This is a genomic window from Pseudomonas sp. G166 (assembly GCF_037027455.2).
Lineage (GTDB): Bacteria > Pseudomonadota > Gammaproteobacteria > Pseudomonadales > Pseudomonadaceae > Aquipseudomonas.
Genome location: NZ_CP146985.1, coordinates 4,013,567 through 4,239,125 on the forward strand (window position 1 = coordinate 4,013,567; position 225,559 = coordinate 4,239,125).

The 225,559-nt window shown below is 60.8% G+C and carries 213 protein-coding genes and 5 pseudogenes (2 of these 218 cut by a window edge); 126 read left to right on the top strand and 92 right to left on the bottom strand.

Annotated features, from left to right (window positions below; translation table 11 throughout):
- The 6 genes from SGN16_RS17290 to SGN16_RS17315 form a co-directional block, all read left to right on the top strand.
- Positions 1 to 756, top strand: the 3' portion of a protein-coding gene (locus SGN16_RS17290; protein WP_335945692.1) for an NAD(P)-dependent oxidoreductase. 66 nt of this gene lie to the left of the window's left edge; the window shows 756 of its 822 coding nt (coding positions 67-822); the start codon falls outside the window, past its left edge; it ends in the stop codon at positions 754 to 756.
- A gap of 43 nt (positions 757 to 799) precedes the next feature.
- The gene (locus SGN16_RS17295) at positions 800 to 1,705 is read left to right on the top strand and encodes an SMP-30/gluconolactonase/LRE family protein (RefSeq protein ID WP_335945693.1); all 906 of its coding nucleotides are present in this window, start codon (positions 800 to 802) and stop codon (positions 1,703 to 1,705) included.
- Positions 1,706 to 1,764: 59 nt separating this feature from the next.
- Positions 1,765 to 2,733, top strand: coding sequence for a TRAP transporter substrate-binding protein (locus tag SGN16_RS17300; protein ID WP_210639223.1), 969 nt, complete (start codon positions 1,765 to 1,767; stop codon positions 2,731 to 2,733).
- A 76-nt stretch (positions 2,734 to 2,809) separates the two neighbouring features.
- On the top strand, positions 2,810 to 3,337 hold the full coding sequence (locus tag SGN16_RS17305) for a TRAP transporter small permease (RefSeq protein WP_018605857.1): 528 nt from the start codon (positions 2,810 to 2,812) through the stop codon (positions 3,335 to 3,337).
- Complete coding sequence (locus tag SGN16_RS17310) at positions 3,337 to 4,617, top strand: TRAP transporter large permease (protein WP_335945694.1); 1,281 nt, start codon at positions 3,337 to 3,339, stop codon at positions 4,615 to 4,617. The genes SGN16_RS17305 and SGN16_RS17310 overlap by 1 nt, the downstream gene beginning before the upstream one ends.
- A gap of 86 nt (positions 4,618 to 4,703) precedes the next feature.
- Positions 4,704 to 5,573 (top strand): aldose 1-epimerase, encoded by an 870-nt coding sequence (locus SGN16_RS17315; RefSeq protein ID WP_335945695.1) that lies wholly within the window; start codon positions 4,704 to 4,706, stop codon positions 5,571 to 5,573.
- Between the two features lie 351 nt (positions 5,574 to 5,924).
- On the opposite strand, the gene bkdR is transcribed toward SGN16_RS17315, so the two are convergent.
- Entirely contained in the window at positions 5,925 to 6,413 is a 489-nt protein-coding gene (gene bkdR / locus SGN16_RS17320; protein WP_109755132.1) for a Bkd operon transcriptional regulator BkdR, read from the bottom strand.
- 192 nt (positions 6,414 to 6,605) lie between these two features.
- On the opposite strand from bkdR, the gene SGN16_RS17325 reads away from it, so the two are divergent.
- The 5 genes from SGN16_RS17325 (at position 6,606) to SGN16_RS17345 (ending at position 12,812) form a co-directional block, all read left to right on the top strand.
- Positions 6,606 to 7,841: a 3-methyl-2-oxobutanoate dehydrogenase (2-methylpropanoyl-transferring) subunit alpha gene (locus tag SGN16_RS17325; protein ID WP_135844976.1), complete on the top strand. Its 1,236-nt coding sequence runs from the start codon at positions 6,606 to 6,608 to the stop codon at positions 7,839 to 7,841.
- Position 7,842: 1 nt separating this feature from the next.
- Entirely contained in the window at positions 7,843 to 8,901 is a 1,059-nt protein-coding gene (locus SGN16_RS17330) for an alpha-ketoacid dehydrogenase subunit beta (RefSeq protein WP_135844975.1), read from the top strand.
- Positions 8,902 to 10,179 carry a dihydrolipoamide acetyltransferase family protein gene (locus SGN16_RS17335; RefSeq protein WP_335945696.1) on the top strand — a complete coding sequence of 426 codons (1,278 nt, stop codon included), beginning with the start codon at positions 8,902 to 8,904 and terminating at the stop codon, positions 10,177 to 10,179.
- A 3-nt stretch (positions 10,180 to 10,182) separates the two neighbouring features.
- Positions 10,183 to 11,568 carry a dihydrolipoyl dehydrogenase gene (gene lpdA, locus SGN16_RS17340; RefSeq protein ID WP_335945697.1) on the top strand — a complete coding sequence of 462 codons (1,386 nt, stop codon included), beginning with the start codon at positions 10,183 to 10,185 and terminating at the stop codon, positions 11,566 to 11,568.
- Positions 11,569 to 11,792: 224 nt separating this feature from the next.
- Positions 11,793 to 12,812 carry a branched-chain amino acid aminotransferase gene (locus tag SGN16_RS17345; RefSeq protein WP_210639229.1) on the top strand — a complete coding sequence of 340 codons (1,020 nt, stop codon included), beginning with the start codon at positions 11,793 to 11,795 and terminating at the stop codon, positions 12,810 to 12,812.
- Between the two features lie 97 nt (positions 12,813 to 12,909).
- On the opposite strand, the gene SGN16_RS17350 is transcribed toward SGN16_RS17345, so the two are convergent.
- From SGN16_RS17350 to SGN16_RS17360, 3 genes are read right to left on the bottom strand one after another with little or no spacing between them, the layout of a single operon-like run.
- Entirely contained in the window at positions 12,910 to 13,674 is a 765-nt protein-coding gene (locus tag SGN16_RS17350; RefSeq protein WP_210639230.1) for a PAS domain-containing protein, read from the bottom strand.
- Positions 13,675 to 14,346 (bottom strand): response regulator, encoded by a 672-nt coding sequence (locus tag SGN16_RS17355; RefSeq protein ID WP_210639231.1) that lies wholly within the window; start codon positions 14,344 to 14,346, stop codon positions 13,675 to 13,677. It lies immediately after the preceding gene.
- Complete coding sequence (locus tag SGN16_RS17360) at positions 14,315 to 15,394, bottom strand: ATP-binding protein (RefSeq protein WP_335945745.1); 1,080 nt, start codon at positions 15,392 to 15,394, stop codon at positions 14,315 to 14,317. Before SGN16_RS17360 ends, SGN16_RS17355 begins: the two co-directional genes overlap by 32 nt.
- Before the next feature lie 289 nt (positions 15,395 to 15,683).
- On the opposite strand from SGN16_RS17360, the gene SGN16_RS17365 reads away from it, so the two are divergent.
- The 9 genes from SGN16_RS17365 to folD (SGN16_RS17405) all read left to right on the top strand — a co-directional run bounded on the left by SGN16_RS17365 (position 15,684) and on the right by folD (SGN16_RS17405) (position 26,729).
- On the top strand, positions 15,684 to 16,196 hold the full coding sequence (locus tag SGN16_RS17365) for a dimethylamine monooxygenase subunit DmmA family protein (RefSeq protein WP_335945698.1): 513 nt from the start codon (positions 15,684 to 15,686) through the stop codon (positions 16,194 to 16,196).
- Positions 16,193 to 17,122 carry a PDR/VanB family oxidoreductase gene (locus tag SGN16_RS17370; RefSeq protein WP_335945699.1) on the top strand — a complete coding sequence of 310 codons (930 nt, stop codon included), beginning with the start codon at positions 16,193 to 16,195 and terminating at the stop codon, positions 17,120 to 17,122. Before SGN16_RS17365 ends, SGN16_RS17370 begins: the two co-directional genes overlap by 4 nt.
- Positions 17,123 to 17,131: 9 nt before the next feature.
- Entirely contained in the window at positions 17,132 to 18,145 is a 1,014-nt protein-coding gene (locus SGN16_RS17375; protein WP_335945700.1) for a DUF3445 domain-containing protein, read from the top strand.
- A 34-nt stretch (positions 18,146 to 18,179) separates the two neighbouring features.
- Complete coding sequence (locus SGN16_RS17380; RefSeq protein WP_210639236.1) at positions 18,180 to 19,310, top strand: aminomethyltransferase family protein; 1,131 nt, start codon at positions 18,180 to 18,182, stop codon at positions 19,308 to 19,310.
- A gap of 29 nt (positions 19,311 to 19,339) precedes the next feature.
- On the top strand, positions 19,340 to 20,206 hold the full coding sequence (gene purU / locus SGN16_RS17385; RefSeq protein WP_210639237.1) for a formyltetrahydrofolate deformylase: 867 nt from the start codon (positions 19,340 to 19,342) through the stop codon (positions 20,204 to 20,206).
- A 21-nt stretch (positions 20,207 to 20,227) separates the two neighbouring features.
- Entirely contained in the window at positions 20,228 to 21,595 is a 1,368-nt protein-coding gene (locus tag SGN16_RS17390; RefSeq protein ID WP_335945701.1) for an NAD(P)/FAD-dependent oxidoreductase, read from the top strand.
- Between the two features lie 15 nt (positions 21,596 to 21,610).
- A complete protein-coding gene (locus SGN16_RS17395) occupies positions 21,611 to 23,953 on the top strand; it encodes a DUF1989 domain-containing protein (protein ID WP_335945702.1) in 2,343 nt (780 codons plus the stop codon).
- Between the two features lie 77 nt (positions 23,954 to 24,030).
- Positions 24,031 to 25,710 (top strand): APC family permease, encoded by a 1,680-nt coding sequence (locus SGN16_RS17400; protein ID WP_335945703.1) that lies wholly within the window; start codon positions 24,031 to 24,033, stop codon positions 25,708 to 25,710.
- 95 nt (positions 25,711 to 25,805) lie between these two features.
- Positions 25,806 to 26,729 (top strand): bifunctional methylenetetrahydrofolate dehydrogenase/methenyltetrahydrofolate cyclohydrolase FolD, encoded by a 924-nt coding sequence (gene folD / locus SGN16_RS17405; RefSeq protein WP_335945704.1) that lies wholly within the window; start codon positions 25,806 to 25,808, stop codon positions 26,727 to 26,729.
- 294 nt (positions 26,730 to 27,023) lie between these two features.
- On the opposite strand, the gene SGN16_RS17410 is transcribed toward folD (SGN16_RS17405), so the two are convergent.
- From SGN16_RS17410 to glnT, 5 genes are all read right to left on the bottom strand, one after another.
- A complete protein-coding gene (locus SGN16_RS17410; RefSeq protein WP_210639242.1) occupies positions 27,024 to 28,349 on the bottom strand; it encodes an ammonium transporter in 1,326 nt (441 codons plus the stop codon).
- Positions 28,350 to 28,556: 207 nt separating this feature from the next.
- Positions 28,557 to 29,897 (bottom strand): FMN-binding glutamate synthase family protein, encoded by a 1,341-nt coding sequence (locus SGN16_RS17415; protein ID WP_210639243.1) that lies wholly within the window; start codon positions 29,895 to 29,897, stop codon positions 28,557 to 28,559.
- A gap of 20 nt (positions 29,898 to 29,917) precedes the next feature.
- The gene (locus SGN16_RS17420; protein WP_210639244.1) at positions 29,918 to 30,601 is read right to left on the bottom strand and encodes a protein glxC; all 684 of its coding nucleotides are present in this window, start codon (positions 30,599 to 30,601) and stop codon (positions 29,918 to 29,920) included.
- Between the two features lie 11 nt (positions 30,602 to 30,612).
- Entirely contained in the window at positions 30,613 to 31,518 is a 906-nt protein-coding gene (locus tag SGN16_RS17425) for a glutamine amidotransferase family protein (RefSeq protein WP_210639245.1), read from the bottom strand.
- A gap of 72 nt (positions 31,519 to 31,590) precedes the next feature.
- Complete coding sequence (gene glnT, locus SGN16_RS17430) at positions 31,591 to 32,925, bottom strand: type III glutamate--ammonia ligase (protein WP_210639246.1); 1,335 nt, start codon at positions 32,923 to 32,925, stop codon at positions 31,591 to 31,593.
- Between the two features lie 283 nt (positions 32,926 to 33,208).
- Between glnT and SGN16_RS17435 the strand changes: the two genes are divergently transcribed.
- The 7 genes from SGN16_RS17435 (at position 33,209) to SGN16_RS17465 (ending at position 40,850) form a co-directional block, all read left to right on the top strand.
- Entirely contained in the window at positions 33,209 to 33,808 is a 600-nt protein-coding gene (locus SGN16_RS17435) for a helix-turn-helix domain-containing protein (protein WP_162893819.1), read from the top strand.
- A gap of 240 nt (positions 33,809 to 34,048) precedes the next feature.
- A complete protein-coding gene (gene purU / locus SGN16_RS17440) occupies positions 34,049 to 34,915 on the top strand; it encodes a formyltetrahydrofolate deformylase (protein WP_210639247.1) in 867 nt (288 codons plus the stop codon).
- A complete protein-coding gene (gene folD / locus SGN16_RS17445) occupies positions 34,912 to 35,817 on the top strand; it encodes a bifunctional methylenetetrahydrofolate dehydrogenase/methenyltetrahydrofolate cyclohydrolase FolD (protein WP_335945705.1) in 906 nt (301 codons plus the stop codon). The genes purU (SGN16_RS17440) and folD (SGN16_RS17445) overlap by 4 nt, the downstream gene beginning before the upstream one ends.
- Positions 35,799 to 37,040: an FAD-dependent oxidoreductase gene (locus SGN16_RS17450; RefSeq protein WP_210639249.1), complete on the top strand. Its 1,242-nt coding sequence runs from the start codon at positions 35,799 to 35,801 to the stop codon at positions 37,038 to 37,040. Before folD (SGN16_RS17445) ends, SGN16_RS17450 begins: the two co-directional genes overlap by 19 nt.
- 13 nt (positions 37,041 to 37,053) lie before the next feature.
- Positions 37,054 to 37,356, top strand: a complete 303-nt coding sequence (locus tag SGN16_RS17455) for a sarcosine oxidase subunit delta (protein ID WP_335945706.1) — start codon at positions 37,054 to 37,056, stop codon at positions 37,354 to 37,356.
- Positions 37,353 to 40,250 (top strand): 2Fe-2S iron-sulfur cluster-binding protein, encoded by a 2,898-nt coding sequence (locus tag SGN16_RS17460; RefSeq protein WP_335945707.1) that lies wholly within the window; start codon positions 37,353 to 37,355, stop codon positions 40,248 to 40,250. The genes SGN16_RS17455 and SGN16_RS17460 overlap by 4 nt, the downstream gene beginning before the upstream one ends.
- A 3-nt stretch (positions 40,251 to 40,253) precedes the next feature.
- Positions 40,254 to 40,850: a sarcosine oxidase gene (locus SGN16_RS17465; protein WP_335945708.1), complete on the top strand. Its 597-nt coding sequence runs from the start codon at positions 40,254 to 40,256 to the stop codon at positions 40,848 to 40,850.
- 105 nt (positions 40,851 to 40,955) lie between these two features.
- Here SGN16_RS17465 and SGN16_RS17470 read toward each other — a convergent pair whose 3' ends face one another.
- The 3 genes from SGN16_RS17470 to SGN16_RS17480 form a co-directional block, all read right to left on the bottom strand.
- Positions 40,956 to 41,774: a helix-turn-helix transcriptional regulator gene (locus SGN16_RS17470; RefSeq protein WP_210639252.1), complete on the bottom strand. Its 819-nt coding sequence runs from the start codon at positions 41,772 to 41,774 to the stop codon at positions 40,956 to 40,958.
- Positions 41,775 to 41,777: 3 nt separating this feature from the next.
- Positions 41,778 to 42,317: a kinase inhibitor gene (locus SGN16_RS17475; RefSeq protein ID WP_335945709.1), complete on the bottom strand. Its 540-nt coding sequence runs from the start codon at positions 42,315 to 42,317 to the stop codon at positions 41,778 to 41,780.
- A 155-nt stretch (positions 42,318 to 42,472) separates the two neighbouring features.
- Positions 42,473 to 43,402, bottom strand: coding sequence for a DMT family transporter (locus SGN16_RS17480; protein ID WP_210639254.1), 930 nt, complete (start codon positions 43,400 to 43,402; stop codon positions 42,473 to 42,475).
- A gap of 112 nt (positions 43,403 to 43,514) precedes the next feature.
- Here SGN16_RS17480 and SGN16_RS17485 point away from each other — a divergent pair, with 112 nt between their 5' ends.
- On the top strand, positions 43,515 to 44,309 hold the full coding sequence (locus SGN16_RS17485) for a helix-turn-helix transcriptional regulator (RefSeq protein ID WP_210639255.1): 795 nt from the start codon (positions 43,515 to 43,517) through the stop codon (positions 44,307 to 44,309).
- Positions 44,310 to 44,421: 112 nt separating this feature from the next.
- Here SGN16_RS17485 and SGN16_RS17490 read toward each other — a convergent pair whose 3' ends face one another.
- Positions 44,422 to 45,177, bottom strand: a complete 756-nt coding sequence (locus tag SGN16_RS17490; protein ID WP_335945710.1) for a helix-turn-helix transcriptional regulator — start codon at positions 45,175 to 45,177, stop codon at positions 44,422 to 44,424.
- Positions 45,178 to 45,259: 82 nt separating this feature from the next.
- Between SGN16_RS17490 and SGN16_RS17495 the strand changes: the two genes are divergently transcribed.
- Complete coding sequence (locus tag SGN16_RS17495; protein ID WP_335945711.1) at positions 45,260 to 46,396, top strand: cytochrome P450; 1,137 nt, start codon at positions 45,260 to 45,262, stop codon at positions 46,394 to 46,396.
- A gap of 12 nt (positions 46,397 to 46,408) precedes the next feature.
- On the opposite strand, the gene SGN16_RS17500 is transcribed toward SGN16_RS17495, so the two are convergent.
- Positions 46,409 to 46,750, bottom strand: a complete 342-nt coding sequence (locus SGN16_RS17500) for an FKBP-type peptidyl-prolyl cis-trans isomerase (RefSeq protein WP_003182897.1) — start codon at positions 46,748 to 46,750, stop codon at positions 46,409 to 46,411.
- A 189-nt stretch (positions 46,751 to 46,939) separates the two neighbouring features.
- Here SGN16_RS17500 and SGN16_RS17505 point away from each other — a divergent pair, with 189 nt between their 5' ends.
- Together SGN16_RS17505 and SGN16_RS17510 are read left to right on the top strand one after the other, a co-directional pair.
- Entirely contained in the window at positions 46,940 to 48,001 is a 1,062-nt protein-coding gene (locus tag SGN16_RS17505; protein WP_335945712.1) for a M4 family metallopeptidase, read from the top strand.
- Positions 48,001 to 48,324, top strand: a complete 324-nt coding sequence (locus SGN16_RS17510) for a protealysin inhibitor emfourin (RefSeq protein ID WP_335945713.1) — start codon at positions 48,001 to 48,003, stop codon at positions 48,322 to 48,324. The genes SGN16_RS17505 and SGN16_RS17510 overlap by 1 nt, the downstream gene beginning before the upstream one ends.
- Before the next feature lie 4 nt (positions 48,325 to 48,328).
- Here SGN16_RS17510 and SGN16_RS17515 read toward each other — a convergent pair whose 3' ends face one another.
- Positions 48,329 to 48,637, bottom strand: coding sequence for an RcnB family protein (locus SGN16_RS17515; protein ID WP_210639260.1), 309 nt, complete (start codon positions 48,635 to 48,637; stop codon positions 48,329 to 48,331).
- Positions 48,638 to 48,794: 157 nt separating this feature from the next.
- On the opposite strand from SGN16_RS17515, the gene SGN16_RS17520 reads away from it, so the two are divergent.
- Complete coding sequence (locus tag SGN16_RS17520) at positions 48,795 to 49,895, top strand: DNA alkylation repair protein (protein WP_335945714.1); 1,101 nt, start codon at positions 48,795 to 48,797, stop codon at positions 49,893 to 49,895.
- A 6-nt stretch (positions 49,896 to 49,901) separates the two neighbouring features.
- On the opposite strand, the gene SGN16_RS17525 is transcribed toward SGN16_RS17520, so the two are convergent.
- Positions 49,902 to 51,980, bottom strand: coding sequence for an EAL domain-containing protein (locus tag SGN16_RS17525; RefSeq protein ID WP_210639262.1), 2,079 nt, complete (start codon positions 51,978 to 51,980; stop codon positions 49,902 to 49,904).
- Positions 51,981 to 52,586: 606 nt separating this feature from the next.
- Between SGN16_RS17525 and pncA the strand changes: the two genes are divergently transcribed.
- Both pncA and SGN16_RS17535 read left to right on the top strand, forming a co-directional pair.
- Positions 52,587 to 53,240 (top strand): bifunctional nicotinamidase/pyrazinamidase, encoded by a 654-nt coding sequence (gene pncA, locus SGN16_RS17530; protein WP_210639264.1) that lies wholly within the window; start codon positions 52,587 to 52,589, stop codon positions 53,238 to 53,240.
- Positions 53,241 to 53,281: 41 nt separating this feature from the next.
- Positions 53,282 to 53,923, top strand: a complete 642-nt coding sequence (locus tag SGN16_RS17535) for a DUF1345 domain-containing protein (RefSeq protein WP_210639265.1) — start codon at positions 53,282 to 53,284, stop codon at positions 53,921 to 53,923.
- Between the two features lie 84 nt (positions 53,924 to 54,007).
- On the opposite strand, the gene SGN16_RS17540 is transcribed toward SGN16_RS17535, so the two are convergent.
- Both SGN16_RS17540 and SGN16_RS17545 read right to left on the bottom strand, forming a co-directional pair.
- Positions 54,008 to 55,309, bottom strand: a complete 1,302-nt coding sequence (locus tag SGN16_RS17540; protein ID WP_335945715.1) for an ATP-binding protein — start codon at positions 55,307 to 55,309, stop codon at positions 54,008 to 54,010.
- 3 nt (positions 55,310 to 55,312) lie between these two features.
- Positions 55,313 to 56,014, bottom strand: a complete 702-nt coding sequence (locus SGN16_RS17545; protein ID WP_210639267.1) for a response regulator transcription factor — start codon at positions 56,012 to 56,014, stop codon at positions 55,313 to 55,315.
- A gap of 266 nt (positions 56,015 to 56,280) precedes the next feature.
- Here SGN16_RS17545 and SGN16_RS17550 point away from each other — a divergent pair, with 266 nt between their 5' ends.
- Entirely contained in the window at positions 56,281 to 57,438 is a 1,158-nt protein-coding gene (locus SGN16_RS17550; protein ID WP_210639268.1) for an efflux RND transporter periplasmic adaptor subunit, read from the top strand.
- Between the two features lie 14 nt (positions 57,439 to 57,452).
- The gene (locus tag SGN16_RS17555; RefSeq protein WP_335945716.1) at positions 57,453 to 60,551 is read left to right on the top strand and encodes an efflux RND transporter permease subunit; all 3,099 of its coding nucleotides are present in this window, start codon (positions 57,453 to 57,455) and stop codon (positions 60,549 to 60,551) included.
- A 187-nt stretch (positions 60,552 to 60,738) separates the two neighbouring features.
- On the opposite strand, the gene SGN16_RS17560 is transcribed toward SGN16_RS17555, so the two are convergent.
- From SGN16_RS17560 to SGN16_RS17570, 3 genes are all read right to left on the bottom strand, one after another.
- Positions 60,739 to 61,926 (bottom strand): aminotransferase class I/II-fold pyridoxal phosphate-dependent enzyme, encoded by a 1,188-nt coding sequence (locus SGN16_RS17560; RefSeq protein WP_210639270.1) that lies wholly within the window; start codon positions 61,924 to 61,926, stop codon positions 60,739 to 60,741.
- 42 nt (positions 61,927 to 61,968) lie between these two features.
- On the bottom strand, positions 61,969 to 63,594 hold the full coding sequence (locus SGN16_RS17565; RefSeq protein ID WP_335945717.1) for a methyl-accepting chemotaxis protein: 1,626 nt from the start codon (positions 63,592 to 63,594) through the stop codon (positions 61,969 to 61,971).
- 359 nt (positions 63,595 to 63,953) lie between these two features.
- Positions 63,954 to 65,090, bottom strand: coding sequence for a glycerate kinase (locus SGN16_RS17570; RefSeq protein ID WP_335945718.1), 1,137 nt, complete (start codon positions 65,088 to 65,090; stop codon positions 63,954 to 63,956).
- A gap of 395 nt (positions 65,091 to 65,485) precedes the next feature.
- Between SGN16_RS17570 and SGN16_RS17575 the strand changes: the two genes are divergently transcribed.
- Both SGN16_RS17575 and rarD read left to right on the top strand, forming a co-directional pair.
- Positions 65,486 to 66,499 (top strand): aldo/keto reductase, encoded by a 1,014-nt coding sequence (locus SGN16_RS17575; RefSeq protein ID WP_210639273.1) that lies wholly within the window; start codon positions 65,486 to 65,488, stop codon positions 66,497 to 66,499.
- A 66-nt stretch (positions 66,500 to 66,565) separates the two neighbouring features.
- Complete coding sequence (rarD, locus tag SGN16_RS17580) at positions 66,566 to 67,450, top strand: EamA family transporter RarD (protein WP_335945746.1); 885 nt, start codon at positions 66,566 to 66,568, stop codon at positions 67,448 to 67,450.
- Between the two features lie 83 nt (positions 67,451 to 67,533).
- Here rarD and hppD read toward each other — a convergent pair whose 3' ends face one another.
- Complete coding sequence (gene hppD, locus SGN16_RS17585) at positions 67,534 to 68,610, bottom strand: 4-hydroxyphenylpyruvate dioxygenase (protein WP_210639274.1); 1,077 nt, start codon at positions 68,608 to 68,610, stop codon at positions 67,534 to 67,536.
- Positions 68,611 to 68,862: 252 nt separating this feature from the next.
- Positions 68,863 to 69,807: a DMT family transporter gene (locus tag SGN16_RS17590; RefSeq protein WP_335945719.1), complete on the bottom strand. Its 945-nt coding sequence runs from the start codon at positions 69,805 to 69,807 to the stop codon at positions 68,863 to 68,865.
- Positions 69,808 to 69,936: 129 nt separating this feature from the next.
- Between SGN16_RS17590 and SGN16_RS17595 the strand changes: the two genes are divergently transcribed.
- The 3 genes from SGN16_RS17595 (at position 69,937) to SGN16_RS17605 (ending at position 73,049) form a co-directional block, all read left to right on the top strand.
- Entirely contained in the window at positions 69,937 to 70,800 is an 864-nt protein-coding gene (locus SGN16_RS17595) for a LysR family transcriptional regulator (protein WP_335945720.1), read from the top strand.
- A gap of 115 nt (positions 70,801 to 70,915) precedes the next feature.
- Complete coding sequence (locus SGN16_RS17600; protein ID WP_335945721.1) at positions 70,916 to 72,478, top strand: EAL domain-containing protein; 1,563 nt, start codon at positions 70,916 to 70,918, stop codon at positions 72,476 to 72,478.
- Positions 72,479 to 72,683: 205 nt separating this feature from the next.
- A complete protein-coding gene (locus SGN16_RS17605; RefSeq protein WP_210639278.1) occupies positions 72,684 to 73,049 on the top strand; it encodes a histone-like nucleoid-structuring protein, MvaT/MvaU family in 366 nt (121 codons plus the stop codon).
- Positions 73,050 to 73,139: 90 nt separating this feature from the next.
- Here SGN16_RS17605 and SGN16_RS17610 read toward each other — a convergent pair whose 3' ends face one another.
- Entirely contained in the window at positions 73,140 to 73,673 is a 534-nt protein-coding gene (locus SGN16_RS17610) for a DUF4946 domain-containing protein (protein WP_210639279.1), read from the bottom strand.
- A 193-nt stretch (positions 73,674 to 73,866) separates the two neighbouring features.
- Between SGN16_RS17610 and gloA the strand changes: the two genes are divergently transcribed.
- A complete protein-coding gene (gene gloA, locus SGN16_RS17615; protein ID WP_210639280.1) occupies positions 73,867 to 74,388 on the top strand; it encodes a lactoylglutathione lyase in 522 nt (173 codons plus the stop codon).
- 190 nt (positions 74,389 to 74,578) lie between these two features.
- On the opposite strand, the gene ahpF is transcribed toward gloA, so the two are convergent.
- The 4 genes from ahpF to galU all read right to left on the bottom strand — a co-directional run bounded on the left by ahpF (position 74,579) and on the right by galU (position 79,521).
- The gene (gene ahpF / locus SGN16_RS17620) at positions 74,579 to 76,141 is read right to left on the bottom strand and encodes an alkyl hydroperoxide reductase subunit F (protein ID WP_335945722.1); all 1,563 of its coding nucleotides are present in this window, start codon (positions 76,139 to 76,141) and stop codon (positions 74,579 to 74,581) included.
- Positions 76,142 to 76,265: 124 nt separating this feature from the next.
- The gene (ahpC, locus tag SGN16_RS17625) at positions 76,266 to 76,829 is read right to left on the bottom strand and encodes an alkyl hydroperoxide reductase subunit C (RefSeq protein WP_210639282.1); all 564 of its coding nucleotides are present in this window, start codon (positions 76,827 to 76,829) and stop codon (positions 76,266 to 76,268) included.
- Positions 76,830 to 77,002: 173 nt separating this feature from the next.
- Entirely contained in the window at positions 77,003 to 78,361 is a 1,359-nt protein-coding gene (gorA, locus tag SGN16_RS17630) for a glutathione-disulfide reductase (protein WP_210639283.1), read from the bottom strand.
- 320 nt (positions 78,362 to 78,681) lie between these two features.
- Positions 78,682 to 79,521, bottom strand: a complete 840-nt coding sequence (galU, locus tag SGN16_RS17635; RefSeq protein WP_003182953.1) for a UTP--glucose-1-phosphate uridylyltransferase GalU — start codon at positions 79,519 to 79,521, stop codon at positions 78,682 to 78,684.
- Between the two features lie 235 nt (positions 79,522 to 79,756).
- Here galU and SGN16_RS17640 point away from each other — a divergent pair, with 235 nt between their 5' ends.
- Both SGN16_RS17640 and SGN16_RS17645 read left to right on the top strand, forming a co-directional pair.
- Entirely contained in the window at positions 79,757 to 79,972 is a 216-nt protein-coding gene (locus SGN16_RS17640) for a hypothetical protein (RefSeq protein ID WP_210639284.1), read from the top strand.
- Positions 79,973 to 80,087: 115 nt separating this feature from the next.
- Positions 80,088 to 80,369, top strand: a complete 282-nt coding sequence (locus SGN16_RS17645; protein WP_134923863.1) for a hypothetical protein — start codon at positions 80,088 to 80,090, stop codon at positions 80,367 to 80,369.
- 4 nt (positions 80,370 to 80,373) lie between these two features.
- Here SGN16_RS17645 and SGN16_RS17650 read toward each other — a convergent pair whose 3' ends face one another.
- Positions 80,374 to 80,604: a hypothetical protein gene (locus SGN16_RS17650; protein ID WP_109755196.1), complete on the bottom strand. Its 231-nt coding sequence runs from the start codon at positions 80,602 to 80,604 to the stop codon at positions 80,374 to 80,376.
- Positions 80,605 to 80,713: 109 nt separating this feature from the next.
- Positions 80,714 to 81,064 carry a hypothetical protein gene (locus SGN16_RS17655; RefSeq protein ID WP_210639285.1) on the bottom strand — a complete coding sequence of 117 codons (351 nt, stop codon included), beginning with the start codon at positions 81,062 to 81,064 and terminating at the stop codon, positions 80,714 to 80,716.
- Positions 81,065 to 81,267: 203 nt separating this feature from the next.
- Between SGN16_RS17655 and SGN16_RS17660 the strand changes: the two genes are divergently transcribed.
- The 5 genes from SGN16_RS17660 (at position 81,268) to ada (ending at position 84,521) form a co-directional block, all read left to right on the top strand.
- Entirely contained in the window at positions 81,268 to 81,570 is a 303-nt protein-coding gene (locus SGN16_RS17660; RefSeq protein ID WP_003182962.1) for a DUF1883 domain-containing protein, read from the top strand.
- 28 nt (positions 81,571 to 81,598) lie between these two features.
- Positions 81,599 to 81,769 (top strand): hypothetical protein, encoded by a 171-nt coding sequence (locus tag SGN16_RS17665; protein WP_210639286.1) that lies wholly within the window; start codon positions 81,599 to 81,601, stop codon positions 81,767 to 81,769.
- Between the two features lie 194 nt (positions 81,770 to 81,963).
- Positions 81,964 to 82,692: a 2OG-Fe(II) oxygenase gene (locus SGN16_RS17670; RefSeq protein ID WP_335945723.1), complete on the top strand. Its 729-nt coding sequence runs from the start codon at positions 81,964 to 81,966 to the stop codon at positions 82,690 to 82,692.
- On the top strand, positions 82,679 to 83,359 hold the full coding sequence (alkB, locus tag SGN16_RS17675) for a DNA oxidative demethylase AlkB (protein ID WP_210639288.1): 681 nt from the start codon (positions 82,679 to 82,681) through the stop codon (positions 83,357 to 83,359). Before SGN16_RS17670 ends, alkB begins: the two co-directional genes overlap by 14 nt.
- An 88-nt stretch (positions 83,360 to 83,447) precedes the next feature.
- A complete protein-coding gene (gene ada / locus SGN16_RS17680; protein WP_210639289.1) occupies positions 83,448 to 84,521 on the top strand; it encodes a bifunctional DNA-binding transcriptional regulator/O6-methylguanine-DNA methyltransferase Ada in 1,074 nt (357 codons plus the stop codon).
- On the opposite strand, the gene SGN16_RS17685 is transcribed toward ada, so the two are convergent.
- Positions 84,485 to 84,973 carry a GyrI-like domain-containing protein gene (locus tag SGN16_RS17685; protein ID WP_210639290.1) on the bottom strand — a complete coding sequence of 163 codons (489 nt, stop codon included), beginning with the start codon at positions 84,971 to 84,973 and terminating at the stop codon, positions 84,485 to 84,487. The genes ada and SGN16_RS17685 overlap by 37 nt on opposite strands.
- A 150-nt stretch (positions 84,974 to 85,123) precedes the next feature.
- Between SGN16_RS17685 and SGN16_RS17690 the strand changes: the two genes are divergently transcribed.
- The 9 genes from SGN16_RS17690 (at position 85,124) to arsH (ending at position 92,538) form a co-directional block, all read left to right on the top strand.
- Complete coding sequence (locus tag SGN16_RS17690; RefSeq protein ID WP_335945724.1) at positions 85,124 to 86,197, top strand: nitronate monooxygenase family protein; 1,074 nt, start codon at positions 85,124 to 85,126, stop codon at positions 86,195 to 86,197.
- A 213-nt stretch (positions 86,198 to 86,410) separates the two neighbouring features.
- Positions 86,411 to 87,184, top strand: coding sequence for a molybdate ABC transporter substrate-binding protein (gene modA / locus SGN16_RS17695; protein WP_335945747.1), 774 nt, complete (start codon positions 86,411 to 86,413; stop codon positions 87,182 to 87,184).
- Positions 87,185 to 87,865 (top strand): molybdate ABC transporter permease subunit, encoded by a 681-nt coding sequence (gene modB / locus SGN16_RS17700; RefSeq protein WP_335945725.1) that lies wholly within the window; start codon positions 87,185 to 87,187, stop codon positions 87,863 to 87,865.
- Positions 87,866 to 87,868: 3 nt separating this feature from the next.
- Positions 87,869 to 88,948: a molybdenum ABC transporter ATP-binding protein gene (gene modC / locus SGN16_RS17705; protein ID WP_335945726.1), complete on the top strand. Its 1,080-nt coding sequence runs from the start codon at positions 87,869 to 87,871 to the stop codon at positions 88,946 to 88,948.
- 226 nt (positions 88,949 to 89,174) lie between these two features.
- Complete coding sequence (locus SGN16_RS17710; RefSeq protein WP_335945727.1) at positions 89,175 to 90,230, top strand: DNA topoisomerase IB; 1,056 nt, start codon at positions 89,175 to 89,177, stop codon at positions 90,228 to 90,230.
- A 116-nt stretch (positions 90,231 to 90,346) separates the two neighbouring features.
- Complete coding sequence (locus SGN16_RS17715) at positions 90,347 to 90,910, top strand: ATP-dependent Clp protease proteolytic subunit (RefSeq protein WP_210639295.1); 564 nt, start codon at positions 90,347 to 90,349, stop codon at positions 90,908 to 90,910.
- A gap of 128 nt (positions 90,911 to 91,038) precedes the next feature.
- Positions 91,039 to 91,218 carry a general stress protein gene (locus SGN16_RS17720; protein ID WP_210639296.1) on the top strand — a complete coding sequence of 60 codons (180 nt, stop codon included), beginning with the start codon at positions 91,039 to 91,041 and terminating at the stop codon, positions 91,216 to 91,218.
- Between the two features lie 141 nt (positions 91,219 to 91,359).
- The gene (locus tag SGN16_RS17725) at positions 91,360 to 91,830 is read left to right on the top strand and encodes an arsenate reductase ArsC (RefSeq protein WP_210639297.1); all 471 of its coding nucleotides are present in this window, start codon (positions 91,360 to 91,362) and stop codon (positions 91,828 to 91,830) included.
- A 12-nt stretch (positions 91,831 to 91,842) separates the two neighbouring features.
- Positions 91,843 to 92,538 carry an arsenical resistance protein ArsH gene (gene arsH, locus SGN16_RS17730; protein WP_210639298.1) on the top strand — a complete coding sequence of 232 codons (696 nt, stop codon included), beginning with the start codon at positions 91,843 to 91,845 and terminating at the stop codon, positions 92,536 to 92,538.
- On the opposite strand, the gene SGN16_RS17735 is transcribed toward arsH, so the two are convergent.
- Positions 92,523 to 93,056: a DUF3087 family protein gene (locus SGN16_RS17735; RefSeq protein ID WP_210639299.1), complete on the bottom strand. Its 534-nt coding sequence runs from the start codon at positions 93,054 to 93,056 to the stop codon at positions 92,523 to 92,525. The genes arsH and SGN16_RS17735 overlap by 16 nt on opposite strands.
- A gap of 217 nt (positions 93,057 to 93,273) precedes the next feature.
- Here SGN16_RS17735 and ppnN point away from each other — a divergent pair, with 217 nt between their 5' ends.
- Positions 93,274 to 94,647, top strand: coding sequence for a nucleotide 5'-monophosphate nucleosidase PpnN (gene ppnN / locus SGN16_RS17740; protein ID WP_210639300.1), 1,374 nt, complete (start codon positions 93,274 to 93,276; stop codon positions 94,645 to 94,647).
- Between the two features lie 131 nt (positions 94,648 to 94,778).
- Here ppnN and SGN16_RS17745 read toward each other — a convergent pair whose 3' ends face one another.
- Positions 94,779 to 95,426 carry an HAD-IA family hydrolase gene (locus SGN16_RS17745; protein ID WP_210639301.1) on the bottom strand — a complete coding sequence of 216 codons (648 nt, stop codon included), beginning with the start codon at positions 95,424 to 95,426 and terminating at the stop codon, positions 94,779 to 94,781.
- Positions 95,427 to 95,597: 171 nt separating this feature from the next.
- A complete protein-coding gene (locus tag SGN16_RS17750) occupies positions 95,598 to 96,944 on the bottom strand; it encodes an MATE family efflux transporter (RefSeq protein ID WP_210639302.1) in 1,347 nt (448 codons plus the stop codon).
- Between the two features lie 339 nt (positions 96,945 to 97,283).
- On the opposite strand from SGN16_RS17750, the gene SGN16_RS17755 reads away from it, so the two are divergent.
- From SGN16_RS17755 to SGN16_RS17795, 9 genes are read left to right on the top strand one after another with little or no spacing between them, the layout of a single operon-like run.
- Entirely contained in the window at positions 97,284 to 98,501 is a 1,218-nt protein-coding gene (locus SGN16_RS17755; protein ID WP_335945728.1) for a methyl-accepting chemotaxis protein, read from the top strand.
- 10 nt (positions 98,502 to 98,511) lie between these two features.
- Entirely contained in the window at positions 98,512 to 98,880 is a 369-nt protein-coding gene (locus tag SGN16_RS17760) for a response regulator (RefSeq protein ID WP_003203044.1), read from the top strand.
- A gap of 15 nt (positions 98,881 to 98,895) precedes the next feature.
- Positions 98,896 to 99,180, top strand: coding sequence for an STAS domain-containing protein (locus SGN16_RS17765; protein ID WP_210639304.1), 285 nt, complete (start codon positions 98,896 to 98,898; stop codon positions 99,178 to 99,180).
- 39 nt (positions 99,181 to 99,219) lie between these two features.
- Positions 99,220 to 101,319, top strand: a complete 2,100-nt coding sequence (locus SGN16_RS17770) for a chemotaxis protein CheA (protein ID WP_335945729.1) — start codon at positions 99,220 to 99,222, stop codon at positions 101,317 to 101,319.
- Positions 101,320 to 101,352: 33 nt separating this feature from the next.
- Entirely contained in the window at positions 101,353 to 103,011 is a 1,659-nt protein-coding gene (locus tag SGN16_RS17775) for a methyl-accepting chemotaxis protein (protein ID WP_335945730.1), read from the top strand.
- Between the two features lie 39 nt (positions 103,012 to 103,050).
- Entirely contained in the window at positions 103,051 to 103,587 is a 537-nt protein-coding gene (locus tag SGN16_RS17780) for a chemotaxis protein CheW (RefSeq protein WP_210639307.1), read from the top strand.
- Positions 103,584 to 104,420 carry a protein-glutamate O-methyltransferase CheR gene (locus SGN16_RS17785; RefSeq protein ID WP_210639308.1) on the top strand — a complete coding sequence of 279 codons (837 nt, stop codon included), beginning with the start codon at positions 103,584 to 103,586 and terminating at the stop codon, positions 104,418 to 104,420. The genes SGN16_RS17780 and SGN16_RS17785 overlap by 4 nt, the downstream gene beginning before the upstream one ends.
- Positions 104,417 to 104,914, top strand: a complete 498-nt coding sequence (gene cheD, locus SGN16_RS17790) for a chemoreceptor glutamine deamidase CheD (protein WP_210639309.1) — start codon at positions 104,417 to 104,419, stop codon at positions 104,912 to 104,914. The genes SGN16_RS17785 and cheD overlap by 4 nt, the downstream gene beginning before the upstream one ends.
- 2 nt (positions 104,915 to 104,916) lie before the next feature.
- On the top strand, positions 104,917 to 105,990 hold the full coding sequence (locus SGN16_RS17795; protein ID WP_210639310.1) for a chemotaxis response regulator protein-glutamate methylesterase: 1,074 nt from the start codon (positions 104,917 to 104,919) through the stop codon (positions 105,988 to 105,990).
- Positions 105,991 to 106,544: 554 nt separating this feature from the next.
- Here the strand turns inward: SGN16_RS17795 and SGN16_RS17800 are convergent.
- Positions 106,545 to 106,922, bottom strand: coding sequence for a cytochrome c (locus SGN16_RS17800; RefSeq protein WP_210639311.1), 378 nt, complete (start codon positions 106,920 to 106,922; stop codon positions 106,545 to 106,547).
- A 525-nt stretch (positions 106,923 to 107,447) separates the two neighbouring features.
- Between SGN16_RS17800 and SGN16_RS17805 the strand changes: the two genes are divergently transcribed.
- The 5 genes from SGN16_RS17805 (at position 107,448) to SGN16_RS17825 (ending at position 112,741) form a co-directional block, all read left to right on the top strand.
- Positions 107,448 to 109,055 (top strand): ABC transporter permease subunit, encoded by a 1,608-nt coding sequence (locus SGN16_RS17805; protein WP_335945731.1) that lies wholly within the window; start codon positions 107,448 to 107,450, stop codon positions 109,053 to 109,055.
- A 10-nt stretch (positions 109,056 to 109,065) separates the two neighbouring features.
- Positions 109,066 to 110,370, top strand: coding sequence for a nitrate/sulfonate/bicarbonate ABC transporter ATP-binding protein (locus SGN16_RS17810; protein ID WP_335945732.1), 1,305 nt, complete (start codon positions 109,066 to 109,068; stop codon positions 110,368 to 110,370).
- A gap of 77 nt (positions 110,371 to 110,447) precedes the next feature.
- Positions 110,448 to 111,491, top strand: coding sequence for a sensor histidine kinase (locus tag SGN16_RS17815; RefSeq protein WP_339101705.1), 1,044 nt, complete (start codon positions 110,448 to 110,450; stop codon positions 111,489 to 111,491).
- Positions 111,478 to 112,119 (top strand): response regulator transcription factor, encoded by a 642-nt coding sequence (locus SGN16_RS17820; RefSeq protein WP_335945734.1) that lies wholly within the window; start codon positions 111,478 to 111,480, stop codon positions 112,117 to 112,119. The genes SGN16_RS17815 and SGN16_RS17820 overlap by 14 nt, the downstream gene beginning before the upstream one ends.
- A gap of 79 nt (positions 112,120 to 112,198) precedes the next feature.
- Positions 112,199 to 112,741, top strand: coding sequence for a hypothetical protein (locus tag SGN16_RS17825; protein WP_335945735.1), 543 nt, complete (start codon positions 112,199 to 112,201; stop codon positions 112,739 to 112,741).
- Between the two features lie 229 nt (positions 112,742 to 112,970).
- Here SGN16_RS17825 and SGN16_RS17830 read toward each other — a convergent pair.
- Positions 112,971 to 113,141: pseudogene (locus SGN16_RS17830) on the bottom strand (MbcA/ParS/Xre antitoxin family protein); the annotation flags it as partial.
- A gap of 168 nt (positions 113,142 to 113,309) precedes the next feature.
- A complete protein-coding gene (locus SGN16_RS17835) occupies positions 113,310 to 114,227 on the bottom strand; it encodes a DMT family transporter (RefSeq protein WP_335945736.1) in 918 nt (305 codons plus the stop codon).
- 110 nt (positions 114,228 to 114,337) lie between these two features.
- Between SGN16_RS17835 and SGN16_RS17840 the strand changes: the two genes are divergently transcribed.
- On the top strand, positions 114,338 to 115,204 hold the full coding sequence (locus SGN16_RS17840) for a LysR substrate-binding domain-containing protein (RefSeq protein ID WP_335945737.1): 867 nt from the start codon (positions 114,338 to 114,340) through the stop codon (positions 115,202 to 115,204).
- Positions 115,205 to 115,357: 153 nt separating this feature from the next.
- Entirely contained in the window at positions 115,358 to 116,002 is a 645-nt protein-coding gene (locus tag SGN16_RS17845; protein WP_335945738.1) for a DUF1349 domain-containing protein, read from the top strand.
- A 79-nt stretch (positions 116,003 to 116,081) separates the two neighbouring features.
- On the opposite strand, the gene SGN16_RS17850 is transcribed toward SGN16_RS17845, so the two are convergent.
- Entirely contained in the window at positions 116,082 to 116,957 is an 876-nt protein-coding gene (locus tag SGN16_RS17850) for a LysR family transcriptional regulator (RefSeq protein ID WP_335945739.1), read from the bottom strand.
- Between the two features lie 186 nt (positions 116,958 to 117,143).
- Here SGN16_RS17850 and SGN16_RS17855 point away from each other — a divergent pair.
- Positions 117,144 to 118,011: pseudogene (locus SGN16_RS17855) on the top strand (NmrA family NAD(P)-binding protein).
- Positions 118,012 to 118,067: 56 nt separating this feature from the next.
- Here SGN16_RS17855 and SGN16_RS17860 read toward each other — a convergent pair.
- From SGN16_RS17860 to SGN16_RS17870, 3 genes are all read right to left on the bottom strand, one after another.
- Complete coding sequence (locus SGN16_RS17860; RefSeq protein ID WP_210639321.1) at positions 118,068 to 118,700, bottom strand: pyridoxamine 5'-phosphate oxidase family protein; 633 nt, start codon at positions 118,698 to 118,700, stop codon at positions 118,068 to 118,070.
- Between the two features lie 35 nt (positions 118,701 to 118,735).
- Complete coding sequence (locus SGN16_RS17865; RefSeq protein ID WP_335945740.1) at positions 118,736 to 119,689, bottom strand: hypothetical protein; 954 nt, start codon at positions 119,687 to 119,689, stop codon at positions 118,736 to 118,738.
- A gap of 453 nt (positions 119,690 to 120,142) precedes the next feature.
- Positions 120,143 to 120,751: a short chain dehydrogenase gene (locus SGN16_RS17870; RefSeq protein WP_335945741.1), complete on the bottom strand. Its 609-nt coding sequence runs from the start codon at positions 120,749 to 120,751 to the stop codon at positions 120,143 to 120,145.
- 125 nt (positions 120,752 to 120,876) lie between these two features.
- Between SGN16_RS17870 and SGN16_RS17875 the strand changes: the two genes are divergently transcribed.
- The 5 genes from SGN16_RS17875 to SGN16_RS17895 all read left to right on the top strand — a co-directional run bounded on the left by SGN16_RS17875 (position 120,877) and on the right by SGN16_RS17895 (position 126,318).
- Positions 120,877 to 121,752, top strand: coding sequence for a LysR family transcriptional regulator (locus SGN16_RS17875; RefSeq protein WP_335945742.1), 876 nt, complete (start codon positions 120,877 to 120,879; stop codon positions 121,750 to 121,752).
- Positions 121,753 to 121,948: 196 nt separating this feature from the next.
- Entirely contained in the window at positions 121,949 to 122,800 is an 852-nt protein-coding gene (locus SGN16_RS17880; protein WP_210639324.1) for a helix-turn-helix transcriptional regulator, read from the top strand.
- Between the two features lie 337 nt (positions 122,801 to 123,137).
- The gene (locus tag SGN16_RS17885; RefSeq protein WP_335945743.1) at positions 123,138 to 125,423 is read left to right on the top strand and encodes a TonB-dependent siderophore receptor; all 2,286 of its coding nucleotides are present in this window, start codon (positions 123,138 to 123,140) and stop codon (positions 125,421 to 125,423) included.
- A gap of 69 nt (positions 125,424 to 125,492) precedes the next feature.
- Positions 125,493 to 125,939, top strand: a complete 447-nt coding sequence (locus SGN16_RS17890) for a hypothetical protein (protein ID WP_246883020.1) — start codon at positions 125,493 to 125,495, stop codon at positions 125,937 to 125,939.
- Positions 125,926 to 126,318: a hypothetical protein gene (locus SGN16_RS17895; RefSeq protein WP_028941356.1), complete on the top strand. Its 393-nt coding sequence runs from the start codon at positions 125,926 to 125,928 to the stop codon at positions 126,316 to 126,318. Before SGN16_RS17890 ends, SGN16_RS17895 begins: the two co-directional genes overlap by 14 nt.
- A gap of 215 nt (positions 126,319 to 126,533) precedes the next feature.
- On the opposite strand, the gene SGN16_RS17900 is transcribed toward SGN16_RS17895, so the two are convergent.
- Entirely contained in the window at positions 126,534 to 126,995 is a 462-nt protein-coding gene (locus SGN16_RS17900; protein WP_339101706.1) for an NUDIX domain-containing protein, read from the bottom strand.
- Between the two features lie 123 nt (positions 126,996 to 127,118).
- On the opposite strand from SGN16_RS17900, the gene SGN16_RS17905 reads away from it, so the two are divergent.
- Positions 127,119 to 128,549 carry an IS1182 family transposase gene (locus tag SGN16_RS17905; protein WP_339101707.1) on the top strand — a complete coding sequence of 477 codons (1,431 nt, stop codon included), beginning with the start codon at positions 127,119 to 127,121 and terminating at the stop codon, positions 128,547 to 128,549.
- A 264-nt stretch (positions 128,550 to 128,813) separates the two neighbouring features.
- Here SGN16_RS17905 and SGN16_RS17910 read toward each other — a convergent pair whose 3' ends face one another.
- The 9 genes from SGN16_RS17910 to SGN16_RS17950 all read right to left on the bottom strand — a co-directional run bounded on the left by SGN16_RS17910 (position 128,814) and on the right by SGN16_RS17950 (position 140,575).
- Positions 128,814 to 130,232, bottom strand: a complete 1,419-nt coding sequence (locus SGN16_RS17910; RefSeq protein WP_339101708.1) for an aldehyde dehydrogenase family protein — start codon at positions 130,230 to 130,232, stop codon at positions 128,814 to 128,816.
- A 14-nt stretch (positions 130,233 to 130,246) separates the two neighbouring features.
- Positions 130,247 to 131,572: an aminotransferase class III-fold pyridoxal phosphate-dependent enzyme gene (locus tag SGN16_RS17915; protein ID WP_339101709.1), complete on the bottom strand. Its 1,326-nt coding sequence runs from the start codon at positions 131,570 to 131,572 to the stop codon at positions 130,247 to 130,249.
- Positions 131,569 to 133,083 carry a serine hydrolase gene (locus SGN16_RS17920; protein ID WP_339101710.1) on the bottom strand — a complete coding sequence of 505 codons (1,515 nt, stop codon included), beginning with the start codon at positions 133,081 to 133,083 and terminating at the stop codon, positions 131,569 to 131,571. Before SGN16_RS17920 ends, SGN16_RS17915 begins: the two co-directional genes overlap by 4 nt.
- Before the next feature lie 67 nt (positions 133,084 to 133,150).
- Positions 133,151 to 134,431 carry an OprD family porin gene (locus SGN16_RS17925; RefSeq protein WP_339101711.1) on the bottom strand — a complete coding sequence of 427 codons (1,281 nt, stop codon included), beginning with the start codon at positions 134,429 to 134,431 and terminating at the stop codon, positions 133,151 to 133,153.
- A gap of 129 nt (positions 134,432 to 134,560) precedes the next feature.
- Positions 134,561 to 136,192 carry an ABC transporter ATP-binding protein gene (locus tag SGN16_RS17930; RefSeq protein WP_210639335.1) on the bottom strand — a complete coding sequence of 544 codons (1,632 nt, stop codon included), beginning with the start codon at positions 136,190 to 136,192 and terminating at the stop codon, positions 134,561 to 134,563.
- Positions 136,193 to 136,194: 2 nt separating this feature from the next.
- Positions 136,195 to 137,064 (bottom strand): ABC transporter permease, encoded by an 870-nt coding sequence (locus SGN16_RS17935; protein ID WP_339101712.1) that lies wholly within the window; start codon positions 137,062 to 137,064, stop codon positions 136,195 to 136,197.
- Positions 137,061 to 138,002, bottom strand: coding sequence for an ABC transporter permease (locus SGN16_RS17940; RefSeq protein ID WP_339101713.1), 942 nt, complete (start codon positions 138,000 to 138,002; stop codon positions 137,061 to 137,063). The genes SGN16_RS17935 and SGN16_RS17940 overlap by 4 nt, the downstream gene beginning before the upstream one ends.
- Positions 138,003 to 138,013: 11 nt before the next feature.
- The gene (locus SGN16_RS17945) at positions 138,014 to 139,582 is read right to left on the bottom strand and encodes an ABC transporter substrate-binding protein (protein WP_339101714.1); all 1,569 of its coding nucleotides are present in this window, start codon (positions 139,580 to 139,582) and stop codon (positions 138,014 to 138,016) included.
- 126 nt (positions 139,583 to 139,708) lie between these two features.
- Positions 139,709 to 140,575 (bottom strand): alpha/beta hydrolase, encoded by an 867-nt coding sequence (locus SGN16_RS17950; RefSeq protein WP_339101715.1) that lies wholly within the window; start codon positions 140,573 to 140,575, stop codon positions 139,709 to 139,711.
- A gap of 131 nt (positions 140,576 to 140,706) precedes the next feature.
- Between SGN16_RS17950 and SGN16_RS17955 the strand changes: the two genes are divergently transcribed.
- The 4 genes and pseudogenes from SGN16_RS17955 to SGN16_RS17970 all read left to right on the top strand — a co-directional run.
- On the top strand, positions 140,707 to 141,585 hold the full coding sequence (locus SGN16_RS17955; RefSeq protein ID WP_135844864.1) for a LysR family transcriptional regulator: 879 nt from the start codon (positions 140,707 to 140,709) through the stop codon (positions 141,583 to 141,585).
- A gap of 187 nt (positions 141,586 to 141,772) precedes the next feature.
- Positions 141,773 to 142,450 (top strand): phytanoyl-CoA dioxygenase family protein, encoded by a 678-nt coding sequence (locus SGN16_RS17960; protein WP_339101717.1) that lies wholly within the window; start codon positions 141,773 to 141,775, stop codon positions 142,448 to 142,450.
- 159 nt (positions 142,451 to 142,609) lie between these two features.
- Positions 142,610 to 144,463 carry an ABC transporter ATP-binding protein gene (locus SGN16_RS17965; RefSeq protein ID WP_339101718.1) on the top strand — a complete coding sequence of 618 codons (1,854 nt, stop codon included), beginning with the start codon at positions 142,610 to 142,612 and terminating at the stop codon, positions 144,461 to 144,463.
- Positions 144,464 to 144,491: 28 nt separating this feature from the next.
- Positions 144,492 to 144,767: pseudogene (locus SGN16_RS17970) on the top strand (GNAT family N-acetyltransferase); the annotation flags it as partial.
- Between the two features lie 8 nt (positions 144,768 to 144,775).
- On the opposite strand, the gene SGN16_RS17975 reads toward SGN16_RS17970, so the two are convergent.
- Positions 144,776 to 145,663: a LysR substrate-binding domain-containing protein gene (locus tag SGN16_RS17975; protein WP_339102109.1), complete on the bottom strand. Its 888-nt coding sequence runs from the start codon at positions 145,661 to 145,663 to the stop codon at positions 144,776 to 144,778.
- Between the two features lie 106 nt (positions 145,664 to 145,769).
- Here SGN16_RS17975 and SGN16_RS17980 point away from each other — a divergent pair, with 106 nt between their 5' ends.
- A complete protein-coding gene (locus SGN16_RS17980) occupies positions 145,770 to 146,144 on the top strand; it encodes a tautomerase family protein (protein WP_339101720.1) in 375 nt (124 codons plus the stop codon).
- A 40-nt stretch (positions 146,145 to 146,184) separates the two neighbouring features.
- Here the strand turns inward: SGN16_RS17980 and SGN16_RS17985 are convergent, their stop codons facing one another.
- Positions 146,185 to 146,490 carry an NIPSNAP family protein gene (locus tag SGN16_RS17985; protein WP_339101721.1) on the bottom strand — a complete coding sequence of 102 codons (306 nt, stop codon included), beginning with the start codon at positions 146,488 to 146,490 and terminating at the stop codon, positions 146,185 to 146,187.
- Between the two features lie 167 nt (positions 146,491 to 146,657).
- A complete protein-coding gene (gene argC, locus SGN16_RS17990) occupies positions 146,658 to 147,587 on the bottom strand; it encodes an N-acetyl-gamma-glutamyl-phosphate reductase (RefSeq protein ID WP_339101722.1) in 930 nt (309 codons plus the stop codon).
- Positions 147,588 to 147,701: 114 nt separating this feature from the next.
- Between argC and SGN16_RS17995 the strand changes: the two genes are divergently transcribed.
- Positions 147,702 to 148,586, top strand: coding sequence for a LysR family transcriptional regulator (locus tag SGN16_RS17995; protein ID WP_339101724.1), 885 nt, complete (start codon positions 147,702 to 147,704; stop codon positions 148,584 to 148,586).
- 57 nt (positions 148,587 to 148,643) lie between these two features.
- Here SGN16_RS17995 and SGN16_RS18000 read toward each other — a convergent pair whose 3' ends face one another.
- The 3 genes from SGN16_RS18000 to choX all read right to left on the bottom strand — a co-directional run bounded on the left by SGN16_RS18000 (position 148,644) and on the right by choX (position 151,407).
- Positions 148,644 to 149,228, bottom strand: a complete 585-nt coding sequence (locus tag SGN16_RS18000; protein WP_210639346.1) for an HD domain-containing protein — start codon at positions 149,226 to 149,228, stop codon at positions 148,644 to 148,646.
- 1 nt (position 149,229) lies between these two features.
- Positions 149,230 to 150,357: a TauD/TfdA family dioxygenase gene (locus tag SGN16_RS18005; RefSeq protein ID WP_339101725.1), complete on the bottom strand. Its 1,128-nt coding sequence runs from the start codon at positions 150,355 to 150,357 to the stop codon at positions 149,230 to 149,232.
- Between the two features lie 105 nt (positions 150,358 to 150,462).
- Positions 150,463 to 151,407, bottom strand: coding sequence for a choline ABC transporter substrate-binding protein (gene choX / locus SGN16_RS18010; protein WP_210639348.1), 945 nt, complete (start codon positions 151,405 to 151,407; stop codon positions 150,463 to 150,465).
- A 180-nt stretch (positions 151,408 to 151,587) separates the two neighbouring features.
- Between choX and SGN16_RS18015 the strand changes: the two genes are divergently transcribed.
- Together SGN16_RS18015 and SGN16_RS18020 are read left to right on the top strand one after the other, a co-directional pair.
- On the top strand, positions 151,588 to 152,508 hold the full coding sequence (locus tag SGN16_RS18015) for a LysR substrate-binding domain-containing protein (protein WP_339101727.1): 921 nt from the start codon (positions 151,588 to 151,590) through the stop codon (positions 152,506 to 152,508).
- A 57-nt stretch (positions 152,509 to 152,565) separates the two neighbouring features.
- Positions 152,566 to 152,771 (top strand): annotated as a pseudogene (locus tag SGN16_RS18020) (tautomerase family protein); the annotation flags it as partial.
- Positions 152,772 to 152,988: 217 nt separating this feature from the next.
- Here SGN16_RS18020 and SGN16_RS18025 read toward each other — a convergent pair.
- Positions 152,989 to 154,032, bottom strand: coding sequence for a hypothetical protein (locus SGN16_RS18025; protein WP_339101728.1), 1,044 nt, complete (start codon positions 154,030 to 154,032; stop codon positions 152,989 to 152,991).
- Positions 154,025 to 155,257, bottom strand: a complete 1,233-nt coding sequence (locus SGN16_RS18030; protein ID WP_339101729.1) for a hypothetical protein — start codon at positions 155,255 to 155,257, stop codon at positions 154,025 to 154,027. Before SGN16_RS18030 ends, SGN16_RS18025 begins: the two co-directional genes overlap by 8 nt.
- A 773-nt stretch (positions 155,258 to 156,030) precedes the next feature.
- On the opposite strand from SGN16_RS18030, the gene SGN16_RS18035 reads away from it, so the two are divergent.
- Positions 156,031 to 157,419, top strand: coding sequence for a surface-adhesin E family protein (locus tag SGN16_RS18035; protein WP_339101730.1), 1,389 nt, complete (start codon positions 156,031 to 156,033; stop codon positions 157,417 to 157,419).
- Between the two features lie 40 nt (positions 157,420 to 157,459).
- Here SGN16_RS18035 and SGN16_RS18040 read toward each other — a convergent pair whose 3' ends face one another.
- The gene (locus tag SGN16_RS18040) at positions 157,460 to 158,206 is read right to left on the bottom strand and encodes a transporter substrate-binding domain-containing protein (protein WP_339101731.1); all 747 of its coding nucleotides are present in this window, start codon (positions 158,204 to 158,206) and stop codon (positions 157,460 to 157,462) included.
- Between the two features lie 219 nt (positions 158,207 to 158,425).
- Between SGN16_RS18040 and SGN16_RS18045 the strand changes: the two genes are divergently transcribed.
- The 4 genes from SGN16_RS18045 to SGN16_RS18060 all read left to right on the top strand — a co-directional run bounded on the left by SGN16_RS18045 (position 158,426) and on the right by SGN16_RS18060 (position 161,380).
- Entirely contained in the window at positions 158,426 to 159,226 is an 801-nt protein-coding gene (locus tag SGN16_RS18045) for a hypothetical protein (protein ID WP_210639355.1), read from the top strand.
- 66 nt (positions 159,227 to 159,292) lie between these two features.
- Complete coding sequence (locus SGN16_RS18050) at positions 159,293 to 159,526, top strand: hypothetical protein (protein WP_339101732.1); 234 nt, start codon at positions 159,293 to 159,295, stop codon at positions 159,524 to 159,526.
- Positions 159,527 to 159,565: 39 nt separating this feature from the next.
- Complete coding sequence (locus SGN16_RS18055) at positions 159,566 to 160,213, top strand: VOC family protein (protein ID WP_339101733.1); 648 nt, start codon at positions 159,566 to 159,568, stop codon at positions 160,211 to 160,213.
- A 213-nt stretch (positions 160,214 to 160,426) separates the two neighbouring features.
- Positions 160,427 to 161,380, top strand: coding sequence for an alpha/beta hydrolase (locus SGN16_RS18060; protein ID WP_339101734.1), 954 nt, complete (start codon positions 160,427 to 160,429; stop codon positions 161,378 to 161,380).
- 130 nt (positions 161,381 to 161,510) lie between these two features.
- Here the strand turns inward: SGN16_RS18060 and SGN16_RS18065 are convergent, their stop codons facing one another.
- From SGN16_RS18065 to gabT, 3 genes are all read right to left on the bottom strand, one after another.
- Positions 161,511 to 161,999, bottom strand: coding sequence for an Lrp/AsnC family transcriptional regulator (locus SGN16_RS18065; protein WP_003203167.1), 489 nt, complete (start codon positions 161,997 to 161,999; stop codon positions 161,511 to 161,513).
- A gap of 45 nt (positions 162,000 to 162,044) precedes the next feature.
- Positions 162,045 to 162,701: a 2-haloalkanoic acid dehalogenase gene (locus SGN16_RS18070; protein WP_339101735.1), complete on the bottom strand. Its 657-nt coding sequence runs from the start codon at positions 162,699 to 162,701 to the stop codon at positions 162,045 to 162,047.
- A gap of 88 nt (positions 162,702 to 162,789) precedes the next feature.
- Positions 162,790 to 164,082: a 4-aminobutyrate--2-oxoglutarate transaminase gene (gabT, locus tag SGN16_RS18075; RefSeq protein WP_339101736.1), complete on the bottom strand. Its 1,293-nt coding sequence runs from the start codon at positions 164,080 to 164,082 to the stop codon at positions 162,790 to 162,792.
- A gap of 285 nt (positions 164,083 to 164,367) precedes the next feature.
- On the opposite strand from gabT, the gene SGN16_RS18080 reads away from it, so the two are divergent.
- The 5 genes from SGN16_RS18080 (at position 164,368) to SGN16_RS18100 (ending at position 169,400) form a co-directional block, all read left to right on the top strand.
- The gene (locus tag SGN16_RS18080; protein WP_339101738.1) at positions 164,368 to 165,294 is read left to right on the top strand and encodes a glyoxylate/hydroxypyruvate reductase A; all 927 of its coding nucleotides are present in this window, start codon (positions 164,368 to 164,370) and stop codon (positions 165,292 to 165,294) included.
- 75 nt (positions 165,295 to 165,369) lie between these two features.
- Entirely contained in the window at positions 165,370 to 166,458 is a 1,089-nt protein-coding gene (locus SGN16_RS18085; RefSeq protein ID WP_339101740.1) for a hypothetical protein, read from the top strand.
- Positions 166,455 to 167,540 (top strand): DUF6161 domain-containing protein, encoded by a 1,086-nt coding sequence (locus SGN16_RS18090; protein ID WP_339101741.1) that lies wholly within the window; start codon positions 166,455 to 166,457, stop codon positions 167,538 to 167,540. Before SGN16_RS18085 ends, SGN16_RS18090 begins: the two co-directional genes overlap by 4 nt.
- Positions 167,541 to 167,794: 254 nt before the next feature.
- Entirely contained in the window at positions 167,795 to 168,652 is an 858-nt protein-coding gene (locus SGN16_RS18095; RefSeq protein ID WP_339101742.1) for a GNAT family N-acetyltransferase, read from the top strand.
- A gap of 40 nt (positions 168,653 to 168,692) precedes the next feature.
- Positions 168,693 to 169,400 carry a cupin domain-containing protein gene (locus SGN16_RS18100; RefSeq protein WP_339101743.1) on the top strand — a complete coding sequence of 236 codons (708 nt, stop codon included), beginning with the start codon at positions 168,693 to 168,695 and terminating at the stop codon, positions 169,398 to 169,400.
- Between the two features lie 1,095 nt (positions 169,401 to 170,495).
- On the opposite strand, the gene SGN16_RS18105 is transcribed toward SGN16_RS18100, so the two are convergent.
- The 13 genes from SGN16_RS18105 to SGN16_RS18165 all read right to left on the bottom strand — a co-directional run bounded on the left by SGN16_RS18105 (position 170,496) and on the right by SGN16_RS18165 (position 186,054).
- Positions 170,496 to 171,575: a tartrate dehydrogenase gene (locus SGN16_RS18105; RefSeq protein WP_210639363.1), complete on the bottom strand. Its 1,080-nt coding sequence runs from the start codon at positions 171,573 to 171,575 to the stop codon at positions 170,496 to 170,498.
- Positions 171,576 to 171,615: 40 nt separating this feature from the next.
- Complete coding sequence (locus SGN16_RS18110) at positions 171,616 to 173,073, bottom strand: NAD-dependent succinate-semialdehyde dehydrogenase (RefSeq protein WP_335944297.1); 1,458 nt, start codon at positions 173,071 to 173,073, stop codon at positions 171,616 to 171,618.
- 262 nt (positions 173,074 to 173,335) lie between these two features.
- Entirely contained in the window at positions 173,336 to 174,493 is a 1,158-nt protein-coding gene (gene argE / locus SGN16_RS18115) for an acetylornithine deacetylase (RefSeq protein ID WP_335944298.1), read from the bottom strand.
- Complete coding sequence (locus SGN16_RS18120) at positions 174,490 to 175,644, bottom strand: FAD-binding oxidoreductase (protein WP_335944299.1); 1,155 nt, start codon at positions 175,642 to 175,644, stop codon at positions 174,490 to 174,492. The genes argE and SGN16_RS18120 overlap by 4 nt, the downstream gene beginning before the upstream one ends.
- Entirely contained in the window at positions 175,641 to 177,017 is a 1,377-nt protein-coding gene (locus SGN16_RS18125; RefSeq protein ID WP_335944300.1) for an FAD-dependent oxidoreductase, read from the bottom strand. Before SGN16_RS18125 ends, SGN16_RS18120 begins: the two co-directional genes overlap by 4 nt.
- Positions 176,999 to 177,307 (bottom strand): (2Fe-2S)-binding protein, encoded by a 309-nt coding sequence (locus tag SGN16_RS18130; RefSeq protein ID WP_210639368.1) that lies wholly within the window; start codon positions 177,305 to 177,307, stop codon positions 176,999 to 177,001. The genes SGN16_RS18125 and SGN16_RS18130 overlap by 19 nt, the downstream gene beginning before the upstream one ends.
- Entirely contained in the window at positions 177,304 to 179,148 is a 1,845-nt protein-coding gene (locus tag SGN16_RS18135; protein WP_210639369.1) for an ABC transporter ATP-binding protein, read from the bottom strand. The genes SGN16_RS18130 and SGN16_RS18135 overlap by 4 nt, the downstream gene beginning before the upstream one ends.
- Position 179,149: 1 nt before the next feature.
- The gene (locus SGN16_RS18140) at positions 179,150 to 180,025 is read right to left on the bottom strand and encodes an ABC transporter permease (RefSeq protein WP_210639370.1); all 876 of its coding nucleotides are present in this window, start codon (positions 180,023 to 180,025) and stop codon (positions 179,150 to 179,152) included.
- The gene (locus tag SGN16_RS18145) at positions 180,022 to 180,978 is read right to left on the bottom strand and encodes an ABC transporter permease (protein WP_335944301.1); all 957 of its coding nucleotides are present in this window, start codon (positions 180,976 to 180,978) and stop codon (positions 180,022 to 180,024) included. Before SGN16_RS18145 ends, SGN16_RS18140 begins: the two co-directional genes overlap by 4 nt.
- 43 nt (positions 180,979 to 181,021) lie before the next feature.
- A complete protein-coding gene (locus SGN16_RS18150; protein WP_210639372.1) occupies positions 181,022 to 182,665 on the bottom strand; it encodes an ABC transporter substrate-binding protein in 1,644 nt (547 codons plus the stop codon).
- A gap of 86 nt (positions 182,666 to 182,751) precedes the next feature.
- A complete protein-coding gene (locus SGN16_RS18155; protein ID WP_335944302.1) occupies positions 182,752 to 184,026 on the bottom strand; it encodes an FAD-binding oxidoreductase in 1,275 nt (424 codons plus the stop codon).
- Positions 184,027 to 184,061: 35 nt separating this feature from the next.
- Entirely contained in the window at positions 184,062 to 184,730 is a 669-nt protein-coding gene (locus tag SGN16_RS18160) for a haloacid dehalogenase type II (protein WP_210639374.1), read from the bottom strand.
- Positions 184,731 to 185,169: 439 nt separating this feature from the next.
- Positions 185,170 to 186,054 (bottom strand): LysR family transcriptional regulator, encoded by an 885-nt coding sequence (locus tag SGN16_RS18165; protein ID WP_335944303.1) that lies wholly within the window; start codon positions 186,052 to 186,054, stop codon positions 185,170 to 185,172.
- 95 nt (positions 186,055 to 186,149) lie between these two features.
- On the opposite strand from SGN16_RS18165, the gene SGN16_RS18170 reads away from it, so the two are divergent.
- The 4 genes and pseudogenes from SGN16_RS18170 to SGN16_RS18185 all read left to right on the top strand — a co-directional run bounded on the left by SGN16_RS18170 (position 186,150) and on the right by SGN16_RS18185 (position 190,515).
- Positions 186,150 to 187,286 (top strand): DSD1 family PLP-dependent enzyme, encoded by a 1,137-nt coding sequence (locus SGN16_RS18170; RefSeq protein WP_335944304.1) that lies wholly within the window; start codon positions 186,150 to 186,152, stop codon positions 187,284 to 187,286.
- On the top strand, positions 187,276 to 187,674 hold the full coding sequence (locus SGN16_RS18175; RefSeq protein WP_210639377.1) for a RidA family protein: 399 nt from the start codon (positions 187,276 to 187,278) through the stop codon (positions 187,672 to 187,674). Before SGN16_RS18170 ends, SGN16_RS18175 begins: the two co-directional genes overlap by 11 nt.
- Positions 187,671 to 188,850 (top strand): annotated as a pseudogene (locus SGN16_RS18180) (FAD-binding oxidoreductase). The gene SGN16_RS18175 and the pseudogene SGN16_RS18180 overlap by 4 nt, the downstream one beginning before the upstream one ends.
- Before the next feature lie 216 nt (positions 188,851 to 189,066).
- Positions 189,067 to 190,515: an aldehyde dehydrogenase family protein gene (locus SGN16_RS18185; RefSeq protein ID WP_335944305.1), complete on the top strand. Its 1,449-nt coding sequence runs from the start codon at positions 189,067 to 189,069 to the stop codon at positions 190,513 to 190,515.
- A gap of 5 nt (positions 190,516 to 190,520) precedes the next feature.
- Here SGN16_RS18185 and SGN16_RS18190 read toward each other — a convergent pair whose 3' ends face one another.
- Positions 190,521 to 190,913: a GFA family protein gene (locus tag SGN16_RS18190; protein WP_335944306.1), complete on the bottom strand. Its 393-nt coding sequence runs from the start codon at positions 190,911 to 190,913 to the stop codon at positions 190,521 to 190,523.
- 32 nt (positions 190,914 to 190,945) lie between these two features.
- Complete coding sequence (locus SGN16_RS18195; protein WP_210639381.1) at positions 190,946 to 191,872, bottom strand: LysR family transcriptional regulator; 927 nt, start codon at positions 191,870 to 191,872, stop codon at positions 190,946 to 190,948.
- Between the two features lie 131 nt (positions 191,873 to 192,003).
- Between SGN16_RS18195 and SGN16_RS18200 the strand changes: the two genes are divergently transcribed.
- A complete protein-coding gene (locus tag SGN16_RS18200; protein ID WP_335944307.1) occupies positions 192,004 to 192,405 on the top strand; it encodes a RidA family protein in 402 nt (133 codons plus the stop codon).
- Positions 192,406 to 192,620: 215 nt separating this feature from the next.
- Here the strand turns inward: SGN16_RS18200 and SGN16_RS18205 are convergent, their stop codons facing one another.
- The 3 genes from SGN16_RS18205 to SGN16_RS18215 all read right to left on the bottom strand — a co-directional run bounded on the left by SGN16_RS18205 (position 192,621) and on the right by SGN16_RS18215 (position 194,190).
- Complete coding sequence (locus tag SGN16_RS18205) at positions 192,621 to 193,100, bottom strand: VOC family protein (protein ID WP_210639383.1); 480 nt, start codon at positions 193,098 to 193,100, stop codon at positions 192,621 to 192,623.
- Between the two features lie 75 nt (positions 193,101 to 193,175).
- Entirely contained in the window at positions 193,176 to 193,412 is a 237-nt protein-coding gene (locus SGN16_RS18210; RefSeq protein WP_210639384.1) for a hypothetical protein, read from the bottom strand.
- Positions 193,405 to 194,190, bottom strand: a complete 786-nt coding sequence (locus SGN16_RS18215) for a VacJ family lipoprotein (protein ID WP_335944308.1) — start codon at positions 194,188 to 194,190, stop codon at positions 193,405 to 193,407. Before SGN16_RS18215 ends, SGN16_RS18210 begins: the two co-directional genes overlap by 8 nt.
- Positions 194,191 to 194,529: 339 nt before the next feature.
- Here SGN16_RS18215 and SGN16_RS18220 point away from each other — a divergent pair, with 339 nt between their 5' ends.
- From SGN16_RS18220 to kefC, 4 genes are all read left to right on the top strand, one after another.
- Positions 194,530 to 195,240 carry a response regulator gene (locus tag SGN16_RS18220; protein ID WP_210639386.1) on the top strand — a complete coding sequence of 237 codons (711 nt, stop codon included), beginning with the start codon at positions 194,530 to 194,532 and terminating at the stop codon, positions 195,238 to 195,240.
- Positions 195,237 to 196,571: an ATP-binding protein gene (locus SGN16_RS18225; protein ID WP_335944309.1), complete on the top strand. Its 1,335-nt coding sequence runs from the start codon at positions 195,237 to 195,239 to the stop codon at positions 196,569 to 196,571. Before SGN16_RS18220 ends, SGN16_RS18225 begins: the two co-directional genes overlap by 4 nt.
- Before the next feature lie 182 nt (positions 196,572 to 196,753).
- Positions 196,754 to 197,275 (top strand): glutathione-regulated potassium-efflux system oxidoreductase KefF, encoded by a 522-nt coding sequence (gene kefF, locus SGN16_RS18230; protein ID WP_335944310.1) that lies wholly within the window; start codon positions 196,754 to 196,756, stop codon positions 197,273 to 197,275.
- Between the two features lies 1 nt (position 197,276).
- A complete protein-coding gene (kefC, locus tag SGN16_RS18235; RefSeq protein WP_210639389.1) occupies positions 197,277 to 199,103 on the top strand; it encodes a glutathione-regulated potassium-efflux system protein KefC in 1,827 nt (608 codons plus the stop codon).
- A 6-nt stretch (positions 199,104 to 199,109) separates the two neighbouring features.
- On the opposite strand, the gene SGN16_RS18240 is transcribed toward kefC, so the two are convergent.
- Positions 199,110 to 200,075 (bottom strand): helix-turn-helix domain-containing protein, encoded by a 966-nt coding sequence (locus SGN16_RS18240; protein ID WP_335944311.1) that lies wholly within the window; start codon positions 200,073 to 200,075, stop codon positions 199,110 to 199,112.
- A gap of 91 nt (positions 200,076 to 200,166) precedes the next feature.
- On the opposite strand from SGN16_RS18240, the gene SGN16_RS18245 reads away from it, so the two are divergent.
- Positions 200,167 to 200,949, top strand: a complete 783-nt coding sequence (locus SGN16_RS18245) for an MBL fold metallo-hydrolase (RefSeq protein ID WP_210639391.1) — start codon at positions 200,167 to 200,169, stop codon at positions 200,947 to 200,949.
- Here the strand turns inward: SGN16_RS18245 and SGN16_RS18250 are convergent.
- Entirely contained in the window at positions 200,946 to 201,809 is an 864-nt protein-coding gene (locus tag SGN16_RS18250) for an aldo/keto reductase family oxidoreductase (protein ID WP_335944312.1), read from the bottom strand. The two genes, SGN16_RS18245 and SGN16_RS18250, sit on opposite strands and share 4 nt — an antisense overlap.
- 99 nt (positions 201,810 to 201,908) lie before the next feature.
- On the opposite strand from SGN16_RS18250, the gene SGN16_RS18255 reads away from it, so the two are divergent.
- From SGN16_RS18255 to SGN16_RS18275, 5 genes are all read left to right on the top strand, one after another.
- A complete protein-coding gene (locus SGN16_RS18255; RefSeq protein ID WP_210639393.1) occupies positions 201,909 to 202,835 on the top strand; it encodes a LysR family transcriptional regulator in 927 nt (308 codons plus the stop codon).
- Positions 202,836 to 203,106: 271 nt separating this feature from the next.
- Positions 203,107 to 203,670, top strand: a complete 564-nt coding sequence (locus SGN16_RS18260) for an SOS response-associated peptidase family protein (RefSeq protein ID WP_335944313.1) — start codon at positions 203,107 to 203,109, stop codon at positions 203,668 to 203,670.
- Between the two features lie 120 nt (positions 203,671 to 203,790).
- Positions 203,791 to 204,171 (top strand): RidA family protein, encoded by a 381-nt coding sequence (locus SGN16_RS18265; protein ID WP_210639395.1) that lies wholly within the window; start codon positions 203,791 to 203,793, stop codon positions 204,169 to 204,171.
- Between the two features lie 177 nt (positions 204,172 to 204,348).
- Positions 204,349 to 204,906 carry a thioesterase family protein gene (locus SGN16_RS18270; RefSeq protein WP_335944314.1) on the top strand — a complete coding sequence of 186 codons (558 nt, stop codon included), beginning with the start codon at positions 204,349 to 204,351 and terminating at the stop codon, positions 204,904 to 204,906.
- A gap of 116 nt (positions 204,907 to 205,022) precedes the next feature.
- Positions 205,023 to 206,786 (top strand): L-lactate permease, encoded by a 1,764-nt coding sequence (locus SGN16_RS18275; RefSeq protein ID WP_210639397.1) that lies wholly within the window; start codon positions 205,023 to 205,025, stop codon positions 206,784 to 206,786.
- Positions 206,787 to 206,881: 95 nt separating this feature from the next.
- On the opposite strand, the gene SGN16_RS18280 is transcribed toward SGN16_RS18275, so the two are convergent.
- Positions 206,882 to 207,217, bottom strand: coding sequence for a hypothetical protein (locus SGN16_RS18280; RefSeq protein ID WP_003203257.1), 336 nt, complete (start codon positions 207,215 to 207,217; stop codon positions 206,882 to 206,884).
- Between the two features lie 248 nt (positions 207,218 to 207,465).
- Between SGN16_RS18280 and SGN16_RS18285 the strand changes: the two genes are divergently transcribed.
- Positions 207,466 to 208,122 carry a polysaccharide lyase family 7 protein gene (locus SGN16_RS18285; RefSeq protein WP_210639398.1) on the top strand — a complete coding sequence of 219 codons (657 nt, stop codon included), beginning with the start codon at positions 207,466 to 207,468 and terminating at the stop codon, positions 208,120 to 208,122.
- A 23-nt stretch (positions 208,123 to 208,145) separates the two neighbouring features.
- On the opposite strand, the gene SGN16_RS18290 is transcribed toward SGN16_RS18285, so the two are convergent.
- The 3 genes from SGN16_RS18290 to SGN16_RS18300 form a co-directional block, all read right to left on the bottom strand.
- Complete coding sequence (locus SGN16_RS18290; RefSeq protein WP_335944315.1) at positions 208,146 to 209,378, bottom strand: nucleoside permease; 1,233 nt, start codon at positions 209,376 to 209,378, stop codon at positions 208,146 to 208,148.
- Positions 209,379 to 209,583: 205 nt separating this feature from the next.
- Positions 209,584 to 210,663 (bottom strand): sugar phosphate isomerase/epimerase family protein, encoded by a 1,080-nt coding sequence (locus SGN16_RS18295; protein ID WP_335944316.1) that lies wholly within the window; start codon positions 210,661 to 210,663, stop codon positions 209,584 to 209,586.
- Positions 210,660 to 211,835, bottom strand: a complete 1,176-nt coding sequence (locus SGN16_RS18300; RefSeq protein WP_335944317.1) for a Gfo/Idh/MocA family oxidoreductase — start codon at positions 211,833 to 211,835, stop codon at positions 210,660 to 210,662. The genes SGN16_RS18295 and SGN16_RS18300 overlap by 4 nt, the downstream gene beginning before the upstream one ends.
- Before the next feature lie 166 nt (positions 211,836 to 212,001).
- Between SGN16_RS18300 and SGN16_RS18305 the strand changes: the two genes are divergently transcribed.
- The 4 genes from SGN16_RS18305 (at position 212,002) to SGN16_RS18320 (ending at position 216,538) form a co-directional block, all read left to right on the top strand.
- Positions 212,002 to 213,009 (top strand): LacI family DNA-binding transcriptional regulator, encoded by a 1,008-nt coding sequence (locus SGN16_RS18305; protein ID WP_335944318.1) that lies wholly within the window; start codon positions 212,002 to 212,004, stop codon positions 213,007 to 213,009.
- A gap of 93 nt (positions 213,010 to 213,102) precedes the next feature.
- Positions 213,103 to 214,053 carry a TAXI family TRAP transporter solute-binding subunit gene (locus tag SGN16_RS18310; protein ID WP_335944319.1) on the top strand — a complete coding sequence of 317 codons (951 nt, stop codon included), beginning with the start codon at positions 213,103 to 213,105 and terminating at the stop codon, positions 214,051 to 214,053.
- Positions 214,054 to 214,133: 80 nt separating this feature from the next.
- Complete coding sequence (locus SGN16_RS18315; RefSeq protein WP_335944320.1) at positions 214,134 to 216,161, top strand: TRAP transporter permease; 2,028 nt, start codon at positions 214,134 to 214,136, stop codon at positions 216,159 to 216,161.
- Positions 216,158 to 216,538, top strand: a complete 381-nt coding sequence (locus SGN16_RS18320) for a DUF1850 domain-containing protein (protein ID WP_335944321.1) — start codon at positions 216,158 to 216,160, stop codon at positions 216,536 to 216,538. The genes SGN16_RS18315 and SGN16_RS18320 overlap by 4 nt, the downstream gene beginning before the upstream one ends.
- Before the next feature lie 82 nt (positions 216,539 to 216,620).
- Here SGN16_RS18320 and SGN16_RS18325 read toward each other — a convergent pair whose 3' ends face one another.
- A complete protein-coding gene (locus SGN16_RS18325) occupies positions 216,621 to 217,712 on the bottom strand; it encodes an SMP-30/gluconolactonase/LRE family protein (RefSeq protein ID WP_335944322.1) in 1,092 nt (363 codons plus the stop codon).
- A 96-nt stretch (positions 217,713 to 217,808) separates the two neighbouring features.
- Complete coding sequence (locus tag SGN16_RS18330) at positions 217,809 to 218,939, bottom strand: sensor histidine kinase (RefSeq protein ID WP_335944323.1); 1,131 nt, start codon at positions 218,937 to 218,939, stop codon at positions 217,809 to 217,811.
- Positions 218,940 to 219,181: 242 nt separating this feature from the next.
- On the opposite strand from SGN16_RS18330, the gene SGN16_RS18335 reads away from it, so the two are divergent.
- Entirely contained in the window at positions 219,182 to 220,144 is a 963-nt protein-coding gene (locus tag SGN16_RS18335; RefSeq protein WP_335944324.1) for a DMT family transporter, read from the top strand.
- Between the two features lie 180 nt (positions 220,145 to 220,324).
- The gene (locus tag SGN16_RS18340) at positions 220,325 to 221,185 is read left to right on the top strand and encodes a CAP domain-containing protein (RefSeq protein ID WP_210639405.1); all 861 of its coding nucleotides are present in this window, start codon (positions 220,325 to 220,327) and stop codon (positions 221,183 to 221,185) included.
- Between the two features lie 27 nt (positions 221,186 to 221,212).
- Here the strand turns inward: SGN16_RS18340 and SGN16_RS18345 are convergent, their stop codons facing one another.
- Both SGN16_RS18345 and ggt read right to left on the bottom strand, forming a co-directional pair.
- Positions 221,213 to 221,746, bottom strand: a complete 534-nt coding sequence (locus SGN16_RS18345) for a cysteine hydrolase family protein (protein ID WP_210639406.1) — start codon at positions 221,744 to 221,746, stop codon at positions 221,213 to 221,215.
- A 40-nt stretch (positions 221,747 to 221,786) separates the two neighbouring features.
- On the bottom strand, positions 221,787 to 223,514 hold the full coding sequence (ggt, locus tag SGN16_RS18350; RefSeq protein ID WP_335944325.1) for a gamma-glutamyltransferase: 1,728 nt from the start codon (positions 223,512 to 223,514) through the stop codon (positions 221,787 to 221,789).
- Between the two features lie 164 nt (positions 223,515 to 223,678).
- Between ggt and SGN16_RS18355 the strand changes: the two genes are divergently transcribed.
- A complete protein-coding gene (locus SGN16_RS18355) occupies positions 223,679 to 224,113 on the top strand; it encodes a GNAT family N-acetyltransferase (protein WP_335944326.1) in 435 nt (144 codons plus the stop codon).
- A gap of 125 nt (positions 224,114 to 224,238) precedes the next feature.
- Here the strand turns inward: SGN16_RS18355 and SGN16_RS18360 are convergent, their stop codons facing one another.
- Positions 224,239 to 224,589: a hypothetical protein gene (locus tag SGN16_RS18360; RefSeq protein ID WP_210639409.1), complete on the bottom strand. Its 351-nt coding sequence runs from the start codon at positions 224,587 to 224,589 to the stop codon at positions 224,239 to 224,241.
- Positions 224,590 to 224,731: 142 nt separating this feature from the next.
- On the opposite strand from SGN16_RS18360, the gene SGN16_RS18365 reads away from it, so the two are divergent.
- The 3 genes from SGN16_RS18365 to tusD all read left to right on the top strand — a co-directional run.
- Positions 224,732 to 224,992 (top strand): hypothetical protein, encoded by a 261-nt coding sequence (locus SGN16_RS18365; protein ID WP_210639410.1) that lies wholly within the window; start codon positions 224,732 to 224,734, stop codon positions 224,990 to 224,992.
- Between the two features lie 2 nt (positions 224,993 to 224,994).
- Positions 224,995 to 225,330 carry a DUF6388 family protein gene (locus tag SGN16_RS18370; RefSeq protein ID WP_335944327.1) on the top strand — a complete coding sequence of 112 codons (336 nt, stop codon included), beginning with the start codon at positions 224,995 to 224,997 and terminating at the stop codon, positions 225,328 to 225,330.
- Between the two features lie 109 nt (positions 225,331 to 225,439).
- Positions 225,440 to 225,559, top strand: the start of a protein-coding gene (tusD, locus tag SGN16_RS18375) for a sulfurtransferase complex subunit TusD (RefSeq protein WP_335944531.1). The gene runs 273 nt beyond the window's last position; 120 of the gene's 393 nt are visible here — the first part of the coding sequence; the start codon lies at positions 225,440 to 225,442; the stop codon falls past the right edge of the window.

Sequence of the window (225,559 nt, forward strand, 5' to 3'; positions counted from 1 at the left end):
GGCAAAGTCTTGCGCGAGCGTCTCAAGCCTTTCGCCCGCCACATTCGCCTGTCGGACATCGCCAACATGGCCCCGGCCATCGATGAAAGCGAAGAAGTGGTGCCGTGCGATCTGTCGGACAAGCAGGCCGTGCATCAACTGGTAGAAGGCGTCGATGCCATCCTGCATTTCGGCGGTGTCTCGGTTGAACGCCCGTTCGAAGAAATCCTCGGCGCCAACATCAGCGGCGTGTTCCACATTTATGAAGCCGCCCGCAAGCACGGCGTCAAACGTGTGATTTTCGCCAGCTCCAATCACGTCATCGGTTTCTACAAACAAGACCAGACCCTCGACGCCCTCTCCCCTCGCCGTCCGGATGGTTACTACGGCCTGTCCAAGTCCTACGGCGAAGATGTGGCCAGTTTCTACTTCGATCGCTATGGCATCGAGACCGTGAGCATCCGCATCGGCTCGTCCTTCGCCGAACCGCAGAACCGCCGGATGATGAGCACCTGGCTGAGCTTCGACGACCTCACCCAGTTGATCGAATGCTCGCTCTACACCCCGAACGTTGGTCATACCGTGGTCTACGGTGTGTCCGCCAACCGCGACGTCTGGTGGGACAACAGCCACGCCGCGCACCTGGGCTACCAGCCCAAGGACAGCTCGGAAATTTTCCGCGCCAAGGTCGAAGCGCAGCCGATGCCGGCCGCCGATGACCCGGCCAGGATCTATCAGGGTGGCGCCTTTGTAGCGGCCGGCCCGTTCGACGACTGACTTGCCTGTTTTTCATGGGATGCGCACGCACAAAGGAATCACCATGCAAGCCGAATTGATTGTCGATGCACGCAACGCCGTCGGGGAAAGCCCGGTGTGGGTTCCCGAGGAAAACGCCCTGTACTGGGTGGACATTCCCAGCGGTGGCCTGCAACGCTGGAACGCCAGCAGCGGAAAAATCCAGGGCTGGGAAGCTCCTGAAATGCTCGCCTGCCTGGCCTGTCATCAGGACGGTGGCTGGGTCGCCGGCATGGAAAGCGGCTTCTTCCGTTTGCACCCCAATGAAGACGGCAGCCTGGACAGCGAACTGTGCGCGAGCGTCGAGCACAGCCGCACCGACATGCGCCTCAACGATGGCCGTTGCGACCGCCAGGGCCGTTTCTGGGCCGGCAGCATGGTGTTGAACATGGGCGCCAACATCGACGAAGGCCGGATGTACCGTTATGAGGCCGGGCAGCGCAGCCCGGTCGAGGCACAACTGAGCGGTTTCATCGTGCCCAATGGCCTGGGCTTCAGCCCGGACGGACGGACGATGTACCTCTCCGATTCACACCCGCTGGTGCAACAGATCTGGGCCTTCGACTACGACATCGACAGCGGCACGCCATCCAACCGGCGGCTGTTCGTCGACATGCTGCCCCTGGCCGGGCGCCCGGACGGCGCGGCAGTGGACGCCGAAGGTTGCTATTGGATCTGCGCCAACGACGCCGGCCTCATCCATCGTTTTACCCCGGATGGCCGACTGGATCGTTCGCTGGCGGTGCCGGTGAAGAAGCCGACCATGTGCGCCTTTGGCGGCAGTCGCCTGGACACCCTCTTCGTCACCTCGATCCGCCCCGGCGACGACACCGACCCGCAATCCCTGGCCGGCGGCGTGTTCGCCCTCAACCCCGGCGTCAAGGGCCTGGCTGAACCTGCGTTTGGAGGACTGAAACACTCCGCGAACTGATCTGCACTGCCGCTTCACTGGATGAGCACATAAAAAAAACAACAAACTGGAGATTGACCATGAATTTCAAACGCACGCTTTTGATCGCAGCCCTGCCCCTGGCCTTCCTGGCCCAGGCAGCGCATGCCCTCGATATCAAGATCGCCGACATCCATCCCAAGGGCTACCCGACCGTGGTCGCCGAGGAATCCATGGGTAAAACCCTGGAAGCGGAAAGTAAGGGTGAACTGAAGTTCAAGTACTTCCCGGGTGGCGTATTGGGTTCTGAAAAAGAAGTCATCGAGCAGATGCAAGCCGGCGCAATCCAGATGTCTCGCGTCAGCCTGGGGATCGTTGGCCCTGTGGTGCCGGATGTGAACGTCTTCAACATGCCGTTCATCTTCCGCGACCAGGCCCACATGCGCGCGGTCATCGATGGTGAAGTCGGCGATGCGATCCTCGACCGGATCACCAATTCCGAGTTTGGCCTGGTGGCCCTGGCCTGGATGGACGGCGGCACGCGCAACATCTACACCAAGAAACCGGTGCGCAAGCTCGAAGACCTCAAGGGTATGAAAATCCGCGTGCAAGGCAACCCGATGTTCATCGAGATGATGAACGCCATGGGCGCCAACGGCATCGCGATGGACACCGGCGAAATCTTCAGCGCCTTGCAGACCGGCGTGATCGACGGCGCCGAAAACAACCCGCCGACCCTGCTCGAACACAACCACTACCAAAACGCCAAGTACTACAGCCTCACCGGTCACCTGATCCTGCCTGAGCCGATCGTGATGTCAAAAATCACCTGGAACAAGCTCACGCCGGAACAGCAGGACATGGTGAAAAAAGCCGCCAAGGCAGCCCAGGCTGAAGAACGCGATCTGTGGGACAAGAAATCCACCGCCAGTGAAGAAAAACTCAAGGCCGCCGGCGTCGAGTTCATCACCGTCGACAAGAAACCTTTCTATGACGCTACCGCCCCGGTCCGGGCCAAATACGGCGCGCCGTATGCCGACCTGATCAAGCGTATCGAAGCCGTTAAGTAAGGTCTCTCAAACTGTACTCATGAAAAGGCTGGGCGCGCCTGCAGTTAAAAGGCGCGCCCGGTTACGGTGGAACCCGATGAAGAATTTGCTGCTGCGTATCAACGACACGATTTACATGACTTGCATCTGGGTGGCCGGCCTTTCTGTCCTAGCCGTTGCGCTGATGATTCCGTGGGGGGTGTTCGCCCGCTACGTACTGGGTACTGGCTCAAGTTGGCCGGAGCCCACCGCCATCTTGCTGATGATCGTATTTACCTTCATCGGCGCCGCTGCCAGCTACCGCTCCGGCTCGCACATGGCCGTGGACATGGTCACCAGCCGCCTGCCACCGCACTGGCAAACCTTGGCTTCGGTTTTCACCCAGCTCTTGATGGCGGCGGTGTGCATTTTCATGACCATCTGGGGCACCAAGCTGTGCATGACCACCTGGAATCAATTCATGAGTGCCATACCCACCCTGCGCGTCGGCATCACCTACATGCCGATCCCGGTCGGTGGTTTCCTGACCCTGATTTTTGTCCTGGAAAAACTCTTGCTGGGTGATCAAAGCAAGCGTCGGGTCGTGCAGTTCGACCTGGTCGAAGAAAACGAAGGTGCCGCTTAATGGACGCGCTGATTCTGCTGGGCAGTTTTTTGTTGTTGATCCTGATCGGCATGCCGGTCGCCTATGCGCTGGGCGCTGCCGCCCTGATCGGGGCGTGGTGGATCGACATTCCGTTCCAGGCCATGATGATTCAGATAACGGGCGGGGTGAACAAATTCTCGTTGCTGGCCATTCCGTTCTTCGTGCTGGCCGGTGCGATCATGGCCGAAGGCGGCATGTCCCGCCGCCTGGTGGCATTCGCCAGTGTGTTAGTAGGCTTCGTGCGCGGTGGCCTTTCCTTGGTCAACCTCGTGGCCTCGAGTTTTTTTGGCGCGATCTCCGGTTCCTCGGTGGCCGATACCGCCTCGGTCGGTTCGGTACTGATCCCGGAAATGGAACGCCGGGGCTATCCGCGTGATTTCGCCACCGCCGTCACCGTCAGTGGTTCGGTACAAGCGCTGCTGACACCGCCCAGCCACAACGCGGTGCTGTACTCCCTCGCCGCTGGCGGCACCGTCTCCATCGGTTCGCTGTTCATGGCCGGCATCGTCCCCGGCATCATGATGAACCTCTGCCTGATGGCGCTGTGCCTGGTCTTCGCGAGAAAGCGCAATTACCCCAAGGGCGAAGTGATTCCCCTCAAGCAAGCGTTGAAGATCTGCCGGGAAGCCATGTGGGGCATGATGACGCTGTTCATCATCCTTGGCGGCATTCTCTCGGGTGTTTTCACCGCCACCGAATCGGCCGCCATTGCCGTGGTGTGGGCGTTCTTCGTGACCATGTGCATCTACCGCGACTACAAGTGGAGCGAGTTGCCGAAACTGATGCACCGTACGGTACGTACCATCTCCATCGTGATGATCCTGATCGGCTTCGCCGCCAGCTTCGGCTACATCATGACGCTGATGGAGATCCCGGCGAAGATCACCACTGCGTTCCTGACACTGTCGGACAACCGCTACGTGATCCTGATGTGCATCAACGTGATGTTGCTGCTGCTGGGCACCGTGATGGACATGGCGCCATTGATCCTGATCCTGACGCCGATCCTGATGCCGGTGATCGTGGGCATCGGCGTGGACCCGGTGCAGTTCGGCATGATCATGCTGGTGAACCTGGGTATCGGGTTGATCACGCCACCAGTGGGCGCGGTGTTGTTTGTCGGTTCCGCCATCGGCAAGGTCAGCATCGAAAGCACCGTCAAGGCGCTGCTGCCGTTCTACGCCATGTTGTTCGTGGTGCTGATGCTCGTGACCTACATCCCCGCCATTTCGCTGTGGTTGCCGCACCTGGTGTTGTAAATCCTGTAATCGAGCAAGCCCCCTTGTGGCGGGGGAGCTTGCTCCCTCGCCACAAAAGCACCCCATTCCCAAAAGACGCGACCATCATGACGCAGCCTCTTCTCTACCTCGAAGACGAACTCACCCGCCTCACCCTCGCTCCTCACCTGGGCGCCAGTCTCGTTGAATGGACCTTGCTCAGCACCGGTGCTCCCCTGCTACGCCCTCCCGCGCCGCAAGCGCTGGAAAACCGCCTTCCAGGCAAACTCGGCGGCTTCCCGCTGATTCCCTGGTCGAACCGGATCGCCCACGGCGGTTTCGACTGTCCCGGCGGCTGGCTCGCTTTGGAAGCCAACAGCCCCAACGATCCGTTTCCGATCCACGGCAGCGCCTGGCAACAGCCGTGGCAGGTGATCGAGCAGAGTGCCCAGCAAGTGTTGTTGCAACTCGACAGCCAGCAGCCATTCGCCTACTGCGCCAGCCTGCGGATCGGCTTGAGTGGCGGCCAGTTGCAAATCGCAATGCACGTCACCCACATGGCCGAACAGGCCGCGTGGCACGGGCTGGGTTTGCATCCGTACTTTCCACGCACCGCCGGCACTCGCCTGCAAACCCGCGCCAACGAGGTCTGGATGTGTGATGCCTCTAAACTGCCGACAGAACTTCGGGAGATTCCTGAAAGTTGGGATTTCCAGCAGCCCCGATTGCTGCCGGATACGCTCGTGGACAATGGCTTCGGCGGTTGGGACGGACACTGCCTGATCCAGCAACCGGACCTGGGCTACGAACTGGAATGCCGGGCCAGTGGCAGCGACTATTTCCTGCTGTACTGCCCCGTGGACCTGGACTTCTTTTGCATCGAACCGGTCAGCCATCCGGTCAATGCGCACCACCTGCCAGGGCGGCCGGGGTTGCGCTTGCTGGAGCAAGGGCAGTCGGTGGCGCTGGGGTTTTCGATGCAGTGTCGGTCGCTATGAAAATCGTCGCCGACTGCTCGGAAGGTGCCCCGGTCACCCTGCCACCTGCGAAAACCAAAGCGACTCACCCCTTCAACCGAAATACGAAGGGTATCGAGCTCCCGTCGTCGAAATATCGACCGGTTACGACGATGTCGTTATTGGAGTCCAATGCCAATGCAGGCTGCCCAACTTGGTAACCTTGCGACAATGGCGTGACCTATCTGAAGATTCCGATCAATCAGCTCTAAAGCTCGAAAGCCCCCCTATCCAATGTGGGAGCGAGCTTGCTCGCGATAGCGGTGGGTCTGCTTGCGCTGATGGTGAATGTGACGACCTCATCGCGAGCAAGCTCGCTCCCACAGAAATTCTTCAGGTGCCCAAGGTCAACCCATTGGCCGGCAACGGCAATGCCGTCTTGTAGCGCACTTGCTTGAGGGCAAAGCTGGAGCGGATATTCGCCACGCCCGGGACCTTGGTCAGAAAGTCCATCATGAAGCGCTCCAACGACTGGATGGTCGGCACCAGCACGCGGATCAGGTAATCCGGATCGCCAGCCATCAGGTAGCACTCCATCACCTCCGGCCGGTCGGAAATCGCCTCTTCGAAGTGCTGCAGCGCCTCCTCCACCTGTTTCTCCAGGCTGACATGGATGAACACGTTGACATGTAGCCCCAGCAGGTCGGCGTCCAGCAGCGTGACCTGCTCGCGGATCACCCCCAGCTCCTCCATGGCCCGAACCCGGTTGAAGCACGGCGTCGGCGAAAGGTTGACCGAACGGGCCAGCTCGGCGTTGGTGATGCGGGCATTTTCCTGAAGGCTGTTCAGAATCCCGATGTCGGTGCGATCCAATTTGCGCATAAGACAAATAATCCTGTTTTTTATCGTTGTGCAGATTTTTTATCTGCAAATGATCTGAACAGCAAGCCAACAGAGAAAAATATTCTTCTGCGTCGAGCCTATGATTGTTGTAGGACAATTTCCCGTACCCGGGGAAATTCGTCAGCTAGCGCGCCCACTACAAGAAATTCACAAGATCGAGCGTAGAAAGCCATGAACCCAGCGTACGAACCGCTACGCCTGCACGTACCCGAACCCTCGGGCCGTCCCGGCTGCCAGACCGACTTCTCCTACCTGCATCTGTCCGATGCCGGCACGGTGCGTAAACCTTCCATCGACGTCGAACCGTCCGACACCGCCGACCTGGCCCGAAGCCTGATCCGCGTGCTCGATGACCAGGGCAATGCCCACGGTCCATGGGCCGAAGACGTGCCGCTCGAGATCCTGCGCAAAGGCATGCGCGCCATGCTCAAGACGCGCATCTACGACAACCGCATGGTGGTCGCCCAGCGCCAGAAAAAAATGTCGTTCTACATGCAGAGCCTCGGCGAGGAAGCCATCGGCAGCGGCCAGGCCCTGGCGCTGAACATCGATGACATGTGCTTCCCCACCTATCGCCAGCAAAGCATCCTGATGGCCCGCGAGGTGCCGTTGGTGGGCATGATCTGCCAACTGCTGTCCAACGAGCGCGATCCGCTCAAAGGCCGGCAGTTGCCGATCATGTATTCGGTCAAGGACGCCGGTTTCTTCACCATCTCCGGCAACCTCGCCACCCAATTCATCCAGGGCGTGGGCTGGGGCATGGCCTCGGCGATCAAGGGCGACACCAAGATCGCCTCGGCCTGGATCGGTGACGGCGCCACCGCCGAATCGGACTTCCACACCGCCCTCACCTTCGCCCACGTCTACCGGGCGCCGGTGATCCTCAACGTGGTCAACAACCAGTGGGCGATCTCCACCTTCCAGGCCATCGCCGGCGGTGAAGCCACCACCTTCGCCGGACGCGGCGTCGGTTGCGGCATTGCCTCGCTGCGTGTCGATGGCAACGATTTCATGGCGGTCTACGCCGCTTCGCGCTGGGCCGCCGAACGCGCCCGCCGCAACCTCGGCCCGGCGCTGATCGAATGGGTCACTTATCGCGCTGGCCCGCACTCCACGTCCGACGATCCCTCGAAGTACCGTCCCGCCGACGACTGGAGCCACTTCCCGCTGGGCGACCCGATTGCACGCCTCAAGCAGCACCTGGTGAAAATCGGCCATTGGTCCGAAGAGGAACATGCCGCCGTCACCGCCGAACTCGAAGCCGAGGTGATCGCCGCGCAGAAGGAAGCCGAGCAGTACGGCACCCTCGCTGGCGGGCAGATCCCGAGCGCCGCGACCATGTTCGAAGACGTCTACAAAGAGATGCCGGAGCACTTGAAGCGCCAGCGTCAGGAGTTGGGGATCTGACATGAACGATCACAACAACAATATTGCGCTGGACACCGCCATGACCACTACCACCATGACCATGATCCAGGCCCTGCGCTCGGCCATGGACGTGATGCTCGAACGCGATGATAACGTCGTGGTCTTCGGCCAGGACGTGGGCTACTTCGGCGGCGTGTTCCGCTGCACCGAAGGCCTGCAGAACAAATACGGCACCTCGCGGGTATTCGACGCGCCGATCTCCGAAAGCGGCATCGTCGGCGTGGCCGTGGGCATGGGCGCCTACGGATTGCGCCCAGTGGCAGAAATCCAATTCGCCGACTACGTCTACCCGGCCTCGGACCAGATCATTTCCGAAGCGGCGCGCTTGCGCTATCGCTCGGCCGGCGAGTTCACCGCGCCGATGACCCTGCGCATGCCTTGCGGCGGCGGCATCTATGGCGGTCAGACCCACAGCCAGAGCATCGAGGCAATGTTCACCCAGGTCTGCGGCTTGCGCACTGTGATGCCTTCGAACCCTTACGACGCCAAGGGCCTGCTGATCGCCTCCATCGAAAACGATGATCCGGTGATCTTCCTCGAGCCCAAGCGCCTGTATAACGGCCCGTTCGACGGCCACCACGACCGTCCGGTAACGCCGTGGTCGAAACACCCCTCGGCGCAGGTGCCGGACGGCTACTACACGGTACCGCTGGACGTGGCCGCCATCACCCGCCCCGGTAAAGACGTGACCATTCTCACTTACGGCACCACCGTGTATGTGTCCCTGGCCGCCGCCGAGGAAACCGGCATCGACGCCGAAGTCATCGACCTGCGCAGCCTGTGGCCGCTGGACCTGGAGACCATCGTCAAGTCGGTGAAGAAAACCGGTCGTTGCGTGATCGTCCACGAAGCCACCCGTACCTGCGGCTTTGGCGCCGAGCTGGTTTCGCTGGTGCAGGAACATTGCTTCCACCACCTGGAAGCGCCCATCGAGCGTGTCACCGGGTGGGACACGCCCTACCCGCATGCGCAGGAGTGGGCGTATTTCCCAGGGCCGTCCCGTGTGGGCGCGGCGTTGAAACGGGTCATGGAGGTCTGAATGGGCACGCACGTTATCAAGATGCCGGACATTGGCGAAGGCATCGCCGAAGTTGAGCTGTCGGTGTGGCACGTCAAGGTCGGCGACATGGTGGTCGAGGACCAGGTATTGGCCGATGTCATGACCGACAAGGCCATGGTCGACATTCCTTCGCCAGTGCATGGCCGGGTCATCGCCTTGGGTGGCGAGCCCGGTGAAGTCATGGCGGTGGGCAGCGAACTGATCCGCATTGAAGTCGAAGGTGCGGGTAACTTGAAGGAATCGGCACAACCGGCTCCAGCTGCGGCTCCGCAGGCGGCTACACAGGCGCCAAAGCCGACGCCACTGGCAACACCTGAACCCGTGGTGGAAAAGACCACCGCGCCTCGCTGCGCCCCGCAAGCACCAGTGGCCCGCGATCCGGAAGAACGACCACTGGCCTCGCCGGCCGTGCGCAAGCATGCGTTGGACCTGGGCATTCAATTGCGCCTGGTCCAGGGCAGCGGTCCCGCCGGGCGTATCCTGCATGAAGACCTCGAGGCTTATCTGGCCCAGGGTCCATCGGCCCAGGCCAAGGGCGGCTCGGGTTATGCCGAACGCCATGACGAGCAGCAGATTCCGGTGATCGGCATGCGCCGCAAGATCGCCCAGCGCATGCAGGAAGCGACCCAGCGCGCCGCCCACTTCAGCTACGTCGAGGAAATCGACGTCACTGCCCTGGAAGAGCTGCGGGTGCACCTCAATGACAAACATGGCGCCAGTCGCGGCAAGCTGACCTTACTGCCGTTCCTGGTCCGCGCGTTGGTCGTGGCCCTGCGGGACTTCCCGCAAATGAACGCCCGCTACGACGACGAAGCCCAGGTCATCCACCGTTCGGGCGCCGTGCATGTCGGCGTTGCCACCCAAAGCGATGTGGGCCTGATGGTGCCGGTGGTGCGTCACGCCGAAGCCCGCAGCCTGTGGGACAGCGCGGCGGAAATCTCGCGCCTGGCCACAGCGGCGCGTAATGGCAAGGCCAGTCGTGATGAGCTGTCCGGCTCGACCATCACCCTGACCAGCCTCGGTGCGTTGGGCGGCATCGTCAGCACGCCGGTGCTGAACCTGCCGGAAGTGGCGATCGTCGGCGTGAACAAAATCGTCGAACGGCCCGTGGTGATCAAAGGCCAGATCGTGATTCGCAAGATGATGAACCTCTCCAGCTCCTTCGATCATCGGGTGGTCGACGGCATGGACGCGGCGCAATTCATCCAGGCCCTGCGTGGCCTGCTCGAACAACCCGCAACGCTGTTTGTGGAGTAAGGCATGCAACAGACTTTGAACACCACGCTACTGATCATCGGCGGCGGTCCTGGCGGTTATGTGGCAGCGATCCGCGCCGGCCAGTTGGGCATCCCGACCATCCTGGTGGAAGGCCAGGCGCTGGGCGGGACCTGCCTGAACATCGGCTGCATTCCATCCAAGGCGCTGATTCATGTGGCCGAACAGTTCCACCAGACCCGGCACCACAGCCAGGGCTCGGCCTTGGGCATCACGGTGTCGGCGCCGAGCCTGGACATCGGCAAGAGCGTGGAATGGAAGGACGGCATCGTCGATCGCCTGACCACCGGCGTCGCGGCGCTGTTGAAAAAGCACAAGGTCCAGGTCATTCACGGCTGGGCCAAGGTGATCGACGGCAAGACCGTCGAGGTCGACGACACCCGCATTCAATGCGAACACCTGCTGCTGACCACCGGCTCGAAAAGCGTCGACCTGCCGATGCTGCCGATTGGCGGGCCGATCATTTCCTCCACCGAAGCCCTCGCTCCCACCTCGGTGCCCAAGCACCTGGTGGTGGTCGGCGGTGGCTACATCGGCCTGGAACTGGGCATCGCCTACCGCAAGCTCGGCGCCGAGGTCAGCGTGGTCGAGGCCCAGGAACGGATCCTGCCAGCCTACGACGGCGAACTGACCCAGCCGGTGCACGAGGCGCTCAAGCAGTTGGGCGTGAAGCTGTACCTCAAGCACAGCGTCGAAGGTTTCGATGCCCAGGCCAGCACTCTGCAAGTGCGTGATCCCAATGGCGAGACGCTGAACCTGGACACCGACCGGGTACTGGTGGCCGTTGGTCGCAAACCCAACACCCAGGGCTGGAACCTCGAAGCCCTGGACTTGGCGATGAACGGTTCGGCGGTGAAAATCGATAACCGGTGCCAGACCAGCATGCGCAACGTCTGGGCCATCGGCGACCTGAGCGGCGAGCCGATGCTCGCCCACCGGGCCATGGCCCAGGGCGAAATGGTCGCCGAGCTGATCGCTGGCCAGCATCGCGAGTTCAACCCGACCGCCATCGCTGCGGTGTGCTTCACCGACCCGGAACTGGTGGTGGTCGGCAAGACACCGGACGACGCCAAGGCCGCCGGACTGGATTGCATCGTGTCGAGCTTCCCGTTCGCCGCCAATGGCCGGGCCATGACCCTGGAATCGAAAAGCGGTTTCGTACGGGTCGTGGCGCGCCGGGACAATCACTTGATCGTCGGTTGGCAAGCCGTCGGCGTTGGCGTCTCGGAGCTGTCCACCGCGTTCGGCCAGTCCCTGGAAATGGGCGCACGCCTGGAAGACATCGCCGGCACCATCCACGCCCACCCGACGCTGGGTGAGGCGGTGCAGGAAGCGGCGTTGCGGGCGTTGGGGCATGCGTTGCATCTGTAACGCATCAGGATCGTTCCCACGCTCCGCGTGGGAATGCAGCCAGGGACGCTCCGCGTCCCAAAGCCGAACGCGGAGCGTCCGTTGCAGTATTCCCACGCGGAGCGTGGGAACAATCATACGAGTGAGGCTGCGAAATACCCCCGGAATGAAGTATTGTTGTCCCCATCCAAAAAACGTCAGAAGCCTTGAACCGTTTCGACGGTTGTTAAGAAATAGAGGGTGTCATGGGTAACGAGAGCATCAATTGGGACAAACTGGGCTTTGACTACATCAAGACCGACAAGCGCTACCTGTCGCACTGGCGCGATGGCGCCTGGGACGCCGGCACCCTGACCGACGACAACGTGCTGCACATCAGCGAGGGCTCCACCGCCCTGCACTACGGTCAGCAGTGCTTCGAAGGCCTGAAGGCCTATCGCTGCAAGGACGGTTCGATCAACCTGTTCCGCCCGGACCAGAACGCCGCCCGCATGCAACGTAGCTGCGCGCGTCTGCTGATGCCGCATGTCGAGACCGAGCAGTTCATCGAAGCCTGCAAGCAAGTGGTCCGCGCCAACGAGCGCTTCATCCCGCCTTATGGCACCGGCGGCGCGCTGTACCTGCGCCCGTTCGTGATCGGCGTGGGTGACAACATCGGCGTGCGCACCGCACCCGAGTTCATCTTCTCGATCTTCTGCATCCCGGTTGGCGCCTACTTCAAGGGCGGCCTGACCCCGCATAACTTCCTGATCTCCAGCTACGACCGCGCCGCACCACAAGGCACCGGCGCGGCCAAGGTCGGTGGCAACTACGCCGCCAGCCTGATGCCCGGTTCCCTGGCCAAGAAAGCGAGCTTCGCCGACTGCATCTACCTGGACCCGATGACCCATTCGAAAATCGAGGAAGTCGGTTCGGCCAACTTCTTCGGCATAACCCACGACAACAAATTCGTCACACCCAACTCCCCTTCGGTCCTGCCGGGCATCACCCGCCTGTCGCTGATCGAACTGGCCAAATCGCGCCTGGGCCTGGAAGTGATCGAAGGCGACGTGTTCATCGACAAGCTCTCGGACTTCAAGGAAGCCGGCGCCTGCGGTACCGCAGCGGTCATCACCCCGATTGGCGGCATCAGCTACAAAGACAAGCTGCACGTGTTCCACAGCGAAACCGAAGTCGGCCCGATCACCCAGAAGCTCTACAAAGAGCTGACCGGCGTGCAGACCGGCGACGTGGAAGCGCCAGCGGGTTGGATCGTCAAGGTCTGAGCCAGGCCTACCCGTAGTACCGAGGCGCTTGTAGCGAGGGGATAAATCCCCTCGCTACAAAGGGCTCCGGGATTCAAAAAGCAAACCGTATCTGCCGTCACCCATCGGTTCGGGGCTGACCCGCCCTACGCTCGAAAATCGCCCCCTCGATACCCAGCACTTCACGCGTGTCGGCATAGATCCCGACGCCCTTTTCCCAGACATGCTTGATCGACTGATCGGCACAGCGAATCCGGTAATTGAGTTCGAACGGTTCCTGCCGCGACAAGGCATATTGCACCTCGCGCCAGACGTAATCGGCATCCTGCGCCAGGATCAGGCTGTTGTAGGTGAATTCATGGTTGTCCACCAGCCGCTCCGGCGGATACCCGGTCAGTTGCAGGCAACCGGCACTGACGAACTCCATGGTCCAGTCGCGGTTGTTGCGACCGCGATAGATCAGCCCCGGCATGCTGTCGAGCAGGCTCATGCTGCTGCGCTGGCTCGCCTGTAAGGCAATCTCGCGCCGCTTGTGCGCAGTGACGTCGCCGGCCACTAGATAGAAACCCTGGGCTCCGCGCTTCAGGCTGACCTCGAACCAGCGCAGTTCCCCCGAAGGGTGAACAAAACGCAGCCGCTGGTTGAAGGAGGTTTCTGGGCGCCGACGCAGTTCATGCAGGGCCTGACGCCACAACGACCGGTCTTCGTGGTGCACATAGTCAATAAGGTTGCGTTCTGCGTCTGGCAGATCCATCAGCTCGACCCAGGCCAGGTTGAACTGGGCAATCTGACCACTGTCGCGCAGTTCAAGCAATGCCGCCGGAAAGCGGTCCATCAGGTGCACGGGCAGTGTCTGCACAAATGCCTCTGGTCGTTCCATCATCTAATGACGCTCCTCGTGTCTCACTGACGCGCCGTTGTGCACCCACGCCGCCAACTCCAGACGGGAGTGCAGGCTGAACTTCTGCAACAGATTCCTCACATAGATCTTGACCGTACCATCGCTGATCCCCAGTTCCCGACCGATCTGTTTATTGCTCATGCCGGCGCCGATCAGGGCCAGGGTCTGCCCCTCGCGCTCGGTGAGGTTGCCTGTGTCTGGCAGGTCCAGATCGTGGATGGTCCGGCTAACCGACTCGGCCTGGTCGGCTAACAGGGCAACCAGGGTTGAATCCAGGACGATCGCGCCTTTGTGGCAATTGCGCATGTAGCTCAACAACGCATCGGGTTCGGTTTCCTTGAGCACGTAACCACTGGCGCCCAGGCGCAAGGCCGTCAACAGCTCGGCGCGATCCATCGACGCGGTGAGCACCACCACCTGGCAGTCGAGGCGCAACTGACGCAGTTCGTCGAGCACCTGCAAACCGCTCAAGCCGGGCATGTGCAGATCAAGCAAGACCTGCTGCGGTGCCAGGCTCACGGCCAGGTTGATGCCTTCGCGACCGCTGGCCGCCTGCCCCACCACTTCGAAGTCGTCGCTGGCATCGAACAGCTGCGCCAGGCCTTTGCGAAACAATGGGTGATCATCGATCAGTAATAAGGTCGTGCAGTCCATCGAAACTCCCCTGTGGCAGGTCTTGGTGGCGGCTGAGGCCAAGGTGTACGCGGACCCCGTGCGGACGGATCGCTTCAATTGTCAGCCGGGCGCCGATGCTCGCGGCACGCTCGCGGATGATCGCCAGGCCGAAGTGGTTTTGCTCCCCTGACGCCGGGCTGAGCCCGATGCCGTCGTCCTCCACCGAAATGGAGGCATCACCGTCCTGGTTTTGCCGCAACTCGATGCGTACATGCCGCGCATGGGAATGGCGCACCGCGTTGGCCAGTGCCTCGCGAATGATCTGCAAAACCTGTAGTTCGGTGCCCGGGCTCAAGGCATCGTCGGCCAGGCGATTGTCCAGTTCGAACACAATGATGCAGCGCCGCGAGAACTCCGCGATGGAGTCGGCCAGGGCTTGGCGCAGCGAGCGCCCGTCCATGGTCAGGCGAGCGTTGGTGATCAACTCGCGCACCTGGCGCTGCAACTGGCTCAAGCCGACGCACAGTTCCTGCAAGCCGGCACTGGCCTGCTCCGGCTCGCCCACCTGCGCCTGCAGTAAACGCGCCTGGAACGACAGGTAACCCAGCTGCTGAGCCACCGAATCGTGCAGCTCACGGGCCAACGCGCCGTGCCGGGACGTGGCCTGTTTACGCTGTTGCTCACGGGTGTAGCTGCGCAAGCGCACGGTGATGCCCACCGCCTGCGCCGCCTCCTCCAGCAACAGGCGCCAGCTGGCATGGACCGGTTGGGGGGTATCGAGCAGCAACAGCCCTTTGCCCGAGTCGTCACTTTGCGGCAAGGCACACAGCAGGCGATGTACACCCCGTTGCCGGCAAGCGCCACAGGCCTGCGCCGTATCAGCCAGGGTCGCGTCACGCCAAGGGCAGCGCGCAACGCCCTGACAGCTTTCGAGCAGTCCGCGCCGCGCCGGCCCCAGGTCTTCGCCGCCCAGGATCAGATTGAGTTTGCAGTTGGGCAGCAGTGCTTCGAAACGGTCCAGGAAACCCGACAAGGCACCTTCAGCGTGCGCCTGACACAAGGGCAATCCTGCCAGTAGTTTTCGCACGCTGCGCGCTTGGTCGGGGCGGATACGCCCCAACCAGAGCGGCCACCACTGCGGTCGTAGTCGCACTATGGATAACTCCCCGTCCGGTTGCTCAGCCCTGAGCAAAGACCAGCAACTTCCATGCCCCGATCGGGGGTCGCACAAGGCTTATCTCCAAAGACATAGCCCTTTTTCCGGATTGAGAAGATTTTCCCCATAGGAAAGTATCTTCCCCAACAGGAAACATTTTTCCAGTCCAACGCCACCTTCCCCGCCCTTCGACAGGCGCGGAACAGCCAGGAAAGCCCACATGACGGATAGACACTGCGCCGCCCCGGACCGACTTCACAGCCTTCCGCGCTATCGCCAGCCGCTGCTTCGTGAAAGCGTCACCCGGCACATCGTGGTCATGCAATCGGCGGCCGCCTGCTCCCCCTTTGTCGGAACACTGGAACAGCCCCTGGTACTGAACGGCGAGAACGCCGACTTTGCCCGGCGCTTGCATCAGGCGCTGGTCAACGCAACCGTCGGCAGCCATCTGTACATCATGGGCGACGAGGCCTTTATCTGGCGCATCCACGCCGAGGCCCGCAGCGCCGGACTGGAAAATGCCGAGATCGACATCACCCGCACGCTAGCCGGCCCGCGCCTGGTGTATTGCGTGCATTGTGGCCTGACCCAGGCTGCCGGACCGGAACCGCGGTTGACCTGCATCGGTTGCGACGTCGGGCTGGAAGTGCGCGAACACTTCTCCCAACGCCTGGGAGCCTACCTCGGCGTCTGCAGCAACCCCGACCAGCCTTACGCCGGAGTAAGGCCATGAGCGGCGCTCTTGAGGTGCGGGTCAGTGCGGCAAGAATGCTCACGCCGGTGGTGCGTGAATTCACCTTGCAAGCTTGCACCGGGGCATTGCCAGGATTCTCCCCCGGCAGTCATGTGCAGGTTCACCTGCCACTGACCGAAGGCAAGGTGCGCAATGCCTACTCGCTGACCAGCGACCCTGCGGACAATCGGCATTACCGCATTGCAGTACGCCTGCAGGAAGCTTCCCGCGGCGGCTCGCACTACCTGCATCGGCACGTCCAGGTCGGCGATACGCTGCAAATTTCACCGCCGGCCAATCTGTTCGCGCCGCACTCCACCGCTGGCCTGCACATCCTGATCGCCGGAGGCATCGGCATCACGCCGTTCATGGCCTACATCGCGGCCCTGGAACAAAGCCAAGCCCCCTTCGAGTTGCATTACCTCTATCGCCCGGGCCTGAGCGATGCCTATGTCGAGGAGTTGCAACAGCGGCTGGGATCGCGACTGCACACCTACGCCTGCCGCCCGGAGCTGAACCACATCCTGCGGGATCGGCCGCTGGGCAGCCACGTTTACACCTGTGGTCCGCAACCGTTGCTCGATGCGGTTCGGCAACAAGCCAGAGCCCTCGGCTGGCCGCCCGGCCGGGTGCACTGGGAAGCCTTCAATGCCGCAAAGCCGGGCCTGCCCTTTGACCTGGAACTGCTGCGCAGTGGCCGACGCCTGCGGGTCGGTGGCGAACAAAGCCTGCTGGAGGCCTTGGAAGCCGCCGGAGTGCAAGTTCCCAACCTGTGCCGCGGCGGCGTCTGTGGCCAATGCATGACCCGCCACCTGGGCGGAAAAATCGAACACCGCGACAGCTTTCTCAGCCCCGCCGAGCAGGCGCAATACCTCATGCCCTGTGTCTCCCGCGGCTGCGGCCCTTGCGTTTCGCTGGATCTTTAGGAGTCGACCATGACCATTCAATCAAGCCCCGTGCAGAGTTACCGAGACGACTTCAGTTTTCGCAACAGCCCCGCGGCCATCCGCCGTTTTCCCTTTCCCTTCACTGAGGACAGCTACCTGTACTCGGTGAACATCGAACCGGCGACTTCCCGGGATCCGGGCTCGGTGTACCAGCACGGCTTCGATATCGACGAACACTACCGTTCGGAAATGGCCGAACGCGCCCTTGTGCTGGACAAGGATCCGCGCCGCTATCTGGTGATGCCGCACATGCAAGTGGCCGCCTGGGATGCGCTGCAGATGCTCATGGAACACCTCGCCACTGACTATCCGCAGTGGTTCCGGCTAGCGCGTGACGGTGATCACTGGCATTGGCACAACACGCTGCTCAATATCGATCAGCACTTTGTGTTCGGTGACGCCAGCAGCCTGCCCTGCGAGCCGCTGGAGTTCATCGGCCGCCAGGTGCAGGGCGATTTCGCCCTGCTCGATCAGCGCGACGGCGATCTGTACATGGACGCCGGCCTGGTCACCAGCCCGGCCGACTGGTCCCTGGCCTTCGACGCCGGCATGAGCTTCAAGCAGTGGCATTCACCGGTGCCCATGGCCCATCAGATGGGCGTGTTCGACCGCGCGTTGAAGTACCTGCTCAACCTGCAAGTGGGCCAACCGGTGCGGCGCCTGAATTGGACACTGACGATCAACCCGCGCCTGGACTCCTCGCCCGAGACATTCCATGAATGGGGCGCCGACCGCGGCCGCATCACCGCCGAAAACGTCGGGCAGCAGGTTCATCTGCGCGTCGAGCTGCAAGTGATGGCCCGCCTGCCGCGCAGCAACGCGGTGATGTTCAGCATCCGCACCTACCTGATCAGCATGGACGAACTGGTCACTCAACCCGGCTGGGGTTGCCGCCTGCACCGCGTGCTGCGCGACCTGCCCGAGCCGATCGCCGACTACAAAGGCATGAGCCGCTACCGACAGACCCTTGTCCAGTGGCTGAGCCGCTTCGACCAGGCCTGAACCCTGACCCACTTTCACCGACAAGGATCCTCACATGGCTCATTCATGGCGTATTTCTGCATTGGCCGAACGGCACCGCGCACTCGGCTCGAACCTGGAAGACTGGAACGGCATGGGCACTGCCTGGACCTATGCCAGCGACCTGGCCGATCACCATCAAGCGATCCGCACCCGCGCCGGGCTGATGGACGTTTCCGGGCTGAAGAAAGTCCACTACGTCGGCCCCCATGCCGAAAGCCTGCTGCAATGGGCCACCACCCGCGACATCGCCAAGCTCTACCCCGGCAAATCGGTTTATGCCTCGATGCTCGACGAGGAAGGCAAGTTCGTCGATGACTGCATCGTCTACCGTACCGGGCCTAACGCGTTCATGGTGGTCCACGGTGCCGGCAGCGGTCACGAAATGCTGGTGCGCTCATCCCAAGGCCGGCAAGTGGCGGTGTTGTTCGACGACGACCTGCACGACCTGTCGCTGCAAGGGCCGCTGGCGGTGGACTTTCTCGCCGAGCACGTCCCCGGGATTCGTCAGTTGCCCTATTTCCATCACCTGCAAACCCGCCTGTTCGATCGCCCGGTGATGATCTCTCGCACCGGCTACACCGGCGAACGCGGCTACGAGATTTTCTGCAAGGCGGCCGATGCCCCGGCGCTGTGGGACAACATCCTCGAACAGGGCGCGGACATGGGCATCATCCCGTGCGCCTTCACCGCCCTGGACTGGTTACGGGTGGAAAGCTCGCTGATGTTTTTTCCCTACGACAACTCACAGATGTACCCCTTCGCCGACCAGAAGGCTGGCGACACCTTGTGGGAAATGGGCCTGGATTTCACCGTTTCCCCAGACAAACGCGAATTTCGTGGCGCCGAGGAGCACTTCCGGTTGCGTGGCCAGGAACGCTTCAAGATCACCGGCGTGTTGCTCGAAGGTGTGCGCGCCGCCGAGGCGGGCGACACCCTGTGGCAGGGCAACCAGCAAGTCGGGGTGATCACCTGCGGCATGTATTCGCGCCTGAGCAAACGCTCCATGGCCATCGCCCGCATGAACGTCGCCTGCGCGGTTCCCGGGATTGCCTTGCAGGTGCGTGGCAGCCAGGAAAGCGCCGCGGTGACCCACGCCCTTCCCTTCGACGACCCGGAAAAAACCAAGCGCACGGCCAAGGGCTGAGCCTCTACCACTTTGCATCGGAGCCCTCGATGGACACCTCCAACGAACACTACATTCTCAAGATCAACTGCCCGGCGGCGTCCGGCATCGTCGCCGCCATCAGCGCCTGCCTGGCCCGGCAACAGTGCTACATCAGTGAGCTTGCGCAATTCGACGACGAGTTCACCGGGCAGTTTTTCATGCGCGCGGTCTTTCGTTTCAACACCGGCGTGACCGGCGATATAGGCGCACTGCGTGAAGACCTGGGCGACCTGGCCGGCGGCTTCGACATGCAGTGGCAACTGTTCTGCTCAAGCCAGCCGACCCGGGTGCTGCTGATGGTCAGCAAGTTCGACCATTGCCTGACCGACCTGCTCTACCGCCACCGCAAGGGCGAGATGGACATGCACATCACTGCGGTGGTCTCCAATCACCTGGACCTGCGGGCCATGGCCGAACGCGAAGGCATTCGCTTCATCTATTTGCCGGTCACCAAGGACAGCAAGGCCAGTCAGGAAGTCGAGCTGATGCGCATTGTCGAGGACACCCAGACCGACCTGGTGGTGCTCGCCCGCTATATGCAGATTCTCTCCGATGGTCTGTGCCAGCAACTGTCCGGTCGGGCCATCAACATCCATCACTCGTTCCTGCCCGGTTTCAAGGGCGCCAAACCCTATCACCAGGCGTATGACCGGGGCGTGAAGCTGATCGGTGCGACCGCCCATTACGTCACCAGCGACCTCGATGAGGGGCCGATCATCGAACAGGAAGTCCAGCGCGTCGACCATACGCACCTGCCCGACTCGCTGGTTGCCATCGGCCGCGACACCGAAACCGTCGCCCTTTCCAAAGCCCTGAAATACCACCTGGAACACCGGGTGTTCATCAACCAGGACAAGACAGTGATCTTTCGCTGAAACCCTTCAGGAGGCACGCTCATGACACTACGCGTAGCAATCATCGGCGCCGGCCCGTGCGGCCTGGCTCAACTTCGCGCCTTCCAGTCAGCCCGCGACAAGGGCACCGCCATTCCCGAACTGGTGTGCTTTGAAAAGCAGCAGGATTGGGGCGGCATGTGGAACTACACCTGGCGTACCGGTCTGGACGAGAACGGCGAGCCGGTGCATGGCAGCATGTACCGTTACCTGTGGTCGAACGGCCCGAAGGAATGCCTGGAGTTCGCCGACTACACCTTCGAAGAACATTTTGGCCGCCCCATCGGCTCCTACCCGCCGCGAGAAGTGCTCTGGGATTACATCAAGGGCCGCGTCGAAAAAGCCGGGGTACGGGATTACATCCGGTTCAACAACGTGGTGCGCCAGGTCGCCTTTAACCAAGAGACTCGCCGCTTCACGGTGCTCGCCCATGACCACGGCAGCGATACCCAGACCTGCGAAGAGTTCGATTATGTGATCAACGCCTGCGGGCACTTTTCGACGCCGAAGATGCCGTACTTCCCCGGATTCGAGCAGTTCGGCGGGCGCGTCCTGCACGCCCATGATTTCCGCGATGCGCTGGAGTTCAAGGGCAAGGATCTGCTCATCGTCGGCAGCAGCTATTCTGCCGAAGACATCGGTTCCCAGTGCTACAAATATGGCGCCCGCAGCATCACCAGTTGCTACCGCACCGCGCCGATGGGCTATGACTGGCCCGCCAATTGGGAAGAAAAACCGCTGTTGCAGCGCCTGGAAAAAAACCGCGCGTACTTTATCGACGGCAGCCACAAGCACATCGATGCGGTGATCCTGTGCACCGGCTACAAACATCACTTCCCCTTCCTGCCGGACGAACTGTGCCTCAAGACCGATAACCGGCTATGGCCGATGAATCTGTACAAAGGCATTTTCTGGGAGCCCAACCCGCAACTGATCTACCTCGGCATGCAGGACCAGTGGTACTCGTTCAACATGTTCGACGCGCAAGCCTGGTACGCCCGCGATGTCATCCTGGGGCGTATTCAACTGCCCGACCAGGCCGAAATGATCGCCGACAGCCGGCAATGGCACGAACGGGAACAGACACTGGAAACCAACCAGCAAATGTTCGAATACCAGGGCGCCTACATCCAGCACCTGGTGGACGCCACCGACTACCCGAACTTCGACATCGCCGCCGTCAATGAAACCTTCCTGCACTGGAAGCACGACAAAGCGGAAAACATCATGGGTTATCGCGACAAGTCCTATCGCTCGTTGATGACCGGAACCCAGTCACCGCCGCACCACACCCCCTGGCTGCACGCACTGGACGACTCGATGGCGGCGTACCTCGCTGAGCCGCCGATGTCCGTCAAGTCAATCGGTTGACCCAGGAGCGCCACCATGAACGCACCTCGTGTTTCCCATCCGCGCGAGCCCGGACTCTTTGCCCGGGTCCCGGACCTGGAACGCTATCGAGTGGTCGCCGGCAGCCTGACCCTTGTCGCGTTGCAGCCCGGCGACAGCCTGCAAGTGATCGACCTTGAAGGCCGGCAACCCTGCCAATTGCTGGCCATGGATACGCTCGGTCGCAGCGCCCTCGCGGCCTGGGCACTGAACGGTTCGGCGGCCTGCGGGTTCATCGGCGCACGGCTCGCCGAACCGACCCTGCAAGCTCGACGAATCCACCAGGCGTTGCGCCGACGCGGCGTTGATCCGTACCAACTACCCAGTGCCGCTTCACTTTGGGACGAGGACAGCCCTGCCGACTTCAGTCGTCAGTTTGTCGCCAGCGATGAACTGTTGGTGATTGTCGCCGCGCCCGCGGGCCCCACGTCCGTCGACCGGCAGTACCGGCCCAGCGAACTGCGGTTGTGGGTGACACGGGCCAATCCCTCATCGTTGCTGCTCCCGGCATTACCCGAACCGTTGGGCGAGCTGCTCGATGAATTCACTATTCACGCCGGCACCGCCCACAGTTACACGGTCGGCAAAGGGCAGTACGTGCAGGTGCTGGACGTGGCCGGTCGCCAATGCTCGGACTTCGTCGCCCTCGATCGGCGGGCATTGGATCGCGGCCTGGAACTGGACCTGGACCAGACCGTCACCCGCACCCTGAACGGCAGCGCCTACCCGGCACCGGGATTGTTCTCGAAGTTTTTCGACCGGCAGATGCAACCGATGCTGGAGGTGGTGCGTGACACCGTCGGCCGCCACGACTCCTTCGCCCTGGCCTGCGCCGCGCGCTACTACGAGAGCCATGGCTACTTCGGGCACGACAACTGCAGCGACAACCTGAGCCGGGCCTTGGCGCCCCACGGGGTCGAGGCTCGCAGCGGTTGGCCGGCGATCAATTTGTTCTTCAACACCGGGATCGACGCCCACCAGCAGATGACGCTGGACGAGCCCTGGTCGCGGCCCGGCGATTACGTGCTGCTGCAGGCCATGACCGATCTGCTGTGTGGCAGCACCTCATGCCCGGATGACATCGACCCGGCCAACGGCTGGAACCCAACCGATATCCATGTCCGTATCTACAGCGAAAAGGAGCGTTTTTCCATCGCCATGAGCACTCGTACCACGGCCGATGCCGACCCGATCCTCACCCGTGAGTCCGCGTTCCATTCACGCACCAGCGCCTTGACCGGCAGCTTTGCCGACTACCGCAACTGGTGGCTGCCGCTGCGCTACGACGGCTATGGCGCCATCGAGGAATACCTCGGTTGCCGTGAACGCGTCGCGGTGATGGACCTGACCGCCCTGCGTAAATTCGAAATCCTCGGCCCCGACGCCGAAGCCTTGCTGCAGTACTGCCTGACCCGGGATGTGCGGCGCCTGGCGGTGGGTCAAGTGGTGTACTCGGCGATGTGCCACGAACACGGCGGCATGCTCGACGACGGCACCCTGCTGCGCCTGGGCCCGGACAATTTCCGCTGGATCTGCGGCGAGGATTACGCCGGGGTCTGGCTGCGCGAACAGGCGCAAAAGCTCGGCATGAAGGTCTGGATCAAATCCGCCAGCGAGCAGATTCACAACCTGGCCGTCCAGGGCCCGATGAGTCGTGAACTGCTCAAACAGATGGTCTGGACCCCACCGACCCAACCGAGCCTGGAAACCCTGGGCTGGTTCCGCTTCCTGGTGGGCCGCCTGGACGGTTACGACGGCTGCCCGCTGATGATCTCGCGCACCGGCTACACCGGCGAACTGGGCTACGAAGTCTGGTGCCAGCCCGAAGATGCCGAGCGGGTCTGGGATCGGATCTGGCAACTGGGCCAACCGCTGGGCCTGGTGCCGCTGGGTCTGGAAGCATTGGACATGCTGCGCATCGAAGCCGGGCTGATTTTCGCCGGCTACGAGTTCAGCGACCAGACCGATCCTTTCGAGGCGGGTATCGGCTTTTGCGTGCCGATGAACAGCAAAACCGACGATTTCATCGGCCGCGATGCGCTGTTGCGGCGCAGTGCCCACCCCGCCCAGAAGCTGGTGGGCCTGCAACTGAGTGGCAACGAAGGCGCCCACCACGGTGACCCGGTGTATCGCGGCCGGGCCCAGGTCGGGGTCATCACCAGTGCCTGCCGCTCGCCGCTGCTGGCCAGCAACATCGCGCTGTGCCGGGTCGACGTGGCCTGCGCCGACGTCGGCACGATGCTTGAGATCGGCAAAGTCGATGGCCTGCAGAAGCGCATCAGCGCCGAGGTCACCGCAGCGATTTTCTACGACCCGCAAAAGAGCCGGGTGCGCAGTTGATCGACCAGACGGACCTGGGCGCCACCCTGACTTTGACTGCCCCCACTACTCCGCTACTCAGACATGGGAATACGAAGATGGAAGCGACTACGTTCGAGACCGTACCGCAGGCCGCCAGCTCAGTTGGCAGCCTGCACCGCAAGATCGATTGGCGCGGGGCTTTCTGGGTTGCCAGTGGCGTGCCCGCGCTGGTGCTGTTTTCAATCGGCGCGATTGCCGCCACAGTGGGCAAACCGGCGTGGATCGTCTGGATCGTGTCGATCCTGTTCGGGTTTATCCAAGCCTTCACCTACGCCGAAATCGCCGGGCTGTTCCCGCACAAATCCGGCGGCGCCTCGGTCTATGGCGCGGTCGCCTGGGTGCGTTACAGCAAGCTGATCGCACCGGTTTCGGTGTGGTGCAACTGGCTGGCCTGGTCGCCGGTGCTGTCGATCGGCTCAGGGCTGGCAGCCGGATACATACTCACCGCACTGTTTCCCGCCGACGCGTTGATCAATACCTGGCAATTGACCCTGCTCGATCTGGGTTGGATCAAGAGCGGCCTGTCGTTGCGGATCAATGCGACGTTCGCCATCGGTCTGTTGATCCTGCTGACGGTGTTCGCCGTGCAGCATGGCGGCATTCTGCGCTCGGCGCGTCTGACCCTGGTGCTCGGCGTGACTTCACTGATCCCCTTGCTGCTGGTGGGTGTGGTGCCGTTGTTCACCGGCGATGCGGCCCAGGCCAATTTCCTGCCGTTGTACCCTCTGGCCCATGATGCCGCCGGACAAGTGATCGATGGGCCCTGGGATCTTTCCGGCTGGACGCTGATGGCCGGCGGTCTGTTCATGGCCGCATGGTCCACTTACGGCTTCGAAACGGCGGTGTGCTACACCCGGGAATTCAAAGACCCCAAGCGCGACACGTTCAAGGCGATTTTCTATGCGGGCCTGCTGTGCATCCTGGTGTTCACCCTGGTGCCCCTGGCGTTTCAAGGCAGCCTTGGCCTCGGTCAACTGGTCACACCGGCCGTGCTGGACGCCAGCGGCGCAGTGGTTTCGCCGGCGGTCTACAGTGGCCTGTTGTCGCCCGCGATCTACAGCGGCATGGGCGTCGGCCAGGTGATGGCGGACAGTATCGGCGGCGGCAAACTGGTCGCCAACATCGTGCTGATCATGCTGGTGCTGGCCACCCTGCTGGCAATCATGACGTCGATGTCCGGATCGTCGCGCACTTTGTACCAGGCGTCGGTGGATGGCTGGCTGCCGAAATACCTGGGCCGCACCAATGACCACGGCGCACCCACCGCGGCGATGTGGACCGACCTGTGTTTCAACCTGCTGCTGTTGCTGATGTCCGACTACGTCTTCGTGCTCGCGGCCTCCAACGTCAGCTACATCATCTTCAACTTCCTCAACCTCAACGCTGGCTGGATCCATCGTCTGGATCGTCCCGACTGGATACGCCCGTACAAAGCCCCTACCGTGCTCCTGGCAGCCGGTGGCGTGCTGAGCTTCGTCAACCTGGCCTGCATGGGGCTGGGCGCGGATATCTGGGGCGCGGGAACCCTGATGACCGGCCTGCTGCTGGCGCTGTTGATCCTGCCGGTGTTCTGCTACCGCCACTATGTGCAGGACAACGGGCACTTCCCCGAAGCCATGCTTAACGATCTCTACGTTCAGGCCGATACGGGTCAGAAACGCGCTGGCTGGTTGCCTTACCTCACGCTGATCGCAGGTGTTCTTGTGGTGTACGGCAGCCATCAGTTGGTAGTCTGAACACCCTTGCTTGCAGATCTTCGCTAATCATCGAGGCGCAACGACGCCTCGGTGATTATTTCGCCCCTCTATCATTCAAGCCAACGGTGACTCCTTTGCTCAGCACCACCCCTGCACTTGCCCGCGATATCGACGGCAAGGCCATCTCCGCCCTGGTTCTCGACGAGGTTCGAGAAGAGGTTCTGGCCCTCGCGCACCAGCACATCTACCCCGCCCTGGCTGTACTGTTGGTGGGTGAAGACCCGGCTAGCGAGGTTTACGTGCGCAACAAACTGCTGCGGGCCAAGGAAGTCGGCATTCGCTCCCTGGAGTACCGTCTGCCAGCCAATGCCAGCCAGCACCAGGTACTGGAACTGATTGCCCAACTGAACGCCGATGTCACGGTGAACGGCATCCTGGTGCAATTGCCATTGCCGGGGCATATCGACGAGGCGGCAGTCATTCATGCCATCGATCCGATCAAGGACGTGGACGGTTTTCATCGCGAGAACGTCGGCGGCCTGGTGCAAGGCATAGAAGTCCTGACACCCTGCACGCCCAGCGGCTGCATGCGTCTACTGCACGAAACCTGCGGTGATGTGAGTGGCTTGCACGCCGTGGTCGTCGGGCGTTCGAACATCGTGGGCAAGCCCATGGCGACCTTGCTGTTGCAGGCTCACTGTTCGGTCAGCGTGGTGCACTCACGCAGCGTCGATGCCCCGGCGTTGTGCCGACTGGCCGATATCGTCGTCGCAGCGGTGGGCCGTCCTGGGCTGATCGATGCCAGTTGGCTAAAACCTGGAGCCGTGGTGATCGATGTCGGGATCAATCGTGTTACTGACCAGTCCGGCAGCCATCTGGTGGGCGATGTCGACTACGCCAGCGCACGCACCGTCGCCAGCGCAATCACGCCGGTACCCGGTGGCGTCGGGCCGATGACCATTGCTTATCTGCTGAAGAACACCCTGATCGCCAGCCAGTTGCAACACGCGGCCCAGGCCCGTGGGCAGGCATCCGCCAGCCATCTGGTGGTGAGTTGAGCACAACGCGTTCGACCCGTTCGAGGGTGTAATGCTGTTTACTTAAGCCGTTCCCGGAGATTCTGATCTTCCGTTTCTAGCGTGTTTTTTGGGTGGGATTGGTGTGTATGTCCGTTGCTGCGGTAACGGCTGCTGGCGGTTCCGCTCTTACAGCGGGTCACTTTTGGAAGAGCGCCAAAAGTGACCCGCCGTAAGGGCGGAACCCTAAGTAGCCGTTACCGCAAAAACGGATATGCACACCAAACCATATAAATATCGGGCCTTCTCAGATAAAGCCAAAAACAACCGTAACGATCAGTGGTTGTAAGCACGCTCGTTGTGTTCAGCCAGGTCCAGCCCCATCTCCTCCACCGACTCATCGGCGCGCAAGCCGATCACCGCGTTGATCACCTTGAGAATGACCCAACTGACGACAAAGCAGTAAACCGTCGTCAGCAGTACGCCTTTGATTTGCGCCACGACCTGGGCCCCCATGGTCACGCCTTCGACCAATCCCCCCACCGACGGCACACAGAACACCCCGGTCAACACCGCGCCAATCATCCCGCCAATGCCGTGCAAGCCGAACACGTCGAGGCTGTCGTCATAACCGAAGCGACGCTTGAGCACGGTGACGCTCAAGTAGCAGAACACCCCGCACAACAAACCGATGGCCAACGCACCGCCGACACCGACATAGGCACACGCCGGGGTGATGCCGACCAGACCCGCCAAGGCGCCACTGGCCAGGCCCAGAGCGCTAGGTTTGCCAACCTTGAACCACTCGGTGAACATCCAGCCAAGAATGCCCGCGCAGGCCCCCAATTGGGTGTTGAGCATGACGATGCCCGAAGTGCCGTTGAGGCCACCGCCGGAACCGATGTTGAAGCCGAACCAACCCACCCAGAGCATCGCCGCACCGGCCATGGTCAGGCTCAGGTTGTGGGCTGGCATCGGCGTGTTCTGATAGCCCTTGCGCTTGCCAAGGATCAGGCACGCGGCCAGAGCGGCGACGCCGGCATTGATGTGCACGGCGGTGCCACCGGCGAAATCGAGTACCCCCCAGTTATGCATCAAAGCGCCCGCGCCACCCCAGACCATATGCGCCACCGGGGCGTACACCAGGGTGAACCACAACGCCATGAACCACAGCGCCGCCGAAAACTTCATGCGTTCGGCGAACGCACCGGCAATCAGCGCCGGGGTGATGATCGCGAAGGTCATCTGGAAGGTCACGAACACGCCCTCCGGAATATCCCCCACCAGACTCTCCGGGGTCATGCCCGCCAGAAAGGCCCGGCTCAAACCGCCGACGAAACTGTTGAACGTCACCTGCCCCTCAATCATGCCGGTGCTGTCGACCACCATGCTGTAGCCATAGATCACCCACAGTACGCCGACCAGGCCGGCGATGCCGAAGCACTGGGTGAACAGCGAAAGCATGTTTTTTGCCCGGACCAGGCCACCGTAAAACAATGCCAGACCCGGTAGACACATGAACAGCACCAGCACCGCGGCAGTGACCATCCAGGCGGTGCTGCCGGTATTCAAGGCGGGTGCATCGGCGGCCTGGACCATTGGCGCAAATGCACCGGTCGCCAATAAGCCAAGAAGGGATTTGCCGAGAAGACGATTGACCATGTTCAAAGCTCCTGCAAAGAAAGGTGGGTGTCGGGCAGCGAGCAAAGTGAGTATGTACGGGCCTCTTGGTGGGTCCCTTGTCTGATCGTTCCCACGCTCCTGCGTGGGAATGCAGCCCGTGACGCTCTGCGTCACAAAAGCGGGACGCAGAGCGTCCCAAGAGGCATTCCCACGCAGAGCGTGGGAACGATCGTCATCAGCCCCGTTTCAATAACCGGTACCAGAGCCTGGAACCCAGTTGGTCCCCGCCAACGGCACCCGGGCCATGGCCGCTGACTCCACCGTCAGCGCTACCAAATCCTCGGGGTCGAGGTTGTGCAGGTGCGACTTGCCGCAAGCCCGGGCCATGGTCTGGGCTTCCAGCACCAGGACACGCAGGTAGTTGGCCAAGCGGCGACCGCCTTCCACCGGGTCCAGTCGTTTGGACAATTCCGGGTCCTGCGTGGTGATCCCGGCCGGGTCGCGACCGTTCTGCCAGTCATCGTAGAAACCTGCGGCCGAACCGATTTTCTTCAGTTCCTCGTCCAGGCGCGGGTGATTGTCGCCCAGCGCAATCAGCGCAGCGGTGCCGATGGCCACCGCATCCGCGCCCAGTGCCATGGCCTTGGCGACGTCGGCACCGTTGCGAATCCCTCCTGAAACGATCAGCTGAACCTTGCGATGCATGCCCATTTCCTGCAAAGCCTGTACCGCTTGCGGGATGGCCGACAAAATCGGAATTCCCACGTGTTCGATAAAGACCTCCTGGGTCGCCGCCGTCCCGCCCTGCATGCCATCGAGCACGATCACATCCGCCCCGGCCTTCACGGCCAACTTGACGTCGTAGTACGGCCGGCTGGCGCCGATTTTCACGTAGATCGGTTTTTCCCAATCAGTGATTTCGCGCAGCTCGGCAATCTTGATTGCCAGGTCATCCGGGCCGGTCCAGTCGGGGTGACGGCAGGCACTGCGCTGATCGACGCCAATCGGCAAGGTGCGCATGCCGGCAACACGTTCGGTGACTTTCATCCCCAGCAACATACCGCCGCCACCGGGTTTGGCGCCCTGCCCCAGGACGATTTCGATCGCGTCAGCCTTGCGCAGGTCGTCCGGGTTCATGCCGTAGCGCGACGGCAAGTACTGATAGACCAAATGCTGCGACTGCCCGCGCTCCTCCGGGGTCATGCCACCGTCACCGGTGGTGGTGCTGGTGCCGGCGATGGTCGCGCCACGGCCCAGGGCCTCCTTGGCATTGGCCGACAACGCACCAAAACTCATGCCGGCAATGGTCACCGGAATCTTCAAGTGGATCGGCTTCTTGGCAAAGCGGTTGCCGAGGATCACATCGGTGCCGCACTTCTCCCGATAGCCTTCCAACGGGTAACGCGAAACGCTGGCGCCAAGCAGCAGCAAGTCATCGAAGTGCGGCAGTTTGCGCTTGGTGCCACCGCCGCGAATATCGTAGATGCCGGTCTCGGCGGCACGCTGGATTTCCTGGATGGTCAGGCGGTCGAAGGTGGCTGACTCGCGCAGTACCGGAGCCGCTTTTTCGCTGATTGGATCGCTCATATCTGTTCTCCTCGCGCGGATCAGTACGCGGACGCGTTATCGACTTTGAAGTTGTACAACTGACGGGCCGAACCGTAGCGTTTGAAGTCAGCCGCCTTGTGCGCGAAACCGGCACGGTTCAACAGGTCCTGGAGCTCTTGGAGGTGCTCGGCACGCATCTCTTTCTCGATGCAATCCGAACCCAGGGACTCCACAGTGCCCTTCACGTAGATGTGGGTCTCGTACAAGGAATCGCCCAGCGCATCGCCGGCATCGCCGCAGACCACCAGACGCCCGGCCTGGCCCATGAAGCAGCTCATGTGGCCGATACTGCCACCCACGACAATGTCGATGCCCTTCATGGATATGCCGCAACGCGCGCCGGCATCCCCTTCAATCACCAGCAGCCCGCCATGGGCCGTGGCACCAGCTGCCTGGGAGGCGCTGCCTTTGACGCGGACGTAGCCGGACATCATGTTCTCGGCGCAACCGACACCGACGTTGCCGTGGACGGTGATCGAGGCCTTCTGATTCATACCCGCGCAGTAGTAACCGGCGTGTCCCTGGATATCGATGGACAGCGCTTCGTTCACCCCGACCGCGAGGTTGTGCTTGCCATCCGAATGAGTCACCACCCACTCACGGTGTTCAACGTTGTCGACCTGGTCGTGCAACGTCTGATTGAGTTCACGCACAGTGGCAGTGGAAAGATCGATGGTTTTCATGTGTGCGCCCCTTAAGCTGACTCGCGTTCCCAGATGTACATAGTGGCCGGTGCCGGCTCCCAGACCTTGGCGTGCTCGATGCCCGGCAGGCTCGACAGGGCCTGATACTCGGAGGCCATGGCGACGTAATCGTCGGTCTCGGCGAGGATCGCCGGCTTACAGGCAATCGGGTCGCGAATCACGGCAAAACCGTTGCGGGTGCCGATGGCGAAGGTGAAGAAACCGTCCAGATCCTCCAGCGAGTGATCCAGCGCTTCTTTCAATGAGTCACCCTGCTGCAGGCGCCAGGTCAGGTAGCCGGCGGCCACTTCGGTATCGTTGTCGGTCTCGAAGTGAATGCCTTCGCGCTTGAGTTCCTGACGCAGGCGGAAGTGGTTGGACAGCGAGCCGTTGTGCACCAGGCACAGGTCGGCACCGGTGGAGAACGGGTGGCTGCCTTCCATGGTCACCGCGCTTTCAGTGGCCATGCGGGTGTGGCCGATAATGTGGCTGCCCTTCATACCGGCCAGGCCGAAGCGTTGGGAAATCTCCTGGGGCAAGCCCATGCCCTTGAGGATTTCGATGCTCTGGCCGGCGCTCATGATGCGCACGCTCGGCGCCAGTTCAGCGAGGGCCAGACGTACCGGCGCCTCTTGGGCATTGACTTTGAGCACGGCAGCGCTGGCGTTCTGGAACCAGTCCAGCGAGCAGCCAAGACGCCCTTCCAGCTCGCCCATCAGGGCTTTCCAGTCGAAACCATCGGTGGTCGCCTGCAGGGTCAGCTTGACCCAGCCGTCTGCCACTTCATCGCCGTAAATGGCGAAGCCGGCACTGTCCGGACCACGATCGGTCATGGCCTGCAACATCGGTTCAAACAGCTTGCCGAGCTGGGATTCCAGCTGCGGATTCTTCAGGTAAAGACCTACGATCCCACACATATCAAGTCTCCTTCGAAGGCACTGAACACTCGACGCCGTGTCGGGTGCCCGAATGGTTGGCAAAACACTGAGTCAGAAAAATTCGGTGTAGCGCTGGATCTCCCAGTCGGAGACGTGGCGGCTGTATTCCACCCACTCCATGCGCTTGAGCTTGATGAACTCGCCTACGATCTGCGGGCCCAGCACCTCGGCGAACAACGGGTCGGCTTCCAGGGCGTCACAGGCTTCCTTGAGCGATTGCGGCAGGGTCTTGATACCTCGCGCGGCGATCTGTTCCAGGCTCAGGCTGTAGAGGTTCTCATTGCAGACGTGGTCGATTTCCAACTGGCGATCGATGCCATCCAGGCCGGCGGCGATGATCGCGGCGCTGACCAGGTAGGGATTGCAACCCGCGTCCGGCAGGCGCAATTCCAGGCGCCCGTAAGGCACCCGCACCATGGCCGAGCGGTTGTTGGCGCCGAAGGCAATAAAGGCCGGCGCCCAGGTCGCACCGGACAACGAGTTACCGACCACCAGACGCTTGTAGGAGTTGACCGTCGGCGCGGCGAAGGCACACAGCGCCGGGCCGTGGGCAAGCAGGCCCGCGGCGAAGTGATAGGCCATTTTCGACAGACCCATCCCGCTGGGATCACTGGCGTCATGGAACAGGTTCTTGTTCTCGGCGCTGCTGATCGACAGGTGAAAATGCATGCCGTTGCCGGCCCGTTTCGGGTCGGGCTTGGGCATGAACGAGCAGATCATGCCCAGGTCATTGGCGATTTCGCCGGCAGCCATGCGGAAAAACGTGAAGCGATCCGCCGAGGTCATGGCGTCGCTGTAGGTGTAGTTGATCTCGAACTGGCCGTTGGCGTCCTCGTGGTCGATTTGATAGACCTCGAAATCCACTGCCTGCAAGGCTTCGGTCAGCCGCTCAAGGAAAACGCGGGAGCGCGACAGGCCTTTGTAGTCGTAGCAAGGCTTGTCCAGGTTGTCGCTGGGGTCCACCAGTTGCAGTTTGCCCTGTGCGTCGCGGCGCATCAGGTTGAACTCGGGCTCCAGGCCGGTGTTGAGCGTCCAGCCCTTTTCTGCCAGGCGCTGCACTTGTTGCTGCAACACATAACGGCTGTCATACGGATGCGGCTTGCCGTCGACATGACCGATGCACACCACTCGCCCGTAACCCGGCTGCCAGGGCACCGGGGTCAGGGTGGACAAATCACCGCGGGCCATGAAGTCCGGTCCGTGGGGCTCCATGCCCATGCCACTGATCGCGAATCCGGCAAAACCCGCTCCCTCTTCAGCCACGGCCTTGAGCCCACAGATAGGCACGGACTTGGTTTTGGCCGCCCCATGGATATCCACAAACTGCGCAAGCACGTACTTGATTCCATGCTTGTCGATGATGCGCTGGGTTTCTGCTGGCAACATTGCTCGTCACTCCTCGCGAAAGGGCAAAACATTGTGGATGGGCTTTGACTGACTTTTTATTCCTAAAAAGAAAGTTAGTTTCCCAATAGGAATGCAAGGCCCTTGCCAGTTCCGCGAGTAAAGCGCCAACGCTCCCAGAAAAGCGCTTTTGTGCTGTATATATGGGAAAAATCTTTTCCCCGTGGGAATATCGCTCGACAGACGCGAGCCGAACGCCGCCATTTGCACTTTCTCAGTGCGAAACTAATATTACTGAACGGAAAGTGTGCAGGATTTGATGACTATGCCGACCGAAACCGCCCCGCGCCTCAAGCTTGAGCAATACCTGGGCTTGCAGATCAAGCGCCAGCGCCAGGCTCAGGATCTGAAATTGTCTGACGTGGCCAAGATTGCCGATATCAGCCAAGGCATGTTGAGCAAGATCGAAAACGCCCAGGTGTCCACCAGCCTCGATACCCTGAGCCGTCTGTGCGACGTGCTCGGCCTGCCATTGTCCAAGTTGTTCAGCGAATACGACCAACAAGACGGCAGTGCGCTTCTGGTCAAGGCTGACCAGGGCATGGAAGTGGTGCGTCGTGGTACCGAGAAAGGCCATACATACCATCTGCTCAACCACACCCGCGGGCCGAAGAAGAGTTTCGAGGCCTATATGGTCAGCATGGACGACGCGAGTGAGGAGTTTCCGACCTTCTCTCACCCCGGCACTGAATTCCTTCACCTGTTGGAAGGTGAACTGATCTATCGTCACGGCAATCAGCTTTACCGCATGGAAGCCGGCGACAGCCTGACGTTCGAAGGCGAAATCCCCCACGGCCCCGAGCAATTGGTGCAGGTGCCTATCCGTCTTTTGTCGATCATGAACTACGGCAACGACAAAGAGTAACGCCTCCCTTCCCCTGCCTTGCCCCGCCCTGAGGCCGACCCAGCATCGGCCTCACGTATTTTCCTGCCAGTTAAAAAACTTTCTTAAAAGCTCTGGACGCGGCGCGGCCATTCCCCTATAAATCCACAACCAGGAATAATTTATTCCCAACAAGAAAACACGCTCATGGATGAGCCTGCTGTCCGTTGATGATTTTTTTCGCTATGCGATGAGCTGCCGCCATCATCCCGAGGACGTGTCATGCAACACGAAAAAAACCATTTCATCATCAAGATCACCTGTCCCGCGGTGTCCGGCATCGTCGCAGCCGTCACCACCTATCTGGCGGACAACCGTTGCTACATCGGGGAGATGGCGCAATTCGACGACGACTTCAGCGGTCGTTTTTTCATGCGTGCGGTGTTTCGCTTCAACGACGGCCACCCCGGCGACCTGCAACAGATCAAGGACGGTTTCGCCGACATCGCCCAAGCCTTCGACATGACCTGGGAATTGCATGACACCCGCGAGCCGATGCGCGTGTTGCTGATGGTCAGCAAGTTCGACCACTGCCTGACCGACCTGCTCTACCGCTACCACAAAGGCGAGATGGACATGACCATCACCGCCATTGTCTCCAACCACCTCGACCTGCGCCCCATGGCCGAACGCGAAGGCATTCGCTTCATTTACCTGCCAGTGACCAAGGAGACCAAGGCCCGGCAGGAAGCCGAACTGATGAAGATCGTCGACGACACCGGCACCGAGCTCGTGGTGTTGGCGCGCTACATGCAGATCCTCTCCGATGACCTGTGCAAGCAACTCTCGGGTCGGGCGATCAACATTCACCATTCGTTCTTGCCCGGTTTCAAAGGCGCCAAACCCTATCACCAGGCCTACCAGCGTGGCGTGAAACTGATTGGCGCCACCGCTCATTATGTCACCAGCGACCTCGATGAGGGACCGATCATTGAGCAGGAAGTGCAGCGCGTCGACCACGTCTACCTGCCCGACGATCTCGTGGCCACCGGCCGTGACACCGAAACCGTGGCCCTGTCCAAGGCGGTCAAATACCACCTGGAGCACCGGGTTTTCCTCAATCAGGACAGAACGGTGATCTTCCGGTGAACTCGCACAAACTGATCGACGGTAAAGCCACCGCCGCCCGCGTGCTGCTGCAGGTCCGCGAGGACGTCGAGCGTCTGCGCGAGCAAGCCATTCAACCGGCGCTGGCAGTGATCCTGGTCGGCAGCGACCCGGCCAGCCAGGTTTATGTGCGCAACAAGATCCTGCGCGCCGAAGAGGTGGGTATCCGCTCGCTGGAACATCGGCTGCCTGCGGACACCAGCACTGAACAGTTACTCATTCTGATCGCCCGATTGAATGCCGATCGCTCGATCCACGGCATTCTTCTGCAACTGCCGCTGCCTGCCCATATCGATGAATTACGGGCACTGGAGGCTATCGCGCCGGACAAGGACGTCGACGGATTCCACAGTCAGAACGTCGGCGGCCTCAGCCAGGGTCGCACGGTACTCGCGCCTTGCACCCCCAGTGGTTGTCTGTATTTGCTGGAACAAACCTGCGGTGATCTGCGCGGCAAGCACGCGGTGGTGATCGGCCGCTCGAACATTGTCGGTAAACCCATGGCAGCGTTGCTGCTCAAGGCCGATTGCTCGGTGACCGTCCTGCATTCGCGCAGCCCGGATCCCCAGGCGCTGTGCCGGCAGGCCGATATCGTTATCGCCGCCGTGGGTCGTCCACGGTTGATCGACGCCAGTTGGCTCAAGCCTGGCGCCGTGGTGATCGACGTCGGCATCAACCGCATCGAAGACGATGGCCGCAGCCGTCTGGTGGGCGACGTCGACTTCGATAGCGCCCTGAGGCACGTCGCGGCGATCACCCCGGTACCCGGGGGTGTCGGCCCGATGACCATTGCCTTCCTGATGAAAAACACCGTTACCGCAGCCCTTGCACAACACCGGGCCCTACGCAGCCAATCGGAGGCCTTATGCCATTCAATCTATTGAAATACGGGCTGAGTTCGCAGTACCCGGTGGAAGTGGATTTGCCGCCACCGCGCGAACTCAAATCGAGCTATGACGTGGTGATCATCGGGGCCGGTGGCCACGGCCTGGCCATCGCTTATTACCTGGCCAAGTACCATGGCATCACCAACGTCGCGGTGTTGGAGAAGTCCTACCTGGGCGGCGGCAATACCGCGCGCAACACAGCGGTGATCCGCTCCAACTACCTGACCAGCGAAGGCGTGCGCTTTTATGCCGAATCGGTGCGGATGTTCCAGTCGCTGTCCAACGAATTCGATTTCAACATCATGTACTCCGAGCGCGGCCAACTGACCCTGGCCCACACCGATGCCACGGTGCGTTCGTTCCGTCAGCGCGCCGAGGTCAACAAGCACTTTGGCGGCCGCAGCGAGATGATCGACCGCCAGCAGATCCGCGAACTGGTGCCCAGCCTCAACCTCGATCCCGGCCACTTGCCGGTACTCGCCGGCCTGTGGCACATCGACGGCGCCACCGCCCGCCACGACGCGGTGGCCTGGGGTTACGCCAAACAAGCCGCCAAGCGCGGTGTGGAAATCCACCAGCTCACCGAAGTCCAGGACCTGATCATCGAGAACGGCACCCTCACCGCGGTCAAGACCAACCGTGGCACCATCAAGTGCGGTTGCGCGGTGCAGGCGATTGCCGGGCACAGCTCGTTGCTGATGGCCAAGGCCGGGATTCGCTCGCCGATCCAGACCTTCCCGCTGCAAGCGATGGTCACGCAGCCGTTCAAACCGTTTCTCGATCCACTGGTGAGCTCCTCTGCCTTGCACTGCTATGTGCAGCAAACGAGTCGTGGCGAGGTAGTGTTTGGCGGCGGCTCCGACCCCTATCCGCTGTTCAATACCCGCTCCACGCTCGATTTGAAGGAGAGCCTGCTGGCCCATGCCATCGAGATGTTCCCGTTCCTGGCCAACGCCAAGCTGATGCGCCAATGGGCCGGGATCACCGACATGACCCCGGACTACAGCCCCATCATGGGCCTGTCGCCGGTGAACAATTACTACCTCGACGCGGGCTGGGGCACCTGGGGCTTCAAGGCCACGCCGATCTGCGGCAAGACCATGGCCGAGTTGGTCGCCAGCGGCGGCAAGGTGCCGGAGCTGATCAAACCGTTCGGCCTCGAACGCTTCTCGACCTTCCAGCAAGTCAACGAAATGGGCGCCACGGCGGCCAGCCACTGACGCAGAGCAGACTATGAAAATCATGAATTGCCCGCTCAACGGGCCGCGCAATATCAGCGAGTTCACCTATGGCGGTGAATTCAAACCCATGCCCGACCCTGTCACCTGCAGCGACGGCGAATGGGCGGCCTACGTGTTCAACACCGACAACCTCGCCGGCGTGGTGCGCGAATGGTGGATGCACACCCCCTCCAGCTACTGGTTTCTCGCGGAGCGGCATACCGTCACCGACGAAATCCTGCGCACCTTCGATCCCAAGGAGCTCTTCAGCACCCGTGTCGAATTCAACGCCGCCGCCAAGGAGATCGCAGGATGAATCGCCTACCCGCCCCCATGGGCTTGCTGATCGACCGTGATCAACCGCTGGATTTCAGTTTCGACGGGCAGCATTACCAAGGCTTGCAAGGCGACAGCATCGCCAGCGCCTTGGTGGCCAACGGGCGCTTCCTGATCTCCCGCTCGTTCAAATACCATCGCCCACGCGGCCCGCTGACCATGGCCGGCCAAGACGCCAACAGCCTGGTGCAACTGCCCCAGGAACCCAATGTGCTGGCCGATGCCTATGCGCTGGCCGCGGGTTTGCAGGTGACGGCGCAGAACGTCAACGGCTCGCTGGATAACGACCGCGACGCCTACCTGGGCAAGTTCTCCAAATTCATGCCGGTGGGTTTCTACTACCGCTCGTTCTACAAGCCCAAGGGCATGTGGAAAGTCTGGGAGCCGCTCATTCGCAAGAAAGCCGGCCTCGGTGTGCTCGACCTGCAGTTCCAGCCTGAATACTACGACAAGGCCTACCTGTTTACCGACGTCGCCGTCATCGGCGCCGGACCCGCCGGGCTGCACGCCGCCCTGACCGCCGCCAACGCCGGAGCCAAGGTGTTGCTCATCGAGCAACAGCCTATTCTCGGCGGCTCGCTCACCTATGCTCGCTTCGACATCGACGGCAACAAGGCTGAAAACCTGCGCCGCGAACTGCTCGCGGCGGTCGAGCAGCACGCCAATATCCAGATCCTCACCGAAGCCACGTGCAATGCCTGGTTCACCGATAACTACCTGCCGGTGATCCAGGGCAAACGCCTGTACAAGGTCCGCGCCCGCCAATGCCTGGTGTGCAGCGGCGCGTTCGATCAACCCGTGATCTTTCGCAACAACGACCTGCCGGGCGTGATGCTGACCAGCGCCGCGCAAAGGCTGATGAAGCTGTATGCGGTCAAACCGGGTAACCGCGCCGTGGTGCTGACGGGCAACGACGATGGCTACCTCGCTGCGCTTGATCTGCATGACCAGGGCGTGGAGGTCGTCGCCGTAGTGGACCTGCGCCAAGGACCTGCGGACGAAGCCCTGCTGCGCGCACTGGCGCAACGCAAGATCTACCATCAGGGCAACAGCACCGTCTATGAAGCCCAGCACGAGAAAGGCATGCGCCATATCAACGGCGTCGACGTGCGCCAGATCACCGCACAAGGCCAGGTCGCCGAGAGCGGGCAACGTCTGGCGTGCGATTTACTGTGCATGTCCGCCGGTTACATGCCGGTCTATCAACTGCTGTGCCAGGCCGGCGGCAAACTGGCCTACGATGATCAACGGGCCGAGTTCACGCTCAGCGGCCTGCCAAGGAATCTGAATGTCGCCGGCTCGGTCAACGGCCGGCACCATCTGGATAATGTGATTGCCGATGGCGTGAATGCCGGTGCCGAAGCCGCCCTCGCGCTGGGTCTGATCGCCAGCAGCCAACGCGCGCCATTGCGCGGCGAGGCTCGGGTCAACTTCAATTGGCCCATCTTCCCGCACCCCAAAGGCAAGGACTTCGTCGACTTCGACGAGGACCTGCAAGTGGCCGACATCGTCAACGCCACCCGCGTCGGCTATCGCGATGTACAACTGGTCAAGCGCTACTCCACTGTCGGCATGGGGCCGTCTCAGGGGCGTCACTCGGCGCTACCGACCGCACGGCTGGTGGCATGGGCCACGCAACGCAATATCAGCGAAACCGGTGTGACCACCGCGCGGCCGCCGTTTGTGGCCGAAAAGCTGGCGCATGTCGCCGGTCGTGCATTCGATCCCTACCGACAAACACCGATGCATGCCCGTCACCTGCAAGCCGGGGCGAAGATGATGCCCGCCGGCATCTGGCAACGCCCGGCCTACTACGGTGATACCAAGGATCGCGAGGCCTGCATGCAGGCCGAAGCCCTGCATGTGCGCAACAAGGTCGGCATCATCGACGTCTCGACATTGGGCGGCCTGGATGTACGAGGCCCGGACGCCGCCGAGCTGCTCAACCGCATGTACACCTTTGCCTTCCTCAAGCAGCCGGTGGGCCGCTCTCGCTATGCGCTGATGACCAACGAGCACGGCGTGGTCATCGACGATGGCGTCTGCGCGCGGTTTGCCGAGAACCATTTCTACGTCACCGCCACCACCAGCGGCGTCGACCGGATTTATCAGCAAATGCTCAAGTGGAATGCGCAATGGCGCCTCGACGTGGATGTCGCCAACGTCACCGCGGCCATTTGCGCGGTCAACGTCGCCGGGCCCGACTCGCGCAAAGTACTGGAGCAGGTTTGCACCGACCTGGATCTGAGCGCCGAAGCGTTTCCTTATCTGGGGGTGCGCCAGGGCACCGTGGCCGGGATCAAGGCCCGTTTGCTGCGAGTGGGTTTTGTCGGCGAACTGGGCTATGAAATCCATGTGCCGGCGCGCCACGGGCTCACGCTTTGGGACGCACTGATGGAGGCCGGCAAGGCCCACGGCATCCGCCCCTTCGGCGTCGAAACCCAACGCCTGCTGCGCCTGGAAAAAGGCCACGTGATCATCAGTCAGGACACCGACGGCATGACCCATCCGGCGGAAATCGACATGGGCTGGGCGGTCAACCGCAGCAAGCCGTTCTTTGTTGGCCGGCGCTCGGTGGACATCCTCCAAGCCCAGCCGCTAAAACGCAAACTGGTGGGCTTCAGCCTACCGAAGAACAGCCCGCAACCGCTTGAAGGGCATCTGGTGCTCAACGGACCGGACATCAGCGGCAATGTCACGTCCTGCGAATATTCCGCAAGCCTTGGCAAGATCATCGGCCTGGCCTACGCCGGCATCGACCAAAGCACCCCGGGGCAACGCATCCCGATCCGGGTCGAAGGGGGCATCGTCGTCCAGGCCGAGGTGGTGCAGTTGCCCTTCTTTGATCCCGACAACCAACGCCAGGAGCTTTGAGCCATGACCAGTCTGAAAGAACAACACACCGGCGGGCAGCAGGCTCTCACGCCGTTTCCCACGTGCACGCTGGCGGATTTAACTGACCTGCCTCGGGTGGGTTTTCGTGGTGCTCACAGTGCCGCGTACTTGCAAGGCCGCCATTTCATTCTGCCGCAGGCCCCCAATCGCGCCGAGGTCCAGACCGATGGTAGCCAAGTGGCGCGCCTGTCGCAGACCGAATATCTGTTGCTGGGCAGCCTCGAAGACCAGGGCCAGCGCATTGCCGACGAAGAGGCCCGCTGGGAACTCGATCACCAAGCCAATTATCTGCTGCCTCGTCAGGACAGTCATGCCTGTTTCCAACTGACCGGAGAGCACCTGAGCGAAGTGATGGCCAAGCTCTGTGGGGTCGATCTGAGCCCGCAGGCGTTCAGCCCTGGAGCGGTGGCACAGACTTCGGCGGCCCGCATCAATGTGATCGTGATCAACTCCAGTACCGCGCAGCAGGCGAGTTTGCACATCCTGTGTGATCGGGCGTCGAAAGCGTATTTCCGGGAGGCGTTGCTGGACGCGATGGAGGAGTTTTCCGGACAGGCAACGGATGGGGCGACGATCTGACGCCAGGCAGAAACAAGACGAACCGAAGCTTACTGACCCCCTCCAGGACAGAGGGGGTTTCCAGAATGAAGCGGCAAAAGAACCGCGGCCCTCTCACCCAACCACCTAAATCACCGCCCGCAACTCCCGTGGCGACAGGCCGTAGTGTGAGCGAAAGCGCACTGCAAAACGCGAGGCCGAAGCGTAGCCACTGGCGCCGGCAATTTCACCGATGGGACGAGACGTGGTTTGCAACCATTGCAACGCCATTGCCAGTCGAACGCTTTCCAGAATATTCCTGAAACTGTCCCCCTCATTGGCCAGTTGGCGGCGCAACGTCGACTCCCCCAGGTTCAGGTGTTGGGCGACGCCAGCCACCGTCCAGTCGCTCTGCGGGCTGCTCATTACCAACTGCTGCACGCGCTCGCACAGTGGATCGTTGCGATCCATCAGCAGAGGTCCGGCCAAGCCGCCGAGCCCCAGGCTCAGAAGAACCGCCTCCCCGTAGTGGGTGCGTAATGCATCCGGGGCGTCCCCATTGATGGCGGCCAATAACTGATCCCATGCCTGTGTGGTGTGCCTGTCCAGCGGGACACATAGATCTGTGTTCAGCGTCCTGTGGCGGCTGACGATCTGCTGTCGATAGCGGAGGTTGAAATTACGCAGTATCGAACTGGGAAAGGTCACTGCATCGGCGATGTAGTCACCTTGAGGGCCAGGAAAATTTGAGATACCCAGTTCGCGTCCGGCCGGCATCAGTATCAGATGTCGCGGCCCGACGCGCATCTCCCGGTCATCCCATTGCAGCAGTTTTTCCCCTTGGCGTACTCGACACAAGGTGGTCGCGAATATCGACACCCGCTGCAATGTATGGGGCTGTCGCGCCCGTATGACACACGCATCGACGGTGCTCTCCCGGTGCTGCGTGCCAATACTTGGGTGCATCGTTTAACGTCCGTAAGTTGAAGTGATGGTCGCTTTGGCCAAGGCGTTGGCATTGAGCATGTAGCCCACCAATGCACCACTGGCCTGGTTATCGAGGGGCAGCTTATCGACTTTCAACGCCCATACGGTGAATTGATAGCGATGTGGCTTATCCCCTACAGGTGGGCAAGCCCCACCAAATCCCGGTTGACCATAATCGGTTCGCCCTTGTACCGCACCGACAGGCAGGTTCGAACCGACCCCTCTTGGCAGACTGTTGGTTGAAGCCGGCAGGTTGACCACCGTCCAATGCCACCAGCCACTGCCGGTCGGAGCATCGGGATCGTAGACGGTGACAGCATAACTTTTGGTACCCGCCGGGGCATTGCTCCAGGAAAGCTCGGGTGAGGTATTCCCCCCTTCACAACCGAACCCCTGGAACACCTCGCGACTGGTCAACGGGCGGTTTTCAGCAATGTCTTGGCTCGTCAGCGAGAAGTCGGCAGCGTGTCCTGTGAGGACAACGCCCATGGACAATACGGATAAAATCATTCTGGTGTTCATCGTGACCTCATTGAATCTGTGTGAAGCACGAGTCTAGAGAGCGCGCAGAATGATTACTGTGCCGAAATGCTCGAACATTGTGCCGAAACGCTCGCACCGCTACAGAGCAGCAACGAATGGCCAGCACAGGCAGGCTTTATTCCGCGCTCGTTCGACTACCCCTGGCGCATTACGACCCATCGTCCCCAGCGCTGGCGAAACCACCCGTAGCCACTGACCAAGGCGATACCGCCCAGCACCAGCGTCGCACCCACGATGAAATTCGGCTCCAGCGGTTCGTCCAGCAGCCAGACGCCAAAGCCAATGCCGAACAACGGCGTCATGAACGACAGCACCCCCAGTTGCGAAGCGAGGTAGCGGCGCAGCAGGGAGAACCAGATCAGGAAACTGGCGAACGACACCAGCAACACCTGGAACGTCAGGCTGGCCAGCAGTTGTGGCGTGAGGTTGATCGTCGTTTGCCCCAGAGCTGCCGACATGCCGATCAGCAGAACCCCGGCGCCGATCAATTGATACAGCAGCGTCTGGCTGGCAGGCAGATTCGTCAACCGCGAACAACGCACCGTCACCGTGGTTGCACCCCACAGCGCACCGGCCAGCAAGCCCATGCCGTCACCGAGCAATGAGCTGCTGCTCGCCGCACCCGCCCCTCCACTGAAGGCAACCACGATCCCAGCGAATGCAACGGCAATGCCTAGCCATTGCGCCGCCTTGAGGCGTTCGCTCGGCAGTTTCCAGTGCAAGCCGAGGGCGGCGAACATGGGCGCGGTGTACAGGAAAATCACCATGTGCGAAGCCGTCGTATGCCGCAGGCCTTCGCCCACCATCACGAATTCCAAGGCAAACAACAATCCCACCAGCAAGCCCGGACGCCAGCTGCCATCGGTCAGAGACAGGCGTTCACCGCGCAGCAGCACCAACAGCCAGACCAGTACCGCAGCGATGGCCGAGCGCACGCCCAGTTGCAGCATCGGCGTCATGTCGGCGGCGCTGGCCTTGATCGCGACTTGCTGGAAACCCCAGATGGCACAGAGGCCGGTCATCAGGGCGCAGACCTGGCCATCCAGGGCTCGGCGGGTGGTCATGGGAAAGGTCCTTGAGGGCAGAAAACAGATGAAAGAATTGTCTGCCTGACACCTTTGCTGGATATAGTGATTACCCGACAAGCCATCCCGGTAATCCGCCATTGCGCTCGCCATGCATCCTCCAGCCCAACATCTGAAGATTCCTCCGTTCGAAGTGGCCCTGCCCTCGCCGATCTACTTTCGCAGCGCCTGCATGCCGGCCCACGCCACTTACCCTCGGCACCGGCATGCCTGGGGGGAGTTCGTCTACTCCTACAGTGGCGTGATGGAAATCGAGATCGCGCAGCACCATTATCTGGCACCGCCGCAATACGGCATCTGGTTGCCGCCGGACATGGAGCACGTTGGGTTCAATCGGCATGAGGCCTGCCATTGTTCGCTGTACCTGGCCGCCGAACTGTGCGCTGCGCTGCCCGCCGTCCCCTGTGCGCTGACCTTGAGCCCGCTGATCCGCGCGCTTCTGGAGGAGCTGCGCAGCGACCCACCAAGCCAGCCACAGACGCCCGAACAGCAACGTTTGTTGCAGGTGCTGGTGGACAAGCTGATCCAGGCGCCCCACGTCGGCAGCTACCTGCCCTCCTCGGATGATCCCCTGCTGGGCCCCGTGCTGCGGGCCTTGGAGGCGAACCCCAGCGACCCGCGCTCATTGCCGCAACTGGCCCGCGCCGCCAACACCACCGAACGCACGCTGATGCGCCGGGCACAGCGGGACCTGGGCATGTCACTGGTGGAATGGCGCCAGCGCCTGAAAGTCATCGAAGCCCTGGCCCTGCTCGAACGTGGCCAGAGCGTGGAAACCATCGGCCTGGACCTGGGCTACAGCAGCGCCTCGGCGTTCATCAGCATGTTTCGCAAAATGATGGGCACCACACCAGATGAGTATCGGCGCCGGCATATGGCTGGATGACGCGGGGAGCTCGCGATGCGGTGTGCCAGCTTGCACCAGTATTGAATGTGCCGCAGTCATCGCGAGCAAGCTCGCTCCCACGGGTGGTTTTGGGTATGCATGAGTTTTGTGTTTACAGCAGGCCCACTGTGGGAGCGAGCTTGCTCGCGAAGGCGCCGGTAGAGGCGGCATCCATTTCGGCATTAACGCCAAACCGCCCCGCCATCTCCCGGCGACCACTGGCCGTCACCCCTAACGCCCGGCTATCCAGATCCTGGATCACCCAATTGCGCTTGATCGCCACTTGCAGCAACGCCGCCCCCAAGGCACCGCCCAGATGCGGACGGCGCATGCTCCAGTCCAGGCAGGGACAGGCGAATCGGCGTCGTTGGGTGGTGAGGACCTGAACATCGACGCCCAATCCCTCGAACAACCGCTCTCCCGATTCACTCAGCCGATACCCCTGTCCTTGCACCTCCACCAACCACCCGGCCTCGATCATCCGATCATACAGGCGCACCGCCAGGGTGCCGGCCATATGGTCGTAGCAGGTGCGGGCGAACTGCAGGCGATCCGGGGTGCGCGGCGTAAAGGTCGGCGCGGCGCTCTGGCCGATTACCATCAGCGCTTCGAGGGCCTGGGCCACGCGCTTGTCCGCCAGGCTGTAGTAACGATGACGACCCTGCACGTGCAACCGCACCAAGACCAATTCCTTAAGCTTCGCCAAGTGGGCGCTGGCGGTCGAGGCGCTGACCTCGGCGATGCTCGCCAATTCGGTGCTGGTGCGGGCGTGGCCGTCCATCAACGCGCACAGCATTCGGGTGCGCGCCGGTTCAGCAATGGCCGCGGCCACTTGGGACACACCCAGGTCATGATGTTCTGCGTCCATATTTCGCTCCCTGACGAATCAAGCCATGCATCGACTGAAGATAGTAGCAACACTTTCTCCATCACGAACAAGGCAGCGCTTCATGGACCCGATCATCGCCGCGACTCACACCGATCCCTACTCCTACTACGCCAGCCTGCGGGCCGCAGGCGGGCTGACCTTCGATCCACAATTGAACCTGTGGATCGCCAGCAGCGCCGAGGCCGTGTGCGCCGTGCTGCGTCACCCCGCATGCGTTGTGCGTCCGGCCCACGAGCCCGTGCCAAAGGCCATTGCCGAAGGGCCCGCCGGTCGGGTGTTCGGGCGCCTGATGCGCATGAACGAAGGTGAACCGCAGCGTTGCCCGAAAGCAGCGATTGCGCCGGGGTTGCAGGCGATCGATCGGCAGCAGGTCGAAGCGCTGGTCAAGGCGCGTTTTCTCAAGGACGGCGCCGAAGGCCTGCACCAGGCTCAGTTCATCGGACCGACCAGCGTGGTGGCGGCGTTGCTGGGTTTCAACCCGGCGGACAGTCGCCTGATCAGCGAACTGACGGGGGATTTCGTCGCTTGCCTGTCGCCTCTGAGTGATGCGACGCAACTGGACGCGGCGCACCGGGCCACCGAACAACTGCTGACGTTTTTCCGCGAGCGGATCGAGGCACAGGACAACCCCCTGTTGGCACGCATTGGCCAGGGGTTCGCAGATGCCGATACGAACAGCCTGATCGCCAACCTGATCGGCCTGCTCTCGCAAACCTATGAAGCCACGGCCGGCCTGATTGGCAATGCGTTGCTGGCACTGATCCGCGATCCGGCGCTGCCGCACACGCTCAGGGCCGACCCCACACAGATCTCCCCGTTGCTGGTCGAAGTCCAGCGCTTGGACCCTTCGGTGCAAAACACTCGCCGCTTCGTCATCGCCCCCTGCGAAATCCTCGGTGCCATGCTGAACCCTGGGGATGCGGTCCTGGTACTGCTAGCGTCGGCCAACCGCGATCCGCAGCTCAACCCGCAACCGGACGTCCTGCTGCTGGAACGCCCGAACCGCCGCAGTTTCAGCTTCGGCACCGGGCACCATGAGTGCCCCGGCCAAGCTTTGGCCCTGGGCATTGCCCACGCCACACTGGATATCTTGGTCGAGCGAGCACCGCGACTGGACCGGTTGGCGTGGCGCTACCGCCCCTCCATCAACGCACGCATCCCGCTGTTCAGCGACCGGCCAGTGGCGAAAGCGCGGTGACCAACTCCAGCATCAATCGTCCCGGGTCAGGACTTCCAGCAGCTCGATTTCAAAGATGAGATTGGCGTTGGGCTTGATGTGGGCACCCATTGATCGCTCACCGTAGGCCAGGTGCGCCGGGACCAGCAGTTTGCGCTTGCCACCGACTTTCATGCCCATCAGGCCCAGGTCCCAGCCCTTGATGACACGGCCGGTGCCGATCACGCACTGGAAAGGTTTGCCGCGACTGTAGGACGAATCGAATTCGGTGCCGTCTTCGAGCGTACCGCGATATTGAGTGGTAATCAGCGCACCTTTGACTACGCTTTTGCCGTCGCCCTGTTCCAGGTCGATGATTTGCAGCTCTTCGTTCATGGGGTAGTTCCGTGTCAATCAAGGCGCGGTTTTTCGCAGAATTTGCCGCCGCTGGCAATCTTTTGTGCGGTTCTCTGTTCATGCCCCGTTGTGACCCACCGCCGCGTTGTATTACATGCAGGAGGGAACCGCGGCGGTAGCCTCGGTTCACATGGATATCGACCCTGCCTTTCAGATAAGGATGTTCTGATGATCGACTCTCGCCCGCACCACGGTTTCATCCCTCCCTATATCCTCAATCGAATCATCGCCCACGGCTCCGAACAGCAACGCTCCAAGGCCCTTGGCACCCTGACCCACGTGCGCAGCCTGCGACACAACCCCGGCCCGCCCGGTAACCTTCCCGCCGCGGCGAAACTGGCCAAGCCAGGCAAGGCCGGGCAACCACGACGCAGCGTGCATGACGCACAAAACAACATGGAACTACCCGGCCAGCCGATACGCCTGGAAGGCCAACCGGCCAGCGGCGACCCGGCCGTGGACGAGGCCTACGATGCCCTGGGCGCCACCTACGATTTTTTCTGGAAGGTCCTGGGGCGCGACTCCATCGACAACAAAGGCTTCGCCCTGGTGGGCAGCGTGCATTATGGCCAGGGCTACGAAAACGCGTTCTGGAACGGCGCGCAGATGGTGTTCGGCGACGGTGACGGCGAAATCTTCCAGCGCTTCACCCGCTCCCTGGACGTCGTGGCCCATGAACTGGCCCATGGCGTCACCGAAAGCGAAGCCGGGTTGATCTATGCCAACCAGTCCGGGGCCTTGAACGAGTCCATCTCCGATGTATTCGGCGTGCTGGTCAAACAGTTCGTACTCGAACAGACCGCCGACCAGGCGGACTGGCTGATTGGCGCCGACCTGCTCACCGACAAGATCAACGGTGACGGCCTGCGCAGCATGTCCAACCCTGGCACCGCCTACAATGACCCGATGCTGGGCAAGGACCCACAACCGGCGCACATGCGCGAATTCGTCATTACTCGCGAAGACAACGGCGGCGTGCACATCAATTCCGGCATTCCCAACCGCGCCTTTTATCTGGTGGCCACCGCGCTGGGCGGATTTGCCTGGGAAAAGGCTGGCCGGATCTGGTATGACACCTTGTGCGACCGAAAACTGGCCAACGATGCGTCCTTCAGCGCTTTCGCCGGCCTGACCGTCGAGCATGCCCGCCAGCTTTTCGGCCAACGTGAGGTGCAAGCGGTGCAGGACGGCTGGGCTCAGGTCGGCGTCAACCTGGCAGAGGAAAGCTGATGAAAACCCTTCCGACTCTCGACGATAAAGCGGTGCTCAAGCTATCACGCCAGGGCGGTGTGGCGGCCATCCAGGCCTTGACCCGCCCCCGGGAAATCGAGTTCGCCCAGTGCGACCTCGACCAGCGCACGCGCATCTGCTCGCTGCTCGAAGGCTGTCTGCCACTGACTTCGTCCACGCCTGGCCGGGGCGACCAGCGTTTTTTCCAGATCGAGGTACGTTATCGCACCAACGACCAGGATGACGAAATGGTGTTGCAGGTGCCTGAGGACCAGGCACCTGGCGAACTGGTTCGCCTGTGGGACAAGGGCGAAGTGACCTGAGGACTTAACGTGTGGCCGGAACGATCTTGACGATTGCGCCGGACACGGTTTCGATCAGCAAGTACTTGTCGTCGATATGCACCCATTGCTGTTCTTGTGTCGGCTGCTCGAGTTTCTTCTGTTTCCAGTCTTTCATGGCCCTGTCCGCACGCTGGTAGTCCGCCGGTACTCGGTCGTTTTCCACCAGCCGGCGGCCATTGCTCGGCGAATGCTCCAGGGCGTCTCCAGTCTTCTCGACCGCTTGCGCAACAGGCCCAAAGGCTCCGAGGCCGGCGATCAGGACCAGGCTGGCGATCAGGGTTGGTTTGCGCATAGAAAAAACTCCAGTTATTCAAGGGACTGAATCTGGGACTTCACCGGCGGCGAATCATTCCCTTTACTGCTGCGACTGGAAGCTGAGAGCCTCGCCACAGGTCGTGCATGGCATAGTGACAGGCCTGAAACTACAACACCCGCCGGACGGACCCACCATGAGCACCACCGCCTCTTCCCCAGCCCTCAAGGAAATCTTCAACAGCGCCCGTCTGGAGCACATCGCCAGCGAAATGCTCGTGGTGTATCCGGCATTCGACGCCAAGGCCTTCTTGCACATGGCCAACGAGGGGCTGGCCGAGTTGTCGGTGATGCAGCGCATGGCACGGGTCAGTGAATGCCTGCATGCCGTGCTACCCCTGGATTACGAAGCGTCTCTGGAGCTGCTGCGTGATCTGGCGCCGCGCCTCAACAGCATGTTCGTCAGCATGTTCCTGCCGCACTATGTGGCGTCTTACGGCCGGCACGCCTTCGACCTTTCCATGGACGCGCTCAAGTACTTCACCCGGTTCGGCTCGTCGGAGTTCGCGGTGCGGCACTTCCTGCGCGACGACCTGGCGCGCACCCTCAAGGTCATGCACGACTGGGCACTGGATACCAACGAACACGTACGGCGCCTGGCCAGCGAAGGCAGTCGGCCGCGCTTGCCGTGGTCGTTCCACCTCGAGCCGATCCAGGCCAACCCCGACCTGGCGGCCGCGATCCTCGACGCCCTCAAGACCGACGACAGCCTCTATGTGCGCAAGTCCGTGGCCAACCACCTCAACGACGTCACCAAGCAGCATCCGGACTGGGTGCTGGACCAGATCGAAGGCTGGCCACTGCAAGACCGCCACACCGCATGGATCGCCCGGCATGCCCTGCGCAGCCTGATCAAACAAGGCCATCCCCGGGCACTGGCAGTCATCGGTGTGGGTGGTAAGGCCCAGGTCGAAATCCTGGACCTGAAGGTGACGCCAGCGGTCATTCGCCTGGGCGAACAGATCAGCCTGTCCTTCAAGGTGCAATCGACCCTCGGGCAGAGCCAGCGCCTGGTGATCGATTACGCGATCGATTACGTGAAAGCCTCGGGCGGCACCTCGGCCAAGGTCTTCAAGCTCAAGACCTTCGACCTGCCTGCCCACGGGTGCGCCAGCCTCAGCCGTTCACAACACATTCGCGAGCTGACCACTCGCCGGCACTATGCAGGCCGGCACGTGGTGCATTTGCTGGTCAATGGCGAGCGACTGGGCAGCACAGCGTTCGACATCGCGCCTTGAAGCCGCTCAGACCACCGCCACGCGTTGCGCCTTGCGGATGTCTTGGATGAAGCGTTCTGCCGGCAACGGGTGGCCCAGCAGATAACCCTGCAGCGAATCGCAGCCCAGTTGGGTCAGGAAGTCTTGTTGCACATCGGTCTCTACGCCTTCGGCGACGATGCGCAGGCCCAGGGCCTGGCCGAGGGCGACGATGGCCGAGACAATGGCTGCGTCATCGCTGTCGTGCTCCAGGTCGCGCACAAAGCCGCGATCGATTTTCAGCTCGTTGGCCGGCAGGCGCTTGAGGTACATCAGGCTCGAATAGCCCGTGCCAAAGTCGTCGATGGACAGGTCAACCCCCATGTCCGAGAGCTGTTGCAGCACCGTCATACTTGCGTCCGCATCGCTCATGGCGGTGGTTTCGGTGATTTCCAGGGTCAAACTGTTGGCCGGCAATTTATGGGTTTCCAACGCCTTGGCCACGCTCTGCACCAGGCCCGTATGGCAAAACTGCAAGGCCGACAGGTTCACCGCAATGCGCCAATCGGTATAACCGAGCACGTACCATTCGCGCATCTGGCGACAGGCCTCGTTCAGTACCCATTCGCCGATGGGAATGATCAGCCCGGTCTTTTCCGCCAGGTCGATAAAGGTGTCGGGCATCAACAGGCCCTGGGTCGGATGGTTCCAGCGCAACAACGCCTCGGCACCGACCGGCCGGCCGTTGGCGGCGTCGAACTTGGGCTGGTAGTACAGGCTGAACTGCCGCTGCTCTACGGCGATGCGCAGGTCTTGCAACAACTGCAATTGCTTGCGCGCGTTGCTGTTCATCGAGGCATCGAAAAAGCTGTAGCCGTTTTTGCCGGCGCCTTTGGCGTGGTACATCGCCGCGTCGGCATTCATCAGCAACTCATCGGCGCTTTGGCCGTTGCCTGGATACAACGCGATGCCGACACTGGCGGATATCTGCAGGTCGTGGTCGGCGACCCGGAAGGTGCGCGCGATCAACCCGACCTGGCGTGCCGCCAGTCGCAAGGCATCGTCGGGCTCGGCCAGTTGCACCAGCAGCACGAACTCATCACCGCCGATCCGCGCCAGGGTGTCCTGGCTGCGCAGGTCTTCGCGCAGGCGCAGGGCCACGTCCCGCAACAACATATCGCCCATGTGGTGACCAAAGGCATCGTTGACCGGTTTGAAGCCATCCAGGTCGATGAACATCAAAGCGAAACAACCGCCCTGCTCTTGCACAAGGTGCATGGCCTGGTCGATACGATCGGCCAGCAGTACACGGTTGGGCAACGCGGTGAGAGGGTCGTGCAGGGCCAATTGGGTCAGTTCCCGATTAGCCTGGGTCAACGATTGGGCCAGCTCTGCGGTACGGGCTTCCAGGCGCGCGTCGAGAATCGAGGTCAGCAAGGCAATGGCCAACACCGCCAGGGTGGTGATCAGCACCAGGTTGTCCAGGCCCTTGCCGCTCAAGCCATCCAGGGAGCCGCAGAAGCTGCCCTCGTTGAACCGTGCCCCGGCCATGCCGGTGTAGTGCATGCCGACGATGGCGATGCCCATGACCACCGCGGCTCCAGCGCGAGCCATGCGCACATGGGGAGAATTGTGGCGCAGGCGAAAAGCGATCCACAGTGCCGCCGCCGACGCGCCAACGGCAATCACCAACGAAGCGCCGAACAGCGTCGGGTCATAGTCGATGCCCGGTTGCATCTGCAGCGCGGCCATGCCGGTGTAATGCATGGCACTGATGCCCGCGCCCATGATCAGCGCGCCAAACGCCAACTGCCAGGCCGGCAGCCGCGGCTGGCTGACCAGCCACAGGGCAAAACCGCAGGAAAGAATGGCGATCAGTAGCGACAGCGCGGTGATTCGCACGTCGTAGCCAAGCTCCACCGGCAAGGTGAACGCGAGCATGCCGATGAAATGCATGGACCAGACGCCCACGCCCATCGCCAATGCCCCTCCAGCCATCCATAAATGGGCCGCACGCCCCCGCGTGGTGGCGATACGCCCGGTCAGGTCCAGGGCTGTGTAGGACGCCAATACCGCTACAAACAGGGAAATAGAAACTAAGGCAGGGGAATAACTACCAATGAGCATGGTTTTTTTCTCGATACTGCAAAGCCGAACTGCTTCCATGCCCGGTTGAAAGCCGGCGATTGTACGCAATCGTATCGCCGGCGCACGGGCCAAATGTCAAAAAGCCATCAAACCTGGAACATTTTCGACGAAAGACATTTTGCCCATTGGCAAAAGTGGAAACAGCTCCCACATCGTCCCAAGAGTCCACAAAAACCACGTCCGCCATAAATCCTCTGTGGGAGCGGGCTTGCTCGCGATAACGGTGTGTCAGCCAACATCAATATCGACTGACCTGCCGTCTTCGCGAGCAAGCTCGCTCCCACATTTTTTTCCAGGGTGTCCACAAGAACCATGTCCGTCGCCAGTCCCTCTGTGGGAGCGAGCTTGCTCGCGATAGCGGTGTGTCAGCCAACATCAATATCGACTGACCTGCCGTCTTCGCGAGCAAGCTCGCTCCCACATTTTTCCAGGGTGTCCACAAGAACCATGTCCGTCGCCAGTCCCTCTGTGGGAGCGAGCTTGCTCGCGATAGCGGTGTGTCAGTGTGCGAAAATTCCGGATCCAAAAAACCCAACTCGAACCGTTCGGCTAATATCGAAGCACCACTTCAAGGAGGATTTATCCATGCCTGCTCCAGCCACCCGGGCTTCGACCACTGCCCTATTGGTGATCGACGTACAGAACGACTTCATCCCCGGCGGCCAATTGGCCGTGCCGGGGGGCGATGAGATCGTGCCGTTGATCAACCAACTGGGCCGTTCATTCAAACAGGTCATCCTCGCCCAGGACTGGCACCCGACCAAGCATGCGTCGTTTGCTTCCAGCCATCCAGGCAAGCAACCCTTCGACATCGTCCAATTGCCATACGGCGAGCAGAAACTCTGGCCCGACCACTGCATCCAGGGCAGCCGAGGCGCCGAATTCCACCCGATGCTGGAACTGACCCACGCCCAACTGATCATTCGCAAGGGCTGCAACCCGGACATCGACAGTTATTCGGCCTTCATGGAAGCCGACCGCCAGACCACGACCGGGTTGGCAGGTTACCTGAAGGAGCGCGGTATCGACACGGTATACCTGGTAGGCCTGGCCCTGGATTTTTGTGTCATGTTCTCGGCGCTGGATGCCCGGGCGGCGGGGTTCAATGCCATTGTGCTGCTCGACGCCTGCCGGGGCATCGATAGCGAAGGCTCGATGGACACCGCGATCCGCAGAATGCAGACCGCGGGGGTGGAGTTGGTTCAATCCACAGCGATAACCGGCCGGTCCTTTGCCTGATGGCTCATACTCAGCGGCCCCTTTTCGAACAGTGAGCCTCCATGCCTTTCCTCGCCCGCACCCACCCGCGTCTTTCCAGCGCCACGGTCCTTGGCCTGGCGGTGGGCCTGCTGGTTCCCGTGGACTCGATCATCAGCAAAATCCTGATCGGTTGGAACACCGGGGTCTGGACCTACCTGGTGCTGATGTCTTGGCTGACCGTGCGGGCCAAGGCGCCGGACGTCAAGCGCATCGCCGAGATCGAAGACGAGAACGCCGGGTTGGTCCTGCTGGTCGTCTGCATCGCGGCATTGGCCAGCCTGGCGACCATCACCTTCGAACTGGCGGGCAGCCGCGATCTGCAAACCGCTGGCAAGCTGCTGCACTACGGCTTCACGGCGATGACCGTGATCGGTTCCTGGTTACTGATCGGCGTGATCTTCAGCGTTCACTATGCGCGGTTGTATTACACCTGGGAGGGCAAGGAGCCAGCGCTGCGATTTGCCGAAGGGCTGACCACGCCCAACTATTGGGATTTCCTGTATTTCTCGTTCACCATCGGGGTCGCGGTGCAGACCTCGGACGTGGGCGTTGCCACGCGACAGTTGCGCAAGATCGTGCTCGCGCAATCGTTGATCGGGTTTGTGTTCAATACGGCGATTCTGGGGTTTTCAATCAATATTGCGGCGGGGTTGTTCGGGTGAGATCCATTGGGGCCGCTTCGCGGCCCAGCGCGAGCAAGCTCCCTCGCCACAGAGTCAGCTTCAAGCGACACAGGGTGAACAATTTCAGGACGGTGTTGGCAGCCACAACCTGAAGCGCGCCCCGCCCAGCGGCGAGGCTTCGACCGTCAGGGTGCCGCCCTGGGCTTCCAGGGCGCGGCGGCTGATGGCCAGGCCCAGGCCAAAACCGCCCGTGGCGCGGTCACGACTGCGGTCCAGGCGGTAGAACGGTTCGAACACGCGCTCGCGTTCGCTGTCGGGAATCCCGATGCCGTCGTCGTCGACCCAGATTTCGCAGCCGTGATCACTGACCAGCACCCCAACCTGGATCCGCCTCTCGCAATACCGCATGGCATTGCGCAGCAGGTTCTGCAATGCCCGTGCAGTCAGACGCGGGTCCAGCACGAAACGCTCCAGCGTGCCATGCAACAGCACATCGATCACCACGTCCGGCGCCGCCAGGTCCTCGTCGACGCTGCCCAGGATACTGTCGATGAATTCGTCCAACGGCACTTCGACCCGCTCGGGTAGACACTCAGGGTTCTGCAAACGGCTGTAGGACAGCAACTCCAGCACCAACTCATCCAACTCGCGGATGTGTGCCACCAACCCTTGCAGGCGTTCGCGACTGGCCGGCGGCAGGTCATCGGACAGGGCCAGGGCCAGGCCGAAGTCGAGCCGGGTCAATGGTGTGCGCAGTTCGTGGGACACCGCGTTGAGCAGATCGCGCTGCTGGTTGAGCAGGCTCTCGATGTCGCCGGCCATCGTATCGAACACATGGGCCAGGCTGCCGATGTTCGAGCTGGAGGCGATGTGCGTGCGTTCGCTCAAATGGCCCTTGCCGAAGCGCTCTGCGGTGCTTCTGAGGCGTTCCAGATCGCGCCAGTGCGGTCGCAGCCAAAGCAGCAGGCAGGCGAGCATCGTCGCGCCGATCAGGACGTTGATGCTCCAGTACAGCCAACTGACGTCCGCCGGGTCCGGAGGCACGATCATCTTGACCGCCGTGTGCTCATCCAGCGGCGCAGCCGTCAGGGTGCGCCAAGCCCATTCCCCCAGGCGCACCACGTTCTCACCGTTTTTGAGACGGGCCTGTTCGTCGGGGCTGAAATCCTTATCCTCGACGGCGGCCAGTTCGATGCGCAACGGCTCGAACTCCTTGTCCATCTGCGCCGCCAGCGCCGGCCACTGCGCGCTGGGCACGGCGCGAAACTGCTTGACCATCAAGGTTTGCAGGCCACGGGAGTGATCGAGGTTGTAAGTCACAAAGCGCTCATGGAACAGGCGAATCACCAGTTCCGGCATCAGGTAGATCGCCGCGCTGTAGGACACGATGGTGACCAGATAGAGACGAATCAGCAGCTTCCACATCGATCAGCATTCCCACTCGGAACGGCTGAACAGATAGCCCTTGCCCCACACCGTCTTGATCTTGCGCGCTTCGCCGGCGTTATCGTCGAACTTGCGCCGCAGCTTGGAAATCGCCACGTCCACCGAGCGGTCGGTGCCGTTGAATTCGATGCCCCGCAGGCGTTGCAGGATCTGGTCGCGGCTCAGCACTTCGCCGGAATGCCGGGCCAGCACCACCAGCAGGTTGTATTCGCCGCTGGACAACTCCACCGGCTGCCCGCGCCAGGTCACGGTGCGCTCGGACAGGTCGATGCACAGGTTGCCCATGAGGATGCGGTCATTGGCCGTCTGCGGTTCGCTCAGGCTGCTGCGCCGCAACAGGGTGCGCACCCGTGCCAGCAGCACCCTGGGCTCGCAAGGCTTGGTGACGTAGTCGTCGGCGCCCATCTCCAGGCCCAGCACCTGGTCGTGGCTGTCGTCCCGGGCGGTGAGCATCAGGATCGGCAGGGTCGCCGAATCGGCCCGCAGCAAACGGCAGACCTGCAAACCGTCCAGCCCCGGCAGCATCAAGTCGAGGATCACCAGGTCCGGCGGATCGACCCGGGCCCGCTCGCGCACATGATCGCCACGGCTGAGCACACTGACCTGATAGCCGTTGCGTTCCAGGTAACTGGCGATCAGTTCAGAGAGTGCGGAGTCGTCTTCCACCAGGAGGATGTTGGGCATGGGTGTTTCCAGAAAGTGCTGGGGCGCCTGGCAGGACCTCCTCGCGAGCAAGCTCGCTCCCACAGGATTCACGTGACCGTTGTGGGAGCGAACTTGCTCGCGATAGCGGTATCCCAAGCACAGAAATTCTCAAGCTGCCAAGGATATACGCCCTCACCCACCCACGAGCAAACCCCTTACACAATTTCACATACCCCCTACAAAGCTTTACCGTTGTCGACGCTCGCCCCCCGTAGCATGGCAACGCTCATTATTGGGGAAGCACCATGCCAAGAAACCTTTTCGCCACCCTGGGCCTGCTGCTCGGGGCGCTGCTGTTGAGCGCCTGCGATTCATCCTCAGGCCCCAAGGATGAAACGCCGCTGGTCTCCGTGGCCGTCGAGACCATCGAGGCCCGGCCGCTGTCCATCAGCAGCGAACTGAGCGGGCGCATTGCCGCGCCGCGAATCGCCGAAGTCCGCGCGCGGGTGCCCGGTGTGGTGTTGCAGCGGCTCTTTCGCGAAGGCAGCGATGTGAAAAAAGGCGATGTGCTGTTTCGCATCGACCCGGCGCCATTCAAGGCCGACCTGGACAGCGCCGAAGCGGCACTGCGCAAAGCCGAGGCCAACTTATTCCAGGCCCGCTTGCAGGAGCGGCGTTACTCGCAACTGGTCGACGGCAACGCCATCAGTGGCCAGGACTACGACAACGCCCGCGCCGCCGTGCGCCAGAGCGCCGCCGATGTCGCCGCCAACAAAGCCGCCGTGGAACGGGCCCGGCTGAACCTGGGTTATGCCACCGTCACGGCACCGATCGCCGGGCGCATCGGCCGGGCACTGGTGACCGAAGGCGCCCTGGTGGGGCAGAACGAAACCACGCCGCTGGCCCTGATCCAGCAATTGAACCCGATCCATGCCGACCTCACGCAATCGACCCGCGAGCTCAACGAGCTGCGCCGTGCCCTGCGCTCCGGGCAGTTGGAGAAGGTCGGCCAGGACCAGGCAAAAGCCACGTTGATCCAGGATGACGGCAGCCTCTACCCGTTACCGGGCAAACTGCTGTTCACCGACATCAGCGTCGACCCGGGCACAGGCCAGATCACCCTGCGCAGCGAGTTTCCCAACCCCGACCTCGACCTGCTGCCGGGCAGCTTCGTGCGCGTGCGCCTGGAGCAGGCCTTCGACCGGCAAGGCATCAGCGTGCCGCAACGGGCGATCCAGCGTGACAGCTCCGGCGTTGCCCAGGTATTGCTGCTCGACGGGCAGCAGCAGGTTCACGTGCAACCGGTGGAGCTGGGCGCCGTGCAAAACGACCGCTGGATCGTCACCCATGGCCTCAAGCCCGGCGACCGCATCGTCGTGCAAGGCCTGCAACACGCCCGGCCCGGTGAAAAAGTCCGGATCGACGATTCCCCTCTTCCACTTGCCCAGGTACCTGGTCAGTAAGCAGGACGTTTGCCATGCCGCAGTTCTTTATCGACCGCCCGGTGTTCGCCTGGGTGGTCGCGTTGTTCATCCTGTTGGCCGGTGTGCTGGCCCTGCCACAACTACCAGTGGCGCAATACCCCGATGTCGCGCCGCCGCAGATCGAGATCTATGCCGTATACCCGGGCGCTTCGGCGCAGACCGTGGACGAAAGCGTGGTCAGCCTGATCGAAGAGGAACTCAACGGCGCCGACAACCTGCTGTACTTCGGTTCCCAGAGCAGCCTGGGCAGCGCGACCATCACCGCGACGTTCCAACCCGGCACCAACCCGGAATTGGCCCAGGTCGACGTGCAGAACCGCCTCAAGGCCGTGGAGTCGCGCTTACCGCAAGCGGTCACCCAACAAGGTTTGCAGGTAGATAAGGTCTCGGCCGGTTTCCTGCTGCTGATCACCCTCACTTCCAGCGACGGCAAGCTCGACGATGTGGCTCTCAGCGACTACCTGGCGCGCAACGTGATGAACGAGATCAAGCGCCTGGACGGAGTCGGCAAGGCCCAGCTATACGGCGCCGAGCGAGCGATGCGGATCTGGATCGACCCGCAGAAGCTGATCGGCTTCAACCTCACCCCAGCCGACGTCAATGCCGCCATCGTGGCGCAGAACGCCCAGGTCTCGGCCGGCAGCATCGGCGACTTGCCGACGCGAACCACTCAGGAAATCACCGCGACCATCCTGGTCAAGGGCCAACTGTCGACCCCCGAAGAGTTCGCCGACATCGTGCTCAAGGCCAACTCCGACGGCTCGACCGTACGCATCGGCGACGTGGCACGCGTGGAAATCGGCAGTCAGGAATACCAATTCTCCACCCGGCTCAATGGCAAGCCTTCCACCGCTGTCAGCGTGCAATTGTCGCCGGGGGCCAACGCCGTGAGCACGGCGACCCTGGTGCGGGCGAAGATGGACGAACTGGCGCGCTATTTCCCGGCTGGCGTGGCGTACAAGATCCCGTACGACACTTCGCCCTTCGTCAAAGTCTCCATCACCAAAGTGATCTATACCCTTGGCGAGGCAATGTTGCTGGTGTTTGCCGTGATGTTCCTGTTCCTGCAGAACATCCGCTACACCTTGATCCCGACCCTGGTGGTACCGGTGGCGCTGATGGGTACCTTCGCGACCATGCTTGCCCTGGGTTTCTCCATCAACGTGCTGACCATGTTCGGCATGGTCCTGGCCATCGGTATCCTGGTGGACGATGCCATCGTGGTGGTGGAAAACGTCGAGCGAATCATGGCCAGCGAAGGGCTATCGCCCAAGGAAGCGACGCGCAAGGCGATGCAGCAGATCAGCGGGGCAATCGTCGGCATCACCCTGGTGCTGGTGGCGGTGTTTATACCCATGGCGTTCATGCAGGGTTCGGTGGGCGTCATCTACCGGCAGTTCTCGCTGTCCATGGCCACCTCGATCCTGTTTTCAGCGTTCCTCGCGCTGACCCTGACGCCGGCCCTTTGCGCGACCTTGTTAAAGCCCATCGCCCAGGGCGAACACCACACGAAAAGCGGCTTCTTCGGCTGGTTCAATCGACGCTTCGATCAATTGGGCGATCGCTATCAGGGCTGGGTGGCCTATGCGCTCAAGCGCAGTGGTCGGTATCTGTTGATCTATGGCGTGCTGCTGGTGGGCATGGGCCTGCTGTTCAGTCGCTTGCCCTCCTCCTTCCTGCCGGTGGAAGACCAGGGCTACACCATCACCGACATTCAGTTGCCGCCTGGCGCGAGCAAGAACCGCACGGTGCAGGTGGTCGAGCAGATCGAAGCCCACAACGCCGGCGAGCCAGGGGTGGGCGACAGCACCGTGATCCTGGGCTTCAGCTTTTCCGGCAGCGGGCAGAACGCCGCGCTGGCGTTTACCACCCTCAAGGACTGGTCGGAGCGTGGCAGCGACGATTCGGCAAGCGCTATTGCCGACCGCGCCAACCAAGCCTTCAGCCAGATCAGGGATGCCATGGCCTTCGCCGTGCTTCCGCCGCCGGTGGATGGCCTGGGGACTTCCAGCGGTTTCGAGTTCCGCCTGCAGGATCGTGGCGGCCTCGGCCACGCCACGCTGATGCAGGCCCGCAGCGAGTTGCTCGCCGCGGCTGAAAAGAGCCCGGTGCTGATGAACGTGCGCGAAAGCGCCCTGGCCGAAGCGCCGCAGGTGCAATTGGAGGTCGATCGCAAGCAGGCCAATGCCCTGGGCGTGTCCTTTGCCGATGTTGGCAACGTCCTGGCCACCGCAGTGGGTTCGGCCTACATCAACGATTTCCCCAACCAGGGACGCATGCAGCGGGTGGTGGTCCAGGCCGAAGGCGACCAACGCAGCCAGGTGGCCGATCTGTTGAAGATGCATGTACGCAACGACGCCGGGAAAATGGTCCCGCTGTCAGCCTTCGTCCAGGCCAAGTGGACCCAGGGACCGGCACAACTGACCCGTTACAACGGTTACCCGGCCATCAGTATTTCCGGTGAACCGGCGCCAGGCCACAGCACCGGCGAGGCCATGGCGGAGATCGAACGGCTGGTGGCCCAGGGGCCAGCGGGGCTGGGACAGGAATGGACCGGGCTGTCGTTGCAGGAGCGCCTGTCCGGCAGCCAGGCGCCGATCTTGCTGGGCCTGTCGTTGTTGGTGGTGTTCCTGTGCCTGGCGGCGTTGTACGAGAGCTGGGCTATCCCCACTTCGGTGCTGCTGGTGGTGCCACTGGGGGTACTCGGCGCGGTATTGGCAGTGTCGTTGCGCGGCATGCCCAATGATGTGTTCTTCAAGGTCGGGCTGGTCACCATCATCGGCCTGTCGGCCAAGAACGCGATTCTGATCATCGAGTTTGCCAAGAGCCTGCATGACCAGGGCCATGACCTGATCGAGGCAACGCTTGCGGCCGCACGCCTGCGCCTGCGCCCGATCATCATGACCTCCCTGGCCTTCATCCTCGGCGTGGTGCCGCTGGCCATCGCCACCGGAGCCAGCTCGGCGAGCCAACAAGCCATCGGTACCGGTGTGATCGGCGGGATGATTACCGCTACCTTGGCGGTGGTGTTCGTGCCGGTGTTTTTTGTGGTGGTGATGAAGCTCGTGCGCAAGTCCGGCAAACACCACTAAAACCTGTGGGGGCGAGCTTGCTCGCTAAGGCGTCAGGTCAGTCAATATTGAGTTGGCTGACACACCGCTTTCGCGAGCAAGCTCGCTCCCACAGGGGATTTGTGCTGAACATGAACCTTGCGACCAGCACCGAAACACTGTCGGAGCGAGCTTGCTCGCGATGGGGCCTTCGAATTCAGCCCGTTTCTCAAGCTCGCCGCTCCTGCAACAACCCCGCCGTGCACAAGGCAATCCGCTGGCAGGCATCTGCCAGTTTCACCTGGTCCACCACCAACCCGATGCGGATATGCCCCGCCGCACTTGGCCCGAATGCCTCGCCGGCCAGCACCGACACGCCATAACCGTCCAACAGTCGTTCGGCAAAGCCCTGGGCATCGAGGCCGGTCTGGCGCACGTCGACCATTACAAACATGCCGCCATCAGGCCGCACAGGCCGCAGGCCAGGACAAGCCTCGAGGGCCGCGCAGACCAGGTCCCGGCGCTGGCGATACTCCTCGTGCATCTGCGCCACTTCAGGCAAGTCCTGCTCCAGCGCTACCTGGGCGGCCCGTTGCACGAAGTCCGGCAAGCCGAACAGCATGCACAGGGACAGGTTCGCCAGGTGCTCGGCCAAAGATTCGGGGCCGATGGCCCAACCAATGCGCCAACCGGTCATGGCATGGGATTTGGACAGGCTGTTGAGGGTCGCGGTGCGTTCGGCCATGCCCGGCAGGCTGGCGGGGCTGATGTGTTCGCCTTCGTACAGCAGGTCACTGTAGACCTCGTCACTGATCAGCCACAGGTCATGCTCGATGCACAACTGCGCCAGCGCTTGCCAGGTGGGTAACGACAGGCTGGCGCCGGAAGGATTGTTGGGGCTGTTGAGCAACATCGCCCGGGTACGCGGGGTAATCAGGCGAGCGACATCCGCCGGTTCGACCCGAAAGCCATTTTCCGGGCGCACCGCCACCGGCACCACTTTCGCCCCACAGGCACCGAACACCGCTTCGTAGGTGACATACATCGGCTCGGCGACAATCACTTCATCACCGGGATCGAGCAGGCATTGCGCAACCGCATACACTGCGCACTGCGCCCCTGGCAGCACGGTGACATGCTCGGCGCCCACCGGCTGGCCACAGCGCCGACGATGACGCCGGGCGATGCTGGCGCGCAACGTGTACAGCCCACGGATATCCGAATAATGGGTTTCCCCGGCACGCAGGCTAGTCACCGCGGCATCCACGATGGCGCGCGGTGTGTCGAAGTCCGGGTCGCCCACCGATAACAACAGTACGTCCATGCCCTGCTCGCGCAGGGCCAGCGCCCGGTCGTGAATCTGCCAGGCGGCGGCGCCATCGCCGGTGATGCGTTGGGTCAAAGCTGAAAAGCGCATGTACGTCTCCTGATTGCGCGGTGTCCAGCCCACAACCCTATCTCAAATCACAAAGCGCGCCACCATCGCATTCAAACCCACCGCCAGGCGCGACAGTTCGTGGCTCGCGTCGCTGGTCTGTTGCGCGCCGCTGGCCGACTGGGTGGCCAGGTCGCGAATGTTCACCAGGTTGCGATCCACCTCGCGGGAGACCTGGGCCTGTTCTTCCGAGGCACTGGCGATGACCAGGTTGCGTTCGTTGATCTGGAGGATCGACTGGGTGATCTGCTCCAGGGCCACGCCGGCGGCCCGGGCCATTTCCAGGGTGCTTTGGGTGCGCTGGTTGCTCTGTTGCATCGATTGCACCGCTTGACCGGTACCGTTCTGGATGCCGGCAACCATTTTTTCGATTTCCTGGGTCGATTGCGCGGTGCGATGGGCCAAGGCCCGGACTTCGTCGGCCACCACCGCAAACCCTCGTCCGGCCTCCCCGGCACGGGCGGCTTCGATGGCGGCGTTGAGAGCCAGCAGGTTGGTCTGTTCGGCGATGGCGCGAATCACGTCCAGAACCTTGCCAATGTCACGGCCCTGGACCGCCAGGCCTTCGATCATCGAGGCGGTGGCCTGCACGTCGTGGGTCATGGTCTGGATCGCCTCGACGGTTTCCACCACCCGCGAGCGACCTTCCTGGGCCGCCTGGGTCGATTGGTTCGAGGCTTCGGAGGTAGACACTGCGTTACGGGCAACCTCCTCGACAGCGGCGGTCATTTCGTTGACGGCGGTGGCAGCCTGTTCGATTTCGTTGTGCTGCTGTCGCAGGCCACGGGAGGATTCCTGGGTGACCGCGCTCAGCTCTTCGGCCGCCGCCCCCAGTTGGGTGGCGGACCCGGCGATCTGCTCGATGGTCTGGCGCAGGCTGCCCTGCATGGCGGCCAGGGCCTGGAGCAACCGGGCAGGCTCATCCTTGCCATCGTCGGCAATGACCTGGACCAGGTTCCCACCGGCAATCGTCCGCGCCGCCTCCAGCGCCCGGTTGAGCGGTGTGACGATGCTGCGGGTCAGCAACAATGCCAACACGATGGTGGCCAATGCAGCGATGATCGAGACGATGATGATGCCGGTGATGGCGCTGTTGTAGTTCTCACCCGCCTTGGCCGATGCTTCGCCGGCACCCGCCACGTTGATTGCGATGAGCTTGTTGAGCTGCTCACCCATCAGGTCGGTGCCTTCCTTGATGCGCGTATTGATGTGGGTGCGCAATTGGTCGACTTTATCCTGGCGCGACAGCTCCAACATTTCCTGCTGGGCTTGCAGGTATTTTTCCAGGGTCGCCGAAAAGACCTTGTATTGCTCGGTTTCTTCCGGGGTGGCCGGCAGCGCGGCGTAACCGCTATTGGCCTTGTGCAGTTTTTCCACCAGCACACCGATACGGGTCTCCGCCTCTTTCAGGCTGGCCGGATCGCGGTTGACCAAAATCCGAAACGAGAGAATGCGCATACGCAGAACGCTTTCCAGCACGTTGCCCAAGTAGCCGACGCTGGGCACTTGGTTCTGCTCCATATTCAACGAAGCCTGGCGGATGACTGACATGCGACTGGCGGCGAACACCCCGAGGGCGACCACCAGCAAGGCAATGAAGGCGAAGCCGAGAAAGGCTCGTGGGGCGATATTCAGGCTACGTAGAGACATGAGAAGACCTCGCGATGATGGGGGCGAGCATCCATGCCATAAGCGCACTGGTTGAAATAATTGTCGGTACGCCTAACTCGTTATCGGCTGGGCTTTAGGCTTTTTACAGGGGGAATTGTAAAAATATTTCGCGAGGCTTTTGTGGCGAGGGGATTGATCGTTCCCACGCTCCTGCGTGGGAATGCATCCCGTGACGCTCTGCGTCACCTTCCAGAAGCGGAACGCGGAGCGTCCCTGGCGACATTCCCACGCAGGAGCGTGGGAACGATCGATATGTATTTTCAGCCTTAAAAATCACATAGTTGTGATTTGCTCCATGAGAGCTTGCTCCCTCGCCACGGGTACAATGCCGGACCGCTTTACCGGGCGGCCACCCGCCACAACCGGGCGATGTCCTGGGCTCGCTCACTCAGCAGGCGCGAGGCATCGGCACAGGCCTCTTGCAGCGTCATCGGCCCGCTGGCCAGGGCAAAGGCTGCGTCGATGCCGTGTTCGTACAGCGCCTGGTAGCCATCCCCCAGCGTGCCGGCGATGACCAGCACCGGTACGCCATGCTGGCGGGCAATGCGGGCCACGCCAAAGGGGGTTTTGCCACGCAGAGTTTGAGCGTCGAAACGGCCCTCGCCGGTGATCACCAGGTCTGCGCCGTCGATCGCCGCAGCCAGCCCGGTCAGTTGGGCGACAACTTCCACGCCGGTACGAAATTGGGCACCCAGGAACGCCTTGGCCGCGAAGCCCAGGCCACCGGCGGCGCCGCTGCCCGGCTCGTCACGTACATCCTTGCCCAACGCCTGGGCACAGTGTTCGGCAAAATGCCCCAGGGCCCGGTCCAGTGCCTGCACCTGCTGGGCAGAGGCGCCCTTCTGCGGACCGAAAACCGCAGATGCGCCATGGGGCCCGCACAGCGGGTTATCGACATCGGCGGCGATCTCGAAACTGACCTGGGCCAGGCGCGGATCCAGACCGCTCAGGTCAATGCGCGCCAGGTTCGCCAACGCCAGGCCACCGGGTGGCAGCGGTTGCCCGTGGGCATCGAGCAATACCACGCCCAGGGCCTGCATCGCACCGGCACCGGCATCGTTGGTGGCGCTGCCGCCGATCGCCAGGATCACACGCCCGGCGCCCTCATCCAGGGCGGCGCGAATCAACTCGCCCGTGCCATAGGTGCTGCTGGAACAGGCATCGCGTTGCCCGGGTGGCACCAACTGCAAGCCACTGGCTTCGGCCATTTCGATGATCGCGGTACGGCTGTCGGGCAACCACCCCCAGCGCGCCTCGACGGCGACGCCCAGGGGGCCGCGGACCCGGGTGCGACGCCACTCACCGTTGCAGGCCGCCAACACCGATTCCACCGTCCCCTCCCCGCCATCGGCCATCGGGCACTTGATCAACTGCGCATCCGGCCAGACCTGGGCCAGCCCTTGGGCGATGGCATCGGCTACACCCTGGGCGCTGAGGCTGTCCTTGAACGAGTCGGGGGCGATGATTATTTTCATATTGTTCTCCGGTTCCGATCCACAGCATGCTGCCAGCTGACCGCAGCCATGACGCCGGTCCGCCGCACAAAAGGCACCGGGCATTATTGTTCAATTTCACAAACATTGGTTTGGCCGGAAGATTCAGGTCGAGGCTTCTGGCCTCATCGCGAGCACGCTCGCTCCCACAGCTGGCCTAGGGTGTACGCAGATCCTCGGTTCACCACAACCCCATGTGGGAGCAAGCTTGCTCGCGATAGCGGTGTATCAGCCGACATCAATATCGGCTGATCTGACGCCTTCGCGAGCAAGCCCGCTCCCACAGTTGATTCGGGGGTGTTTGAGAATTGTGTTTGATCCCTGCGGTGGTTCTGGGGTTTGATTGAGGCTTTCCCCATGGATAAAAGGATCTTGTCATGAGCTACCGCACGCTAGGCCATTCCGGGTTGCAAGTCTCGACGTTGACCCTGGGCACGATGATGTTCGGCGAACAGACCAGCACCGAGGATTCGCTGCGAATCATCGACAAGGCCTGGGACCAGGGCATCAACTTCATCGACACGGCGGACGTCTACACCAACGGCCGCTCCGAAGAGATCGTCGGCGAGGCGATCGCCAGTCGCCGCCAGGAATGGGTGCTGGCCACCAAGGTCGGCTTCGGCCCAGCGGACGGTGTGCCCAACCGCAGCGGCCTGAGCCGCAAGCACATTTTCAACGGTATCGAGGCCAGCCTGACGCGCCTGGGCACCGACTACCTGGACATCTATTACCTGCACCGCGAAGACCACAACACGCCATTGCAGGTCACGGTGTCGGCCATTGGTGATTTGATTCGCCAGGGCAAGATTCGCTATTGGGGCCTGTCGAACTACCGGGGCTGGCGCATCGCCGAGGTGATCCGGCTTGCCGACAGCCTGGGCATCGACCGGCCGGTGATCAGCCAACCGCTGTACAACATCGTCAACCGCCAGGCGGAAACCGAGCAGATCACCGCCGCGCAGAACTATGGCCTCGGCGTGGTGCCTTTCAGCCCCCTCGCCCGTGGCGTGCTCAGCGGCAAGTACGCGCCGGACGTGGCGCCGGACGCCAACAGCCGCGCCGGTCGCCAGGACAAACGCATCCTGGAAACCGAATGGCGGGTCGAGTCCCTGCGTATTGCCCAGCAGATCCAGCAATACACCCAGGGCCGGGGCGTGGGCATCGTCGAGTTCGCCATTGCCTGGGTGCTGAATAACAGCGCGGTGACCTCGGCCATCGTCGGGCCGCGTACCGAGGAGCAGTGGGACGCCTACGCCAAGGCGCAGGCGGTGAAGATCACGGCGGAGGATGAAGCCTTCATCGATTCGCTGGTGACACCGGGGCATGCCTCGACGCCGGGGTTCAATGACGTGGGGCATTTCGTGTCGGGGCGAGTGCCGCGTACGTCATAACTTCGTTGAGTCAACAGAACACCCTTTGTGGCGAGGGTGTCGATGACCGCCCTCAAGAGAATCATCGTGTCCAAAGGCATCGCTCTATCGGTCTCAGCCTCTGCGCTGTTCGCCGTCATGTACTACTACACCTCGCTGCTCTCACCGTTGACCGGCCTGGAGATTTTCGGCTGGCGCATGCTGCTGACGATGCCGTGCATGACGGTGTTCATGCTGGTGGCCCGGGAGTGGCACCTCATCACGCAACTGGTCCGGCGCCTGATCGCCGCGCCACGGTTGTTGGTCGCGGCGATCGCCTCTTCGGCGCTGATGGGCGCGCAGTTGTGGCTGTTCATGTGGGCGCCGCTCAACGGCTACAGCCTGGACGTGTCGCTGGGGTATTTCCTGCTGCCGCTGTCGATGGTCCTGACCGGCCGCATCGTCTACGGCGAACGTCTGTCGTACCTGCAGAAAGTCGCCGTGTTCCTCGCCGTCCTTGGCGTGTTCAACGAGTTGTATCAAGTGGGTGGGTTTTCCTGGGCTACCTTGCTCGTGGTACTGGGTTACCCGATCTACTTCATCCTGCGCAAACGCCTCAAGACCGACAACCTGGGCGGGCTCTGGCTGGACATGACGCTGATGCTGCCACTGGCGCTCTGGTTCGTGCAGAGCGGTGAGCAAGGCTTCAATGTTTTCGATCAATACCCCAGGCTGTTGCTGCTCATTCCGGTGCTCGGGGTCATCAGTGCCTCGGCGCTGGTGACCTACATACTCGCCAGTCGTTTGCTGCCGTTCAGCCTGTTCGGCCTGTTGAGTTATGTCGAACCGGTGTTGCTGCTGGGCGTTGCGCTACTGTTGGGCGAAAGCATCCAGGCCAGCGAATGGCTGACCTACATCCCCATCTGGATGGCGGTGGCGGTGCTGGTGTTCGAAGGGTTCAAGCACCTGACACGGCAGCGACGCCGGGCCTGAGCGCACCACCGGCCCCTGTGGGCGCGAGCAATAAAAAGCCCGCCCGACATCACTGCCAGGCGGGCTTTTTTTGGTCTCAGCTCTTACTCGGTCGCCAGCACCCCACGCCGCACCTGGTCACGCTCGATGGACTCGAACAGCGCCTTGAAGTTGCCTTCGCCGAAACCATCGTCGCCCTTGCGCTGGATGAACTCGAAGAACACCGGCCCCATCAGGGTTTCCGAGAATATCTGCAGCAGCAGGCGCCGGTCGCCCTGCTCGGAAGCACCGTCCAGCAGAATGCCCCGCGATCGCAGTTCATCCACTGGCTCGCCGTGGTTCGGCAGGCGGCCTTCGAGCATTTCGTAGTAGGTGTCCGGGGGCGCGGTCATGAAGCGCATGCCGATGCTTTTCAGCTTATCCCAGGTCTTGATCAGGTCATCGGTCAGGAATGCCACGTGCTGGATACCTTCGCCGTTGAACTGCATCAGGAACTCTTCGATCTGCCCGGCGCCCTTGGACGACTCTTCGTTCAGCGGGATGCGGATCATGCCATCCGGGGCGGTCATGGCCTTGGAAGTCAGGCCGGTGTATTCGCCCTTGATGTCGAAATAACGGATCTCGCGGAAGTTGAACAGCTTCTCGTAGAAACCAGCCCAGTAGGCCATGCGCCCGCGATACACGTTGTGGGTCAGGTGGTCGATGATTTTCAGGCCGGCGCCAACCGGATTGCGGTCAACGCCGTCGATAAACACGAAGTCGATGTCATAGATCGAGCTGCCTTCGCCAAACCGGTCGATCAGGTACAGCGGCGCGCCGCCGATGCCTTTGATCGCTGGCAGGTTCAGCTCCATCGGGCCAGTTTCGATGTGGATCGGCTGGGCACCGAGCTCCAGGGCCCGCTTGTAGGCCTGCTGCGAATCCTTGACGCGGAACGCCATGCCGCACACTGACGGGCCGTGTTCGGCCGCAAAGTACGAGGCCACGCTGTGAGGTTCGTTGTTGAGGATCAGGTTGATCGCACCCTGGCGATACAGGTGCACGTCCTTGGAGCGGTGGGTGGCCACTTTGGTGAAGCCCATGATCTCGAAGATCGGCTCCAGGGTGTTGGGCGTAGGGGAAGCGAATTCGATGAATTCAAAGCCCATCAGGCCCATTGGGTTTTCGTATAGATCTGCCATGTTCGGCGCCTCATCATGCTTATCAATTAACAAAAAACGTTAGTTGCCAGTGATGCTGAGGACGCGCGGTGGCGCGCAGGAAATACCGCGAACGCTGCGGGCGAGGAAATCGCCGTAGATCAGTTGAAACCCAAGTATCTTCATTGTCGACCCAAGGCTCTTGCGGGCGAGGCTTCTGCTGCCAGAAGACGTTTATTCTTATATGCGTAACTCGATTCTACACAGCGTAACCATATTTGTCCGCCTTCTGTATCAAATCGCCTTTTTCGCCGTCCGTGCAAGGGGTTTGTTGCACAGGAAAATGCCCACCAGGATCACACCCCCGCCCACACACATCAGGGCCGTGAGCCGTTCGTCCAGCAGCACCGCCCCCAGCAGCACCGCCGTGAGCGGGTTGAGGGCGATGAACACACCGGAACGGGTCGCACCAATCCGACGAATGCCGTCGTACCAGGCGATGTAGGCCAGGGCCGAACCCAGCACGCCGAGGTACAGCAGGCTCAGCCATTGACGGATGTCCAACCCCCGGAGTACTTCGAAGCGAACCTGGCCGCCGGCCGCACAGGCCAGGCACAACATCAACGTACCGAGCAGAATCGACCAGGTCACAGTCTGCAAGGGGCCAAGGCTTTCATTCAGGCTTCTGGAAAACAGCGAATAAATGCCCCAGCCCAGCACGCAGCCAAAAATCAGCAGATCGCCGACCCAGCCCTGTGCCGTGCCCTGCAACAAAGCCGGATCGCGACTGACGATCACCACCCCCGCCCCGCCAATACACAGGACGATGCCCGTCACTTTCAAGCGGCCCAACCGTTCCTTGAACAACCACCAGGACGCCAGCCCGATCACCGCCGGGTTCAAGGCGACGATCAACGAGGCTCGCGACGCATTGATGTACTGCAAGCCGTAAAAGAAGCACAGGTTATAGAAGAAGATGCCGAAGAACCCCAGGGCAGCCAATTGCAGCCCTTGCTTGACGTTGGGCCTGGCCAGCGGGATCCCGGCCACGGCGAGAAACAGCAGCAGCGCGACACTCGCCAGCAGGAAACGCAGGCTGGCGGCGAACAAGGGCGCCAAGGCATCGGCAAGTAACCTGCCGGCCACGAAGGTGCCGCCCCAGATCATGGTGACCATGGCGAGCTTCAGGTAGACCGGCAGGTCTGAAGGTGTTGGGACGGCTTGTTCGAGGGTTTTCATGGTTCACCAGAGCAGGCAAGAGACCACACCCACAACCTGTGGCTACAAGGTTGCGTGTCGCTTTCTGATTCGAGTCAGATGCGTCATTATTTGATTCATGCTTGATCATCGTAAAATGAGTAATCCCTCATGACCCTCACCCAGCTCGAAATCTTCTCCCTGGTCGCTGAGCTGCGTGGTTTCACCGCAGCGGCCACACGCTTGGGCATCGGCCAATCAGCGGTGTCCCACGCCATCAAATCCCTGGAGCAAGAGCTTGGCGTGGAATTACTCAGGCGTCATCAGTCCCAGGTGGAACTCAGTGACATTGGCGAGCAACTGTTGCTGCGCGCCCGGGCCATGCTCGGGCTGGCCAACACCCTGCGCCAGGAAGCCGCCGACGCCCGTGGCATGCGCCGTGGCACCTTGCGTATTGGCTCGTTCGGGCCGACGTCGTCGATGAAGCTGTTGCCCGCCATCCTGCAGCGCTACCGTGCGCTGCATCCAGGGATCGAGGTGCACATCGATGAAGGGCCGGATCGCCAAGTCATCCAGTGGCTGGATGAACGACGGGTAGATGTCGGCTTCGTGGTGCTGCCCGAGGATCGTTTCGATACGTTCATGCTGATGGAGGATCAGATGGTCGCCCTGCTACCCACCCACCATCCCCTCGCCGCCCAGGCCAGCCTGAGCCTCAAGGACCTGTGCATCGACCCGTTCGTGCTCACCGAGGCCGGATCGTCGGAGCTGGTGTCGCGCCTGTTCAATGCCGCCCGGCTCACACCGAACGTGCGCTTTCGTTGCTCGCAACTGCTCAGCACCCTGGACGTCGTCAGCCGCGGCGAGGCGGTGAGTGTGGTTTCCGAAGGCTCGCTGCCGGGCGGCGATAACCCGGGTTTCGTCACACGGCCATTGTCGCCGCGAGTTCCGCGCCAGATTGGCCTCGCGGTATTGGACAGCCGCCAGGCCTCACCGGCGACCCTGGCCTTTATAGAACTGGCGCGGCAGTCATGAGCCTTGCGTACAACACAGAACCTGTGGGGCAAGGAACCGACAAGCCATCTATCATGGTCGGCACCCAATGCTTTTCCCCCTTGCTGCCTTTCCCTTCTCGCCACAGGTTGTGCTGATGCCCCTGACCGCCACACGCTCGCGCACGCGGCCCCGTCGCTACCTGATCACCCTGTTCTGTGGCCTGCTGCCGATACTGTCGGGGCTGGGTATCCTGTACATGCAGGCCGAACGGACGCTGGAGCAACACACCCGGCAGACGGCCGTAGAGCTGGTCAGGCAGGTCGAGTCGATGCTCGACAACACCGCCTTGTCGGCCCGTGAGCTGTTGCCCCTGGCCGGCCAGCCTTGCGAAGCGGCCAAGCTGGCCTTGCGCGAACAAGTGACACGCCGGCCCTTTGTCCGCTCGACCAATCTGGTACGAGACAACACCCTGTATTGCAGTTCGCTGTTTGGCGCCTTCGAAGAAAAAGTCGATCCGAACGATTATTACCAGGGCACGTTGTGGCTCATGAACGGCAACCCGGTCACCCCCGACACCGCACTGCTGATCTATCGGCTCAACGAAGGCCCCCAAGGGGTATTGGCGACCGTAGATGGTTATTACCTGGCCAATGCCCTGCAGCTGATTGGCGGCCAGACTCGACTGCGGCTACAAGTTGGGCCCAATTGGCTGGCGGAAGACGGCAAGGTCCGACAAACCCCACTGCCCGCACTGGCGGTCGCACAGAGCGGCCTCGCCTCAACACACTACCCCTTCAATGTTGAAGCCGGCTTTGATGAGGGGGAAGTCTGGCGCTATATGGCCCGGGAATATCCACCGCTGTTCAGCCTGCTGATCTTCTTCGGTGCCATCGCCGGAGCACTCGGCCACTGGCTGCAAAAACGCACCTCCTCCCCCAGTCGTGAACTGCAACGGGCCCTGGAGGCGGGAGAGTTCGTTCCCTATCTGCAACCGGTGGTGCATGGCGACAGCAAGCGCTGGGCCGGCGTCGAAGTGCTGATGCGCTGGAACCATCCCAAGGAAGGCCTGGTGCGCCCGGACCTGTTCATTCCATTCGCTGAACACAGTGGCTTGATCGTGCCAATGACCCGCGCCTTGATGCAGCAGACCATGCACCTGCTGGCACCGCTTGCGCCAATGCTGGAGGCGCCGTTTCATGTCGGCATCAACATCACCGCCCGTCACTGCCAGGATTTGGCGCTGGTAGACGATTGCCGCGCGTTCCTGGATGCCTTCCCACCGGGTGCGATTGCACTGGTGCTGGAGCTGACCGAACGCGAGCTGATCGAACCCACCCCCGTTACCCACCAATTGTTCGAGCAGTTGCACGCGCTGGGGGTCAAGATCGCCATCGACGACTTCGGCACGGGTCATTCCAGCCTGGGGTACTTGCGTCAGTTCAACGTGGACTTCCTGAAGATCGACCAGAGTTTTGTCGCGATGATCGGGGCCGATGCTCTGTCGCGTCACATCCTCGACAGCATCATCGAACTGTCGGGCAAGCTGGACTTGGAGATTGTTGCCGAGGGTGTCGAAACCGTTGAACAAAGCGATTACCTGGCGGCCCATGGGGTGAACTTTTTACAAGGTTATCTATTTGGCCGGCCGGTTAGCGGGCAAGACTTCATTGCCGCCTTGACCGCCATTAATGGCAATTACCCGCCGCCAGGCTATTGACGAGGGCGCGCCAACAGATAAGAACGTTTGCTGTTGTTACATAACGAAAAAGTTACGATTTACACAATTCCAATTAACTACTACAATTTTTTCTACCTGTGCTAGATAACAGGAGAGTCATTAGCACCGAGTCGCTTCAAGGCACTTGGCTTATAGCTTTGTTTGCGGTTGGTATCAGCCAAACATTCTGATTGGAGTAACGATTTTGTCCAGACTCGCTGAATTTCGTGCAGCTGAAAAGGCCCTTCAAGAGCAGCTCAAGCAACTGGAATCGCTGAAGAACGATGCCGGGCTCAAGAAAGAAATCGAATTCGAAGAAAAGCTCCAGGGACTGATGAAAACCTACGGCAAGAGCCTGCGCGACATCATCGCGATCCTTGACCCGAAGCCGTCCAAGGCTGGCTTGCCAGCGGCCAAGCCTGTTAAAACCCGCCGTGCACGCGTGGTCAAGGTTTACCAGAACCCGCACACGGGTGAGTTGATCGAAACCAAGGGCGGCAACCACCGCGGCCTGAAAGCCTGGAAAGAACAATACGGTGCAGCCACCGTTGATTCCTGGTTGCGTGGTTGACATTCCCCGGATGAAAAAGCCCTGAGTACACTCAGGGCTTTTTATGGGTTCAACTTCTGGATCCCACCACAGAGGTATTGCGCTGCTACCCTATAGTTTCAGGCTATTTCGTACCGATTGTATTTCATCCTGGCTTTCAACAAATACTTGAGCCTGTCCCGCATAGGACAGCACATAAGCCCTGCCCTCATTTAGTGCCGCGACGAGTGTCTGGGACAACACATGCCTGCCATTCTGCGTGATCGTGCAAGTCGTCTCCAAAGCGCTGACCCCGCCCAACATTGAAGAATGGATCTTATTACACACACTTTGATAACCGCCCTGGAAAAAGTCCTTCTGGATCGACTTACGCATTTCCAGTAATACGCCTTGCAAGTTGACTTGATGATCAGGCTCGACGGACGTCGTGGTCAATTCCATGACCATCACTGCATTGCCTGCGGCGTCGCTCTTGGTCGCCCGTTGCCGAGTGGTTCCCGGCGCTGCCGGGGCGGGTGCATCGGCGGGCAGCGGCTCGATGACCCAGCCCTGTGGCCACAGGACCTGCGGTTCGACCGCCTGGACACCGACACTCGCGATGGCGGCAAACAGCAGGACAAACAGCGAAAGAAACGGTCGAATCATTGCGGTGCACTCAAGGACGAAGCATAAAGTCTGAAGCCCACCGCAGAACCAGGCAATAGCCACACTCGGTTTGGCGATGTCGCCCCCCTTGCGTATCATGGGCGCACCCGCATGGAAGCCACCCGACGCAAGCCCAGGAACCGTCACAGCACATTTGCGACGCCGTTTGCCCCACTTATTTTCCGGAGGGCCCATGAGCCTGCACGAACTCAACACTTTCCCGGGCGTCACCGCCCAACCCGATGCCGCCACAGCCAAATTCGTCTTCAACCACACCATGCTGCGGGTCAAGGACATTACCAAGTCCCTGGATTTCTACACTCGCATATTGGGTTTCTCCCTGGTGGAAAAACGCGACTTCCCGGAAGCCGAATTCAGCCTGTATTTCCTGGCACTGGTGGACAAGAACCAGATTCCAGCAGATGCCGCAGCGCGTACCGAATGGATGAAGTCGATCCCTGGCATCCTCGAACTGACCCACAACCATGGCACCGAAAGCGATCCAGCGTTCGCCTATCACAACGGCAACACCGACCCGCGCGGCTTCGGCCACATTTGCGTCTCGGTGCCGGACATCGTCGCGGCCTGCGAGCGCTTCGAAGCACTGGGCTGCGATTTCCAGAAGCGCCTGAACGATGGCCGCATGAAGAGCCTGGCGTTCATCAAGGACCCGGATGGCTACTGGGTCGAAATCATCCAGCCTGCGCCACTGTAAAACCCCCACAAGCCATTGTGGGAGCGAGCTTGCTCGCGATGAGGGTGGCACATTCAGCATTGAGACAATGACCCACCGCCATCGCGAGCAAGCTCGCTCCCACAGGGTGATGCGTGGTCCAAAACAAAACCCCATGGGCCAGGCCCATGGGCCAGGCCCATGGGGTTTTGTTTTTGCCACTATCGCCAGCTTATGCCGGCGCAGAGGTACGGATCAGGTGGTCGAAGGCGCTCAGCGAAGCCTTGGCCCCCTCGCCCACGGCGATCACGATCTGCTTGTACGGCACGGTGGTCACGTCACCGGCGGCGAAGACGCCAGGGATCGAAGTTTCACCCCGGGCATCGACGATGATCTCGCCACGTGGCGACAGTTCTACCGTGCCTTTGAGCCAATCGGTGTTGGGCAACAGGCCAATCTGCACGAAGATCCCTTCCAGCGCCACGTCCAGCACTTCACCGCTTGGGCGGTCCTTGTAGCGCAAGCCGTTGACCTTCTGGCCATCCCCCGTCACTTCGGTAGTCTGGGCGTTGGTGATCACGGTCACGTTCGGCAGACTGTGCAGCTTGCGTTGCAACACCGCGTCGGCACGCAATTGCACATCGAACTCCAGCAGGGTGACATGGGCCACGATACCGGCCAGGTCGATGGCCGCTTCGACACCGGAGTTACCGCCGCCAATCACCGCCACACGCTTGCCTTTGAACAGCGGACCGTCACAGTGCGGGCAGTACGCCACGCCCTTGTTGCGATATTGCTGCTCACCCGGCACGTTCATTTCGCGCCAGCGGGCACCGGTCGCCAGGATCACGGTCTTGGCCTTGAGGCTCGCACCGCTGGCGAATTTGATTTCGTGCAGCGCGCCATCCTTGCCAGGCACCAATGCATCGGCGCGTTGCAGGTTCATGATATCCACGTCGTACTGCTTGACGTGTTCTTCCAGGGCGACGGCCAGTTTCGGACCTTCGGTTTCCTGGACCGAGATGAAGTTCTCGATGGCCATGGTGTCGAGCACCTGACCGCCGAAACGCTCGGCCGCGACTCCGGTGCGGATACCTTTACGAGCGGCGTAGATCGCCGCCGAAGCACCGGCCGGGCCACCGCCGACCACCAGCACATCAAAAGCCTCTTTGGCGCTGATCTTCTCGGCCTGGCGCTCGATACCGCTGGTGTCGATCTTGGCCAGAATCTCTTCCAGGCCCATGCGGCCTTGGCCGAAGTTCACGCCGTTCAGGTACACGCTCGGCACGGCCATGATCTGGCGTTCATCGACCTCAGCCTGGAACAACGCACCGTCGATGGCGACGTGGCGAATGTTCGGGTTCAGCACCGCCATCAGGTTCAGTGCCTGGACCACGTCCGGGCAGTTCTGGCACGACAGCGAGAAATAGGTCTCGAAGTTGAACTCGCCCTTGAGGGCGCGGATCTGTTCGATGACTTCGACACTGGCCTTCGACGGGTGGCCGCCGACTTGCAGCAAGGCCAGCACCAGCGAAGTGAATTCGTGGCCCATCGGGATGCCGGCGAAACGCAGGCTGATATCGGCTCCCGGGCGATTCAACGAAAACGATGGCTTACGCGCATCGGTGCCGTTGTCCAGTAAGGTGATTTGCTCGCAAAGACTGGCAACGTCTTTGAGTAGCGCAAGCATTTCCTGGGATTTCGCACCGTCGTCGAGGGAGGCGACGATCTCGATCGGCTGGGTGACCCGTTCCAGGTATGACTTCAACTGAGCTTTAAGATTGGCGTCCAACATACGGGCGATTTCCATTTTTTGAATTTCAGAAAAAACAACGCCCGAGCGAATCTCGCCCGGGCGTTTTTTGGGGCGAAGCGGCTTGCTTGGTTAAGAGCTGATCGCCCTCGGATGACTCACAGGCTTAGATCTTGCCGACCAGGTCCAGGGACGGTGCCAGGGTGGCCTCGCCTTCTTTCCACTTGGCTGGGCAGACTTCACCCGGGTGAGCGGCGACGTACTGAGCGGCCTTGACCTTGCGCAGCAGTTCGGAAGCGTCACGGCCTACACCGCCGTCGTTGATTTCAACGATCTTGATCTGGCCTTGTGGGTTGATCACGAAGGTACCGCGGTCAGCCAGGCCGACTTCTTCGATCAGCACGTCGAAGTTGCGGGAGATGACGTGGGTCGGGTCACCGATCATGGTGTACTGGATCTTGCCGATGGCTGGCGAAGTGTTGTGCCAGGCAGCGTGGGCAAAGTGGGTGTCGGTCGACACGCTGTAGACTTCGACGCCCAGTTTCTGGAATTCGGCGTAGTTGTCGGCCAGGTCTTCCAGCTCGGTTGGGCAAACGAAGGTGAAGTCAGCTGGGTAGAAGAACACGACAGACCACTTGCCCTTCAGGTCGGCGTCCGATACTTCGACGAATTCGCCGTTTTTGAAGGCGGTAGCGTTGAACGGTTTAACTTGGCTGTTGATGATAGGCATCGATGTTTCTCCATCAGGGTTGAAAAGTTGATGGAGGGAATCTTATCCACTCATTCCCGGGCTGGCTCATTGGCAAACCTCATGCGAATGATTGGTTTTGGCTATCAGCCGCTAAATAGATAGAAGAAAACTTAATATGGCGAGCAAGCGCGCTCGCCATATCTTCGTTGGGGTCAGGAGGCTACGGGGGTACGCATCGTGACGAATTCCTCGGCGGCGGTTGGATGCACGCCGATGGTTTCGTCGAAATCACGCTTGGTGGCGCCGGCCTTGAGGGCGATGGCCAGGCCTTGGACGATTTCTCCGGCATCCGGCCCGACCATATGGCAACCCAGCACCTTGTCGGTCTCGGCATCCACCACCAGCTTCATCAGGGTGCGCTCCTGGCAGTCGGTCAAGCTCAGCTTCATCGGTCGGAAACGGCTTTCGAAAATCTCTACCTTGTAGCCCTCCTCCTTGGCCTGCTCTTCGGTCAAACCCACCGTGCCGATGTTCGGCAGGCTGAACACGGCAGTGGGAATCATCCGGTAATCCACCAGGCGATATTGCTCAGGCTTGAACAGACGCCGCGCCACCGCCATGCCCTCGGCCAGGGCAACAGGGGTGAGCTGGACGCGACCGATCACGTCGCCAATGGCCAGGATCGAAGGTTCAGTGGTCTCGTACTTTTCGTTGACCACGACAAAACCCTTCTCGTCCACTGTGACAGCGGTGTTCTCCAGGCCGAGATTGTCGAGCATCGGTCGCCGGCCAGTGGCGTAGAACACGCAATCGGTGATCAGCGTCTTGCCATCCTTGAGCTCTACCCTGAGGCTGCCGTCGTCGAGTTTTTCGATGGACTTGATGTCAGCGTTGAACTGCAGATCCAGGCCACGCCGGGTCAGTTCTTCCGCCAGGTGCTTGCGCACCGCACCGTCAAAGCCGCGCAGGAACAGGTCACCGCGATACAGCAGCGACGTCTGCGCGCCCATACCGTGGAAAATCCCGGCGAACTCCACCGCAATGTAGCCGCCGCCCACCACGATGACGCGCTTGGGCAGTTCCTTGAGGAAAAACGCCTGGTTGGAGCTGATGGCGTGCTCGTGCCCCGGAATGTCCGGGATCACCGGCCAGCCACCGGTGGCAATCATGATGTGCTTGGCGGTATAGCGCTGGTCGTTGATCTCGACCTCATGGGGCCCGGTGATCCTGGCGTGACCTTCGTGCAGCTCAACGCCGCTGTTGACCAGCAGGTTGCGATAGATCCCGTTGAGGCGATTGATTTCCCGGTCCTTGTTGGCGATCAACGTGGCCCAGTCGAAACTCGGCTCCCCCGCCGTCCAGCCATAGGCCGACGCTTGCTCGAAGTCCTCGGCATAATGCGCACCGTAGACCAGCAGCTTCTTGGGCACACACCCCACGTTCACGCAAGTGCCGCCCAGGTAGCGGCTCTCCGCCACGGCCACTTTCGCGCCAAAACCGGCCGCGAACCGCGCCGCCCGCACACCGCCGGAACCGGCGCCAATCACATACAAGTCAAAATCGTAGGCCATTTCTATCTCCTTCGGCAGGCCATCAGCATACCCGCTGTTTTCACCTGAGGCAGCGTTGCGATGGTTATGGGGGCGGAAAATGAAAAAGCCAGCTGGGCTGGCTCGAATTGGCAGCAATGCTCAAGTCAAGCGCGCCCCCTGTGAGAGCGAGCTTGCTCGCGATGGCGGTGGGTCAGCTTGCATAGTTGTTGAATGTGCCGACGCTATCGCGAGCAAGCTCGCTCCCACAGGGGGTGTTTGTGTGATCTGCGAGCAACTTTTCCCCGGGCAAAAAAAACGCCCCGAACCAGTCGGGGCGTTTTTCAAGGCGCGGCGGGCTATCAGTAAGCCTTGCCGGTCTTGTAGAAGTTCTCGAAGCAGAAGTTGGTCGCGTCGATGTAGCCTTCAGCACCACCGCAGTCGAAACGCTTGCCCTTGAACTTGTAGGCCATGACGCAGCCGTTCTGGGCCTGCTTCATCAGGGCGTCGGTGATCTGGATTTCGCCGCCCTTGCCTGGCTCGGTCTGTTCGATCAGGTCGAAGATGTCCGGGGTCAGGATGTAGCGACCGATGATCGCCAGGTTCGATGGTGCGTCTTCAGGTTTTGGTTTTTCAACCATGCTGTGGACGCGGTAGATGTCGTCGCGGATCATTTCGCCGGCAATCACGCCGTACTTGTTGGTTTCCTGCGGATCGACTTCCTGGATCGCCACGATGGAGCAGCGGAACTGCTTGTACAGCTTGACCATCTGGGTCAGCACGCCGTCGCCTTCGAGGTTGACGCACAAGTCGTCCGCCAGGACCACGGCGAACGGTTCGTCACCGATCAGCGGGCGGCCAGTCAGGATCGCGTGGCCCAAACCTTTCATTTCGGTCTGGCGAGTGTAGGAGAACGAGCACTCGTCCAGCAGTTTGCGGATGCCAACCAGGTATTTCTCCTTGTCGGTGCCCTTGATCTGGTTTTCCAGCTCGTAGCTGATATCGAAATGGTCTTCCAGGGCGCGCTTGCCACGGCCGGTGACGATGGAGATTTCCGTCAGGCCCGCATCGAGGGCTTCTTCGACGCCGTACTGGATCAGTGGCTTGTTCACCACCGGCAGCATTTCTTTGGGCATGGCTTTAGTCGCTGGCAGGAAGCGAGTACCGTAACCGGCTGCTGGGAACAAGCATTTCTTGATCATATAAGTCCTTGAAAAGGCGGTGTGTACGAGTTTCGGGGCAGTCTAATCAGGCGACGGGCACCTTACAATGCCCGCACTGGCCAACCGATGCCATCATAGAGAAATAAAAAACGCCGGATAGTTCAATCGCCTTTCATCTCGATAGGTCCGGTGGTGCCCACTGTACGCCCATGAGCACTGTTTGCGAGCATTTGACGTATCATGGCGCCCTTGATTACGCCAACGAGGCAGCTAGATGTCGGTCACACAAAACGCAAACGGTTATTCGGTCAGCCAGGACAAGGACGGCCAATGGTGGATTATCAACTACCATGGCGAGCAGGTCGCCGGCCCCCTGCCCAGCAAAACGATGGCGGTGGAAGTGGCGGCGGTATTCCAGGACGACCGCTCTGCCCCGGCGGCCAAGGAACGTGACACAGCCCCGGCACGCAGCCCCCGCCGCAAGAAGTAAACAGACAAGCCCCAAGTAAATGACGCACGGCATTGAACGGGGCTTTGTTTATCTGTACCGGAATGGCCATTCGCTATACTCTCGCGCCTGCCCCTCCCTTCCTGATGACGATTCCATGAAAACACTTCTGGCGCTGTTTGCCGTCCTGGCCCTGGCGGGCTGTGCCTCTGCCGAAAAAACCTACCTGAACAATGGCGAACAGGGACTGACCATCGATTGCTCCGGCGAAGCCAATGACTGGGCCACCTGTTATGAAAAAGCCGATGCATCCTGTGCCGGCACCGGCTACCGCATCGTCGGCACCGATGGCACACCGCAGGCCAAGGAAAGCGAAAAGACCCTGGGTGTCGACGTCGGCAACTACACCAGTCGCAGCGTCGTGGTGGTGTGCAAGTAAGAAGTTACATGTGGATCTCAGCGAACTTGATACCCAGGCCGCGTATGGTCTCGATCAGTTCGTCGAGGCTGCTGAAGGATTCGACTTCATCCTGCTCATCCACCAGGAAAAAACTGCGCCCGGCGCTTTTCTTGAAAAAGACGATCCATTCGCCTGGGCTCGCCGGGTTCTGAATCACATGGGTGGCAGATATAAGACCTTCTGCATGGCGCTCACGCACCTGCTCGCGTTTCATCGACTGACTCCATAAATGACAATGCCGCCAACGTTGACCGTGGCGGCATTTTTTGTCGAGGGCAACAGTTTATCCGATGCGTGCCCCGCTCGTCAGGCTGAGACGGCGCTCAACCGGAAATGCAGGCGTTGGCCGCGTCCTGCACATCGCCGGGACGCACAGGCACGTTGGACAGGCTTTCGTGCAACTTGATGCTGCTGCCGCTGGAGCGCTCGTCAATGTCGAACACCGCCGCCGGCAGGGTCGACAGTTTGCCCGGCACAATCAACCTCACGCCGTTCTTGTGCGGTTCCATTTGCAGCGGGCCACGGCTGCTGGCCAGCTTGTCGGCCACGCACTTGGCGTATTCATGGGGTTTCTTTCCGGAGATGACGCTCATGGTGGGCGGCGTCTGGTTGATGTCCGATACCGATGCACATCCACTCATTGCCAATGCCAACACCCACACGCTGCGCTTCATATGATTCCTCCAATAAAGACCCTCCGACAGTGCCGACGCCGTTTTTCTCCGGGGCCGCACCGCTTTTTTTATCCCGCTTCCTGCGATAAATGACCAAAGCCTGGAGCGCGGGCCGGATATTAACACTCGGGGCTGATAAACTGCGCATCATTGTCCCTTGCTATCGTTTTGATTTTGTAGAAAAAGCCCTTCTGGAGGCGCCCATGAAATTCATCCACCAGCGCGAGCACCTGAACGAAGACGATATCGTCGTTATCGAATGCTCCCAAATGTGCAACATCCGTTTGATGAACGACGCCAACTTCCGTAGCTTCAAGAACGGCGGCCGGCACACTTATCACGGCGGCGCATTCGATACCTTCCCGGCCAGGATCACTGCACCGAGCACCGGCTTCTGGAACATCACCATCGACACCGTCAACCGCCGGGCCATCAGTGTCACGCGCAAGCCGACCCTGACCCACAAGATCAAGATCATCCGGCGTTCCAGCTCGAAACTGAGCTGAGCATCGCCCCTTCAAGAAAGGCAAAACCGTGGCCCAGACAACCAAATACGTCATCAAGTACAAGCTCAACGGCGAACGCCGTTTCGAGTTCGCACAACTTCAAACCGGCACCGAGGAAGAAGCCAAGGCAGCGCTACAGGCGTTGCACGGCCAGACCGATGATGTCATCAGCGACATCAGTGTCAGCAAAGCCTTGTAGCGGCTCACCCTGATTGATTTTTTGTGGCGTGGGGATTTATCCCCTCGCCACAGGGTAGATGGTTTATCGGTTGGCACAGGGATCCAGGTCCACTCTCTTGGCGCCCCGGATAAAACATTGACCGCAAGCCTCGGAGTGCCAGTCGTCGGGGCACTCGCCAGACTGAGCAATCCTTTCTACCAAGGTTTGTGATCATGTCCGCCATCCTGCAAACACCCTCGCTGAACCACGCCATGGACAACCTGGACTGGCCTGCCCTGGAGCAAAACCTCGATCAGGACGGCAGCGCGATCATCCGCAACCTGCTGCCCGCCACGCAATGTCGAATGCTCAGCGGTTTATACGCCGAACCCGGGCTTTTTCGTTCCCGGGTGATCATGTCTCGTCATGGCTTCGGGCGCGGCGAGTACCAGTACTTTCGTTACCCACTGCCCGATATCGTCCAGCAGCTGCGCCAGTCGCTGTATCCGCTGCTGGTGCCGCTGGCCAATCGCTGGAACGAATGCATGGGCATCGAAGTGCGATACCCCGACGAGCACGCCGACTTTATTCAGCGCTGCCATGGCGCCGGGCAACAGCGCCCGACGCCGTTGCTGCTGCAATACGGCCCGCAGGATTACAACTGCCTGCATCAGGATCTGTACGGCGAGCAGGTGTTCCCACTGCAAGTCGCGATCCTGTTGTCGGAACCGGGCCGGGACTTCAGCGGCGGTGAGTTCGTGCTGACCGAGCAACGCCCGCGCATGCAATCGCGGCCGCAGGTCATCGATCTGAAACAGGGCGATGCGGTGGTGTTCGCCGTGCATCAGCGGCCGGTCAAAGGCGTTCGCGGTTATTATCGGGTGAACATGCGCCATGGCGTCAGCTGCGTGCACAGCGGCAGGCGGCACACCTTGGGAATCATTTTTCATGATGCGCAATAACGACACACCGCTCACATTGGACCTGTTTGCCGACCAGGCGCCCACCACACCCGGCCAGGTCGAACAGATCGGCCAGCAATCTTTCGTGCTGCGCGGTTTCGCCCTCCCCTGGCTGGAGCGTTTGCTGCCGGCCCTGGAAACGGTCTTGCAGGCCGCGCCGTTCCGGCAGATGGTCACACCCGGCGGCTTTACCATGTCGGTGGCCTTGAGCAGTTGCGGCGCGCTGGGCTGGACCACCGACCGCAGCGGCTATCGCTACACCGCCCATGACCCACAGACCGGCCAGCCCTGGCCACAGATGCCGGCGGTGTTTCGCGAACTGGCCCAGGCCGCCGCCCGGCAGGCGCAGTTCGAGCACTTCGAACCCGACGCCTGCCTGATCAACCGCTACGTACCCGGTGCACGGATGTCACTGCATCAGGACAAGAACGAACGTTCCCTGGCCGCCCCCATCGTCTCGATGTCCCTGGGCCTGCCGGCGGTGTTCCAATTTGGCGGCTTCGAGCGCAGCGACAAGAGCCTGCGCATCCCGTTGTTCCATGGCGACATCGTGGTCTGGGGCGGCGTGGACCGTTTGCGTTACCACGGCGTATTGCCGCTCAAGGAAGGACAGCACCCGCACCTGGGCAGCCAGCGGATCAACCTGACGTTTCGCACTGCCGGCTGAATGTGCAGAATTCAACCGCAAGACCCGGAGTGTTGCCACCTCGCAGGCTCGCTACTGTAGGCAAAACGGGCCAATGGACATAACGACCATGAACAGCACTTCGAACAATCCCGCCCCTGAACTGGATCCGCGCTGGGCCGCCGTGCTCGCCCGGGATCCGCGCGCCGACGGACAATTCGTCTATGGCGTGAAGACCACTGGCATCTATTGCCATCCCAGCAGCCTGTCGCGGCTGCCCAACCCGCGTAACGTCGAATTCTTCGACACCCCGGAACAGGCCCAGGCAGCCGGCTATCGCCCCAGCAAGCGCGCGGCCAGGGACCAGACCCAGATCGCCGCCCAACAAGCGGCCCGGGTCGCGGCCGCCTGCCGGCAGATCGAAGCCGCTGAAGAATTGCCAGGCCTGAATGAACTGGCAGAAAGCGCCGGTTTGAGCCCTTTCCATTTTCATCGGGTGTTCAAGGCGGTCACTGGCCTAACCCCCAAGGGCTATGCCGCCGCGCACCGTTCGCGCAAGGTGCGCGAGCGCCTGGCCGATGGTGGGACGATCACTGATGCGCTGTACGACGCCGGTTTCAATTCCAACAGCCGCTTCTATGAAGCCGCCGACAAAGTCCTCGGCATGAAACCCGCCGACTACCGCGCCAAGGGGCAGAACACCGACATCCGTTTCGCCGTCGGCCAATGCTCCCTCGGGGCGATCCTGGTGGCGCAAAGCGAGCGTGGCGTGTGCGCGATCCTGCTGGGGGACGACCCGGACACGTTGGTGCGGGACCTGCAAGACAAATTCCGCCGGGCCAACCTGATCGGCGCCGACCGCGAGTTCGAGCAATTGATCGCCCAGGTGGTGGGCTTTATCGAAGCGCCGGCGCTGGGCCTGGACCTGCCCTTGGACCTGCGCGGCACGGCGTTCCAGGAAAGGGTCTGGCAGGCCCTGCGGGACATTCCAGCGGGCAGCACCGCCAGCTACGCCGAGATCGCCCAGCGCATCGGCATGCCCAAGGCCGTGCGCGCCGTGGCCCAGGCCTGCGGCGCCAACAGCCTGGCGGTGGCGATCCCTTGCCACCGGGTAGTGCGCAGCGACGGTAACCTGTCGGGCTATCGCTGGGGCGTGGAACGCAAGCGTCAGTTGCTGGCGCTGGAACGCTCGTCCGGGGACTGAACACCGATGTAGATCGCTACCGAATCGGGGCCGCTGTAGACCTCGAAATCGCTGGTGAAACGGCGCAGGGTTTGCGGGTTATCGGCGAAATACGCCCAGATCAGGCCCCAGGTCTGGATCACGCAATCGGGCATCGGCCCCTTGGCCGAAAACACCAGGTAATCCCCGCCTTCGATGTCCACGGCGGGGTAGCCTGCGCTCGTCGCATCGACCTGCACACCGGCGGTCACATCGAAGTAGCCGGTGGCGTCGGACTCATAATTGGAATACACGCCGTAGACGAACGACTCCGACTGCCGAGCCGGAATCGCGTCGAACAGCCCTTCGGTGAAGAACTGCTGCCACATCGGACCGATCCTGGCCGTGTCGGGTTGCTGCTCGTCGGTGTTGCGGGTGCGCACCTGCAGACCGGCCACGGTGAAGGGTTCGACGGTCTTGAGTTTTACGTCCATGAGTCAGGCTCCTTGATGAATGAAGCCCGCATGGTAACGCTCCCGCCGTGGGGATCAAGTTACGGTGTGCCATTGAAAAACTCGACTGGCCCTGGCCGGGGTACACCTGCTAAAAACCCTGTTTCCTTTCTGCCCTCGGAGACCCCGCACATGAACCAGTGGCCAGACACTCGCATTCTTGACCTGCTCGGAATCGAGCTGCCCATTATCCAGGGGCCACTGGCTGGGGTGACGGGGCCGGCCATGGTGGTCGCCACCTGCAATGCCGGCGGGCTGGGCTCGATGCCGGCGGCGATGCTGGATGTCGAGCAACTGCGCCAGGCACTGACGACCATCGGCGAACAGACCGACAAGCCATTCAATGTGAATTTTTTCTGTCACCAGCCGCCCGTGTTCGATAAGCAGCGGGCCGAGGCCTGGAAACAACGGCTCAAGCCCTATTACGAGGAACTGGGCGCAGACTTCGACGCACCGACGCCGGTGTCCAACCGCACGCCGTTCGATGATGCGGCCTGCCGTGTGCTGGAGGAAATGCGTCCGAAAGTGGTCAGTTTCCACTTCGGCCTGCCGGAAAAATCCTTGCTGGATCGGGTGAAGGCCACCGGTGCGAAAATCCTCTCGTCAGCCACTACGGTCGAGGAAGCCATCTGGTTGGAACAGCACGGTTGCGACGCGATCATCGCCATGGGCTATGAAGCCGGCGGCCATCGCGGGATGTTCCTCAGCGACGACCTCAACACCCAGGTCGGCCTGTTCGCCTTGTTGCCGCAGGTGGTGGATGCGGTGCGCGTGCCGGTGATCGCTGCTGGCGGCATCGGCGATGCGCGGGGAATCGTCGCCGCGTTCGCCCTTGGCGCCTCGGCGGTGCAACTGGGCAGCGCCTATCTGTTCACCCCTGAGGCCAAGATCAGCGCGTCCCATCACCGGGCGCTGCGCACAGCCAAGGAAAGCCAGACCGCCGTCACCAACCTGTTCACCGGTCGCCCGGCCCGGGGCATCGTCAACCGAGTGATGCGCGAAGTGGGCCCGATGAGCCCACTGGCGCCGGCATTTCCCCTGGCGGGCGGGGCATTGATGCCGTTGCGCGCCAAGGATGAAGCGGACTTCAGCAACCTCTGGGCCGGCCAGGCGTTTCCCCTGGGCCGCGAGCTGTCGAGCGCCGAGCTGACCCGACAACTGGCCGAGGAGACGCTGGCCCACCTGAACAACCGTGGTCGGTCCTGACGGTCGTCAGCGCCTGTCAGGCCGTTATCGCGAGCAAGCTCGCTCCCACACTTGATCTGTGGCAACCACCACATCCAGGTAGACCGCCGAACCTGTGGGAGCTGAGCTTGCTCGCGATGGCGGCGGCCCTCTCACCTTTCCTGTTGTTGATCCCCGACAAAATGCCACGTTCCGTTTATCGGCCATTCGCTATATATTTCCGTATACAGCGACCTGACCTTACGGATCCCTACCATGCCCCTCTCCCGCTTCGCGCCGTTGCTACTGACCACGCTGTTTACCGTTGGCGCCGTCCAGGCCGATGAGGTGCAAGTGGCGGTTGCCGCCAATTTCACCGCCCCGCTCCAGGCCATCGCCGCCGATTTCGAAAAAGACACCGGGCACAAATTGGTGGCCGCCTACGGTGCGACCGGACAGTTCTACACGCAGATCAAGAACGGCGCGCCGTTCGAGGTCTTCCTCGCCGCCGATGACAGCACCCCGGCCAAACTCGAAAGCGAAGGCGATACCGTCAAGGGCTCACGCTTCACCTACGCCATTGGCACGCTGGCGCTGTGGTCGGCCAAGGAGGGCTATGTCGACAGCGCAGGCCAGGTACTCAAGGACAACGCTTTCCAGCACCTGTCTATCGCCAACCCGAAGGCTGCGCCCTACGGCTTGGCCGCGACCCAGGTGCTGGACAAGCTGGGGCTGACCGCGCAGGTCAAGAGCAAGCTTGTCGAAGGCCAGAACATCACCCAGGCCTATCAGTTCGTCTCCACTGGCAACGCCGAACTCGGCTTCGTGGCCTTGTCGCAGATCTACAAGGACGGCAAAGTAACCGGTGGTTCGGCGTGGATCGTCCCGGCCGAACTGCATGATCCGATCAAGCAAGACGCGGTGATCCTCAGTAAAGGCCAGAACAACCCCGCCGCCGCCGCGCTGGTGGATTACCTCAAGGGCCCGAAAGCCGCCGCCATCATCCAAGCCTACGGTTATCAACGCTAAATGCCACTGACCAGTGCCGACCTTGCAGCGATCTGGCTGACCCTGAAACTGGCGTCGTTGACCACGGTGATCCTGCTGCTTATCGGCACGCCCATCGCCTTGTGGCTGTCACGCAGCCAATCCTGGCTGCGTGGGCCAGTAGGTGCGGTAGTGGCGCTGCCCTTGGTGTTGCCGCCCACGGTGATCGGCTTTTACCTGCTGCTGGCGTTGGGCCCCAACGGCTGGATCGGCCAGTTCACCCAGGCTCTCGGGCTGGGCACCCTCACCTTCAGCTTTACCGGGTTGGTGATCGGCTCGGTGATCTATTCGATGCCGTTTGTGGTGCAACCGTTGCAGAACGCCTTTGCCGCCATCGGCAACCGCCCTCTGGAAGTCGCCGCCACGCTGCGGGCCAGTCCTTGGGATACCTTCTTCAGCGTCATCCTGCCCCTGGCCCGGCCCGGCTTCGTCACTGCGGCGATTCTCGGCTTTGCCCATACCGTTGGCGAATTCGGCGTGGTGTTGATGATCGGCGGCAACATCCCTGAGAAAACCCGGGTGGTTTCGGTGCAGATCTACGACCACGTCGAAGCCCTTGAATATGCCCAGGCCCATTGGCTGGCGGCGGCGATGCTGGTGTTTTCATTTGCTGTGCTGCTGGCGCTGTACTCCAGGCGCAGAACCCGGACCGGTTGGAGCTGATCGATGATTCAGGCGCGCTTGCAGCTCGACCACGGGGACTTTTCCCTTGACCTGGCTGTGCAACTGCCGGGCCGGGGGGTGACCGCTTTGTATGGTCCGTCCGGTTCGGGCAAGACCACCTGCCTGCGCTGCATCGCCGGGCTGGAGCGGCCGTCCCATGGCTTCATCGAGGTCAATGGCGACGTGTGGCAGGACAGTGAACACGGCGTGTTCCTGCCGCCGCATAAACGAGCGGTGGGGTATGTGTTCCAGGAGGCGAGCCTGTTCACCCATCTTTCGGTACGGGGCAACCTGGCGTTCGGCCTCAAGCGCATCGCCCCAGCGCAACGGCGCGTGGACATGGTCCAGGCGAGCGAATTGCTGGGTATCGCTCACCTGCTCGAGCGACAGCCGCACACCCTGTCCGGCGGTGAACGCCAGCGGGTGGGCATCGCCCGCGCCTTGTTGACCAGCCCACGACTGTTGCTGATGGACGAGCCGCTGGCGGCCCTCGATAGCCGGCGCAAAAACGAAATCCTGCCGTACCTGCAACGGTTGCACGATGAACTGGATATCCCGGTGCTGTACGTCAGCCACTCCCAGGACGAAGTGGCACGCCTGGCCGACCACCTCGTACTGCTCGACGGCGGCCGCGCGCTGGCCAGCGGGCCGATCGGTGAGACCCTGGCCCGGCTCGACCTGCCGCTGGCCATGGGGGATGACGCGGGGGTGGTGATCCAAGGCAAGGTCAGCGGTTATGACCCCACCTATCAACTGCTGACCCTGAACCTGCCCGACAGCCAGTTGAATGTGCGGGTGGCTCATACGGCGCTGGCTGTCGGGCAGCCGTTGCGCTTCAAGGTCCAGGCCCGGGACGTCAGCCTGAGCCTGACGAACGACGCCCAGACCAGCATCCTCAACCGCCTGCCGGTCACCGTGGTCAGCGAACTGGCCGCCGACAATGCCGCCCATGTGCTGATCCGTCTGGAAGCGGCCGGCACGCCACTGTTGGCGCGCATCACCCGCTACTCCCGCGACCAGTTGAAACTGCATCCGGGGCAGTTGTTGTGGGCGCAGATCAAGGCGGTGGCGGTGTTGGCGTAGGATCCCGAGTCTTGCCCAAACCCCATGTGGGAGCGAGCTTGCTCGCGATGGCGGTGAGTCAGCTTGCATCAATATTGAATGTGCCGACGTCATCGCGAGCAAGCTCGGCTCCCACAGACTCAGTGGTGTATTCAAGATTCGACGCCCCTCAGAAACTTGGCACGTCCGCAACGGGCTGCGGTCAATCGATCACAGGCCACCGGATTCGTTGCCAAGGACTCTTTTCATGCCCGACACCCTGCCGCCGGATGCACTGCCGGCCGACCTGCATTACGTCGACGACAGCGCCCCCGGTATCACCCGGCGCAAATTGCGCGGCAAGTTCTGTTATTTCGACCCACAGGGCCAGCGCATTACCGACGCCGCCGAAGTCCAGCGCATCAATGCCTTGGCGGTGCCGCCGGCCTACACCGATGTGTGGATCTGCACCGACCCGCGCGGCCATCTCCAGGCCACCGGGCGCGATGCCCGGGGGCGCAAGCAATACCGCTACCACCCGCGTTGGCGAGAAGTGCGCGACGCGGACAAGTATTCACGCATGCTCGAATTCGGCCGCACCCTGCCGCGCTTGCGCAAACGCCTGGAAGAGATCCTGGCCCAGCCCGGTTTCAGCCGCGACAAGGTCATGGCCACGGTCATCACCCTGCTTGATATGACCCTGATCCGGGTCGGTAATACCCAGTACGCCCGGGACAATCGCTCCTACGGCCTGACGACCTTGCGCAGCAAGCATGTCGAGATCAACGGCAGTGCCATCGCCTTCCAGTTCCGTGGCAAGAGCGGCGTCGAACACCAGATCACCGTGAAAGACCGACGCCTGGCGCGGATCATCAAGCGCTGCCAGGAGATCCCCGGGCAGAATCTGTTCCAGTACCTGGACGAAAACGGCGAGCGCCACGCCATCAGTTCCTCGGACATCAACGCCTACCTCAAGACCCTCACCGGCGCCGACTTCACCGCCAAGGACTACCGCACCTGGGCCGGCAGCGCGGCGGCCTTGGCCGGGCTGCGGATGCTGCGTTGGGAAACCGAGAGCGAGGCCAAGAAACATGTCGCCGAGATGGTCAGGCAGGTCGCCCGCCAACTGGGCAACACGCCCACCGTCTGTCGCAAGTGCTACATTCATCCAGCAGTGGTCGAGGGTTTCCTGCTCGGCACCCTGAGGGAATTGCCCAAGCCCCGGGCGCGCAAGGGCCTCAGTGACGAAGAAGCCGGGCTGGCGATGTTTCTCCAGCGCATGACACAGGCCGCCGAGATTTGCGAACGGCAGCAACCGGCTTAACACGCGCACGGGCAGCTCACCATAGACGAGGAACATCCGCAGACCGCTGGACTCCCAACAGTACAGCGCCGCCGTTGCGCAGACACCTGAACGGATGAAGTCGACAGGAGTTTCAGATGGCCGAACACATTGTCCATTTCCATTGCCAGATCGATCAGGGCACCACGGAACGCTTCCGGGACAATTGCCTGGAAGCCATCGAAAAAGGCGCTGACTCGCTGATGCTCAATCTCTCGACCGTCGGCGGCAGCACCAACTTCGGTTTCACCCTCTATACCTTCATCAAGTCCCTGCCGGTGCCGGTACGTGCGGTGAACGCCGGCAACATCGAGTCGATGGGCATCGTCATGTACCTGGCCGCCAGCGACCGTACCACCACCCCTCATTCACGCTTTCTGATCCACCCGATGAACTGGTATTTCGGCCAGAAATCGGTGGACCACTCACGCTTGCGCGAGTACCTGTCCAGCCTGGACAACGACGTGGCGCGCTACGTGGAAATCTATGTCAAGGAAACCGCGGGCGCCGCGACCCAGCTGGATATTTTCAAATGCCTGTGTGCCGAGGAACGGGTCATCCCGGCGGAAAACTCCCTGGCTTTCGGCATTGCGCATCGGGTCGAACAAGTGGTTTTCCCGGCGGATGCCAAGCATTGGAAAGTCAGCGGTGGCGAGGACTAGAAGCGCAGGCCGCTGGCTGCTGACCATTCGTCGCGAGCAAGCGGTTTTTATTAAACTTCCGCCGGCCATTTTCTTTCCCAAATAATGCGAGGCACGTTGCTCGCTCAACCAAAATGAGGATTCTCGAAATGGCCAGTAGCGGAAACAAAAACCCAGGCAACTTCGCCAACGATCGTGACAAAGCATCTGAAGCCGGCAAGAAAGGCGGACAAGCGTCAGGCGGCAACGTTGCCAACGACCGGCAAAAAGGCACTGGAGCCGGTAACAAAGGTAGCGAACGCAGCCAAGGCGGCGGCAGAAAATCGTAACGAACCTAACCGTTGGGGCGCAGACGTGCTGCGCCCTGACGCTATCCGCTCATTCCCCCGCCACAAATACGAAATTCCATATATTCGATTATCCGCATATACTCCGGCGCAGCCCACCCTTGCGCTTATCGGAGCCGATCGATGAAAGTCCTCTTCATGTGCACAGCCAACAGCTGCCGCAGCATTCTCAGCGAAGCGATGTTCAACCATCTGGCCCCGGCCGGGTTCGAAGCCGTCAGCGCCGGCAGTTTCCCCAAGGGCCACGTACTGCCGCGCAGCCTGAGCACCTTGCAGGAAGCCGGTATCAGCACCCAAGGCTTGCGCAGCAAGGGTAACGACGCGTTCGAGGGCAGCCCGCCGGACATCGTCATCACCGTGTGCGACAGCGCCGCCCGCGACGCTTGCCCGGTGTACTTCGGTCCGGCGATCAAGGCCCACTGGGGCCTGGTCGATCCATCGACCGTCAAAGGCAGCGACGATCAGATCGGCCAGGCCTTCCATGCCACCCTGGATCGTATCGAAAGCCGCTGCCGGGCGTTTTTCGCCCTGCCCTTCGGCCAACTCGATGCCCAGGCCCTGAAAGCCGAGCTCGACCGCATCGGCACCCTCTGACCCGGAGCCCCCATGAGCGACGACTTGCCCAACCTCGACGCGGCCCTGTCCCAGAGCATCGCTGGCGTCAGCGATGGCCCCCACAAGCCACGCATCCTCCTGCTCTATGGTTCGACCCGGCCGCGTTCGTTCAGCCGTTTGCTGGTGGAGGAAGCGGCGCGGCTGTTGGAGCACTTCGGTGCCGAGACCCGCATTTTCAATCCATCCGGCCTGCCGTTGCCCGATGACGCGCCGAGCAGCCACCCCAAGGTCCAGGAACTGCTGGATTTGATGATGTGGTCCGAAGGCCAGGTGTGGTGCTCACCGGAACGGCATGGTTCGATGTCGGCGGTGTTCAAGGCGCAGATCGACTGGGTGCCGCTGGCGCTGGGCGCGGTGCGTCCGACCCAGGGCAAGACCCTGGCGGTGATGCAGGTGTCCGGCGGCTCGCAGTCGTTCAACACCGTCAATCAACTGCGAGTGCTGGGTCGCTGGATGCGCATGTTCACCATCCCCAACCAGTCGTCGGTGCCCAAGGCGTTCCTGGAATTCGACGAGCACAACCGCATGAAGCCCTCGGCCCTGTATGACCGAGTGGTGGACGTGATGGAAGAACTGGTGAGGTTCACCGTGCTATTGCGTGACCGCCCGGACTTGGTGGACCGTTACTCCGAACGCAAGGAGTCGGCCGAAGAACTGTCCAAGCGGGTCAATCAACGCTCGATATAGCTGCGCTTGACCGCCTCGATCCAGGCTGGATCCAGGCGCGACTGCTCAGTGTCCAGGTTCAGCGCTTGCATCTTCGCCAAGTGCTCGTCGGCCTCGCGGGCAAGCGCACCCTGGGCGCTGGAGTTGGCATCCAGTTGGTGCATCTGGGTCAACCCCAAGTGATAGAAGCGCAGCAGCTTCATGGCTGTTGGGTCCTGGGCCTGTACACCGGCCGTCACCTGGTGCATCACATTGGTGATTTTCATCAGGCTGCGCTTGAGCTGCCAGCCATACACCGCTGCGGCCATCCACGGCTGCGACCAGAAATACAGGCGCATCAGCGCAGCCATCGCCAGCACCGCGACAATCACCCCTGCGAGATTGAAGCGAAAGTTATCGCCTCCAGGCGTTCCGAACAGCATCACCGCCAGGCTGGACAGCAGCATCGCCAGGGCCAGGAACGTCACGGCGACGATGAGAGTGCTGCGACGGGTCTGCTGTCGGTAGGTGCCGGCATCCCACGGTTTGATCTCGAACATCGCGAGGTAATTTCCTTGTACGGCAGAAAAAGTGTCGCGCATTATCGCCTGCCCGGCCGATTTAGCTATGCTGGAACTCATTTTGTGCTGCAACCGAGCCCAAGGATGCGGATCAAAGTCCATAGCGATACCGCAAGGATCGTGCGATCTTCCTACGTGGACGTATTTTCAAAGATGCCGTCGTTGTGTGCATGGCATCGTTTTCAAGGAAAGCTGAATGACTCAAAGACATGTAATCAACGCCTCGGTAAGCCCAAAGGGCAGCCTGGAGACCTTGTCCCAGCGCGAAGTCCAACAACTGAGCGAAGCCGGTTCCGGCAGTATCTACACCCTCTTTCGCCAGTGCGCCCTGGCCATCCTCAACACCGGCGCCCATGTTGATAACGCCAAGACCATCCTGGAAGCCTACAAGGACTTCGAGATCCGCATTCACCAGCAGGACCGCGGCGTACGCCTGGAGCTGCTGAACGCGCCGGCCGACGCCTTCGTCGACGGCGAAATGATCGCCAGCACCCGCGAGATGCTGTTCAGCGCCCTGCGCGACATCGTCTACACCGAGAACGAACTGGACAGCCAGCGCATCGACCTGAGCTCGTCCCAGGGCATCAGCGACTACGTGTTCCACCTGCTACGCAACGCCCGCACCTTGCGTCCCGGCGTGGAGCCGAAAATCGTCGTGTGCTGGGGCGGTCACTCGATCAACACCGAGGAATACAAATACACCAAGAAAGTCGGCCATGAACTGGGCCTGCGCAGCCTGGACATCTGCACCGGCTGCGGCCCGGGTGTGATGAAGGGGCCGATGAAAGGCGCCACCATTGCCCACGCCAAGCAGCGGATCCATGGTGGCCGTTACCTGGGCCTGACGGAGCCGGGCATTATCGCCGCCGAGGCGCCGAACCCGATCGTCAATGAGCTGGTGATCCTGCCGGACATCGAGAAACGCCTGGAAGCCTTCGTGCGCGTGGGCCATGGCATCATCATCTTCCCAGGCGGTGCCGGTACAGCGGAGGAGTTCCTCTACCTACTGGGCATCCTGATGCACCCGGCCAACCAGGACCTGCCCTTCCCGGTGGTCCTCACCGGGCCGAAAAGCGCCGCGCCGTACCTCGATCAGTTGCACGCGTTCGTCGGTGCGACCCTGGGCGAGGACGCGCAAAAGCACTACCAGATCATCATCGACGACCCGGCCGAAGTGGCCCGGCAGATGACCCAGGGCCTCAAGGAGGTCAAGCAGTTCCGCCGCGAGCGCAACGACGCCTTCCACTTCAACTGGTTGCTGAAGATCGACGAAGGCTTCCAGCGTCCGTTCGACCCGACCCACGCGAACATGGCCAGCCTGGGCCTGCGCCGCGACCTGCCCGCCCACGAACTGGCGGCCAACCTGCGCCGGGCGTTCTCCGGGATCGTGGCGGGTAACGTCAAGGACAAGGGCATCCGCCTGATCGAGGAGCGCGGCCCGTACGAAATCCACGGCGACGCCGCGATCATGGAACCCCTCGACCGCCTGCTCCAGGCCTTCGTCGCCCAACACCGCATGAAACTGCCGGGCGGCGCGGCGTACGTACCATGCTATCGCGTGGTGACCTGAGCTATTTGAGGACCACCATAGATCCAACGTGGGAGCGAGCTTGCTAGCGATGACAGCGGCACATTCAGCACTGATACAAGCTGACCCACCGCTATCGCGAGCAAGCTCGCTCCCACAGGGGTTTTGTGTGATTACTGAATCCGCATCCGGCCGGCTTCATCCACTTCAATGCCTAGCCCACGGTAATCCTTGATCTGCGGATGGCGGGTGTCCACCGGATGCGCATGCGTCGCCGTCACCACCATCACATTCGCCCCTGCGGCCTCGCCAGCGCGAATGCCGGCGGCGGCGTCTTCAAAGACCAGGCATTCCTCGGGCGCCACCTGCAACCGCTCCGCTGCCAGGCGATAGCAGGCGGGGTTGGGTTTGCCGTCGCTGACGTCTTCGGAAGTGACCATCACCAAAGGGCGTGGAATCCCGGCGGCTTCCATGCGGCGCAACGCCAATGCCATCGGCGCCGAGGTGACAATCGCCCATTGGCCGGAGGGCAGGCTTTTCAGAAACGCAGCCGCACCGGCCACTTGCACCACGCCTTCGACATCCTCGATTTCCTCCCGGGTAATCTGCTCAGCCTCGACCTGGGCGTCCAGCCCCGGCAAATGCTGGCGGGCAATGGTGTCGATGGCGCGCACGCCGTGAATCGTTGGCAGGAACGTCGCTACGTCTACGCCGTGGCGCAGGGCCCAGCGTGTCCAGATGCGCTCGGCGGCGGCGATGGAGTTGAGCAACGTGCCGTCCATGTCGAAGAGGAAAGCGCGGTAGGAACGGTTGGCAGGCATCGGGATCCTCGGTGATGAAGGGTGGATGACGGTCACTGTAACATCGCCAGGCCCTGTCCCCCTGTGGGAGCGAGCTTGCTCGCGATGACGTAGGAACATTCAGTATTGATGCAAGCTGATCCACCGCTATCGCGAGCAAGCTCGCTCCCACAGGGTTCCGTGGTGGGCCGATTACACCAACCGCTCAATCGGCTGATGCTGCCAGACCAGTTTGTAATACAGCGTCTGCAACAGCAGCATGCTCAGGTACGCCACGGGAAACGCCATCCATACCCCTTGCAAGCCGAAGTGGGCATCCAGCAGATACGCCGCTGGCACCTGCACACCGACGATGCAGAAGACCGAGATCGCCACCGGCACCAACACCGTGCCGCTGGCGCGCATGATGCCACCGACAATCGCCTGGAAGCCGAACACCAGCAGGCTCCAGAGCATGATGTGCAGCAGGTGTTCGGCCTGTACCCGCGCCGCCGGGTCGGTGATGAACAGACCCAGCAGCCAGTGGGACAACAGATAGCCCAACACCACCAGCCCACCGGTGAGCCAGAGGTTGATCAAAAGCCCCGTGCGCAGGATCGGCCCAAGGCGCTCCAGGCGGCCGGCGCCGATGGCCTGGGCTCCGAGGATCGAGGCGGTGATGGCGATCGACAGCGCCGGGAACTGCACGTAGTTGACGATCTGCGTCACCGCACCGTAGGCCGCTGTGGCTTGGGAACCGTGCTGGTTGACCAACGCCAGGATCACCAGCTCCGACAACGAGATCACCACCATCTGCAACCCCGTGGGCAGGCCGATGCGCAGCACCTTGCCGAGGATATCCATGTCCAGGCGCATCGCCGCGAACAACGCACGATCCGGCGCCAAGGCGTGCGCCCGACGGTTCAGGCGCCACGCCAGCATCAGCATCGCCGAGGTAGTCCCCACCAACCCCGCCAATGCCGCGCTCTGAATGCCCATCTGTGGCAGGCCCAGCCAGCCGCGAATCAACGCAGGCGTGAGTATCAACCCGACGCTGGTGGACACCAGCAACGCCAACATCGGTGACACCGTATCGCTCACCCCGCGTAGCAGTTGTGTGAACAGCACGAATACCAGCAACATCGGCAGGATCCACATCATGACCCGGGCGTAGGATACGGCGTCTTCCAGCACATCGGCCGGCGTGCCGAGCCCCTGCAACGCCTGACGCGCAAAGACACTGCCGAGCACTGCCGCCACCAGCCCGATGATCGCTCCCAACAACAGCGTCGAGCCGGCGATGGCCTTCACCGTACCGGTTTGCCCGGCACCGTAGGCTTGCCCGATCAACACACCCGCCCCCGCCCCCAGGCCGATGACCAGGGCAATGAAGAAGAACACAATGGGAAACATGCCCGACACCGAGGCCAGTGCCTGGGTGCCGAGCATCTGACCGATGTAGATGCTGTTGAGCGTACCGGACATGGACTGCAGGAAATTGGACAGGACCATGGGGGCCAGGAACAGGAGATAGGTTTTCCAGAGGGGCTGGGTGGGCATGGGGGCTCGTGATGGCAGGTTCGAATCCGATGCGGGGTAATTTAGCTTAATCCATGGATTCTGTTTCAGAAGATGTCCGCTTTCGTGACGAGGAGCTTGCTCCGCTGGACTGCGCTGGAGGAGCTGCCGAGCGAAGCGAGAGCAAGCTCCCTCCCCCTAGCCACGGGATTTCCACAGGTCAGGCCATCTCGACAATTTCCCAATCTCGTCTATCCTTAGATAGCACTGTGCCATTATTTTTGTCGAAACCAGACGACTGGTCCTCAAGACCATGTCGGTTTTGCAGATAACCAGTTATTCGCAAATTATCTGTTGGCAACACTGTTCAAGGACCGAACCATGACGTCGTATCCAAACGGTCACTCCCTCTCCCAACCCCAGCCACGCGTCCTTTGGAGCGCCGTGCTCGTGGGTATCGTGGCAAGTGTCGGCGTGCTGGCACTCAACGGTCCGAGTGCACAAAACATCGCTTTGAGTGCAGCAGTCGTGGCCTTGGGCATCGGTGCTGGCGTGTGGGGCGCCCGCTCCCAGCGGCGTCAGCTCGACAGCGCAGTTGCAGCGGCCATTGCCCACCACGCGTTGCAAGCCGCCGAACACCCGGGCCTTAAAAACGGCGCGCAGCTCAACGAAGTCATCCTCGGAGCCATGCCAATCTGGGCCAAGCAGGTAGAAAGCTCCCGGCAGCAGACCGAAACCGCGATTGTCTCGCTGACCAGCCGCTTCACCGGCATTTCCGCACGCCTGGAAGACACCGTGCAAGCTTCGCAACTGGCCGCGGGCGAACTGGCCAGCAAAAGCGGTGGCGGCGCCGTACAGGTGCTGGCCCAGAGCGAAGGCGAACTGGTTCAGGTTATCGACTCCTTGAAGGCCACCCAGGCCAGCCGCGATGAAACCCTGGCCCAGGTGCGCAACCTCACCGCTTATACCGGTGAGCTGCGGACCATGGCCGCCGATGTCGCCGCGATTGCCGCACAGACCAACCTGCTGGCCCTCAACGCCGCCATCGAAGCCGCCCGTGCCGGTGAAGCCGGGCGCGGCTTTGCAGTGGTAGCCGACGCGGTTCGCAGCTTGTCGAGCAAATCCAGCGAGACCGGCCAGCAGATGTCGGCCAAGGTCGACATCATCAACACGGCCATCACCCAACTGGTCCAGGCCGCCTCCAGCGGCGCGGATCAGGACAGCCATTCGGTCAGCGCCTCCGAGGAAAGCATCCAGCAGGTGCTGGAACGTTTCAAGAGCGTCACCGGGCGGCTGGCCGAATCGGCTGACATGCTCCAACAGGAGAGCTTCGGCATTCGTGACGAACTCACCGAAGTGCTGGTCAGCCTGCAATTCCAGGATCGGGTCAGCCAGATCCTCAGCCACGTGCGCGACAACATAGAGGACCTGCATGTGCACATACAGCAGGCCAGTCAGTCGCCCGACCAGGCCGTCTCCATCGATGCCCGCCAATGGCTGGCCCGCATGGAAACCACTTATGCCACCGACGAGCAACGCCGCAATCATCACGGCGACTCGGGCGCGCAACAGGTTTCACAGGAAATAACCTTCTTTTAGGAGAGCCTTCATGGCTAAAAGTGTATTGGTTGTCGACGACTCCGCGAGCGTTCGGCAGGTCGTCGGCATCGCGTTGAAAAGTGCCGGCTACGACGTGATCGAGGCCAGCGATGGCAAGGATGCACTGGGCAAGCTCAACGGCCAGAAAGTGCACCTGATCATCAGCGACGTGAACATGCCCAACATGGACGGCATCACCTTCGTCAAGGAGGTCAAGAAGCTGGCCAGCTACAAGTTCACGCCGATCATCATGCTCACCACCGAATCCCAGGAGTCGAAGAAACAAGAGGGCCAGGCAGCGGGCGCCAAGGCCTGGGTGGTCAAGCCGTTCCAACCGGCGCAGATGCTGGCGGCGGTTTCCAAACTGATTCTTCCTTGATTGCCGGAGGCTGTGATGCCGTTGCTGTACGAAACCCACGATGACATCGCGCAGGTACAGATCGACGGCGAGCTGACGATCTACACCGCCGCCGACCTGGCCACGCAGTGGCTACCGCACCTGGGGGCAACGCCACACATGGAACTCGACCTGTCACAGGTCACGGAAATGGACGGCGCCGGATTGCAACTGTTGATGATGGTCCAGCGCGAAGCTCCCAAGGCCGGTACCCGACTGACGCTGACCGGCCGTAGCAAAGCCGTCACGGAAACACTCGCCCTGTGCAACCTGGTTGCCTAAAGGCCCCGCAATACGTCGGACACGACAAAGGATATGAGCGTGAGCATCAATCTCGATCAGGCACAACAAACGTTCATCGTCGAGGCACGGGAACAGTTGCAGGCAATGGAGGAGTCCTTGCTGCAACTGGAAACCGACCCCGAGGACGATGATGCGATCGGCGCGATCTTCCGGGCGGCCCATACGATCAAGGGTTCGGCCGGATTGTTCGGCCTGGAACCGATCGTCAGCTTCACCCACATCGTCGAAGATGTGCTCGATCGTCTGCGTGACGGTAGCGTCGCCGTGGACCCAGGCTTGATCGCCGTGCTGCTCAAGTCCGGCGATCATATGCTGGAGCTGATCGACGTGGTCGCCAACCAGGGCTCGACGTTGCAGCCCCCTGCCCTGGCCCGGGAAATGGAGCTGTGCCAGATCCTCCAGGAATACCAGGCGCCGCCCTCGGCGCCAGACACCAAGCCCGCCCAGGCCACCGGCACCGAAGCAGCCGAGTCCAGCGAAGCGGTCCTCTGGCACATTTCCCTGCGTTTCGGCCAGGAGGTTTTCCGCAACGGCATGGACCCCTTGTCGTTCCTGCGCTACCTGCAAACCCTCGGTGAAATCGTCGACATCACGACGCTGACCGAGGCCTTGCCCGCGCTCGAGGAGTGGGATGCCGAGTCCTGCTACCTGGGCTTTGAACTGGACGTGCGTTCCAGCGCCCCTTACGCGGCGCTCAACGAAGTATTCGATTTCGTCCGTGAAGACTGCTCGGTCGAGATCTTCGCCGTCGACGAGCCACCCGACATCGCGATACAGACCGGCACCGGCTTGCTGGCACAACAACAGCAAGACAACGCCGAGAGTACTGGCATGGTCACCACCGGCGAGCTGATGGCCGACCAACGCTCGACGTCTCGTGTCCCCGCCCAGATAGCGGACAAGAGTGAGAACAAGGCCAAGGACGGCAGCTATGTGCGGGTCAACGCCGACAAGCTGGACGAGTTGATCAACCTGGTGGGGGAACTGGTCATCGCCAGTGCCGGTGCCAGCCTGCTGGCGCGTACCTGCAACAACGATCCGTTGCAGGAGTCCACCTCGACGGTGTCGGCCCTGGTGGAAGAAATCCTCGATGGCGCCCTGCGCCTGCGCATGATCCCCATCGGCGAAACCTTCAACCGGTTCCGTCGGGTGGTGCGCGATGTCAGCCAGGAATTGGGCAAGGACATCGACCTGATCATCAGCGGTGCGGAAACCGAACTGGACAAGACCGTGGTGGAAAAAATCGGCGATCCGCTCATGCACCTGCTGCGCAACGCCATGGACCACGGTATCGAAACCGCCGAGGCACGCCTGGCGGCCGGCAAGCCGGCCAAGGGGCATCTGCACCTCAATGCCTATCACGATTCGGGCAGCATCGTGCTGGAAATCGCCGACGACGGTGCCGGCCTGAACCGCGATCGAATCCTGGAAAAGGCCCAGGAGCGTGGTTTGCTCGCCCCAGGCGCGAGCCCGACCGACCAAGAGATTTACAACCTGATCTTCGAACCCGGCTTCTCCACCGCCCAGGCCGTCACCAACCTTTCGGGACGTGGCGTGGGTATGGACGTGGTCAAGCGCAACATCACCCTGCTGCGCGGCACTGTCGACCTCGACAGCCAACCGGGCAAGGGCACCGTGGTGCGCATTCGGCTGCCGCTGACCCTGGCGATCATCAATGGTTTTCTGGTGGGCATCGACCAGTCCACTTACGTCATCCCGCTGGACATGGTCCAGGAATGCATCGAACTGAGCGAAGTCGATGGGCTGGCCAGCCGTGAACAAGGCTACCTCGATCTGCGCGGCGAAGTGTTGCCCCTGGTCTACCTGCGTGATCACTTCAACCATGAAGGCCCGGCCTCGCGCCGGCAGAACGTGGTGGTGGTGCGTTACGCCGAACTCAAGGCCGGGCTGGTGGTGGATGACTTGCTGGGTGAATTCCAGACCGTCATCAAGCCCCTGGGCAAGCTGTTCGGTGCCCTGCGCGGCATCAGTGGCTCGACCATCCTGGGCAGCGGCGCCGTAGCGTTGATTCTCGACGTGCCGGCGCTGCTCACCCAGATCGCACAGATAGAAAACCGCTACACCTCAACTCAATTACAACAAGCCACTGCTCGCTGACGCTTTAGCAATTCCATGGAGAGGTACTTCCCAATGAAATGGTTCTACGATCTTAGAATCGCCACCAAACTGATCACTTCATTTCTGGTGGTGCTGGCCCTGACCGCCGCCATGGGGGGGTTCGCGATCCTCCAACTGGGCGAGGTGAACGGCACCACCATCGATATCCGGGAAAACTGGATGCCGTCCATGCGCGCCGCCTCGGGCATGCGTTTCTACGCGGCGAATTATCGCCTCAAGGAAAACCGCCATATCACCGCCGATTCCGAGCAGGAACGCGTGACCATCGAGAATGAAGCGGAAGAAGCCAAAAAGGCCTTTGAAACGCGCATGGCGACCTATGAAAAACTGCTCTCCAACGCAGAAGACCGCCAACTGTTCGAAACCACCCGCAATGACTGGGCCGCGTACCTCACGGTGAGCAAGGACCTGCTCGCGCTGTCCCGGCAGAACCTGACCGAACAAGCCCATGCACTGCTCAAGAGCGAGTCCAAACGTCAATTCGAGCTGGTGACCAGCGATTTGCAAAAAATGGTGGAGCTCAATGATGTAGGGGCAGGTAAAGCCAGCGAGCGTGGCGCAGCGCTGTTTGAAAAATCGCGTCTGTCGATCATCGCCGTGCTGGTCGCCGCCCTGCTGGTGGGCCTGGGCCTGGCGCTGTTCATTTCGCGGATTATCTCACGGCCATTGAAACAGGCCGCAGCCGTCGCCGAACAATTGGCCGAAGGCAACCTGAATGCAAAAATCGAAAGCGGCTCCAAGGACGAAACCGGCATGGTGCTCAACGCCATGCAGAACATGGTCGGCAAGCTGTCCCACATCATCGGTGAGGTGCGCAACGCAGCGGACAACCTGGCCAGCGCCTCCGAAGAAGTCAGCGCCACCGCGCAATCCATGAGCCAGGCCACCAGTGAACAGGCGGCCAGCGTCGAGGAAACCAGCGCCTCCATCGAGCAGATGAGCGCCAGCATCAACCAGAACACCGAGAACGCCAAAGTCACCGACGGCATGGCCAGCAAGGCCGCCAAGGAAGCCACCGACGGCGGCGAATCGGTGCAGCAGACCGTGGTGGCGATGAAGAAAATCGCCCAGCGCATCAGCATCATCGACGACATCGCCTACCAGACCAACCTGCTGGCGCTCAACGCCGCCATCGAAGCGGCCCGCGCCGGTGAACATGGCAAAGGCTTCGCCGTCGTCGCCGCCGAAGTGCGCAAACTGGCCGAACGCAGTCAGGTGGCGGCCCAGGAAATCGGCGAGCTGTCCTCCAGCAGCGTTGACATGGCCGAGAAGGCCGGGCATTTGCTCAACGAGATGGTACCGTCCATCAACAAGACCTCGGACCTGGTGCAGGAAATCAGCGCCGCCTCCGAAGAGCAGGCCGCTGGCGTGGCGCAGATCAACACCGCCATGACTCAGCTCAACCAGGTGACCCAGCAGAACGCCTCCAGCAGCGAAGAGCTGGCCGCCACCGCCGAGGAAATGAGCAGCCAGGCCGAACAGCTGCAACAGGCCATGAGTTTCTTCACCCTGGACACGCCGCCCAAGTCGGCCGGCCAGCCCCTGAAGGTGGACAACACGCCTGGCCCGTCCAGCCGCAAACCGACCCGAGCCGCCGTGCCCGCATTGCCCAAGGCGTTTGCCTACAGCATGGCCAGCGCTCCGGACGAATCCGAATTCACCCGGTTCTGACGGTCCGATCCCACAGGCTCGCTTAAAGGAGATAAAGGCATGGGTGCCATCGCAACCACACGTCACGCCGCCATCGCGGTTGAGGAAGAAGCGCAATACCTGACGTTTATGCTCGGCACGGAAATGTTTGCCATCGGCATTCTGTGCATCAAGGAAATCATCGAGTACGGCAACCTCACCGTGGTGCCAATGATGCCGTCCTTTGTGCGTGGGGTAATCAACCTGCGCGGCGCGGTGGTGCCAGTGGTGGACTTGTCGGCCCGGTTCGGCCGGCAGAATTCGGCGATCACCCGGCGCTCGTGCGTGGTGATCATCGAGGCCAATACCGAGGACGGCCACGCCCAGGACATCGGCCTGTTGGTCGACACGGTGTCGGCAGTGCTGGAGATTCCCGCATCGCAGATCGAACCTCCACCGAGTTTCGGGGCGAAGATCCGCGCCGACTTCATCAGTGGCATGGCCAAGGTCGATGGTAAGTTCGTGATCGTACTGGAGGTGGGCCGGGTGCTGTCCATCGACGAAATGTCCCAACTCGCCCAGACCAGCCCTGCAGCGCTGGAAGTCGATGCCCAGTGAACGCCGATACCTGCAAGGAACGCACATTGAATTCACTGGCCCTCAGTGATCGAGAGTTCAGCCAGTTTCAATCCTGGTTGTACCAGGCCGCGGGCATCAACTTGTCCCCGGCCAAGAAAGCCCTGGTCGCCGGGCGGTTGTTCAAACGTCTAAAACACTACGAACTGGGCAGCTACGGCGAGTATTTCAAACTGATCATGAACGGCCAGCGCACCGATGAACTGCAAGTGGCGCTGGACCTGCTCACCACCAACGAGACCTACTTTTTCCGCGAGCCCAAGCATTTCGATTTCCTGCGCCAGCATGTGCTGCCCCACGCAGTGCCGGGCAAGACCTTTCGCCTGTGGAGTGCGGCCAGTTCGTCGGGCGAAGAACCCTACAGCCTGGCCATGACCCTGGCCGAAGGCTTGGGCACCACGCCCTGGGAAGTCATCGGCTCAGACATCAGTACCCAGGTGCTGGCCAAGGCCCGGGCCGGGCATTACCCGATGGAACGCGCCAGTAACCTGCCCCATCCGCTGCTGGTGAAATACTGCCTCAAGGGTACCGGCAGCCAGCAAGGCACGTTTCTCATCGATCGGACGTTGCGCAGCCGGGTCAATTTCATCCAGGTCAACCTCAACGACACACTGCCGGATCTGGGGGAGTTTGATGTAATTTTCCTGCGCAACGTCATGATCTACTTTGACCAACCCACCAAAAGCAAAGTGGTTGCCCGATTGATCCCCCGGCTCAAGCCCGGCGGGTACTTCATCGTGAGCCATTCGGAGAGCCTCAACGGCGTGTCCGATGCGTTGAAACTGGTGGCCCCCTCGATTTATCGCAAACCATGAGCGTCGCGATGAGGGAAGTGGCCGAGATGTACCTGGCGCCGGGGGAGTTTCGCTTCGCCACCTGCCCAACCCGGCTGCGCACCATCCTCGGCTCTTGCGTGGCGATCACGCTGTGGCATCCCGAGCGCAGGATCGGTGGCATGTGCCACTTCATGTTGCCCAGTCGGGTGCGCTGCTCCAAGGCGCTCAACGGTATGTACGCCGACGAAGCCATCGAACTGTTCATTCACCAGGCAAAGGCCCATCACACCGATCCCGAGGATTATCAACTCAAGCTGTTCGGCGGAGGTGAAATGTTCCCTGAACTGCAACGCCAAGTGCCGTTCGGTAACGTAGCGCGGTCGAACGTTAACGCGGCGCTGGAAATCGCCGCCCTCTACCGCCTGGACCTGATCGCCCAGGACATGGGTAGCACCGGTCATCGCAGCATCATCTTCGACCTTTGCAGTGGCGATGTGTGGGTCAGGCACCAACCAATAAGGACCCGGCATTAACCATGTCAAAAAAGATAAACGTACTGCTGGTGGATGACTCCGCGGTGGTTCGCCAGGTGTTGCTGGCGATCCTCAGCGACACGCCGGACATCCACGTCATGGGCGCTGCCTCCGATCCGATTTTTGCCATGGACAAACTGGCCCGCGAATGGCCCGACGTGATCGTGCTCGACGTGGAAATGCCGCGCATGGACGGCATCACCTTCCTGAAAAAAATCATGAGCGAACGCCCCACGCCGGTGGTGATTTGTTCTTCGCTAACCCCCAAAGGCGCGGAAACTACCTTGCAGGCGATGGCCGCCGGAGCGGTGGAGATCATCACCAAGCCCACCAGTGGCTTGAAGAGCTTCCTGTTGGAGTCAGCACCGGAACTGGTGGCGGCGATCCGCGCCGCGGCCCAGGTCAACGTACGCAACCTGGGCAAGCGCCCCGCCCCGGTCGTGCTGACGCCCGCCACCAAACTCACCGCCGACGCCATGCTCCCCGCTGCCAACGGCCATGCCATGGCGCAGACCACCGAACGCATCGTTGCCCTGGGCACCTCCACCGGTGGCACCCAGGCCCTGGAAGCGGTGCTCACTGCCCTGCCGCGAGTGTGCCCCGGCATCGTCATCGTCCAGCACATGCCGGAAAAATTCACCGCCTCGTTCGCCGCCAGGCTTAACAGCCTGTGCCAGATCGAAGTGCGCGAAGCCCGCAACAACGACCGTATCCACCCAGGCCTGGCGCTGATCGCCCCCGGAGGCAAACACATGATGGTGACCCGCAGCGGCGCGTTCTACCACGTGCAAGTGGTGGACGGCCCGCTGGTCAACCGTCACCGTCCTTCGGTGGATGTGTTGTTCCGCTCAGTGGCCAAATTCGCCGGCCGCAACGCCACCGGCATCATCATGACCGGCATGGGTGACGACGGCGCCCGTGGCCTGAAGGAAATGCTCGACGCCGGTAGCACCACCGTGGCCCAGGACGAAGCCAGCTGCGTGGTCTTCGGCATGCCCAAGGAAGCGATCAAACTCAACGCCGCGCAGCGGGTGATGGGCTTGCAGGAGATTGCGCAGGTGATCTTGCACAAGTAACAAGACCCCATCACATTCACCTGCCCCACACCAACCCCGTCGATGATCGTTCCCATGCTCTGCGTGGGAATGCAGCCCCAGGATGCTCTGCGCCCCTTCAAGAGTCGAACGCGGAGCGTCCGTAGAGGCGTTCCCACGCAGAGCATGGGAACGATCGATTGACCGGTCGATCACTTGGAGTGTTTTTTGGGGCTGCTGAGTAGCCCAGCCCCTCGCCACAGCCTATACGGGCGAAATCGTCGCCAGCACGCCGATCAAAAGGGTCAGTGCCAAAAACCCACCTAGAAAAATCGCCATCTTCGCCATGAGCACTCCTGAAGCAAAAAATTGCAGTACACGGGCGGCCTGATAGGCCAGCCGCGTGGCTATTCTGGGGTGGGAGCTGGGTGCATTACAGAGGCAGCTGTAACAGCAAAATACGGATCAGACGAAAAGCGTAGCCCTCGCCGCGCGTTTTTCTGTGAGCCAACCTGGTCTGCACGACTCCGGTTTCATCGACGCTCAATAACCCCGTTGGTTATATTCACAAGAAAACGAAGTGGCCACCTCGAACATCATCGACTTTTTGAAATCACACCACTCATGTACTGATTTAAATCGCGCAGGCTCTCAACCCGCCAAGCGTACGGCGGTAGCTTTACACCATTCTCTCGCAAAGTTCTTGGAATCAAGTCTCCATTTGGGCGAAGTATTATCGATGACACAATTACACCCGGATAATCATTTAGCCGTTTCTTGAAAGCGGGCGTTGTAAGGTCGGGTGTAGGGGGATTGCTCTTATTAGCCAGCGGCCCTGTTCCTTTGAGGTCTGCTCCATGACACATGGCACATCTTTGCAAATAGAGGTTTTTCCCATTGGCACTATCCGCGAGGGATAACGATGTTTGAATGAGCGATAACATTCCTAGCGAAGCGATGAATACTATTTTCATTTACGTTTTCGTGTGGCCTGGGTGGAAGAATCAGATCTGAGTCGCGGGCAAACGCCCGATGGCTTTTTGTGACCGGCCAGCAGGCGCCTGAGCAAAGCCTGCGACCGTGGTTAGAAATCGGCCATTCTCCCTTCCGGATGACCATGCTTGCAAGGATCACCCAAAGGGGCCAATGAACAATTTCGGCTGGAAACGAGGGAAACTGCCCTCCGATATACCAAAGTATATTTTCATGTCCCAAGGCATTCTGGCCATATTCGAAGACACCCCCTAATCTTGCCGGACATTTAACGCGCCAGGTCGAGCACACTTTAATTTCACGACTTCCAATGGCCGCTGGCGAGGTCACACCCTGGCTTTTAATCGTGTTAACAGAGGTGATCAATGCGCCCTTCATTCCCTGCGCCGGCACTTACTTCCTTTAAAAACAGGGAACAAGCCGCTACCACTTCCTGGTTGGCGGATATTGCGCTGTTCAGCATTCTGCTGCTCTTGGCTGCGTTCATAGGGTATGGCCTCGATCAAATGAGCCAGCCCCTCGGCGCCCTTGATTCCTCGCCGCTATCCCTTGATCTGGTCCACTTGCCGGAATATACCCTGCGCACCACGTTGCGCATGTTCATCGCCTTGTTTGCTTCATTTATCTTTTCTGTAGTCGTTGCCACATTGGCCGCCAAAAGCCGCAAAGCGGCAATCGTTATCCTGCCCGCCCTGGACATTCTCCAATCCGTGCCGGTACTTGGCTTTCTCACCTTTACCGTCGTGTTTTTCATGGGGCTTTTTCCCGGCAAGGAAACCGGCGTGGAATGCGCGGCGATCTTCGCCATTTTCACCAGCCAGGTCTGGAACATGACCTTCAGCTTCTATCAATCACTGAGAACCGTGCCTCACGACCTTTATGAAGTCAGCCGACAGTTCTCGTTTTCGCCATGGCAACGGTTCATCAAGCTCGAGCTGCCCTTCGCGACGCCGGGACTGGTGTGGAACATGATGATGTCGATGTCGGGCGGCTGGTTTTTTGTGGTTGCCTCCGAGACGATCACCGTGGGCGATACAACTGTCAGTTTGCCGGGCATCGGCTCATGGCTGGCCTTGGCAATCGCGCAGCAAAATATTGCCGCGATTGCTTGGGCAGTGTTGGCCATGGTCGGGGTGATCATTGCGTATGACCTGCTGTTTTTCCGGCCGATCGTTGCCTGGGCGGACAAGTTTCGCTTCGAACAGACCGCCTCCCAGAAGCGCCCACGGTCCAGGGTTTACGATCTGCTGCGCTCGACACGTCTTGTGCCCTGGGTGCTGCAAGCACTGACTGGCATCAAGGCCGCGTTATTCCTGGACAAGCTTCCCCGGCTGCCTCGGCTCGGCTTCAAGCCCAGTGCCCGCTTCAGCCGTGCATCCGAGGTGGTCTGGATCGTCCTGGTCGTCGCGGCCTGCATGATCGGCATCCTGCAATTGTCGCGCTTCATTGGCAGCACCCTGGGTTTGGAGGACGTGATCAGCACCTTTGGCCTGGGCCTGGCCACCCTGCTGCGAGTCGCCGTGCTAATCGTCCTGGCCAGCGTGCTTTGGGTGCCCATCGGCGTCTGGATCGGCTTGAACCCGCGCTGGGCCGAGCGCTTGCAACCCGTCGCGCAGTTGCTGGCGGCGTTCCCGGCCAACGTCCTGTTTCCGTTTGCGGTGATCGCCATCGTCGCCCTGAAGCTCAACCCGGATATCTGGCTGTCGCCGCTGATGGTGTTGGGCACCCAGTGGTACATCCTGTTCAACGTGATTGCAGGGGCCAGCGCGTTGCCCACCGATTTGCGCGAGGCGGCGCGCAGCTTCCACGTGCGCGGTTGGCAGTGGTGGCGCCAAGTCGCGCTGCCCGGCATTTTCCCCTACTACGTCACCGGCGCCCTCACCGCAGCGGGTGGCTCGTGGAACGCCAGCATCGTCGCCGAGGCGGTTTCCTGGGGCAACGAGCATCTCTATGCCTGCGGGTTGGGGGCTTATATCGCCCAGGCCACCGCGGCGGGGGATCTGCAACGGGTGGCGCTGGGGGTTTCGGTCATGTCGATTTTCGTGGTGGGTTTCAACCGGTTGCTGTGGCGTCCGCTGTACGGTTTTGCCGAGCGTCGGCTTCGAATTGATTGAGGGTCAAGCAATGGAAGTGATAGACAAGCGTTGCCTCGTCGACGTGCAGCAACTGGGACATGTCTATGGCACGGCGGGCGGTGCCGAGCGAGTGGTATTGGACAACGTCTGCATGCACCTGGACGACGGGGAAATCGTCGGCCTGCTGGGGCGCTCGGGGTCTGGAAAGTCGACCCTGCTGCGCTCCATCGCCGGCCTGATTTCACCCACCACCGGCATGGTTGGTTTTCCGGCCAATGCGCAAGGGGTTTCGAGTTCGGTACGCATGGTATTCCAGAGCTTCGCCCTGTTCCCCTGGCTGACCGTGCTGCAGAACGTCGAGATCGGCCTCGAGGCCCTGGACGTGGCGGCCCCGGAGCGCCGACGTCGGGCCTTGGCCGCCATCGACATGATCGGCCTCGATGGTTTCGAAAGCGCTTTCCCGAAAGAACTGTCCGGCGGCATGCGCCAACGCGTCGGCCTGGCCCGGGCCCTGGTGGTCGCCCCGGATGTGCTGTTGATGGACGAGCCGTTTTCCGCGCTCGACGTATTGACCGCCGAAACCCTGCGCACTGACCTGCTGGAGTTGTGGGGCGAGGGGCGGATGCCGATCCGCTCCATCTTGATGGTTACGCACAACATCGAAGAAGCCGTGCTGATGTGCGATCGAATCCTGATTTTTTCCTCCAACCCGGGGCGGGTCATGCAGGAAATCAGCGTGGACCTGCGTCAGCCGCGCAATCGCACGGACCCGGCCTTCCAAGCCTTGGTCGAGCACATCTATGTGCAAATGGCCGGGGGAGCGAATGCCGGCTCGCCACGCCAGGGCATGTTTGCAGGCGCGGGCATGGGCATGGTCTTGCCGACGATTTCCACCAACGCCCTGGCTGGGCTGATCGAAGCGGTGCAGGATCAGCCGTTTGCCGGCCAGGCGGATTTGCGCGAGCTCGCCGCGGTATTGCGCTACACCGCCAGTGACCTGTTTCCGGTCGCCGAGGTGCTGCAACTCATGCGCTTGGCCAGCATGCAGGACGGCCACATAACGCTGCTGCCGGCCGGGCAACGCTACGCCGACTCCACGGTGGATGAGCGCAAGCAACTGTTCGCCCAGCACTTGCTCAAATACGTGCCCCTGGTGGGGCATATCCGCAGAGTGCTGGACGATCGCCCTACCCGCACGGCACCGGCCAGGCGTTTTCGCGATCAGCTGGAGGACTTCATGTCCGAGCACGACGCCGCCAATACCCTGGATTGCGTCACGCAATGGGGACGCTACGCCGAGCTGTTTGCCTATGACGAAGTGGCCGATCTGTTCAGCCTGGACAATCCATCCTGAGTTGGCGGTATAAACTGCGTGGATCAGGCCCGAGCGTTGGAGCGATGCGAGATGAACACCCCATGAGAAGCACCCAGATGACGCTTCGCCTGCTGCTGTTACTGGGGTTGGCGCTGGGCATTGCCGCAATCGATACCGTCACCGATCTGGAAATTGCGGTCGGGGTCTTCCAGATCGCAGTGGTGCTGATCGCCGTGCGGATCCTGCCAGCGCGCGCAGTGGCCGGCGTAGCGGTCATCTGCATGATATTGACGATCCTGAGTTATCGGTTCACGCGCTTTGGCGACACCGAGGCCGGGCTGATCAATGTGTTGATCAGCCTTGCGGCTATAGCCGGCACGACGTACCTGGCGCTACGCCTGTCCGCCGCGATCCGTACGGTGCATCAGACCCGCGCCCACTTGGCGCACATTGCCCGCATCAACATGTTGGGCGAGCTCGCTGCCTCGATTGCCCACGAAGTCAACCAGCCATTGGCGGCGGTGGCCACCAGCGGCGGCGCCTGCCTGCGCTGGATGGCCACCGAACCGCCCAACCTGGTCAAAGCCCAGCAGGCCGTGGAACGAATCATCGCCGACACCCATCGGGCCAGTGAAATCATTGCCCGCTTGCGCAGCATGGCCCGGCATCAAGCGCCGACCAAGCAATGGCTGAACGTGGCCGACACGGTCAACGCCGCGCTGCGACTGTTGGCCGGAGAGCTGAATGAGCAGAACATCACTCTGCACGTGCATGTTCAGGAGGGCCTGCCACCGATGCTCGCGGACGAGGTGCAAATCCAACAAGTCATCCTCAACCTGGCGATGAATGCGCTCGAGGCGATGCGCCAGGTAGACGTCGAGCGCCGGATCCTGCAATTTGATGTGGCGCTGGAGTCACGCCAGCAACTGTTGTTTTCGGTTTCCGACCAGGGCAGCGGTCTATCGCCAAGCGACCGAGAGCGAGTGTTCGAGGCCTTCTACAGCACCAAGCAGGATGGCATGGGGATGGGGTTGGCGATCAGCCGCTCAATCATCGAAGCCCATGACGGTCGTCTCTGGGCCTCAAGCGATCCGCAGACGGGCGCGACCTTCCACTTCACCCTGCCAGCCGTTACAAGGGAATCCGATGAGCCAAACTGACGTTCATGACCTTGCCGAATCGATGATCTACATCGTCGACGATGACAGCTCAGTGCGCGAATCGCTGCAAGACCTGCTGGCCTCGGTGGGCCTGACGAGCCTGGCCTTCGGCTCGGCCCGTGAGTTCATGGACGCCGACCTGCCGGATGTTCCTGCGTGCCTGATCCTCGACGTACGCATGCCCGGTTTGAGCGGGCTGGATTTCCAGCAGGAAATGGCCCGGCTGAATATTCGCGTCCCGGTTGTGTTCATCACCGCCCATGGCGACATTCCCATGTCAGTCAAAGCCATGAAGGCCGGCGCCCTGGAGTTCCTGACCAAACCGTTCCGCGAGCAGGACCTGCTCGATGCAATCAGCCTGGGCCTGGACCGCGACAAGGAACGGCGCAAGGCTTCGGCGCTGGTGGACGACTTGAAACGCCGTTATACCGGGCTGACTGACGGGGAACGGGATGTGATGGAGCTGGTGGTCTCGGGGCTGCTGAACAAGCAAGTGGCCGCCCAGTTGGGTTTGAGCGAGGTGACCGTGAAAGTGCGGCGCGGCGCCTTGATGCGCAAGATGGAGGCAGACTCGTTGGCGGCGCTGGTCAAGATGTCGGAAAAACTCAAGGACGTCAGCGGCACATAGCAACGGGTCGCTGATCACAGCTATCATGCCGTTCGCCCTGCTGATGGGCGATGTTGCAGCCCACCTCAAGGACTCAGGTATGAATCTTCTGCCGTCACGCGCCACCCTCCTCGTCTCCAGTCTCTTGTTCAGTTCGCTGTGCCTGGCCGAAGGCGAGCCAACCGACGGCAGCCTCATCAAGGACTCGACCAAGTCAGCCGTCTCAACGTTCATTACCGCCGGCAAGAACCTGCTGGGCGGCGTCAGCGAGGGCGTGCTCGATGGCCGCGAGTCAGTCCAGGGCACCGATGGCGCCGCGATCGTTGCCTCTGGCGAGCAAATGAAAGACCGCATCGCGGTCGAGGTATTGAAGCTCGAACCCAGCGATGAGAACTACACCATCACCCTCGGCTTCAAGAACAGCACCGACACCCAACTGCGCCTGATCAACCTCGGCCAGACCGGCGTGCTGCTGGCCATTGACCAAGCGGGTTATGCCAACCGCCTCACCGGCCTGGACAACCCGGACGAAGTCACCATTCCGCCGAAGACCGCCGTGCGGCAGAAATTCGTGTTCGAAGGCATGAATGAGGCGGTCAGCACCGTACGGGTGTGGGGGCAGGATTACCCGGTCAAGAAATAATGCACCCGCTCGTTCGGATGATCGTTCCTACGCTCCCGCGTGGGAATGCATCCCGTGACGCTCTGCGTCACCCTCCAGAAGCGGAACGCGGAGCGTCCCTGGCGGCATTCCCACGCAGAGCGTGAGGAACGATCGTTCGAAGTTGTAGGCATAACGCAACCTGTGGCGAGGGGATTTATCCCCGCTGGGCTGCGCAGCAGACCCAAAAACCGCGCAGCAGAACAAGGACTCATTGATAAACCCCCAGCTCAATCCGGGCCAGATAATCCTCTACTACCTGAAAGCCCGGCGGGTTATCGATCAGCTCCAATGGCACCTGATCGTCCAGGTACGTGCAGGGCCTCCTCAACCAGTCTTCAGCCAACCGTTGACCACCGAAAACATCGGTGGCGTGCCGGATGCCACACGGAGCACCGAGACAACGCCAGATCGTAAGACCGGTGTTTCCGAAGGCCAACCCTAAAAAGTTGTCAGAGACTTCTGCGTTTTATCCCAAAGCGGTCGCCTGTCCGTAGGACGCTGCTCCGTGGTCCCTCATCCAACTTCATTGCCTACATCCACGACAGAATCAACCGACTTTTGCCCCACTCCCCGGCTCAAGCCTCAACGCCAGCACGCTCATCAACACAATCACCGCCCCAACAACAACCATCATTGACGGGCGCTCGGCCAGCACCAAAGAAGCCATCAACATCGCCGTGGGCGGTATCAGATAAAGCGCCATGGAGGCGCGGCTCACGTTGCTGTGTGCCAACACGTAGGCCCAAGCAAGGTACGCCAGCGCGCTGGGAAAAATACCCAGGATCAACACCGCCAGATTCACCGAAGCCGAAGCCTGTCGCGCCGCGCTCAATATCCCCGGCGCGGAAATGAACAACAGGAGTGTGCCCGACCAGACGGTGTAACAAACCACGGTCAAACCGTCGTAGCGATGGGAGTGGCGCTTTTGCAAAGCGAAATACAGGCTCCAGGACAGCGCCGCCAACAGGATCAATAGTCCATGGGCGTCCATGTCACCCAAGCCACGATCCCCCGCGACGACCACGCCAGCGCCAAGCAAGCCGCACAGTACACACCCCCACTGCCACCCGCCGACTCTTTCCTTGAAAACAAAACTCGCCAGTAACGTGCTGAACAAAGGCGTGGACTGGGCCAACACACTGGCCGCCCCGGCACTGACGCCCCGCTGGCCGCAATTGAGGGCGATGTGATGCAGACTGACGGCAAAGAAACCCAACACCGCCAGCAATGGCAGATCCCTGATACGCGGCAGGGAAATGCCCTTCACCATCGCGACAAGAGCCATGAACGCCGAAGCAATGAGAAACCGCATCAACGCCAGTTGACCGGGTTCGTAAGCCTGCAAGCCGATGCGAATGCCAATCGGCGAATAGGCCCAGCAAAGAATCACGAACATCGTCGCCAGGAAAATTTTCGCACCAGGTTTGCTGGAAGAACCTTCAAACGGCACACAGCGCATTTCCATCGAGAGTTCCTGCTCACTGAGCGTCTGGCTGATTTGCCCCGAAGTATCGAAACCACCTCCCATCAGCACAAGTGACTTAAACTCAGCCAATCATTCACTTTTGGTGAGCTATGGAACTGTCCCAACTGCGCATGCTCAAGACGGTCTGCGACACCGGCAGCATCGCCCGCGCCGCCGAACTGCTGCACTGCGTGCCGTCCAACATCACCGCCCGCCTCAAATCCCTGGAACGGGAACTCGGCACGCCGTTGTTCTTCCGCGAAGGTCGCGGGCTGCGGGTCAGCCCGGCGGGTGAAGTGTTCCTGGAGTACGCGACAAAAATACTGAACCTGACAGAAGAGGCCCGCCGCGCAGTAGCCCCCACCCGCGCACCGAGCGGCCCGTTGCGCATTGGCGCGATCGAGTCCAGCGCCACGGGGCGCCTGCCTCAGTTGCTGGCCAAATACCACGCGCAGTACCCGCAAGTGTCACTGGAGCTGAGCACGGGCACCTGGGCGCAGTTGCTGGACGATATCCAGCATCACCGGCTCGACGGCGTGATCGTAGCGGTCGACGTAGAGCGGCCGGGGCTCAAGCGAGCCGTGATGTACCGCGAAGACCTGGTGCTCATCGCGTCTGAGTCTCATGGCCCGTTGCGCAGCGCGACAGATTTGCGAGGCAAGGCTATCTTCATGTGGCCCACGGGCTGTCCATACCGGTTAGCGCTGGAGCAGTGGCTGCTGCGTCATGAGCAAATGCAACCGATCATCAGCATCGCCAGTTATGGCGCCATCGTTGGCTGCGTCAGTGCGGGTGCAGGCGTCTCGCTGGTGCCTCGGGGGATCTATGAGCAATATCGCCAGGGGGCTGGTTGGACGGGGTATGAATTCCCAGAGCTGACGGGGATCGACAACCTGTTTTACTGGCACGAAAACGCTGGTCGGCATCCCGCCAGAGAAGCGTTTTTGACGATGTTGCAAACGGAGTTCGAAGGCTAGCCGCACCGCCGTCGCATGTAAGAGCGCTATCAACCAGATGATTGAAAGTCTGCGCAAGTCGTTCAAGACTCTGTCGGTATCTGATTTTTCCCAAGCAAGCGTTGATGACGAAGCTCGGAGTACTACTGATCTTTAAGTGAGGGAGTCATGACAATGTTTGATAAACACGACAAGGATGCCAAACAGCAAAACGCCTCAACCGACAGCGCACCACCCAGCAGCTTGCTTTACGGATCATGGCTGAATGAACCGAAAATCCACCGTTCACTCAGCGAAACCACACTGGAAATCCTGACGGACGAGCAAACTGACTTCTGGCGTGAAACCCACTACGGATTCACCCACGACAGCGGCCATTTCCTGGGCGTTGAAGCCCCTTCCAATTTCACATGCCAGCTCCGTATTCGCGGCACCTTCGAGGCCCTATACGACCAAGCCGGCATCATGGTCCGGGTCAACGAGCGGCAATGGATCAAGGCCGGGATCGAGCTGAGCGACGGGCAAGCCATGCTCAGCAGCGTTCTCACGGATGGAAAGTCCGATTGGGCGACCAGCCCTTATGCAGCAGACCCCAGCGACTTCTGGGTGCGCGCCACGGTCGCGGATGGCGTGCTGCGGCTACAGGTTTCGTCCGACGGAAAGCGTTGGCCTCTGGTGCGGTTGTGTCCCTTCCCTGTCGCGCCGGGCTACCGGGTCGGCCCGATGGCTTGCAGCCCCAAGAGAGGCGGATTGAAGGTGCTTTTTTCGGACTGGAAGCTCGGGCCCGCGCTTGCCAAGGATCTGCATGATTTGTCCTGAGCGCTTCAGACAGAGCGGTCCGCTGAAGTCGGCGTGACCGGACAGTTTCTACAGATCCTGAAAACCTCTGAAGACTGCTCTACCCACTCAAAACCAAAGACAGGTCCGGGTACCTAGCGCATATGAAGTCCACGAATGCGCGAACCTTTGGAGGCGCAAGGCGCCTGGAGGTATGCAAAACCCAAAGCGCTGGCTCTGTGCCCGACACCGTGCCCCACTGAACCAGCTCGCCACAGGCAAGCTGACTCCCGGCGATGGATTGGGGAATGAGGGCAACACCGCCACCGGCGACAGCGGCATCGCGGACCATCAGCAGCGAGGAAAATCGCAGCTTCGGGATCGGTTCCAGAACCAGCTGCCCACCATCGAGACGCCATTGGGTGGGCTGGAACGTCGACGTCACGATGGCGGGAACGGCACGGATCGCGCCAGGCACGGGCTTGGGTATTTGGGGCGCCGCCACGACGACCAACCGGTCCTTGGCGAAGCACCGGCCGACCAGGTTGCTGTCCGGGCTCGGGTTGATCCGAATGGCGACGTCGAACTGTTCCTCCACCAGATCCACCATGCGATCTTCCGCCACGACTTCAATTTCGACCTGCGGGTAGGCCGCGCAGAATTCGGCCCCGATGCGACCCATCGCGAGTTGGGAGAACAGGACCGGAGCAGCCACTCGCAAGCGACCACGAGGTGTCGAAACACCCTCGCGGGCCGCCGTCATGGCTTCGGCGACTTCACTCAGCGGGCCTTCAGTTCGAGACACCAGTCTCTCGCCAGCTTCGGTGAGTTTCAGACCGCGGGCGCTGCGCTCGATCAGCCTCACACCCAGTTGCTCTTCCAGGTCGGAAATTCGGCGCGACAGCGTGGCCTTGGAAATACCGCTGGCGCGGCTGGCCTTCCCCAGCCCCTCATTGGAGGCGACGAGGAGGAAATCGATCAGCGCGTTCAGATTCATGCTGTTCCATTTTTGAAACGATGTGTCTGGATTCTGGCGTCTTCGTTTTTCAAGTGCAACGCAATACTGTCTCGTCATCGAAGCTTGATCCGATGAAGACCGTTAACACGCTGTACTGATCCGCCCCAACGATCGCGCTGACGCAGGTCGTTGCGAACCCCAAAATCCCATGCAGGAGTTTCAAATATGAGCATTCTCGTCATCGGTGCCACGGGCACTATTGGTTCACTCGTCACCCAAGGCCTGGCTGACGCGGCCGCCGAGGTCAAGGCGCTTGTGCGCCAGGCGGGCAAGCGGGAGTTTCCGGCAGGCGTCACTGAAGTCGTCGCGGACCTCACCGATGTCGCGTCGATGCGCGCTGCGCTGTCGTCGGTGCGTACGCTGTTCCTGCTCAATGCCGTCACCCCCGATGAGGTCACCCAGGCCCTCATCACCTTGAACCTTGCTCGCGAGGTTGGCATCGAGCGCATCGTTTATCTGTCGGTGATCCATGCCGATACGTTCACCAACGTCCCGCACTTCACCGGCAAGCACACGGTCGAGCGCATGATCGAAACCCTCGACATCCCCGCCACCATCCTGCGCCCGGCGTATTTCATGCAGAACGACCGCATGGTCCAACAGACGATCCAGGACTACTCGGTCTACCCGATGCCAATCGGTTCGGCGGGTGTCTCGATGATCGATGCACGCGATATCGCTGACGTCGCCGTGGCCGAGTTGTTGCGACGCGACAGGAGCTCTTGCGCGCTGGATCGGGTCACGCTGGAGTTGATCGGGCCGCAAGCGCTGACCGGTCTCCGTGGCGAAGATCTGGAGCGCCGCCCTGGGTCGCGAGATCGCCTACGGAGGTGATGACGTAGCCGCTTTCGAAGGGCAACTGGCTGCGTACGGTCCCGCCTGGCTGGCGTATGACATGCGCTTGATGATGGCGGCGATTCAGGCATTCGGCATGCAGGCCGCCGAAGGGACGGTGGAACGGCTCCAGACCCTCATTGGCCACCCGCTACGCACCTATGAAGACTTCGTGCGCGAGGCCGTTGCCGGGGTTTGAACAGCCATGGCAAAAGGGGGCGGATTAGCCAACTGCCCCCTGCCTCGGCGAAACCGTCAGTAAAGCGTGCTCGCAATGCGCCCTGGCAAGGCCTTGTCGTAAGCGTCGCCATCTACTTTCGAGGGGCAAATGCGCTTGAACACCTCACCTGCGGTGGGCAGTGCGCTGCGTTCGATCTGCCGTGTCACATCCCACAGCCCCGCCCTGATCACAGCCCTGCTGCACTGGAAGTAAACGCTGGCTACGGTGATCTCCAACACCGTTCGAGGGAGCTGCCCATTCACCGCGAACCGAGCCAACAGCGCTGGCTCGACCGATATCCTGGCCGTGCCGTTCACGCGCAAGGTTTCCCCTACACCAGGCACGAGAAAGAGCAGCGCAACCCGGGGGTCCTCAACGATGTTGCGCAGCGAATCGATGCGGTTGTTGCCGCGGCGGTCGGGCAAATACAGGGTCTTGCTGTCGTGGACATGAACGAACCCGTTCGCGTCGCCTCTCGGCGAGGCATCCAGCCCTCCGGGGCCTGAGGAAGCGAGGATCACAAAGGAAGCAGCCGCTATGAAGGGCTGATAAACCGGATGGATATGGTCGACTTCCTTGAGGATCGAGGGCGCCGCGACGGGGCCGTAAAGGCTTTCCAGCGCTTGTGTGGTGGTGATGTAGGCGCTGCTGTCGTTGTCGCGTTCCATGCTCATCTCCTCTGTAGATGTCTGAAAAATCGCATTCAGGGGTTGGATTTCATCCGGCCCCGGATCGCCGTGCGCAGGCAACCCCAGGCGATGACGCCGACGATCAACACCTCGGCGATGCCCACAAACAGGTTGAGTGAAAAGCTCAACGGTTGCTCGGCCCAGTAGAAGGTTGTCGGGCGAGAGCCACCGACACGCAGCCGCCCGGCAAACAGAGCCGGCACCAATGCGATGACCTGGCTTAGCTCCAGTACGGCCAGGAAAGTACCCACCAGCATGAGCAAGGCGCGTGCGGGAATGCCGAATTTCTCGGTCGGCTCGGGTGCCGGCGTGGCCCCCTTTCCTCGACGCTGCCTGGCTTCCCTCACCGCCTTACCGCTGGTGGGGGCTGGGACAGGCCTATAGGGTGCCTTCACATCAGGCGCCACCCCCTCGACGACCTCGGTGGGCACCGCCACGTTCAGGTAGTCGGCCAGCTCACGCAACCATAAGTCGGTGCGTTGACTTCCCGGCACGACCGGAACGTTGTCGCTGGTCAAACGGTGCGCGGTGCCGTCGCGCAGCATCAGCCACAGCTGAGTGTGGGCTCGCTCAGCCTGTGGACGGCGGCGAAGTTCGAGGTATTTGGCGGCCTCGATCCGAAAGACCGACTGCACCCGCTCGCGGCGTCCAAAAAAGTTTCGAGTGAGGCGCTTGCCCTCACCGTCGACTCGCGACAACACCAAGGTCTCGCGGATGCCGGTGTAAACCAGCAGTAAAAGGCCAAGGGCAGGCATCAGCAGCAGCCCGAGAACGATCAGCAGTGAGGACAGTGGATCCGCATCAGCCAACGGCGAGCGTCCATCAGCGATCACAAACACGGCGAACGCCACCGGCAAGATGAAGGCCAGCGCGCCCGTCAGCAGCACGAATATGCTCTGCACCCGATTGCGCGAGTGGATGTGCAGGTCATCCTGCGCGGTGCGCTCGAACCGATATCCAATCAACATGCAAGCCTCCTGGTGCGCCGCTTTTCAGACCGTTCGAGGGGCTGAGACAGGCGATTTGCATGCCGCAAGCCGGGATGGTGTTTGAGGGCGGAGAATACCTGATGTCGGGAGGTTTGGGGGTTGGGACTGAGTTCGAAGGCTAGCCACACCACCCTCCCCTGTGGCGAGGGAATTTAGCGAAACGTCGCACCGCCCTCTGGCCGGCGAAGCCAACCGCAAACCAACACAACGGTCGATCGGTCGATGGTTTTGAATAAGTCGATTCGCCCCTGTCAGATCCCTCCGGCAAAAAACGACCGCAGCTCCTACGAAGCTTTAGGAACACGTCACCTTCCCCGCCCAATCCGACAAAACCTATAGTGATGCCCATCGCTCAATGGCGATCGCAAAAAGGGGACCAAAAAGGGGACGGATCTATTTACAAGCAAATAAATCCGTCCCCTTTTCCCTAATTCAATGCCCAACCCGATATACGCGACCGCTCTGCACGCCTTCAACGCTGCGTCGATAGGCCATTGCTACACGCGTCGCCGGCACGCTTTCGTAGCCAGGAAAGTACGGACCAAACCGGTCCATCGATTCCGTCAGCACTGTCGGACTAACTGCGTTGATGCGGATGCCTCGTGACAGATCGCACGCAGCTGCGCGCACGAACCCTTCAATCCCAGCGTTCGACGCTGCGGCATTGGAGCCCTGCGCAATCGGATCGTCGACAGCGATGCCTGAGGTCAGCGTGATCGACCCGCCGTCGTTCAGGTAATGCTGGCCAACCAGCGCGACGCGCACCTGACTTAGCAGCTTGTCCTGCAAGCCTTTGCTGAAGTCGGCCGCCGTCATCTTTTCGATTGGAGCGAGGATTACATTGCCTGCGGTAGCAATGATGGCGTCGATTTGTCCGATCTTCTTGAACAACGCACCCACGCTGTCATCACTGGCGATGTCAACCTGATAGTCACCTTGGGTGCGACCGACGCGGATGATTTCGTGTTTGCCGCCACGCGCAAGTTCATCTGCCACGGAACGACCTACATCACCACCGGCGCCAATTATCACAATCTTCATAGAGCACTCCTTTTCGAATTCAGGTTGGAACGCCGCTATTGTGTATCGAACCATTAAGGTGATAAATGTGCTCTAAATTCAAACTCTACGAACCTATAGTTAGCAATATGGACAAACTGCGAGCCATGGAAACCTTCGTTGCCGTCGTGGAGGGTGGCAACTTCACCGAGGCGGCGCAGAGACTTGAAATGTCGTCGGTAATGGTTGGAAAGTATGTGCGCGAACTGGAAGGACGCCTCGGTGCGCGCTTGCTTGAGCGCACCACACGACGCCAGAGCCTGACTGATGCTGGTCGCGTTTTTTACGAAGACGCCAAGCGTGCGCTTGAACACGTACGTATGGCCGAAACCTCGATCGAACGGTTGCGCGCTTCGCCATCCGGCACGTTGCGCATTAGCGCTCCAATCACCTTTGGCTCGTGTGTCATCGCTCCTCTGGCTGCGACTTTCCAGCAGCTATATCCGCTCGTGCGCATTGAACTGGAATTGAGCAATCGCGTCGTTGACCTCATTGACGAGGGTTTTGATCTGGCTATCCGCATTGGTGATCTGGGCGATGCCGACCTGATAGCAAGGCCGCTGAGCATGTATCGCATGGTGATCTGTGCGTCACCGGACTACCTCGCGCGACATGGCCGCCCAGAGACACCACAGGACCTGAGCGCGCATCACTGCCTTTCTCACACAGTGTGGAACAGCCGCAACGGCTGGAAACTCAGAGGCTGGGATGGAGCGCAGCTGCCGATGGACCCAGTCTTCACATGCAATGATGGCAACGGATTGCGCATCGCAGCGATCGCCGGTGCGGGATTGTTGCTGCAGCCTGAAGTTCTGGTGGCCCATGATCTGGCAAGCGGGACGTTGGTGCCTGTCCTGCAAGCCTACTTGCCCGAGCCACACCCTATCCATATCGTGCATCGACACGATCGGCGACCGCTGCCAAAACTCACCCATTTTATTGCGCATTTGCTCGCGCATGTGGCGGAGCAGGAGTCGTCCTAGCGCGCTTCCCCGGATTCTGGCGCCCACACACAAGGATCTTGGGAACGGATGCAGGTCGTGGAGAGAATAGACCTATCCCCTGCCAGGAGGATCCATGCTCCTATGTGGAGGGAAGGCCGGATGTCATTACACTAGCGGCTCGTGATACTTTCCAGCTAGGCCAAGGCCTCCTTTTCTATCCGAGTCTCTACACCTCATGTCGAGCATTGCCGTTACCGATCTGACCTCCACCATGGACGTCGACAGCGTCTCGCGGCCGGTTGTGGCTCTGAGTGCCACATTGGTCGCCAAGGACTGGGAAAATGCCACGCATCAGCACCGCAAGGCGCAGCTGATCTACTCGGTTCGCGGCATCCTCAACTGCGAAATCGAAGAAGGCGTCTGGATCGTGCCGCCGCAGTGCGCCTTGTGGATCCCCGGCGACCTGCCCCACTCGGCCTGGGGTTCCGGTGAAGTGGAGTGCTACTGCCTGTTCGTCGAGCAGGATGCCGCGCCGGATCTGCCGACCACCTGCTGCACAATTTCGGTATCGCCGCTGCTGCGCGAGTTGCTGCTCAAGGCGACCGCCGTTCCTGAGCTGTACGCCCCAGGCGGACGGGAGGAACGGCTGCTGGCGGTGTTGCTCGACGAGCTGGTGGCGGCGCCGGTGGAGGACCTGCACCTGCCCATGCCGCGCGACCCACGCTTGCGTCGCCTCGCGGAAATGATCCTAGCGACGCCGGCTGACAAGACGTCGAAGACCGCCTGGGCGACGCACATAGGCATGAGCGAGCGCAGCATGAGCCGCCTGCTGCTGCAGGAAATTGGCATGAGCTTCGGGCGCTGGCGTCGGCAGCTGCACGTGATCCTGGCGCTGCAACGGCTGACCAAGGGTGACAGCGTGCAAACGGTGGCGCTGGAACTGGGCTACGAAAACGCCAGCGGCTTCGTCACGATGTTTCGCAAGGCGGTGGGCAAGCCGCCGGCTCGCTACCTTTCGGATCGCACCGGCAGCGCGGTGACGGCAGCTGCGCCCGGAATCATGCTCCCCGATCCGATCGCCCTCTGATCCAATCCGCCTGTCCTGACGCAAGCCTGCGCTGCTTTATCAAAAAGCCGCGGACTTCAGCGAAGCCCACACGCACCCGGCAACGCCGCTCGCCCATGAAGACGACCGCGCACAACGGCGACATCGCCGCATGTCACGCCGGCCGTTTGCCCCTCGTCAGTCTGCCTGGCAAGTCGACCATATTCCGTAATCAACCATGACTATTACTCAAAACGGCCAGCGGGAGGGTGTCATCATTATTGGCCGAATCGAATAACAATCTGGCCTGATTTCACCATCATGGCGCATTGCCTTTGTTGTTAAATGCGCCATCTAAATGCAAATGAGTATTGCTTAAATGAAAGCTTCATCCATTACAGGGAAGTTTCGCTCGTCTCTTGCTCTGTGCGCCGATTCAGTCGTCTGTCCGCCGCTCGCCGGGCACCTCAAAAACGCGCCCTGCAGCGCGCTGGGCTCGGCGATTGCGGCAGCGCTTCTGCTCAATGCGCCGGGCGCATTTGCCGCCGAGACGGCGCAGCCGCAGAACAAAGCAGCAGACTCAGCCCAGAAGGAAGTGGCCCTGCCGGCAATCCGCGTGACAGGCCAAATGGACAACGCGACCACCGAGGGAACCGGCTCCTACACCACCGGCGAGACGGCTGCGGCGACGCGCCTGCCGATGACGCTGAAGGAAACGCCCCAGGCGGTGACCGTGATCACGCGCCAGCGCATGGACGACCAGCAACTCAACACGGTGCAGAGCGTGCTGGAGAACACCAACGGTGTCACCGCGCGCCAGGCCGACAGCGAGCGCACCAGCTTCTATTCGCGGGGGTTGCTGATTAACAACGTGCAGTACGACGGCATCCCCACCGTGATCGGCAACGCCGTCAACGGCAGCGGCATCAGTGCCCTGGACACCGCCTTCTATGACCGTGTCGAGGTGGTGCGCGGCGGCTCGGCCCTGCTGACCGGCACCGGAAACCCTTCAGCCTCCATCAACCTGGTGCGCAAACGGCCGACACCTGAATTCGCCGCATCCGCCTCCCTCGGCGCCGGGAGCTGGGATACCCACCGCGGCATGGGCGACGTTTCCACACCGCTGACCGAGGACGGCCGCATCCGCGCGCGCCTGGTAGGCACCTATCAGGACGGCAACTCCTACCTGGACGGCTACAAGCCCGAGCGCAAGGCGTTCTACGGCATCGTCGAGGCCGACCTGACCGCCGATACCACGGTGAGCCTGGGCTATGACTACCAGGACATTACGCCGAAGGGCGCCACCTGGGGCGGCTTACCGCTGTGGTACAGCGACGGTTCGCAGATCGATTATTCCCGCTCCAAGAGCTATGGGCAGGACTGGAGCCATTTCGACAATACCCTCAAGACCGCCTTTGCCGAAGTCGAGCACCGCTTCGACAACGGCTGGACGCTCAAGGGCGTGTTCAACCAGTACCGCACCGAAAGCGAATCCGAACTGGTCTCCCTGGGTGGCCGGCCTGACCCTGTCACGGGGCTGGGCGCCTTCCCGTTCGCAGTGGCGTCCGAGGGGCGCAGTCGCCAGAACACCTTTGACGTGATGGCCAGCGGCCCCTTCGAAATGCTCGGCCGCCAGCACGACCTAGTGGTCGGCGCGACAAGCTCACGCCGCAAGGCCCGCCAGGACGATGTAGCGCCGTTCTTCGCAGGCTTTACGCCGATCAACATCCATACCCTGAGCCCAGGCACGCCGCGGCCCAACTTTGATGCCATGCCGCATATCCCGACCCGCACCGAGGTCAAGCAGAGCGGCATCTATAGTGCGGCCCGCTTCTCCCTGGCCGATCCGCTGAAGCTCATCGTCGGCGGGCGCCTGAACTATTACGAGGTCGACGACGACGCCAACGGCAGCACGCTGCACTACAAGAAAAACAACGAATTCACCCCGTACGTCGGACTGGTCTACGACATCGACAGTACCTACTCGGCTTACGTCAGCTACACGGGCATCTTCAACCCGCAAACCGACTTCCGCGACACGACCGGCAACGTGCTCACGCCGTCCAAGGGCAAGACCAAGGAAGTCGGCCTCAAGGCCGCCTACCTGGACGGGCGCCTGAATGCTGCCGTGGCGGTGTTCGAGACCAAGCTGGACAACGCCGCGCAACTGGTCCCCGGCGCGTTCACCCCAGGCGGAGCCAACGCCTATACCGGCGCCGACGGCACCAAGTCTCGCGGCATCGAGTTCGACCTGCAGGGCGAGCTGGCCACTGGCTGGAACATCTACGCCGGTATCGCCCACTTCACCGCCGAGGATGGCGACGGCGAGCGCCTGAACTCCCAGCTACCGCGCACCACGGCCCAGTTCTTCACCACCTACCGGCTGCCCGGCGCGTGGAACAAGCTGACCCTGGGCACAGGCGTGAAGTGGCAGAGCCGCTTTTACCAGGCGCCAGGCGTTGGTACCAGCACGCTGGGCGGCGAACAGAGCGCCTATGCCCTGACCTCGGTGATTGGGCGTTACGCCCTGAGCGAGAACATCGACCTGGGCCTCAACGTCAACAACCTATTCGACAAGAAGTACGCCTTGCAGAAGGGTGACTTCGACACCGTGACCTATGGCGCCCCGCGCAACCTGATGGCCACGCTGGACTACCGCTACTGATTGCCCGCAGTACGCGGATCGCTGCCGGCGACTCGCGCCCCTACCGTCTTGAACATCGAGAACGTGCTCATGCCTACCCAAAACCCGGTTCACGTATTGGCGATACACAATGCGAACAAGGTCACCTTGTTCTGGTTGACGACTACTGTTGGCGCAGTGCTCTTCGTGACCTTCCAGTTGTTCTTCTACGTAAACGACTTTGTGAGAGCACAGGGCACCGCCCCGGCGATTACCTTCGAGCCCGGCATGCTGTGGGTGTTTCCTAGCTTCTATGGCTCCTGGATCGTCACGGTGCTCCTCGCCCTGATCGAAACCCGCAAGGCCCAGTGGGCTGTCCTGATCCTCGGCAGCCTGCTTGTCGTGCTCAATACCCTGGGCGGAGTCACCGACGGGCTGCGCGACGGCTGGTACGTCGCCTTCTCGGCGGTATTCTTCATCACCCTGCCCGGCGTGTTCGCCATCGCTGCCAGCTGGCGTCACCTCAACCGCAAAGGAACCCGCCATGCCGATGAATAGCGCTGAATTCCCGCTGGTGTGGATGAGTTTCGCCCACGAGCCCGGGCACGATACCCAGAAGGACTTCGACGAGTTCGCAGCCAACCTGCAGCGCGGCGAACCCTTCGTGCTGCTCAGCGAAACGCCACCCGGCGATGACCATGAGCACTCACCAGAAGAAAAGAAACGCACCACGCTGTGGATGAAGAAGCACAAGGCGCAACTGCGCAGCCTGGTTCTGGCCCTGATCATGGTCGAACCCAGCGCGGCAAAGCGCCTGGGATTCAAGGCATTCGCCGGCCTGTTCGCCAAGGTTTGGGGCTACCCGCTGCTGTTCGCCGCCTCACGCGAGCAGGCCATCGAGATGGCCCACGAACTGCTGCGCAAGACTAACAGGTAGGCGCGCTGAGGGTTGGCTAGCTGAAACGACTCAGTTCGCTACAACTTTACCCTCGGAAACTTCGTCCAGTGATTTGCCGCGAGCTCGCTCTTGCGAAACGGCTTGGTAAGCCGCGGTACTTCTGGGTGATTATCAGGCGTCAGTGCGGTGAGGGCGTGCGATGGGCAGCAAACGGCCCAGAGTGTGTAAAAACGCATATGGATTCGCGGTGACGGTTACGCAGCCGGTTCGAAGACACCTGCATCCACGAGCATCTCAACTAACGCCTCAGGCCATACCTTTTCCCCAGTAGCTCTCAGCTCCTGAGCGGACCACCAGTGATGATCTGCCATGACCTGAGTCTCGTGTAAGGTCCATTCGGAGCTAGAAAGGGTCTGGCTTTGCGCATGCACAACGAAATACTGCTCAACTGCGAACACCGTCTCGCCGCTGGGCAGGAGCATTGAAAACCTCCGATCTGCCACAGGCCCTACAACTGTGTTGACCTGAATACCGGTCTCCTCACGCAGTTCACGTATTGCAGCGGCGTGGAATGTTTCTCCATCTTCAAGACCACCGCCAGGGGTGGCCCAGTAATTTCTACCGGCCAAAGCCCCATCTTTATGGATAAATCTGAAAAGGAGGACATCTCGAGAGGGGCTTATAACTAGTAATCGTGCAGCCTTTCGCTCACGCATTTTGACGTATATCTTCCCTGAAATTTTTGAAATGTGGGGTGCCGCCCTGATCAGTCGGAGGTCTCCCACATGGCTCGTAGCGTTACGATAGGATAGGATAATGATACTTCAGCAGGGCTACCCATGAAGCGCTTCATCCAAGGTGAGCATCGAGGCCAAGGCACCTTACTTCCCGAGAGCCTCGACGACTACGTCAGCGATACCAATCCGGTGCGCGTAGTCGACGTCTTCGTCGACGAACTCGACCTGGTCAATTTGGGTTTTGAAGGTGCCATTCCAGCCGATACTGGCCGGCCTGCTTACCACCCCGCGATCTTGCTGAAGATCTACATCTACGGTTATCTCAACCGCATTCAATCGAGCCGACGTTTGGAGCGAGAAGCCCAGCGCAATGTCGAACTGATGTGGTTGACCGGGCGTTTGATGCCGGACTTCAAGACCATTGCCAACTTCCGAAAAGACAACAGCAAGGCTATCCGAGGCGTCTGTCGCCAGTTCGTTGTGTTGTGTCAGCAGTTGGGACTGTTCGGAGAACATCTAGTCGCCATCGATGGCAGTAAATTCAAGGCAGTCAACAACCGCGACCGCAATTTCACCAGCGCCAAACTGAAGCGGCGAATGGAAGAAATTGAATCGAGTATCAACCGCTACCTGACGGCACTCGATGCTGCCGATCGGCAAGAACCAACCGCTTCCGAGCCCAGTGCCGTGCGGCTGGAAGAGAAGATCGCCAAGCTCAAAACTCAAATGAAAGAGCTTCAGGCGATCGAAATCCAGCTCAATGTATCGCCGGACAAACAGGTCTCACTGACCGATCCAGACAGCCGCTCCATGATGACGCGCGGCACGGGAATCGTTGGCTACAACGTGCAGACAGCGGTCGATATGCAGCACCATTTGATCGTTGCGCATGAGGTGAGCAACGTCGGTTCCGACCGTGATCAACTCAGCTCGATGGCCAAGCAGGCCCGCGAGGCGATGGCGTCAGATACGTTGTCGGTAGTGGCTGACCGAGGTTACTTCAAAAGTGAACAAATCCTAGCTTGTCACGATGCAGGCATCACCGCCTATGTGCCCAAGCCGATGACCTCTGGAGCCAAGGCTGACGGGCGTTTCAATAACGATGCCTTCATCTATGACGCGGCAAAAAACGAATACATTTGCCCGGCTGGAGAAGCGCTCATTTGGCGCTATACCAACGTTGAAAAAGGCCTGAAACTGCACCGTTACTGGAGTTCGAAATGCCAAGGCTGCGCCTTGAAATCGCAGTGCACACCGAGCACGGAGCGACGAGTTCGGCGCTGGGAACATGAAGCTGTACTAGAGGAAATGCAGAACCGGTTGCGCAACGCGCCAGAGATGATGCGAGTCCGAAAACGAACGGTTGAGCATCCCTTCGGGACGCTCAAACAATGGATGGGTGCGACGCATTTCCTAACACGAAAGTTGGCAGGGGTGAGCGCCGAGATGAGCTTGAACGTGCTCGCCTACAACATGAAACGGGTCATGAAAATCATCGGCACCACTAGCTTGATGAAGGCTTTAACGGCGTAAAAACCGGTATTTTTACCATCCAAAAGGACTCCAAGAGGCTGCTGAGCCGTTTCAACTGTTCTTGGAAACGTCGTGGCCTTTATCGGTTGCAAAACCTGAGCACCGTCTACTAGCGTCGCTGTAGAAAACCCTATTTAGTGTTTTTACACACTCTGGGCCGAAAGCAGCCTATCCACAGCTCAGTTATGACCTCATATAAGCGCCAACCCACGCACAAAGTGGCCGTTGATTCATCTGTCGCCCCGTCGCGCACCTCTGAAGCCGTCAATACCCAAACAGCGACTTGCTCTCCAGGTATTCTTCAAACCCCATCTCCCCCCACTCGCGCCCATTACCCGACTGCTTATAGCCGCCAAACGGCGCGGCCTGGTCGGCCCGGGCGCCATTGAGATGGACCATGCCGGTGCGCAATTGCCGCGCAACCCTGCGGCTGCGTTCGAGGCTGGTCGAGGTGACGTAGCCTGACAAGCCGTAAGGGCTGTCGTTCGCGATGGCTATCGCCTCGGCCTCGCTGTCGTACGGCATGATCGCCAGGACCGGGCCGAAGATTTCTTCCCGCGCCACCAGCATGTCCGGGGTGACGTCGGCAAATACCGTAGGTTGCACGTAGTAGCCGCGCTCAATCCCTTGTGGTCGCCCCAGCCCTCCGGCGATCAATCGCGAGCCCTCGGCGATGGCTTGGGCGATCATGGCCTGTACCCGTTCGAATTGCAGGGCATTCGCCACGGGACCGACGGCGCAGATCGGGTTACTGTCGTCGAAGCACACCTGCGCCAGCACTTCCCGGACGATATCAATCACCGCCGGTTGTTGCGCGCGCGGTACTAGCAGGCGCGTTGGCGCATTGCACGACTGGCCGCTGTTACGGATGCACGCCTGTACCCCGTGGCGCACCGCGCTAGGCAAGTAGGCATCGTCGAGCAGGATGTTCGCGGATTTGCCGCCCAGTTCCTGGGACACACGCTTCACCGTATCGGCCGCCGCCTTGGCCACTGCGATGCCGGCGCGGGTCGAGCCGGTAAACGACACCATATCCACCTCGGCATGGCTGGCCAGCGCAGCGCCAACCCCTGGCCCATTACCGTTGACCAAGTTGAACACCCCCTTCGGCACTCCGGCCTCATGCAGGATTTGCGCGACGATAAACGCCGACAACGGCGCACACTCACTTGGCTTGAGTACGACCGTGCAGCCCACCGCCAGGGCGGGTGCGAGCTTGCAGGTGAGTTGATTGAGTGGCCAGTTCCAGGGGGTGATCAGGGCGCACACGCCGATAGGCTCACGCAGTACCAGCGTCTGGCCCAGGCGCCGCTCGAAGCGGTACTCGCGCAGCACTTCCAGCGCCTGCGCCAGATGGCCCAGGCCTGCCGGAACATGAGCGCTTCGGGCCAGGGACAGCGGCGCGCCCATCTCCAGATGAACCGCCTCGATCAACGCCTCGCTATGGCGTTTGTAGGCTTCGATGATGCGCTGCAGCAAGTCGATACGTGTCTGGAGCGAACTCGCGGCGAACGCCGGAAAAGCCTGCCGGGCCGCGCCGAGCGCACGGTCTACATCGCGAGCATCGCCCAGGATGATGCGCGCAACCCCCTGCTCGGTGGACGGGTTTACCACGGTCTCGACGGTTTCGCCGTGGGGTTTGACCCAGGCGCCGTCAATGTAGAACTCAAACAAATCGTACATACCATCGACTCCCTTCAGGCAACCTGGTTCAAGGCAGCCGCCAAGGTGTCGAACACCTGGGCGATTTCGTGCTGGCTGATCACCAACGGCGGTGAAATCACGATGGTGTCGCCCGAACCACGCACCAGTACGCCGTGCTCAAAGCACCACAGGGCAACTTCACTGCCACGCGCGCCGGCGGCACCGGAGCGCGGCTCGAGTTCGACGGCGCAAAGCAAGCCGATGGTGCGTACGTCCAGCACCGGCCCCACACCCTGCAGCGCCAGTGCGGCCGACTGCCAGGGCCCGCTGACCGTGTTGACGTGTTGATTGATGCCCAGTTCGCGATGCACCTCGATGGTCGCCAACCCGGCCGCACACGCCAGCGGATGCGCCGAATAGGTATAGCCATGCATCAGCTCGATGACGTTCGCCGGCCCGGCCATGAACGCTTCGTACACCGCACCGCTTACCAGCACGCCGCCCATGGGCACGGCGCCGTTGGTCAGGCCTTTGGCGGTGGTGATCAGGTCTGGCGTTACGCCGAACGCCTGGGCGGCGAAGCTCGCGCCGACGCGGCCAAAACCGGTGATCACTTCATCGAAAATCAGCAGCACACCATGCCGGGTGCAGATCTCGCGCAAGCGTTGCAGATAACCCTGGGGCGGCGGGTACACCCCGCCGGAGCCTGTCACTGGCTCCACGATCACCGCGGCCACAGTGCTCGGATCCTGAATGTCCAACAGTTGTGTCAGCGCGTCGGCGTAATGTTCGCCCTGCTTCGGTTGCCCGGCGCTGAAACGCATGCCCGCGTCGTACGGCAGCGGCAGGTGTGACACTTCGCCCAACAACGGACCGAAGTCACGCTTCTGCCGGCCGATACCCGACACCGACAGCCCACCGAAACCCATGCCGTGATAGCCCTTGGCACGCCCGATAAACTTGGTACGGCGGCTGTCGCCGCGGGCCTGGTGATACGCCCGGGCAATCTTCAACGCGGTGTCGACGGCCTCGGAACCCGAGTTGGTAAAGAACACCTGCTCCATGCCGGCCGGGCTGATGTCGATCAGGCGCTCGGCCATCTCCAGGGCGTGGGGGTGGCTCATCTTGAATGACGAGACAAAGTCCAGGCGCCCCGCCGCCTCGCGAATGGCCTCGACGATTTTCGGCTGGCCATGCCCGGCGTTGACGCACCAGAGCCCCGCCATTGCATCGAGTACACGACGCCCATCGGTGGTGGTGTAGTACATGCCGTCAGCACTGGCGAACATCATCGGTTGGTGCTGGAACTGGCGCATCGGGGTAAACGGTGCCCAGAACGCGCCACACTCGGAACCTGTCGGGTTGGAAATATCGTTCATAGCGACTCCTGCAAAGCTGTTCTTGGATGGCCGATCAGCGTCGGACGCTGCAACGGGCCGGCGTTAACGTTGACGCTGCGGTCCACGTACAACTTGCCGCGCTCAATACGGCAGCTGACACGGTCACAAAACGCCATCTCGACAAACTGCCAGGTCATGCTTAATACCCCCTCGTCGGTCCAGCGCGCCTGTGCCACCACCGGGGTGAGTTCCGGCTGGTATTGGTGATGCAGATAATGGCCGGTCATGCTGGTCTGGCTTTCGATGCCATTGGCCAGCCCGGCGCGAATGCAGTGGGTGCCACGGGGGTCAGTGAGGTAGAAGTCGCAATGATCAGGGCCAAGCACCAAACGTATTTCGCTGACTTGATCTTCGTTGGCCTCCACCACAAACGTGCCGTTGAACTCGGCGTGACGCGGTGAGGTCGACGCCCCTGAGAGAACCGGCCGCCGCTGGCTTGCCAATAGCGCCGTCAACTCGGCATCCGCCGCGCCGTCGGTGGGTACACCCAGCGCCGGCAACAGATGTTCCCAGAGCAGGCTGTGCAAGCGCCGCTCGCCCAAGGGCAGCCCGGCGGTAAACGCAATCACCGCGTTTTGGCGTGGCAAGACGATGCACTGCTGGCCAAATACCCCGGAGGCGTAGTAGCCACCGTGCAGGGTCATCCACCACTGGTAGCCGTAGCCTTCGCGGCGCGTGACACCTGCGTCGCTCGAGTCGCGGCCCTGGTAGCGCTTGCCGTCGAAGGCCCCCATCCATACATCATCGACATGCCCACGGGTGGCTTCGGCCACCCATTCCCGGGATAGCAACTGCTGCCCTTCCCAGTTGCCTTGTTGCAAGTGCAGCACACCGAACTTGAGCAAGTCCTCAGTGCTGCAACTCAGGCCATTGCCGCCAGTGTTGAAGCCACCAGGTGCCAGGTCCCACTCGATGGGCCCCATGGCCATGGGTTGGAAGATACGTGCGTTGCACAACTCAAAGGCCGTCTGACCGCTGACCACGCTGACAATTGCCGAGAGCATGAAGCTCGAGGCGCTGCTGTAGATAAAGTGCTGCCCTGGTGGGTCCTCGACCGGTTCATCGAGGAACAGCTTGACCCAGCTTTCACTGCGCCCACGCCAGGCCCCGCCGGAAATGCCCTGGCGATGGCCGGTGCGCATGGTCAGCAAATCGCGCACGGTCATGGCTGCCAGGTTTGCGCTGATAGTTACCGGGCAATCGGCGGAAAAAAAGTCCACCACCTTGGCGTCCAGCGACAGCACGCCGTCATCCACCAACAGCCCGACGGCCATGGATACCCAGCTTTTGGTGACCGAATGCTGAACATGCAACCGCTCGGCGCGATAAGGCGCCCAAAACGCTTCAGCCACCACCGCACCGTCGCGGTACAGCATGAAACTGTGCAACTCCAGGCCCGCAGCGTTCACCGCTTCAATGAAATCACTCACGCCACGCGCCGATACGCGTTGTTGGCTGGGCAGTGCCCGCCGCAACGGCAAACTCGTCATCTGATCTATCCCCTCATTTCCACTGCCTAGGCGTGCAACAGGCTGCCCCTGTTGCACGCCGTTACCGCTACCAGAGCGCCACGGTGTAACCCAGGATCACTCGGTTTTCGTTGGTGTCACGGGTGAAGTTGCTGGTAGCGCTGGCGTTCTGCCAACGCAGAGACACATCCTTGAACGTGCCGCTCTGCACGACGTAGCCGAAGCTGAAATCGCGCTCCCACTCGCGCCCTTCGCCCTCGAAGCCGATGACCTTGGCGTTGTCGCCCTTGGCGTAACGCGTCGAGAACAGCAGGCCCGGCAGGCCCAGCGAGGCGAAGTCATAGTCATAGCGGGCATGCCACACGCGCTCGCCGGTCTGGGAGAAGTTGGCCAGTTGGTACTCGGTGAACAGGTAGGTGTTGGTACCGTCCACGTAGGTGAACGGCGTCGAGCCGTACTGTTCCTGGTAACCGCCGCTGAGGTTGTGGCCATAGAGGCTGTAGCCGATACGGGTACTCAACGCGCGGTTATCCACCTTGCCGGCCAGGGCCGCAGCGTCTTCACTGGCGTTGAAGTAACGGATGTCGGTCTTGAACGTGCCGGGGCCCCACTTGAAGCTGTTTTTCAAACCCAGATAGTGCTGTTGGTAGAGGCTTTCCAGTTGCGCGTACTGATAGGTAACGACCGTGGTGGGCGTGAGCTTGTACTCGCCGCCGGCGTAGCGGAACTCATCACTTTTGGCGCTGCTTTTGTAGGCGCCGTACTGGCTGGTAAGGCCCATGTCCTCGTAGTCGGTCGAGTCGCGCTGCTTGACCTGATCCAGTTGGCCCACGGTCAGGGTCAAGTTGTCGACGTCCTTGGAGGTGAGCGCCGTGCCACTGAAACTCTGCGGGAACAGACGGCTGAGGTTTGGCTGCAGAGTGGGCAGGTCCGGCACCATATAGCCCACACGCAGCTCGCTTTGGGCCATGCGCGCCTTACCGGTGATGCCGAGTTTGGAGTAGTTGTCATGGGCACGGCGTGCATAGCTGGGAGAGCCCGGTTCGGCCACGCTTGAGCGCGCCAGCAGCCCGGTGCCGGAGTTATCCGGGCTCGAATCGAGCTTCACGCCCAGCATGCCGACCGCGTCCAGGCCAAAACCCAACGTGCCGTCGGTAAAGCCCGACTGGAGGTTGAGAATGAACCCCTGCGCCCATTCGGCGCGCTTGTTCTGTCCGCTGGACTCGCGGTAGTCGCGGTTGAAGTAATAGTTCTTCAATTCAAGCGAGGCCTTGCTGTCGGCGACAAAGTCGGCCTGGGCAAACAAGGGTATGAAACCGACGCCCATGACGCTGGCACTGCTGACAACTTTGTTGATGCGGTTATTCATGTGTAGGTTCCTGGCAGACAGGTTGAGTGGGGTTGTTTTTGTTTTCTTCGGCCATGGCTTCGCCTGCCTCGCCAATCACCGATTGACGAAGGGTTGGGCTTCAAAACATGGCCTGGGGTGCAGCAGTACCTAAATCACACCGGCACGGAGGCGGTAACTGCCATCCGCACGTTTCTCCAAGGGGCTGGCCGCTGCGAGCAGCCGGCGGGTATAGGGATGTTGTGGGGTGTCGAAAATGGCGTCACGCGGCCCCATTTCAACCACCTCGCCCTGGTTCATCACCGCCACGCGATGAGCGATGCGCTCCACTGCCGACAAGTCGTGGGAGATGAACAGGCAGGCGAACCCGTATTGGCGTTGCAAGCGCTCGAACAATTCAAGAATCTGCTTTTGAATGGTCATGTCCAACGCCGAAATCGGCTCATCGGCAATCACCAGCTTGGGCCGCCTGACCAGCGCCCGGCCAATTGCCACGCGCTGGCGCTGGCCACCGGAGAGTTGATGGGCAAAGCGCTCACGGAACTGCTCGGGCAAGCCAACGTCAACCAGGGTCTCGGTGACCCGCTGACGTTTTTGCGCGGCCGTCAGCCCCGGCTCATGGCGCAGCGGCTCGGCAATGATCTGGCCGACGGTCATGCGTGGATCAAGGGAAGAATACGGGTCCTGGAAAATCATCTGGCATTGCAGGCGGTGTGCACGGTTGGCGGCCTTGAGGATATCCACGCCCTGGAACAGGATGGCCCCGGCACATGGCGTGACCAACCCGACCACTGCACGCCCAAGGGTGGTTTTGCCCGAACCGCTGCCACCGACCAAGGCCAAGGTCTCGCCCGGTGCAATGCTCAGGTTCACCGAATGCACCACACGCTTGGGTACGCTGCGCCCCCAGAAACTGCGCGGCCCCGGGTGTTCGATGCACACATCCCGGACCTGCAACAACGCGTTGTCGGCAGCCGGCAATGGCACCAGCTCGCCGCGCCGTGGCAACGCTTCAAGCAACTGCCGGGTGTAGTCGGCCTTCGGTGCGAACAGGATGTCTTCGATACGCCCCTGCTCCACCGCCTTGCCCGCACGCATCACCACTACCTTGTGGGCATAACGCGCCACCAGGGACAGGTCGTGGCTAATGAACAGAATCGCGGTGCCCTGCTCGCGCGTCAGCTCCAGCATCAACTCGATCACGTCCAGTTGTGCCAGGCAATCGAGCGCCGTGGTTGGCTCGTCAGCGATCAGCAGCGCCGGACGCAGCAACATCACCGAGGCCAGCATGATGCGTTGGCGCATGCCGCCGGAGAACTGGTGCGGGTAAGACCCCAGGCATTTCTCGGCATCCTTGATACCGATGCGTTGCAGCATGGCACTGCAGCGCTCGTGGATCGTCGCCGCATCCAGCGCGGTATGCAGTTTGAGCGCCTCGCTCATCTGCCGGCCAATCGTCAGCGCGGGGTTGAGCGAGACCATGGGTTCCTGGAACACCATGCCGATCCGCGCACCGCGCACTGCACGCATCGCCTTGGCATTGCCGCTGTCCAGCGGTTCGCCCTGGAAGGTGATGCGTCCACCACACACCCGCATCGGTGCCGGCAACAAGCCAATGGCAGCGCGTGCGGCCATGGTCTTGCCGCTGCCCGATTCGCCGACCAGCGCGACGATCTCGCCGGGGGCCATGGTGAAGCTGAAATCATCGACGGCCAGCGGGCCGTCTGCACCGACGCGAATCTGTAGATTTTCAACGGCCAGTAATGGGACTGGAACGCTCATGCTCATTTCCTCATGCGCGGGTCGAGACGATCACGCAAGGCATCGCCGAACAGATTGATAGCCAGCAGCGTCAGGCTGATAAAAATGCCCGGGAAGATCCCCAGCCACGGCGCCGTCGAGATGTAGGTGCGGCTCGCCGAGAGCATGCTGCCCCAGGACGCGGCCGGCGGCGGAACGCCCAGACCCAGGAAGCTCAGCGCACTCTCCGAGAGCAACGCCCAGCCGAACATGCTCGTGCCCAACACACACAGCGGCGCCAGGCAGTTGGGGGTGATATGGCGGAACATGGTGTACAGCTCGGAGTTGCCGATCACCCGAGAGGCCTCGATAAACTCCAGCTCACGCAACGACAACACGCTGCCCCGCACTACTCGCACCACTGACGGGGTATAGGCAATGCCCAAGGCGAGCACGATGCCGTATTGGCTTGCGCCAATGATTGCCATGATGCCCAAGGCCATGAGAATGCCCGGAAACGCCAGCAGAGCATCGTTGAACATCATCAGCACGCGGTCGGTCCAGCCGCGCAGGTAACCGGCAAGCATACCGATTACCGTGCCGCAGATGACCGCCACGCTCACCGAAAGCAGGCTGATCCACAGGCTGGTGCGTGCACCGATGATCAATCGACTGAACACGTCACGACCGAATTCGTCGGTGCCCAGCCAGTGCACAGCATTTGGCGCGTGCAGGCGCGACAACAGGTCCAGCTTGAGCGGGTCATAAGGTGTCCACACCACGCCGAGCAACGCCAGCAATACCAGTGCCGCGAGTAAGCCGCCGCCGATCAACGCATTCAACGGCGGGTAACGCCAGGCATGTCGAGGCTGGGTATCCAGCCCTGTCGGCAAGGCAGGAGTCTTGAGGTTCATAGCTTCACCCTTGGATCGAACAGCGGATACAACAGATCCACCAACAGGTTGACCAACACGTAGATGCAGGTGACCAGCAGCAGGCAACCCTGCAGCACCGGGTAGTCACGGGAGAAGATCGCATCGACCATCAAGCGGCCAATACCGGGCAAGGTGAATACGGTTTCCAGTACCGCAATGCCGCCGAGCAAATTGCCGAGAATCAGGCCAATCAAGGTCCAGGTGGGCGCAAACGCATTGCGCAGAGCGTGTTTCCACAGCACCGCCCCCTCCGACAACCCCTTGGCCCGGGCATGGGCGATGTACTCCAGGCGCAGCACTTCGATGGCGCTGGCCCGCGCCATTCGCGCAATGGCGCCGAACTCCACCAGGGTCAGGGTGATGATCGGCAGCACCACATAGGTCAACGCTTTCATCGGGTCGCTGGCAAAGCCGACGTAACCGATCACCGGCAACCAGCCGAGCTGAATGCCAAACACGTAGAGCAACAATAAGCCCAACCAGAAACTCGGCACCGACAGCAGCAACGTCGCCATAGCCACCAGGCCCAAGTCCAGCGCACTGTTTTGCTTCCAGGCCGCGAGCAAACCCACCGGTACCGCGAGCAGGGTCGCCAGTAACACTGCGACGAGCACCACTGTGGCGCTGACACTGAATCGTTCGATCAGCAACTCCAATACCGGCTGGCGGCTGCTGATGGACATCCCGAGATCGCCACTGAGCACCGACTTGATCCAGATCAGGTACTGGGTCACCACCGAGTGGTCCAACCCAAGACTGCTGCGCATGTCGGCAAGGCTTTTCGGGTCGGCCATGTCGCCCAGCATCAACAACGCCGGGTCGCCGGGGATCAGGCGAATCAAGGCAAATACAATCACCGAGATCAACAGAAGGGTCGGCACCGCCATGCCGAGCCTGTGCAATATGAATCGAAACATAGCGGTACGCCTTACTTGGAAGTGTCGGCCAGCTTCACGCCCCACAGGCGCGGCTTGGCAACGGGCCAGGAGCGATAACCTTCAACGCGCTTGCCCATGGCGCCGATGGCGGTACCGTTGTAGATGACGACCATCGGTACATCCTTGAGCATCAAGGTGTGTAGCTTGTCGAACAGCGGCTGGCGCTTGGCAGGGTCAACCTCACGCTGGGCCTCGCGCAATATTGTCAAGGCTTCGGGGTTGTCCCAGACCTTGCGCGGCTCCTTCTGTTTGTCGCCGATCACTGATTCGTAGCTCTGCGCCGCATCGAAACGCCCCGAATAGGAGAAGGACATCATCTGGTAGCTGCCGGTCTGGTAGCGTTCCAGCTGCGTGCCCCACTCCAGGGTTTCCATCTCGATATTCAGCCCCGCCGCCTGAGTCATGGCCTGGCTGAGCAAACCCATGTCGAACATCTGCGGATAGCGCTTGTTGACCAGCATGCGGATTTTTTCTCCGCCGTAACCGGCCTCTTTCAACAGGCGCCGGGCCTCATCGAGGTTGTAGGTGTAGCCCTGGCGCGCGGTGTCGTCGTAGTACGGGCTGGCGGTGGGGATCACCGAGTTGTTGACTACCGACAAGCCATCGGACAAGGCCGCCACCATCTGTGCGTAATCCAGGGACAACGCCACCGCGCGACGAATGCGCACGTCCTTGAGCAACGGGTCACGGGTCTGGAACAGCAGGCCGCTGATGGTCATGATCGGGCTGACCTGGATCTGCAGATTCTTGACCTGCTTGAGCTGTGCGGCGTCCATCGCCGTCACGTCCGGCAGCAGGTCGACGCCACCCGAGAGCAGCGCGGCCTTGGCCGAGGCCGAATCGGGGATCACCTCGAAACGCACCTTGTCGACAAACGCCTGCTTGTTGCCGGTGTACCCGTCCGCCTCGGCCTCGGCACGCGGTGTGTATCCCTTGAAACGATCCAGTTCGACGTACTGGCCCTTCTGCCATTTGCCCAGGGTGAACGGCCCGGTGCCAATCGGTGCACGCCAACTGCCATCGGCGGCCAGGGAGTCCGGGTGCAGGATGCCGCTGCCGGCACAGTCCGGGCGAGCCATCGCGGCGAGAAACAAGCCGTTGGCCTGGTCCAGCGTGAACACCACGGTTTTCGGGTCAGGGGTGGCGACGTCGACAATCTTGGCTGCGCCACGCCCGTCGAACTCCGCCAGGCAACGCCACTGGGTCTTGGGGTCCAGGTAGCGCTGCCAGGTCCATTGCACATCCTTGGCCGTCAACAATTGGCCATTCTGGAAGTGCACGCCGTCTCGCAGGCTGAAGGTGTAGCGCAAGCCGTCCGGCGAGACAGCGACTGCACTGGCCAGCATCGGCGCGATGCTGGTGTCTTCGCGATACGCCACCAGCCCTTCGACGATATGCATCATCACCGCATCGGTATTGTCGTCACGGTTGACGCCCGGGTCGGTGCTGCGGATATCACCATTGAGACCAACGCTGATGACCTTGTCTTGCGCGACGGCCATGGAAAAGGTGCACGCCGACATCGCGACGGCCAGTGCCGTCTTTACGTAACTATTCACGGGAGAAAGACTCCTTGAAGAAATTTTCCGGTCAGTGGCGGGGGCCAAGGCAGGACCGGCATCAGAATGAGTGAATCCTTGGTTATTGTTGTACGGCCTGTTCTGAGTGCATCTACCAGCGGTGTATCAGCCGAGGCTGCGCTTGCGGCGCAATACCCTGGCGAAGAAATCCTGGGCAGCCGGCATGGCCTTGATGCCCTGGTGCGCAACGTTGGGCAACAGGTCGAAGTGCACTTGCACGCCGGCGGCTTCGAAACTCGCTTTCAAGCTGGCCAGGCGCTCCGGACGCGTGCGTCCGGCAGCGTTGGCACCGGCCATGTAGTGTTTGCCCCCTTCGCGGTGGGTGATTTCCCAGGTTTCGAGGTCTGAATCGCCGACCACCATGTGCACCGGCAGTTGCTGCAAGGCCTGCAGGTTCAACGGTTTGCCAAAGCGCGTCGCGAAGTCCCGCACGCCGACCCACCAGTCCTGCTCGAAATCCAGCAAGGTTACCGAACCCGGCGCACCGATGGACGCCGCCCAGAGTTTCTCGGGGTGCAGGTAGCAGAACCGGTGGGTGAATTGTCCGCCGCCGGAATAGCCGAACAGCGCAAAGGTATCGAAGCGACGATCGTAGCGCTTGCCGACGCTGGCGATCATGTCGAGCAATACTTGGTCGTAACGGATATCGCCCTCGACCAGTTGCTTGTAGCCATCGCCGTTGCTGTCACCCAGCACGCCGACCGGGAACAGTGGCGAGAGGATCACACAATCATTCCAGCGGCCAAACTCCGCGAAGCCATTGCGATAAATCTCCATCGCACGGGTCGAGCCGTGCAGCGACACCACCAGATCCACTGGCCGGGAGCTGTCCTCGATGGTTTCGGGCACATAGAGGGTGTAGGCAAAACGGCTGTCCTCGTGATGCGAGTACACCGTGGTAGCGCCGAGGTGATACACGTTTTTGGCCGCGCGCAAGGCCGCGTCGATGGGGTTGGTATCTGAATTGCTCATGTGGAAAGTTCGCCGAATCAGTTCGGACTTGAGTATTGGCCGGGCGCTATAAAAAGAAAAACTAATTAAACTTTATCCAGAGCAAACAAAACCTTTACGATCAAGTTCTACCCATGGCTGCGAGTTGACCCATGAGCAACATTCGTTTTTTCAAGACGTTTATCGCCGTCGCCGAGTACGGCAGCTTTGCCGCCGCTGCCGACCGCGTGGCACTGACCAACGCCGCCGTCGGCCAACAAATGCGTGCGCTCGAAGAGGAAATGCGCCGGCCGCTGTTCGACCGCAGCCAGCGGCAAATCAAGCTGAGCCGCGATGGTGTGTTATTGCTGCCCAAGGCCAAGCGTCTGCTGGCGGACTACGAGCAAATGATCGCCGAAGCCCCCGACGGCGAGGCCATGGAGGGCGAAGTGTCGATCGGCGGCATTACCTCTGGCATGGGCCTGCTCGCCAATTGCCTGGTGCAGCTGAAAAAACTACACCCCAAGATATCGGTCAACCTGATGACCGCCCGTTCCGATGAAGTGGTCAACCTGGTGCAGGCCGCCAAACTCGACGCCGCGCTGCTGATCGAGACTGCGCGGCAAAACTTCGATGGCATGAGTTGGACCCTGCTCTACAACGAACCGATCGTCATGCTCGCCAATGCCACCCAGACCGCCGGCATCGACGACGCAGTGGAGTTGCTGAGAACCCAGCCGTTTATTCGCTACGACAGGTCCACGGCAGTGGGTCGCAAGGTGCAGTCGATCATCAAGAGTGAGTCGGTCGAACCGCTGGAGATCCTGGAACTGAACTCGATCATCGGAATCGCCGACCTGGTGCGCCAGCAAGTCGGGGTGGCGATTGTGCCGCTGCTGAAAAATTTCGACTGGCACAAAGACCCAAGCCTGCGGGTGCTGCCATTGCCGGGCGACCTGGCAGTACGCCGGGTGGGGATATTGGAACAAGGCACCAAAAGTGCGATCACAGGGGAAATTCGCAAGTTGCTGATGTCGGCGGTGGCAACGTAATCCTTCCCTTAGCGCGGTTCATGGGTGTCCGTCATCGGGAAAGGCCGTGATTGGATGGCGGCCAGATGACAACTGCAAACCTTCCGGGTTTGTCTCTGGTCGTTTTCGATTTTGTAGTGTCGGGGTGGTCCAACTTTGCTTTGAATACTAGCCTTGCAAGCGTCCGCACAAGGAAGTCGAAAAAACCATGACCGACCGCGAGCAACTCCATCGAGACGGCTACGCCCTGCTCCATCGAGCGATCCCGGCCGAGTGGCTGGAAGACCTGCGTGCCGTGTTCGATGCTGGTGTGAGGCCATCGGACCAGTGGCCAGCGCCGCGTGGCGTGGACTGGCGTTATTCGATGCTGGACGATGATGCGAAGGTTCAGGCTGTGTGTCGCCTGCCCCAGGTACTGGCGGTGGCGGGTGAGTTGATCGGGGAGCGGTTCTTTCTCTCGCAGGTGGAGGGGCGCGAGCCTCTTGCCGGTGGTGGCCACCAACAGCTGCACCGCGATTTGTCGGCCCAACGACCAGGCGACATCGCCATGGCCCTGGCTTTTTTTGACGACTATGGCCCCGAGAACGGCGCGACTCGTATCGTCCCCGGGAGCCATCGCCCCGCGCTGGGAGAGCCGTCGTTCGACTTCAACGACGAATCACACTCCGTACAGCTTTCAGGCTGCGCCGGTGACATCCTGGTGTTCGATGTCGACTTGGTGCATGCGGGCAGTGTGAACTCGATTGGCGCACGCCGTCGCTCGATTCTGATCGGCTATTTTTCGGAGTCGCTGTACGCCTCACACTTGGAAACCGTGGGGCTGCGTAATGTTCGTATGGATACGCGTGAGCGGTTCGAGCCTTTGGGTTTTGCCGTCCAGAGATAGCTCTTTTCAATTTCTGCCAGTCTGAAGGGGCAGCAGTCAGTCGATAGGGCGTTCGACCGGGACTGCTTCCGGCCAGAAATGGCCATTGATTAACCTTCCTCCCCCTCAAGGCCACCTTTAGATGCCAGAATCTCCCCACTGGATGTCTTGGAGATCACCATGCTTCGCACGTTTGAAAAATGGCTCGACCCCTTCCCGCCCGACGAGGTACCGCCGCCGCCTGAAGGCTTGGCGCGATTTCTCTGGGCCTGCACCCGCGGCGCCCGCGGCTATATTCTCGCGCTGGCGCTGCTCAGCGCCGGTGTGTCGATTTACGAAGCCTGGCTGTTTTCTTTCCTCGGACAGGTCGTCGACCTGCTGTCGACCTGGCAGGCCGGCGGCGATGCGGCGGTGCAGGAAAGCCGCGTGCTGTGGGGCATCGCCATCGTATTGCTGACCAGTATCGGGCTTGTCGCATTGCGCACGATGGTGCAGCACCAGATATTGGCAATCAACCTACCGTTGCGGCTGCGCTGGGATTTTCACCGGCTGATGCTGCGGCAAAGCCTTTCGTTCTTCTCCGATGAGTTCTCCGGCCGCGTCACCACCAAGGTGATGCAGACGGCGCTGTCGGTGCGCGAGGTGCTGTTCACCCTCATCGAGATCGCACCGGGAATCGGCGTTTACTTCATCGCGATCATCGCACTGGCCGGTGGCTTCGACCTGAAGCTGATGCTGCCTTTCATTGCCTGGGTCGCGTTGTTCGGCCTGGCCATGCGCTACTTCGTGCCCCGGCTGGGAAAAGTCGGGCAGGAACAGGCCAATGCGCGGTCATCGATGACCGGCCGTATCTCTGATGCCTATACCAACATCACCACGGTGAAGCTGTTCTCGCACTCCAAACGCGAAGCTCACTTCGCCCGCGCTGCGATGGAGGATTTCAAGCTCACTGGCTTGCGCCAGATGCGCCTGGTCAGCCAATTCGAAATCGTCAACCAGGCACTGGTGGTCGCGTTGATCATGGGTGCAGGCGGTTATGCCCTGTGGCTGTGGCATCAAGGCGAAGTCGGCGCGGGTGCCGTGGCGGCGATTACCGCCATGGCGTTGCGCATCAATGGCATGTCGCACTGGATCATGTGGCAAATGACCTCGCTGTTCGAGAACATCGGCACCGTGCAGGATGGCATGGCCACCTTGACCCGCGGCCCCAAGGTGCAGGACGCGCCGGACGCGAAGGTGCTGGTGACCACTGGCGGTGCGGTGACCTTCGACAATGTGAGCTTCAACTACAACGGCGAACGCCAAGTGCTCGACGGGCTGAGCCTGAGCATCCGCGCGGGGGAAAAAATTGGCTTGGTGGGTCGCTCCGGCGCCGGCAAATCCACGCTCATCAACCTGCTGTTACGCTTCTACGATGTGGACAAGGGTGAGATTCGCATTGATGGGCAAAACATCGCGCACGTCACGCAGGACAGTCTGCGCAGCGCCATCGGCATGGTCACTCAGGATACTTCCCTGCTGCACCGGTCCATTCGCGACAACATCGCCTACGGTCGCCCCGACGCAACCGACGAGCAAATCCGCAGCGCCGCCATCAATGCCCAGGCCGATGGCTTCATCAGCCAACTGAGCGACAAGCATGGCCATAGCGGCTACGACACCCTGGTCGGTGAGCGTGGTATCAAGCTGTCGGGCGGCCAGCGTCAACGCGTGGCGATTGCCCGCGTGATGCTCAAGAATGCCCCGATCCTGCTACTGGACGAGGCCACTAGCGCGCTGGATTCCGAAGTCGAAGTGGCCATCCAGGAAAGCCTCGATGAAATGATGCAGGGCAAGACCGTGATTGCCATCGCCCATCGTCTATCCACGATTGCCGCCATGGACAGGCTCATCGTGATGGATGACGGGCGCATCATAGAACAAGGCACCCACACGGAATTGCTGGGGAAGAACGGTACCTATGCGCGGTTGTGGCATCACCAGAGCGGCGGATTTCTGGGCGAGGATCAGGGCGTGGTTGAGGCGGTGGAATAGGCGTGAGCGTGGGTCCCGGAGTGATCGTTTCGGCGAGGTCATTGAAACGATGATTTGCTCTGAGGCGTGCGGCATTGCGAAACCGGCGTCTGAGATGTTCCATCTCGGAGCGCAGGCGCTGGGAGTTCGTCCTGAGCATTGCGCACACCGTAGAAAAGAATTAGGGGCAAACCTGGTCCGTCATGCTGAGGGCGCGTTGACTGCCCGAGGGTGCATGAAGATCAACCTGCAAATTGTCAGCGCAAATGAGAACGTCAAAACGTTCTATGAGTCGCTGGGCTACTCGGTCGAACCACGCATCAGCACCACCAACTATTGCGCAACCGCAAAACCGAACACATGCTCTTGCAGGCTCGTTTTGATCAACACGGCCAGTTGTTTGATGGCGGGTGTCGGTTCTTCACCACTGCTGTGAAGCACATAGCCAAGGCTTGGTACGGCCGGCAAGCCGGAAATGACGGCGAGATGGCTCGGCAGCCCAATGCGAGTTCGCAGCGTCAGGCCCAAGCCTGCGGCGACGGCCGCCCAGATACCCGCGACGCTGGGGCTGGTCAGGGCGATTCGCCAGGGCATTTGCGCGGCATCCAGTGCCTGTGTGGCGGCGCTGCGCAACACGCAAGGCGCGTCGAACATGATCAATGGCAGCGGTGAGTCCGCAAGGTAGGTAAGTGGCGGCGTGTCACGAAGCCCGATCCAGTGCATCTGTGTTTCGCCCAGTCGCGTGGCATAGGGCGAGGTATGCCCTGTGTCCCACGTCAGGGCCAAGTCCAGGCCGGCACTTTCGACCAGCGCAAGCAGTTCGGCGTTACGTGCGATCCTGACCTCGAGAGTTACCATTGGATAAGTCTGGACGAAGCGTCGAAGGATCTCGCTCAGCAAATGTTCCCCAAAGTCTTCTTGAAGCCCGAGGCGAATGGTCCCGGCGGTTTGGTTTTCATGCAGGGTCTGGAAAATGCCGTCGTTCAGTTCCAGCAACCGACGGGCATGACTGAGCAGTGATTCACCTACAGGCGTCAAGACTAACCCTCGACCGGATTTGGCCAGTACCGGAGTGCCGATCTGCGCCTCAAGTTTCTTCAATTGAGCGCTCACGGCGGAAGTCGATCGACCGAGACGATCCGCCGCTTTGGCAAAGCTGTTGAATTCCACGCCGGTGACGAAAGTACGCAATACATCAAGATCGAAAGTCGGACGGCGCATTGGATAGTCCACTAATTTGGGATGATCCTCTTTATTAAATCTGATATTCGGAACTAACGCGACTTGATAGTTTTCCCCTGTCGATTTAGCCATAGGAGTAACTGTTATGCCGTTCTCACGTATTTCACTGCACCGGGGGAAGTCAGCCGAGTATTTACAGGCATTGTCCCAGGGGTTGCACGACGCCTTGGTTGATAGCTTCGAAGTGCCGAGGGCCGATCGCTTCCAGGTCATTCACCAACATGAAGAGGGCGAGCTGATATTTGACCCCGATTACCTGGGTGGACCCCGTAGCCATGACTTTGTGCTGATCGCGATTACCGCTGGCCGTCCTCGAAGCGTCGAGACGAAACAACGGTTCTACCGCGATCTGGTCGAAAAACTGAGGCGAGCGCCAGGTCTCAACGCGGAGGACGTAATGGTGGTGATCACCACCACGGCCAGTGATGAATGGTCGTTTGGTGGTGGCCGGGGCAATTAGCCTTCAGGTTTGTGCAGAGCGTGAAGTGAAGAATCGCGCTTCAATCAAGAATGGGGCGAAGGAAACTGCGTTCGTAGCTCAGGATGAATTTCTGCTCGGTAGCCTGCGTTACCAATTGAACGCACTCAGGATCTACTTCAGCCTCCCTACGGTACTGCTCATAATCTGCCAGGCTGGAAAAGCTGAATAGGCAATAAGCAATGTTATTGGCGCCTTCGGCTGGTAGAAAGTAGCCGTGGTGCTTTCCTCCCATGCGGGTCACCACACGAATCCAATGTCTAGAATAGCTTTCGAAAGCCGGGATCTGGTAGGGATCGATTACATACCTGACGTGGCAAGTGATCACCGGTTCACTCCTTTGAAAAATGGGGAGGTGGTTATTCTACACATGAGTCGTCGATGGCAGCTTCGGGTCCCTTAGCTGCCATTACATCTGCCCAGCTAATTTAGGACCGTACATGCACCTCTGATCCGATTGCTGCCTGTCATGGACTCAAGCATCAGTGAGTGAAGTCACATTCCCGCCATCATCAAATCCAGATTCTGCACTGCCGCCCCAGCGGCTCCCTTCCCAAGATTGTCAAATACCGCAGCCAACAGAACCTGTCCTGTCTCGTCATTTTCAAACACCACCAACTGCAAGCTATCAGTCCCGTTAAGCGCCTGAGGATCGAGGTGCGTCAACGCTTTAGCCTCCTCCATCGACATGACCTGTACATGGCGCGCGTCGGCGTAGTGCTGCATAAGGCATGCGTGCAGCCGCGTCGCATCCACGCCCGGTGCCAACAACCGAAGTTGCAATGGGATGGTCAGCACGATCCCCTGCCGAAAAGCCCCATAGGCCGGCACGAACATCGGCCGCTCCGTCAAACCGCTGTGCTGCTGGATCTCGGGGATATGTTTGTGTGCCAATCCCAGGCCGTAAACCTGGAACGCAGGTGCTTGCGAAGCGCCCTCGCCCTCATGCTCTTGCACGCCGGCGCGTCCTTTTCCGGAATAGCCCGACACAGCATGAATGTTCGTCGGGTAGTCCGTCGGCAGTAGACCGGCCTCCAGCAGTGGGCGCAGCAGCCCTATCGCCCCGGTAGGATAGCAACCGGGGTTGCTGACACGCCGCGCCGTGGCGATTTGTCTGGCCTGCTGCGCGTTCATCTGCGCGAAACCATAGACCCAGTCTGGGTGGGTACGGTGTGCGGAACTTGCGTCAATCACGCGAACAGTGGAGTTTTTGATGCTCGCTACGGCGTCGCGCGCAGCCTGGTCGGGCAAGCAGAGAATCGCGATGTCGCAGTCGTTGATGATTTCAGCGCGGCGCTGCGGATCCTTGCGATGTTCGGGGCTGAGGGTGACGAGCCGCAGATCGGTCCGGTGACATAGACGTTGATGAATTTGCAACCCGGTGGTGCCTTGGTCGCCATCGATGAATACATGAGGAATGGCCATGGAATGCTCTCGGACACAGGAAATCAGGAGATTTCATCTTCAATGAAGAGCCAAGATTGGAAAAGTTGAATTTATAAACGATAAGATTCAGTTTTTCTGAACACGGAATGACGCATGCGTGAAATCAGCCTGGACCGTCTGCGAACGTTGGTGGCCATTGTCGACTTGGGCTCGTTTGCCGAGGCCGCTCGCGCATTGCACCTCGCTCCCCCCACGGTCAGTTTGCATATCGCCGACCTGGAGTCGCGGGTTGGCGGCAAGCTGTTGTCGCGCACGCGTGGGCGCATTCAGCCTTCGGCGATTGGCGAAACGCTGGTGGAACGCGCGCGGCGCCTGTTGGCCGATGCCGAGCAGGCGCTCGAGGACGTGGAGCGTCAGGTACAGGGCTTGGCCGGGCGTGTACGGCTGGGAGCCTCCACAGGGGCCATTGCCCAGTTGCTGCCGCAAGCGTTGGAGACGTTAGGCCAACGCCATCCCGCTATCGATGTGCAGGTCGCGGTGCTTACCTCACAGGAGACTTTGAAGAAGCTCGCCGAGGGCTCGTTGGAGATCGGTCTGGTCGCGCTGCCGCAGCCTCCGGTGAAGGGATTGCGGATCGAGCCATGGCGGCGGGACCCGGTCATGGCCTTCTTGCCGACTCGCTGGGAATGCCCGGATGTCGTAACGCCCGGTTGGCTGGCCGCTCAGCCATTGATTCTGAATGACAACACCACTCGGCTTTCGCGCCTGACGTCGGAGTGGTTCGCCAGTGTTGAACGCCAGCCTACGCCGCGTATTCAACTGAACTACAACGATGCGATCAAAAGCCTGGTGGCTGCCGGTTATGGCGCGACGTTGTTGCCCCATGAAGCCTCCACGCCCTTGCCCGATACCCGGATCGTCATGAGGCCATTGCAGCCCTTATTGTGGCGTGAACTGGGGATTGCCCATCGGGGTGGCGATGTCGAGCGGTCTACGCAACATGTGTTGGATGTGTTGTGGGGGTTGAGTGCGGGGTAGGATGTCGGGGCGCTCCACCAGCGCCCTGACCCAGGGTTACCAAGCCCTTCTGCTTCCTTAAGCAAGCGAATATTCCGCACCCAGAACGGCTGGATCAAATGGCTTGCGAGCGAATATCCGCCTTACCATTGGTGTGAAGTGCACTAAATCAGGGGTCGGATAGTTGGGGTCGAAAGAAGCTTGGTCCCATCGCTCGCAAAAATCGACACACAGTTGAAAGCAAGGATGATCCTTGTAGCGGTCTCTCTCGTTCCGATCGTCACCGAAATGATGGGCGTAGTAGAAACTCTGAAATAGACCATGATGATGAAGAACCCAGGCCACCTCGCCGCGAACATAGGGCCGGATGATGGAAGCCGCGTATTGGGAGTGGTTGTAAGGGGCTAGGTCATCACCTAAGTCATGGATCAGTGCTCCTACAATCATGTCCTCATCGGCACCGTCGGCCTCGGCACGCGCGGCGGTTTGAAGCGAGTGTTCGAGGCGGTTGACCTTGTAACCGCTCAACGTCGTGGCCAACCCTTGCAGGGCATTCAGAATCCGGTCAGCCAAGCCCTTGTTGAACTCACTCTCCAAATGCTCAAGGAAATGATATTCCTCGCGAGTACCATCCTTCATTCGGGTGAAATTGACCTGATCCATCTCATGCAGCCTCTTCAGTTGATTTTTTCCGTTTACGAATTTCGCTCAAGCGCTCAAGCGGACCATCCAGGTCGATATAGCAGCCTTGTAGATGCCGATGCCCTTGCGTTGGATCGTAGCTGGTGCGGCCATGGAGAACTCGACTGTTGTCGAAAAGCATCAGCTCCCCGGCTTGCAGTCGAAACTGGATTTCATAATCCGGATGGTTGAACAGTTCAGCGAGGCGTTTGCGGGCCTTGTGGAATGCTTTTACATCGTCAGAGCTCAACAGCGGCAAACTGTCCAACCGAGGGCTGTAGTGAACACCCAGGGTTTGGCCTGTCTCATCGGTGTTGATCATAGGACGTCGAGTAGTCAATTCGACCCCTTTATCTACAAATCGAAACCGAACGGGTGTGTTCTTGAGCAGCATATAACCCGTAGGATCCTCCCGTCTTAGTGCATCAACGACCTTGACGCTGTCGACCAGCGTGGAAAGCCCACCTGTGGTTTCATTGATCAGACAGTGAAGTAGCTGGATGCCTGGAACTGGGTCGCGGTAGGGGTTATCGGTGTGCGGCCCCAGACGCACACTGCGATAAGCCAGGTCGTTCGCTTGAGGCTTTGAGTAGACTTCGAAATATTTGCCGAAATTGGTTTCTTTCACATACCCAAATTTACTGCCGACGTCTAATACCTGCTCCTGTGTGTTAGGAACATGTGTCAGCACGATATAGCCATATTTCAGATACGCCGTCAGTGCAGCTTCAAATGCCTGGTCATCGCTCAGCGCACGCCAGTCATGCCGCACGAGGCGTTGATCCAGATCGCTGTCCCAGGTGACAACTGAGGGAGTACGATCCGCATCGAGTATCTCGGCCAAAAGCAAGTCCGTTGAATAGATGGCGCTGTGTCCATCACTGAAGGATATCTTTACTCGACCCTGTGTCAGCACCTCTACTGCAGTCACTTGGATGTCTGGATCAATGAGGTGGGAATCGAACAGACGTTGCTGAGTGATCGTGTCCGTAGAGTCAGGGTCTTGGGTTTTTTCCCGGAGCCATAAGGCAGGAACATCGTACTCGTTCTGCCCTGTCGAGAATTTCACCGCCGGTGGGGTCTTTTGAATTTTCAATTCAGTGGCTTGCATTTCACAGATCCTGAGGGTGGAGGTGAAGCCATTCTTGGAAAAAACATGGCCAATGGAAACGCCGGAAAGCCGAATCCATGCCATGCATTTTTCTAATACAAAGCGTCAGATGCCAAAGTAGGTGCGGGACGCAGTCATGGCATCTTTGCCGTCAAAGGTGGTAATACCGTCCAGCCATTTTTCCAGCCAGGCCGGGTTCTTCTTGATCCACACTTTGGCGAGCAACACAGGATCCTGTTTGTTCAAAATACCCACCATGATTTCGCTTTCCATGTCGGTGTCGAAACGCATGTTGCTGATGAGCTTCGCTGCGTTCGGACAACGTGTTGCGTAATCAGGCGCGGTGACGGTGTAGACCGAGGCTGCACCATAGTCGGGACCAAACACCTCATCCCCGCCGGACAGATAGGTCATCTTGAATTCGAGGTTCATGGGGTGCGGAGCCCAGCCCAGGAACACAATCGGCTTATTACGAGCGATGGCACGCGAGACCTCCATCCGCATGGCAGTCTCACTGGACTCAACCAGCGTGAAGCCGCCTAGGCCATAGAGGTTCTTCTCGATCATTTTCTTCAATGAAGAATTGCCTCCGCTTCCGGGCTCGATACCGTAGATCTTGCCGCCCAACTGATCTTTGAATTTCGCGAGATCCTGAAAGGAATGCAGGCCCTGTTCCGCCAAGTAGGTAGGAACCGCCAAGGTGTACTTGGCCCCTGTCATGTTTGGCGGCTGTTGCTTAAGAAGCTTGCCTTCATTGACCAACGGCATGACTGTGGGGTCGAGCGATGGGGACCAGTAATCAAGAAACGCATCCAACTTTCCTCCCTGGATCGAGGCGAGAGCGATGGGCACTGCGACCATGGTCTTGCTGGGGGAATACCCTATGGACTCTGCAACCGCCATGGTCACGCCATTATTAGCGGCGTTATCAGCCCAACCTAAATCGGCTAGTCGAATGGATTTGCACTGCTCGGTATCAGTCGCCGCAAAGGCGCCCAGTGATGAAACGGTCAGCCCATAAAAAGTTAGATACAACAGTGATTTACGCATGGCGATTCTCCGCATACCAGATTGATCGACGGTGTTTTTGTGGGGCTTGGCAGCGAATGAATTTGTATGTGAGGATGACCGAGTTATTGTTGTTTTGGATGTCGGCGCCAGTCCAAGACTAAGTAGTTGATGACAGTTGAGATACCCACTCAAACCTTATACGTGGCATGCAAAAATCTTATGGCTGACGAGAAGAGAGCTGTTCCTGCGATGAAGGCGCTTCTGGCCTTCGAGGCCGCAGTGAGATTGGGGTCCATGACCGCAGCGGCCAAAGAAATCGGGACGACTCAACCTGCCATTTCTCAGCAGATCAGAAGCCTTGAGGAATCTATCGGGGGGGCGTTGCTTGATCGGTCCGGCAATCAGCTTCGACCGACCTTGGGTGGCAAACGCTTCTATGAAGACCTATCACCGCTGTTGTCAAATTTGCATTCGGCGCTGGAGCGCGTTCAGGCAGGTTTCTCCAACCATGTCCCTTTAATCACAATTTCTGCCAATTTCGGCTTCTCTCATCTCTGGCTATTGCCTCGTCTGCATATCTTGCAGCGTGAATTCCCTGATCTGCGGTTCCAAATTCTTCCGGTAGATACACACGACATCTCCAATCTCCATGACGTCGACCTTGCCATCAGTTTCGATCAACGAAACCCAAGGCAAGATACGGAGATCATGCTCGCACCTGAAAGAGTCTTCCCTGTGTGTAGCCCAGGTTTTGCCCTGGCACATGGCTTGGGCGCTGATGTGACAGCGCGGGATCTGCGATCTGTTGCACTGCTGCATATGGATGAGCGCAACCCTCGATGGCTAGACTGGGCAAGGTGGTCATCCTTGGCCGGGTTCGGTCCAATTGACGAGAAGACGAGCTTCACCTTCAACAATTATCCGCTGCTGTTGAACGCCGCTATTCAAGGGCATGGCCTCACGCTCGCGTGGGGGGCGCTGGTGGAGAAGGCCGTGCAGGACGGGTTATTGGTGCGGCTGGGGCCAACAGTGTTACGTGAGGATCACGGTTATCTGCTGCGTACCAGGCATCGCAACAACGCACTGATCACTCCTGTGATCGACTGGTTCAAGTCGTCCATTGTTCAGGCGAGTACGTGACGCCCTGAGGCTGGGGCTGCCGTTTTCATGTATTTCACTGCATCGGGGAAGTCGGACTACCTGGGTGAACCGCGTAGCCATGACTTTGTGCTGATAACAATTACCGCTGCCGCCCTCGAAGCGTCGAGACGAAACAGCGTTTCTACCGCGATCTGCTCGAGAAACTTAGGCGAGCGCCAGGTCTCAACGCGGAGGATGTCATGGTGGTGATCACCACCATGACTAGCGATGAATGGTCGTTTGGTGGTGGCCGGGGCAACTAGCCTTCAGGTTTGTGCAGAGCTTGAAGGCTTGCGCAGCCGGTTTTCGCCAGTTCCGCGACTTCACTGTCCAGTGATCTGCGCATACCGCTGCGGAATCTGCCTCAACTCGCATGAACCAAGCAACTGCTCCAAAGCCCTGGCTCACGTAGCCAGTACTTCGTGTTCAGAGTCAGGGCTCAAGGTGATATACAGCGATGACCAATAGAACTCGATTTAGCTAAAGGCTCATTAACTCAAGTTTGGCATCGTTTACACTTTGAGGGGTAAGACTCGATGCGGGATGAAAAAACGGTCTGCGTGCAACGCCGTGCAACAAAGTAATGAACGCGCCCCACTCCTCTTCATATTCGTTCAGCTTTATGAAATCGGCAACTTTGGCCGCTTCTGTAGTATTCGCTTCAGAATAGTAGGTATCCAGCCATACCCTTAGCAGGCCTCTTACAGCGTCACTGCTCCGATCACCGGTTCGACTTGCTATGTAATTTCTAACCTCTCGATATGAAAGATTTTCTACCTCTACCCCCTTCCCTTTTGCGCACTCATATAGTGAAAACACCTGCTCCCTCAATTCGCCCTCATGATCTGCTTGATCTATCCACCCCTGATCAAAGTCGGAAAGTTTATTTTGCGCGCAGTACATCGTCAGCAATGTCATGAGGTGTAATTTTTCAGAAAATACGTATCTGTAATTATCTTTAATTTTAATTCTCTCAAGTTCAGCAAGAACTTTACGCGCTTGGGGATATGCCCCCTCGAACGCCGCTGGATCTCGCCTCCAACAGGCTTCGATAGCCGAGTGACTCTTGCCATGCGTTAAGCAAGGGTACTGAGCGGCGAGACTATTCAGTTTCACATTGGCTATTGAATATTGATCCGATGCTAATCTATTAGTTTCCACGAGGGCAATCTCGTTGAGGCTTATGCCTGTATCGACTAATTCAAACTTATATGAGGACCTCATTTCAAAACCATTTGGTTTTTCCCGATGCCTTGCTACAAGAGAGAGTTCGGTTGATAAATTATTCTGTACCTCCCAGGAAAATTCGCCATTTTTCGCGGTAACAACTTCAAATGGCCCTAAACCACCGGATGGAGTGTCCCCAGTTAAAATGATTACAGCACTATTTTCGGAAGCTCTCTCCGGCAACTTGAGGGACTTATAAGAGGGATAAATAGTAACCCACCCCGCAACCTCCGCCGCCAACGCAGCGGGACCAACACCTGAAATAAAAACGAGTGCGACGACCGATAACTTATTCACAGACATCCCCTTTCAACCTAAACTTTTTTTCCTCGAACTCGGGATATGCGTTGGCATTCACCCATAGTGCAACCTTGTCGGCTGAATCAAGATGACAACCGGTCAACTCGCTTAATGTCGCCCTAATCATGGCTTTATCATCATCGCTAACTTTTGTAGCGGAAGCTTGATCTTTTTCCAACGCGATAACTTGGGCCAAACTCCTTTTATCACGTAGCCGCCTAAGATTATCAATACTTGAATATGTTTTTGCGGCCCCAAGAACTGATGCAGCGGCGACTTCAATGCTTGCTGCATTTTTTTGCTGGGAATTACTCAGCAACGACTGTAGATATAACGATCGGGACGACACCAATACTGGAACAATTGTTTGCGCGGTTGAAACCGTCACAGTGACGGTTGGAGACATTACAACCTCACCTTGGGAAATTACATTTTTTGAAGCTGGATCAAAAGCTCCTCTGAACGTATTCCAATACGAACTCGTGTTAGCTTTGTCTATTGGCCTACTTAGAAGAATAAAACGCCCCCTCCTTAATGGCGTAAGGTCTGAGCCGTATGAGTTACTGATAGCCTCAGAGGAGTAAAACTGCACGGTATAGTCAAGAAGTTGTCTATTGTCTCGATTCGAAAGAATAAGCCCAGCGGCTTTTACCCCCAAGCTAAAGGCAGCTTGATTCACTCCTGATGCTATTGGACTTAACGATTGAGAGAGTTGACTGACTTGAGCCAATGCATCTCGAGCCTCCTGATTTTTTTCAGCGTATACATCTATAACCCTAATGTGAAATAGAGGTGCTACTCGAGCATCCCAGCGAGGTTCGAAATACAGCAATAAATTTGAAAAATTTAGCGCTTGATCCGGATTAACACCTCGTTGATACCAAGCGACTATCGGGGTACTAGATCCATTGTCTGACGCCCCAACTTCTATCACGATAGCAATGTCCATCGTCCGGGAGCTGTCAGTACGCGGCAGTGTGACGCTATCCAGAATTACGGATATTGGGCTGCCATGACCTATATCGGAGGATTCATCTGGGATTAATGTATCCGAACGCGATAGCTCATAAACGTCATTCTTTTTATTTGGGGATACATAAAACACTCTGTTATCAAAATAATCAGGAGTATTTATTACATTTCTGTCTCGCTCAGAGAATCCAGAGCCCGTGGTGCAACCTTCGACAAACAATACAAGTACGATGAGCACTATATAGTTCATATCATTTCTCCCTGAAGAGTCTAGCCCATAATTTTTATTCGTTATTCCGATCTGTCCACCATATGCCGAAGGGGGGAGGATGAGCTAGAACCTCGATTCAGCGCTAGCCAAGTAGGACATCATCATGTCGTCACGCGGCACAGCTACATTAATGGTAGGCTCTGAGCTAAATACGATCATCCACTATAAAACGACCCCGGGAAAATTTAGCTGATATCTTACCCAACTGGATTCCAGATTTTTAATATAATACCCTTCTGAAAAACTGACCACCCAGACTATTCTAGAGCATCTTAAGATTCTCACAATCTTTTCCAACCCTTGAAAAATTCTTTTACTTTATTCAAGCTCCAATTCAGCCAAAGTCAATAGCGCTTCGCCATCATTTGTTATGAGATTTTATGCGAGACCAATAAACACTTACTTCGATTTTGTATATTCACAACTTGATCAGGATCTGCTTTTTTGGAAAGCAGCCAATCAAATAAAACCGTTTTCGTTCCTCAAATCCCGCTTAGCGCAGCTTCTGGCAGCCCCAATGCGCGATAACTGCAACCTGCTAGAGGTCATTGGTCGACGATACATGGCGTAGATCGAAATTGATAAAACTGCGTGTTCCTAAAGCGCCCGTTTTTTTGAACAGATGGGTACTTTCACCAATCCAAACAAACACCCCCCGCATCCGCGACAAACCTCATCACTCACTCTATTCTCCCCCAGCCCCAAACATCCCCCAAAAAACGCCTCCCTCAATGGACTTACCGGAGACACCTGTGCAACGCCCTACCCTCCTCATCGCCGCCCTGCTGCTAAACGCCTGCGTCAGCCAACAGCCTCCAGCCGATAAACAAGCCACCCTCCTCGCTCAGCCGTTGACGCCCAACAGCCTGATGCGCGAAGGCGATGTCATCAACTTCCAGGTGTTCGCCCCACGCGAACCGAACATACCCTTCTGGCAAACGGTTCAGTTTTCGGCGGCCTGCACCAAGCCGCAGATCAACCTGGTTTACTCATTCATGCTCCGCCGCTCCTATGCCAACAATTCCGGCCACTATGCCCCGGCGACTGCGTTGCCCGAGCGGTATCACGCGGCGCTGATGAACAACCGGGATTTCACCCAAGCGTGTAAAAGGCTCCCCCTACCGGATTGGCGCCAGGTGACGACGGGCGACGCTGAACGATGGTTGTTGCTCGATAACAGCAGCCTGCAAAAGAACGGCAAACTGGTGCAGTTCTGGATGGCGTACGACGAGCCGAAGGCCCGTCTCAACCCGCTGAGTAGCGCGCCTTTCACGCAGACCCGCGAGCAGTACACGATGGACTGCGCTGCGCGAAACGCCACGTTGTTGGCCCGTTATTACCTCAATGCCAATAACGAGGTCACTGATGGGAAAGTCGAGATGTTTCCCGAGGCCAAGGCCATTACAGCGGCCGCCCCGGATCAGTTGAAGGTGTTTGAGCTCGTGTGCAACACGCCGACGAGCATTGCCAGTCTGCCAACGTTCAAGTCACGTGCCAAAGCGCCGGTAGCGGCTGACGCTCTGCCGGACATCAACCCAGGTGTGTTGCAGAGCATCGAGCAACTGCACATGCCGGCCCCGGTCAAGACGCTGACTTATATTGAGTTGGCAGGCACCGTCAGTAACGCCCAAAACAGTTGGCCGCAGCGTACTGAGTACTTCCTGTCTACTGACCCTGCAACCCGACAGCTGAGCATTGTTCACAAAAGCGAAAACCTCAATGGCCGCCAGATCAACTGGCGCGGCCTGGTCAGGCTCTCCGGCACAGAGCGGGCCACGCGTTCCGAAAACACCGAGGTGGTCAACAGCCTGAGCTTCCATGGCGATTGGCAGCACATGCCGGTGGGCAGTCAATTGGGCTTCACCCGAGAGGGCAGCCTTACCAGCAACCTGATTGGGACCTTGGGCACGGAACCGAAAACCTTCGACTGCACCGTCGACAGTGAAGGGCCAGCCAAACGATTGAACCCAGGCTTGAGCGGTAACGCCAAGGCGTTGAGCTGCCGTGAACAGCGCCCAAGCTCAACACCTGTGCCGCTGAAGCACTATTACTACTTGGTTGACTATGGTTTCTTCTATCACGCCAGTACTGACAAAAATGACTCGATATCCATCGACATGCATGTGCAGAGTGTGAAGTAAGTGACGGTCTGCGGGGCCGGTTTTCGCCGGTTCCGCGCGTTCATTTCCCAACCGCCGCCTCATACCGCCGCTGAATCCGCTCCAACTCCCCAGAACGCCGCAACTGCTCCAAAGCCCTGGCCCACGCGCTCACCACCTCGTCGTCACAGTCAGGACTGAAAGCGATATACAGCGACGAACGATAGAGCTCGATGGGAATCCTTCGCAGCGTGCCGGGCGCGATGTTCAATTGGCGGCTGTAGTAAGCCACTCCCGCATCGGTGTCGCCGACAATGATGCCGGTGCGCCCGGCGAGCAGCATGCGGTAGAGCAGCTTGCTCTCGGTTGCACTTTTGTCCAGGTTGTTGAAGCCCAGCGACTGCAGCATCGTGGGCACCAGGCCGGCATGTCGCGTGGTGACCTGCGGGGCGTGCAACAGTTGCTCCAGGGAGTTCACCGGCGGCGCACTGGCCAGTTGATAGGGGTGAATGGACTCTTCCACGATCGGGCCGACCCATTTGTAAAGTGGCTCGCGCTCCGCCGTGCGAAACAGGGAGTACATGATGGTCTTGTGCCGGGTCTTCAGTATCTGGGTGGCGCGCATACTGGGTTGCAGCAGCACCTCGAACTTATCCCCGGTCAGCGCCATGATGGCCCGGACAATTTCCGTGGTCATGCCGGTGAGCTGATTGTTTTCCTGGTAGTTGTACGGTGCCCACTCTTCAGTGACAACCTGATACTCCTCGGCGCCGACCCCAGTGCCAAGCAATAGACAGAGCAGCGCTGCAGCCGGTGTCGAATGTCTCACGTATTCTCCTGATGCTATTGAGCGCTCATGGTTGGACCTGGTTGAAAGGGTAATACAAGCATAGACCCAGACGCGTCTAACGGTTGAGTCCACGGCCAAAAGCAGCCCTCCCTCCCCTTAGCAACCCCTGCACCTTGGTGTAGGATCAGCGCAGATCGAATAGGGGCATGCCTGCCCGAGCACGTCCATTTCCGCCTTCCTCCATATGATCCCATCCCTATGAATCCAATCGATCCACTGGCATTTCAACGTATCATCACCACCCATGGAAAACTTGAGGGCGCGACGTATTTCGATGCTGAAGAAAGTCTCGTCCATGACGTCTTCGCTGACCGTATCGTCTTCCAGACCAACTATCTGGATCACAGCAGCTATGAAGTCGATCTTGTCGGGGGTGGGATACGGGTGCGCAAGACGTGCCTGGATAACTACCAGCGCGGCCATAAGGCCCAGGTGATCGATGATGATATGGCCGAAGACGATTGGAGCGAGCTGGGCAGCCTCTGGCAGCGCTTGAGCCAAGACCTGGACACCCAGGAACAAGGACCACAACTCGATGTGGCCGACACCCTGGCCGACCTGTTTTATTACCTGTTCGATGAGGCCCACGCGCAAGTACTCACTGAGAAAATCCCGGCCCCTACCGCACAGTGGGATTGGGCGTGGACCCAAGTTGCGTCAGCGCTCACCGAGGCCAATCAGTTGGCCGAGTTCGAATGGAAGGAGTGGTCGTCCCTAGGGGTTGATGCGGTCAATGCCCTGGCACCGCTACGGCAGTTGGACATTGAGATCCCTGCGCCTGACCGCAAAGCCATCGAAGACATTAACGCTGCCAACGACTGGGAGCGGGCGCTGCTTCAGTATTTCAACGTACAGCTCGATGCCCATGATTTGAAGTTGCTGGCCATCGGCACTCATTTCGATGAATACCAGGCTTTTGCCTGCCTGCCCATGAACGGCTTGGGCCTGGCCAATGCGCTGGAGATCATGGGTAAGCTGGGCATTGTCTATAAATATTAGGTCTTAATGCCGCGATGTTTATGCGTGGCGCCCGGCTAACCCTCCTTTGAGTCTCGAAGCGACGACATGAAAATCTGTGATCAATGCACGTCCCTCATCCTTGACGACAACGCCGCTTGCCCGCGCTGCGCCGAGGAAATGAGGCATACGGTAGAGGCGCTCGCGCCAAGATCCCAGCCGTCGAAAGCGCCGAAAATCCTGAAATGGCTGCTGATCGGCTTTGTAGTCGCAGTGCTGGCAGCCGTAGCGGCGGTCATATGGATATTGCACTCGCTGGGGCCGATGCCTTCCTTTGGTTGATGGCTGCATGTACTTCCCAACTCACGGACGGATGAACACATGAAAACCACTATTGATCACCTCGTCGTCGTGGCGCCAGACCTCGATACCGGCTGTGCGTTCGTGACGGCTGCATTGGGCGTCGACCTTCAAGCGGGTGGCGCCCATTCCCGAATGGGCACCCATAACCGGCTGCTTCACCTGGGCCCAGGGCTGTACCTGGAAGTGATTACAGTAGACCCATCCGCCAAACGCCCGGATCGCCCGCGCTGGTTCGGCCTCGATCAATTGGGCCCTCAATCGCCGGCGCGCCTGGCGACCTGGGTAGCACGGACCGATGCTATCCATGCGGCTCGTGATGCGTGTCACGGCATTGTCGGGGATGTTGAACCCATGACGAGGGGAACATTGAGTTGGCAAATAACCCTACCAACGGATGGCAGCCTGCCTATGGCCGGATCGGCCCCCACCCTCATTCAATGGGCGCCTGGACCTCACCCTGCGGACATGCTCCAGGACAAAGGCTGTTCGCTATTGGCACTGGATGTCTTTCATACGGATCCGGAAAAAATCGAAGCGCTCCTGACGGCCATGAACTTTTCTGGCCCGGTTCATCTTCATGCACTGCAAGCGCCTTCGGCACCCTATCTGCTTGCGCATATTCAAACACCCTATGGCCTGAAGACATTGCCGCTTTCAACCATGTGACCGTTTGAGGCGGCTTCGCCACATAGCGGGAGCAAGCTCCCTCCCACGATTTGTTCGCCACGCCACCGAAGCGAAATGCAGGTATCTGTTATTCCCCATAGTTGCTATCGATACCATGCAGTTCTGCTCATCAGCCTCTCTCTCTAATCTGCCCACCAACGCGATCGACGACGATCGCAGCAGATCAAACCGCCCCTTATGGAGAGAGAAACGATGAACACATTCAACCGCACCCTGGCCGTCGCAACACTGGCATTGGCAACCCTCAACGCCGAGGCAGCATCGCCTGTCCAGGCCGCTGCGAGCGTGTCCGCTGTCGGCAGTGTGATCCAGTCCTCCAGCTATATCACCACCAAGGATGGCGTACAGCTTTACTACAAGGACTGGGGTCCGAGGAATGGCCAGGTGGTGACCTTCAGCCACGGCTGGCCGCTGGACTCGGACAGTTGGGAAGCGCAGATGATGTTCCTCGCCTCGAAGGGTTATCGCGTAGTCGCCCACGATCGTCGCGGCCACGGCCGCTCCAGCCAGCCTTGGGAAGGCAATGACATGGATCACTACGCCGACGACCTGGCGGCAGTCATCGAAACGCTGGACCTGAAGGATGTGACCCTGGTTGGCTTCTCGACGGGGGGCGGTGAAGTGGCACGCTATATCGGTCGGCACGGCACCGGTCGGGTGAAAAAAGCCGTCCTGGTTTCCTCGGTACCACCGTTGATGCTCAAGACCGAAACCAACCCCGGCGGCCTGCCCATCGAGGTGTTTGACGGCCTGCGCAAGGCGTCCCTGGAAAACCGCTCGCAGCTGTACCTGGACATCGCCTCGGGCCCGTTCTTTGGCTACAACCGCAAGGGTGCCAAGCCGTCCCAAGGCCTGATTCAATCCTTCTGGGCGCAGGGCATGATGGGTGGCAGCAAGAATACCTATGATTCCATCGCCGCGTTTTCGGCCACTGACTTTCGCGGTGACTTGAAGAAGTTCGACGTGCCGACCCTGGTCATCCATGGCGACGACGATCAGATCGTGCCTATCGATGCTTCAGGCCGGGCTTCGGCGGCACTGATCAAGGGTGCTCGACTGATCGTCTACCCTGGCGCGCCGCATGGCTTGACCGAGACGCATAAGGACCGTCTTAACCAGGACCTGCTGAAGTTCCTCCAGGAATAAAGCAAACCCCTGCCCTGTGGGAACGAGCTTGCTCGCGATAGCGGAGTGTCAGTCAGCATTTATGTTTCTGACACACCGCCATCGCGAGCAAGCTCGCTCCCACATTTGCTCGGGTGGAACCATGCTGCCATCAATGCCGCAACAGTTTACGCAGCGGAATCTCGTCCTTGCGCACAGGGGATTTGATGACGATGTAGCTGAAGTACTTGGAGATGCCGATGTTCTTGTCCAGCAAACTTTCCATCACGTCCTGGTAGTCCTGGATGCTGCGGGTCATGAAGCGCACCAGATAGTCGTAGCCGCCGCTGATCAGGTGACATTCGAGCACTTCATCCACCAGGCGGATGTTGGATTCGAATTTGGCAAAGTCCTCACGCTTGTGGTCACTCAAGGTGACTTCAGTGAAGACCGTTACCGAATCGGTAATCTTGGCCAGGTTCAGATGGGCCTTGTAACTGGAGATATACCCCAACGATTCCAGCCGCTTGACCCGCTGCAAGCATGGGCTGGCGGACAGGCCGACGGCATCGGCCAGGCTGACGTTGGTCATGCGACCGTCTTTTTGAAGCTCTACCAAAATGCTGATGTCGATCCGGTCCAGTTTCGCTAAACCTTCCATCGCATACCTCTTGCCTGCCGTTCGTAAGACAATCTTCTAACAAAATCAGCGTCGTAAAGACAGCTGATGCTGAGCCACCAGATCAGCCATGCTGTTGATGCAATAATCCGCCGCACAGGGCGTAGTCGGGTTTTCGCTGCTGCGGCAGATCAGGCAAACCGCCCCGACCTCCCGTGGACGGGCGCCCGGACGGGTTATCTGTAGAATAGCTTCGGCATCGAGATCGTTGCTCAGCAACCAATCGTGATCCTGCAACGGGTCGCTCGCCAGGGAAATGAAATCATCCGGCTCGATGCCCAGGCGCTCGCACAGGGCACCCCGGTCCTCGGCATCACGATCGCCCAGCACCAGCAGGCGATAGAATTTGCGCAGGTAGAGCATCGCCCCCGGCGCATCCTCGAACAGCGTCCAGCCGGCAGCCGAGCGAGCGAAACTCATGCCCTCCTCCCAACTGACCTTGAGCTTCCAGCGTTCGGCCAATTGGCGGTGGGCGAAACACAGCAATCCGCTGAAGCCCAGTTCGCCGAAGCGTGGGTACAGGGCCTGCAAAACCTCGTCGAACTCGGCCAGCACCTGCGCTTTGTCCGGTGGATTGCCATGGTTTTCCAATAGCGGCTGCAAGGCCGCCCAGACGCCGGAGTCGCGATCCACCAGAACCTCATCGCAGTCGATCAACAACGCTCGATATTCAGTCAGCCTCATGGGTAAAGCCTCCGATGATGTCCATCAATTCACGCTCCATTAATGGCGTGGGCGCTTGCCTTGGCAAACGCCCCGAACGCCAGGCGTTTCAGCCCGTGACCCGGGCCAGTGCAGCGTCGAGAATCTGCAACGCTTCGTCAATCTGCGCTTCGCTGGTCACCAGCGGCGCCAGGAAGCGCAGCACGTTGCGGTAGACCCCGCACTTGATCACCAACAAGCCACCGGCGCGGGCTTCGTCGATCAAGCGTTGGTTCAGGTCGGCATCCGGCGTGCGTGCGTCATCATGCTTGATCAGCTCAATCGCGAGCATGAAACCGCTGCCACGCACGTCACCAATCTGCGGGTATCGGGCTTGCAGGCGCAACAGGCCCTGGCGCAGGCGATCGCCCAGGGCTTCGCCGCGAGCCAGCAGTTGTTCTTGCTCGTAGGCCTCAATCACCGCCAGCGCCGCCGCACAGGACAGCGCGTTACCGCCGTAGGTACCGCCCAGGCCACCGGGCAACGGTGCATCCATGATCTGGGCCTTGCCAACCACACCGGACAGCGGCAGGCCACCGGCGAGGCTTTTGGCGACGGTGACCAGGTCCGGTTGGATGCCAGCATGCTGGAAACCGAACCATTTGCCGGTGCGACCAAAACCGGTCTGGATTTCATCGAGGATCAGCACGATGCCGTGCTTCTGGGTCAGGGTACGCAGGCCTTGAAGAAACTCGGCCGGTGCCGAAAGGAAACCGCCGTCGCCCTGCACCGGCTCGATGATGATTGCCGCAACCCGTTCAGGCGCCACTTGGGTCGCCAATAGTTCGTCCAAGGCCTGGAGCGCCATTTCGCTGGTGACACCGCGATAGGCATTCGGATACGGGGTATGGAAGACCTCCGGCGCGAACGGGCCGAAATTCTGCTTGTAGGGTTGGCTCATCCCCGTGAGGGTGGTGCCGAGCAAAGTCCGACCGTGGAACCCGCCGCGAAAGGCGATCACCGCCGAGCGGTTGGTGTGGGCACGGGCAATCTTCACGGCGTTTTCCACCGCTTCGGCGCCGGAGGTGAAAAAGGCTGCTTTGTAGTGCTCCTGGCCGCCGATCATTTCGCACAGCCGCTGGGCCAGGTCCAGATAGGGCTTGTAGGCCACGACCTGGAAGCAGGCATGGGAGACTTTCTGCAATTGAGCCTGCACCGCCGCAACCACCTTGGGATGATTGTGGCCGATGTTCAACACACCGATGCCGCCGACGAAATCCAGGTAGCGCTTGCCGTCCACATCCCACAGTTCCGAGCCTTGGGCCCTGTCGATGACCAGCGGGTGTGCGGTGACCAGACCACGTGGCACGAATTGATCACGCTGACGGAGCAGACTTGGAGTTTCTTCGACTTTACTGTTCATGGCATTTCCCATCGTGAGCCTCGCACCCAGGAAGCGGCTGCGGTGTGTTCACAGGTTAAGGGTTCGACGCGATTGTCTAAGCCGAACTTGGCCGCTGAGAAATCCGGATCGACTGTTTACACCCCGGCAAACAGCAGAATCCTCCAGCGACCTCCCGGCCCGAGGAATCTGCTGGGAGGGGTACCTTACAACGCAGCGTGATGCTTCTATACGGGCGCTTTCGACAGATCCTGCTCTGGCGTTGAGGCATCCTAGGTATTCCTCAATTCAGGCGAGAAGTGCTCCATGGCCCTGCTTTATAAAGCTGATCCGGTACGCGGCGAACACTGGCGGCGCCTGTTCGCCGAACACGCGCCGGATATCCAGTGGCGTGCCTGGCCGGACATCGGCGACCCGCGGGAGATTCGTTACCTGGCGGCCTGGCAGGCACCGGACGACATCGAAACGTTATTGCCAAACCTGGAGGTGCTGTTCGCCCTGTCAGCCGGTGTCGATCAGCTCGACCTCGCTCGCTTGCCAACCACGCTGCCAGTGGTGCGCTTGCTTGACCCGGGCATCAGCCAAGGCATGTGCGAGTACGCCAGTTTCGCCGTGCTCAGCCTGCACCGGGACATGTTGCGCTATCGCCAGCAACAGGCCGAACGGTGCTGGCAAGCACACCGCTTGGTGCCCGCGCAGCAGCGTCGGGTCGGCGTCATGGGCCTGGGTTTGCAGGCGCGACAGATACTCGCCACCTTGAAGACATTTGGCTTTGCCTTGTCGGGTTGGGCTCGCAGCGAGCATCACATTGACGGGGTGGAGTGCTTTGCCGGTGACGAGCAATTGCCGGCCTTTCTCGGCCAGTGCGACATAGTGCTGTGTGTCCTGCCGTTGACCGAGCACACCCGGGGGATTCTCGACCGCCAACTGTTCCAGCAACTGCCCAAGGGCGCGGCCTTGGTCAACATGGGCCGGGGTGGGCACCTGGTAGAGGCGGATCTGCTGGAAGCGCTTGCCGAGGGCCAGCTCAGCGCGGCGGTGCTCGATGTACTGGAGCAGGAACCGGCGCCCGCGGACCACCCGTTCTGGCAACATCCGCAGATCCTGCTGACACCGCACATCGCGGCAATGACCCAACCCGAGAGCGCATTTGGCGTGTTGCTGGAGAACATCCGCCGGCATCAGCGGGGTGAGGCGATGCTGGGGTTGGTGGATCGGGCGCGCAGTTATTGAAGAAACCGCGGCTACCGTAGGGACATAGCAAAATGATAGCATTCGGCCTTCAAGCCATCTGAAGGACCAGCATGCATGAAGCAAACGACCAAGACACAGCGATTGGTGGCACTTCACACGCTTGTAACCGCTTACACCCGTGAAGCCCATGAAAAAAATCTGTTGCCCAGCGATCACGCCGCACTCGCCTGGTTCACTCGGTTCAACTATTTGAATCCGGTCAGCTGGGCACTCGACCCCCACAAGATCCCCTACATCGCGGCCACGGCCCTTATTGACAGCTACTCCTGTCTCCCACGCAGACCGGACATGGCGTTTACTTACCTATGGACCGCGACGAACAGCTGCTACAACGATCTGTATATGAAGTCGTCCGGCAATGCGGAAAGTCTTGGCGACTCCAAAGCCATTGAAAAATCCCTGGCCGAAATCAACAAGTTCATGCAGGCGAACATCGCATTGCCGCCGGACGCAAGCCTGGCCGCCGCGTCCAGCACGCCCGCAGACATTACCCTGGACTTCATTGGACGCCTGCCTGACAAGACCCTCCATTTCGTCGCCTCTTACATCCTCAAGGGCATGGCGATCGAGAAACACAACGAGCTCGCCAAGACGAAAAAAACGAACGAGATAAGAAAAATCCATATTTCGTCTTCGTACAAAACTTTCAAAAGCAAATTCCCAGTGATGTTCAACCACTTCTACTGGACCTTTGGCCAAGCCTATTCAGCGCTGTGCACCCTCAGCGAGACCCCGGACAAAACAGACGTCAGCTACGGAATAACCGACAGCGAAAAGTCACGGAAAATCACCCACGCGCTTGGAAAGGAGATCAAGAAAATCCTTGTCCAGATACCCGTAATCGACCAGTTCGACGACCTCGGCAAGCCCAAGATGCAAGCGCCGTCGTTGTCCGGGGAAAGTCAGCGATTGGAGTTCCTGGTGTTCGGCATCCTGTACGCGGCACGAAACAACAACGCCCACGGGAATGTAGCGTCGCGCGTGAACAGCATATTTTCGGACGACCGGAGCATTGTCGCTGCCACGTGGATTTTTCTATTTGGCTACTTCTACCTGTCGCTGATCCTCGTCAGCTTGCGCGCCATTGACATGGACGACCTGCACATCCATGCCTTGAATGTCTCTTTGTCGGGTCCGCAATGACAACCTATCGCCTGACCGCCTTGAGTGGCGAACAGTTCGACTTTGCCACGCGCGACGAACGGAACGAATTCATCCAGGCGGAACTGTCTTTCTGGAAGGCCACTGCCAAGGAACTCAAGAAAGAAAGACTCGAACGCCATCAAACGTTGGAAAACATCAGCAGCACCCTCGCGATTTTTGAGTATGAGCTGAGGACCGAAGAGTTTGACTTCATCTATGAAGAAGCACCGGAAGAAAAGCTTGCTGAGGTCTGGATCTATAGTGGATCGGCCGCCACGCTGAAATGGCTGGAGATTCATTCGACCGAACCCGAGGTTGCCAATGGCTTCTACGACGCGACCTTTCTGAACAAGAGTGACAAGCTTCACTCCTTCAGCAACCTCACCGGGTACCTGGCGGCCTACGAGTTCAAGCTTCCGTCACGCAGTACGGTCACCCGGCGCTCTGCTTCGGAAACCGCGATATTGCGTGACATCCATTCAAATTTCTTCAAGGCAAAGGCCAGGCTGATAAAGAAAGCCAGAAAGGAAATGGATGACTTTGCCAACTGGCAGGAAACCGAAGAAGAGACCTGGAGGAAACGTCTCGCTACCCTGGAAGCCACTTATCAGGAAAAACTGCGACTGGAAGGCCCGGCAACGTATTGGGCAAGAAAGGCCAATGAACACCAGACGCGGGGCTACATCTGGACGGGCGTACTCGGTATCACGCTGTTCTTTTCTGTCATCAGCCTGTGGACCTCCTTCAACATCTGGTTGAGTGGCGATCGCACGCCGATTGCCCTCAACCAGGTCGAGGGCGCGCTCATTTTCGTGGCGCTTCTATCGACCCTGGCCTTCACTGCCAAGACACTGTCCCGGTTGATTTTCAGTGCCTTTCACTTGCAACGTGACGCCGAAGAACGCGAGCAACTTACGCACCTGTACCTGACGCTCAGCCAGGACACACAAGTTGACGAAGAGTCGAGGAAAATCATCCTCCAATCCTTGTTCAGTCGTTCGGAGACAGGGCTGATTTCCAACGAGTCGGGGCCGGCCATGCCAGGGTTGACCGACCTGCTCTCCACCTTCAAGAAGACCTGACGCCCCACCTGAAAAGCCGCCCGCCCATACCCGTGATGTACTGCTTGTAGCAGGCCGGGCCATGACTCATGGCCCGGTATTAACTGCTGGTCAAGCCGTCGTTTCGAGCAAGAAATGTGGTCGCCGGTGCCGTTGCTTGCCAAACCTGCCGAATCCATTGGAGGCCCTTGCCAGGCCTCGTTTCAAGTGAGATACAACCACTTGCAACGCCTAAAAAGCCGTCCAATCAAGTGCCTTTCCAATGGTGATTCGCCATGTCCAGCTCGCAACGCCCCACCTACTTCTATCGTTCCATGACCGCCGCTGATGTGCCTGCGGCGCACGCCTTGTCCGTGCAGTTGAAATGGCCCCATCGCCTGGAAGACTGGGCGATGTTGCAACGTGTCGCCCAGGGTTTTGTCGTGGAAGACCAGGGCCGTTTGATCGGAACGGCGTTCACCTGCGCCCAAGGGGACTACGCCACCATCGGCCTGGTGATTGTCGACGATGAGTACCAGGGCCAGGGGATCGGTCGCAAACTGATGGAACTGGCGATCGAGGCATGCGGCGCGCGGACCGCCGTGCTCAATGCGACGCTGGCCGGTGCCCCGCTGTATGCCAGCCAGGGGTTCGTTGATTTTGGGCATATCCAGCAGCACCAAGGGCAAGCGCGGGTGCCGGCTCCACAAGAACTGGCCGCCGGCGAACACTGCCGCGTGCTGGGCGAAGCCGATCACGCCGAGTTGATCAAACTGGCCAATGCCGGTAGCGGGCTGGAACGGACCGCCGTGCTCAATGACCTGTTCGGCGTCGTTGAACATTCAGTGGGGATCGAGCGAGACGGGCACCTGTGCGCCTTCGCCCTGCTGCGCCCCTTCGGCCGTGGCCGCTGCATTGGCCCGGTCATTGCCCAGAACCTGGAACAGGCCCGGCACTTGATCGCCGTGCTGCTGGCCGAAGTGCCGGACGCATTCGTTCGCATCGACATTCCCTCAAACAGTGGCCTGGCGCCTTGGTTGGAAGAGGTCGGGCTCAAACAGGTCGACACCGTCGCCCAGATGGCCCGTGGCACCCCGCCAGCGGCCAGCGGTGCGGTGCGGCAATTCGCGCCGGTGACCCAGGCCATTGGCTGAAAAACCGTCTTGATCAACGCTTCCCTGGAGAATCACCTTCATGCTCGAACCCACAGCAGTGTTGCTGGCACACGCCGATGGCCGTCTCGCCTCGACCTCATTCACCCCCGGCTCGCTGGCGGCCAACGATCCGTTCGACAGGCTCATCGCCTACACCGGGGCGGATGGCATCGCCGCCGGCGTGGTCCGGGGGAACGGGCGGTTCAGCGTCGATGAATACCCGTTCAGCGAAACGATCGTGGTGCATGCCGGCGCGGTGACGTTGCGCAGCCAGGCGCAAACGCTGCAGCTCAAGCCGGGTGAAAGCGCGGTGATCGGCCGGGGGACGGCGCTTGAGGTCGAGGCGCAGGCGGAGTCTCTCTGGGCTTTCTGCGCCGACACCCAACTTGTCGAAGAACGTCATCCCGGGCTCACGGCACTCCCCGCCCACACCCTGCTCTCGCCCTCTGCGCCACCGGACGACGAGATCCTGCTGAGCCCGCCGCCGCAATGTCGTTCCCACAATCTGTTTGTCGAAGAGGCGAGCAACCTGCGCATCGGCATCTGGGACTCGACGCCCTACACCCGCAAGTCTCGGCCGCACAAGCTGCATGAACTGATGCACCTGCTCGAAGGCAGCGTCACCTTGCAGGTGGCCGATGGCAGCGACTTGACGGTCAACACTGGCGATACCGTATTCGTCCCGCTGAATGCACCGTGTGCCTGGAAGAGCAGCGTTTATGTGCGCAAGGTCTACGTCGTCAAATAATCCGGCGTACGACAGTCACACCGCTATCGCGAGCAGGCTCGCTCCCACAGTGGACCTGCGCCAGCCGCAAAACCGAAGGGCGCCCCAGATCAAATGTGGGAGCGAGCCTGCTCGCGATGGCGGCGGCACATCCAACATCATTGCAAGCTGATCCGCCGCTATCGCGAGCAAGCTCGCTCCCACAGGGGACCTGCGCCAGCCGCAAAACCGAAGGGCGCCCCAGATCAAGTGTGGGAGCGAGCCTGCTCGCGAAGACGGCGGCACATCCAACATCATCGCAAGCTGATCCACCGCTATCGCGAGCAAGCTCGCTCCCACAGGGGACCTGCGCCAGCCGCAAAACCGAAGGGCGTCCCAGATCAAATGTGGGAGCGAGCCTGCTCGCGAAGACGGCGGCACATCCAACATCATCGCAAGCTGATCCACCGCTATCGCGAGCAAGCTCGCTCCCACAGGGGACCTGCGCCAGCCGCAAAACCGAAGGGCGCCCCAGATCAAATGTGGGAGCGAGCCTGCTCGCGAAGACGGCGGCACATCCAACATCATCGCAAGCAGACCCACCGCTATCGCGAGCAAGCTCGCTTCCACAGTGGACCTTCGCCAGCCGCAAAACCGAAGGGCGCCCCAGATCAAATGTGGGAGCGAGCCTGCTCGCGAAGACGGCGGCACATCCAACATCATCGCAAGCAGACCCACCGCTATCGCGAGCAAGCTCGCTTCCACAGTGGACCTTCGCCAGCCGCAAAACCGAAGGGCGCCCCAGATCAAATGTGGGAGCGAGCCTGCTCGCGAAGACGGCGGCACATCCAACATCATCGCAAGCTGATCCACCGCTATCGCGAGCAAGCTCGCTTCCACAGTGGACCTTCGCCAGCCGCAAAACCGAAGGGCGCCCCAGATCAAATGTGGGAGCGAGCTTGCTCGCGATGGCGGCGGCGCATCCAACATCATTGCAAGCTGATCCGCCGCTATCGCGAGCAAGCTCGCTCCCACAGGGGAACCATGGTGGATATGATCTGGCGGCAAAAAAAAGCCCGCAGTGTGAGCGGGCAAAAAGTGTCACAGGTTTGTCCGGCGTCCCTGCCGGGTTAAGCCTCAAAGTGCTGCGGCGATCGCACGGCCAACATCCTGGGTCGAGCCCTGCCCACCCAGATCGGGGGTGATGGGGCCTTCGGCGATTACTTGTTCGATGGCCTTGAGAATCCCATCATGGGCCGCGCGATAACGCTCATCGCCGTTCCCCAAAAAATCCAGCATCAAGGCACCGGACCAGATCATCGCGATCGGGTTGGCGATGTTCTGCCCGTAGATATCCGGCGCTGAGCCATGCACCGGCTCGAACAACGACGGGAAGCGCCGCAGCGGATCGAGGTTGGCCGACGGGGCGATGCCGATAGTGCCGGCGCAGGCCGGGCCCAGGTCAGAGAGGATGTCGCCGAACAGGTTCGACGCCACCACCACATCGAAGCGATCCGGCTGCAACACGAAACGCGCGCAGAGGATGTCGATGTGTTGCTTGTCCCACTTCACCTCCGGGTACTGCTCGGCCATCAATGCCGTGCGCTCGTCCCAGTACGGCATGCTGATGGAGATACCGTTGGATTTGGTCGCTGCGGTCAGGCGTTTGCGCGGTCGGGTCTGGGCCAGGTCGAAGGCGAACTTGAGGATCCGGTCGACCCCGCGGCGAGTGAATACCGACTCCTGAAGCACGAACTCATGCTCGGTGCCTTCGAACATCTTGCCGCCGACCGAGGAGTATTCGCCCTCGGTGTTCTCGCGGATCACCACGAAATCGATATCCCCCGCTTCGCGCCCGGCCAGCGGACAGGGTACGCCCGGAAACAGACGCACTGGACGGATGTTCACGTACTGATCGAAGTCGCGGCGAAACTTGAGCAACGAGCCCCACAGGGAGATGTGATCGGGCACCTTGTCCGGCCAGCCCACGGCGCCGAAGTAGATCGCGTCGAAGCCCTTGAGCTGTTCGAACCAGTCCGCGGGCATCATCTGCCCGTGCTCCAGGTAGTAATCGCAGTGGGCCCAATCGAGCACTTCGATGTCCAGCGACAGCTGCCACTTTTTCGCGGCCTGCTCCAGCACTCGCAGCCCTTCCGGCAGGACTTCCTTGCCGATACCATCGCCGGCGATGGCGGCGATTCGAAATGGTTTGCTCATCAAGCGTACCTCCCTAATGTCTGTTCAAACGCTGGCCGCATCACAGCCCACCGATGTGGAAGGCTTTGACTTCAAGGTATTCGTCCAGGCCGTATTTGCTGCCCTCGCGTCCCAGGCCCGACTGTTTGATGCCGCCGAACGGGGCGACTTCCATGGAGATCAGCCCGGTGTTGAGACCGACCATGCCGAACTCCAGCGCCTCGCCGAAGCGCCATGAACGGCGCAGGTCCTGGGTGAAGTAATAAGCGCCCAGGCCATACGGCGTGGCATTGGCCAGGGCCAGTGCCTGCTCCTCGGTAGTAAAGCGCATCAGCGGCGCAACCGGGCCGAAGGTTTCTTCGCTGGCCAGCAGCATTCCGGCGTGGGCCTCGCCCAGCACCGTTGGCTCGACAAATTGACTGTCGCCCTCGGGAACACCACCACAGAGCAGACGCGCGCCCTGACTCAACGCATCGTCGATATGCCGGGCGACTTTGTTCACCGCAGCCAGGTTGATCAGCGGACCGATCGTCACCCCAGCCTCCAGGCCGTTGCCGACCTTGAGCTTGCCCACCTCCTCCACGAGGCGCTCGGCGAAGCGTTGGTAGATGCCGTCCTGCACCAGGATGCGGTTGGCGCAGACGCAGGTCTGGCCGGCGTTGCGAAACTTGCTGAGCATGATCCCGGCCACCGCCTGCTCCAGGTCCGCGTCGTCGAACACAATGAACGGCGCATTGCCGCCCAGCTCCAGGCTCAAGCGCTTGATGTGTTCGGCGCTCTGACGCATCAGCAGCCGCCCGACAGCAGTGGAGCCGGTGAAGGAAATCTTGCGCACCGTCGGGTTGCCGGTCAGCTCCTCGCCGATGCCGGCCGGCAGGCCAGTGACAACGTTGAACACCCCGGCCGGAATCCCGACCCGCTCAGCCAGCACCGCCAGCGCCAGGGCCGACAAAGGCGTCAGGTCGGAGGGTTTGACGATGACCGGGCAGCCCGCCGCCAAGGCCGGCGCGCACTTGCGGGTGATCATCGCATTGGGGAAATTCCACGGGGTGATCGCCGCACAAACACCAACCGGTTGCTTGAGCGTGAGCAGGCGACGGTCGCCGCTGGGCGCCGGGATGGTTTCGCCATAAACCCGCCGGGCTTCTTCGGCAAACCATTTGGCGAAGCCGGCTCCATAGCGGATTTCGCCTTTGGCTTCGTTCAGCGGCTTGCCCTGTTCGCGGGTCATGATCAGCGCCAGGTCGTCGAGGTTGTCGATCATGGCCTGGTACCAACGCTCCAGCAGCACCGCACGCTCAGCCGCCGGCCGCGCTCGCCAGGCCGGCCAGGCACGCTCGGCCGCCTCGATGGCGCGGCGGGTTTCCACGCCTTGCATGGCCGGCACCCGGGCCAATACTTCACCGGTCGCCGGGTCGATGACATCCAGGGTGGCCGCGCTATCGGCGCCGATCCACTGACCATCGATGTAAGCGAGTTCTGCCAACAGGCTGGGGTCTTTCAATTGATTCTTGAGCATGGTCGCGTCCTGTTCCGAGGTGATTCCAGTCTAAGGAGATGCCACGGGGCAGGATGCTGAAAGCGGGGTTTGGGCAGTGTTGGATGCTGAAATTTGCGGGGAAGCAGCAGGCTCTACTGAGTGGCTCAGCTCGCTCCTGCCACCCCTGTGGGAGCGAGCTTGCTCGCGATAGCGGTGGGTCAGTTGATGCCAATGTTGACTGTGCCGTCGTCATCGCGAGCAAGCTCACTCCCACAGGGGGCTGTGTATGGCTTGGGGCCGGTCAGATTTTCAAAGAGCCCAGCAAACCTTCCAAAAACCGCTCCCCCGCGTCCATCTGGCTGATTTCGATGAACTCGTCAGGCTTGTGCGCCTGTTCGATGGAGCCCGGGCCACAAACCACCACGGGTACATCCAGGCGCTGCTTGAACAGGCCGCCTTCGGTGCCGAAAGAGACCTTGGCAGTGCCGGTGTCGGGGGCGGCGAAGTTCTTCAGGAAGCGCACCGCCTCGACGCTCGGATGGGTATCCAGGCCCGGGTAGACGTTCAGGGTTTCGATCTCGATGTCCGCCACGCTGGAGAGTTTTTTCGCCTCACGCACGATCACTTCGGCCTGCTCGCGCAGCTGTTCCAGGAACGAGTCCAGATCATCGGCCGGCAAGTTGCGCACTTCAAAATCCAGGGTGCACAGGTTCGGTACGATGTTCAGCGCCTTGCCACCAACGATCTGCCCGACGTGCACGGTGCTGTAGGGCACGTCGTAATCCAGGTCCTGGGCGCCCTGCTCCTGCAATTGCTGTTGGCTCTGGCGCAATGCCGCGATGAAATCGCAGGCCACATGAATCGCATTGACCGAGCGCGGTGCCAACGACGAGTGGGCCTCCAAACCGCGACAGTAAGTACGGTAAGAACCCTTGCCCTTGTGGCCAAGCACGAACTGCATGTTGGTCGGCTCGCCGATCACGCACAGAAACGGCCGCACCGGCGCCAGGTGCAGCACATCGAGCAAACGCCGCACCCCCACGCAACCGATCTCTTCATCATGGGAGAGTGCCAATTGCAGTGGCCGGTTCAAGGAATGGTCGGCGGCATCGAGCATGGCGTCGATGGCCAACGCAATGAACCCTTTCATGTCACAACTGCCACGCCCATAGACCCGCCCGTCTCGCACGGTCGCCTGGAACGCCGGGACCGTCCATGCCTGCCCCGCCGCCGGCACCACGTCGGTGTGCCCGGACAGCAGAATCCCGGGCAACTCCCGGGGCCCGGTGCTGGCGAACAGGTTGGCCTTCTTGCCGCTTTCATCCTTGACGATCAGCGACTCGATGCCCTTGCTCAGCAACAGCTCGCGCACGTATTCGATCAAGGCCAGGTTCGATTCTGATGAGACCGTTTCAAACGCCAGCAGGCATTCGAAAATGGCTAGCACGCGGGGTTTCATGAGGCTTTGCTCCGTTGCTCGGCAGAAGGGGCGAACCGGCGAATGGAGAACGGCTCAATCGACGTGCTGGTGCTGCCGGTGCTGATCAGCTCAGCCATGACATCACCGACGCCCGGGCCGAGCTGAAAGCCATGCCCGCAGAAACCAAACGCATAGTACAAGCCGTCGACGTTGCCACTGGGCCCCATCACCGGCAAGGAATCCGGCAGGTAGCCTTCGATGCCGCTCCACACGCGGATGATGTTCAGGTTACCGACCCCCGGCAGCAGCCGACGCATCTGGTCCAGTTGATTGAGGATGCTGCGCGGCTCGACATAGGCCCGGCGGTTGAGCATGTCCGGCTTGCTGCGATAGCCGCCGCCGATAACGATATTGCCCCGGGGAATCTGGCGGAAATAGATCACCTCTTCAGGAATCTTGGTGTACACCCCGATCACCGTTGGCAAGGCATATGGTACCGGTTCAGTAACGGCCATCTGTGGACCGTTGGTGTCCAGCGGCACCGGTTCGCCAAACTGTGCCGAGAGCTTCTGGCCCCAAGCGCCTGCGGTAATCAGCAACTGAGCGGCGCTGAACTGGCGGCCATCGGTGGTGCTGATGCTGAAGCCGTCACCGACCTTCTGCACCTCGGCCACCTCGGTCCGTTCCTCGATGCGTGCGCCGAGCCGTCGGGCCGCCCGGGCAAACGCCGGGGCCGCCAGACGCGGGTTGGCGTGACCGTCGTGCGGCGCATAGGAGCCGCCCTTGACGTCCTTGCCAAGGAACGGAAAACGCGCGTGCAGTTCGCTGCCGCGATAGATCTGCAAGTCCAGCTGCGCCGCTTCCGGTGCCGCTGCGTAAGCCTCGAGCTCGGGTATTTCGTCTTCGCGATAGCACACGCGCATGTGCCCGCTGGCGATGAATTCCAGGTCGTCATCGATCAGCTCCGGCAGGCGTTTCCATAGCGCCCAGGAGCGGTTCGCCAACTCCAGTTGCCCGAGGAAACGCCCCTGGCGCCGGACGTTGCCAAAATTCACACCGCTGGCGTACTGACCGATCTGGTCACGCTCCAGCAGGATCACCGATTGCCCCCGCTGACGCAGGAAAAACGCCGCCGCCGAGCCCATCAGGCCGCCACCGACGATCACCACATCGGCTTTATTCACCGTCATGGCGCCACCTCCCGGGTGAGCATCGAAAGCGGTTTGACCGGTGCCTGACCGCGCTGGCGTCCCACCTCTTGCACTTGGACACCCGCTGCGGCGGCAATCACTTCAGCCCCGGCCTGGGAGCAGTAACGCCCCTGGCAACGGCCCATGCCGACCCGACTGAAAGCCTTGGCCCGGTTGACTTCGCAAGCGCCCTTTTCGCTGACCGTGCGGCGCAACTCACCGGCACTGATCATCTCGCAGCGGCAAACAATGGCCTCATCCGGCAAGGCCTTGGCTTGCGCGGCGGGCCAGGGAAACGCCTGGGCCAGGCCGAGGCGAAACGCATCCATTACCTTGAGCGCCTGGCGCTGCTCGGCGACCTGCGCAGCGTCCACCGGTTGCTGCAAATCGCGCAACAAGGCCAGGGCGACCAGCCGCCCGGCGTGCTCGGCGGCATCAGCGCCACGGATCTTCGAACCATCTCCGGCGGCGTAGACGCCGCTGACCGAGGTCCGGCCCTCTTCGTCCACGTCCAGCCACCATTGCCCTGAAGCCTCGTCGAAACGCATGCGACAACCTGCCAGGTCAGCCAGTTGGGTTTCCGGACGCAAGTGATAACCCAGCGCCACCGCGTCGCACGCCACCGTCAAGGTTTCCCCGTTCGCGGTGCGTACTCGTACGCCACTGACACCGGTGACCGCCTCACCGAGCACTTGCAGGGGCGAAATGCCCAGGTGGACCGGGATCTTCGCCCGATACAACTGGGCCAACAGCTTCATGCCGGTGAACAGCAATCCCGGACGCGACATGAGTTTGGGCAAGGCTCTGATACGCTGGCTCAACGGCGAAGTGTCCAGCACCGCTGCAACATTGGCCCCGGCTTTTACGTATTGGCTGGCAACGAGGTACAGCAACGGCCCGCTGCCCATGAACACCACGCGGTGGCCGATGGAAACCGCCTGGGCCTTGAGCGCAATCTGTGCCCCGCCGAGGCTGTAGGTGCCGCCCAGTTGCCAACCTTCGATCGGCATCAGGCGGTCGGTGGCCCCCGTGCAGAGGATCAGTGCGTCATAGTCCACCGTCGTGTGCCGTCCCTGGCTGACGCAGCACAGCTGCCCGGGCGTCAGGTTCCACACCAGCGTATCGGGGCGGTAGTCGATCTGTGGGCGCAGGCGATCGAAGCTTTCGTGCAGGTCCCGGGCCTTGTCTGCCTCGGTGCCGTACAGCGTCGTGTAGCTGCGGGTGAACCCTTCAGGTTGACGCCGGTAGATCTGCCCGCCATCGCGACGATTTTCGTCGATCAGGATCGGCTTGAAGCCCGCCGCCACCAAGGTCTGGGCACAACGGATGCCGGCCGGCCCGGCGCCTACGATGACTATCCGCGCAGTGGCCATATTGCCTCCGGTTGCCGAGTGATGATGTCCAGCCCTTCGCGTACTTCATTGGAGCAGGCACGCAGGCGTTCGCCGCTGCGGGTCCAGACCCAGCAATCCTGGCAGGCGCCCATCAGGCAGAAGCCGGCGCGGCTGCCCGGATCGAATTCCGATTGGCGCAACGCCGGGCCATGGGTCAGCAACGCTACCATCAGGGTGTCGCCCTGCAGCGCCTCGATGGGCACGCCATCGACCTTCAATTTGACGATAGGCCGGCCCTGTTCGGCCAGCCTCACGAAACGCCCGTTCATGCGTAGGCTCCCACGATCATGCTGTTTGAATCCTGTTGGCTCTTGAGCAGCTCGGCGCTGTCGTGATGACAGAGCACTTCACTGCCGCCGTCGAGGGTGCGCCGAGGCGGCGCAATGAGGTTACACACACCGTCGACCCGCACCGGACAGCGGCTGAGGAAGGTGCACAAGCCCGGCACGTCGGCCCTTGCACCCAACGCAGGCAGGCTGCCGCAAGTCGTGGCGCCACAGGTTTCCAGCCAGCCCTGGCGCAACTCCGGCACCGAGTGGATCAACAGATCGGTGTAGGGATGGAACGGCGCCTGGGCGAACGATTGTCGTGCCCCCGCCTGGACCTTGCGGCCGCTGTACATCACCACGATGTCGTCGCACAGCGCCCGCACCGTGGAGATGTCGTGGCTGATGAACAGGTAGGACACCCCCAGTTGCTGGCGCAGGTCGCGCAGCAGTTCGAGAATTGCCGCGCCGACCACGGTATCCAGGGCCGAAGTCACTTCATCGCACAAAATCAAATCCGGCTTGGCCGCCAGCGCCCGGGCCAGGTTGACCCGCTGCTTCTGCCCACCGGAGAGTTCGCTCGGGCGGCGCTCGGCCAGCTCCCGTGGCAAACGAACGAGGTCCAGCAGTTCGCCGATACGCTCGCGCAACGCCGCACCCTTGAGGCCGAAATACATCTTCAGTGGCCGGCTCAGGATGGTGCTGATGCTGTGCATCGGGTTCAGCGCGGTGTCGGCGTTCTGGAACACCATCTGGATGCGCCGGAACTGTTCGTCCGTACGTTCAGACAGGCTGCCACCCAGTGGCTGACCATCAAAGGTCAACCCACCGAGGGCCGGGGTCAACAGCCCCGCCACCACCCGCGCCAGGGTCGACTTCCCCGAGCCCGATTCGCCAATCACGCCAATGGCCTGGCCCCGGCGTACAGTCAGGTCGATGTCTTCCAGCACCCGGATCGCCGGCATGCCATGCTGGTTCTTGTTGCCGTAGCCGGCGGTCAAACCCTGGATGGTCAGCAATGGCGTGTCTTCGGCTACGCCGCAGGGCGGGCGAATCGTCGTATCCGGCCGCGCCGCCGCCAGCAGGCTGCGGGTATAGGCGTGGGCCGGACCTTTGAGCAGCGATGCGGTGGCATTGTGTTCGAAGATCTGCCCGCCGTTGAGCACCACGATCTGGTCGGCCATCTGTGCAACCACGGCCAGGTCGTGGGACACGTAGACCGCCGTCGCGCCACGTTCGCGCACCACGCGCTTGAAGGCACGCAGCACGTCGATCTGGGTGGTCACATCGAGGGCCGTGGTCGGCTCATCGAGCACCACCAGCAGCGGATCGCTGATCAGCGCCATGGCCGCCATCACCCGCTGCAACTGTCCGCCGGAGACTTGATGGGGATAGCGCCGACCGATGCGCTCGGGGTTTGGCAACGCCAGGTCGCGAAACAGTTCGATGGCCTTGGCCTCAAGCGTCGCCCGATTGCCCAGGCCGTGGATCAGCGCACCTTCCACCACTTGGTCGATGAGCCTTTTGGCCGGGTTGAATGCAGCGGCGGCGCTTTGGGCGATGTACGACACACGGTTGCCGCGCAGGCCTTGCAGCTCGCCTTCGCTCAACGCCAGCATGTCGTGCTCGCCGACCTGCACCACGCCACCGGCCAGGCGGCAACCGCGCCGGGCATAACCGAGCAATGCCAGGGCGATGGTGGTCTTGCCGGAGCCAGACTCGCCGATCAGTGCCAGTACCTCACCCTTCTCCAGAGAGAAGCTCACGCCCTTGACGATCTCCACCTCGCCACGCTCGCCGCCGGCGACCACGCGCAAATTCTCGACTCGGATCAATTCGCTCATCTCAATGACCTCCCGTACGTCGATTACGCCGCGAAGACAGGCGGTCGATAAACAGATTGACGCCGATGGTCAGGGTGCCAATGGCCAGGGCCGGAATCACAATGGCCGGTGCCCCCTGATTTAGGCCGCCGATGTTTTCGCGCACCAGCGAACCCAGATCGGCGTCCGGCGGTTGCACACCCAGGCCAAGGAAGCTCATGCCGCTGAGCAACAGCACGATGAAACCGAAGCGCAGGCCCAAGTCAGCCAGCACCGGGTTGAGCATGTTCGGCAAAATTTCCACGCACGCGATGTACAACCGCCGTTCGCCCCGGGTACGGGCCACTTGCACGTATTCCAGAGCCTCGATGTTCACCGCCATGCTGCGCGCGATCCGGAACGCGCCCGGCGTGTAACTCAACACGGCCGTACACACCAGCAACGTCACCGACGAACCAAACGCCGAGACCATGATCAGCGCCAGCATCTTGCTCGGGATCGAAATGAAGGCGTCCATCAGGCGACTGATCAACTCATCCAGCCATTTCGGTGAAACCACCGACAGCAGTGCGCAACTGGTCCCAAGCCCGCTGGACAAGACCGCGGCCACCAGCGCCAGGCCCACGGTGAACTGTGCGCCGACCAGAATCCGACTGAGCATGTCGCGGCCCAGGTAATCGGTGCCCAACGGGTAAGCGGCGCTGAAGCTGTCGAAAACAGTGTCGGAAACCACTTCGCCCACCGGGTGTGGTGCCAGCCACGGGCCGAAGACCGCCACCAGCAACCAGACTGCACACAGCGCGGCGCCGACCAGTCCAAGCCAGGACGAGCCGTGAGCATCTTTGCCCAATGCCAGAGCGACCGCCGCGGTCGGGGGTTTCACAATGGGATTGTTCATTGGTTTCTCAGCCTCGGGTTGGAAAGGATCGCGCACAGATCGGCAATCAGCACCAACGTCAGGTACGCCGTGCAAAACAGCATGGTGCAGGCCTGGACCAGTGCCATGTCGCGGTTCGTCACCGCATCGACCATCAGGCTGGCGATACCGGGATAGTTGAAAATCGTCTCGACGATCACCACCCCGCCCAGCAGGTAGGACAGGCTCAAGGCGATGGCGTTGGCGATCGGCCCGATGGCGTTGGGTAACGCATGGCGCAAGACCACCCGTACCGAACTCACGCCTTTGAGACGGGCCATTTCCACGTAAGGGCTGTCCAGTTGGTCGATCACCGCCGCCCGGGTCATGCGCGCCATTTGCGCGACGATCACGCAGCACAGCGTCATGACCGGCAAAGCATAGGTGCGCATGAATTGCAGCGGCGAGGTGATCTCACTGGAATAGGACAGCGCGGAAAGCCAGCCCAGGTTCACCGCGAAGATCAGCACCGCCAGGGTGGCGACGAGAAATTCCGGCACGGCCACCATCATCAGGGTAAAGAAACTCATGAAGCCGTCGATGCGACCACCTCGCCCCATCGCCGAACCGATGCCCAGGATCAAGGCCACTGGCACCGATACCAGCGCCGTGGCGGCCGCCAGCATCAGCGTGTTGGGCACCCTGCCCGCCATCAGCTCGGTGACCGGTACGGCATTGGATACCGACACGCCCATATCGCCGCTGAGCAAGCTGGTCAACCAGTGCAGGTAACGCAACACACCCGGCTGATCGAGGCCCATTTTCGCCCGCAGGGCCGCCACCTGTTCCGGCGTGGCGAACTGTCCCAGGGACTGTTGCGCCGCGTCTCCCGGCAACACCGCCGTGATGGCGAACACCACCATCGAGACGATCAACAGCGTCACGATCGCGGCGCCTACGCGCCGGCCGATCAACCACAGTGTGCTGCTATTCATCACCCTACCCCTTGTGCCATGTCACGTCGCAAGAGCGCGCTCATCACGCGTCAAGCCAGACTTGCTCAGCGAACATATAGCCCATGAAACCGCCCAGCGGGTTGGTGCCATAACCTTTGACGCGCTGGTCGACGCCGTCGATGTTGCTGATGAACACCGGGATGCCGATGCCGCTGTGCTCATGCACCAGGGTCTGCATGTCCGCGTACATCTTGCCGCGCTTGGCCTCGTCGGTTTCACCCCGGGCCTGTATCAGCAACTGGTCGAACTGTTCGTTTTTCCAGCCGGACTCGTTCCATGGCGCCGTGGACTGGAAGAACTGCGAGAACAGCATGTCGGCGTTGGGCCGGGGGTTGATGTTGCCGAAACTCAGCGGGTGCTTGGCCCAGTGATTGGACCAGTAGCCATCGCTGGGCAGGCGGTTGACGTTGAGCTTGAGCCCGGCCTCCTTGGCCGATTGCTGCAGCAACACAGCAACGTCTACCGAGCCGGTGGCGGCCGGCGAGCACATCATTGGCATGCTGATGTTCTCCATGCCGGCTTTCTTCAGCAGGAAGCGCGCCTTTTCCGGATCGTAGGTCCGTTGCGGCAGGTCGGCATTGTAGAAACGTGCACCGGGGGCGATCGGGTGGTCGTTGCCGACCCTGGCGAAACCCCGGAAGATCGCCGACTTGACCTGTTCGCGGTCCAGCAGCAGCTTCATGGCCTCGGTGAACTCCGGGCTCTGGCCAGGCATCTGGTCCTGGCGAATGATCAGGTCGGTGTAGTTGCCCGATGGCGAGTCCACCACGCGATGGGTGGTGCTGTCCTTGATGCGCGTGGTCGAGCGCGGGTTGACCTCGTTGATGATCTGCACATCACCGGAAAGCAGCGCGTTGACCCGTGACGGCTCGTCGGCGATACCGATGAACTCGATCTCGTCCAGGTACGGCAAACCCGGCTTCCAGTAATTGGTGTTGCGCGCGCCAATCGAACGCACCCCAGGTTTGAACTCCTTGACCTTGAACGGGCCGGTGCCGATGCCCTGGTTGAAGTCGGTGGTGCCTTCAGGGACGATCAGCAAGTGGGAGACGGCCAGGATCGAGGGCAGCTCGGCATTCGGCCCGCTCAGGCGTATCTGCACTTCATGGGTGCCGTTGGCCTTGACCTCGGCAAACTGCTCGGCCAGCGGCAGGACTTTGGAACCGGTGATCGGGTCCTTGTGGCGCAACAGGGAGAACACCACATCAGCGGCGGTCAGCCCCTTGCCGTTGTGGAAGGTCACCTCTTTGCGCAGAGTGATCACCCAGAGCGTGGCGTCGGTGGTGTCGATGCGCTCGGCCAGTTCCAGTTGCGGCACCATGTGGTTATCGAAACGCGTCAGGCCGTTGTAGAACATGTAATGACGCACGTAGTCCGTAGACGATGAGCCTTTGGCCGGGTCCAGGGTATCGGCGGTGGAACTGGAGATGCCCGCCACCCGAATACGCCCGCCGGGCTTGCCTTTGCCAGGGCTCGCGGCGTCATCGGCCAGCAGCTTGCCAGCGGCGCCGAACAGGCTGCCGGCACCGGCTGCGGCCACGCCCGCCAGCCCGAGCATTTGCAAGGCATGCCGGCGTGACATGCCGCGATTGAGCCCTTCGAAAACACGCAGACTTTCTGTACCGGTGATCAACTGGTCTTTGATGCCGTTTTTATTGTCACTCATGTCAGTTCTACCTTTCGGAAAAATGATAGGGCTCGATTGCGCACGATTAACGCAACGTGTTGAAACGCCAAACAACACCATGAAACTCAGTGCAGGTAGTCCTGCAGGCGGTAATACGCGCCTACCAGCGGCAGGAACCAGGGCTTGCCGAAGTGTCCGGGAATGGCCGGCCAGTCAAGCTCGCGCCAAGGGTTGGCCTCGACCTTGCCGGCCATGACCTGGGCCATGACTTGCCCCATGTGCACCGACATCTGCACACCATGGCCGCTGTAGCCCATGGAGTGATAAACCCCGCCATGCTGGCCGGCCCGCGGCAGGCGATCGGACGTCATGTCCACCAGGCCGCCCCAGCAATAGTCGATCCGAGTGTTCGCCAACTGCGGGAACATCTGCACCATCGCCGCTTGCAGCACCTTGCCGCTCTTGGCGTCGGACACGCTGTCGGACATGGCAAACCGCGCCCGACCGCCAAACAGCAGACGGTTGTCCGGGGTCAGGCGAAAGTAGTTACCGATCATGCGGCTGGTGACATAAGAGCGTCGCGCCGGCAGCAAGCTGTCGATCAGCCCCTGGGGCAATACCTCGGTGGCAACCACGAAACTGCCCACCGGTACGATCCGCCGCCGATACCAGCCCAGGCCGCCCTGCTGGCAGGCGCCGGTCGCCAACAGGATCTGCGAGGCCTGCAGCGTCCCCTTGCTGGTGTTGACTCGATAACCGCCGGCACTGGCCTTCCAGTCCTGCACCGTCACCCCTTGAAAGATCAACGCACCGTGACGGGCAGCGGCTTCGGCCAGGCCGACACCGAAACGCCCGATGTGCATCTGCACGCCGTTGCGCTGCAACAGGCCACCGTGAAACTGCGCCGAATTGACTTCCGCCCGCGTCTCCTGGGCCGACAGCAACTCGACCTCGGCATCGACTTCCTTGCGGATCAATTCGCAGGTGCGCGCCAACCCTTCGTAGTGCATCGGCTTGGCGGCCAGCTTGAGCTTGCCGTTGCGCTTGAGGTCGCAGGCAATCCCCTCCTGCTCCACCAGCGAGACCACGCTCTGCACGGCACTTTCATAGGCTTGGTAATACGCCCGGGCCTTGTCGGCGCCGAGGCTGGCGGTGAGCGCCGCGTAATCCTGGGCCACGCCGGTACTGCAATGACCGCCGTTGCGTCCTGACGCCTCGCCAATCACCCTGCCCGCTTCCAGCACCGCCACGCTGGCCCCCTTCAAGGCCAAGGCCCGGGCCGCAGCCAGGCCGGTGAAACCGCCACCGACGATGGCGACATCGACCTGCCCGGGCAACCCGCCGAGCTGGGCACCGGTGAAAGCCGGTGCGGTATCGAGCCAATAGGACTCACTGCCCATGTCTAACCCCTTACCTTGAAGAAGTGCGTCGAGACTCAGAGCCCGACCAGGCCGGCCAACCCGCCGATGTCCGGGATCTGGTGATAGCCATAGATGGCATTGGCCGGTTGTTCGTGACCGCGGGCGACGAAGGCCTTGTTCTTGATCTTCATGTCGTGGGCCGACATCAGGTCGTAGCGGAAGCTCGACGACACATGCAAGACATCCTCCGGACCGCAGCCGAGGTTATCGAGCATGAATTCGAAAGCTGCCAGGCGTGGTTTGTAGGCCTGGGCCTGCTGGGCCGTGAAGACTTTATGGAAGGGCGCACCGAGCTTGTCGACGTTGGACATGATCTGCTCGTCCATCGCATTGGAGAAAATCACCAGGGGGATCTTGTCGGCGATTTTCGACAGGCCCGCCGGTACATCGGCGTGGGGGCCCCAGGTTGGAACGGCGTCGTAATAGAGCTGGCCTTCGCCGCGATACTCGACGCCCCAACGCTTGCAGACCCGCATCAGGGAGGTCTTGATGATTTCATCATAGGGCCGCCATTCACCCATCACCTGGTCCAGGCGATAAGCGGAGAAATCCTTGACGAACTGGTCCATCTGCCCGGCATCGACACGGTCGGCGAACAGCTCGCGCGTCATGGTGCCCATCTGGAAATTGGTCAACGTGCCGTAGCAGTCGAAGGTGATGTACTTGGGTCGAAGAAAGCTCATGAGTGCGGTCCTGGATTGTTGTTGAAGACATGCCGAGGCAAACATTGATGCCGTTCGTGAAACGTCGGTGCAACGCTGCATCACGTTTTCATTACAACACCATGAGACCGTGGATAAATCGTTAAAAATACCGGCCGCTTGGTACAAACCACCGTTTTGCAGGGTTCGCTCAGCAGACTTTGCGGGATGCTCCAGGCGTGGGCGCTGCGCCCGTGTTTCTGTGGGTTTGCGGGCAGCAATGGTGCGCCAGACAGATCGCCAAAGGGTCGTTTGCGGCAGAATCTACGCCCGTCGCGAGCAGCTTCGGCATCTTTGTTCGATGGGCTGCCGCCATCGCGAGCAGGCTCGCTCCCACAGGGATCTTGGGCGGTCGCATGATTGGTGTTCGCTACAAGCGAGCTTGCTCGCGATAGCGGTGGGTCTGTTGGAGATCTTTTGTTCAGGCTTTCAACTCAGCCTCAAGAAAGCTCACCAACGCCTGTACTCGCGCGCTGCGCAGTTTGCGCGAGGGCACCAGCAGGTTGATCGGGGCGCTGTCGAATTGCCAATCGGCGAGCACCCGTACCAGGCGGCCATCGGCGATGGCTTTGCTGACGTCCCATTGCGAACGCAGCACCAAGCCCAGGCCTTGTTCTGCCCAGCGTCGAGCCACGCTGCCATCGTTGCTCAATAAAGCCGGTTTGATCCTTAGGGTTTTTCGCCCTTGTTCATTACGCAGATGCCATAGCGTGACATCCTCATCGTTTTCACGAATACAAATGCAGCGATGCTCGGCGAGTTGCTCAGGTGATGACGGTGTACCGTACTGCTCCAGATACGCAGGACTGGCGCATAACCATCGGTCGTTCTGCGTGAGGGGCCGGGCGACCCAGAGGCTGTCGCTAAGGGTGCCGATGTGAATCACCGCGTCGCTGTCGTGACGATCGGGCCAAGGCGTTTCCCGCAGATCCAGATGCAGGCACAGCTGCGGATGCAACCTGGCGAAGCGGGCCAACAACGGCGCGATGTGTTGTCGGCCATAACCGAACGGTGCCGCCAGCCTGAGCGTGCCGACCAGGCGATCATCCTGCTGCTTGAACGACTCGGGCAGCGCCTCCAGTTGATCCAGCAACAACGCACTCTGCCGGGAAAAACGCTCACCATCGGCGGTCAGGCTCAAGCGCCGGGCGTCACGGTTGGCCAGGGTCAGGCCAAGCTGCGTCTCCAGTTTGCGCAGACGCATGGACAACGCGGGCGGCGAGACATCGAGCGCCCTGGCGGCGGCGCTTAGCGATTCAGAGCGCGCCAGGGTCACGGCCATACGCAGGTCTTCGAGGCTGATCATTCAGTTCAACTTAATGATTGATGACACGGCATTGAACCACGACTTTACGATGACTGAGTAGAGTCGAGCCTGTCTTCAACCTCCGAGCCCTGTTCATGCCAGCCTCAATTGCCTCCCTCGACACCCCGGTCGCGCTCATTGACGTGCCGCAAATGCAGCGCAATATCCAACGCATGCAGCAACGCATGGACAACTTGGGTGTGCGCCTGCGTCCCCATATCAAAACCAGCAAATGCCTGCCGGTGGTCCAGGCGCAGATCAAGGCAGGTGCCAGCGGAGTCACGGTTTCCACGTTGAAGGAAGCGGCGCATTGTTTTGCTGAAGGCATCCAGGACATCTTCTACGCCGTCGCCATGGCCCCCGGCAAACTGCCTCAGGCCCTGACGCTCAAGCGCAAGGGATGCCAGTTGAGCATCTTGACCGACAGCCTGATCGCTGCCCAAGCCATCGTCGACTTCGGCCAGCAGCACGACGAGCGTTTCGACGTCTGGATCGAGATCGATTGCGACGGCCATCGATCAGGCCTGCGGGTCGAGGACGACACCCTCATCGAGATCGCACGCAGGCTCAACGAAGGTGGCATGCAGCTGTGCGGCGTGATGACCCACGCCGGCTCCAGCTATGAACTCGACACCCCCCTGGCGCTGCAAGCCCTGGCCGAACAGGAACGCCACCTCTGCGTCAGCGCCGCCCAACGCATCCGCGCAGCCGGGTTGGCCTGCCCGCAGGTCAGCATCGGCTCGACGCCCACGGCATTGTCGGCGCTGAACCTGGAAGGCGTGACCGAGGTTCGCGCGGGTGTCTATGTGTTCTTCGATCTGGTGATGCACAACATCGGCGTTTGCCAGGCGGATGAATTGGCGCTGAGTGTGTTGACCACCGTCATCGGTCATCAGCAGGACAAAGGCTGGATCATCACCGATGCCGGCTGGATGGCCATGAGCCGGGACCGGGGTACACAGCGCCAGCAACGGGACTTCGGTTACGGACAGGTGTGCAGCGAAACCGGCGACTGGATCGAAGGCGCCCTGCTCTCCAGCGCCAACCAGGAACACGGCATCATCACCCTTTCAAGTGTTGGGGACATCGATATCACCGAGCGTTTTCCCATTGGCAGCCGCCTGCGCATCCTGCCCAACCACGCCTGCGCCACCGGTGCGCAATTCCCTGATTACCGCGCCTGCGATGCCTCGGGCCAGGTGCACACCTGGAGTCGTCTGCATGGCTGGTGAGATCGAGTTTATTCACACAAACCAAGCCGCCGCTGCGGGTGGACATTACAGCCAGGCTGTGTCGCATCAGGGGGTCTTGTATGTGTCCGGACAACTGCCAGTGCGCGCCGATGGCAGCCACAGCGTCGACCAGCCGTTCGAGGTCCAAGCCTGTATCGCCCTGGACAACCTGATGGCGATTCTCGGCGCAGCGGGGCGTGAACCCAGCGACCTTTTAAAGGTGACGGTCTATGTCGCCGGCGTCGAACACTGGCCTGCTTTCGACCGGATCTACGCCCGCTATCTGGGCGAACACCGGCCTGCGCGCGCAGTGGTGCCCGTCCCGGCCTTGCACCATGGGTATCTGATTGAAATCGAAGCGCTGGCGGGCAGTGAGAGCACATCATGAAACCGGAAAAAAGCGATGTACTGATTATCGGCGGCGGCATCATGGGATCGGCGTCGGCGTTTTTCCTGCGCCAGCGCGGGCACTCGGTGACGTTGCTGGAACGCGACCTGATCGGCCAATACGCCAGCGGCGTGAATTTCGGCAACGTGCGGCGCCAAGGGCGTTTCCTAGGCCAACTGGAGTTGTCCAATCGCTCATACGGGTTGTGGAAACGGCTGCCCGAGTTGATTGGCGATGACCTGGAGTTCATCCCCAGCGGCCATATGCGCGTCTGCTATCGCGAGGATGAAATCGCTGAACTGCAAGCCTACGCCGCCGCCCCCGAAGCCCGCGAACTGGACTTGCAGATCATCACCGGCAAGGCCTTGCACGAGCGTTTTCCGTTCCTCGGCCCGGAGGTCAAGGGCGGCTCTTACGCACCACACGACGGCCACGCCAACCCTCGTCTGGCGGCCCCGGCATTTGCCCGCGCGGCGACACGGGCCGGGGCCAGCGTCCGTGAGCGCACGGAAGTCGCCAACGTACAAAAGGTGAACGGCGAATTCCACGTGACCACCACCGACGGCCAGCTGTTCATTGCCGAACAACTGCTGATCACCGCCGGTGCCTGGGGAGCAAAACTGTCCGAACAATTCGGCGAAGCCGCCCCTGGAGGCCAATGGGCCGCAGATGTCGGTTACCGAACCGGTGCCCTATGCCTTGCCAACGGTGATCGGCGTGTTTACCAAGATAAAGGAAGAGGTGATTTATTTTCGGCAGATACCGCGAGGCAACCTCATCATCGGCGGTGGCAACCGCTGTAAGCCGGACATGCTCAACCGTCGCGCTTACTTCAAGCCCGAAAGCCTGCTCAATCAGATGCGGCAGATGGGGCGGCTATTACCCGGGGCGGCGAACCTCAACATCATCCGGGTCTGGAGCGGCATCGAGAGCTATACGCCGGACTCGCTGCCGATCATGGGCCCCAGCGGCAAGGTCGAGGGGTTGTTCTACGCCTTTGGTTTCTGTGGGCATGGCTTCCAGCTCGGCCCGGGCGTCGGCGACGTCATGGCCGAGTTGATCAGCACCGGCAGCACCGGCACCTTGATCAGCCCGTTTGATATTCGCAGGTTCACCGACCCGACAGCTCTGGTTATGCCTCATGGGAGCATTCCCAGCACCGGCAGACTTGTTTGACGCAAGCCATCGACCAGCGACTGGACGCACTTTCTCACCCTGAACGAAGGCCGTTGCTTTTTTTGCGAAGTCCGTCCGGCAGATACAGCAGATTCTTCTTTGCCAGGCTCGAGAACGGCATATCCCATCAGGGCCGCTTTGTTAGTTTATCGAGAAGAAAACGGCATCACGATCTGCTGCCGGCAGCGCTATCACCGCTCTATGGGAGCCCGTTGGATGACCACCCAATCTTCAAACAACCCACCTGTATTCCAGCAGTTTTATATCAACGGTGAATGGCAATCTCCGGTGCATCCGGCAACGCTGCCCGTGGTCAACCCCGCCACCGAGCAAGTCATTGCCGAGGTCGCCCGCGGCTCAAGCGAGGACGTTGATCGGGCCGTCGCGGCAGCGCGCGCAGCGTTTCCCGGCTGGTCAGCGACGCCGGTGGACACTCGCGTGGCGATCCTTGGAAAGATCCATGAACTGATCCTTGAACGCAAAGAAGAACTGGCCCAGGCACTGTCGCTGGAAATGGGCGCGGCCATCAGCTTCGCCCGAGCCATGCAAGTGCCGCTGGCAGCTGAACACGTACGGGTGGCCCGTGATGTGGTGTCCACTTATCGCTTCCAGAAAGTCGAGAATGGCACGGCCATTCAACGCGAACCCATCGGCGTCTGCGGCCTCATCACGCCGTGGAACTGGCCGCTGTACCAAATCACCGCCAAAGTCGCCCCGGCGATTGCCGCCGGCTGCACAGTGGTGTTGAAACCCAGCGAACTGTCGCCCCTGAGCGCCCTGCTCTTCGCCCAACTGGTGCACGACGCAGGCCTTCCGGCGGGTGTCTTCAACCTGGTGAACGGCAGTGGTGCCGAAGTCGGCGCAGCCATGGCGGCGCATCCCGACATCGACATGATCTCCATCACCGGCTCGAACCGCGCCGGAGCGCTGGTGGCCCAAGCCGCCGCCCCTACAGTCAAGCGCGTTACACAAGAGTTGGGTGGCAAGTCGCCGAACGTGCTGTTGCCCGACGCCGACTTCGCCAAGGCCGTGCCGCCAGGGGTGATATCGGCGTTTCGCAACGTCGGCCAATCGTGCAGCGCACCAACCAGAATGATCGTGCCCAGGAACCGCTTGGCGGAAGTCGAGGCGTTGGCGGCCGCGACCGCCAAAGCGATCGTCGTGGGCGATCCGCAGTCGGAAGAAACCGTGCTCGGTCCCATCGCCAATGAAGCCCAGTTCAATCGCGTGCAGGTCATGATCGAAGTGGGCTTGAATGAGGGTGCCAAGCTTGTTTGCGGTGGCCCGGGGCGCCCGGAGGGCCTTGAACAGGGCTTCTACACTCGACCGACTGTGTTCTCCCAGGTGGACAGCGCCATGCGCATCGCCCAGGAAGAAATCTTCGGCCCGGTGCTGTGCATCATCCCCTATGACACAGTGGATGAAGCCGTCGCCATCGCCAACGACACCGTCTATGGGCTGGGCGCTCATGTCCAGGGCCAGGACCTTGGACAGGCGCGCGGCGTTGCCTCACGTATTCGCTCCGGGCAAGTGCTGTTGAACTATCCGGCGTGGAATCCGATGGCACCGTTTGGCGGCTACAAGCGCTCAGGCAATGGCCGTGAGTATGGTGTGCATGGGTTCGAGGAATACCTGGAGATCAAGGCGATTGTCGGGTTTGAGTGATTGCGCTAGCCCTCGAACCGCCCCGTGCCCTCGCGATCATGGGCGTAGTGTCGGGTGAACGGAAACGCCGGCAGCCACGACTCGCGGCGCACGGTCCAGCTTTCGTAGGTGGGCATCAGTTGATCGGGGGCGTCCAGCGTGCCCAGGTTCACTTCGATTTCGTCGCCGGTACGGGCGTACACCGACGAGCCACAGCGCGGGCAGAAAAAACGCCCGGCGTAGTCCCGTGTTGCCCCCTCGATCGTCACCGCGTCCTGGGGGAACACCGCTGCGGCGTAGAAGAGTGCGCCGTGATGCTTGCGACAGTCGAGGCAGTGACAGAGGCCGACCCGGTATGGCCGGCCAGAAGCTTGGATGCGAACGTTACCGCACAGGCAACCGCCGGTGAATCGGTCCATGGTGTGTCTCCTCTACAATCCGGGGCCATGCTTCATAACTCATACCGGTCAATGGTAGGCGCATGTTGCGCCATCAGTTCCACGACCCAATCGATGAACACTCGTAGCTTGGCACTGACGTGGCGGTTCGGGGGATAGGCCAGATAAAGCGGCATCGGCTCGAGCTGCCAGTCTTCGAACAGCGGCACCAACTCACCTTGCGCCTGGTGACGTCGGGACATGTACTCGGGCAGCCAGAGCACACCCAGCCCCGCCAAACCGGCCGCGAGATAGGCGTTGCCGTCATCGATGGCCAACGCGTAGCGCCCTTTGACGTGAAGCAGCTCACCGTCACGGCGCATGGCGTAGGGCAAGGATTTCCCAGTGCGAGCCCACAGGAAACCCACGGTACGATGGTGCGAATCTTCCAGCTCTCGCGGATGCGCGGGCCGGCCAAAGCGTGCCAGGTAACTCGGGGCGGCGAAGACGCCGAGGGCGAGATCGCCGACGCGTCGGGCGACCAGCGACTGATCCCTCAACTCACCGCCGCGCACCACGCAATCGACGTTTTCATCGATCAAGTCGACGATGCGATCACTCACGCCCATGTCGATCTGGATGTCCGGGTATCGCTCATAGAACGCCGGCAAGGCCGGTATCAGGATCAGAGCGGCCAGTGGGCTCGGCACATCCACCCGCAGCCGGCCCCTGGGCAGCGCTTGTGCACCGGACAGGCTGGTCTCGGCGTCGTCCATGTCGGCGAGCAGGCGGACCACCCGTTCATAGTAGGCAGCGCCGTCGGCGGTGACGTTGACCTTGCGCGTGGTGCGGTTGAGCAACTTGACCCGCAACCGGGCCTCGAGTTGCTGCACCAGTTGGGTCACCGTGGTCTTGCTCATGTGCAGGGTGTCAGCCGCCTTGGTGAAGCTGCCCGCCTCCACGACTCGAACGAACGCCTGCATCGCATCAAAACGGTCCATTTCCGCCTCGGGTATGTATCAGATTGTTTGGATTTTACAAACAGTGAAGGCCAAGGTTGCTCGTTTATCCCCCAGGCACAAGCCCCTAGAGTGCTTTCATCGTTGGTTCCAACCTTTTGATGGAGGCAGTCATGACACAGCGTGATGTGGTTTTTCCGGCCGGGCGCCAGGCACTTTATGAACGTAACCGCTACTCGCCGGCTATTCGTTCCAATGGCTTTCTGTTCGTCTCGGGGCAAGTCGGCAGCACCGAAGACGGCTCGCCTGAGGCCGATCTGGAGGCTCAGGTCCGGCTGGCGTTCAACAATCTGAAGGCGATTCTCGCCGCTGCTGGCTGCAGCTTTGACGATGTGATTGATGTCACCGTCTTCATCGTCGATCCCGAATCGACATTCGAGAGGATCTGGAAAGTGGTGCCGGAATTCTGGGGTGACGCGCCGCATCCGACGCTAACTGGGGTGGGGGTGACGTGGTTGTATGGTTTTCAGTTTGAAATCAAGGTGATTGCCAAATTGCCTGAAACCACCCTGTAGGTCCGCATGCATTAATGTTGGGCTGTGCCACCGTCATCGCGAGCAAGCTCGCTCCCATGGGGAATGGCGGTGAACTCGGATCTTCGGCCCATCCTCAAACCAATGTGGGAGCGAGCCTGCTCGCGATAGCGGTGGTCAGTCTGTATCAATGTTGGCTGTACTGCCGTCATCGCGAGCAGGCTCGCTCCCACAGAGGGTCTTCAGTGGGTCGCCGGCTAGCCTTTCACCGCCGCTTCAATCGCGGCAATGTCGATCTTGGTCATTGTCATCATGGCCTCGAAAGCGCGTTTGGCGGCTGCTTTATCGGAGCTGGTGACCGCATCAACCAGGACCCGCGGGGATATCTGCCATGACAAGCCCCACTTGTCCTTGCACCAGCCGCAGGCGCTCGCCTGACCGCCGTTGTCGATGATCGCGTTCCATAAACGGTCCGTTTCGGCCTGGTCATCGGTGGCGATCTGAAATGAGAAGGCCTCACTGTGCTTGAATACCGGCCCGCCATTGAGTCCGATACAAGGAATGCCTATCACCGTGAAGTCCACGGTGATCACGTCACCCTCCTTGCCCGATGGATAATCGCCAGGAGCATGATGGACGGCGTTAACCGCACTGTCGGGAAAGGTTCTTGCGTAGAACTGTGCCGCTTCCAGAGCGGTGCCGTCGTACCAGAGACATATCCTGTTCTTATTGTTCATCCGGATTCTCCGAGAGAAGGACTGGACGATGAAGTCTAGCAGCGCTCTGGACAGGTGACAGGGAACGAACCGGGCTCAGGCACTCACCCGTTCCCCGTGATCGACCATCCAGCGAATCATCCGCGCCAAGGGCACCCGATGATGGCGGATGGCGCACCAGGAAATATCCTCGTGCCGGTACAGTTCGACATAACGGCTGAGCAGCACATGACGACCATCCTCGGCCAGTTGCAACGAAAATTCACGGCAATGCAGGGTATCCCGACTGAGGGTTTTGACTCGCCGATTCAGGATCAACGCATCGTTACTCATTTGCCGCTTCCCCACCCTGGCAGTGCGGCCCCTGAACGACCGCCCCCAACTTCCCCTGCGCAACAAAATCGGCCCGCTGCTGCGCCGTTGCATCGCGAAGCGCTACGTAGTAATCCGGCTGGGTCTGCAACTGGTCGGTCACAGGCAATGCCTCGGCGCGGCCATCGACAACGCCGCCGACGGTGTCGATCGTTCCCAAGGTGTCGACGGTGCTGCTGTTGTCGCCGAACGGGTCGACGGCGAAACCCAGCACTTTGCCAGTCGCATCCCTCAGGTTGGCGCTGCCCAGCAACGGCAGTTCCACGATAGGCCCGGGGGCGACGTTCCAGACGCCGAAGGTCTGGCCGAAATCGGCCTTGTGGCGCTCGATGCCCAGCTTGCCCGACACGTCAATCAGCCCGACGATACCCGCCGTGGTGTTGATGACGAAACGCCCCAATGTGTTGACCGAACGTTGTGCATTGCCTTGCAGCAAGTCGTTGATGAACACCTTGGGCTCGCCGAAGTTCGCCACGAAGTTGTGGACGCCGGCCTGGAACATCTCCGGCAGCTTGAGATAACCCCGGGCAACCGGGGCCAGCGCATAGTCATCCACGGTTCGGTTGAACGCGAAGATGCCGCGGTTGATGGGCTCTGCGGGGTCATGGACGGTGAAAGTCGTACTGTCACAACTACCCGCAGTGGCAGCAGGCGTGGTGGAGCAACCGCTGGCGAGTGCCACCAGAGCAATGACTAGAGAGGTGCGAACACATAACGGCGCGGGTTTGAACGTCGGCATACAAGGTGATCTCGGCAAGGAAAAAGTGGTGCTACCAACGCCAGTCAAAAGCCGAACCCGCCCCTATGGCGAGGGAGCTTGCTCCCGCTGGGGCGCGAAGCGGTCCTGGTTTTGGGGCTGCTGCGCAGCCCAGCGGGAGCACGCGCCCTCGTCACAGGTTCGATGTTGGCTGGCTGTTCAACTGACTGGTATTGGGGGGCCATCCTGCCGCTGCTTTTTTGCCTGAAGATTTCCAGAACATTGCCCGCCGGCAACTTTATTTCCGGATTGAAATATATGACGCAGGCCATGGATTGCCCCTAGTATCCGCCCCTGTATTCCTTGCCCAGCGTGCCCACCGTGAGCCATTTATTACTGGTGGACGACGACCTCGAAGTCCTCGCCCTCTTGCGCAAATTCCTCGAAAAACATGGTTACAGCGTCGAAGTGGCCGCTGACGGCACTGCGTTGTGGCAAGCGGTGGAACGGCGGTTGCCGGACCTGATCATCCTCGACGTCATGCTGCCGGGCGACAGCGGGTTGGTGCTCTGCCAACGACTGCGAACCGAGCACACGGTCGGCATCATCATGCTCACCGCCATGGGCGAACTGAGTGATCGCGTCGTCGGCCTGGAGCTGGGGGCGGACGATTACCTGACCAAACCCTTCGACGCCCGGGAGCTGTTGGCCCGGGTGCGTGCCGTGCTCCGGCGCACCGGGGAAGCCAGGGGTACGGCGAACGACTCATCCCGGCCAATCCTGGAGTTCGAAAACTGGCAGTTGGACGTCACCCGTCGCGAACTGCGCTCACCGGACAAGGTCATGATCCCGCTGTCCGCCGGGGAGTTCGAATTGCTGTTGGTCTTTGCTGAACACCCGCGACGGGTGCTGGCCCGTCAGCAGTTGCTGGACTTGGCTCGCGGCGAGACCTTCGACGCGTTTGACCGAAGCATCGATGTCCAGGTCAGTCGCCTGCGGCGCAAGTTGGAGACTGATGTCACCGGCGCGTCGATGATCCGCACCGTGCGCAACAGCGGCTACCTCTTCAGCCCCCACGTGGTGAAGCGATGAAATACACTCGACGGCCATGGGATACGCTGGCGCGATGGATCGCCCTGACCACCCTGGTTGCCATGCTCACGTTGCTGGCCCTGAACGCGCTGTTCAGCCAATTGGCTGATGCCTGGGCCCGCCCGCCCCTGATGGAAACCGGCCTGATTGAAAAGATCGCCGCCATCACCCGCATCATCGACTCGGCAGCGCCCGAACAGCGGCCCACCATTGCCAGGACGGCCAGTGACCCGATCTTCAACACGCAATGGCTCCAACGCCATGAAGATGCCAAGCTGCCAGTGATCGACGACCCCGAATACAGTGATGGCGCACTGCGGTTGCGCCAACAGTTGGGCCGGCCCGATGCGAGGATGGAGGGCTATGAGCCAAGCGATTGGCCCGCCGGCCAGCCCGGCGCACGCTACGCCGCGATGATCGAATTGACCGACCACTCGTGGGTCATGTTTTCCCTGCCAGCGCGCAGTTGGGGACTGGAGGAATGGGAGCGCAGCCTGATCATGCTGGCGCTGATCCTAGTGTCGACGATTATCGTCGCACTGATCGCCACGCGACACCTGGCAGCACCCTTGCAACGCTTTGCCGAAGGCGCCAGACGCTTCGGCGTGGATCACAAGGCACCGCCTATCCCCGTCGTCGGCCCCCATGAAATCCGCCAGGCGATCCTCGCCTTCAATGCCATGCAGGCCCAGCTAAAGCACTTCATCGAGGACCGCACCCAGATGCTCGCCGCCATCTCCCACGACCTGCGCACGCCCTTGACCCGCATGCGCCTGCGTGGCGAGTTCATCGAGGATGCCGAGCAGCAATCCCGGCTGTTCAGGGACGTCGATGAAATGCAGGCGATGATCAACTCAGCCCTGGAGTTCTTCCGCGACGACGCCCGGCTTGAACATGCCACCGCGTTCGACCTGGCCGAACTGCTGCACACCATCGTCGATGACCTCAAGGACGCAGGCATCGAGGTTGGGTTCGAAGGCGCACAGCGCCTGGTTTATGTCGGACGGCCCATCGGCATCAAGCGCGCCTTGGTCAACCTGATCGACAACGCGATCAAATATGGCGGCGAGCCGACGGTTCGCCTCGAAGCCGACGCCAACCGAGTGGATATTCGCATCCTGGACCGAGGGCCGGGCATCGCCGCCCAATACCTTGAGCAGGTCTTCACGCCGTTCTTTCGCATCGAAGGCTCTCGCAACAAGCACACCGGCGGCGTCGGGCTGGGCTTGTCGGCGGCCCGGGCGACGGTGCTGGAGCATGGCGGGACTCTGACCTTGAGCAATCGTCGGGGTGGCGGGTTGGAGGCCCGAGTTTCGCTACCGCTTGACTGAATGCCCCGATGTATCGATACGCTCTAAACAATCAGCGCCTTCCTCGGTAGGATGTCCGGCCTTTTCCGGACTCGCCCCCGCCCCGGGGGGGCGCTTTTCTATATCGCTCGACTCAATGCCATCGCTCGCGTTCACGACAGACAAGGATCGACGGAGCCCACTGAACACTAAGGAGTTCACCGATGATTCTTATCATTTATGCGCACCCCTACCCCGACAAATCGCGGGTCAACCAGTTGATGCTCAAGCGGGTGTCGAACAACCCGGACGTGGTCATACGTTCGCTCTACGAGCTTTACCCCAACTTCGACATCGACGTCGAGGCGGAGCAGCGTGCAGTGGAGCAAGCTGATCTTGTGGTGCTCCAGCATCCGATGTACTGGTACAGCACCCCACCGCTGCTGAAACTGTGGATCGATAAAGTCTTCACCCACGGCTGGGCCTACGGCAAAGGCACCGTCGCCCTCAAAGACAAGCGCCTGCTGTGGGCCGTCACCACCGGTGGCGATCAAGCGCATTTTGCGATCGGCGCCTACCCAGGTTTTGCCGCGCTGGCCCAACCCCTCCACGCCACGGCCATTTACTGCGGCATGCGCTGGTTGGAGCCGGTGGTCGTGCATGGCGCCTATGCCGCCGACCCTGACGCCCAACACGCACAAATCGAACACTATGGCGCCCGCCTGGCCGCCTGGAAGGAAGATTGAAATGGAGACTCACAGCCTGATTGAAATGCTCATCTACCTGGGCTCGGCGGCGTTGATCGTGCCGATTGCCGTCCGGTTGGGGCTGGGCCCGGTATTGGGCTACCTGCTGGCCGGCTGCGTCATCGGCCCGTGGGGGCTGAAGCTGATTACCGATGTAAAGGCCATCCTGGAGTTCGCTGAAATCGGTGTGGTCCTGATGCTGTTCATCATCGGCCTTGAGCTCGACCCCAAACGGCTCTGGGCCCTGCGCCGGATGGTGTTCGGTGGCGGTGCCCTGCAAATGCTCGCCTGTGGCACCGCCATTGGCTTGTTCTGCGCGGCCCTTGGCCTGAACTGGACGGCGGCGCTGCTGGTCGGCCTGACCCTGAGCCTTTCCTCCACCGCCATCGCCATGCAGGCGATGAGCGAACGCAACCTGACCGCCACCGCGGTCGGGCGCAGCAGCTTTGCCGTGCTGCTGTTCCAGGACATCGCGGCGATTCCGCTGGTGGCGATGATTCCGTTGTTGTCGGCCCACGGCGACACGCCTTCAGGCACAGCCCTGTTGCTATCGATTGGCAAAATCGTCGCCGCCATCGCCATCGTCGTGCTGTTGGGGCGCTACGTGACGCGGCCGCTGCTGCGCTTCGCGGCACGCTCAGGCTTGCGGGAGATTTTCAGTGCCGTTGCGCTTTTTCTGGTGTTCGGCTTCGGCTTTCTGTTGGAGGAAGCCGGTTTGTCGATGGCCATGGGCGCGTTCCTCGCCGGGGTGTTGCTGGCCAGTTCCGAATACCGCCATGCCCTGGAAAGCGACATCGAACCATTCAAAGGCCTGCTGCTGGGGCTGTTCTTCATCGGTGTCGGCATGTCGATCGATTTCGGCACCCTGATCAACGCACCGTTGAAAGTCGTCACCCTGACCCTGGGTTTCATCCTGATCAAACTGCTGGTGATCAAGGCCGCCGGCCGATTCCTCAACGTCCCCGCCGGGCAGCGTTCATGGCAGGCGGTGTTACTGGGCCAGGGCAGCGAATTCGCCTTCGTCGTGTTCGGCGCAGCGACAGTGGCCGGGATCTTGACCGACCCATGGGGCAAGAGCCTGACCCTGGCGGTGGCCCTGTCCATGTGCCTGACGCCGTTGTTGATCCTGTTGTTGGGTCGATTCGAGTCGCTCACCCAGAAAAACAAACGCGAATCCGACCTCGTCGACCAGCAGAATCCGCGAGTGATCATCGCCGGGTTCGGCCGTTTCGGGCAGATCGCCGGACGCCTCTTGATGTCCTGCGGTGTCGAGGTGGTGGTATTGGATCACGACCCTGACAACATCGAGACACTGCGCAAATTCGGCGTGAAAGTCTTTTATGGCGATGCCACGCGCCTCGATCTGTTGCACGCCGCCGGCGCGGCCCAAGCGGTGGTGCTGATCAATGCGATCGACGATCAGGAAGACAACCTGACGCTGACCCGGCTGGCCCAGGAGCACTTTCCCGCGTTGCAGTTGATCGTGCGCGCGCGGGACATGGGGCACCTCATCACCCTTCGGCGAATGGGCGTGGAGGCGGCCGAGCGGGAAACATTCGAGAGCGCACTGGCATTGGGTCGCAGTGCGCTGGAGCGCATGGGCGTCGGGCCTTATGAAGCGCGCGAGCGAGCGGATCAGTTCCGGCGACTGAACCTCAAGATGCTGGAGGAAATCGTTGCCCAGCCGGAAGATGACCTCAAGTTCCGACACGATGCCTACCGACGTGCCAATGCACTGCTCACGGACATGTTCAACGAAGACCGTGCCCATCCAGTCGACAACTGGACTGAACACCATCGCAACGAAACCGACAAGACGCCGGGTTGACCCGCGTCACACACGTCCAAACTTGCGCCGGTATTGCACCGGCGTCAGCCCGGTCAGCGCCTTGAACATGCGCTGCAAGTTGGAGCTGCTGCTGAAACCCAGCTCGGCGCCGATGCTGGCAAGGGGCAGCGCCGTCAACGTCAGGCGTTCGCTGACCTGGTTCAACTTGATGCGCCGGGCGTAGGCCGCGACGGGCTGACCCGTTTCACGGCTGACCTTGCGCGCCAAGGTACGCTCGGACACCGCCAGCTCGCTTGCCAGTGCCTGAACGGTGATCCGCTCGGCCGGCATCCGCTCGATCAACCCATGCAACTGCTGTAACCATCCGCTGGATTGCTCGATCAGCGCGCTGCCCTGGAACGCCCCATGGGCAATGGCCGGTCGCGGCAGCACCATGAGCCGGGTAATGTCGCGCAGGACGTCGCTGCTGACGTTGCGCTCGATGAGCTTCTCGGCGATGGGCAGGTACCCGTTCACCCCGGACGCGGTCGCCGTGCGTTCGTTGAAAACACAGTTCTGCTCGCTTTGCCAAAGGACTTTTCGATACTGCTGCATCGCTTGCGCCAGCCACCAGGTCACCGTCGCGCCCTGCCCATCCAAGCGACCGCTGGCGGCCAGCAGGCAGACACCGGTGCAATAGGACCAGAGCTGCAGCGACCGGGGACGCTTCGACAGTGCGCTCACGAGGGCCGCCTGGTCAGCCAGCAGTGCATTCACCTGCTCGGCCGATTCGGCCCAGAAACCAGGAACCAGGACGGCATCCAGCTTGGTGCTGCCCAAGGCCGCTTCCGCGTGCAAGGTCACGCCATGGGCACACACCACCGGCCCGGCTTGCAACGCGATGTAGCGTGCCTCGAACAACGTCAGCCCTCTTCTGCGGTTGGCGGCATGCAGCAGATCAGCGAAGGCGAACAGGCCGGCGGGCATGCAGCCAGGAAACAGGAGCAGGCCGATTCGAAGTTTTTTGGTCATGGCTTGAAACGAATCAAAGATGTCAGATCCGGCCATTATGCACACGGGACCGGATCGGCACCATGAAGCGCTCACTCAACAGGAACGCCTCATGAATATCCAGCAGATCCGTAACGCCACGATCATTCTTGAATTCGGCCCGTATCGCGTGCTCGTCGACCCGATGCTGGCTGCCAAGGGCACGCTGCCGCCGCTGCGACTGTTCGGTGCCACGCAGCGCAACCCGTTGGTGGAGCTTCCGACCTCCACAGCGAAGGACCTTGAGACCGTCACCCATTGCCTGATCACTCATTGCCAGAAAGGCCATTTCGACCATCTGGACCGAGCGGCCAAGCGGTGGCTGAGGGAAAAGCAGATCCCGGTCATCTGCACACCCCACGACGCACCTTACCTCGCCAAGCGTGGCTTGAATGTCCAGCCGCTTGCCAAGGCGCATGACCAAGCCAACCCATTCCTGGGCGGCACCATCCGCTCCGTCCGCTGCACCCATGGGCTGGGCCTGGTGGGCAAGTTGATGGAGCACGGCGTCGGCTACCTGATCGAGCTGCCTGGGGAGCCAAGCGTCTACCTCACCGGCGACACCGTGCTCACCCCCACCGTGTGCGAATTCGTCTTGCGCCATCAGCCACAGGTCAGCGTGGTCCCGGCAGGCGGGGCACGGTTCGATGTGGGCGGCGACATCATCATGGGCATCGACGAGGCGCTGGAATTCACCCGTTTGTCCCACGGGACCGTGGTGGCCAATCACTTGGAAGCGATCAGCCACTGCCCGACGACCCGCAAGGCCCTTGCCGAAGCCGCCGCGTTGGCTGGTGTTGGAGGCCGATTGTTGATACCGGAAGATGGCCAGACGTTGGTTTTCCAGGCGGCCTAGACCAATGCATCCAGCTCGGCGAGCAGCGGCGCAGGAATCGTCAGCTCACTCGCTGTGAGGTTTTCCCTCAGGTGCGCCAGGGACGATGTGCCGGGAATCAGCAGGATATTCGGCGCACGCTGCAGCAACCACGCCAGGGCCACGCACAGCGGTGACGCCTGCAGGCGCGCCGCCACGCTGGAAAGGGTTTCCGATTGCAGCGGTGTAAAGCCGCCCAGCGGGAAGAACGGCACGTAGGCGATGCCCTGCCGGCCCAGGTCAGCGATGAGTTGTTCGTCGTCGCGATGGGTCAGGTTGTAGTGATTCTGTACGCAGACCACCTTGGCGATACCCTGGGCCTGCCTGACTTGCGAGGCCGTGACGTTGCTCAACCCCAGATGGCGGATGAGGCCCTGGCGCTGCAGCTCGGCCAGTGTCGTGAACGATTCTTCGATGGAAGCCTCCGTGGGCGAATGCAGGTCTCCCCACACTCGCAAATTGACCACGTCCAGAACCTCCACGCCCAGGTTGCGCAGGTTGTCGTGGACCGCCCGGGTCAGCTCGGCGGGGCTGTGGGCCGGGTTCCAGGACGCATCGGCACCGCGGACGGCACCGACCTTGGTGACGATGATCAGGTCCTTGGCATAAGGGTGCAGCGCTTCGCGGATCAGTCGGTTGGTCACGTGAGGGCCGTAGAAGTCGGCCGTATCGATGTGGTTGACCCCCGACGCCAGGGCTTCGCGCAGCACCGCGATGGCCGCGGCCGGGTCTTTCGGTGGCCCGAACACATTGGCCCCCGCCAACTGCATCGCGCCATAGCCCATGCGGTTGACCTGCTGATCGCCGAGTAAAAAGGTGCCTGCCTTGCCTGCAATGCTCATGTCGTGCCCTCGGATCAATGTGTGTGGGCCGACTATAGGCGTTGACCACTCCATTGATAATCAGGTGCAATCGGCACGGGCTGTACGACGGAGAGAACAATGGCAACGGATATTCAAGACTTGCTGTCCTTCGTGGCCGTGGTCAATGCAGGGGGCTTTCGTGAAGGCGCACGGCTGAGTGGCAAGTCCGCCTCCAGCCTCAGCGATGCGGTGCGCCGGATGGAAAGCCGGCTGGGCGTGCGCCTGCTCAACCGTACCACCCGCAGCGTGGTGCCGACTGAAGCCGGTGCACGGTTGATGGAGCGCATCGTACCAGCCCTGGGCGAAGTCGAATCGGCGATGGATGTGGTCAACGATTTTCGCGATAGGCCTTCCGGTACCCTCAGGCTCAACGTGCCGGTCAGCGCGGCCAGGCTGGTGTTGCCGGCGATCATCACGCCGTTTTTGAAAAGCTATCCCGACATCCGCCTGGAGGTGATCGCTGAAGAGAGCTTCGTCGACATGCTCGCCGCCGGGTGTGATGCGGGTATTCGCTACGACGAGCGCCTGGAACAGGACATGATCGCCCTCCCCATCGGCCCACGGTTCCAGCGCTTTGCAACCGCCGCGTCCCCGGCGTATCTGGACGCCAGGGGGCGCCCCAAGCACCCTCGGGATCTGCTCCAGCACGCTTGCCTGCGGGGCAAATTCCCCAGTGGCGCGATGCCGCTCTGGGAATATGAACGTGACGGCGAAACCGTCAGCGTCGACCCGAGCGGCCCATTGATCGTCCGGATCGGCGGCGCGGTGGACCTGTCGGTACAAGCTGCGGTGGATGGATTGGGCATCGTCTACCTGTTCGAGGACTGGCTACGACCCTACCTGGACAGCGGCGCCCTCGAGCCCGTACTTGAACCCTGGTGGCAGCGCTTTACCGGGCCGTTCCTCTACTACCCCGGCCGCCGCTACCTGCCCTCGCCGCTGCGGGCTTTTGTGGACTTTATCAATGCGAATCGGGATTCGAGTCTTCCCCATGCCCCTGTTTAGCCGATCTCCCGCTCGTCTGCTCGTTCCCAGGATTTTCGAACCAAGCCCACCGCCACGGCTCGGAGGTACATAACACCGCTCAAAGCCGTCGATGTCACGGCTTGAACAACGGGTACCAGAGGTTCTTGCGCTTCACCGCCGGGAGTTCTTCGTTATGTGTGAATGTCTGGTTCAGCACGTTTCTTCAAAAGACGCCCTGGCCTGTTTCGACCAGCGAGAACCCCACGGCAGCCATTTCGACGCAGGCCCGACAGGTGCAGGTTTATGTGTCGTGGCAAACCCCAAACCCCACGAGCGACAAAGCCTGATCAAGCCAAACATGCAGGTCAGTGCCATACGTCGTCGCGGCGGGCATCTGGAATGCATCAAGGTTCGCTGGGGCTGGTCGCCGATCTGGTCGGTGGGGACCATGCCGCCCATGACTCATCTGCCCCTGCACCTGGTGATGCGTTCCAAGGTCTTTGCCCAAATCAAACGGGAGGGACGCGTATTGGTGGCAGTAGACGGCTGGTACCTGGCGGCCGAGACCGCGACATCCCAGCCCCAGAGCCTCACCTACACGACTTCCCGACAATCGTCCCCAATCTTCCTTGCGGCCTTGGCCCAGGCCAGTGAGACACCCAACGGCTGCGATGGACTGACCCTGGTGACCTATGGCGACATCGCCAGCAAGCAGCAACGCCTTTTGGCCTTCACCGGCGAGGACGCACTCCAATGGTTGAGCCCCGACCTGGATTGGGAGCAGGCGCAGCAGATCGCTGCGGGCGCGGCGGCAGCCGAACCGCAGCTCGAGCACGCGACGACAGCCCAACGCAGAGTCCAGGGCGGGCACTGAGATTTTGTCTTGCCGAGGGATCATGCAAATCACGAAAGGTTCGACGATGGGCGGTAGACTGGCAAGCCGGTCGCTGTTGGCACGACCGCCCCCACAACCCTTTTCGAGCAAGAGACCTCCATGGCTAACCAAGACATCACGTTCACGCCTGATCCGGATGCGGACTCCATTTCTTCCGACGTCGCCGGTTTCGGCGGCCTGCTGGTTTCCACTCAAATTCCAACGCACGCCGACGGCAGCCTGGAACTGGGCGACATCACGCGGCAAAGCGAGTGCACGCTGCAGGCGCTCAAGGTAGCGTTGGAACGCGCCGGCAGTTCCATGGACCGTGTGTTGCACCTGACCATCTACCTCACCGACATGGCTGATCGCGCCGCCTTCAACGAGGTCTACAAACGCTTCTTCGCCAAGCCGTGGCCGGTGCGAGCCGCCGTGGGCGTGGCGGCGCTGGCGGTCGAGGGGATGCGCGTGGAAGTGACGGCGATGGCAGCCAAGGGCTGAAGCCGGCGAGGTTTCCCTGTGGTGAGTGAGGTTGCCCCTCGCCACAGGTGCTCGTAAGCCATCCAGTGCAAGACATGTCCCAAATGTACGAATTGCGGCAAAACAGTCATTTGCGCACCTAGCCCGCGTCTCGCCGCCTGTTTACAGTGCGCCGCTTTCCATTCTGGTGGCGTGTCCATGAATCTCTGGTTCCGACTGTTATTGATGCTGTTCCGTCGTCCCTGGCGCAAGCCAACGACGCCCTTGGATACGACCGTGGTACGCATGCGTGTGTGGCCGCTGGACCTGGACTTCAACCGTCACGTCACCAACGGTCGCTATTTCACCTTGGCTGACATTGGCCGCATGGATTACGTGCTGCGCAGCGGTGCCTACAAAGTGGCGCTGCGCAACCGAGCGATGCCGATCGTCGGGGATGTCTGGGGCAAGTTTCGGCGCGAGCTGAGGCTGTTCGAGGCATTCGAGGTGCATACCCGGATGCTCGGCTGGGATGACAAATGGATGCTCATGGAACACCGTTTCATGAGCCGGGGCCGCGTGGTAGGCGTGGTGGTCATGCGTGGCCTGTTCCGCTCGGCCGGGGGGCCCCTTTCTCCAAGTGAATTCATTCGCGAGCTGGGGCTGGCTGAACAGTCTCCGGCCATGGCGCCATGGCTCAGCGCTTGGTCGCAAAGCTGCGATGGCTTGAGCCTCGAACTTCGACAGGAAGAAGCTGAGCGCCTCGATACCCACTAGCCAGCATCCCCCGGCCCAAGCAGGGCGTAGCAATCCCCTCCCCAATCCACGCCTATACTTCTCTGCCAATCCCCCCTGGGGCCTGCACTTCCAACAATAAAAAGCAGAGGTGGAACATGGTCTGGCAACAAGTCTACGATCCCTTCGGTAATGCGGTGCTGTCCACGCTCCTGGCGGCGGTCCCGGTGGTGGTGATGCTGGCGTCCCTGGCGTTCTTTCATATCAAGGCACACCTGGCGGCGTTGCTGGCCCTGGCCTCGGCCTTGCTGATCGCGATTTTCGCCTTCGGCATGCCCGCCGGCATGGCCGGATCGGCGGCGTTGTATGGGGCGGCCAACGGCTTGCTGCCCATCGGCTGGATTGTGCTCAACATCATTTTCCTGCACCGCCTGACCACCGAGAACGGCTCGTTCAAGGTGCTGCAGGACTCCCTCGCGCGCATTACCGACGACCGGCGCCTGCAATTGCTGCTGATCGCCTTCTGCTTTGGTGCGTTCTTCGAGGGCGCGGCCGGCTTCGGGACGCCGGTGGCGGTGACCGGGGCGATCCTGATCGGGCTGGGCTTTTCGCCCCTGGCCGCCTCAGGCCTGGCGCTGATCGCCAACACCGCGCCCGTGGCCTTCGGCGCCCTCGGCACGCCGATCATTACCCTGGCCAAGGTGACCGGGCTGGATGAAATGGAGTTGTCGATGATGGTCGGTCGGCAATTGCCGTTTTTTTCGGTGATCGTGCCGTTCTGGCTGATCTGGGCGTTTGCCGGGTGGCGCAAGATGCTGGAAATCTGGCCGGCGATCCTGGTGGCCGGCGTCAGCTTCGCCATCCCGCAGTTCCTGGTGTCCAACTACCACGGGCCGATGCTGGTGGATGTGATTGCCGCGCTGATCTCCATGGCCTGCCTCACCGGTTTTCTCAAGGTCTGGAAACCGGCCACGGTGCATACGTCCGCGGCGTTGTCGGGACGGGTGGATCATTCGAAAATCGACGCCAGCGAAGATGAAAAACCGCAGGCCAGCGGCACCTTTTCCAGCGATGCGCGACCGGCGGTGCTACGGGCCTGGATGCCGTGGATCATCCTCACCGTGTTCGTGTTCGCCTGGGGTACCCAGGGCTTCAAGAACCTGTTCGATACCCGACCAGCGCTGGACCCACAAACGCAATCGGCCAAGCTCGACCCACAGGGCAAGCCGATGCGCGAGGCCAACCCGATTTTCTCGCCCCTGCTGACCTTCGGCACCATCCACCAGCAGATCGAAAAAGTCCCACCCGTGGTGCCCCAACCCAAAACCGAGGAAGCGATCTACAAGTTCAACTGGTTCACCGCCACCGGCAGCGGGATCTTCCTGGCGGCCATTCTCGGTGGCTTGCTGATGGGCTATTCGATCCCGCAACTGGCGCGCCACTACCTGCGAACGCTATGGGTGGTGCGTTACTCGCTGATCACCATCGTGGCGATGTTGGCCCTGGGCTTTCTCACGCGCTATTCCGGGCTGGACGCGACCATGGGCCTGGCCTTTGCCGCGACGGGCATTTTCTACCCCATGTTCGGCACCTTGCTGGGCTGGCTCGGCGTGGCACTGACCGGCTCGGACACGGCGTCCAACGTGCTGTTCGGTGGGTTGCAACGGGTGACGGCGGAGCAGTTGGGGATCAGCCCGGTGCTGATGGCCGCGGCGAACAGTTCCGGCGGGGTCATGGGCAAGATGGTCGATGCCCAGTCGATCGTGGTGGCCTCTACCGCGACGCGCTGGTACGGCCATGAAGGAGAAATCCTGCGCTACGTGTTTTTCCACTCGGTGGTGCTGGCGATTCTGGTAGGCGGGCTGGTGACGTTGCAGGCGTATGTGGCGCCGTTCAGTCACATGGTGGTGGGAGGACATTAACCGGGGATATCGATCGTTCCCATGCTCCGCGTTCCGCTGAGCGTCAGTGGATGCATCCCCACGCGGGAGCGTGGGAACGATCAAGAACAGCAGTGTTACTGAACGTTTTTCAGCTTGACCACATCACCGGACACCGAGGTGGTGTAACCGGTCAGGACCCAGGCCCAGAACCAGTTTTCCTGCACCTGGGTATTGATCATGGCATCGCCGCCCTTGGCCTTGATCGCCGCGTCCTGGGCACGCACGAAACGGTTGTTCTGGCGAATCGGGATCACGCCGAACAGCAGCAGGCCAGTGGCCTTCGCTTCACTGTGGCCGACAACGGTGTATTGGCTGCTGTCGTATTGCTGGGTCTTCATCGGGGTGCCGGTGCAACCCGCCAGGGCCAGGCCAAACAGTGCGCAGGCGACAACTTTGCTGATGTGATTCATTGAATACTCCATGAGAAAACGCCCGGGATCCGTCTCTCGGGCGGCGCGTACTCTAACCGATCAGCGTCAAATTGACATTATCCCTGCGCAGTCAGCGAAACCGGCTGTGAAGCTCAAGACAGAGCCATCCGTCAGATGCGCCTCCAGCAGAACCCTCCCCTGTCGATAAGCTGAAAACAGCGCCATGGAAGGCCCTCGCATACCCCGGCCGAACGCCTACGAGCATCAGCCTGCCAGAGCTAACACCCATGATCGACCTGACTGTCTGGAACATCACACTTCCCATACAAACCCCGGCCCTGACCGTTGCGACCAAGGCCGTTCCAACGCTGCGCAACCTGTACTTCACCAACACGGGCGACAAAATCGTGTTCTGGGCCCCGGTAACGGGTTCCCACACGGGCAAAAGCGAATACCCCCGCTCCGAGCTACGGGAAACTTCGAAGGACGGCAAACTGCGCAACTGGCGTTACAACAGCGGTGTCAACACCCTCAAAGGGACGCTGGCCGTGAACCAGGTCCCCTCTGCCGGTCGCGTGGTAGTCGCTCAGATCCACGCCAAGGACGCGCCCGCCCCGTTGCTCAAACTGGTGTACCGCTTCGCCAAGGGCAGCGGTAACCTGGATGTCGAATACCGGGTCAAGCCCAAGGACCCGAAGAGCCCGGTGATCTTTACCGTGCCGAACGTTGCCTTGAATAAAGTCTTCACCTACTCCTTGCAGATGGACAAACAGGGCCAGGTCACGGTGCTGATCAACAACCTTGGCAAGCAAGTGAAGCTCGACCCGTCCTGGTACAGCTACGACTTCTATTTCAAGGCGGGCGTCTACACCCTGGACAACGTTGGGTATGCCACCGAAGGCGGGAAAGTGACCTACACCAAGCTGGACGTCAGCCATAAATGACCGACGCCCAACCCTGCCCTGCTTCAAGCCTTTGAAAGCGCGTTAACCGCCTGCCGACCGCTGAATGTAAACAGAAAGCACACCAATACCACCAACGCAAAGCCGCCCGGGAACAGCCAGATATTTTTCCAGTCATGGCCGCCGGCTACGGTAAAGTGATCGGTCACCTGCCCCGCCACCCAGAAGCCGATCAGCATCCCGACGCCATAGGTCGCCAAGGTGATCAGCCCCTGGGCCGAACTGCGAAAATGCTCTGGCGCCTTGGCATCGGTGTAGATCTGCCCCGAGACAAAAAAGAAGTCGTAGCAGATGCCGTGCAGGGCAATACCGGTGAACAGCATGAACGCCAGGTCGCCGTTATTGCCGTAGGCGAACAACAGGTAGCGCAACGCCCACGCCAACATGCCCACCAACAGCGCCAGCTTGATACCCAAGCGCTGGATGAACAGTGGCAACAGCAGCATGAACAACACTTCGGACACCTGCCCGATGGCCATCTTCGCCGTGGGGTTGGTCATGCCGGTTTCAGCCAGGAATGGGTTGGCATTCTGGTAATAGAATGCCAAGGGAATGCAGATCAGAATCGAGGCAATGAAGAACACCAGGTAGCTGCGGTCCTTCAACAAGCCCAATGCGTCCACCCCCAATAGCTGCTTGATGCCGCCACCGCTCGCCTGCTCTTGGAGCGGTGCCGTGGCCGGCAGCGTGAAGCTATAGAGCCCCAGGACCAGGGAAGCCACGGCCGCCATCAGGAACGTATTGCGCAAGCCGCCTGCCGAGATTGCCTCGCGCGAATCCCAGGCGAACACAAAGCTGATCACCACGCCCGCGACGATCCAGCCGAGGGTGCCCCACACCCGGATGCGCGAGAATTCCAGCGCCGGATCGCGCATCTGCCGGAAGGCCACGGAATTGACCAGTGCCAGCGTCGGCATGTAGACCACCATGTACGCCAGCACATATGGGTAGAACACGCTGAAATCCGCCGCCGAATACAGCTGGTACAACAACACCGCGCCCACCAGGTGCAGCACAGCCAGGATGCGCTCGGCATTGAAATAGCGGTCGGCGATCAGGCCGATCACGAACGGCGCAATGATCGCCCCCCACGACTGAGTGGAAAACGCCATGCCGACCTGCCCCCCGCTGGCGCCCAGCGTGCTGGACAGAAAGGTGCCGAGGGTGACGAACCAGCCACCCCAGATAAAGAACTGCAGGAACATCATCACGCTCAAGCGTGCGTTCATTGTGGTCATGACCGTCACCGTTTTATTGTTGTTCTTGTGAAAAATGAAAAAGCGCACCGCTTTTGTTGCAAAGGGATTTACTCCCCATTGTGGGAGCAAGGCTTGCCCGCGATGGCCGCGCCGCCGTCTCACAGTTGAACCGCGTATTCGTTCATCGCGGGCAAGCCTTGCTCCCACAATGAGTTTCCTCGCTACAGGGTTTGGGTTGGCCCGGTTACCTCAATAAACCCAACAGCCGCCGGTTGGTCTCCTCATCCGCCGTTACACCGGCGAAATCGTCGAACGCCTTGCGCGTCTTGCTGATCATGTGCCGCTGGATAAACGCCGCCCCTTCAGCAGCACCCTGCTGCGAATCCTTCAGGCAACACTCCCATTCCAGCACCGCCCAACCGCTGAAATCGTATTGGGTCAGTTTGCTGAAGATCGATTTGAAATCGATCTGGCCATCGCCCAGCGAACGGAACCGCCCTGGGCGATCCACCCAGCCCTGATAACCGCCATACACCCCGGAACGGGCGTCGGGGCGAAACTCGGCGTCCTTGACGTGGAACATGCGGATGCGCGCGTGATAGCGGTCGATGAAACCCAGGTAGTCCATCTGTTGCAGCAACAGATGGCTGGGATCGTAGAGGATCGCCGCCCGAGGGTGGTGATCGACGGCGTCCAGGAAGCGCTCGAACGAGGCCCCGTCATGCAGGTCTTCGCCGGGGTGGATCTCGTAGCACAGGTCCACCCCAGCCGCCTCGAAGCAGTCGAGGATCGGCAACCAGCGCCGGGCCAGCTCAGCGAAACCTTGCTCCACCAGCCCGGCCGGACGTTGTGGCCACGGGTAGAGATACGGCCACAGCAGCGCTCCGGAAAACGTCGCGTGGGCTTTGAGGCCCAGCCGCTGGCTGGCGCGAGCGGCGAGCTTGAGTTGCTCGATCGCCCACTCGGTCCGCGCCTGGGGCTGGCCCCGCAGCTGCACCGGGGCGAAGTCGTCGAACAGCGTGTCGAACGCCGGATGCACCGCCACCAACTGGCCTTGCAGATGTGTCGACAACTCGCTGATTTCGACACCGGCCCGGGCGCATGTGGCCTTGAGCTGATCGCAATATTCCTGGCTCTCGGCGGCTCGGGCCAGGTCGATGTATTGCGTGCCCGACGTCGGCAGTTGAATGGCCTTGTAGCCTTGCGACGCCGCCCATTGGGCGATGTTGGCGAGGGTGTCGAACGGCGCTTCGGCGGACATGAACTGCGCCAGGAAAATACCTGGGCCGCGCAGGCCGCTCGGGGTTTTGTCGAGGGTATTCACAACAGGGAAGCTCCGGTTTGTACGCTGGTCCACTTCGCGTCGCCACGGTGGTTGAGGATGGCGGCCTCGATGAACGCCATGCCACGCAGGCCGGTCTCGATGCCCGGCACACCGGGGATGTCAGGGCCTTCGACATGGTTGCGAATGGCTTGGGCGATATCGCCGTAGAGGTTGGCCATAGCCTCCAGATAGCCCTCAGGATGTCCAGCCGGCAGGCGCATGCGACGCTTGGCCGCCTCGCACAGCCACGGCTGGCCGACACCGCTACGCAGGATGCGCAGGGGTTGGTCAAAGGCGCGATGGATCAGGCTCGCCGGTTCTTCCTGGCGCCATTCCAAAGCGCCCTTATCCCCGTAGAGGCGAATCTTCAGCGGGTTCTCTTCGCCGGTGCAGACCTGGCTTGCGAGCAATACGCCGCTGGCGCCGCCCGCCATCTTGAACAGCATCGCCACGTCATCATCCAACTGGCGGCCCGGTATATGCGTGCCTAACGCGGCGCATAGCTGTTGGATAGGCTGGTCCGCGACGAACTCGGCCAGGGAAAACGCATGGGTGCCAATGTCACCGATGCAACCGCCCAAACCGGACTGCAAGGGGTCGTCGCGCCACTCGGCCTGTTTGTTGCCCTGGGCGGCGACATCCTGGCTGAGCCAGCCTTGGGGATACTCGACCAGCACTTTGCGCACTTGGCCAATCACGCCCGAACGCACCATCTCCCGCGCCTGCCAAACCATGGGATAGCCCAGGTAGGTGTGGGCCAGGCCGTAGAGGCAACGGCTGCCTTGCAGCACCTCCCTGAGGGCCAGCAACTCTTTGAGGTCCAGGGCGGCGGGCTTCTCGCTGAACACATGGAAACCCGCTTCCAATGCCTGGCTGGCAATGGGTGCGTGGAGATGATTGGGTGTGACGATCACCAGCAGTTCCATGCGCTGGTCCAGAGGCAGTAGCGCTTCGGTATCGAGCATATGCTGCCAGTCGTGGTAACAACGGGACGCGGCCAGGCCCAGGACCGCACCGGTCTGCCGAGTGTTGTCGGGGTCGCGGCTGAACGCGCCGCACACCAGTTCAAAACCGCCGTCCAGCCCCGCCGCCTGACGGTGGGCTTGGCCGATGAAAGCGCCCTCGCCACCGCCGACGAAGCCCATTCTTATTTTTCGTGCCACAGGATTCATCGCGATTCTCTTCTTGTCAGGATGACGATGTAACCGGTTACATCATGACGGAAATCTAGGCTCAGTTTCCTGGCGTGTCAAACCCGATGCGTCATGCCTGAGCATTTGTGAGGCGCTCAACCTGCGGTAAGCTCCCCAACCGTAGCCCCTACCCCTTGAGGTGATTTTGTCCAACATTCGTGAAGTGGCCCGGCTGGCCGGTGTGTCGGTGGCCACGGTGTCCAGAACGCTGAAATCCCCCGAGCGGGTGCTTCCCGAAACGCGGGACAAGGTCAACGCGGCGGTGGAACAGGCCGGCTATCGGCCTAACCTGATGGCCGTGCAGTTCCGCTCCCGCCGCACCGGCAACCTGGTGATCCTGGTGCCGACCATCGCCAACACGTTTTTCGCCCGGGTCATCAGCGGCGCACAGCAGGCAGCGCAGGCGGCGGGCTATCGGTTGCTGCTGTGCGACACTCAGGGCCGGGAAGCCATCGAGCGGGAGTTCGCTGCGCTGGTCTATGCCCACCAGGCCGACGGGGTGATTCAGTTGCGCGCCAGCAACCCGTTTGAATCGCTACCTCCTGGCGCTGAGTCCCTGCCGTTGGTCAACGCCTGCGAAGTGGTCAAAGGCGCCCCCTACCCGACCATCAGCCTCGACAATCGAGCCGCCGCCCAGGCCATGACCGAGCATTTGATCGGCCTCGGCCATCGGCGCATCGGCATCATCAAGGGCCCGCGCAGCAGCCCACTGACCCTGGACCGCGTCGCCGGTTATCAGGATGCCCTGCATCAGGCCGGCATCGCCGTCGACCCCAGCCTGATCTGCCATGGCGACTTCACCTTGAAAGCGGGGTACGAGGGGGCTGGCGCGATGATGGCGCTGGCCGGCCGGCCCAGTGCGCTGTTTTGTGAGAACGACGAGATGGCCATCGGCGCACTCAAGTGCATCAAGCAAATGGGCCTGCGGGTGCCCGAGGATATTTCTCTGGTGGGTTTTGACGACATCCCGTTCGCGGCCTACAGCGACCCACCCCTGACTACTATTTCGCAGCCAGCCGAAGCGTTTGGGCAGAAGGCGGTAGAGATGTTGATTGCCTTGATCGAGAAAAAGCCGATTACCCAACAGCATGTGCTGCTGCCGTTTGAGTTGACGGTGCGTGGCAGTGCGGCGCCTGCGGCTGGCTGCCCCTAGAACCGGATAGTGAGCACTTCACTCGCCAGCGCCCCTGTTTGAACTACAGTGGAAGGACTCTGCATAAAGCCATAACAAGACGGAGCGTTCCCCATGCGAGTCAACAAGCGTTTTACCCTGCTGGCCGCTGCGGCAGCCCTGATGATCACGACCACAGCCCAGGCAGCCCCGGTGTACATCAATATCCTGACGGGGGGCACCAGTGGGGTTTATTACCCGATCGGGGTCGGGCTGTCGCAGATCTATAGCAGTGGCATCACCGACGCCAAGACATCGGTGCAAGCCACCAAGGCTTCGGTGGAAAACCTGAACCTGTTGCAAGCCGGTCGTGGGGAGCTGGCGTTGGCCCTGGGCGACTCGGTGGCGGATGCCAAGAACGGCGTGGAAGACGCCGGTTTCAAGGCGCCGCTGACCAAGCTGCGCGCCATCGCCGGCGCCTATCCCAATTACATCCAGATCGTCGCCAGCCAGGAGTCCGGGATCAAGACATTGGCCGATCTCAAGGGCAAGACCGTTTCCGTCGGTGCGGCGAAATCCGGCACCGAGCTCAATGCCCGGGCGATCTTCAAAGCTGCGGGGCTGACCTATCAGGATATGAAGGTCCAGTACCTGCCGTTCGCCGAGTCGGTGGACCTGATCAAGAACCGCCAACTGGATGCCACGCTCCAATCCTCCGGCCTGGGGATGGCAGCCATTCGTGACCTGGCCTCGACCATGGCGTTGAACTATGTGTCGGTGCCCACCGATGTCGTGGAGAAAATCGGCAACCCGGCCTACCAAAGCGCGATGATTCCGGCCAACACCTATGACGGCCAAACCGATGCCGTACCAACCGTGGCCATCACCAACATTCTGGTCACCCGCGAGGATGTTCCGGATGAAGTGGCGTACCAAATGACCAAGCTGCTCTTCGAGAATCTCAATCGCCTGGGCACCTCCCATTCAGCGGCCAAGGACATCACCCTGAAAAACGCCGCGAAAAACCTGCCGATCGCGCTCCACCCCGGTGCCGAGCGCTACTACAAGGAAGTGGGCGCGCTGTAGCCCCATACGCATCAACGGTGCCCGGCGCCGTTGGTGCGTTGTGTTGTTGCACCTTGAATGTGAACAGAAGGCAGGCACTCATGAGTGAAGACCAGCACGGCATCGCCACGGACCCGCGGGACTGGCCCAAGACACTGTTCTACGTGGCCTTGCTGTTTTCAGTGTTTCAGATCGTCACCGCCGCATTTTCCCCGGTCTCCAGCATCGTGCTGCGGGCGGTGCATGTCGGCTTCCTGTTGTGGGTGGTGTTCCTCAGCTACCCGGCCTATGGCAAGCAACGTCCCTGGCAACCCCTGGCCTGGGTCTTGAGCCTGGGGGGCGTGGCGACAGCCCTCTATCAATGGGTGTTCGAGGCCGACCTGATCCAACGCTCGGGCGACCTGACCACTGCCGACATGGTGATTGGCATTGTGCTGATCGTGCTGGTGTTCGAAGCGGCGCGGCGAGTGATGGGCATCGCGTTGCCGATCATTTGTTCCCTGTTCCTGGCCTACGGCCTGTTTGGTGAATATCTGCCCGGCGATCTGGCCCATCGCGGCTATGGCGTCGATCAAATCATCAACCAACTGTCGTTCGGTACCGAGGGTTTGTACGGCACGCCGACCTACGTGTCGGCCACTTATATCTTCCTGTTCATCCTGTTCGGCGCGTTCCTGGAAAAGGCCGGCATGATCAAGCTGTTCACCGATTTCGCCATGGGCCTGTTCGGCCACAAACTGGGCGGGCCGGCGAAAGTGGCCGTGGTGTCATCGGCGCTGATGGGCACCATCACCGGCTCGGGCATCGCCAACGTGGTCACCACCGGGCAATTCACCATCCCGCTGATGAAACGCTTCGGCTACAAGGCCGCGTTTGCCGGTGGCGTGGAAGCCACTTCCAGCATGGGCAGCCAGATCATGCCGCCCGTGATGGGTGCGGTGGCCTTCATCATGGCCGAAACCATCAATGTGCCGTTCGTGGAAATCGCCAAGGCGGCATTGATACCGGCGTGCCTGTACTTCGGCTCGGTGTTCTGGATGGTTCACCTGGAGGCCAAACGCTCCGACCTCAAGGGTTTGCCCAAGGACCAGTGCCCCAGCGCCTGGGGCGCGGTCAAGGAAAGCTGGTACCTGCTGATCCCGCTCGGGGTGTTGGTCTACCTGCTGTTTTCCGGACGCACACCGTTGTTTTCCGGCATGGTGGGCCTGGCGTTGACGGCCATCGTGATTCTTGGCTCGGCGATCATTCTCAAGGTCTCGAACTACGCCTTGCGCTGTGCCTTCTGGATCGCGTTGGGCTTGCTTTGCGTCGGCTTTTTCCGGTTGGGTATCGGTGTCGTGTTTGCGGTGATCGGCGTACTGGTGGTGGCCTGCTGGTTCATGAAAGGCACGCGGGAAACCCTCATCATCTGCCTGCACGCCCTGGTGGACGGCGCGCGGCACGCTGTTCCGGTGGGGATCGCCTGCGCATTGGTGGGCAGCATCATCGCGGTGGTCTCGCTGACCGGCGTAGCCTCCACCTTTGCCGGCTACATTCTGGCTATCGGACGGGACAACCTGCTGCTGTCGCTGATCCTGACCATGCTCACCTGCCTGGTGTTGGGCATGGGCATCCCGACCATTCCCAACTACATCATCACCAGCTCGATTGCCGCGCCCGCCCTGCTGGAGCTCGGCGTGCCATTGATCGTGTCGCACATGTTCGTGTTCTATTTCGGCATCCTCGCCGACCTGACGCCCCCGGTGGCGCTGGCCTGTTTCGCCGCTGCGCCCATCGCAAGGGAAAGTGGCCTGAAGATCAGTTTCTGGGCGGTGCGCATCGCCCTCGCCGGCTTCGTCATTCCATTCATGGCGGTCTATAACCCGGCATTGATGCTCCAGGGCGACAACTTATGGATGACCGCGTACATGCTGATCAAGACGTTGTTGGCCGTCGGGCTTTGGGGCATGGCGTCCACCGGTTATTTGCAACAGAAGATGCCTGTCTGGGAACGCCTGCTGTGTTTTGCTGCTGGCGCACTGCTGGTGGTGGCCCTGCCGCTGACCGATGAGATCGGCTTCGTGTTGGCCGGGCTATTGATCTTCCAGCACATCTGGCGCTCGCGACGTGTCGGGCGGGCCTTGGCGTGATCGGTTTGTGCCTGGGCCTGGCCGGAGTGGTCTGGGCGCAGCTTGAGGTCAGCAGCTTCACCCTGGCGTGGAACCACACCATCGAGAAGATCCGCTGGGAGGAAGATTATCGCGTGACCGAACAGGGGCTGGTCCTGGGTGAAGCCAGGGTCAAAGGCAATGGGGCGGGCATGGAGATCCCCGAAGGCGCCCGGCTGGAAAACGGCAGCTGGCACTACCAGCGTTCGTTGCCAGCGCTGCAACCGTTGAAACTGGGCCGCACGCCCCAGGCCGGTGATTACCAGTTGTGCATCGAGGGCGGTTGCAGGCCGATGAGCCATTGGCTGGGACCGCCTACGGCACGTCAACCGAGTGTGGAGCTATGGAGTTGCGGATAACCCTGAGCCAATCAGAGGACAAAGACAGCGGTGGCGAGCGGGTTTATCCCCTCGCCACAATGGTCAGTGGCCCGATGCTCCCTCAGGCAAACGTCGCCCCCCGGGTATTCACGAACAGCGAATACAGCGAATGGCTGCCGGCCATGAACAACCGATTGCCTTCCCGCCCGCCAAAGCAGATGTTGGGGCAGCGCTCCGGCAGGGAAATATGCCCGATGGCCTTGCCTTCGGGGTTGAACACTCGCACACCGTCGAGCTTTTCCAGGTCGGCCTTGGGATCGCCGTTGCCGCCCCAACCGCACCAGAGATTGCCGCTCTCATCGCACTTGATCCCATCGATAGCCGCGTAATCCAGGCCTTCGATGTGTTTGCGTCGATCCCCCAGCGTGCCATCGTCCTTGACGGTGATCGCCCAGATCAAGCGATTGGGCTTGGCCCGGCCCTCAACGACGTAGAGGATTTTCTCGTCCGGGGAAAAGCACAGCCCGTTCGGCCCCGCCAGGTCGTCAATGACCCGAGTGAGCTTGCCGGTTTCACCGTCGATACGGTACACCGCGTGGGGTTGGGCAGGCGTGACTTTGTGTCCTTCGTAGTTGTTGCCGGTCTGGAACGGTGGGTCGGTGAACCAGACCGAGCCGTCCCGCTTGCACACGATGTCATTGGGCGAGTTGAGCGGCTTGCCCTCGAAACTGTCCGCCAGCACGGTAATAGTGCCGTTATGCTCGGTACGGGTGATGCGCCGACCTTCGGTGGAGGTGGTGGAGCCCTCGCACACCAACAGGCGCCCCTGGCGATCGCGGCACATGCCGTTGGAGAAATTGGAGTTCTCGCGGTACACCGACAGGCCTGCGGTGACTTCATCCCAGCGCACGATGCGGTTGTTGGGAATGTCGCTGACCAGCAGGTAACGACCGTCGCCCACCCACACCGGCCCTTCTGCCCAGCGCAGGCCGGTGGCGAGCTTTTCCACACTGGCGTTGAAGATGCGCAAGTCCATGAAGCTGGGGTCGAGGATATTGATCAGTGGGTCTGGGTAACGCTGGCTCAGAGGTTCGGCCTGAGCCAGCCCTGGCAGATTACCGAGGGTCGCGGCGGCCGCCGAGACCACCAGGGATTTTTTCAGGAATACTCGGCGGCCCTGATCGGTTGCGGTTGCAGATTGCGAAGCATCCATCGTGCGTCTCCGTTAATTATTATTGGACGGGACGACAGTTTTACTACGTGATAAGACATCGTACAAGCATACAAGCCCGTTCGTCCGGACAATCGATCAGTCCGGGTGCAGCGGTATACGAACGGTAAAGGTCGTACCGACTCGCGCCTTCGAGTGAACCTCGATGGTGCCCTTATGGGCCGATACGATCGCCGAGGCGATGTGCAGGCCCAGTCCTAGCCCGGCCGTGGAGCCGTACTGCATCTCACCGCTACGCAGATGCCGGATCATCGGGTTGAAGATGCTGGCAATGGCATCTTTCTCGATAGGCGTGCCCTGGTTGTTGATCGCAATCACGGCCATATCCTCTTCAGCGCTCAACGAAACGGTTATCGGCGTGCCCTCGGCGCCATGCTGGACAGCATTGCCGATCAGGTTGGAGAACACCTGTTCCATGCGTGCCTGGTCAAACAGCCCTTCCAGGGGACCGCTGGTTTCAAAGAGGACTCTGTTTTCCGGGTGATAGGCTCGCGCCTCCTCCACCATGCCTTCGCAGGCCGCCACCAGATCGCCGTTGAAGCGCTGCACCGGAATGCCCGAGCCGAGTTGGGTCCGGGTGAAATCCAGCAGATCGCCAACGATTTTGTTGGCTCGCTTGACGCTGGTGTAGATGCGCGACGTGATCTTGGTGGCTTTGGCGGGCAAATCCCCCGCCCGCAGCAGCACTTCGGAACTCAGCAGGATCGCGCCCAAGGGGCTACGCAAGTCATGCCCAAGAATGCCGAGAAAGATGTTGCGCGACGCGTCCACCGCCCCCGAGTAACTGACGACGGACTCGGCCAAGGCCTGATCCACGGCCTCGTTGAAGCGAATCAGATCATCCATGACCTGCTTGTGATCCAGCTGGGTGTGCGGCATCCAGAGCATGAGCACGCTGGTGCGCAGGGCCCGGTATTCGGAAACCATTTGCTCCACGGTGAAACCCGAGGACTGGCGGATGATCGCATGGGTTTCGGCAGGGGTTTCGGCCTCTGCCGACGGCGCTTCGCCATGGGACTTGGCCACCTGCTCCTTGAGCGTCTGCGAGGTGCGCAGGTCTGCAGCGATGGTGCGCAGCATCTGCTCGGCATGGTCGCGCAGGGCCACCGAACCCATGCCAATGGACGCGGGAGTAATGGTTTTGGCGAAATCTTCCCACGCCTGAAGAATCGGCTCGATATTGTCGAGGATGAAATCAGCCAGGCGCATGGGCGGCTCCGCAAAGGGACGATGCTGTAAACGACACAACGGTCAGGTTGTTGTACAGCAAAGCGCAGGTCAATGTACGCAATGGTGTTCACTTATAGACAGTGGATGACCCGTGGCGAGGGAGCTTGTCTCTTGCAACCCTATAGGGTAAAAACACCCAGCAACGTTGTACGACAACCTATAACTAAAACAATCGATCCGAAGCGCTTTGCCTCGGCGGCCTGCCTTTGAGACACCCTGCCATGACTCGCCTCACCGCTGCACATGACGCGCCCACGCCATTGCCCCGCCACCTCGCGGTGCTCGTTCTGCTGTGCATGGGCTGTGCCTTTGCCGGCAACCATGTCGCCGCCAGAGCGGCGTTCGATGATGGCGCAGGGGTGTTGCTGGCGATTCTGCTGCGTTCGGGCGGGACGCTGCTGGTGTTGGCCGCGATGGTGCTGTGGCAGCGTCAGAGTCTGCGTTTGCCACCGGGTGCATGGCGTTGGCAGGTGATGCTGGGATTGCTCATCGCTGCGCAGAGCCTGTGTCTGTACTCGGCCGTGGCTCGGGTGCCAGTGGCGTTGGCGCTGTTGGTGGGCAACGTCTTTCCAATCCTGCTGGCTTTGCTGACCTGGGCGTTGGGCGGGCCACGGCCGACGGCGCGCACTGCCACGTTGATGGGGATGATCCTGGTGGGCCTGGTGTTCGTGCTGGAAGTGCCGGCGCGGTTATCCTCCGCACAGAGCGTTGGTTCGCAATGGCTGCTAGGAGTGGGCCTGGCCTTCTGTGCCGCTTGCGTGTTCGCTTGCGCACTGTGGATCACCGACCACAAGCTGTCCCAGGTGCGAGGTTCGGTGCGCAGCCTGCTGACCATTTTGATCGTCTTCAGCAGCGTCAACCTCGCAGGCCTGACCGGCGCCCTTCCCGGCGGCTTCGACCTGCCGGCCAGCAGCAGCGGCTGGTTGGCCCTGGCGACGTTGGTGGTGCTCTACGGCACCGGGTTTATCGTGCTGTTCATTTGCGTGCCCCGCCTGGACATGCCGCGCAATGCCCCGGTGATGAACATCGAACCGCTGGCGACCCTGCTGATCGGCTGGTTGGTGCTGGACCAGATGCTCAACCCTGGCCAGGTGCTCGGTGGGGTGATCGTGGTCAGCGGCATTGTGTTGCTGACTTATCGCAAGGTTGAACGGGTCAAGGCGCCTGTAGCTGAACACAACTGAGCTGACTGCACGCAGTTGTGGTGAAGGTCCCATCGATAAGTCAGCCGCTCCTGAAACTTGTTTTCAAACCCACAGTCCTACCCCAGCCGTGAAAAACCCGCCGCCCCACGCGACGGGCTTTGCGGCTGATCGGCGCCAAGCCTGGCGCTAACGCAACTCCCCTCCCGAGCCGTTCGTCCCATGCGCCACACTGTTCGCTCTTGCCGTTTCGCTTCGCTTTGCCTCGTCGCCTTGCTTCCTTTTTTTACCAGCCTCGCCCATGCCCGAGGCGAAGGGCAATTGGTGGGAGCGATCAATGACTACCGCAGCCAGTCCCACCGCTGTGAATGGCGCACAGTCCGAGCCGCGCCGCCGTTGGTGCTGCGCTCGAGCCTGGCCTTGCCGATCGGCTTTCGTGGCGGGTTGCGGGAAACCTTGAAGGGCTCCGGCTATCAAGCCCAGGCAGTGCGCAGCATTCGCCTGACTGACGCGCGGGACGCCGAAGAGGCCTTCGAGATGTTGGCGGAGGAACATTGTTCGGCGCTGTTGGATAACCAGTACGCCGACATTGGCGTCAATCGGGTCGGGAATGAATGGCGCGTAGTACTGGCACAACCCGTGGGCGGTGGCCGGGTGAACGATACGGCCTCCGCTGACAAGACCTTGCTGGCCCAGGTCAATGCCGCGCGCGCCCGCTCCAGGATGTGTGGGCGCCAACGCTTCGCCGCTGCCCGACCGCTGAGTTGGAGCGCCGCCCTCGGGACCGCCGCCCAGGGACACAGCCGGGCGATGGCCCGCGGCAACTATTTCGCCCACCAGGACCCTGACGGCCGCTCCGTGGCCGACCGGGCGAAAAGCGCAGGTTTCCGTGGACGCAAGATCGGCGAGAACATTGCCGCCGGACAAGGCTCACCCAACAAGGCCATGCAGGACTGGCTGGCCAGCCCCGGGCACTGCGCCAACCTGATGAATCCGATGTTCACCCAGGTGGGCGCGGCATATGCCACCGACTCGCGCAGCGATGCGGGGGTTTATTGGACCATGGTGTTTGGGGCGCCTTAAGGGTGATGCTGCCCAGGTGAGTTCAGGTCAGAGGCGAATCTCCCCCGCCGGCACCACATCGATCCGCGACACCGCACTGCTCAAACGCCCCAGCCGGTTGTTGTGATTGGCGATGATCTGCTCCGCCGCCATGCTGCCGTTGGCCACCGTGGAGTGGGCGTCCGCGGCCAGGACTACGTCATACCCCAAGGCATGGGCCTGGCGCACGGTGGCGTTGATGCAATAGTCAGTTTGCAGCCCGCAGATCACCAAACGGTCGATGCCGCGCGCTTGCAGCAGCGATAGCAGATCGGTCTGGTAGAAGGCATCCGGCGTGGTCTTGCGCACCCGCAGGTCATCGGCAGCGGTCACCAGGTCGTCGGCCAATTGCCAGGCGGCAGAGCCGTAGGTCAGCGAGCCTTCCAGTTCTTCGTGCTGGATCAGGATCACCGTCAAACCCAAAGCCCTGGTTTTGGCCGCCAGGTCGTTGATAGTCCGGATGATGCGCTGGCTGTCGAAGCATTCCTCTTCGCCACGGCACAGTGCGTTCTGGATATCGATGATCAACAATGCGGTGTTCATGGTTTTCCCCTTTCGAAACGCTGCTCGATCCCAACCGCTATCAATAACCCAGCGATAAACCGGTGTTGCGACGGGGGTCATTGGCACCATAGAAACGGTTCTTGCCCACCGGTTTGCCGCCCAGTGATGGCGCGCCCACCAGGATCGCGGCAATGTGGTTGGGGTCCTGCGGGCCGGCGAATTTGTGGCCCCAGCTCTCCAGCAGCTTCTGGGTATCCGGGCTGGCAGCGAAGGTTTCCAGGTTGGTTTGCTCCGGCATCCACTGCTGGTGGAAACGCGGCGCGTCCACGGCTTCCTGCAGGTTCATGCCGTAGTCGATCACGTTGAGGATGGTCAGCAAGGTCGCGGTGATGATCCGACTACCGCCCGGCGTCCCCACCACCATCACCGTCTTGCCATCCTTGGTGACGATGGTCGGGCTCATGGACGACAACGGCGCCTTGCCCGGTGCGATGGCGTTGGCTTCCCCCTGCACCAGGCCATACATGTTCGGCACGCCGACCTTGGCGGTGAAGTCGTCCATTTCGTCGTTAAGGATCACCCCGGTCTTGCTTGCCATCACGCCAGCGCCAAACCAGTCGTTGAGGGTGTAGGTAACGGAAACGGCATTGCCCCATTGGTCGACGATGGAGTAATGGGTGGTGTTGCTGCCTTCGTGGGGCGCCACCCCAGGTTTTATTTTCTGCGAGTCACCGGCCTTTTGCGGATCGATCGCGGCCCGCAACTTGGCGGCGTAGTTCTTGTCCAGCAGATGGTCGATGGGGTTCTGCACAAAGTCCGGATCACCCAGGTAGCTGTTGCGGTCCACGTAGGCGTGACGCATGGCTTCGATCTGATAGTGCATGCCCTGGGCCGAATGGAAGCCTAGGTCCTTCATTGGATAACCGTCGAGGATGTTCATGATCTGGCACAGCACCACCCCACCGGAGCTGGGTGGCGGCGCCGAAATGATGTGGTAGCCGCGGTAGTCGCATTCCACCGGGGCCAGTTCGCGGGTCTTGTACTTGTCCAGGTCGGCTTGGGTGATGAGGCCTTTGTTGGCCTGGCTGGACGTGACCAGGGCATCGGCCACCCAGCCTTTGTAGAAGCCATCGGCGCCCCTGGCGGAGATGGCCCGCAGGGTCTTGGCGAGGTCTTTTTGCACCAGCTTCTGGCCGACCTGCATCGGCTCGCCGTTGTGCAGGAAGATCGCGCCGGAATCGCGCAGGTCCTTCTTGAACACGTCGGTGGCGGTGTCCAGCAGATCGACATCGCCCTGCTCCAGGGTGAAACCTTGCTCGGCAAACTTGATGGCTGGGGCGATCAATTCCGCCCGGGGTTTGCTGCCGTACTTCTTCAGTGCCAGCTCCATGCCGGAAACGGTACCGGGCACGCCTACCGCCAGGTGCCCACGGGTGCTCAGCTCAGGAACGACGTTGCCGTCCTTGTCCAGATACATGTCGGCCGTGGCGGCCAGCGGGGCTTTTTCGCGGAAATCCAGGAAGGTCTTGCGGCCGTCGGCCAATTGGAGCGTCATGAACCCACCGCCGCCGAGGTTACCCGCCGCCGGATACACCACCGCCAGGGCGTACCCCACCGCCACCGCCGCATCCACGGCATTGCCACCGCTCTTGAGCACATCGACACCCACCTGGGTGGCCAGGTGCTGCGCAGTGACCACCATGCCGTGCTCGGCGGCAACCGGTGCCTGGGAGGCGGCCTGGGCAAACAAACAGCTGAGGGTCAGGGAGGTGGCAACAAGCGTCCGGGTAAAGTTTTCGAACTTCATGAGTCGGTCTCTTCTTGTTCTAAAGATCGGGGATCGCTTCAAGAGCATTAGGCAGTATGGCCCGGTTTGTGGAATGCGCCTGTCAGCCGTCGGCCGGGTTACGGCAACGCCTGCTTTGAGATAGGCTCGTGCGGTTGTTTTTTTACTGAATAAGGACATCACCAATGACGCTGCGAATCGACCGCACGGACGCCCCTACCGATGAAGAGCGCCAGGCCATCCTCGCCCCGCTACGCGCCTATAACACGGCCAAGACCGGCGGGACGGTGCCCGAACTGGTGGCCTGGCTGGTGCGCGACGAACACAGCAACGAAATAGTCGGAGGGCTCTACGGGCGAGTATTTTTCCGCTGGTTTTATATCGAGCTACTGGTCGTGCCGGAACAGGCCCGAGACCAAGGCACGGGGTCGGCGTTGATGCGGATGGCCGAAGAACTGGCCAGGGAGAAAAACTGCGTGGGCATCTGGCTGGACACCTTCGACTTCCAGGCGCCGGCGTTCTACAGAAAGCACGGCTTCACGGAAATCGGCCAGATCGACGACTACCCACCGGGCCACCAGCACTTCTTCTTCCAGAAGCGCCTGGCTCCCGCGGACTAAAACCCAACCCCTGTGGGAGCGAGCTTGCTCGCGAAGGCGGTGGGTCAGGCGACATTAATGTCGAATGGTAAGCCGTATTCGCGAGCAAGCCCGCTCCCACATATCCGGGATTCAGTACGAGTTATTTACAGACAAGTCGCCAACGCCGCCAACCGGCGCTTGGCCACGAAGTCATCATGCTTGGCGTAGTAATTCAACGCAGTACCCGTCTCACTGGCCTGCAAATCGACAAACGATTCGGCAGAGCGCGTGTAGACCGTCGAGCCCCCCTTCTTGCCCGGCTGCAGGTAAGCACCGGCATCGACGCCGAACACCGCTTCGTCCTGCCAGGAAAACTGTATGCACTGGGCCACGACCTGCTCGGGTTTGTCCGAAGCCAGGGTCTTATAAGGGGTTTGAGTCCGGGCCTGGTTCATCGCCGAACCCGCGCAGCCGGCCAGCAAGGTTGCGGCCAGGGCCACCGTCAACATTCGCATTGCGTTCACTCATCGAGAAAAAAACGGACTGTAGCACTGCGCCCCCCACCTTCGTGCTGCTTTACTGAAATTTACACGCGACATCGGCCAACGATTCGCGCAACCTGTCGCGCCATTGCCACCAGCCATCGCGGAACACTCCATGACCCCCAACGCCGAATTCTATAAACCCACCGCCGAATACGCCGACAAACTGATCAGCCAGATCGGCCAGACACCTTCTTGGATCGCCAAGCGAATCGGCGTCACCGACAAGCGGATTCGCTACATTCTCGACGGCGAACGCACCGTCAAGGGCGAAACTACGCCGATCCAGATGACCTACACCGAACAGTTCGCCCTCGAATGCCTGGCGGCTGCGGCCAAGGCCGCCAAGAAACAGTCTGCATCCCCCAAGGAGTGATCATGGCGGCAACCGAACAGCAGCACGAACGGGCCCTGGAAAAATTTCTCGATGAACGCCCCGAACTGCGCGTCGAACTGGACCACCTCAACCCGCTGCTGGCCCAGGCCAAGGGCGAGACTGCCGCGCAGTACCGCGCAGAGCGGCTGCATGAAGCGTTCGAAGCCGAGGCCGAGCGCCTGGGCGTGTTCGCCTGGGAACTGACCCTGCAACTGACCGCCGCCTCGCCCGAAGAGTACCAGGCCCAGCGCCTGGAAGTGCACAGGGAAGTGGCGGAGATGGCGGGGATGGAGTGGGCCGATTACTGCGAGTTGAATGGCCTCGAAAACCAAGGCTGAACACATCCCCTCGCCACAAAGTGTTCACCCCATTTGTCGAACGTCCTGGCAATCGCCCCTGCGCCCATAAAGCTTTATCATGGCCGCAGTTTTGCTGATCGGGTCTGTCATGAAGTTCGCCATCGCGCTGTTTTCCGCCGCCCATGCGCCCTCCTCGCGCCGTGCCCTGCTGTTTGCCCAGGCTGCGCTGACGGGTGGGCATGAAATCGTGCGGTTGTTTTTCTACCAG

Excerpts from the sequence above, each read along its gene's own strand:
- SGN16_RS17295 (WP_335945693.1), top strand. The coding sequence starts at position 800 with ATGCAAGCCGAATTGATTGTCGATGCACGCAACGCCGTCGGGGAAAGC.
- SGN16_RS17300 (WP_210639223.1), top strand. The coding sequence starts at position 1,765 with ATGAATTTCAAACGCACGCTTTTGATCGCAGCCCTGCCCCTGGCCTTC.
- SGN16_RS17305 (WP_018605857.1), top strand. The coding sequence starts at position 2,810 with ATGAAGAATTTGCTGCTGCGTATCAACGACACGATTTACATGACTTGC.
- SGN16_RS17310 (WP_335945694.1), top strand. The coding sequence starts at position 3,337 with ATGGACGCGCTGATTCTGCTGGGCAGTTTTTTGTTGTTGATCCTGATC.
- SGN16_RS17315 (WP_335945695.1), top strand. The coding sequence starts at position 4,704 with ATGACGCAGCCTCTTCTCTACCTCGAAGACGAACTCACCCGCCTCACC.
- bkdR (WP_109755132.1), bottom strand. The coding sequence starts at position 6,413 with ATGCGCAAATTGGATCGCACCGACATCGGGATTCTGAACAGCCTTCAG.
- SGN16_RS17325 (WP_135844976.1), top strand. The coding sequence starts at position 6,606 with ATGAACCCAGCGTACGAACCGCTACGCCTGCACGTACCCGAACCCTCG.
- SGN16_RS17330 (WP_135844975.1), top strand. The coding sequence starts at position 7,843 with ATGAACGATCACAACAACAATATTGCGCTGGACACCGCCATGACCACT.
- SGN16_RS17335 (WP_335945696.1), top strand. The coding sequence starts at position 8,902 with ATGGGCACGCACGTTATCAAGATGCCGGACATTGGCGAAGGCATCGCC.
- lpdA (WP_335945697.1), top strand. The coding sequence starts at position 10,183 with ATGCAACAGACTTTGAACACCACGCTACTGATCATCGGCGGCGGTCCT.
- SGN16_RS17345 (WP_210639229.1), top strand. The coding sequence starts at position 11,793 with ATGGGTAACGAGAGCATCAATTGGGACAAACTGGGCTTTGACTACATC.
- SGN16_RS17350 (WP_210639230.1), bottom strand. The coding sequence starts at position 13,674 with ATGATGGAACGACCAGAGGCATTTGTGCAGACACTGCCCGTGCACCTG.
- SGN16_RS17355 (WP_210639231.1), bottom strand. The coding sequence starts at position 14,346 with ATGGACTGCACGACCTTATTACTGATCGATGATCACCCATTGTTTCGC.
- SGN16_RS17365 (WP_335945698.1), top strand. The coding sequence starts at position 15,684 with ATGACGGATAGACACTGCGCCGCCCCGGACCGACTTCACAGCCTTCCG.
- SGN16_RS17370 (WP_335945699.1), top strand. The coding sequence starts at position 16,193 with ATGAGCGGCGCTCTTGAGGTGCGGGTCAGTGCGGCAAGAATGCTCACG.
- SGN16_RS17375 (WP_335945700.1), top strand. The coding sequence starts at position 17,132 with ATGACCATTCAATCAAGCCCCGTGCAGAGTTACCGAGACGACTTCAGT.
- SGN16_RS17380 (WP_210639236.1), top strand. The coding sequence starts at position 18,180 with ATGGCTCATTCATGGCGTATTTCTGCATTGGCCGAACGGCACCGCGCA.
- purU (WP_210639237.1), top strand. The coding sequence starts at position 19,340 with ATGGACACCTCCAACGAACACTACATTCTCAAGATCAACTGCCCGGCG.
- SGN16_RS17390 (WP_335945701.1), top strand. The coding sequence starts at position 20,228 with ATGACACTACGCGTAGCAATCATCGGCGCCGGCCCGTGCGGCCTGGCT.
- SGN16_RS17395 (WP_335945702.1), top strand. The coding sequence starts at position 21,611 with ATGAACGCACCTCGTGTTTCCCATCCGCGCGAGCCCGGACTCTTTGCC.
- SGN16_RS17400 (WP_335945703.1), top strand. The coding sequence starts at position 24,031 with ATGGAAGCGACTACGTTCGAGACCGTACCGCAGGCCGCCAGCTCAGTT.
- SGN16_RS17410 (WP_210639242.1), bottom strand. The coding sequence starts at position 28,349 with ATGGTCAATCGTCTTCTCGGCAAATCCCTTCTTGGCTTATTGGCGACC.
- SGN16_RS17415 (WP_210639243.1), bottom strand. The coding sequence starts at position 29,897 with ATGAGCGATCCAATCAGCGAAAAAGCGGCTCCGGTACTGCGCGAGTCA.
- SGN16_RS17420 (WP_210639244.1), bottom strand. The coding sequence starts at position 30,601 with ATGAAAACCATCGATCTTTCCACTGCCACTGTGCGTGAACTCAATCAG.
- SGN16_RS17425 (WP_210639245.1), bottom strand. The coding sequence starts at position 31,518 with ATGTGTGGGATCGTAGGTCTTTACCTGAAGAATCCGCAGCTGGAATCC.
- glnT (WP_210639246.1), bottom strand. The coding sequence starts at position 32,925 with ATGTTGCCAGCAGAAACCCAGCGCATCATCGACAAGCATGGAATCAAG.
- SGN16_RS17435 (WP_162893819.1), top strand. The coding sequence starts at position 33,209 with ATGCCGACCGAAACCGCCCCGCGCCTCAAGCTTGAGCAATACCTGGGC.
- purU (WP_210639247.1), top strand. The coding sequence starts at position 34,049 with ATGCAACACGAAAAAAACCATTTCATCATCAAGATCACCTGTCCCGCG.
- SGN16_RS17450 (WP_210639249.1), top strand. The coding sequence starts at position 35,799 with ATGCCATTCAATCTATTGAAATACGGGCTGAGTTCGCAGTACCCGGTG.
- SGN16_RS17455 (WP_335945706.1), top strand. The coding sequence starts at position 37,054 with ATGAAAATCATGAATTGCCCGCTCAACGGGCCGCGCAATATCAGCGAG.
- SGN16_RS17460 (WP_335945707.1), top strand. The coding sequence starts at position 37,353 with ATGAATCGCCTACCCGCCCCCATGGGCTTGCTGATCGACCGTGATCAA.
- SGN16_RS17465 (WP_335945708.1), top strand. The coding sequence starts at position 40,254 with ATGACCAGTCTGAAAGAACAACACACCGGCGGGCAGCAGGCTCTCACG.
- SGN16_RS17470 (WP_210639252.1), bottom strand. The coding sequence starts at position 41,774 with ATGCACCCAAGTATTGGCACGCAGCACCGGGAGAGCACCGTCGATGCG.
- SGN16_RS17475 (WP_335945709.1), bottom strand. The coding sequence starts at position 42,317 with ATGAACACCAGAATGATTTTATCCGTATTGTCCATGGGCGTTGTCCTC.
- SGN16_RS17480 (WP_210639254.1), bottom strand. The coding sequence starts at position 43,402 with ATGACCACCCGCCGAGCCCTGGATGGCCAGGTCTGCGCCCTGATGACC.
- SGN16_RS17485 (WP_210639255.1), top strand. The coding sequence starts at position 43,515 with ATGCATCCTCCAGCCCAACATCTGAAGATTCCTCCGTTCGAAGTGGCC.
- SGN16_RS17490 (WP_335945710.1), bottom strand. The coding sequence starts at position 45,177 with ATGGACGCAGAACATCATGACCTGGGTGTGTCCCAAGTGGCCGCGGCC.
- SGN16_RS17495 (WP_335945711.1), top strand. The coding sequence starts at position 45,260 with ATGGACCCGATCATCGCCGCGACTCACACCGATCCCTACTCCTACTAC.
- SGN16_RS17500 (WP_003182897.1), bottom strand. The coding sequence starts at position 46,750 with ATGAACGAAGAGCTGCAAATCATCGACCTGGAACAGGGCGACGGCAAA.
- SGN16_RS17505 (WP_335945712.1), top strand. The coding sequence starts at position 46,940 with ATGATCGACTCTCGCCCGCACCACGGTTTCATCCCTCCCTATATCCTC.
- SGN16_RS17510 (WP_335945713.1), top strand. The coding sequence starts at position 48,001 with ATGAAAACCCTTCCGACTCTCGACGATAAAGCGGTGCTCAAGCTATCA.
- SGN16_RS17515 (WP_210639260.1), bottom strand. The coding sequence starts at position 48,637 with ATGCGCAAACCAACCCTGATCGCCAGCCTGGTCCTGATCGCCGGCCTC.
- SGN16_RS17520 (WP_335945714.1), top strand. The coding sequence starts at position 48,795 with ATGAGCACCACCGCCTCTTCCCCAGCCCTCAAGGAAATCTTCAACAGC.
- SGN16_RS17525 (WP_210639262.1), bottom strand. The coding sequence starts at position 51,980 with ATGCTCATTGGTAGTTATTCCCCTGCCTTAGTTTCTATTTCCCTGTTT.
- pncA (WP_210639264.1), top strand. The coding sequence starts at position 52,587 with ATGCCTGCTCCAGCCACCCGGGCTTCGACCACTGCCCTATTGGTGATC.
- SGN16_RS17535 (WP_210639265.1), top strand. The coding sequence starts at position 53,282 with ATGCCTTTCCTCGCCCGCACCCACCCGCGTCTTTCCAGCGCCACGGTC.
- SGN16_RS17540 (WP_335945715.1), bottom strand. The coding sequence starts at position 55,309 with ATGTGGAAGCTGCTGATTCGTCTCTATCTGGTCACCATCGTGTCCTAC.
- SGN16_RS17545 (WP_210639267.1), bottom strand. The coding sequence starts at position 56,014 with ATGCCCAACATCCTCCTGGTGGAAGACGACTCCGCACTCTCTGAACTG.
- SGN16_RS17550 (WP_210639268.1), top strand. The coding sequence starts at position 56,281 with ATGCCAAGAAACCTTTTCGCCACCCTGGGCCTGCTGCTCGGGGCGCTG.
- SGN16_RS17555 (WP_335945716.1), top strand. The coding sequence starts at position 57,453 with ATGCCGCAGTTCTTTATCGACCGCCCGGTGTTCGCCTGGGTGGTCGCG.
- SGN16_RS17560 (WP_210639270.1), bottom strand. The coding sequence starts at position 61,926 with ATGCGCTTTTCAGCTTTGACCCAACGCATCACCGGCGATGGCGCCGCC.
- SGN16_RS17565 (WP_335945717.1), bottom strand. The coding sequence starts at position 63,594 with ATGTCTCTACGTAGCCTGAATATCGCCCCACGAGCCTTTCTCGGCTTC.
- SGN16_RS17570 (WP_335945718.1), bottom strand. The coding sequence starts at position 65,090 with ATGAAAATAATCATCGCCCCCGACTCGTTCAAGGACAGCCTCAGCGCC.
- SGN16_RS17575 (WP_210639273.1), top strand. The coding sequence starts at position 65,486 with ATGAGCTACCGCACGCTAGGCCATTCCGGGTTGCAAGTCTCGACGTTG.
- hppD (WP_210639274.1), bottom strand. The coding sequence starts at position 68,610 with ATGGCAGATCTATACGAAAACCCAATGGGCCTGATGGGCTTTGAATTC.
- SGN16_RS17590 (WP_335945719.1), bottom strand. The coding sequence starts at position 69,807 with ATGAAAACCCTCGAACAAGCCGTCCCAACACCTTCAGACCTGCCGGTC.
- SGN16_RS17595 (WP_335945720.1), top strand. The coding sequence starts at position 69,937 with ATGACCCTCACCCAGCTCGAAATCTTCTCCCTGGTCGCTGAGCTGCGT.
- SGN16_RS17600 (WP_335945721.1), top strand. The coding sequence starts at position 70,916 with ATGCCCCTGACCGCCACACGCTCGCGCACGCGGCCCCGTCGCTACCTG.
- SGN16_RS17610 (WP_210639279.1), bottom strand. The coding sequence starts at position 73,673 with ATGATTCGACCGTTTCTTTCGCTGTTTGTCCTGCTGTTTGCCGCCATC.
- gloA (WP_210639280.1), top strand. The coding sequence starts at position 73,867 with ATGAGCCTGCACGAACTCAACACTTTCCCGGGCGTCACCGCCCAACCC.
- ahpF (WP_335945722.1), bottom strand. The coding sequence starts at position 76,141 with ATGTTGGACGCCAATCTTAAAGCTCAGTTGAAGTCATACCTGGAACGG.
- ahpC (WP_210639282.1), bottom strand. The coding sequence starts at position 76,829 with ATGCCTATCATCAACAGCCAAGTTAAACCGTTCAACGCTACCGCCTTC.
- gorA (WP_210639283.1), bottom strand. The coding sequence starts at position 78,361 with ATGGCCTACGATTTTGACTTGTATGTGATTGGCGCCGGTTCCGGCGGT.
- galU (WP_003182953.1), bottom strand. The coding sequence starts at position 79,521 with ATGATCAAGAAATGCTTGTTCCCAGCAGCCGGTTACGGTACTCGCTTC.
- SGN16_RS17640 (WP_210639284.1), top strand. The coding sequence starts at position 79,757 with ATGTCGGTCACACAAAACGCAAACGGTTATTCGGTCAGCCAGGACAAG.
- SGN16_RS17645 (WP_134923863.1), top strand. The coding sequence starts at position 80,088 with ATGAAAACACTTCTGGCGCTGTTTGCCGTCCTGGCCCTGGCGGGCTGT.
- SGN16_RS17650 (WP_109755196.1), bottom strand. The coding sequence starts at position 80,604 with ATGAAACGCGAGCAGGTGCGTGAGCGCCATGCAGAAGGTCTTATATCT.
- SGN16_RS17655 (WP_210639285.1), bottom strand. The coding sequence starts at position 81,064 with ATGAAGCGCAGCGTGTGGGTGTTGGCATTGGCAATGAGTGGATGTGCA.
- SGN16_RS17660 (WP_003182962.1), top strand. The coding sequence starts at position 81,268 with ATGAAATTCATCCACCAGCGCGAGCACCTGAACGAAGACGATATCGTC.
- SGN16_RS17670 (WP_335945723.1), top strand. The coding sequence starts at position 81,964 with ATGTCCGCCATCCTGCAAACACCCTCGCTGAACCACGCCATGGACAAC.
- alkB (WP_210639288.1), top strand. The coding sequence starts at position 82,679 with ATGATGCGCAATAACGACACACCGCTCACATTGGACCTGTTTGCCGAC.
- ada (WP_210639289.1), top strand. The coding sequence starts at position 83,448 with ATGAACAGCACTTCGAACAATCCCGCCCCTGAACTGGATCCGCGCTGG.
- SGN16_RS17685 (WP_210639290.1), bottom strand. The coding sequence starts at position 84,973 with ATGGACGTAAAACTCAAGACCGTCGAACCCTTCACCGTGGCCGGTCTG.
- SGN16_RS17690 (WP_335945724.1), top strand. The coding sequence starts at position 85,124 with ATGAACCAGTGGCCAGACACTCGCATTCTTGACCTGCTCGGAATCGAG.
- modB (WP_335945725.1), top strand. The coding sequence starts at position 87,185 with ATGCCACTGACCAGTGCCGACCTTGCAGCGATCTGGCTGACCCTGAAA.
- modC (WP_335945726.1), top strand. The coding sequence starts at position 87,869 with ATGATTCAGGCGCGCTTGCAGCTCGACCACGGGGACTTTTCCCTTGAC.
- SGN16_RS17710 (WP_335945727.1), top strand. The coding sequence starts at position 89,175 with ATGCCCGACACCCTGCCGCCGGATGCACTGCCGGCCGACCTGCATTAC.
- SGN16_RS17715 (WP_210639295.1), top strand. The coding sequence starts at position 90,347 with ATGGCCGAACACATTGTCCATTTCCATTGCCAGATCGATCAGGGCACC.
- SGN16_RS17720 (WP_210639296.1), top strand. The coding sequence starts at position 91,039 with ATGGCCAGTAGCGGAAACAAAAACCCAGGCAACTTCGCCAACGATCGT.
- SGN16_RS17725 (WP_210639297.1), top strand. The coding sequence starts at position 91,360 with ATGAAAGTCCTCTTCATGTGCACAGCCAACAGCTGCCGCAGCATTCTC.
- arsH (WP_210639298.1), top strand. The coding sequence starts at position 91,843 with ATGAGCGACGACTTGCCCAACCTCGACGCGGCCCTGTCCCAGAGCATC.
- SGN16_RS17735 (WP_210639299.1), bottom strand. The coding sequence starts at position 93,056 with ATGTTCGAGATCAAACCGTGGGATGCCGGCACCTACCGACAGCAGACC.
- ppnN (WP_210639300.1), top strand. The coding sequence starts at position 93,274 with ATGACTCAAAGACATGTAATCAACGCCTCGGTAAGCCCAAAGGGCAGC.
- SGN16_RS17745 (WP_210639301.1), bottom strand. The coding sequence starts at position 95,426 with ATGCCTGCCAACCGTTCCTACCGCGCTTTCCTCTTCGACATGGACGGC.
- SGN16_RS17750 (WP_210639302.1), bottom strand. The coding sequence starts at position 96,944 with ATGCCCACCCAGCCCCTCTGGAAAACCTATCTCCTGTTCCTGGCCCCC.
- SGN16_RS17755 (WP_335945728.1), top strand. The coding sequence starts at position 97,284 with ATGACGTCGTATCCAAACGGTCACTCCCTCTCCCAACCCCAGCCACGC.
- SGN16_RS17760 (WP_003203044.1), top strand. The coding sequence starts at position 98,512 with ATGGCTAAAAGTGTATTGGTTGTCGACGACTCCGCGAGCGTTCGGCAG.
- SGN16_RS17765 (WP_210639304.1), top strand. The coding sequence starts at position 98,896 with ATGCCGTTGCTGTACGAAACCCACGATGACATCGCGCAGGTACAGATC.
- SGN16_RS17775 (WP_335945730.1), top strand. The coding sequence starts at position 101,353 with ATGAAATGGTTCTACGATCTTAGAATCGCCACCAAACTGATCACTTCA.
- SGN16_RS17780 (WP_210639307.1), top strand. The coding sequence starts at position 103,051 with ATGGGTGCCATCGCAACCACACGTCACGCCGCCATCGCGGTTGAGGAA.
- cheD (WP_210639309.1), top strand. The coding sequence starts at position 104,417 with ATGAGCGTCGCGATGAGGGAAGTGGCCGAGATGTACCTGGCGCCGGGG.
- SGN16_RS17795 (WP_210639310.1), top strand. The coding sequence starts at position 104,917 with ATGTCAAAAAAGATAAACGTACTGCTGGTGGATGACTCCGCGGTGGTT.
- SGN16_RS17800 (WP_210639311.1), bottom strand. The coding sequence starts at position 106,922 with ATGAAAATAGTATTCATCGCTTCGCTAGGAATGTTATCGCTCATTCAA.
- SGN16_RS17805 (WP_335945731.1), top strand. The coding sequence starts at position 107,448 with ATGAGCCAGCCCCTCGGCGCCCTTGATTCCTCGCCGCTATCCCTTGAT.
- SGN16_RS17810 (WP_335945732.1), top strand. The coding sequence starts at position 109,066 with ATGGAAGTGATAGACAAGCGTTGCCTCGTCGACGTGCAGCAACTGGGA.
- SGN16_RS17815 (WP_339101705.1), top strand. The coding sequence starts at position 110,448 with ATGACGCTTCGCCTGCTGCTGTTACTGGGGTTGGCGCTGGGCATTGCC.
- SGN16_RS17820 (WP_335945734.1), top strand. The coding sequence starts at position 111,478 with ATGAGCCAAACTGACGTTCATGACCTTGCCGAATCGATGATCTACATC.
- SGN16_RS17825 (WP_335945735.1), top strand. The coding sequence starts at position 112,199 with ATGAATCTTCTGCCGTCACGCGCCACCCTCCTCGTCTCCAGTCTCTTG.
- SGN16_RS17835 (WP_335945736.1), bottom strand. The coding sequence starts at position 114,227 with ATGGAAATGCGCTGTGTGCCGTTTGAAGGTTCTTCCAGCAAACCTGGT.
- SGN16_RS17840 (WP_335945737.1), top strand. The coding sequence starts at position 114,338 with ATGGAACTGTCCCAACTGCGCATGCTCAAGACGGTCTGCGACACCGGC.
- SGN16_RS17845 (WP_335945738.1), top strand. The coding sequence starts at position 115,358 with ATGTTTGATAAACACGACAAGGATGCCAAACAGCAAAACGCCTCAACC.
- SGN16_RS17850 (WP_335945739.1), bottom strand. The coding sequence starts at position 116,957 with ATGAATCTGAACGCGCTGATCGATTTCCTCCTCGTCGCCTCCAATGAG.
- SGN16_RS17860 (WP_210639321.1), bottom strand. The coding sequence starts at position 118,700 with ATGGAACGCGACAACGACAGCAGCGCCTACATCACCACCACACAAGCG.
- SGN16_RS17865 (WP_335945740.1), bottom strand. The coding sequence starts at position 119,689 with ATGTTGATTGGATATCGGTTCGAGCGCACCGCGCAGGATGACCTGCAC.
- SGN16_RS17870 (WP_335945741.1), bottom strand. The coding sequence starts at position 120,751 with ATGAAGATTGTGATAATTGGCGCCGGTGGTGATGTAGGTCGTTCCGTG.
- SGN16_RS17875 (WP_335945742.1), top strand. The coding sequence starts at position 120,877 with ATGGAAACCTTCGTTGCCGTCGTGGAGGGTGGCAACTTCACCGAGGCG.
- SGN16_RS17880 (WP_210639324.1), top strand. The coding sequence starts at position 121,949 with ATGTCGAGCATTGCCGTTACCGATCTGACCTCCACCATGGACGTCGAC.
- SGN16_RS17885 (WP_335945743.1), top strand. The coding sequence starts at position 123,138 with ATGAAAGCTTCATCCATTACAGGGAAGTTTCGCTCGTCTCTTGCTCTG.
- SGN16_RS17890 (WP_246883020.1), top strand. The coding sequence starts at position 125,493 with ATGCCTACCCAAAACCCGGTTCACGTATTGGCGATACACAATGCGAAC.
- SGN16_RS17895 (WP_028941356.1), top strand. The coding sequence starts at position 125,926 with ATGCCGATGAATAGCGCTGAATTCCCGCTGGTGTGGATGAGTTTCGCC.
- SGN16_RS17900 (WP_339101706.1), bottom strand. The coding sequence starts at position 126,995 with ATGCGTGAGCGAAAGGCTGCACGATTACTAGTTATAAGCCCCTCTCGA.
- SGN16_RS17905 (WP_339101707.1), top strand. The coding sequence starts at position 127,119 with ATGAAGCGCTTCATCCAAGGTGAGCATCGAGGCCAAGGCACCTTACTT.
- SGN16_RS17910 (WP_339101708.1), bottom strand. The coding sequence starts at position 130,232 with ATGTACGATTTGTTTGAGTTCTACATTGACGGCGCCTGGGTCAAACCC.
- SGN16_RS17915 (WP_339101709.1), bottom strand. The coding sequence starts at position 131,572 with ATGAACGATATTTCCAACCCGACAGGTTCCGAGTGTGGCGCGTTCTGG.
- SGN16_RS17920 (WP_339101710.1), bottom strand. The coding sequence starts at position 133,083 with ATGACGAGTTTGCCGTTGCGGCGGGCACTGCCCAGCCAACAACGCGTA.
- SGN16_RS17925 (WP_339101711.1), bottom strand. The coding sequence starts at position 134,431 with ATGAATAACCGCATCAACAAAGTTGTCAGCAGTGCCAGCGTCATGGGC.
- SGN16_RS17930 (WP_210639335.1), bottom strand. The coding sequence starts at position 136,192 with ATGAGCGTTCCAGTCCCATTACTGGCCGTTGAAAATCTACAGATTCGC.
- SGN16_RS17935 (WP_339101712.1), bottom strand. The coding sequence starts at position 137,064 with ATGAACCTCAAGACTCCTGCCTTGCCGACAGGGCTGGATACCCAGCCT.
- SGN16_RS17940 (WP_339101713.1), bottom strand. The coding sequence starts at position 138,002 with ATGTTTCGATTCATATTGCACAGGCTCGGCATGGCGGTGCCGACCCTT.
- SGN16_RS17950 (WP_339101715.1), bottom strand. The coding sequence starts at position 140,575 with ATGAGCAATTCAGATACCAACCCCATCGACGCGGCCTTGCGCGCGGCC.
- SGN16_RS17955 (WP_135844864.1), top strand. The coding sequence starts at position 140,707 with ATGAGCAACATTCGTTTTTTCAAGACGTTTATCGCCGTCGCCGAGTAC.
- SGN16_RS17960 (WP_339101717.1), top strand. The coding sequence starts at position 141,773 with ATGACCGACCGCGAGCAACTCCATCGAGACGGCTACGCCCTGCTCCAT.
- SGN16_RS17965 (WP_339101718.1), top strand. The coding sequence starts at position 142,610 with ATGCTTCGCACGTTTGAAAAATGGCTCGACCCCTTCCCGCCCGACGAG.
- SGN16_RS17975 (WP_339102109.1), bottom strand. The coding sequence starts at position 145,663 with ATGCGCCGTCCGACTTTCGATCTTGATGTATTGCGTACTTTCGTCACC.
- SGN16_RS17980 (WP_339101720.1), top strand. The coding sequence starts at position 145,770 with ATGCCGTTCTCACGTATTTCACTGCACCGGGGGAAGTCAGCCGAGTAT.
- argC (WP_339101722.1), bottom strand. The coding sequence starts at position 147,587 with ATGGCCATTCCTCATGTATTCATCGATGGCGACCAAGGCACCACCGGG.
- SGN16_RS17995 (WP_339101724.1), top strand. The coding sequence starts at position 147,702 with ATGCGTGAAATCAGCCTGGACCGTCTGCGAACGTTGGTGGCCATTGTC.
- SGN16_RS18000 (WP_210639346.1), bottom strand. The coding sequence starts at position 149,228 with ATGGATCAGGTCAATTTCACCCGAATGAAGGATGGTACTCGCGAGGAA.
- SGN16_RS18005 (WP_339101725.1), bottom strand. The coding sequence starts at position 150,357 with ATGCAAGCCACTGAATTGAAAATTCAAAAGACCCCACCGGCGGTGAAA.
- choX (WP_210639348.1), bottom strand. The coding sequence starts at position 151,407 with ATGCGTAAATCACTGTTGTATCTAACTTTTTATGGGCTGACCGTTTCA.
- SGN16_RS18015 (WP_339101727.1), top strand. The coding sequence starts at position 151,588 with ATGGCTGACGAGAAGAGAGCTGTTCCTGCGATGAAGGCGCTTCTGGCC.
- SGN16_RS18030 (WP_339101729.1), bottom strand. The coding sequence starts at position 155,257 with ATGAACTATATAGTGCTCATCGTACTTGTATTGTTTGTCGAAGGTTGC.
- SGN16_RS18045 (WP_210639355.1), top strand. The coding sequence starts at position 158,426 with ATGAATCCAATCGATCCACTGGCATTTCAACGTATCATCACCACCCAT.
- SGN16_RS18050 (WP_339101732.1), top strand. The coding sequence starts at position 159,293 with ATGAAAATCTGTGATCAATGCACGTCCCTCATCCTTGACGACAACGCC.
- SGN16_RS18055 (WP_339101733.1), top strand. The coding sequence starts at position 159,566 with ATGAAAACCACTATTGATCACCTCGTCGTCGTGGCGCCAGACCTCGAT.
- SGN16_RS18060 (WP_339101734.1), top strand. The coding sequence starts at position 160,427 with ATGAACACATTCAACCGCACCCTGGCCGTCGCAACACTGGCATTGGCA.
- SGN16_RS18065 (WP_003203167.1), bottom strand. The coding sequence starts at position 161,999 with ATGGAAGGTTTAGCGAAACTGGACCGGATCGACATCAGCATTTTGGTA.
- SGN16_RS18070 (WP_339101735.1), bottom strand. The coding sequence starts at position 162,701 with ATGAGGCTGACTGAATATCGAGCGTTGTTGATCGACTGCGATGAGGTT.
- gabT (WP_339101736.1), bottom strand. The coding sequence starts at position 164,082 with ATGAACAGTAAAGTCGAAGAAACTCCAAGTCTGCTCCGTCAGCGTGAT.
- SGN16_RS18080 (WP_339101738.1), top strand. The coding sequence starts at position 164,368 with ATGGCCCTGCTTTATAAAGCTGATCCGGTACGCGGCGAACACTGGCGG.
- SGN16_RS18085 (WP_339101740.1), top strand. The coding sequence starts at position 165,370 with ATGAAGCAAACGACCAAGACACAGCGATTGGTGGCACTTCACACGCTT.
- SGN16_RS18090 (WP_339101741.1), top strand. The coding sequence starts at position 166,455 with ATGACAACCTATCGCCTGACCGCCTTGAGTGGCGAACAGTTCGACTTT.
- SGN16_RS18095 (WP_339101742.1), top strand. The coding sequence starts at position 167,795 with ATGTCCAGCTCGCAACGCCCCACCTACTTCTATCGTTCCATGACCGCC.
- SGN16_RS18100 (WP_339101743.1), top strand. The coding sequence starts at position 168,693 with ATGCTCGAACCCACAGCAGTGTTGCTGGCACACGCCGATGGCCGTCTC.
- SGN16_RS18105 (WP_210639363.1), bottom strand. The coding sequence starts at position 171,575 with ATGAGCAAACCATTTCGAATCGCCGCCATCGCCGGCGATGGTATCGGC.
- SGN16_RS18110 (WP_335944297.1), bottom strand. The coding sequence starts at position 173,073 with ATGCTCAAGAATCAATTGAAAGACCCCAGCCTGTTGGCAGAACTCGCT.
- argE (WP_335944298.1), bottom strand. The coding sequence starts at position 174,493 with ATGAAACCCCGCGTGCTAGCCATTTTCGAATGCCTGCTGGCGTTTGAA.
- SGN16_RS18120 (WP_335944299.1), bottom strand. The coding sequence starts at position 175,644 with ATGACGGTGAATAAAGCCGATGTGGTGATCGTCGGTGGCGGCCTGATG.
- SGN16_RS18125 (WP_335944300.1), bottom strand. The coding sequence starts at position 177,017 with ATGGCCACTGCGCGGATAGTCATCGTAGGCGCCGGGCCGGCCGGCATC.
- SGN16_RS18130 (WP_210639368.1), bottom strand. The coding sequence starts at position 177,307 with ATGAACGGGCGTTTCGTGAGGCTGGCCGAACAGGGCCGGCCTATCGTC.
- SGN16_RS18135 (WP_210639369.1), bottom strand. The coding sequence starts at position 179,148 with ATGAGCGAATTGATCCGAGTCGAGAATTTGCGCGTGGTCGCCGGCGGC.
- SGN16_RS18140 (WP_210639370.1), bottom strand. The coding sequence starts at position 180,025 with ATGAACAATCCCATTGTGAAACCCCCGACCGCGGCGGTCGCTCTGGCA.
- SGN16_RS18145 (WP_335944301.1), bottom strand. The coding sequence starts at position 180,978 with ATGAATAGCAGCACACTGTGGTTGATCGGCCGGCGCGTAGGCGCCGCG.
- SGN16_RS18150 (WP_210639372.1), bottom strand. The coding sequence starts at position 182,665 with ATGAGTGACAATAAAAACGGCATCAAAGACCAGTTGATCACCGGTACA.
- SGN16_RS18155 (WP_335944302.1), bottom strand. The coding sequence starts at position 184,026 with ATGGGCAGTGAGTCCTATTGGCTCGATACCGCACCGGCTTTCACCGGT.
- SGN16_RS18160 (WP_210639374.1), bottom strand. The coding sequence starts at position 184,730 with ATGAGCTTTCTTCGACCCAAGTACATCACCTTCGACTGCTACGGCACG.
- SGN16_RS18165 (WP_335944303.1), bottom strand. The coding sequence starts at position 186,054 with ATGATCAGCCTCGAAGACCTGCGTATGGCCGTGACCCTGGCGCGCTCT.
- SGN16_RS18170 (WP_335944304.1), top strand. The coding sequence starts at position 186,150 with ATGCCAGCCTCAATTGCCTCCCTCGACACCCCGGTCGCGCTCATTGAC.
- SGN16_RS18175 (WP_210639377.1), top strand. The coding sequence starts at position 187,276 with ATGGCTGGTGAGATCGAGTTTATTCACACAAACCAAGCCGCCGCTGCG.
- SGN16_RS18185 (WP_335944305.1), top strand. The coding sequence starts at position 189,067 with ATGACCACCCAATCTTCAAACAACCCACCTGTATTCCAGCAGTTTTAT.
- SGN16_RS18190 (WP_335944306.1), bottom strand. The coding sequence starts at position 190,913 with ATGGACCGATTCACCGGCGGTTGCCTGTGCGGTAACGTTCGCATCCAA.
- SGN16_RS18195 (WP_210639381.1), bottom strand. The coding sequence starts at position 191,872 with ATGGACCGTTTTGATGCGATGCAGGCGTTCGTTCGAGTCGTGGAGGCG.
- SGN16_RS18200 (WP_335944307.1), top strand. The coding sequence starts at position 192,004 with ATGACACAGCGTGATGTGGTTTTTCCGGCCGGGCGCCAGGCACTTTAT.
- SGN16_RS18205 (WP_210639383.1), bottom strand. The coding sequence starts at position 193,100 with ATGAACAATAAGAACAGGATATGTCTCTGGTACGACGGCACCGCTCTG.
- SGN16_RS18210 (WP_210639384.1), bottom strand. The coding sequence starts at position 193,412 with ATGAGTAACGATGCGTTGATCCTGAATCGGCGAGTCAAAACCCTCAGT.
- SGN16_RS18215 (WP_335944308.1), bottom strand. The coding sequence starts at position 194,190 with ATGCCGACGTTCAAACCCGCGCCGTTATGTGTTCGCACCTCTCTAGTC.
- SGN16_RS18225 (WP_335944309.1), top strand. The coding sequence starts at position 195,237 with ATGAAATACACTCGACGGCCATGGGATACGCTGGCGCGATGGATCGCC.
- kefF (WP_335944310.1), top strand. The coding sequence starts at position 196,754 with ATGATTCTTATCATTTATGCGCACCCCTACCCCGACAAATCGCGGGTC.
- kefC (WP_210639389.1), top strand. The coding sequence starts at position 197,277 with ATGGAGACTCACAGCCTGATTGAAATGCTCATCTACCTGGGCTCGGCG.
- SGN16_RS18240 (WP_335944311.1), bottom strand. The coding sequence starts at position 200,075 with ATGACCAAAAAACTTCGAATCGGCCTGCTCCTGTTTCCTGGCTGCATG.
- SGN16_RS18245 (WP_210639391.1), top strand. The coding sequence starts at position 200,167 with ATGAATATCCAGCAGATCCGTAACGCCACGATCATTCTTGAATTCGGC.
- SGN16_RS18250 (WP_335944312.1), bottom strand. The coding sequence starts at position 201,809 with ATGAGCATTGCAGGCAAGGCAGGCACCTTTTTACTCGGCGATCAGCAG.
- SGN16_RS18255 (WP_210639393.1), top strand. The coding sequence starts at position 201,909 with ATGGCAACGGATATTCAAGACTTGCTGTCCTTCGTGGCCGTGGTCAAT.
- SGN16_RS18265 (WP_210639395.1), top strand. The coding sequence starts at position 203,791 with ATGGCTAACCAAGACATCACGTTCACGCCTGATCCGGATGCGGACTCC.
- SGN16_RS18270 (WP_335944314.1), top strand. The coding sequence starts at position 204,349 with ATGAATCTCTGGTTCCGACTGTTATTGATGCTGTTCCGTCGTCCCTGG.
- SGN16_RS18275 (WP_210639397.1), top strand. The coding sequence starts at position 205,023 with ATGGTCTGGCAACAAGTCTACGATCCCTTCGGTAATGCGGTGCTGTCC.
- SGN16_RS18280 (WP_003203257.1), bottom strand. The coding sequence starts at position 207,217 with ATGAATCACATCAGCAAAGTTGTCGCCTGCGCACTGTTTGGCCTGGCC.
- SGN16_RS18285 (WP_210639398.1), top strand. The coding sequence starts at position 207,466 with ATGATCGACCTGACTGTCTGGAACATCACACTTCCCATACAAACCCCG.
- SGN16_RS18290 (WP_335944315.1), bottom strand. The coding sequence starts at position 209,378 with ATGACCACAATGAACGCACGCTTGAGCGTGATGATGTTCCTGCAGTTC.
- SGN16_RS18300 (WP_335944317.1), bottom strand. The coding sequence starts at position 211,835 with ATGAATCCTGTGGCACGAAAAATAAGAATGGGCTTCGTCGGCGGTGGC.
- SGN16_RS18310 (WP_335944319.1), top strand. The coding sequence starts at position 213,103 with ATGCGAGTCAACAAGCGTTTTACCCTGCTGGCCGCTGCGGCAGCCCTG.
- SGN16_RS18315 (WP_335944320.1), top strand. The coding sequence starts at position 214,134 with ATGAGTGAAGACCAGCACGGCATCGCCACGGACCCGCGGGACTGGCCC.
- SGN16_RS18325 (WP_335944322.1), bottom strand. The coding sequence starts at position 217,712 with ATGGATGCTTCGCAATCTGCAACCGCAACCGATCAGGGCCGCCGAGTA.
- SGN16_RS18330 (WP_335944323.1), bottom strand. The coding sequence starts at position 218,939 with ATGCGCCTGGCTGATTTCATCCTCGACAATATCGAGCCGATTCTTCAG.
- SGN16_RS18335 (WP_335944324.1), top strand. The coding sequence starts at position 219,182 with ATGACTCGCCTCACCGCTGCACATGACGCGCCCACGCCATTGCCCCGC.
- SGN16_RS18340 (WP_210639405.1), top strand. The coding sequence starts at position 220,325 with ATGCGCCACACTGTTCGCTCTTGCCGTTTCGCTTCGCTTTGCCTCGTC.
- SGN16_RS18345 (WP_210639406.1), bottom strand. The coding sequence starts at position 221,746 with ATGAACACCGCATTGTTGATCATCGATATCCAGAACGCACTGTGCCGT.
- ggt (WP_335944325.1), bottom strand. The coding sequence starts at position 223,514 with ATGAAGTTCGAAAACTTTACCCGGACGCTTGTTGCCACCTCCCTGACC.
- SGN16_RS18355 (WP_335944326.1), top strand. The coding sequence starts at position 223,679 with ATGACGCTGCGAATCGACCGCACGGACGCCCCTACCGATGAAGAGCGC.
- SGN16_RS18360 (WP_210639409.1), bottom strand. The coding sequence starts at position 224,589 with ATGCGAATGTTGACGGTGGCCCTGGCCGCAACCTTGCTGGCCGGCTGC.
- SGN16_RS18365 (WP_210639410.1), top strand. The coding sequence starts at position 224,732 with ATGACCCCCAACGCCGAATTCTATAAACCCACCGCCGAATACGCCGAC.
- SGN16_RS18370 (WP_335944327.1), top strand. The coding sequence starts at position 224,995 with ATGGCGGCAACCGAACAGCAGCACGAACGGGCCCTGGAAAAATTTCTC.